The organism is Mycobacterium sp. IDUB_21 (genome assembly GCF_055419425.1).
This window is the reverse complement of the sequence record NZ_JBVAXQ010000007.1, coordinates 57,672-257,773: the sequence shown is the minus strand read 5'-3', so window position 1 is coordinate 257,773 and position 200,102 is coordinate 57,672. Positions and strand designations below refer to the sequence as shown.

The 200,102-nt window shown below is 66.8% G+C and carries 176 protein-coding genes, 2 pseudogenes and 1 riboswitch (1 of these 179 only partly in view); of the genes and pseudogenes, 88 read left to right on the top strand and 90 right to left on the bottom strand.

The genetic code is table 11. The annotated features are described in order from the left end of the window. The first annotated feature begins 102 nt into the window (after window positions 1–102). Complete coding sequence (locus ACZYY4_RS13210) at window positions 103–1,533, top strand: HNH endonuclease signature motif containing protein (RefSeq protein WP_463810429.1); 1,431 nt, start codon at window positions 103–105, stop codon at window positions 1,531–1,533. Window positions 1,534–1,537: 4 nt separating this feature from the next. Here the strand turns inward: ACZYY4_RS13210 and serS are convergent, their stop codons facing one another. Beyond that, complete coding sequence (gene serS / locus ACZYY4_RS13205) at window positions 1,538–2,797, bottom strand: serine--tRNA ligase (RefSeq protein ID WP_463810428.1); 1,260 nt, start codon at window positions 2,795–2,797, stop codon at window positions 1,538–1,540. An 83-nt stretch (window positions 2,798–2,880) separates the two neighbouring features. Between serS and ACZYY4_RS13200 the strand changes: the two genes are divergently transcribed. From ACZYY4_RS13200 to ACZYY4_RS13190, 3 genes are read left to right on the top strand one after another with little or no spacing between them, the layout of a single operon-like run. Continuing rightward, entirely contained in the window at window positions 2,881–3,999 is a 1,119-nt protein-coding gene (locus ACZYY4_RS13200) for a septum formation family protein (protein ID WP_463810427.1), read from the top strand. After that, on the top strand, window positions 3,996–4,346 hold the full coding sequence (locus ACZYY4_RS13195; protein WP_463810426.1) for a metallopeptidase family protein: 351 nt from the start codon (window positions 3,996–3,998) through the stop codon (window positions 4,344–4,346). The genes ACZYY4_RS13200 and ACZYY4_RS13195 overlap by 4 nt, the downstream gene beginning before the upstream one ends. A 58-nt stretch (window positions 4,347–4,404) precedes the next feature. Then, on the top strand, window positions 4,405–4,593 hold the full coding sequence (locus ACZYY4_RS13190; protein ID WP_463810425.1) for a hypothetical protein: 189 nt from the start codon (window positions 4,405–4,407) through the stop codon (window positions 4,591–4,593). 9 nt (window positions 4,594–4,602) lie between these two features. Here ACZYY4_RS13190 and ACZYY4_RS13185 read toward each other — a convergent pair whose 3' ends face one another. Together ACZYY4_RS13185 and pheA are read right to left on the bottom strand one after the other, a co-directional pair. After that, a complete protein-coding gene (locus ACZYY4_RS13185; RefSeq protein ID WP_463810424.1) occupies window positions 4,603–5,292 on the bottom strand; it encodes a histidine phosphatase family protein in 690 nt (229 codons plus the stop codon). Continuing rightward, the gene (gene pheA, locus ACZYY4_RS13180) at window positions 5,289–6,155 is read right to left on the bottom strand and encodes a prephenate dehydratase (RefSeq protein WP_463810423.1); all 867 of its coding nucleotides are present in this window, start codon (window positions 6,153–6,155) and stop codon (window positions 5,289–5,291) included. Before pheA ends, ACZYY4_RS13185 begins: the two co-directional genes overlap by 4 nt. Window positions 6,156–6,292: 137 nt before the next feature. Here pheA and ACZYY4_RS13175 point away from each other — a divergent pair, with 137 nt between their 5' ends. From ACZYY4_RS13175 to ACZYY4_RS13160, 4 genes are all read left to right on the top strand, one after another. Beyond that, window positions 6,293–7,117, top strand: a complete 825-nt coding sequence (locus ACZYY4_RS13175) for a DUF2470 domain-containing protein (RefSeq protein ID WP_463810422.1) — start codon at window positions 6,293–6,295, stop codon at window positions 7,115–7,117. A 26-nt stretch (window positions 7,118–7,143) separates the two neighbouring features. Further along, window positions 7,144–7,893 (top strand): CPBP family intramembrane glutamic endopeptidase, encoded by a 750-nt coding sequence (locus tag ACZYY4_RS13170; RefSeq protein ID WP_463810421.1) that lies wholly within the window; start codon window positions 7,144–7,146, stop codon window positions 7,891–7,893. A gap of 138 nt (window positions 7,894–8,031) precedes the next feature. Beyond that, a complete protein-coding gene (locus ACZYY4_RS13165; protein ID WP_463810420.1) occupies window positions 8,032–9,186 on the top strand; it encodes an LCP family protein in 1,155 nt (384 codons plus the stop codon). Between the two features lie 136 nt (window positions 9,187–9,322). Further along, the gene (locus ACZYY4_RS13160) at window positions 9,323–9,862 is read left to right on the top strand and encodes a ferritin (RefSeq protein ID WP_463810419.1); all 540 of its coding nucleotides are present in this window, start codon (window positions 9,323–9,325) and stop codon (window positions 9,860–9,862) included. 21 nt (window positions 9,863–9,883) lie between these two features. Here ACZYY4_RS13160 and ACZYY4_RS13155 read toward each other — a convergent pair whose 3' ends face one another. Both ACZYY4_RS13155 and ACZYY4_RS13150 read right to left on the bottom strand, forming a co-directional pair. Then, complete coding sequence (locus ACZYY4_RS13155; RefSeq protein WP_463810418.1) at window positions 9,884–10,699, bottom strand: glycerophosphodiester phosphodiesterase; 816 nt, start codon at window positions 10,697–10,699, stop codon at window positions 9,884–9,886. Window positions 10,700–10,703: 4 nt separating this feature from the next. After that, window positions 10,704–11,807 carry a DUF4328 domain-containing protein gene (locus ACZYY4_RS13150; protein WP_463810417.1) on the bottom strand — a complete coding sequence of 368 codons (1,104 nt, stop codon included), beginning with the start codon at window positions 11,805–11,807 and terminating at the stop codon, window positions 10,704–10,706. A 580-nt stretch (window positions 11,808–12,387) separates the two neighbouring features. Between ACZYY4_RS13150 and ACZYY4_RS13145 the strand changes: the two genes are divergently transcribed. The 11 genes from ACZYY4_RS13145 (at window position 12,388) to ACZYY4_RS13095 (ending at window position 19,412) form a co-directional block, all read left to right on the top strand. Further along, window positions 12,388–12,546 (top strand): hypothetical protein, encoded by a 159-nt coding sequence (locus ACZYY4_RS13145; RefSeq protein WP_463810416.1) that lies wholly within the window; start codon window positions 12,388–12,390, stop codon window positions 12,544–12,546. Between the two features lie 189 nt (window positions 12,547–12,735). Further along, window positions 12,736–13,356, top strand: a complete 621-nt coding sequence (locus tag ACZYY4_RS13140) for a superoxide dismutase (protein ID WP_463810415.1) — start codon at window positions 12,736–12,738, stop codon at window positions 13,354–13,356. Window positions 13,357–13,539: 183 nt separating this feature from the next. Next, entirely contained in the window at window positions 13,540–14,076 is a 537-nt protein-coding gene (locus ACZYY4_RS13135) for a peptidase (RefSeq protein ID WP_463810414.1), read from the top strand. 123 nt (window positions 14,077–14,199) lie between these two features. Next, window positions 14,200–14,889 (top strand): TMEM165/GDT1 family protein, encoded by a 690-nt coding sequence (locus tag ACZYY4_RS13130; protein WP_463810413.1) that lies wholly within the window; start codon window positions 14,200–14,202, stop codon window positions 14,887–14,889. A 337-nt stretch (window positions 14,890–15,226) separates the two neighbouring features. Then, window positions 15,227–15,625, top strand: a complete 399-nt coding sequence (locus tag ACZYY4_RS13125; protein WP_463810412.1) for a transcriptional regulator — start codon at window positions 15,227–15,229, stop codon at window positions 15,623–15,625. Between the two features lie 64 nt (window positions 15,626–15,689). After that, window positions 15,690–16,358 carry a DUF6474 family protein gene (locus tag ACZYY4_RS13120; RefSeq protein WP_463810411.1) on the top strand — a complete coding sequence of 223 codons (669 nt, stop codon included), beginning with the start codon at window positions 15,690–15,692 and terminating at the stop codon, window positions 16,356–16,358. Further along, on the top strand, window positions 16,355–17,032 hold the full coding sequence (locus tag ACZYY4_RS13115) for a YcnI family protein (protein ID WP_463810410.1): 678 nt from the start codon (window positions 16,355–16,357) through the stop codon (window positions 17,030–17,032). The genes ACZYY4_RS13120 and ACZYY4_RS13115 overlap by 4 nt, the downstream gene beginning before the upstream one ends. Then, a complete protein-coding gene (locus ACZYY4_RS13110) occupies window positions 17,029–17,574 on the top strand; it encodes a copper resistance CopC family protein (RefSeq protein ID WP_463810409.1) in 546 nt (181 codons plus the stop codon). The genes ACZYY4_RS13115 and ACZYY4_RS13110 overlap by 4 nt, the downstream gene beginning before the upstream one ends. Window positions 17,575–17,676: 102 nt before the next feature. Beyond that, entirely contained in the window at window positions 17,677–18,201 is a 525-nt protein-coding gene (locus ACZYY4_RS13105; protein ID WP_463810408.1) for a hypothetical protein, read from the top strand. An 8-nt stretch (window positions 18,202–18,209) separates the two neighbouring features. Beyond that, window positions 18,210–18,683: a ribonuclease E activity regulator RraA gene (gene rraA / locus ACZYY4_RS13100; RefSeq protein WP_463810407.1), complete on the top strand. Its 474-nt coding sequence runs from the start codon at window positions 18,210–18,212 to the stop codon at window positions 18,681–18,683. Window positions 18,684–18,698: 15 nt separating this feature from the next. Then, entirely contained in the window at window positions 18,699–19,412 is a 714-nt protein-coding gene (locus ACZYY4_RS13095) for a YggS family pyridoxal phosphate-dependent enzyme (protein WP_463810406.1), read from the top strand. Between the two features lie 4 nt (window positions 19,413–19,416). Here ACZYY4_RS13095 and ACZYY4_RS13090 read toward each other — a convergent pair whose 3' ends face one another. The 5 genes from ACZYY4_RS13090 to ACZYY4_RS13070 all read right to left on the bottom strand — a co-directional run bounded on the left by ACZYY4_RS13090 (window position 19,417) and on the right by ACZYY4_RS13070 (window position 31,643). Continuing rightward, window positions 19,417–20,892 (bottom strand): flavin-containing monooxygenase, encoded by a 1,476-nt coding sequence (locus tag ACZYY4_RS13090; protein WP_463810405.1) that lies wholly within the window; start codon window positions 20,890–20,892, stop codon window positions 19,417–19,419. A gap of 126 nt (window positions 20,893–21,018) precedes the next feature. Next, window positions 21,019–24,894 carry a PE family protein gene (locus ACZYY4_RS13085; protein ID WP_463810404.1) on the bottom strand — a complete coding sequence of 1,292 codons (3,876 nt, stop codon included), beginning with the start codon at window positions 24,892–24,894 and terminating at the stop codon, window positions 21,019–21,021. 592 nt (window positions 24,895–25,486) lie between these two features. After that, window positions 25,487–26,965 (bottom strand): flavin-containing monooxygenase, encoded by a 1,479-nt coding sequence (locus tag ACZYY4_RS13080; protein WP_463810403.1) that lies wholly within the window; start codon window positions 26,963–26,965, stop codon window positions 25,487–25,489. A 141-nt stretch (window positions 26,966–27,106) separates the two neighbouring features. Beyond that, complete coding sequence (locus ACZYY4_RS13075) at window positions 27,107–29,923, bottom strand: hypothetical protein (protein WP_463810402.1); 2,817 nt, start codon at window positions 29,921–29,923, stop codon at window positions 27,107–27,109. A gap of 253 nt (window positions 29,924–30,176) precedes the next feature. Continuing rightward, on the bottom strand, window positions 30,177–31,643 hold the full coding sequence (locus ACZYY4_RS13070) for a flavin-containing monooxygenase (RefSeq protein ID WP_463810401.1): 1,467 nt from the start codon (window positions 31,641–31,643) through the stop codon (window positions 30,177–30,179). 81 nt (window positions 31,644–31,724) lie between these two features. Between ACZYY4_RS13070 and ACZYY4_RS13065 the strand changes: the two genes are divergently transcribed. Then, on the top strand, window positions 31,725–32,363 hold the full coding sequence (locus ACZYY4_RS13065) for a TetR/AcrR family transcriptional regulator (protein ID WP_463810400.1): 639 nt from the start codon (window positions 31,725–31,727) through the stop codon (window positions 32,361–32,363). Here the strand turns inward: ACZYY4_RS13065 and ACZYY4_RS13060 are convergent. Next, entirely contained in the window at window positions 32,360–32,782 is a 423-nt protein-coding gene (locus ACZYY4_RS13060; protein ID WP_463810445.1) for a hypothetical protein, read from the bottom strand. The two genes, ACZYY4_RS13065 and ACZYY4_RS13060, sit on opposite strands and share 4 nt — an antisense overlap. An 83-nt stretch (window positions 32,783–32,865) precedes the next feature. Here ACZYY4_RS13060 and ACZYY4_RS13055 point away from each other — a divergent pair, with 83 nt between their 5' ends. Beyond that, window positions 32,866–33,729 carry an LLM class F420-dependent oxidoreductase gene (locus tag ACZYY4_RS13055; protein WP_463810399.1) on the top strand — a complete coding sequence of 288 codons (864 nt, stop codon included), beginning with the start codon at window positions 32,866–32,868 and terminating at the stop codon, window positions 33,727–33,729. A 363-nt stretch (window positions 33,730–34,092) separates the two neighbouring features. On the opposite strand, the gene ACZYY4_RS13050 is transcribed toward ACZYY4_RS13055, so the two are convergent. Then, window positions 34,093–35,544, bottom strand: a complete 1,452-nt coding sequence (locus ACZYY4_RS13050) for a glutamate synthase subunit beta (protein WP_463810398.1) — start codon at window positions 35,542–35,544, stop codon at window positions 34,093–34,095. Further along, a complete protein-coding gene (gene gltB, locus ACZYY4_RS13045) occupies window positions 35,537–40,159 on the bottom strand; it encodes a glutamate synthase large subunit (protein WP_463810397.1) in 4,623 nt (1,540 codons plus the stop codon). The genes ACZYY4_RS13050 and gltB overlap by 8 nt, the downstream gene beginning before the upstream one ends. A gap of 265 nt (window positions 40,160–40,424) precedes the next feature. Between gltB and glnA the strand changes: the two genes are divergently transcribed. Both glnA and ACZYY4_RS13035 read left to right on the top strand, forming a co-directional pair. Then, window positions 40,425–41,849 carry a type I glutamate--ammonia ligase gene (gene glnA / locus ACZYY4_RS13040; protein ID WP_463810396.1) on the top strand — a complete coding sequence of 475 codons (1,425 nt, stop codon included), beginning with the start codon at window positions 40,425–40,427 and terminating at the stop codon, window positions 41,847–41,849. 93 nt (window positions 41,850–41,942) lie between these two features. Then, complete coding sequence (locus tag ACZYY4_RS13035) at window positions 41,943–42,989, top strand: MinD/ParA family ATP-binding protein (protein WP_463810395.1); 1,047 nt, start codon at window positions 41,943–41,945, stop codon at window positions 42,987–42,989. Here ACZYY4_RS13035 and ACZYY4_RS13030 read toward each other — a convergent pair. Both ACZYY4_RS13030 and ACZYY4_RS13025 read right to left on the bottom strand, forming a co-directional pair. Then, the gene (locus ACZYY4_RS13030) at window positions 42,977–43,432 is read right to left on the bottom strand and encodes a MaoC family dehydratase (RefSeq protein WP_463810394.1); all 456 of its coding nucleotides are present in this window, start codon (window positions 43,430–43,432) and stop codon (window positions 42,977–42,979) included. The two genes, ACZYY4_RS13035 and ACZYY4_RS13030, sit on opposite strands and share 13 nt — an antisense overlap. Before the next feature lie 19 nt (window positions 43,433–43,451). Further along, entirely contained in the window at window positions 43,452–44,663 is a 1,212-nt protein-coding gene (locus ACZYY4_RS13025; protein ID WP_463810393.1) for a CoA transferase, read from the bottom strand. A gap of 224 nt (window positions 44,664–44,887) precedes the next feature. Here ACZYY4_RS13025 and ACZYY4_RS13020 point away from each other — a divergent pair, with 224 nt between their 5' ends. After that, the gene (locus ACZYY4_RS13020; RefSeq protein ID WP_463810392.1) at window positions 44,888–45,880 is read left to right on the top strand and encodes an esterase family protein; all 993 of its coding nucleotides are present in this window, start codon (window positions 44,888–44,890) and stop codon (window positions 45,878–45,880) included. A gap of 88 nt (window positions 45,881–45,968) precedes the next feature. On the opposite strand, the gene ACZYY4_RS13015 is transcribed toward ACZYY4_RS13020, so the two are convergent. Together ACZYY4_RS13015 and ACZYY4_RS13010 are read right to left on the bottom strand one after the other, a co-directional pair. After that, a complete protein-coding gene (locus tag ACZYY4_RS13015; RefSeq protein ID WP_463810391.1) occupies window positions 45,969–46,649 on the bottom strand; it encodes a YoaK family protein in 681 nt (226 codons plus the stop codon). 27 nt (window positions 46,650–46,676) lie between these two features. Then, window positions 46,677–47,729, bottom strand: a complete 1,053-nt coding sequence (locus tag ACZYY4_RS13010; protein WP_463810390.1) for a S1C family serine protease — start codon at window positions 47,727–47,729, stop codon at window positions 46,677–46,679. Window positions 47,730–47,949: 220 nt separating this feature from the next. On the opposite strand from ACZYY4_RS13010, the gene ACZYY4_RS13005 reads away from it, so the two are divergent. The 3 genes from ACZYY4_RS13005 to ACZYY4_RS12995 are packed head-to-tail and all read left to right on the top strand — an operon-like array spanning window position 47,950 to window position 51,436. Then, window positions 47,950–50,088, top strand: a complete 2,139-nt coding sequence (locus ACZYY4_RS13005) for an elongation factor G-like protein EF-G2 (protein ID WP_463810389.1) — start codon at window positions 47,950–47,952, stop codon at window positions 50,086–50,088. 26 nt (window positions 50,089–50,114) lie between these two features. Then, entirely contained in the window at window positions 50,115–50,597 is a 483-nt protein-coding gene (locus ACZYY4_RS13000) for a hypothetical protein (protein ID WP_463810388.1), read from the top strand. 38 nt (window positions 50,598–50,635) lie between these two features. After that, window positions 50,636–51,436, top strand: coding sequence for a L,D-transpeptidase (locus ACZYY4_RS12995; RefSeq protein WP_463810387.1), 801 nt, complete (start codon window positions 50,636–50,638; stop codon window positions 51,434–51,436). A 69-nt stretch (window positions 51,437–51,505) separates the two neighbouring features. Here the strand turns inward: ACZYY4_RS12995 and ACZYY4_RS12990 are convergent, their stop codons facing one another. From ACZYY4_RS12990 to ACZYY4_RS12975, 4 genes are all read right to left on the bottom strand, one after another. Beyond that, the gene (locus tag ACZYY4_RS12990; protein ID WP_463810386.1) at window positions 51,506–51,682 is read right to left on the bottom strand and encodes a hypothetical protein; all 177 of its coding nucleotides are present in this window, start codon (window positions 51,680–51,682) and stop codon (window positions 51,506–51,508) included. A 307-nt stretch (window positions 51,683–51,989) separates the two neighbouring features. Beyond that, entirely contained in the window at window positions 51,990–55,538 is a 3,549-nt protein-coding gene (car, locus tag ACZYY4_RS12985) for a carboxylic acid reductase (protein WP_463810385.1), read from the bottom strand. A gap of 166 nt (window positions 55,539–55,704) precedes the next feature. After that, window positions 55,705–57,831 (bottom strand): acyltransferase family protein, encoded by a 2,127-nt coding sequence (locus ACZYY4_RS12980; protein ID WP_463810384.1) that lies wholly within the window; start codon window positions 57,829–57,831, stop codon window positions 55,705–55,707. 104 nt (window positions 57,832–57,935) lie between these two features. After that, entirely contained in the window at window positions 57,936–58,730 is a 795-nt protein-coding gene (locus tag ACZYY4_RS12975; RefSeq protein WP_463810383.1) for a rhomboid family intramembrane serine protease, read from the bottom strand. A 55-nt stretch (window positions 58,731–58,785) separates the two neighbouring features. On the opposite strand from ACZYY4_RS12975, the gene ACZYY4_RS12970 reads away from it, so the two are divergent. Then, window positions 58,786–59,427: a class I SAM-dependent methyltransferase gene (locus ACZYY4_RS12970; RefSeq protein WP_463810382.1), complete on the top strand. Its 642-nt coding sequence runs from the start codon at window positions 58,786–58,788 to the stop codon at window positions 59,425–59,427. Window positions 59,428–59,456: 29 nt separating this feature from the next. After that, entirely contained in the window at window positions 59,457–59,894 is a 438-nt protein-coding gene (locus ACZYY4_RS12965) for a hypothetical protein (RefSeq protein WP_463810381.1), read from the top strand. A 99-nt stretch (window positions 59,895–59,993) separates the two neighbouring features. On the opposite strand, the gene ACZYY4_RS12960 is transcribed toward ACZYY4_RS12965, so the two are convergent. The 4 genes from ACZYY4_RS12960 to ACZYY4_RS12945 all read right to left on the bottom strand — a co-directional run bounded on the left by ACZYY4_RS12960 (window position 59,994) and on the right by ACZYY4_RS12945 (window position 63,729). Further along, window positions 59,994–60,341: a DUF732 domain-containing protein gene (locus tag ACZYY4_RS12960; RefSeq protein ID WP_463810380.1), complete on the bottom strand. Its 348-nt coding sequence runs from the start codon at window positions 60,339–60,341 to the stop codon at window positions 59,994–59,996. Next, on the bottom strand, window positions 60,338–61,675 hold the full coding sequence (locus ACZYY4_RS12955; protein WP_463810444.1) for a PPE family protein: 1,338 nt from the start codon (window positions 61,673–61,675) through the stop codon (window positions 60,338–60,340). Before ACZYY4_RS12955 ends, ACZYY4_RS12960 begins: the two co-directional genes overlap by 4 nt. Window positions 61,676–61,688: 13 nt before the next feature. Beyond that, window positions 61,689–62,939 (bottom strand): PPE family protein, encoded by a 1,251-nt coding sequence (locus ACZYY4_RS12950; protein ID WP_463810379.1) that lies wholly within the window; start codon window positions 62,937–62,939, stop codon window positions 61,689–61,691. 178 nt (window positions 62,940–63,117) lie between these two features. Then, a complete protein-coding gene (locus ACZYY4_RS12945; RefSeq protein ID WP_463810378.1) occupies window positions 63,118–63,729 on the bottom strand; it encodes a TetR/AcrR family transcriptional regulator in 612 nt (203 codons plus the stop codon). A 122-nt stretch (window positions 63,730–63,851) separates the two neighbouring features. Between ACZYY4_RS12945 and ACZYY4_RS12940 the strand changes: the two genes are divergently transcribed. From ACZYY4_RS12940 to ACZYY4_RS12915, 6 genes are all read left to right on the top strand, one after another. Beyond that, window positions 63,852–64,295, top strand: coding sequence for an MmpS family transport accessory protein (locus ACZYY4_RS12940; protein WP_463810377.1), 444 nt, complete (start codon window positions 63,852–63,854; stop codon window positions 64,293–64,295). Then, the gene (locus tag ACZYY4_RS12935) at window positions 64,292–67,153 is read left to right on the top strand and encodes an MMPL/RND family transporter (RefSeq protein ID WP_463810376.1); all 2,862 of its coding nucleotides are present in this window, start codon (window positions 64,292–64,294) and stop codon (window positions 67,151–67,153) included. The genes ACZYY4_RS12940 and ACZYY4_RS12935 overlap by 4 nt, the downstream gene beginning before the upstream one ends. An 83-nt stretch (window positions 67,154–67,236) precedes the next feature. Then, complete coding sequence (locus ACZYY4_RS12930; protein ID WP_463810375.1) at window positions 67,237–68,586, top strand: NAD(P)/FAD-dependent oxidoreductase; 1,350 nt, start codon at window positions 67,237–67,239, stop codon at window positions 68,584–68,586. Beyond that, complete coding sequence (locus tag ACZYY4_RS12925; RefSeq protein WP_463810374.1) at window positions 68,583–69,032, top strand: SgcJ/EcaC family oxidoreductase; 450 nt, start codon at window positions 68,583–68,585, stop codon at window positions 69,030–69,032. Before ACZYY4_RS12930 ends, ACZYY4_RS12925 begins: the two co-directional genes overlap by 4 nt. Continuing rightward, complete coding sequence (locus tag ACZYY4_RS12920; RefSeq protein WP_463810373.1) at window positions 69,025–69,732, top strand: maleylpyruvate isomerase family mycothiol-dependent enzyme; 708 nt, start codon at window positions 69,025–69,027, stop codon at window positions 69,730–69,732. The genes ACZYY4_RS12925 and ACZYY4_RS12920 overlap by 8 nt, the downstream gene beginning before the upstream one ends. Before the next feature lie 168 nt (window positions 69,733–69,900). After that, entirely contained in the window at window positions 69,901–71,193 is a 1,293-nt protein-coding gene (locus ACZYY4_RS12915) for an RNA-guided endonuclease InsQ/TnpB family protein (protein WP_463810372.1), read from the top strand. On the opposite strand, the gene ACZYY4_RS12910 is transcribed toward ACZYY4_RS12915, so the two are convergent. Genes ACZYY4_RS12910 through ACZYY4_RS12900 form a run of 3 tightly spaced genes read right to left on the bottom strand, consistent with a single transcriptional unit; the run spans window position 71,180 to window position 73,906 of the window. Next, the gene (locus tag ACZYY4_RS12910; protein WP_463810371.1) at window positions 71,180–71,545 is read right to left on the bottom strand and encodes a hypothetical protein; all 366 of its coding nucleotides are present in this window, start codon (window positions 71,543–71,545) and stop codon (window positions 71,180–71,182) included. The two genes, ACZYY4_RS12915 and ACZYY4_RS12910, sit on opposite strands and share 14 nt — an antisense overlap. A 34-nt stretch (window positions 71,546–71,579) precedes the next feature. Further along, window positions 71,580–72,431: an LLM class flavin-dependent oxidoreductase gene (locus tag ACZYY4_RS12905; protein WP_463810370.1), complete on the bottom strand. Its 852-nt coding sequence runs from the start codon at window positions 72,429–72,431 to the stop codon at window positions 71,580–71,582. Window positions 72,432–72,448: 17 nt separating this feature from the next. Further along, entirely contained in the window at window positions 72,449–73,906 is a 1,458-nt protein-coding gene (locus ACZYY4_RS12900) for an aldehyde dehydrogenase family protein (protein WP_463810369.1), read from the bottom strand. A 330-nt stretch (window positions 73,907–74,236) separates the two neighbouring features. Here ACZYY4_RS12900 and ACZYY4_RS12895 point away from each other — a divergent pair, with 330 nt between their 5' ends. Beyond that, the gene (locus ACZYY4_RS12895) at window positions 74,237–74,707 is read left to right on the top strand and encodes an SRPBCC family protein (RefSeq protein WP_463810368.1); all 471 of its coding nucleotides are present in this window, start codon (window positions 74,237–74,239) and stop codon (window positions 74,705–74,707) included. Window position 74,708: 1 nt separating this feature from the next. Beyond that, on the top strand, window positions 74,709–75,329 hold the full coding sequence (locus tag ACZYY4_RS12890; protein WP_463810367.1) for a TetR/AcrR family transcriptional regulator: 621 nt from the start codon (window positions 74,709–74,711) through the stop codon (window positions 75,327–75,329). Here ACZYY4_RS12890 and ACZYY4_RS12885 read toward each other — a convergent pair. Continuing rightward, the gene (locus ACZYY4_RS12885; protein ID WP_463810366.1) at window positions 75,298–76,242 is read right to left on the bottom strand and encodes an oxidoreductase; all 945 of its coding nucleotides are present in this window, start codon (window positions 76,240–76,242) and stop codon (window positions 75,298–75,300) included. The genes ACZYY4_RS12890 and ACZYY4_RS12885 overlap by 32 nt on opposite strands. Window positions 76,243–76,293: 51 nt before the next feature. Between ACZYY4_RS12885 and ACZYY4_RS12880 the strand changes: the two genes are divergently transcribed. Further along, window positions 76,294–77,520 (top strand): cytochrome P450, encoded by a 1,227-nt coding sequence (locus tag ACZYY4_RS12880; RefSeq protein ID WP_463810365.1) that lies wholly within the window; start codon window positions 76,294–76,296, stop codon window positions 77,518–77,520. A gap of 11 nt (window positions 77,521–77,531) precedes the next feature. On the opposite strand, the gene ACZYY4_RS12875 is transcribed toward ACZYY4_RS12880, so the two are convergent. Then, on the bottom strand, window positions 77,532–78,035 hold the full coding sequence (locus ACZYY4_RS12875) for an SRPBCC family protein (protein ID WP_463810443.1): 504 nt from the start codon (window positions 78,033–78,035) through the stop codon (window positions 77,532–77,534). Between the two features lie 33 nt (window positions 78,036–78,068). After that, entirely contained in the window at window positions 78,069–79,832 is a 1,764-nt protein-coding gene (locus ACZYY4_RS12870) for an N-acyl-D-amino-acid deacylase family protein (RefSeq protein WP_463810364.1), read from the bottom strand. Between the two features lie 81 nt (window positions 79,833–79,913). On the opposite strand from ACZYY4_RS12870, the gene ACZYY4_RS12865 reads away from it, so the two are divergent. The 3 genes from ACZYY4_RS12865 to ACZYY4_RS12855 are packed head-to-tail and all read left to right on the top strand — an operon-like array spanning window position 79,914 to window position 83,216. Further along, complete coding sequence (locus ACZYY4_RS12865; protein ID WP_463810363.1) at window positions 79,914–80,510, top strand: TetR/AcrR family transcriptional regulator; 597 nt, start codon at window positions 79,914–79,916, stop codon at window positions 80,508–80,510. Continuing rightward, window positions 80,503–82,077: a flavin-containing monooxygenase gene (locus tag ACZYY4_RS12860; RefSeq protein ID WP_463810362.1), complete on the top strand. Its 1,575-nt coding sequence runs from the start codon at window positions 80,503–80,505 to the stop codon at window positions 82,075–82,077. Before ACZYY4_RS12865 ends, ACZYY4_RS12860 begins: the two co-directional genes overlap by 8 nt. Beyond that, window positions 82,074–83,216 carry an epoxide hydrolase family protein gene (locus ACZYY4_RS12855; protein ID WP_463810361.1) on the top strand — a complete coding sequence of 381 codons (1,143 nt, stop codon included), beginning with the start codon at window positions 82,074–82,076 and terminating at the stop codon, window positions 83,214–83,216. The genes ACZYY4_RS12860 and ACZYY4_RS12855 overlap by 4 nt, the downstream gene beginning before the upstream one ends. Here ACZYY4_RS12855 and ACZYY4_RS12850 read toward each other — a convergent pair. After that, window positions 83,213–84,052 carry a helix-turn-helix transcriptional regulator gene (locus ACZYY4_RS12850; RefSeq protein WP_463810360.1) on the bottom strand — a complete coding sequence of 280 codons (840 nt, stop codon included), beginning with the start codon at window positions 84,050–84,052 and terminating at the stop codon, window positions 83,213–83,215. The two genes, ACZYY4_RS12855 and ACZYY4_RS12850, sit on opposite strands and share 4 nt — an antisense overlap. Before the next feature lie 100 nt (window positions 84,053–84,152). Here ACZYY4_RS12850 and ACZYY4_RS12845 point away from each other — a divergent pair, with 100 nt between their 5' ends. The 3 genes from ACZYY4_RS12845 to ACZYY4_RS12835 all read left to right on the top strand — a co-directional run bounded on the left by ACZYY4_RS12845 (window position 84,153) and on the right by ACZYY4_RS12835 (window position 88,286). After that, window positions 84,153–85,139: an aldo/keto reductase gene (locus ACZYY4_RS12845; protein WP_463810359.1), complete on the top strand. Its 987-nt coding sequence runs from the start codon at window positions 84,153–84,155 to the stop codon at window positions 85,137–85,139. A gap of 76 nt (window positions 85,140–85,215) precedes the next feature. Then, window positions 85,216–85,944 carry an SDR family NAD(P)-dependent oxidoreductase gene (locus ACZYY4_RS12840; RefSeq protein WP_463810358.1) on the top strand — a complete coding sequence of 243 codons (729 nt, stop codon included), beginning with the start codon at window positions 85,216–85,218 and terminating at the stop codon, window positions 85,942–85,944. Between the two features lie 92 nt (window positions 85,945–86,036). Next, window positions 86,037–88,286 (top strand): molybdopterin-containing oxidoreductase family protein, encoded by a 2,250-nt coding sequence (locus tag ACZYY4_RS12835; protein ID WP_463810357.1) that lies wholly within the window; start codon window positions 86,037–86,039, stop codon window positions 88,284–88,286. On the opposite strand, the gene ACZYY4_RS12830 is transcribed toward ACZYY4_RS12835, so the two are convergent. Genes ACZYY4_RS12830 through ACZYY4_RS12820 form a run of 3 tightly spaced genes read right to left on the bottom strand, consistent with a single transcriptional unit; the run spans window position 88,180 to window position 91,921 of the window. Then, window positions 88,180–91,014, bottom strand: a complete 2,835-nt coding sequence (locus ACZYY4_RS12830; RefSeq protein ID WP_463810356.1) for an MMPL/RND family transporter — start codon at window positions 91,012–91,014, stop codon at window positions 88,180–88,182. The two genes, ACZYY4_RS12835 and ACZYY4_RS12830, sit on opposite strands and share 107 nt — an antisense overlap. Next, window positions 91,011–91,454 (bottom strand): MmpS family transport accessory protein, encoded by a 444-nt coding sequence (locus ACZYY4_RS12825; protein WP_463810355.1) that lies wholly within the window; start codon window positions 91,452–91,454, stop codon window positions 91,011–91,013. Before ACZYY4_RS12825 ends, ACZYY4_RS12830 begins: the two co-directional genes overlap by 4 nt. Beyond that, the gene (locus tag ACZYY4_RS12820) at window positions 91,451–91,921 is read right to left on the bottom strand and encodes a hypothetical protein (RefSeq protein ID WP_463810442.1); all 471 of its coding nucleotides are present in this window, start codon (window positions 91,919–91,921) and stop codon (window positions 91,451–91,453) included. The genes ACZYY4_RS12825 and ACZYY4_RS12820 overlap by 4 nt, the downstream gene beginning before the upstream one ends. Before the next feature lie 147 nt (window positions 91,922–92,068). On the opposite strand from ACZYY4_RS12820, the gene ACZYY4_RS12815 reads away from it, so the two are divergent. After that, complete coding sequence (locus ACZYY4_RS12815; protein ID WP_463810354.1) at window positions 92,069–92,638, top strand: TetR/AcrR family transcriptional regulator; 570 nt, start codon at window positions 92,069–92,071, stop codon at window positions 92,636–92,638. A 98-nt stretch (window positions 92,639–92,736) separates the two neighbouring features. Further along, entirely contained in the window at window positions 92,737–93,918 is a 1,182-nt protein-coding gene (locus ACZYY4_RS12810; protein WP_463810353.1) for an acyl-CoA dehydrogenase family protein, read from the top strand. A 10-nt stretch (window positions 93,919–93,928) separates the two neighbouring features. Here ACZYY4_RS12810 and ACZYY4_RS12805 read toward each other — a convergent pair whose 3' ends face one another. From ACZYY4_RS12805 to ACZYY4_RS12785, 5 genes are read right to left on the bottom strand one after another with little or no spacing between them, the layout of a single operon-like run. Continuing rightward, window positions 93,929–95,203 (bottom strand): amidohydrolase family protein, encoded by a 1,275-nt coding sequence (locus ACZYY4_RS12805; RefSeq protein ID WP_463810352.1) that lies wholly within the window; start codon window positions 95,201–95,203, stop codon window positions 93,929–93,931. An 8-nt stretch (window positions 95,204–95,211) separates the two neighbouring features. Further along, complete coding sequence (locus ACZYY4_RS12800) at window positions 95,212–96,480, bottom strand: amidohydrolase family protein (RefSeq protein WP_463810351.1); 1,269 nt, start codon at window positions 96,478–96,480, stop codon at window positions 95,212–95,214. 13 nt (window positions 96,481–96,493) lie between these two features. Next, complete coding sequence (locus ACZYY4_RS12795) at window positions 96,494–97,708, bottom strand: amidohydrolase family protein (protein WP_463810350.1); 1,215 nt, start codon at window positions 97,706–97,708, stop codon at window positions 96,494–96,496. 4 nt (window positions 97,709–97,712) lie between these two features. Then, complete coding sequence (locus ACZYY4_RS12790) at window positions 97,713–98,516, bottom strand: acetoacetate decarboxylase family protein (RefSeq protein ID WP_463810349.1); 804 nt, start codon at window positions 98,514–98,516, stop codon at window positions 97,713–97,715. Further along, window positions 98,513–99,448: an SDR family NAD(P)-dependent oxidoreductase gene (locus tag ACZYY4_RS12785; RefSeq protein WP_463810441.1), complete on the bottom strand. Its 936-nt coding sequence runs from the start codon at window positions 99,446–99,448 to the stop codon at window positions 98,513–98,515. The genes ACZYY4_RS12790 and ACZYY4_RS12785 overlap by 4 nt, the downstream gene beginning before the upstream one ends. 94 nt (window positions 99,449–99,542) lie before the next feature. Here ACZYY4_RS12785 and ACZYY4_RS12780 point away from each other — a divergent pair, with 94 nt between their 5' ends. The 3 genes from ACZYY4_RS12780 to ACZYY4_RS12770 all read left to right on the top strand — a co-directional run bounded on the left by ACZYY4_RS12780 (window position 99,543) and on the right by ACZYY4_RS12770 (window position 101,977). Next, window positions 99,543–100,430, top strand: a complete 888-nt coding sequence (locus ACZYY4_RS12780) for an IclR family transcriptional regulator (protein ID WP_463810348.1) — start codon at window positions 99,543–99,545, stop codon at window positions 100,428–100,430. Beyond that, window positions 100,427–100,873, top strand: coding sequence for a hypothetical protein (locus ACZYY4_RS12775; RefSeq protein WP_463810347.1), 447 nt, complete (start codon window positions 100,427–100,429; stop codon window positions 100,871–100,873). The genes ACZYY4_RS12780 and ACZYY4_RS12775 overlap by 4 nt, the downstream gene beginning before the upstream one ends. A 75-nt stretch (window positions 100,874–100,948) precedes the next feature. Continuing rightward, window positions 100,949–101,977, top strand: a complete 1,029-nt coding sequence (locus ACZYY4_RS12770) for a fused (3R)-hydroxyacyl-ACP dehydratase subunits HadA/HadB (RefSeq protein ID WP_463810346.1) — start codon at window positions 100,949–100,951, stop codon at window positions 101,975–101,977. A gap of 7 nt (window positions 101,978–101,984) precedes the next feature. On the opposite strand, the gene ACZYY4_RS12765 is transcribed toward ACZYY4_RS12770, so the two are convergent. Next, entirely contained in the window at window positions 101,985–102,743 is a 759-nt protein-coding gene (locus ACZYY4_RS12765) for an SCO6745 family protein (protein ID WP_463810345.1), read from the bottom strand. A 133-nt stretch (window positions 102,744–102,876) separates the two neighbouring features. On the opposite strand from ACZYY4_RS12765, the gene ACZYY4_RS12760 reads away from it, so the two are divergent. Then, window positions 102,877–103,758: an alpha/beta fold hydrolase gene (locus ACZYY4_RS12760; protein WP_463810344.1), complete on the top strand. Its 882-nt coding sequence runs from the start codon at window positions 102,877–102,879 to the stop codon at window positions 103,756–103,758. Window positions 103,759–103,761: 3 nt separating this feature from the next. On the opposite strand, the gene ACZYY4_RS12755 is transcribed toward ACZYY4_RS12760, so the two are convergent. Together ACZYY4_RS12755 and ACZYY4_RS12750 are read right to left on the bottom strand one after the other, a co-directional pair. Then, window positions 103,762–104,256 carry a nuclear transport factor 2 family protein gene (locus ACZYY4_RS12755; RefSeq protein WP_463810343.1) on the bottom strand — a complete coding sequence of 165 codons (495 nt, stop codon included), beginning with the start codon at window positions 104,254–104,256 and terminating at the stop codon, window positions 103,762–103,764. After that, on the bottom strand, window positions 104,253–105,119 hold the full coding sequence (locus ACZYY4_RS12750) for an LLM class F420-dependent oxidoreductase (protein WP_463810440.1): 867 nt from the start codon (window positions 105,117–105,119) through the stop codon (window positions 104,253–104,255). The genes ACZYY4_RS12755 and ACZYY4_RS12750 overlap by 4 nt, the downstream gene beginning before the upstream one ends. Window positions 105,120–105,237: 118 nt before the next feature. On the opposite strand from ACZYY4_RS12750, the gene ACZYY4_RS12745 reads away from it, so the two are divergent. Together ACZYY4_RS12745 and ACZYY4_RS12740 are read left to right on the top strand one after the other, a co-directional pair. Next, window positions 105,238–106,086 carry an SDR family NAD(P)-dependent oxidoreductase gene (locus ACZYY4_RS12745; protein ID WP_463810342.1) on the top strand — a complete coding sequence of 283 codons (849 nt, stop codon included), beginning with the start codon at window positions 105,238–105,240 and terminating at the stop codon, window positions 106,084–106,086. Next, window positions 106,067–106,666, top strand: a complete 600-nt coding sequence (locus ACZYY4_RS12740) for a TetR/AcrR family transcriptional regulator (RefSeq protein ID WP_463810341.1) — start codon at window positions 106,067–106,069, stop codon at window positions 106,664–106,666. Before ACZYY4_RS12745 ends, ACZYY4_RS12740 begins: the two co-directional genes overlap by 20 nt. Here the strand turns inward: ACZYY4_RS12740 and ACZYY4_RS12735 are convergent. From ACZYY4_RS12735 to ACZYY4_RS12710, 6 genes are all read right to left on the bottom strand, one after another. Beyond that, on the bottom strand, window positions 106,660–107,316 hold the full coding sequence (locus tag ACZYY4_RS12735) for a hypothetical protein (RefSeq protein ID WP_463810340.1): 657 nt from the start codon (window positions 107,314–107,316) through the stop codon (window positions 106,660–106,662). The genes ACZYY4_RS12740 and ACZYY4_RS12735 overlap by 7 nt on opposite strands. Next, window positions 107,316–108,098 (bottom strand): DUF1906 domain-containing protein, encoded by a 783-nt coding sequence (locus ACZYY4_RS12730; RefSeq protein WP_463810339.1) that lies wholly within the window; start codon window positions 108,096–108,098, stop codon window positions 107,316–107,318. Before ACZYY4_RS12730 ends, ACZYY4_RS12735 begins: the two co-directional genes overlap by 1 nt. 64 nt (window positions 108,099–108,162) lie before the next feature. Next, on the bottom strand, window positions 108,163–108,753 hold the full coding sequence (locus ACZYY4_RS12725; protein WP_463810338.1) for an HD family phosphohydrolase: 591 nt from the start codon (window positions 108,751–108,753) through the stop codon (window positions 108,163–108,165). Between the two features lie 49 nt (window positions 108,754–108,802). Beyond that, entirely contained in the window at window positions 108,803–109,723 is a 921-nt protein-coding gene (locus tag ACZYY4_RS12720) for an LLM class F420-dependent oxidoreductase (protein WP_463810337.1), read from the bottom strand. A gap of 10 nt (window positions 109,724–109,733) precedes the next feature. Next, a complete protein-coding gene (locus ACZYY4_RS12715) occupies window positions 109,734–110,558 on the bottom strand; it encodes an SDR family NAD(P)-dependent oxidoreductase (protein ID WP_463810336.1) in 825 nt (274 codons plus the stop codon). Continuing rightward, entirely contained in the window at window positions 110,558–111,520 is a 963-nt protein-coding gene (locus ACZYY4_RS12710) for an acyl-CoA thioesterase (RefSeq protein ID WP_463810335.1), read from the bottom strand. Before ACZYY4_RS12710 ends, ACZYY4_RS12715 begins: the two co-directional genes overlap by 1 nt. A 144-nt stretch (window positions 111,521–111,664) precedes the next feature. Here ACZYY4_RS12710 and ACZYY4_RS12705 point away from each other — a divergent pair, with 144 nt between their 5' ends. From ACZYY4_RS12705 to ACZYY4_RS12695, 3 genes are all read left to right on the top strand, one after another. After that, complete coding sequence (locus tag ACZYY4_RS12705) at window positions 111,665–112,318, top strand: TetR/AcrR family transcriptional regulator (protein ID WP_463810334.1); 654 nt, start codon at window positions 111,665–111,667, stop codon at window positions 112,316–112,318. A 386-nt stretch (window positions 112,319–112,704) separates the two neighbouring features. Beyond that, window positions 112,705–112,877: riboswitch (M-box (ykoK) riboswitch) on the top strand. A 286-nt stretch (window positions 112,878–113,163) separates the two neighbouring features. Continuing rightward, window positions 113,164–113,463 (top strand): PE family protein, encoded by a 300-nt coding sequence (locus ACZYY4_RS12700; protein ID WP_463810333.1) that lies wholly within the window; start codon window positions 113,164–113,166, stop codon window positions 113,461–113,463. Between the two features lie 14 nt (window positions 113,464–113,477). Next, complete coding sequence (locus ACZYY4_RS12695; protein WP_463810332.1) at window positions 113,478–114,683, top strand: PPE family protein; 1,206 nt, start codon at window positions 113,478–113,480, stop codon at window positions 114,681–114,683. Between the two features lie 74 nt (window positions 114,684–114,757). On the opposite strand, the gene ACZYY4_RS12690 is transcribed toward ACZYY4_RS12695, so the two are convergent. Beyond that, the gene (locus tag ACZYY4_RS12690) at window positions 114,758–115,615 is read right to left on the bottom strand and encodes a carotenoid biosynthesis protein (RefSeq protein ID WP_463810331.1); all 858 of its coding nucleotides are present in this window, start codon (window positions 115,613–115,615) and stop codon (window positions 114,758–114,760) included. 100 nt (window positions 115,616–115,715) lie between these two features. On the opposite strand from ACZYY4_RS12690, the gene ACZYY4_RS12685 reads away from it, so the two are divergent. Beyond that, window positions 115,716–116,516: a DUF1906 domain-containing protein gene (locus ACZYY4_RS12685; protein ID WP_463810330.1), complete on the top strand. Its 801-nt coding sequence runs from the start codon at window positions 115,716–115,718 to the stop codon at window positions 116,514–116,516. A 72-nt stretch (window positions 116,517–116,588) separates the two neighbouring features. Here the strand turns inward: ACZYY4_RS12685 and ACZYY4_RS12680 are convergent, their stop codons facing one another. Beyond that, window positions 116,589–118,253 (bottom strand): ABC-F family ATP-binding cassette domain-containing protein, encoded by a 1,665-nt coding sequence (locus ACZYY4_RS12680; protein ID WP_463810329.1) that lies wholly within the window; start codon window positions 118,251–118,253, stop codon window positions 116,589–116,591. Between the two features lie 560 nt (window positions 118,254–118,813). Between ACZYY4_RS12680 and ACZYY4_RS12675 the strand changes: the two genes are divergently transcribed. Beyond that, the gene (locus ACZYY4_RS12675; protein ID WP_463810328.1) at window positions 118,814–120,253 is read left to right on the top strand and encodes an alkaline phosphatase family protein; all 1,440 of its coding nucleotides are present in this window, start codon (window positions 118,814–118,816) and stop codon (window positions 120,251–120,253) included. 100 nt (window positions 120,254–120,353) lie between these two features. Next, complete coding sequence (locus tag ACZYY4_RS12670; protein WP_463810327.1) at window positions 120,354–121,856, top strand: diacylglycerol kinase family protein; 1,503 nt, start codon at window positions 120,354–120,356, stop codon at window positions 121,854–121,856. Window positions 121,857–121,860: 4 nt separating this feature from the next. Here ACZYY4_RS12670 and ACZYY4_RS12665 read toward each other — a convergent pair whose 3' ends face one another. Continuing rightward, the gene (locus ACZYY4_RS12665; protein ID WP_463810326.1) at window positions 121,861–122,835 is read right to left on the bottom strand and encodes a PE-PPE domain-containing protein; all 975 of its coding nucleotides are present in this window, start codon (window positions 122,833–122,835) and stop codon (window positions 121,861–121,863) included. Between the two features lie 135 nt (window positions 122,836–122,970). Beyond that, window positions 122,971–123,915 carry an alpha/beta fold hydrolase gene (locus ACZYY4_RS12660; protein WP_463810325.1) on the bottom strand — a complete coding sequence of 315 codons (945 nt, stop codon included), beginning with the start codon at window positions 123,913–123,915 and terminating at the stop codon, window positions 122,971–122,973. A 207-nt stretch (window positions 123,916–124,122) separates the two neighbouring features. On the opposite strand from ACZYY4_RS12660, the gene ACZYY4_RS12655 reads away from it, so the two are divergent. After that, the gene (locus ACZYY4_RS12655) at window positions 124,123–125,106 is read left to right on the top strand and encodes a PE-PPE domain-containing protein (protein ID WP_463810439.1); all 984 of its coding nucleotides are present in this window, start codon (window positions 124,123–124,125) and stop codon (window positions 125,104–125,106) included. 34 nt (window positions 125,107–125,140) lie between these two features. Here ACZYY4_RS12655 and arsB read toward each other — a convergent pair. Beyond that, a pseudogene (gene arsB / locus ACZYY4_RS12650) lies at window positions 125,141–126,656 on the bottom strand (ACR3 family arsenite efflux transporter). 115 nt (window positions 126,657–126,771) lie between these two features. Further along, the gene (arsM, locus tag ACZYY4_RS12645) at window positions 126,772–127,566 is read right to left on the bottom strand and encodes an arsenite methyltransferase (RefSeq protein WP_463810324.1); all 795 of its coding nucleotides are present in this window, start codon (window positions 127,564–127,566) and stop codon (window positions 126,772–126,774) included. A gap of 88 nt (window positions 127,567–127,654) precedes the next feature. On the opposite strand from arsM, the gene ACZYY4_RS12640 reads away from it, so the two are divergent. Together ACZYY4_RS12640 and ACZYY4_RS12635 are read left to right on the top strand one after the other, a co-directional pair. Continuing rightward, a complete protein-coding gene (locus tag ACZYY4_RS12640) occupies window positions 127,655–128,035 on the top strand; it encodes an ArsR/SmtB family transcription factor (protein ID WP_463810323.1) in 381 nt (126 codons plus the stop codon). Window positions 128,036–128,108: 73 nt separating this feature from the next. Then, the gene (locus ACZYY4_RS12635) at window positions 128,109–129,137 is read left to right on the top strand and encodes a CobW family GTP-binding protein (RefSeq protein WP_463810322.1); all 1,029 of its coding nucleotides are present in this window, start codon (window positions 128,109–128,111) and stop codon (window positions 129,135–129,137) included. Between the two features lie 50 nt (window positions 129,138–129,187). Here ACZYY4_RS12635 and ACZYY4_RS12630 read toward each other — a convergent pair whose 3' ends face one another. Continuing rightward, window positions 129,188–131,212, bottom strand: a complete 2,025-nt coding sequence (locus tag ACZYY4_RS12630; RefSeq protein WP_463810321.1) for an alkaline phosphatase family protein — start codon at window positions 131,210–131,212, stop codon at window positions 129,188–129,190. 284 nt (window positions 131,213–131,496) lie between these two features. On the opposite strand from ACZYY4_RS12630, the gene ACZYY4_RS12625 reads away from it, so the two are divergent. Then, on the top strand, window positions 131,497–132,042 hold the full coding sequence (locus ACZYY4_RS12625; RefSeq protein ID WP_463810320.1) for a DoxX family protein: 546 nt from the start codon (window positions 131,497–131,499) through the stop codon (window positions 132,040–132,042). Between the two features lie 184 nt (window positions 132,043–132,226). Here ACZYY4_RS12625 and ACZYY4_RS12620 read toward each other — a convergent pair whose 3' ends face one another. Further along, the gene (locus ACZYY4_RS12620) at window positions 132,227–132,484 is read right to left on the bottom strand and encodes a DUF3297 family protein (protein ID WP_463810319.1); all 258 of its coding nucleotides are present in this window, start codon (window positions 132,482–132,484) and stop codon (window positions 132,227–132,229) included. Window positions 132,485–132,616: 132 nt separating this feature from the next. Then, window positions 132,617–133,600: a winged helix-turn-helix transcriptional regulator gene (locus tag ACZYY4_RS12615; protein ID WP_463810318.1), complete on the bottom strand. Its 984-nt coding sequence runs from the start codon at window positions 133,598–133,600 to the stop codon at window positions 132,617–132,619. 92 nt (window positions 133,601–133,692) lie between these two features. Between ACZYY4_RS12615 and ACZYY4_RS12610 the strand changes: the two genes are divergently transcribed. Beyond that, window positions 133,693–134,565, top strand: coding sequence for an enoyl-CoA hydratase/isomerase family protein (locus tag ACZYY4_RS12610; RefSeq protein ID WP_463810317.1), 873 nt, complete (start codon window positions 133,693–133,695; stop codon window positions 134,563–134,565). Window positions 134,566–134,829: 264 nt separating this feature from the next. Beyond that, window positions 134,830–135,198: a hypothetical protein gene (locus tag ACZYY4_RS12605; RefSeq protein WP_463810316.1), complete on the top strand. Its 369-nt coding sequence runs from the start codon at window positions 134,830–134,832 to the stop codon at window positions 135,196–135,198. 381 nt (window positions 135,199–135,579) lie between these two features. On the opposite strand, the gene nhaA is transcribed toward ACZYY4_RS12605, so the two are convergent. Further along, window positions 135,580–136,737: a Na+/H+ antiporter NhaA gene (gene nhaA, locus ACZYY4_RS12600; RefSeq protein WP_463810315.1), complete on the bottom strand. Its 1,158-nt coding sequence runs from the start codon at window positions 136,735–136,737 to the stop codon at window positions 135,580–135,582. Here nhaA and ACZYY4_RS12595 point away from each other — a divergent pair. Together ACZYY4_RS12595 and ACZYY4_RS12590 are read left to right on the top strand one after the other, a co-directional pair. After that, the gene (locus ACZYY4_RS12595; protein WP_463810446.1) at window positions 136,652–136,957 is read left to right on the top strand and encodes a hypothetical protein; all 306 of its coding nucleotides are present in this window, start codon (window positions 136,652–136,654) and stop codon (window positions 136,955–136,957) included. The genes nhaA and ACZYY4_RS12595 overlap by 86 nt on opposite strands. A gap of 409 nt (window positions 136,958–137,366) precedes the next feature. Beyond that, on the top strand, window positions 137,367–137,735 hold the full coding sequence (locus ACZYY4_RS12590) for a hypothetical protein (protein ID WP_301632504.1): 369 nt from the start codon (window positions 137,367–137,369) through the stop codon (window positions 137,733–137,735). 23 nt (window positions 137,736–137,758) lie between these two features. On the opposite strand, the gene ACZYY4_RS12585 is transcribed toward ACZYY4_RS12590, so the two are convergent. Beyond that, window positions 137,759–138,331: a winged helix-turn-helix transcriptional regulator gene (locus ACZYY4_RS12585; RefSeq protein ID WP_463810438.1), complete on the bottom strand. Its 573-nt coding sequence runs from the start codon at window positions 138,329–138,331 to the stop codon at window positions 137,759–137,761. Between the two features lie 81 nt (window positions 138,332–138,412). Then, window positions 138,413–139,144, bottom strand: a complete 732-nt coding sequence (locus ACZYY4_RS12580) for a hypothetical protein (RefSeq protein ID WP_463810314.1) — start codon at window positions 139,142–139,144, stop codon at window positions 138,413–138,415. 105 nt (window positions 139,145–139,249) lie between these two features. Between ACZYY4_RS12580 and ACZYY4_RS12575 the strand changes: the two genes are divergently transcribed. Beyond that, window positions 139,250–139,654, top strand: a complete 405-nt coding sequence (locus ACZYY4_RS12575) for a DUF1761 domain-containing protein (protein WP_463810313.1) — start codon at window positions 139,250–139,252, stop codon at window positions 139,652–139,654. A 514-nt stretch (window positions 139,655–140,168) separates the two neighbouring features. On the opposite strand, the gene ACZYY4_RS12570 is transcribed toward ACZYY4_RS12575, so the two are convergent. Beyond that, on the bottom strand, window positions 140,169–141,686 hold the full coding sequence (locus tag ACZYY4_RS12570) for a PPE domain-containing protein (protein ID WP_463810312.1): 1,518 nt from the start codon (window positions 141,684–141,686) through the stop codon (window positions 140,169–140,171). A gap of 353 nt (window positions 141,687–142,039) precedes the next feature. On the opposite strand from ACZYY4_RS12570, the gene lpqS (ACZYY4_RS12565) reads away from it, so the two are divergent. The 6 genes from lpqS (ACZYY4_RS12565) (at window position 142,040) to ACZYY4_RS12540 (ending at window position 147,222) form a co-directional block, all read left to right on the top strand. Continuing rightward, the gene (lpqS, locus tag ACZYY4_RS12565) at window positions 142,040–142,489 is read left to right on the top strand and encodes a putative copper homeostasis (lipo)protein LpqS (RefSeq protein ID WP_463810311.1); all 450 of its coding nucleotides are present in this window, start codon (window positions 142,040–142,042) and stop codon (window positions 142,487–142,489) included. 106 nt (window positions 142,490–142,595) lie between these two features. Continuing rightward, window positions 142,596–143,783: a PLP-dependent cysteine synthase family protein gene (locus ACZYY4_RS12560; RefSeq protein ID WP_463810310.1), complete on the top strand. Its 1,188-nt coding sequence runs from the start codon at window positions 142,596–142,598 to the stop codon at window positions 143,781–143,783. Next, complete coding sequence (locus ACZYY4_RS12555; protein WP_463810309.1) at window positions 143,780–145,051, top strand: MFS transporter; 1,272 nt, start codon at window positions 143,780–143,782, stop codon at window positions 145,049–145,051. Before ACZYY4_RS12560 ends, ACZYY4_RS12555 begins: the two co-directional genes overlap by 4 nt. Window positions 145,052–145,054: 3 nt before the next feature. Beyond that, window positions 145,055–145,504, top strand: a complete 450-nt coding sequence (gene lpqS, locus ACZYY4_RS12550) for a putative copper homeostasis (lipo)protein LpqS (protein WP_463810308.1) — start codon at window positions 145,055–145,057, stop codon at window positions 145,502–145,504. A 236-nt stretch (window positions 145,505–145,740) separates the two neighbouring features. Beyond that, complete coding sequence (locus ACZYY4_RS12545) at window positions 145,741–146,004, top strand: PE family protein (protein WP_463810307.1); 264 nt, start codon at window positions 145,741–145,743, stop codon at window positions 146,002–146,004. 18 nt (window positions 146,005–146,022) lie between these two features. Continuing rightward, window positions 146,023–147,222 (top strand): PPE family protein, encoded by a 1,200-nt coding sequence (locus tag ACZYY4_RS12540; protein ID WP_463810306.1) that lies wholly within the window; start codon window positions 146,023–146,025, stop codon window positions 147,220–147,222. Window positions 147,223–147,406: 184 nt separating this feature from the next. Here ACZYY4_RS12540 and ACZYY4_RS12535 read toward each other — a convergent pair whose 3' ends face one another. After that, complete coding sequence (locus ACZYY4_RS12535) at window positions 147,407–149,737, bottom strand: copper-translocating P-type ATPase (protein WP_463810437.1); 2,331 nt, start codon at window positions 149,735–149,737, stop codon at window positions 147,407–147,409. A 55-nt stretch (window positions 149,738–149,792) separates the two neighbouring features. Continuing rightward, entirely contained in the window at window positions 149,793–150,089 is a 297-nt protein-coding gene (locus ACZYY4_RS12530; protein WP_463810305.1) for a DUF1490 family protein, read from the bottom strand. 121 nt (window positions 150,090–150,210) lie between these two features. On the opposite strand from ACZYY4_RS12530, the gene ACZYY4_RS12525 reads away from it, so the two are divergent. Both ACZYY4_RS12525 and ACZYY4_RS12520 read left to right on the top strand, forming a co-directional pair. Beyond that, window positions 150,211–150,651 (top strand): heavy metal-responsive transcriptional regulator, encoded by a 441-nt coding sequence (locus tag ACZYY4_RS12525; RefSeq protein ID WP_463810304.1) that lies wholly within the window; start codon window positions 150,211–150,213, stop codon window positions 150,649–150,651. A 3-nt stretch (window positions 150,652–150,654) separates the two neighbouring features. Continuing rightward, window positions 150,655–151,434, top strand: coding sequence for a DUF2182 domain-containing protein (locus tag ACZYY4_RS12520; RefSeq protein WP_463810303.1), 780 nt, complete (start codon window positions 150,655–150,657; stop codon window positions 151,432–151,434). A gap of 126 nt (window positions 151,435–151,560) precedes the next feature. Here ACZYY4_RS12520 and ACZYY4_RS12515 read toward each other — a convergent pair whose 3' ends face one another. The 3 genes from ACZYY4_RS12515 to ACZYY4_RS12505 form a co-directional block, all read right to left on the bottom strand. Further along, on the bottom strand, window positions 151,561–152,205 hold the full coding sequence (locus tag ACZYY4_RS12515) for a DUF5134 domain-containing protein (RefSeq protein WP_463810302.1): 645 nt from the start codon (window positions 152,203–152,205) through the stop codon (window positions 151,561–151,563). Window positions 152,206–152,871: 666 nt separating this feature from the next. Next, a complete protein-coding gene (gene ricR / locus ACZYY4_RS12510) occupies window positions 152,872–153,162 on the bottom strand; it encodes a copper-sensing transcriptional repressor RicR (protein WP_085267015.1) in 291 nt (96 codons plus the stop codon). 340 nt (window positions 153,163–153,502) lie between these two features. Continuing rightward, entirely contained in the window at window positions 153,503–153,910 is a 408-nt protein-coding gene (locus ACZYY4_RS12505) for a four-helix bundle copper-binding protein (RefSeq protein ID WP_463810301.1), read from the bottom strand. 382 nt (window positions 153,911–154,292) lie between these two features. Between ACZYY4_RS12505 and ACZYY4_RS12500 the strand changes: the two genes are divergently transcribed. Continuing rightward, on the top strand, window positions 154,293–154,439 hold the full coding sequence (locus tag ACZYY4_RS12500) for a hypothetical protein (RefSeq protein WP_463810300.1): 147 nt from the start codon (window positions 154,293–154,295) through the stop codon (window positions 154,437–154,439). 26 nt (window positions 154,440–154,465) lie between these two features. On the opposite strand, the gene ACZYY4_RS12495 is transcribed toward ACZYY4_RS12500, so the two are convergent. From ACZYY4_RS12495 to ACZYY4_RS12480, 4 genes and pseudogenes are all read right to left on the bottom strand, one after another. Then, complete coding sequence (locus ACZYY4_RS12495) at window positions 154,466–155,995, bottom strand: multicopper oxidase family protein (protein WP_463810299.1); 1,530 nt, start codon at window positions 155,993–155,995, stop codon at window positions 154,466–154,468. Between the two features lie 99 nt (window positions 155,996–156,094). Next, window positions 156,095–158,266, bottom strand: a complete 2,172-nt coding sequence (locus ACZYY4_RS12490) for a heavy metal translocating P-type ATPase (protein WP_463810298.1) — start codon at window positions 158,264–158,266, stop codon at window positions 156,095–156,097. A 142-nt stretch (window positions 158,267–158,408) separates the two neighbouring features. Further along, window positions 158,409–159,428 carry a hypothetical protein gene (locus tag ACZYY4_RS12485; protein WP_463810297.1) on the bottom strand — a complete coding sequence of 340 codons (1,020 nt, stop codon included), beginning with the start codon at window positions 159,426–159,428 and terminating at the stop codon, window positions 158,409–158,411. A 425-nt stretch (window positions 159,429–159,853) separates the two neighbouring features. Continuing rightward, window positions 159,854–160,024: pseudogene (locus ACZYY4_RS12480) on the bottom strand (TnsA-like heteromeric transposase endonuclease subunit); the annotation flags it as partial. 871 nt (window positions 160,025–160,895) lie between these two features. Between ACZYY4_RS12480 and ACZYY4_RS12475 the strand changes: the two are divergent. Then, complete coding sequence (locus ACZYY4_RS12475) at window positions 160,896–162,956, top strand: hypothetical protein (RefSeq protein ID WP_463810296.1); 2,061 nt, start codon at window positions 160,896–160,898, stop codon at window positions 162,954–162,956. A 390-nt stretch (window positions 162,957–163,346) separates the two neighbouring features. Here the strand turns inward: ACZYY4_RS12475 and ACZYY4_RS12470 are convergent, their stop codons facing one another. Then, complete coding sequence (locus tag ACZYY4_RS12470) at window positions 163,347–164,258, bottom strand: hypothetical protein (RefSeq protein ID WP_463810295.1); 912 nt, start codon at window positions 164,256–164,258, stop codon at window positions 163,347–163,349. Window positions 164,259–164,783: 525 nt separating this feature from the next. Between ACZYY4_RS12470 and ACZYY4_RS12465 the strand changes: the two genes are divergently transcribed. The 5 genes from ACZYY4_RS12465 to ACZYY4_RS12445 all read left to right on the top strand — a co-directional run bounded on the left by ACZYY4_RS12465 (window position 164,784) and on the right by ACZYY4_RS12445 (window position 168,368). Then, on the top strand, window positions 164,784–165,260 hold the full coding sequence (locus tag ACZYY4_RS12465; RefSeq protein ID WP_463810294.1) for a hypothetical protein: 477 nt from the start codon (window positions 164,784–164,786) through the stop codon (window positions 165,258–165,260). After that, window positions 165,260–165,628 carry a DUF4031 domain-containing protein gene (locus tag ACZYY4_RS12460; protein ID WP_463810293.1) on the top strand — a complete coding sequence of 123 codons (369 nt, stop codon included), beginning with the start codon at window positions 165,260–165,262 and terminating at the stop codon, window positions 165,626–165,628. Before ACZYY4_RS12465 ends, ACZYY4_RS12460 begins: the two co-directional genes overlap by 1 nt. A 65-nt stretch (window positions 165,629–165,693) precedes the next feature. Then, entirely contained in the window at window positions 165,694–166,644 is a 951-nt protein-coding gene (locus ACZYY4_RS12455; protein ID WP_463810292.1) for a thymidylate synthase, read from the top strand. Beyond that, complete coding sequence (locus tag ACZYY4_RS12450) at window positions 166,604–167,449, top strand: hypothetical protein (RefSeq protein ID WP_463810291.1); 846 nt, start codon at window positions 166,604–166,606, stop codon at window positions 167,447–167,449. The genes ACZYY4_RS12455 and ACZYY4_RS12450 overlap by 41 nt, the downstream gene beginning before the upstream one ends. Before the next feature lie 61 nt (window positions 167,450–167,510). Then, on the top strand, window positions 167,511–168,368 hold the full coding sequence (locus ACZYY4_RS12445; protein ID WP_463810290.1) for an alpha-glutamyl/putrescinyl thymine pyrophosphorylase clade 3 protein: 858 nt from the start codon (window positions 167,511–167,513) through the stop codon (window positions 168,366–168,368). On the opposite strand, the gene ACZYY4_RS12440 is transcribed toward ACZYY4_RS12445, so the two are convergent. From ACZYY4_RS12440 to ACZYY4_RS12425, 4 genes are all read right to left on the bottom strand, one after another. After that, window positions 168,349–169,371 (bottom strand): ImmA/IrrE family metallo-endopeptidase, encoded by a 1,023-nt coding sequence (locus ACZYY4_RS12440; protein WP_463810289.1) that lies wholly within the window; start codon window positions 169,369–169,371, stop codon window positions 168,349–168,351. The genes ACZYY4_RS12445 and ACZYY4_RS12440 overlap by 20 nt on opposite strands. 50 nt (window positions 169,372–169,421) lie before the next feature. Further along, window positions 169,422–169,742, bottom strand: coding sequence for a killer suppression protein (locus tag ACZYY4_RS12435; protein ID WP_463810288.1), 321 nt, complete (start codon window positions 169,740–169,742; stop codon window positions 169,422–169,424). Between the two features lie 938 nt (window positions 169,743–170,680). Beyond that, window positions 170,681–171,688 (bottom strand): toll/interleukin-1 receptor domain-containing protein, encoded by a 1,008-nt coding sequence (locus tag ACZYY4_RS12430; RefSeq protein ID WP_463810287.1) that lies wholly within the window; start codon window positions 171,686–171,688, stop codon window positions 170,681–170,683. A gap of 84 nt (window positions 171,689–171,772) precedes the next feature. Continuing rightward, window positions 171,773–176,683, bottom strand: coding sequence for a DEAD/DEAH box helicase (locus ACZYY4_RS12425; RefSeq protein ID WP_463810286.1), 4,911 nt, complete (start codon window positions 176,681–176,683; stop codon window positions 171,773–171,775). Window positions 176,684–176,936: 253 nt separating this feature from the next. Between ACZYY4_RS12425 and ACZYY4_RS12420 the strand changes: the two genes are divergently transcribed. Beyond that, a complete protein-coding gene (locus tag ACZYY4_RS12420; protein ID WP_463810285.1) occupies window positions 176,937–177,182 on the top strand; it encodes a hypothetical protein in 246 nt (81 codons plus the stop codon). 119 nt (window positions 177,183–177,301) lie between these two features. On the opposite strand, the gene ACZYY4_RS12415 is transcribed toward ACZYY4_RS12420, so the two are convergent. From ACZYY4_RS12415 to ACZYY4_RS12350, 14 genes are all read right to left on the bottom strand, one after another. Beyond that, a complete protein-coding gene (locus tag ACZYY4_RS12415) occupies window positions 177,302–179,584 on the bottom strand; it encodes a TniQ family protein (protein ID WP_463810284.1) in 2,283 nt (760 codons plus the stop codon). Then, window positions 179,581–180,705 (bottom strand): TniB family NTP-binding protein, encoded by a 1,125-nt coding sequence (locus tag ACZYY4_RS12410; protein ID WP_463810283.1) that lies wholly within the window; start codon window positions 180,703–180,705, stop codon window positions 179,581–179,583. Before ACZYY4_RS12410 ends, ACZYY4_RS12415 begins: the two co-directional genes overlap by 4 nt. Further along, window positions 180,702–182,843 carry a Mu transposase C-terminal domain-containing protein gene (locus ACZYY4_RS12405; RefSeq protein WP_463810282.1) on the bottom strand — a complete coding sequence of 714 codons (2,142 nt, stop codon included), beginning with the start codon at window positions 182,841–182,843 and terminating at the stop codon, window positions 180,702–180,704. Before ACZYY4_RS12405 ends, ACZYY4_RS12410 begins: the two co-directional genes overlap by 4 nt. Next, the gene (locus ACZYY4_RS12400; RefSeq protein ID WP_463810281.1) at window positions 182,840–183,565 is read right to left on the bottom strand and encodes a TnsA-like heteromeric transposase endonuclease subunit; all 726 of its coding nucleotides are present in this window, start codon (window positions 183,563–183,565) and stop codon (window positions 182,840–182,842) included. Before ACZYY4_RS12400 ends, ACZYY4_RS12405 begins: the two co-directional genes overlap by 4 nt. A 798-nt stretch (window positions 183,566–184,363) precedes the next feature. Next, complete coding sequence (locus ACZYY4_RS12395) at window positions 184,364–184,699, bottom strand: helix-turn-helix domain-containing protein (RefSeq protein ID WP_463810280.1); 336 nt, start codon at window positions 184,697–184,699, stop codon at window positions 184,364–184,366. Window positions 184,700–184,841: 142 nt separating this feature from the next. Next, on the bottom strand, window positions 184,842–186,218 hold the full coding sequence (dnaB, locus tag ACZYY4_RS12390) for a replicative DNA helicase (protein ID WP_463810279.1): 1,377 nt from the start codon (window positions 186,216–186,218) through the stop codon (window positions 184,842–184,844). A gap of 518 nt (window positions 186,219–186,736) precedes the next feature. Then, window positions 186,737–187,195, bottom strand: coding sequence for a 50S ribosomal protein L9 (gene rplI / locus ACZYY4_RS12385; protein WP_463810278.1), 459 nt, complete (start codon window positions 187,193–187,195; stop codon window positions 186,737–186,739). A gap of 32 nt (window positions 187,196–187,227) precedes the next feature. Beyond that, entirely contained in the window at window positions 187,228–187,482 is a 255-nt protein-coding gene (gene rpsR, locus ACZYY4_RS12380) for a 30S ribosomal protein S18 (RefSeq protein WP_024442719.1), read from the bottom strand. A 34-nt stretch (window positions 187,483–187,516) separates the two neighbouring features. Next, a complete protein-coding gene (locus ACZYY4_RS12375) occupies window positions 187,517–188,044 on the bottom strand; it encodes a single-stranded DNA-binding protein (protein WP_463810277.1) in 528 nt (175 codons plus the stop codon). Between the two features lie 76 nt (window positions 188,045–188,120). Next, a complete protein-coding gene (gene rpsF / locus ACZYY4_RS12370; protein WP_085260160.1) occupies window positions 188,121–188,411 on the bottom strand; it encodes a 30S ribosomal protein S6 in 291 nt (96 codons plus the stop codon). Window positions 188,412–188,497: 86 nt separating this feature from the next. Continuing rightward, on the bottom strand, window positions 188,498–190,153 hold the full coding sequence (locus ACZYY4_RS12365; protein ID WP_463810276.1) for a glycosyltransferase family 87 protein: 1,656 nt from the start codon (window positions 190,151–190,153) through the stop codon (window positions 188,498–188,500). Next, the gene (locus ACZYY4_RS12360) at window positions 190,150–192,513 is read right to left on the bottom strand and encodes a transglycosylase domain-containing protein (protein ID WP_463810275.1); all 2,364 of its coding nucleotides are present in this window, start codon (window positions 192,511–192,513) and stop codon (window positions 190,150–190,152) included. Before ACZYY4_RS12360 ends, ACZYY4_RS12365 begins: the two co-directional genes overlap by 4 nt. 177 nt (window positions 192,514–192,690) lie before the next feature. Continuing rightward, window positions 192,691–195,270 (bottom strand): transglycosylase domain-containing protein, encoded by a 2,580-nt coding sequence (locus ACZYY4_RS12355; protein ID WP_463810274.1) that lies wholly within the window; start codon window positions 195,268–195,270, stop codon window positions 192,691–192,693. Further along, complete coding sequence (locus tag ACZYY4_RS12350; protein ID WP_463810273.1) at window positions 195,188–195,613, bottom strand: DUF5318 family protein; 426 nt, start codon at window positions 195,611–195,613, stop codon at window positions 195,188–195,190. Before ACZYY4_RS12350 ends, ACZYY4_RS12355 begins: the two co-directional genes overlap by 83 nt. 332 nt (window positions 195,614–195,945) lie before the next feature. On the opposite strand from ACZYY4_RS12350, the gene ACZYY4_RS12345 reads away from it, so the two are divergent. From ACZYY4_RS12345 to ACZYY4_RS12325, 5 genes are all read left to right on the top strand, one after another. After that, complete coding sequence (locus ACZYY4_RS12345) at window positions 195,946–196,488, top strand: PadR family transcriptional regulator (protein ID WP_463810272.1); 543 nt, start codon at window positions 195,946–195,948, stop codon at window positions 196,486–196,488. 74 nt (window positions 196,489–196,562) lie between these two features. After that, window positions 196,563–197,654, top strand: coding sequence for an inositol-3-phosphate synthase (locus ACZYY4_RS12340; RefSeq protein ID WP_463810271.1), 1,092 nt, complete (start codon window positions 196,563–196,565; stop codon window positions 197,652–197,654). Window positions 197,655–197,656: 2 nt separating this feature from the next. Further along, window positions 197,657–198,544, top strand: coding sequence for an alpha/beta fold hydrolase (locus ACZYY4_RS12335; RefSeq protein ID WP_463810270.1), 888 nt, complete (start codon window positions 197,657–197,659; stop codon window positions 198,542–198,544). A gap of 5 nt (window positions 198,545–198,549) precedes the next feature. Beyond that, complete coding sequence (locus ACZYY4_RS12330; protein WP_463810269.1) at window positions 198,550–199,344, top strand: LLM class F420-dependent oxidoreductase; 795 nt, start codon at window positions 198,550–198,552, stop codon at window positions 199,342–199,344. After that, window positions 199,326–200,102: the 5' end (the start) of an ABC transporter substrate-binding protein/permease gene (locus tag ACZYY4_RS12325; protein ID WP_463810268.1), read on the top strand. The gene runs 1,005 nt beyond the window's last position; 777 of the gene's 1,782 nt are visible here — the first part of the coding sequence; it begins with the start codon at window positions 199,326–199,328; its stop codon lies off the right edge, out of view. The genes ACZYY4_RS12330 and ACZYY4_RS12325 overlap by 19 nt, the downstream gene beginning before the upstream one ends.

Below are 200,102 nucleotides of genomic sequence, written 5' to 3'. Positions count from 1 at the left end.
CGTCACCGAAGTCCTGATACACCAACTGTCACCCATGTCCTGATGCAGAACTGTCACCGATGTCTTGAGACATCACACACGTTCGCGGATCGGGAGACCGTCATGGCGTCTCTCGATGCGATCGAGGCCGCGGTTGCCCAGTTGGAACAGTGCTCGTTCGATGCCGTGAGCCCGCAGGAGTTGATGTCGGTGCTGGCCCGCCGTGAGGCGCTGGCCTGGCGGGCCCCGGTGGTCGATCACCGGATCCTGGCTCGGCTGTCGGTCGAGGGTGATGCGGGCGCGTTGGGTGCGTGCTCGCTGGTCAAGGCGCTGGCCGAGCGGTTGCGGATCAGCACCGCGGCGGCGCGGCGCCGGCTGGGCGAGGCCGCCGAACTGGGCCCACGCACGGCGGTGACCGGGGAGCCCCTGGAGCCCTTGCTGCCGGAACTGTCCGCCGCCCAAGCCGCCGGCCGGATCGGCCCCGAGCACGTGACGATCGCGCGTAAGGCGCTGGCGAAGATCCCGGCCGCCGTCCGCACCGCCGATCGGCAGCGTGCCGAGGCTGATCTGGCCGTGTTGGCGCGGGAATTCGCCCCCGAGACCTTCCAACGACTCGCTGATCACCTGGTGGCCGTCCTCGATCTCGACGGCGATCTCCCCGACCGGGAACTCCAGTCCCATCGCGGGCTGCGACTGGGCCGCCAGGGTATGGACGGGTTGAGCACACTGTCGGGGAAGATCACCCCGGAGTTACGAGCCACCCTGGAACCGATCCTGGCCAAACTCGCCGCGCCGGGCATGTGCAACGCCGCCGACGAGCACCCGTGTGTGAGCGGCACCCCGACCGAAGAGCAGATCCGGCATGACGATCGCCGCCCCGATCAGCGCAACCACGACGCGCTGCTGGCCATCAGCCGCGCGATACTCGCGTCGAAAGACCTCGGCCAGCTCAACGGCCTGCCCGTCACCGTCATCGCCACCACCACCCTGGCCGAACTACAGGCCGCCGCAGGGCATACGCCGCTGGATGAATCTCGCATCACCGGCAAGGCACACACGGCCGGCGGAAGCCTGCTGCCGATGACGGATCTTCTACGGATGGCCGAACACGCCTATCACTACTTGAGCGTGTTCGACGGCCACGGCCGCGCCCTGTGGCTGGGCCGCACCAAACGGATCGCCTCCGCCGATCAGCGCATCGTGCTGCACGCTCGTGACCGGGGTTGCACGCGGCCCGGCTGCACGGTGTCGGGGTATCTGACCCAGGCCCACCACCTCGAACACGACTGGGCCAGTAACGGGCAGACCGATATTGATTCCCTGGCTTTGGCGTGCGCCCCGGACAATCGGATGGCCACCGAGCAAGGCTGGGCCACCCGCCTCGGCGACACCGGCCGCGTCGAATGGATCCCGCCACCGGCGCTCGACCGCGGCCAACCCCGCACCAATCCGTTCCACTTCATCGAAGCCGTCATCGACCACCACCGCCGACACACCCGATCCGACGACCCGCCCGACGAAGACGACGGCCGAGGTCTGGCCGTGGCTGGATGACTCTCTAGGGCTGCGGTTCGAGGACCTCGGCGCCCACATAGGGCACCAGCGCAGCCGGCAGCCGCACGCTCCCGTCGGCCTGCTGATGGTTCTCCAGGATCGCCACCAGCCAGCGGGTGGTGGCCAGGGTGCCGTTGAGGGTGGCCGCGGTCTGTGGCTTTCCGTTGTCATCGCGGTAGCGAGTGGCCAGCCGGCGCGCCTGGAAGGTGGTGCAGTTCGACGTCGACGTCAGCTCCCGGTAGGTGCCCTGCGACGGGACCCACGCCTCGCAGTCGAACTTGCGCGCGGCCGAAGATCCGAGATCGCCTGCGGCGACGTCGATCACCCGGTAGGGCACCTCGAGGCGGGCCAGCATCTCACGCTGCCAGCCGAGCAACCGTTCGTGTTCGGCCTCGGCCTCGGCGGGCCGGCAGTAGACGAAGCCCTCCACCTTGTCGAACTGGTGCACTCGGATGATGCCGCGGGTGTCCTTGCCGTAGCTGCCGGCCTCCCGGCGGAAACACGACGACCACCCGGCGTAGCGCCGTGGCCCGCCGGACAGGTCCAGGATCTCGTCGGAGTGGTATCCCGCAAGCGGGACCTCGGAGGTGCCGACCAGGTAGAGGTCGTCGGCCTCCAGCCGGTACACCTCCTCGGCGTGGGCGCCGAGAAACCCGGTGCCGGACATGATCTCGGGTCGCACCAGGGCGGGGGTGATCATCGGCGTGAATCCGTTGTCGACCGCCAGCCGCAACGCCATTTGCAGCAGGCCCAACTGCAGCAGCGCACCGGCGCCGGTCAGGAAGTAGAACCGCGAGCCGGAGACCTTGGCGCCGCGGGCCATGTCGATCAGGCCCAGTGACTCACCGAGCTCCAGGTGGTCCTTTGGATCGGTCAGCTCGACCCGCTCGCCGACCACGTCGAGCACCGTGTAGTCGTCCACCCCGCCGGCGGGCACCCCGTCGATGACGACGTTGGCAATCGCCATGTGCGCGGCCGCGAACGTCGCCTCCGCTTCGGTCTGGGCGGCCTCGGCGGCCTTGACCTGCTCGGCCAATTCCTTGGCGCGCACCAGCAGGGCGGGGCGCTCCTCGGGCGATGCCGCGCCGACGGAACGGCTGGCCGCCTTCTGCTCGGCGCGCAGGGTGTCGGCCGCCGCGATCGCGGAGCGCCGCCCGGTGTCGGCGGCCAGCAGGGTATCCACCAGGGCCGGGTCCTCGCCGCGACCCACCTGGGAGCGGCGAACACGGTCGGGGTCTTCACGTAGCAGGGTCAGGTCGATCACGGCGCAACCCTACAACCAGGGCTACCCCGGTCAGTGGCATCACTTTCGCATCATTTGTCACGTGCTGACGCCTGCCTGTCAGAATGGACCGGATGTCGAAGGCAGCCGACCAGCAAAATCCACCCGCCACGCGGGTGTCTTGGCTGCGCACCCTGCAGGCGGCCGCGACCCGCCGCACCTTGCTGTTGACCGCCTTGGGTGGGCTGCTGATCGCCGGGCTGGTCACCGTGGTTCCGGTGCTGGGCGAGGGGCCCGGCGGGCTGCTCGGCCACCTGAACGCCGAACCGGCATCCGGCTCGGGAGGCAAGGGCGCCGGGCCCGGGCTGGGGATCGGCGTCGGCAAGGGTAATGAGGCGATCGACCGCGCGGTCTCGGGCGACTGCCTGAACTGGCCGGAGGACGACCTGGACGGGGCGACAGTGGTCGGCTGCGCCGACGAGCACAAGTTCGAGGTCGCCGGGCCGGTGGACATGAAGATGTTCCCGGGCGCCGAGTACGGCGCGGACGCCCCACCGCCGTCGACCGCCCGCATCGAGCAGATCACCCAGGAGCAGTGCGAGTCCTCGGTGCGCCGCTACCTCGGCGCGAAGTTCGACCCGCACAGCAAGTTCGTCGCCAGCATGCTGTGGGCCGGCGAGCGAGCGTGGCGCCAGCACGGTGAGCGCCGGATGCTGTGCGGTCTGCAGCTGCCCGGCGTGGGCGGCCAACAGATCGCCTTCACCGGCAAAGTCGCCGACATCGACCAGTCCAAGGTCTGGCCGCCGGGCACCTGCCTGGGCATCGATCCGGCCACCAACCAGCCCAATGACGTTCCGGTCGACTGTGCCGCGCCCCACACCAAGGAAGTCACCGGCACGGTCAATCTGGCCGAGCGGTTCCCCGACGCACTGCCGCCCGAGGCCGAGCAGGACGGATTCATCAAGGAGACCTGCACCCGGCTCACCGATGCCTACCTGGCGCCGGTGCAGTTGCGCGACACGACCCTGACGCTGACCTATGCCACCATCTCCCTGCCGAGCTGGTCGGCGGGCAGTCGCGAGGTGGCGTGCAGCCTCGGCGCCACCCTGGGCAACGGCGGCTGGGCGGCCCTGATCAACAGTGCCCGCGGGTCGCTGCTGATCAACGGCCAGCCCCCGATCCCGCCGCCGTCGATTCCCGCGGAGCGGCTGAATCAATTGCCCAGCGGCAGCCAGCCCCGGTGAGTGTGCAGATGGACCCGCGTCGGTTCGACGAACTCGTCTCCGACGCGCTGGATCTGATCCCGACCGAGCTGGCCGCAGCCATCGACAACGTCGTGGTCCTGGTGGAGGACCGCAACGCCGAGGAGCCCGAGCTGCTCGGCCTCTACGAAGGAGTGGCGCTGACCGAGCGCGACTCCAACTACGCGGGGTCACTGCCGGACACCATCACGATCTACCGGTACCCGCTTCTGGAGATGTGCGGCTCCGACGACGAGGTCGTCGATGAGGTCAGGATCACGGTGATCCACGAGATCGCCCACCATTTCGGCATCGACGACGACCGGCTGCACGAACTGGGTTGGGGTTGAGCGTCCCAGCCCGGCGCGCCGGAAAGATGTTGTCGGCACGCAGTGCTAAGAACGACCCATGGATGACCACTGCCGAGCCTGCCGGGCGGGGTTGGACCACTGCCACGGCACGCTCATCCACCACGTTCTGTCCGCCGCCGAATGCACCGAGGACGGCTGCCCCGGCGAGGTGCTGCTGCACTCGTTAGCGCTCGACTGCGAGGCGATCGGCTGCCGCTGCGCCGAGGTCTACGCGATCGCGATCTGACCGGCCGGTTCAGCCCATCGGGTCGGTGTCGGAGCGCAACGCGTCACCGACCGGGTCCGCGTCGGGTTCCGGATAGAACGGCGGCGTCAACGAGCCCCACTGCACGCAGCTCCAGCGGCCGTCGGTGATCGGTGACAGGACCACCGCCTCGGCGTTCTCCAGATGGTGATCCAGGACGAAGCTGCCGTCGACACCGGCCAGCGTGGCCGCCGCCAGCCGGATCGCCGCGCCGTGGCTGACCACGACGATGTCGCCGGTCCATTCGTCGTCGTCGAGGTAGCGCATCCGCAGCTCGGTCACGACCGGCAGGTAGCGGTCCAGCACCTGTTCGGCCGTCTCGCCGCCCGGCAACGCAATACCGGGCTCACCGGAGTGCCACCGCTGATAGATCGCATTGAACTCGGCGATCGCGGCGTCGTCGTTGCGATTCTCCAGTGCCCCGGCCTGCACCTCGTGGATGCCGTCGAGGGCGCGGGCGGTCACGCCGAAGGAGCCACTGATCTCCGAGGCAGTCTGGACCGCGCGCAGCGCCACCGAATGGGCGACCAACGCGGGGCGGTGCAGACCGTTCCCCGCGAACGCCCGGGCCTGATCGCGGCCCAACGGAGTCAGCTCCGATCCGGGCGGGCGGGTGTCGAGTCGGCGGTCGACGTTGCCGTAGGACTGGCCGTGCCGCAACAGCACCAGCCGGCCGCTCACGTCGTCACCTCCGGCCGGCCTGCCGGCCCGGCGGGCCAGGAACCCAAGTACCGCACGTCGGCGCAGCCGCCGCGCAGCGCCTGCAGAGCCTCGTCGACGGCGCGATCGTCGATGTGGCCGATGCAGTCCAGGAAAAACAGGTAGGTGCCCAGCTCGGTGCGGGTCGGGCGGGACTCAATCCGGGTCAGATCGATTCCGCGGCTGCCGAATTCGGTCAGCGCAGCCGCCAAGGCGCCGGGCGCGTTGTCCAGACGCAGCACCACCGACGTCCGGTCGGCGCCGGTGCGCGGCGGCGGCGGCGCGGGCGTGCCGACCAGCACGAAACGGGTACGGGCGTTGGGTTCGTCGATGACGCCGTCGGCCAGGGTGACCAGTCCGCGCTGCTGCGCAGCCAGCGCGGTGCTCACCCCGGCGTCCGCTTCCCCGTCGCAGACCTGCTGCGCCGCAGCAGCATTGGAGTTCGCAGGCACGATGTGGGCCGCGGACAGGTGCTGGGCCAGCCAGCGCCGTACCTGGGCGCCGGCCACCGGGTGGGCGGCCACGGTGCGGATGTCAGCCACCGCTCGTCCGGGTGCGACGACAACCGAGAACGCGACATCCAGAGTGGTTTCGGCGAATATCTGCAGCGGCGAACCGACCGCGAGCCCGTCCAGGGTGGGGGTCACACCGCCCTCGATCGAGTTCTCGATCGGCACGCAGGCGTACTCGGCGGCGCCGGTACGCACCGCCTCCAATGCGGCCGGCGTGCTCTCGGCCGGCACCGCCTGGTGGTCGGCGCCGGGAACCAGTCCGGCGCCGGTCAACGCGAGCAGTGCCGCTTCGGTGAAGGTCCCCGCCGGTCCGAGATAGCTGATGCGGGTCACCGCACAACCCTATCGGCCGCGGCCCATCCGGGTGGCCGGCGCTGGTGCGGCGCGGCGGACCGGATCCACATTGCCGGTTGCGCCGGACCCGGTCATTAATTAAGTTAGGCTTACCTCACTTACGGAAAGGGTGATCGATGGCAACCACCACAGCGGTAACCGTCCCGACGTCCGCGGAGCGGATTCGCAGCGCCTGCGTCCGGGGCCAGGCACTGCTGGCGATCGCCGACTCCGCCGACGCCGCGCCGGTCAACGCGCCGGTGTGCCACCTGATGCCGGACGGGTCGATGGTGATCGCCGTCCCGGCCGGCGATCCGGTCGCCGAGGCGGCCGCCGCCGGGGTCTCGGCGATGCTGGAGCTGACCGACCACGCCCCGCTGCGACTGCGCGAACGGGTCCGCGCGCTGGTGTGGATACGCGGCCTGCTCCGCACGGTGCCCGAGGACGAGGTCGCCGCACTGCTCGACCAGATCGCTGAGGTTGACCCGAACCCGGCTCTGCTGCAGGTGATCTCACCGCGCTCGACGGCCGGGACATCCGACGGGCCGGGCCTCGGCGGCGCGGGCGGCAGCTACTCACTGCTGCGGCTCACCCCTGACTCGGCGGTGCTGGCCGATGCGACCGGCGCCGAGTCGGTCGCCGTGGATGAGCTGCTGGCGGCCCGCCCCGACCCGTTCTGCGCGATCGAGGCGCACTGGCTGCACCACCTGGACTCAGCGCACCCGGAGCTGGTCGCCCGGTTGGCCATCACCAAGCTGCCACCGCAGTTGCGACGCGGGCGGCCCCGCCCGCTGGCGGTGGACCGTTACGGCATGTGGCTGCGGGTCGAGGCCCCCGACGGCGATCACGACGTCCGGCTGGGCTTCCCGCGGCCGGTCGAGGACGTACTGAGCCTCAACCGGGCGGTGCGCGTGCTGATGGGTTGCCCGTTCCTCAACGGGTTGCCGCCCCGGCGCCCGTAGCGGGGGTTGGGTTATACCGTGTCGAGGTGACCGAGCCGGCGGACCAGCGACGCGCACTGCGGCTGGAGATCGCCGTGGTGTTGGCGGTCACCTTCGGGCTCAGCGCCGTCACTGCGATCCTGCAGCTCGCCGACGCGGTCCTGCGCGACCTCAGCGCCCAGCGGATCGCGCTGAACCCGCGCCGGTCCTATTTCGACCTCATCGACTTCGGCCTCAACGCCGCGTGGGCGGCGCAACTGATCGCCTGGGGAGCCCTGGCGCTGTATCTGTTGTGGCGCAGTGGATATGGCCCCGCCCGCATCGGGCTGAAGCGGCCCGACCGTCTCGACGTGGCCGGCGCCCTCGGCCTGGCGGCACTGATCGGGCTGCCCGGCCTGGGCCTGTATCTCCTGGCACGAATTCTGGGCTTCAACGCCGAGGTCATCCCCGCGGCGGTCGACGACACCTGGTGGCGCGCTCCGATGCTGATCGTGATCGCGTTCGCGAACGGCTGGGCCGAGGAGGTGATCGTCGTCGGTTATCTGCTGACTCGACTGCGGCAGCTGCGAGTTTCACCGTGGGTGGCGCTGGCCTGTTCAGCGCTGCTTCGTGGCGCCTACCACCTCTACCAGGGGTTCGGCGCCGGGTTGGGCAACGTGGCGATGGGTCTGGTGTTCGGCTACACCTGGCGGCGCACCGGCCGACTGTGGCCGCTGATCCTCGCCCACGGCCTGATCGACACCGTGGCGTTCGTCGGGTACGCGCTGTTCGCCGACAAGCTGGGCTGGTTGCGCTGATCGCCGCGGCTCAGCTGCGGAGTGAGCGCGAACCGGTCATCGCCATGGTGTTTGACGCCCATTTGGGGGCAATTGCTTCGCGTATACGCATGGCCGGTCAGGGAACTCGCGAAGGCGTCAGGCGCGTAGATTGAGCAGGTGAACGGCGATCGCAGGCCCACCGGGCCGCAGCGGCCTTGGGATCGGCGGCCACCGCCATCGCCGCCGCACCGTGAGCCGCCGCCGCTGCTGCACCGCGACCCGTATCGTCGACCGCCCCCGCCGATGCCCTCGGGACCCCCACCCCCGCCGCAAGTCGTGCACCGGCCCACGCCGCGTCCATCCAGACCGCGCCGCCGGCGATCCTGGCCGCGGCGGCTGGCGGTCCTCGCGGTGCTGGTGGCGCTGGTCGGCGCGGTGGGCCTCGCCGGCGCCGCCGCCTGGCTCGACACCGCACTGCAGCGCGCCGCCGTGTTCACCGGCTACGCCGAGCGCCCAGCGCAAGGCCGCGGCACGACCTGGCTGCTGGTCGGCTCCGACAGCCGCGCCGACCTCACCGTCGAGCAGCAGAGCAGCCTGACCACCGGTGGCGACGTCGGCAACGGACGTACCGACACGGTGCTGCTCATCCACCTCCCGGAATCGGGCTCCGGCTCGCCCACCACGGTGGTGTCCATCCCGCGCGACTCCTATGTGCCGATCCCCGGCTACGGCCACGACAAGATCAACGCCGCGTTCGCCCTCGGTGGCGCACCACTTCTGACGCGGACGGTTGAGCAGGCCACCGGCCTGCGGTTGGACCACTACGTCGAGATCGGGTTCGGCGGGTTCGCCGCGCTCGTCGACGCCCTCGGCGGGGTAACCCTGTGCCCGGACGAACCGATCGACGACCCGCTGGCAGGGCTGTACCTACCGGCCGGCTGCCAGAAACTGGCCGGCCGGGCCGCGCTGGGCTACGTGCGCAGCCGGGCCACGCCACGCGCCGACCTGGACCGGATGGACCACCAGCGGCAGTTCCTGTCCGCGCTGCTGGTCCGCGCCGCCGACCCGACGGTCTGGCTCAACCCCCTGCGCTGGTACGGCGTGCCGAACGCTGCCGCCCACGCGATGACGGTGGACACCGGAGCAGGTGTCTTGGATCTGGCCGCACTCGGCTGGGCGCTGCGCGGCCCCACCTCGATGCTGACCGTGCCGGTCGGCGAGTTCACCTACACCGACGCCGGCGAGGCGGTGGTGTGGGACCACCAGCAGGCCGCGCGGTTATTCGATGACTTGAGCCGCGACGCACCACCGACAACGGTCGCCGATAACTGACGCATATTAAAACAACGGGAATTGCATCCCCGCTATCGAGCCATTTCAGCCTACCCTATCTTTACTTAGGCAAAGCTGGCCTGAGTAAGCCTCACCTTGGATGCGTACCCGGTCTGACCTGGTTATCATCGGGTTCATGTCCGAGATTGATAACCACACCTCGAAATTCCATGCACTGCTCCAGGAGCAGATCTACCACGAATTCACCGCCGCTCAGCAATACGTCGCGGTTGCCGTTTATTTTGACGCCGGCGATTTTCCGCAATTGGCGAAGTTCTTTTACGCTCAGGCCGTAGAGGAGCGCAGTCACGCCATGATGATGGTGCAGTACCTGCTCGACCGTGCCGTCGACGTCGAGATTCCCGGCGTGGACCCGGTACGCAACCGCTTCGACGCCCCGCGTGATGCGCTGGCGCTGGTACTCGACCAGGAGCGCACCGTCACCGATCAGATCAGCGGGTTGGCCAGTGCCGCCCGGGACGAAAGCGATCACCTCGGCGAGCAGTTCATGCAGTGGTTCCTGCGCGAGCAGGTCGAAGAGGTCGCCGTGATGACCCGGCTGCTGCGGGTCGCCGACCGCGCCGGACACAACCTGTTCGACCTCGAGAACTTCATTGCCCGCGAGATCGGAACCGGGACGCAGGAGGCCGGCGCGCCACGGGCTGCCGGAAGGTAGCCGCCCGCCCGCACCAGCTGATCAGCCCGCCCGCAACCGCGCCTTGGTTCGGGCGGGCTGATTCGTGGCGATCCATGCGACACCGACGTCCCGGCAGAAGTCGACGTCCTCGTCGCGGTCGACGGTCCAGCAGTACACGGCACGGCCGCGCGCAGCCGCATGATCGACCAACTCCGGGTGCTCGCGCAGCGTCACGATCGAAGGACCGATGGCGGTGGCCCCGACCGTCGTCGCGGCGCTGCCGCCCAGGTAGCGAGCCGCCGACCCGAGCAGCACGGTCGGCAGCAACGGCGCTGCCCGGCGAATCCGCCACACCGCCGCCGCCGAGAACGACATGACCACCGCACGCGACCGGGTCGCCGAAGCCGGCGAGGCGATCCCGAACCGGTTCAGCAGGTCTAGCACCTTGCGTTCGACCAACGCGCCGTAGCGCACCGGGTGCTTGGTCTCGATGAAGATCTTGACCGGCCGTTGCCAATCCAGGACCAGCGCCACCAATGCGTCGAGAGTGAGTAGTTCGGCGCCTCGGGGGTCCGCAGCGGCCGACGGCCCGATCGGCCGGCCGTTGTGCCAGGCACCGTAGTCAAAGCTCTGCAGCTGCGACAGCGTCATCTCACTGACCAGTCCCGCACCGCTGGACGTCCGGTCCACCCGCCGGTCGTGCACGCAGACCAGGTGACCGTCGCTGGTCAGCCGGACATCGCATTCGACGCCGTCGGCACCCTCCTGCAGCGCCAATTCGTACGCGCCCAGGGTGTGTTCCGGGCGGTCGACCGAAGCGCCGCGATGCGCGACCACGAATGGGTGCTGCGCCACCACATCGTCGGCCACTGCCATGGGCTTATGCTGCCGGTTCCCGCCCGCCGGACCCAACAGCAACGGCCGGTGTCGCGGCGGTTTCCGGCTCCTCGGATGACGGAGCGGCCTCCGCGGGAGCCTCCGGCGGCACCATCGGGGTGGGGTCACGGTCGTCGGGGACCACCACCCAGTGCTGGGCGGGCCGCCCCATGGACCGCTGCTCGAATCCCTCGACCACGCGGGCCACCGCCACCACCGCGGCCAGGCCGAGCAGGTAGGCCACCACCGTCGCCACCGTGTTGTCGGCAATGCCCTGAGCGTCGTCCGTCCAACTGGTGGCCGTGGCGAAGACTGCGGCGCCGGTTGCGATCGCCCACACCACCCACCACACCACGATGGGTTTGCGCAGCCGGGCCAGCCGATCCTCCCGTCCGGCCAGCTCCAGCGCGTAGACCGGCGCCCAGGCCAGGTTCACCAGCGGAACCAGGCAGCCGGCCCACAGCGCCCAGGCCGGGCGCGAATCGGGCAGATGCAGCCGGGCGAAGGCCGCCGACCGACGAGCGAGCAGCCATCTGGTCAGCACCACCGCGCAGTGGACGACCGCCGCGATCGCGACGAGGCCGACCAGCCGGCCCGACCACGTCGCACCACCGGCGACCAGTGGATGCAGCAACTTGGTGCGGTTGACGATCATCAGTAGGTAGATCAGCACGTGCACCAGCGCGGCGATACCCAGCGCGGCGATCGCGCCGCCTAGCGCCTTCTCCAGCGACCGGGAAGAAGGAGCGCCACTCTCCCCCGATCTCCGCTGTGCTGCAATAGGATTCGGCGCACCCATCAGAGTCCAGCGCGGCATCACCTGGTAGCGCGGCGTAGGTCCCAACGGACGCGGCCGGCGTCGCTGCGGGGGCGGTGGGCCCGGCCGCACCGCGATCCAGCGGTAACCCGGCCCCAGCCGGGGCGGCGACTCGGGGGGCGCTGCGGAGTGGCCGGCCGGCGCGGGAGGCCCGGTCTGGGCCCACTGCAGCTCTGCTTCCTGCGCGGGTGTCAGCGGTGCCCACAGCGCGCCGTTGCAGCGCGGGCACCAGGCCCGCCGCCGCTCGCGCACGTTCCACCGCGTGCCGCAGCGGGAGCACACCTGGATCACCGCACCAGCCTAGCGGCGATCGCAAAGGCGACGGAGTCGACTGCCGCGGATCGCCGCCCTCGGCACCGCGGCGATCGCAAAGGCGACGGAGTCGACTGCCGCGGATCGCCGCCCTCGGCACCGCGGCGATCGCAAAGGCGACGGAGTCGACTGCGCGCCGACAGCCGAGAAGGGGGTTCGGAATGCGTCACACAGCCCGGTCGGGGACCCCTCCAGCTACCACTGAGCTATCCACAGTTTCCACAGGTTTATCCACACCCCGGACGGGGGTAGGCACCACCGATGAGGTGCCAGTTGCGCCTCTTTCGGCAGCCCGATTGTGGATAACGGGGAGACGCCGGAGTGAGCTGATTAACAGCTTCGAGCGAAATCTCTCGATTAACTAAGCAGTCGGCTGCTGCGGCCCGGTCGGATCGCCGCGGAACGCATCGCTGCAGGCAAAGCGGGTGATACCGATCGTATTTTTCCAGCGGGCCGGCGACGCGCTATGATCGCCGTCACAGAACAGTTGTGATGCGCCTCACTGGGGTGGGCGCGCGGTGAGCGAGCATGGGGGCACAGGGATGTTGAGGGCAGGGGAATGACGGCACGTCCGATCGGACCCGGGCCTGTCGCCACGGCGACGGGTTGGCACGCGGGATCGTCGACCTACAAGCGCGGCTACTTGCTGGCGTCGCTGCGCGCCGGCGTGATCGCACTGGTGCTGCTGACGTTCCTGCTGGCACTCGTTCTGATCTGAGCGCTGCGCCGGCCGCGGCCTGGTGCCACCCGTTGTTGCGGTACTCCCGGCGTTGGAGCAATGTTGATGAGGCGGCCTCACCGCCCCGCGACCGCGCTGCCGGTGGGGCGCCGCTAGAGCGTCAACGCAAGTCGACAATGATCAACGGTGATCGACACCGGATCAGTACTGATCGAAGGAAGGAACCCCGTGGCCGACTACACCTTGCCGGACTTGGACTGGGATTACGGAGCCCTTGAGCCGCACATCTCGGGCCAGATCAACGAATTGCACCACAGCAAGCACCACGCCGCCTACGTCTCCGGCGCCAACGGCGCCCTGGCCAAGCTCGAAGAGGCACGCGCCAACGACGACCACGGCGCGATCTTCTTGAACGAGAAGAACCTGGCGTTCCACCTCGGTGGGCACGTCAACCACTCAATCTGGTGGAAGAACCTGTCCCCCAACGGCGGTGACAAGCCGACCGGCGACCTGGCTGCCGCCATCGACGACGCGTTCGGGTCGTTCGACAAGTTCCGCGCGCAGTTCACCGCGGCCGCCAACGGCCTGCAGGGTTCGGGCTGGGCGGTGCTCGGCTACGACTCGCTCGGCGGCAAGCTGCTGACCTTCCAGCTCTATGACCAGCAGGCCAACGTGCCGCTGGGCATCATCCCGCTGCTGCAGGTCGACATGTGGGAGCACGCGTTCTACCTGCAGTACAAGAACGTCAAGGCGGACTACGTCAAAGCGTTCTGGAACGTCGTCAACTGGGCAGACGTGCAGTCCCGGTTCGCGGCCGCCACCTCGAAGACCTCGGGTCTGATCTTCTAGCCGCACTGCCTCAGGTGGGGCGTCGCGCCGTAGGCGCGGCGCCCCACCTGTGCTTTCTTCACCGATTCGTTATCCGTCGCACCGCCGTGTCCGCTTGCACTCGTCCGACGGCTGTCGCATGCTGCCAGACAACCCACCCGCTGGAATGCGAGCAGGCGAGCCAAATGTCGCGGAGGGTGTGCGATGGAGACGACAGGGTCCGGCCGGGCGATCGAGGTCGCCCCGTTCCATTCCAACGGCGAATTGCACGGATTCGTGGTCTTCGGCCGCTGGCCGGATTCGACCAAGGAATGGGCGCAACTGCTCAGCATTGCGGTGCGGGTTGCCTCGATGCCCGGACTGCTGGCCACCACAACGGTGTTCGGCACACGAGAGGAACTTCCCGACAACCCGGGTCCGGGCACCGTCGGATTGCTGCTGGCCGAAGGCACGGTGTCCGGCGAAGCCGCGATCGCGCCCGGATACTTCGCCGGCCATCAACCCTCTGCGTTGCTGATGTTGCACCCGCCTTCGGAAACCATTCCCTCCCTACCGGAATGCCGGGGCGCGGCGTCGGGATGTGTGCTGCTGCCCGGCCTGCCCTATCTGGGCCTGGAACATCGGGCGGCCTGGGTCGAAGCCGAATCCGATGGCACCGTCACGTCGATGGTGAGCCGCGTCGGCGTCGATCCGGTCCGGCATCCCGATACGGCGATTCTGGCCATGCTCCTTGCCGCATAAGGCAATTCGAATCGAAAGATCCCCCAGACGGATCATTGGATTCGGGACCCCGAAAACCCGGACAGCGCTGGCGGCGGCGCCGGAATGTCACTAGCCTCGGCAGCTGACGAAAGGTCGTCTCGCATGCTCGCCGCCATGCTGATCAGTCTGGGAGTGGTCTTCCTGGCCGAACTCGGCGATAAATCGCAGCTGATCACGATGACCTATGCGCTGCGGCACCGCTGGTGGCTGGTGTTGAGCGGCGTGGCCATCGCCGCGTTTGCGATCCACGGCATCTCGGTGACGGTCGGCCACTTCCTGGGACTGACGTTGCCCGCGCGGCCGATCGCCGCCGTGGCCGGCGTGGCGTTCATCGGTTTCGCGGCGTGGACGTGGCGGGGGGGCAACAACGTCTCCTCCGGGGAGGCGACGATCCGCGAGCCCCGGTTCGTGTTGTTCGCGGTGGTGTCCTCGGTGCTGCTGGCCGAACTCGGCGACAAGACGATGCTGGCCACGGTCGCACTGGCCAGTGACCGCCCCTGGCTCGGGGTGTGGCTCGGCGCGACGGCCGGCATGGTGCTCGCCGACGCGGTGGCGATAGCGGTCGGAACGGTGTTGCACCGTCGGCTGCCCGAGCATCTCCTGCACGGCGCAGCCGCCCTGCTCTTCCTGGTGTTCGGCCTGTGGATGCTCCTCGACGAGGCGCTGGGCTGGCGCCCGGTGGCCATCGCCGCAATCGCCGGATTGGTGTCGGTGGCGTTGGCGGCGGTACTTCGGAGGGTCGCCCTGCAGCGTCGCGGACAGACCGCCGGCGGCGACTCCATTGCCCGGTAGCAAATCCCTCCGACGACTCGGCGCGTGGTGCGAACTTCACTTCGCCGGACCGGCGTCCGGAGCCGGGGACCGGCGGTCGATCCCAGACCGTGGCGAGTGGTGACCGTGGGTGACGCAATTGTGCTTGGTACGCCACGAAACTGCCGCCGCAGCGGACCGTACCGCCAGCGAACCGAGTAGGTGAAGCCGCGCCAAATATCAAGATCACATTCGCTACGGAATCACCCTTGGTTGTGTGGGTATCTATGGCTACGATGATCAGCAAACCATCAGACGTGACGGCTCCCCCCTCGCCGAGCGCCTGTCGACTGCTTGTGACCCTCGGGAGGTCCTATCGATGAGCGCGACTTTCGCTGTCCGCTTGAACCGCCTTTTCGACGTTGTCTATCCGCCCGGACGCGGAGCGCACACCTCCGCCGAGGTGATCGCGGCGCTCAAAGCGGAGGGCATCACGATGTCGGCTCCCTACCTGTCCCAGCTCCGCTCGGGAAACCGGACGAACCCGTCCACGGCCACCATGGCCGCGCTGGCCAATTTCTTCCGGATCAAACCCGCGTTCTTCACCGACGACGACTACTACGTCAAACTCGACGCCGAGTTGACGTGGCTGGACAGCGTCCGCGACGCCGGGATACGCCGGATCGCGACGCAGGTCGTCGGGTTGTCGCCGGAGGCTCAGCAGGACGTGCTGGACCGGATCGATGAGTTGCGCCGCAAGGAGCACCTCAGCGCCTGAGGCGCCGGCACCGCGATTAGGGTTGCTGGATCGGTTCCAGCGAGACACCGGGGAGGCGGCCGCGATGGGCCTGTTCAGAAAACGCAAGAGCCGCGCGACCCGGCGTGCCGAGGCGCGCGCTCTGAAGGCCGGGGCCAAACTCGAGGCACGACTGGCCGCCAAAGGCGAGGCGAGACGCTTCAAAGCCGCCCAGCGCGCTGACTCCCGGACGCTGAAAGCCCAGATCAAATCCGACCGCGACCGCGACCGCACCGTGCGCAAGGCGGCCGAGAGTCAGCTCAAGGCGGCGCGCGACGGCAAGCTGCTATCGCCGGCCCGGATCCGCCGGACCCTGGTGGTGTCGAGGATGCTGGCGCCCATCGTGGTGCCGCTGGTGTACCGGGCCGCCATGGCGATCCGCGGTCTCATCGATGAACAGCGGGCCGAGCGGCTCGGGGTACCGCTGGCCCGGATGGGCGAGTTCTCCGGAGCCGGAAAGAACGAAGCCCGGCTCTCGGCGCGGATCGCCGGGGCGGAGAAGACGCTGCGCCTGGTGCAGGACCGCAAGCCGAAAGACTCCGAGACCAAGCAGTTCGTCGGGGCGATCACCGCACGGTTGAGCGACCTCGCCACCGCCGTGACGGCGATCGAGACCATGCCGACCGATCGGCGCCGGGCCGCCTCCGCCTCCATCAGCGCCCAACTCGACGGCATCGACGCCGACGTGATGGCCCGGCTGGGGCTGCCGTCATGAGCGCCTGGACCCGCGCGTGCGCGCTCACCGCGGCGATCGCCGCCGGTTCGATCGCCGGTACCGCACCGGCGTGGGCGCACGTTCACGCCAGCAGCCCGGGCGCGGTGCGCGGCGGCGTCGCGATGGTGACCTTCGAAGTCCCGAACGAATCGCCGACTGGTTCTGCCACAACAGAACTCACCGTGACGCTGCCGGACGTGGCGTCGGCGCGCACCGAGACCAAACCGGGCTGGACGGCCAGGCTGGACCGCGACGCCAAGACCGGAGCAGTGCAGTCGGTCACCTGGACGGCCGCCGCCGGCGGGGTCGGCGCCGACCAGTTCGGGCTGTTTCGGATCGCGATGAAACTGCCCGACACCGACACGGTCGACTTCCCCTCCGCGCAGCGTTACGCCGACGGCACCGTGGTGCGCTGGGACGAGACGCCTCCGGCCGGCGGCGGCGAGGCAGAGCACCCGGTGCCCACGCTGGCGCTGGCGACCGGTTCGGCGTCCGCACCCGAACACCACTCCCAGCATCCGGCGCCGGCGGTCTCCGCCGGTCCGGCACCGAACGCCGAATCCGGGGCCGACGAGTCTCGCCACGCGGACAATCCGGCCCGGCTGCTCGGCGGCGCCGCGCTGCTGGTCGCCGCACTGGCCGCCACGCTCGTGCTGACCCGGCGGCGGGCATGACGAGGGCCGTGCGCGTCGCGCTGGCGGGGGTGTTCGCGCTGACCGTGCTGTTGGCTCCGATCTCGCCCTCCGGAGTGGCTGCCGCGCACGCGGTGCTGGTGTCGACCGATCCGGCCGGCGGTGCCGAGCTGTCACGCGGACCGGAACGGGTCAACGCCACCTTCAACGAGCAGCTGCAGACCAACTTCGCGGCAATGACGGTGGTCGGGCCGGACGGGCACCTGTGGTCCACCGGCGAGACGCACGTTGACGGTGCGGTCGCCGGCGTCGCCGTCCGCCCGCTCGGTCCGGTCGGCACCTACACCGTCAACTATCGCGTCACCTCCGCCGACGGTCATGTGGTGTCCGGATCGTGGTCGTTCCGGCTCACGGTGGCCGGCACCGGCGAACCCGGCCCAGCCGTGACCGCCCACGCCGACGCCCCACCGCCGGTCCCCCGCCGCGACGCCGACCCCGGCGGTGACCTGCCGATTTGGCCGTTCGTGGCCGGCGCTGCGGCACTCGTCGCGGCCGGTCTGTGGCTGAATCGACCCCGATCCTGACTGCTGCCCATCTCCTGACCACCGCCAGATACTGGCATGATGGGCAAAGTTGCCGGTGCCGCCGAGTTGATCTGAGACGAGAACCCGCAGAGGAGCTGCCGTATGACCGATCCGCAGGGCCAGCCCGACCACGAACCTGCCGCTGCACCCGAGCCGGCAGAGCCGGCCGCGCCGGTTCAGCCGGCTGCAGCCGAACCAGCCACGCCAGCCGAACCAGCCACGCCGGCTGAACCGGCTGAAGCCGACCGGCCCACCCAGCCGCCCGCCGCGCCACCCGCCAAGAAGGCGGCCAAGAAGGCACCGGCCAAAGCCGCCAAGAAGGCTCCGGCTAAGCCGGCGAAGAAGGCCCCGGCCAAGAAAGCGCCGGCCAAGAAGGCCCCCGCCCCGAAGGCATCCCCCACGGTTGGGTCTCCCCGGCCCGCCGACACCAACGGCTCGGGCCCACTCGCCGACGGCGCCAAGCAGACGGCTGCCCGGGCGAAGTCGACAGTGGACGCGGCACGTAATCCGATCACCCCGTCGGCGTCGCCGTCTCGCCGGTCACCCGGTGCCGTGCTGGCCGCCGGCGTCCTCGGCCTGGTCGGGCTGCTGCTGCTGCGGCGGCTGTTTCGCGCGAGCCGGGTCTGAGCCCACCGGTGCCACCGGCGTTCCGGCCCACCGCCGATCTGGTTGACGACATCGGCGCCGACGTGCGCAGTTGCGACCTGCAGTTCCGCCAACTCGGCGGCCGCGCCGAATTCGCCGGCCGGATCAGCACGGTGCGCTGCTTTGAAGACAACGCACTGCTCAAATCGGTGCTGTCCGGACCGGGCGACGGCGGGGTGCTGGTGATCGATGGCGCGGCGTCGCTGCACACCGCGCTGGTCGGCGACGTCATTGCGGAACTGGCACGCACCAACGGCTGGGCGGGGCTGATCGTGCACGGCGCGGTGCGTGACGCCGCGACGCTGCGCACTCTCGACATCGGAATCAAGGCGTTGGGCACCAATCCCCGTAAGAGCACCAAGTCCGGCGCCGGCGAACGCGACATCGTCGTCGAAATCGGCGGCATCGCATTCGTGCCCGGCGAGATCGCCTACAGCGACGACGACGGCATCGTCGTCGTCTGAGCCGGCCCCAACAAGATGGACGACAGCCTCCGGACGCGCTGGGAACGGCTCCGGGAACGGGTCGACGACGCCTGCCGCGGCGCCGGCCGCGATCCCGGCGAGGTCAACGTGCTGCCGGTGAGCAAGACCTTCGGTCCGGAGCTGATCCGGGAAGCCGTCGAGTTGGGGCTGCACCGGTTCGGTGAGAACAAGGTCCAGGAGATCCGGGACAAGGCCGGGCCGCTGGCCGACTGCGGGATCGACTGGGTGATGATCGGGCACCTGCAGACCAACAAGGCCGGAATGGTGGCGCGGCTGGCCACCGAGGTGCAGTCCTTGGACCGGCCCAAACTGGCCGCGGCCCTGGATCGGCAACTACGCGCCGAGAACCGTGTCATCGACGTGCTGGTGCAGGTCAAGACGTCCGACGAACCCAGTAAATACGGCCTGGACCCCGAACAGCTGCTGCCGTTCCTGGATCAGTTGGCCGACTGTCCCACCCTGCGGGCGCGCGGCCTGATGACGCTGGCCATCAACACCTCCGACCCCGAGAAGGTCCGCGGCTGCTTCCGCCGGTTGCGACAGCTCCGGGATGCCGCCGGCGCACACGGTTACGAACTGCCGCGGCTGTCGATGGGGATGAGCGGCGACTTTCCACTGGCGATCGCCGAGGGCGCCACCGAGGTGCGGATCGGAACCGCGATCTTCGGCGCCCGCCCCTACCCGGACTCCTACTACTGGCCGCCGTGACCGGTCACGCCGCGACGGCGGCCCGGTGCTTGGTGAACTGCAGGACGTCGTCGTCGACCTTGCCCCGCCGGATCAGCTGCAGATCCAGCAGATAATTCTGCTTGAGTCGCCACGGCGCGCGTGAACCGGCCTTGGGCAGATAGTCCAGCGCCCGCAGCACATAGCCCGGGGTGAACTCCATCAACGGCCGGTCCTCGATATCGGCGGCGGGCAGTCCCGGCATCACCCTGTCGAATCCGTGCTCATCCATGTAGTTGAGCACCCGGCAGACGAACTCCGACACCAGGTCGGCCTTCAAGGTCCAGGACGCGTTGGTGTAACCGATGGTGAAGGCCATGTTCGGCAGCCCGGTGAGCATCAGGCCCTTGTAGGCCCTGGTCTCGTTGAGCTGCACCGGTTCGCCGTTGCGCCGCACCTCGGCTCCGCCGAACAACTGCAGGTTCAGGCCCGTCGCGGTGATGATGATGTCGGCGGGCAGCTCAACCCCGGAGCTCAGCCTGATGCCGGTCTTGGTGAACCGTTCGATGGTGTCGGTGACGACGTCGGCCTGTCCGCCACGGATGGTCTTGAACAGATCACCGTTGGGCGCCAGGCACAGCCGCTGGTCCCACGGCTTGTAACTGGGACCGAAGTGCTTCTCGACGTCGTAGCCCTTCGGCAACCGGCGCTCGGCCATCGTCAACAGCGTCTTACGCATGAAGGCGGGGAAGCGCCGTGACAGCTGGTACTGGAATGTGCTGAAGCCGATCGCCTTCCACCGGTTGGCGATGTGCGCGAGGTGCGCCGGCAGCAGCTTGTTCGCCTGCTCGGCGAACGGGTCGACCAGGGGGAGCGAACCGATGTAGGTCGGCGAGCGCTGCAGCATGGTCACGTGACCGGCGCCGGTGTTCACCAAACTCGGAATCAGCGTCACCGCGGTGGCGCCGGAGCCGATCACCACGACACGTTTGCCGGCGTAGTCCAGGTCCTCGGGCCAGTGCTGCGGGTGGACGACGGTTCCCTCGAAGTCCTCGGCGCCGGCGAACTTGGGTGCGTAGCCCTCGTCGTAGTTGTAGTAACCACTGCAGGCGAACAGGAACGAGCAGGTGATCTGGGTCTGCCCGGCGCCGTCTTCTGATTCCACGGTCACCGTCCACCGGTTGTCGGCGTCGGACCAGTCGGTGGCGACCACATGCTGGCGGTAGCGGATGTGGTCGTCGATGCCGTTCTCGGCCGCGGCTTCCCTGACGTAGTTCTTGATCGATTCGCCGTCGGCGATCGAGTGGGCCGAGCGCCACGGCTTGAAGCGGAATCCCAGGGTGAACATGTCGGAGTCCGAGCGGATGCCGGGGTATTTGAACAGGTCCCAGGTACCGCCGAGGTCTTCTCTGCGCTCCAGGATCGCGTAGCTCTTGTTCGGGCAGCGGTCCTGCAGGTGCCAGGCCGCGCTGATACCGGAGATGCCCGCGCCGACGATCACAACATCGAGGTGTTCAGTCATGCCGACAGGTTATCAACGGGGTGTCGAGTCAGTCAACGGTGCGTCGAATACTTCGACGAAGTGTAGACAGAATCGCACGATCCGCGTCCGGATCGTGCGATTCTGTGGCTGCTCGCGGGGTAGCGGCTAGGGGGTTGCGCCGTCGCCGCCGGCTCCCCCGGTACCACCCTGGGCGCCGGTGGCCGCTCCGCCGGAGGCACCGCTATCGCCGGCCGTGGCCCCCGACGCACCCCCGATACCGCCGCCACCGCCTAGGCCGCCGGTGCCGCCACCGGTGGTCTCGCTGTCACCGCCATCGCCCCCGGTCCCACCGGTGCCCCCGGTTCCGGAGTCGCTGGCGCCGCCGTTACCACCACCGCCGCCGGCCCCGGCGGTCGCTGCCGCCACGTTGGCGTTGTCGCCGCCGGCGATACCGCCGTCGCCACCGTCTCCACCGGCACCACCTGTGGTGCCACCGACGGCGTCACCACCGGCCCCGCCGTTACCGCCATACCCGGCGATCCCGCCGCTGCCGGAGATTCCGGAGGCACCGGTGCCGCCAGGCCCATTGACCGTCACGGTGTTGCCGTTACCGCCGTTACCGCCGTCACCACCGGCACCGGGGTTGTAGCCGGCACCCCCGGCACCACCGTCCCCGCCGTGACCGGCCGACCCGGCAACATCGACCAGCCCGTTGTTGTAGTCGTCGGGTGTCGAGGTGAAGGTGTCACCGCCGTTACCCCCGGCGCCACCGTCGGCCCCTTCACCGGCGTGGCCGTTCACCCCCCCGGCACCCCCGGTGCCACCGGCACCACCGGTGCCACCATGGCCACCGTTCTGGGCATGCTGCGAGTGGGCGTGACCCGAGTCATTGTGCTGCGCTGCACCGGCCACACCACCACTACCGGCCGCACCACCGACGCCACCGTTACCGCCGATTCCGTCATCGGCGGTGGCGACGCCGCCGGCGCCACCGGCACCGCCGTTGCCGCCCAAGCCCCCGTTACTCCCGTTCAGGTTCAAGGTCGGGTCGGTAACCGGGTTGGCACCGATCTGCCCGGAGCCGCCGTTACCCGCGGCACCGCCCGCACCGCCATTACCCGCGGTGTGGAGGCCACTGCCGCCAGCGCCGCCGGCACCTCCGTTACCACCAGTGCCGCCGCCGGTCACGCCGGTGACGTTGCCCTGCCCGTCGCCGCCGGCACCGCCGGCGCCGCCGTCGGCGGTTGCGCCATCAGCCCCGGTGGCACCGCCATTGGCCGTGCCGGCCAGCCCGATGTCACCACCGTTGCCACCGCTTCCGCCGTTACCGCCGTTGGGGTTGGCGACGCTGCCGTCGGCACCGTTGCCGCCAGTACCGGCCGCACCGGCGTCACCACCATCACCGGAGTTGTAGCCATCGCCGCCGATACCACCGGCGCCGCCGTCGCCCCCGTTGCTGCCGTCGCCGGCCCAGTGATCAACGCCCAGGTAATCGGTGAGGTAGGTGTCTTGACCATCGAGGCCGGCACCACCGTTACCGCCGTTACCACCGGCACCGCCATCGCCGTCGTGGCCACCCGCACCCGCACCGCCGGCGCCACCAGCGCCACCAATGCCGCCGTTTCCACCGTCCACTGTGGCTTTGGCACCCCAAGCCGGACTGTTGTTGACGAACTTGTCGAAGTTGCCGTCGCCCCCGTCACCGCCGTTGCCGCCGACGCCGCCGTTGCCCCCGTTGCCGTCGCCGCCATCGGTGACCGCGATCGCGTCGCCGCCCTTGGCGCCGGCGCCACCGTTACCGCCGTTGAGTGATGAACTCTCGTCGCCGTTGAACCCTTGGCCGCCGTTTCCGCCGGAACCGCCAGAACCCGCGTGCAGGCCGGATCCGCCGGCGCCGCCGTCACCACCGTTACCCGCGGTAGTGGCCCCCGCGGTGCCGTGCCCGATCTGGTCGGCGTAGTCCGGTGCGTTCCCGCCAACCCCGCCGTTTCCGCCGTTTCCGCCGGTACCGAGCGCACCGGAACCGGCCGCACCGCTACCCGCGGCGCCGCCATCACCGCCGGCGCCACCGACACCACCGTCACCAGCTCGGCCGTACCCGTTGAGCACGGTCACGCCGTCGTTGTTGATGCCGCCCAGACCACCCGTACCGCCGGTGCCGCCGTTACCGGCGCCGCCGCCATTGCCGCCGATGCCACCGGACAGGCTGTTCCCGCCGGCGCCACCGGTACCGCCGATGCCACCGGCACCACCGTTACCGCCAGCAGCTTGCGCGGCGCTGACCACGCTGCCCGGACCGTTCCCGAATACCGCGATGTCACCGACGCCACCGGCCCCGCCGTCGGCGCCGTTGCCGGCGTTGCCGCCGTTGCCGGCATCGCCCAGAACCGCTCCGCTGTTGCCGCCGGCCCCGCCGTTGCCGCCGGAGCCACCGGCCTGTCCGACCGAAGCCGAACCGGTGCCCGTGTTGTCGGCGCCGTCGATACCGCTGCCGCCGTTCCCGCCGTTGCCGCCGTTGCCCCACAAGCCGCCGTTGCCGGCCGCCCCACCGTTACCGCCCGAGGCCCCGGCCAGTGCGTTGGCGTCGGTGGCCGCGTCATAACCGGCCCCGCCGTTGCCGCCGTTACCCGAGACGATCGGGGTGATGGTTCCATCGGTACCGGCCTGGCCGTCGGCGCTGCCGCCGGTGCCCTGGCCACCCGCACCGCCGACGCCCGCGGTGTCACCGGGGTCACCACCGTTGCCGGCGTCACCACCGTCGGGGTTGGCCGCCGTACCGGCAGCACCGTTACCACCGTTGCCACCCAAGCCGACGCCGCCACCGGCACCACCGTTGCCACCGAGCCCGCCGACACCGTCAGAACCGCTGCCCTGGTGATCCGCCGTGCCGGCCGCACCACCGGTGCCGCCGACGCCACCGTTACCACCGGCACCACCGTTACCGCCGTCGGTCCCATCACCGCTGCCGTTGTTGTCGAAGCTGCCATCGGTGCCGTTGGCCCCGGTCCCGCCGGTACCACCGACGCCACCCTCACCACCGACACCACCGTTGCCGCCGTTGCCGTAAACCGCGCCACCGCTACCACCGACGCCACCGTTACCACCGGCAGCACCCTCGCTGCCGGCCGTACCGTTGCCGTTGGCGTCGGTCACGCCCTGCATCCCCTGGCCGCCAATGCCGCCGGCGCCACCGTTACCACCGTTGCCGGTGTGCGGTCCGGCGTTACCACCATTGCCGCCCAGACCACCAGCAGTTGCTACCTGACCGGCGGTCGCGTCCAGACCGTGCCCACCGACACCGCCGTCGCCACCGTTGCCGATACCGAGCTGGCCCATACCGTTGCCGCCGTTACCACCGGCGCCCGCCAAGACCACGTTCCCGCTGTCGTCGACGAAGGCATTCGCACCGTTACCACCGGCACCGCCGTAACCCATCAAGCCACCACCGGCCCCACCGTCACCACCGGTACCCGCGTAGGTGACGCCGCCGATCGTGACAGTTGAGCCAGCCGCCGCATCGCCACCGGCACCACCGTTGCCGAACAAACCGGCCACGCCACCGGCAGAACCGTCGATACCATCGCCGCCATCGCCGAACCAGGAGCCACCATCTTGGGCCGCGACCAGCGCACCGCTGTCGTCGAGGTAGGCATCTGCGCCGTTGCACAGCACGCCACACGAGTCACCCGTGGCGAACATCTGGTTCATCGGGTCCAGCCACCAGTCGTTGGCCGAGTTGTTGATCAACGCTTCCATCGGGTTGTAGTACGACAGGTAAATGGAGTTGTCGAACGCCGCCCACGCACTCGGCTCGAAGCTGGCCAGCCCGGCCCAGTCGGAGAACACCGTCGTGTCGGGCGCCGCACCCGGCAGGTCCACATCGAACCACGAGGACGGGTCAAAGAAGTCAAAGTCCGCTTGCGCCGAAGACGCCACCACCGGCGTCATCCCGAACGCGAAAAAAGCCCCGACAGACGACACCGCGCCGACCAACCGCCGCCGAGCTGCCTTGGGCCCCCGCCCGTTTACGTGCTTCCCCACCAAAGTCCCCTCTCCCCTGACATGCCCTGAAAATGCGCCCGTACCGAACGTCTGCTAAGTCGCAGTTAAGGTAACAGCGGTTGTCAAACCTGTCTAGTTTTATGACCAGACGACCTGTTTTGGAGAAAATAGGCGTCAAATTAAATCTTCTTGATCGTCAACGCCATCGTTCGGTTTGGTCCTGTAGCCGCGGCCTGGGGATCCGGCGACCATCGTGTCGGGGCGGCTCAGGCCGCCCGAGATCCGATGGTCACATCAGAAATTGATGAGCCGCTCATCCGGCTGCGTGACTCAGGGGTCTTTCCGCGGGTCGAGTTGGCGCGCCGGGTGAACAGCAGGTGGTGGTCATCGATCTTGGCGCGCCTGATCAGGACCGACTCCAGCAGGTAGTTGTCGTGTAACCGCCAGGGCCGGTGTGGCCCGGCCCGCGGTAGCTGGCCCAGCGCGCGCTGCCGATCGCGGGGCCGCCGAGATGCGGATCGGAACCGCGATCTTCTGCGCCCCCCTACCCGGACTCCTAACTCCTGGCCGGAGCGCAGCTGAGGCGATCGCAAGCGCGGCGGAGCCGGACGCCGCGGGTCGCCGTGGGGATTTAAGCGCTCACCGGGGCACGGTGCTTGCTGAACTGCAGCGATTTCTCGTCCACCTTGCCGTAGCGGATCAGCCGCAGGTCCAGCAGATAGTTCTGCTTGAGCCGCCACGGCGCCTCCGAACCGGACCGGGGCAGCTCGTCCATCGCCCGGCGGAAGTAGCCGGGGCTGAAGTCCATGAACGGCTCTTCTTTCACCGCGTCGCCCGGGTGCTGCGGCTCGACCCGGTCGAAGCCGTGGTCGTCCATGTAGTTGAGCACCCGGCAGACGAATTCCGAGACCAGGTCGGCCTTCAGGGTCCAGGACGCGTTGGTGTAGCCGAAGCTGACCGCCGCGTTCGGCACGCCGGAGAACATCAGGCCCTTGTAGGTCATCGCTTTGGGCAGGTCGACCGGCGCGCCGTTGCGCAGCAACGTCGCACCGCCCAGCAATTGCATGTTCAAACCGGTCGCGGTGATGATGATGTCGGCGTCGAGTTCCTGCCCGGAATTGAGCCGGATCCCGGTCTTGGTGAACTTCTCGATCGTGTCGGTGACGACGTCTGCCTTGCCGTCGCGGATGGTCTTGAACAGGTCGCCGTTGGGCGCCAGGCACAGCCGCTCGTCCCACGGATTGTATTTCGGCCCGAAGTGCTTCTGCACGTCATAGCCCTCCGGCAGCCGGTGCTTGGCCATCGTCATCAACGTCTTGCGCATGTACTTCGGGAAGTTCCGCGAGAGCTGGTATTGGAAGGTGCTGAATCCGATGGCCTTCCAGCGGTTGACGAAGTGGGCGGCCTTCTTCGGCAGGAACCGCTTGGCCTGCACGGCGATCGGGTCCACCAGCGGCAGCACGCCGACGTAGGTCGGTGAGCGCTGCAGCATGGTTACGTGACCGGCACCGGAGTCGGCCAGCGCGGGGATCAGGGTCACCGCGGTGGCACCGCTGCCGATCACCACGATCTTCTTGCCGGCGTAGTCCAGTTCCTCCGGCCAGTGCTGCGGGTGCACAATGACACCTCCGGCGCCGGCAAAGTCCTCCGAGCCCTCGAACTCCGGCGAATAGCCCTGCTCGTAGTTGTAGTAGCCGCTGCACGCGAACACGAACGACGCGGTGATCTGCTCTTGCTCACCGTTGTTGTCGACCGTGACCGTCCACTGGTTCTCGGCGTCGGACCAGTCGGCCGAGAGCACCCGGTGCCGGTAGCGGATGTGGGAGTCGATGCCGTTCTCGACGGCGGCTTCGTTGATGTAGTTCCAGATGGAGGGACCGTCGGCGATGCTCTTGGCCGACAGCCACGGCTTGAACCGGAAGCCCAGGGTGAACATGTCGGAGTCCGAGCGGATGCCTGGGTATTTGAACAGGTCCCAGGTGCCGCCGAGGTTATCCCGGCTCTCCAGGATGGTGTAGCTCTTGCCGGGGCAGCGGTTCTGCAGGTGCCAGGCCGCGCTGATGCCGGAGATGCCGGCGCCGACGATCACTACATCGAGGTGTTCAGTCATGCCGACAGGTTATCAACGGGGTGTCGAGTTAGTCAACGGTGCGTCGAATATCTCGACGCCGTGTAGACGCCGACAAGCCCCGAGATGCAGGAGAGCCCCACACGCCAAGCGTGTGGGGCCTTCCCAGCTGTAAGCCGAAGCCTACGGAGTGGTGCCGGCTGATCCCGTGCCACCGTTCGTGCCACCGGTACCGCCGGTGGCACCGGCTCCGCCGTTGATCTCACCGGCGTTGGTCCCGATGGATCCCGGCCCGGTGGGCAGGTTCGGGGTGACCACCGTACCGCCGGTCCCGCCGGCACCGCCGGTGCCGTTGGCCGCGTCGCCGACGCCACCGTTACCACCGTCACCGCCGTCACCACCGGAGACGTTGTTGACCGGACCCGACGTGCTGGTCGTACCGCTGCTGATCGCGCTCGGCGGCGCACCGCTACCCGTCCAGCCCCACCGGATGTCGCTGCCGTTACCACCCTGGCCGCCGGCACCGCCATCGCCGCCGGTGCTGCCGGCGCCGACCCCGGCACCGCCGTTACCACCGTTACCGCCCTGGCCACCGTTGGAGCCGGCCGCGTAGTCGTCGCTGCCGCCGTTACCACCGACACCGCCGCCACCGGCGACAAGTCCGTCGCCGCCGTCGCCGCCGTTGCCGCCGGCACCTGTGGCGCCGACCGGGTTGCCCAGGCTGGTGTTGCCGGCACTGTCCACGTAGCCGAGGGCTTGGAGGTCCGGGCCGCTGCCACCATTGCCACCGTTGCCGCCGTCAGCACCGTCACCGGCCTCACCGGCGGCACCCTGCGCCGTGCCGGCACCGGCTGCACCACCGCTACCGCCGTCGCCGCCGTCGCCGCCCTTGGCGCCGATGCCGACATTGTGGCCCTGCAGTGGATCGTTGCTGTCGGCGTGGCTGGTGTAGGAGCCCCGGCCACCGTCGGCGCCGTTGCCGCCGACGGCGCCGTTGCCGCCGTTGCTTCCGACACCGGTTTCGCCGCCGCCGGCGCCGCCTTCACCGCCATCGCCGCCGGTACCACCGTTACCGCCCACGGTTCCATCCGCCGCAGCGCCGAAGGCGTTGACGGAGGGGACACCGTCGGTGCCAGCCGCGCCGTTACCGCCGATGGCACCGTTACCGGCCGCGCCACCGTCGCTGTCGGCGCCCGCCGTACCGTTGGCCGACGAACCGCCGGCCCCACCGTTACCGGCGTTACCACCGGAGCCACCGTTACCGCCGTTGACACTCGCCAGGGTGGCGTTCGCACCGGCACCACCGTCGGCGCCGTTACCGGCCGCACCCGCGTTACCGGCAGTGTTGGCCGCCAGCTCACCGGAGTCACCACCGTCGCCCGCGTTACCACCGGAGCCACCGTTGCCGCCGTTGAGATCGTTCGCGGTACCAGCCGCACCGGCCACGCCGCTGCCGCCGGCGCCACCGTTACCGCCGTTGCCCCACTTGCCGCCGTTGCCACCGGCGCCACCGCTGCCGCCAGAGGTTCCAGCAGCCGCGCTGGTGCCGGCGGCGGCGTTGTAGCCCGCACCACCGACGCCGCCGTTACCCGAGACGATCGGGGTGATGGTGCCATCGGTACCGGCCTGGCCGTCGGCGCTGCCGCCGGTGCCCTGGCCACCCGCACCGCCGACGCCCGCGGTGTCACCGGGGTCACCACCGTTGCCGGCGTCACCACCGTCGGGGTTGGCCGCCGTACCGGCAGCACCGTTACCACCGTTGCCACCCAAGCCGACGCCGCCACCGGCACCACCGTTGCCACCGAGCCCGCCGACACCGTCAGAACCGCTGCCCTGGTGATCCGCCGTGCCGGCCGCACCACCGGTGCCGCCGACGCCACCGTTACCACCGGCACCACCGTTACCGCCGTCGGTCCCATCACCGCTGCCGTTGTTGTCGAAGCTGCCATCGGTGCCGTTGGCCCCGGTCCCGCCGGTACCACCGACGCCACCCTCACCACCGACACCACCGTTGCCGCCGTTGCCGTAAACCGCGCCGCCGCTACCACCGACGCCACCGTTACCACCTGCAGCACCCTCGCTGCCGGCCGTACCGTTGCCGTTGGCGTCGGTCACGCCCTGCATCCCCTGGCCGCCAATGCCGCCGGCGCCACCGTTACCACCGTTGCCGGTGTGCGGTCCGGCGTTACCACCATTGCCGCCCAGACCACCAGCAGTTGCTACCTGACCGGCGGTCGCGTCCAGACCGTGCCCACCGACACCGCCGTCGCCACCGTTGCCGATACCGAGCTGGCCCATACCGTTGCCGCCGTTACCACCGGCGCCCGCCAAGACCACGTTCCCGCTGTCGTCGACGAAGGCATTCGCACCGTTACCACCGGCACCGCCGTAACCCATCAAGCCACCACCGGCCCCACCGTCACCACCGGTACCCGCGTAGGTGACGCCGCCGATCGTGACAGTTGAGCCAGCCGCCGCATCGCCACCGGCACCACCGTTGCCGAACAAACCGGCCACGCCACCGGCAGAACCGTCGATACCATCGCCGCCATCGCCGAACCAGGAGCCACCATCTTGGGCCGCGACCAGCGCACCGCTGTCGTCGAGGTAGGCATCTGCGCCGTTGCACAGCACGCCACACGAGTCACCCGTGGCGAACATCTGGTTCATCGGGTCCAGCCACCAGTCGTTGGCCGAGTTGTTGATCAACGCTTCCATCGGGTTGTAGTACGACAGGTAAATGGAGTTGTCGAACGCCGCCCACGCACTCGGCTCGAAGCTGGCCAGCCCGGCCCAGTCGGAGAACACCGTCGTGTCGGGCGCCGCACCCGGCAGGTCCACATCGAACCACGAGGACGGGTCAAAGAAGTCAAAGTCCGCTTGCGCCGAAGACGCCACCACCGGCGTCATCCCGAACGCGAAAAAAGCCCCGACAGACGACACCGCGCCGACCAACCGCCGGCTCGTCCGCGACCCCCCCTTGCGCTGACGCTGTGACATCACACTTCCCCCTCGACTGTGGTTAGCCCGAATTTGCATGCGGCACTTCTCATGCCGCGTTAAGCCGACCCCAAGTTAGCAGCCATACCAAACGTTGTCTATTTTTCAATACTTCGGGAAGCAGAGATGGAAAACTGTCTCCGAATCACCGCAGGTAGGCCGCAGGATCCATCCGATCTGTCCGAAACTCCGCAGGATGGGTCGCTGACGGTACGTCACCTGATCCCGTCGATCCGTTCTGAAGATTCCAGATTTACGGCGTTGTGGGAGAGGGCCTGGTGAACCTGAGATGGCCGTCATCCAACTTGGAGCGCCTGATCACCGCCGAATCCAGCAGGTAGTTGTCGGGTAAACGCCACGGGCGGTGCGAACCGGCCCGCGGCAGATGGCCCAGCCCTCGCTGCACATAGCCGGAGACCTGCTTCACCAGTGGCCGGTCCTGCACATGCGGGTCGGGCTCGCGCGGCACCACGGTGTCGAACCCCCGAGAATCCATGTAGTTGAGCACCCGGGAGACCGACACCGATACCAAGTCGGCTTTCAGGGTCCAGGACGCGTTGCTGTATCCGACCGTGAACGCCAGGTTGGGCACGCCGCTGAGCATCATGCCCCGGTAGGCAACCGTGTCGCGCAGGCTGATCGGCACACCGTTGCGGCTGATCTCGGCTCCCCCGAACAGCCGCAGGTTCAGCCCGGTCGCGGTGACGATCATGTCGGCGGGCACCTCGTCACCGGAGGACAGTCGGAGCCCGGTCGGGGTGAACGACTCGATCCCGTCGGTGACGACATCGGCCCGGCCTGCGCGAATCGCCGCGAAAAAATCCCCATCGGGGGCCAGGCACAACCGTTGGTCCCACGGCTGATAGTTCGGGCCGAAGTGCTTGGCGACGTCGAAGCCCTCGGGCAGGCGCCGCCGGGCCATCGCCATCAACATCCTGCGCATGAAGGTCGGGAAACGGCGGCTCACCTGGTAGACGCCGACCTGACCCACGATGTAGCCCCACCGGTTGGCCACCGCGGCAGCCCGGGTCGGCAGCAGTCGGTTCAACCGGCGCGCCACCGGATCGACCGAGCGCAACAGCCCGATATAGCCCGGAGATCGCTGGACCATGGTGACGTGACCCGCCCCGGACTCGACCAGCGCCGGGACCAGGGTCACCGCGGTGGCACCGGAGCCGATCACCGCGATCTTCTTGCCGGTGTAGTCCAGATCCTCCGGCCAGTGCTGGGGGTGGATGATCGGGCCGGCAAAGTCGTCGGCACCCGGGAATTCCGGGGCGTAGGCATCGTCGTAGTCGTAGTAGCCGCTACAGGCGACCAAGAATCCGCAGCTGATCTCGATGGTCTCGCCGTCGCGCTCAACGGTCAGCCGCCACAAGGCGTCGGCGTCGCTCCAGTCGGCGGCCACCAACCGGTGGCCGTAGCGGATGTGTTCGTCGATGCCGTGTTCAGCGACGGTTTCCCGCAGGTAGTCCTTGATCGCCGCACCGTCGGCGATCGTGGTGTCCGCCGTCCACGGTTTGAACCGGAAGGCGAAGGTGAACATGTCCGAGTCCGAACGAATCCCCGGATATTTGAACAGGTCCCAGGTGCCGCCGAGGTCGTCGCGGCGCTCCAGGATCGCGTAGCTCTTGTTCGGGCAGTGCCGCTGAAGATGCCACGCCGCGCTGATCCCGGAGATCCCAGCGCCGACGACCGCGACATCGAGGTGTTCGGGCACGGACGAGTATCGTAGCCAACAGGCTCCAGACAATCTCTCGACATACTGTCGATTTTCTCGACACCGTGTAAACTATCGTCTGTGACCCGGCCTGTCCCGACTCGTTCCCGCAGCCGACGCTCAACCCGCCCTTCGGGCGACGACCGCGAGCAGGCGATCCTGGCGACCGCCGAACGACTGCTGGAGCAACGTCCGCTCGCCGAGATCTCGGTCGACGATCTGGCCAAAGGCGCCGGCATCTCCCGGCCTACCTTCTATTTCTATTTCAAGTCCAAGGACGCGGTGCTGCTCTCGCTGCTGGAGCCGCTGATCGCGACCGCCGACGAGAAGTTCGTCGGGGCGGTGCAACGGCTGCCCGCCGACCCGCGCCGGGTCTGGCGCAGCGGCATCAAGGCGTTCTTCATCGCGTTCAGCTCGCATCGCGCGATCGCCCGGGCCGGCACCGAGGCCCTGTCCAGCAGCCCGGAGTTCCGGGCGATGTGGAACGCCTTCATGCAGAAGTGGATCGAGCAGACCGCCGCGCTGATCACCGCCGAGCGGGACCGCGGCGCGGCGCCGCAGACCATCCCGGCACTGGATCTCGCGACGTCGCTGAATCAGATGAACGAACGCACGATGATGGCGGCGCTGGTCGCCGAGGAGCCGTCGGTCCACCACGATCGAGTGGTCGACACGCTGACACACATCTGGGTCAGCAGCATCTACGGCGAAGCGCTTTAGAACTCGCCGACGCCGAACCCGGCCAGCAGCACCGCGAAGCCGCCGATCTCGCCGATGATGAGCAACACCATGCCGACTCGCAGGAGCCAGCCGGGTTTCTCGAACTGGTTGGTGGTGTCACGCAGCGCCCCGTGCAGCATGTAACTGCCGATCGCGGTGACGAAGAAGTACACCATCACCATCGCGGCGGTCAGGTTCACCCAGGTGGGCCAGCCGCTGAGCTCGACGAACACCGCGACCAGCAGCGTGGCGAAGGAGTACAGCAGCGCTGCCCGGTGCGCGATGTCGACGTAGATGTGGGCCTGGTGATTCTCCGAGGTGACGATCTGTTGGTACTTCCAGACGCCCAGCAGCAATGCCAGCAGGAAGATCAGACCGGCCGCCAGCAAGGTCACCTTGGTGTCGATACCCAGAGTCATGTCCACAACGGGAGCTTAGATGCCGCCGGACGGGGACTTGTCGCTGCGGCCGAGAGTGGACGCACTGCGCTAACGTCGGCTGGATGCGCTTCGCGTTCAAAACCTCGCCGCAGAACACCACCTGGGCCGACATGCTGGCCGTCTGGCAGGCCGCCGATGGCATCGACGTCTACGAGTCCGGCTGGACCTTCGACCACTTCTACCCGATCTTCACCGACTCGGCCGGGCCGTGCCTGGAAGGCTGGACGACGCTGACGGCACTGGCCCAGGCCACCACCCGGCTTCGATTGGGCACCCTGGTCACCGGGATCCACTACCGCCATCCCGCCGTGTTGGCCAATATGGCCGCAGCCCTCGACATCATCTCCGGGGGCCGGCTGGAGTTGGGTATCGGCGCCGGCTGGAACGAGGAGGAATCCGGCGCCTACGGGATCGAACTGGGAAGCATCCGGGAGCGCTTCGACCGCTTCGAGGAGGCCTGCGAAGTCCTGGTCAGTCTGTTGAGCCGGGAGACGACCGATTTTCAGGGCAGCTACTACCAACTCGAGGCCGCCCGCAATGAGCCCAAGGGCCCGCAGCGGCCGCACCCGCCGATCTGCATCGGCGGCAGCGGCGAGAAGCGCACCCTGAAGATCACCGCGCGCTATGCCCAGCACTGGAATTTCGTCGGGGGCACGCCGGCCGAGTTCGCCCGCAAGCGCGACGTGCTGGCCGGCCACTGCGCCGAGATCGGCCGGGATCCGACGGAGATCACCCTGTCGGCGCACCTACGCCTGAACCCGGATCGGGACTACCGCAAGGTGATCGATGACGCCGCGGCGTTCGGCGCGGAAGGCCTGGACCTGGCGATCGTGTATCTGCCGGTGCCGTACGACCCGGCGGTGCTGGAACCGCTGGCCGAGGCGGTTCGTGATTCCGGCCTGTGGGCCCCGGTAACGTCCGGGTAACGGTCAGCAAACATTCCGAGGCCCGCCGCCTTGCGGCGCCCCGAATGCCTACGTCGCGAAGCGCAACAGCTCGTCGGCGGTGACCAGACGCTCGTGCTTGGCTGGAAATTCACGGCTCCTGCGCGGATACCGCAGCAGTGACCAGGCCATTCGGCCCATCCGGTATCGATATATCGGGTTGACGTACACGGCGATGAACCCCCGCCCTGGCTCGGACCAGATTGGAATAACGCGGACCACGTTAACACACCGTTAACGCGATGCCCATTGCCGACCATTAGACACCCGGGCGGTGGCAAACAAAACCCGACGCGCCGAATCGTGTTCCATTTGTTGTATTTGAGGCGGAAGTGTCTGGAGGTGTTAGTGGATGGGTGCCGTCGTCGGCTTGACCGGCGCCGGCAAGGCGGTCTTGCCCATCAGATACCGGTCCGCGCCCGCCGCCGCGGCGCGGCCCTCGGCGATCGCCCAGACGATCAGCGACTGGCCGCGCCCCATGTCCCCGGCGACGTAGACGCCCGGCACCCCGGCGGCGAACTCCGCGTCGCGGGCCACGGTGCCGCGGGCGGTGAACTCCACGCCCAGGTCGGTCAGCAGTGCCGATCGTTCCGGGCCGACGAAGCCCATCGCCAGCAGCACCAGGTCGGCCTCTAGCTCGAAGTCGGTGCCGTCCACCTTCTCGAAACCGCCGTTGCGTCGCCGCACCTCGTGGGCGCGCAGTCCGGTGACATGCCCGTCCCGGCCGAGGAATTCCTCGGTGTTGACCGAGAACACCCGGTCGCCGCCCTCCTCGTGCGCCGCTGACGTCCGCATGACCAACGGGTACATCGGCCAAGGCGTAGAGGCATCGCGGGTCTCCGGCGGGCGCGGCATGATCTCGAACTGGTGCACGCAGGTACCGCCCTGGCGGTGCACGGTCCCAAGGCAGTCGGCGCCGGTGTCGCCACCGCCGATGATGATCACCCTTTTGCCGTGCGCGCTGATCGGCGGCTCGGACAGATCACCGGCCTGCACCCGATTCGCCCACGGCAGGTACTCCATCGCCTGGTGGATACCGTCAAGTTCCCGGCCGGGCACCGGCAGATCGCGCCATGCGGTGGCCCCGCCGGCCAACACAACTGCGTCGAAGTCAGCGCGCAGCTGATCGGCCGTCACATCCACACCGACGTTCACGCCCGTCCGGAAGACCGTGCCCTCGCCGGCCATCTGGGCCAGCCGCCGGTCGACGATGCGCTTCTCCATCTTGAATTCCGGTATGCCGTAACGCAGCAGCCCACCGATGCGGTCATCACGCTCGTAGACCGTCACCGCGTGCCCGGCCCGGGTCAGTTGCTGGGCAGCAGCCAGCCCGGCCGGCCCGGAGCCCACCACCGCGACCGTCTTGCCGGTCAGCTCTGAGGGCGGGATCGGTTTCACCCAGCCGTCTTTGAAGCCGCGCTCGATGATCTCGTACTCGACCTGCTTGATCGTCACCGGAGGCTGGTTGATACCCAACACGCAGGCCGGCTCACACGGCGCGGGGCAGAGCCGCCCGGTGAAGTCCGGGAAGTTGTTGGTGGCGTGCAACCGGTCCAACGCTTCGCGCCAGCGCCCGGTGCGAACCAGGTCGTTCCACTCCGGGATCAGGTTCCCCAGCGGACAGCCGTTGTGGCAGAACGGGACACCGCAGTCCATGCAGCGCCCGGCCTGCTCGCGCAGAGTGTCCTCGGCGAACTCCTCATACACCTCGTTCCAGTCGCCCACCCGCTGCGAGACGGGACGGCGCAACGGAAGGATGCGCTGGGTGTGGGTGAGAAACCCCCTCGGGTCAGCCATGAGCCGCCGCCATGATCGCCTCGTTCGGATCGGCGCCACTCGCCTTGGCCTCGGCCACCGCGACCAGCACCCGCCGGTAGTCACGTGGCATCACCTTGACGAAGTGGCGGCGGTGGTTGGGCCAGTCGGCCAGGACGGCCCGCGCGGGTGCGGAGTCGGTGGCCTCGGCGTGCGCAGCCAGGATGCCGCGCAGCCAGGTGACGTCGTCGTCGTCGAAATCGTCGAACGCGTCGAGCTCCACCATCTCGGTGTTGAGTCTGCCCGGCAGCTCCGAGCCCGGGTCGTAGACGTAGGCAACCCCTCCGGACATGCCGGCGGCGAAGTTGCGTCCGGTGCGGCCCAGCACCACCACCTTGCCGCCGGTCATGTATTCACAGCCGTGGTCACCGACGCCCTCGACCACGGCGTGCGCCCCGGAGTTGCGGACCGCGAACCGTTCTCCGACCACCCCGCGCAGGAACACTTCCCCACTGGTGGCGCCGAACAGGATCACGTTGCCGCCGATGATGTTGTCCTCGGCGACGTAGCCGTCGGGGGCGTTGCTCGGTGGCCGGATCGCGATCCGCCCTCCGGACAGGCCCTTGCCGACGTAGTCGTTGGCGTCACCGAACACCCGCAGAGTGATCCCGGGCGGCAGGAAAGCGCCGAAGCTGTTGCCGGCCGACCCGGTGAAGGTGATGTCGATGGTGTCCGCGGGCAGCCCCTGGGCGCCATAGGCTTTGGTGACCTGGTGGCCGAGCATGGTGCCGACCGTCCGGTTGACGTTGGAGATCGCGCTGGTGAACCGGACCGGGGTACCCGAGTCGAGCGCCTCACGGCTCATCACGATCAACTGCTGATCCAGCGCCTTTTCCAGCCCGTGATCCTGACCGGAGCTGCAATACAGGTCCTGGTTCATGAAGGCGGACTCCGGCTCGTGCAGTATCGGCGCGAGGTCGAGTTTGTGGGCCTTCCAGTGCGCGCGGGCCAACGTGGTATCCAATGCGTTCACCTGTCCGACAGCTTCATTGATCGTGCGGAAACCCAGTGCCGCAAGGTATTCGCGAACCTCCTCGGCGATGAACCAGAAGAAGTTCTCGACGAACTCGGGCCGGCCGTTGAACCTGCTGCGCAGCTCCGGGTTCTGGGTGGCCACCCCGACCGGGCAGGTGTCCAGGTGACAGACCCGCATCATGATGCAGCCCGACACCACCAGTGGTGCGGTGGCGAAGCCGAACTCCTCGGCGCCCAGCAGCGCCGCGATGACCACGTCGCGACCGGTCTTGAGCTGGCCGTCCACCTGCACCACGATCCGGTCCCGAAGGCCGTTGAGCAGCAACGTCTGCTGGGTTTCGGCCAGCCCCAGCTCCCACGGCGCCCCGGCGTGCTTGAGCGAGGTCAGCGGAGCCGCTCCGGTGCCGCCGTCGTGCCCGGAGATCAGCACCACGTCCGCGTGCGCCTTGGACACCCCGGCCGCGACCGTTCCGACGCCGTTCTCCGCCACCAGCTTGACGTGGATGCGGGCATCCGGGTTGGCGTTCTTCAGGTCGTGGATCAGCTGTTTGAGGTCCTCGATGGAGTAGATGTCGTGGTGCGGCGGCGGCGAGATCAGCCCTACGCCGGGGGTGGCGTGGCGAACCTCGGCGATCCACGGATACACCTTGTTGCCCGGAAGCTGCCCGCCCTCACCGGGCTTGGCTCCTTGGGCGATCTTGATCTGCAGGTCCGAGCAGTTGACCAGGTAGTCGCTGGTGACGCCGAATCGGGCGGAGGCGACCTGTTTGATCGCGCTGCGCCGCCAGTCGCCGTTCTCCTCGGGCAGGTAGCGATCGGAGTGTTCACCGCCCTCGCCGCAGTTCGACCGGCCGCCGATCCGGTTCATCGCGATCGCCAGGGTCTCGTGTGCCTCGGCGGAGATCGAGCCGTAACTCATCGCGCCGGTCGCGAATCGCTTGACGATCTCGGTGGCCGGTTCCACCTCGTCGATCGGAACCGGTGGGCGTTCCCCGGATTTGAACCTCAGCAGACCTCGCAGCGTGGCCAGCTGCTCACTCTGGTTGTCGATGAGCTCGGTGTACTCCTTGAAGACGGCGTACTGGCCGGTGCGAGTGGAATGCTGCAGTTTGAAGACCGTCTCGGGGTTGAACAGGTGGTATTCGCCCTCACGGCGCCACTGGTATTCACCACCCACCGGCAGCTCACGATGGGCGCGCTGCTCGGGACGCTCCAGATAGGCCAACCCGTGGCGGGCGGCCACGTCGGCGGCGATGTCGTCGAGGGTGATGCCGCCGATCGGGCAGTACAGGCCGCTGAAGTATTCGTCGAGGACGTCCTGGGAGATGCCGACCGGCTGGAACAGTTGCGCGCCGGTGTAGGACGCCCGTGTCGAAATGCCCATCTTGGACATGACTTTCAGCACGCCTTTGGCGGCGGCCTTGGCGTAGTTGGTCAACGCCTTCTCGTGGTCGATCTGCTCGATCAATCCCCGATCGATCATGTCCTCGACGGACTCGAAAGCCAGGTAGGGGTTGACCGCGGCGGCGCCGAATCCCAATAGCGCCGCCAGATGGTGCACCTCCCGGGCATCGCCGGACTCCACCACCAGGCCCACCTTGGTGCGGGTGCGCTCGGCAACCAGATGGTGATGCACCGCCGCGGTGGCCAGCAGGGACGGGATGGGCGCCAGGGTCTCGTCGGATTCCCGGTCGGAGATCACGATGAAGCAGGCGCCGTCGTCGATCGCCGCCGAAACCCGGGCACACACCTGCCGCAGAGCGGCGCGCAGCCCGGCCCCGCCTTCGGCCACCGGATACAGGCAGCTGATGACGGCCGTTGACAGGCCGTGGGGCCCCCGGGAACCGATCGCCTGATCCGGGCGCAGCTTGATCAACTTCGCCAGGTCGTGGTTGCTCAGGACCGGCTGGGGCAGGACGACCTGCCGCCACGTGGGTTCCCCGGTGTTGAGCAGGTCGCCCTCCGGACCGACGGCACCCTGCAGGCTGGTGACCACCTCTTCGCGGATGGCGTCCAACGGCGGATTGGTGACCTGGGCGAACATCTGCTGGAAGTAGTCGAACAACATGCGGGGCCGCGCTGACAGCACCGCCACCGGGGTGTCGGTGCCCATCGACCCGATCGGCTCGGCGCCGGTGCGTGCCATCGGCGCGAGTAGCAGGTTGAGTTCCTCGTAGGTGTATCCGAACATCTGCTGACGCAACAGAATCCGGTGGTGCTCCATGCGCGGGGCATCACCGGGCGGCAACTCGTCGATTCCGATCAGCGCCTCGTCGATCCACTGCTGGTAAGGGCGCTCGGCTGCCAGCGCCGACTTGATCTCGGCGTCGGAGATGATCCGCCCGGCCGCGGTGTCCACCAGGAACATCCGGCCCGGCTGCAACCGCTGCCGGTGCACCACCGTGGCCGGATCCAGGTCGAGCACCCCGGCTTCGGACGCCATCACCACCAGGCCGTCGTCGGTGACCCAGATTCTCGAAGGCCGCAGGCCGTTGCGGTCCAGCACCGCACCAACCACGGTGCCGTCGGTGAAGGTCATCGAGGCCGGGCCGTCCCAGGGCTCCATGAGCGAGTCGTGGTACTCATAAAAAGCTCTGGTGGCCTTGTCCATGCTCTCGTGCCGCTCCCAGGCCTCCGGGATCATCATCAGCACCGCATGCGGCAGACTGCGACCCCCCAGATGCAGCAGTTCGAGCACCTCGTCGAATCGGGCCGTGTCGGAGGCACCCGGCGTGCAGATCGGGAACAGCTTGTCGGCTGTGTTCTCCGCGGTCCGGCCGTCTCCAGCGTCCTCGGTGCCGAATACGTCGGTGCGGATCAGCGCCTCCCTGGCCCGCATCCAGTTCTCATTGCCGGTGACGGTGTTGATCTCGCCGTTGTGCGCGATGCGCCGAAACGGGTGCGCCAACGGCCAGGAGGGAAACGTGTTGGTGGAGAACCGGGAATGCACGATGCCCAGCGCACTGTGCAGACGCTCGTCGGCCAGATCCGGGTAGAAGGCCTTGAGCTGCGGGGTGGTCAGCATGCCCTTGTAAACCATCGTCCGGCCGGAAAGGCTAGGGAAATAGACGGTTTCCCGTCCCGGACCGTCCTGGCCGGGGCCCTTGCTACCCAGCTCGTGTTCGGCGCGCTTGCGGACCACATACGCGCGCCGCTCCAGGGTCATCCCGGACGCCCCGGCGATGAACAGCTGCCGGAAGGTGGGCATCGCGTCGCGGGCCAGCGCGCCCAGCGACGAGTCGTCGACCGGCACGTCGCGCCACCCGAGCACCTGCAGTCCTTCGGCTTCGACGATCTTCTCCACGCCGGCGCAGGCCGTCGCCGCGTCCTTGGCCGACTGCGGCAGGAAGGCAATGCCGGTGGCGTAGTCCCCTTCGGCGGGCAGGTCGAAATCCGTGACCGCACGCAGGAATTGGTCCGGCACCTGGATCAGGATGCCGGCGCCGTCGCCACTGTGCGGTTCGGCTCCAGCGGCGCCGCGGTGTTCGAGGTTGAGCAGCGCGGTGATCGACTTGTCGACGATGTCGCGGCTACGCCGACCGTGGATGTCTACCACCATGGCCACACCGCATGCGTCGTGTTCGAACGCGGGGTTGTAAAGCCCGACCCGATTGGGTGCCATCACCACCTGACCCTTCGCACTTCCGACGTCGATTCGTCTGGCGTAGACGAGCGAACGAGAGGATTGGTCCGTGCGACATTGAACGGCGGTCCACCTGAAAATTCTTGACAGGCAACGCCACGATATACCCGGACCTGCACGGCGTGCTACCTGCTGGACGAATGCCACCCGGTGAGGTTTGTGTTACATCGACGCAATAACCGGATGATGTTCAGGAAATGTGCGCTGCCTATCGTCTGGCTGTCTGCGCGCAAAGGAGACCGCTATGGCTCGCGATATTTTCAAACTCGTCACCGACGAGTCAGTCGAATACGTCGACATCCGGTTCTGCGATTTACCGGGCGTCATGCAGCACTTCTCCATCCCGGCATCGGCGCTGGACGAGAGCGTGTTCACCGACGGACTGGCCTTCGACGGTTCGTCGATCCGGGGCTTCCAATCCATCCACGAGTCGGACATGCTGCTGCTGCCCGACCCGGACACCGCGTGGATCGATCCGTTCCGGGCCGCCAAGACGCTGAACCTGAACTTCTTCGTGCACGACCCGTTCACCCGCGAGCCCTATTCGCGCGATCCGCGCAACGTCGCGCGCAAGGCGGAGAACTTCCTGGCCACCACCGGCATCGCCGACACCGCCTATTTCGGCGCCGAAGCCGAGTTCTACATCTTCGACTCGGTGACCTTCGACTCGCAGATCAACGGCTCGTCTTACCAAGTGGATTCGGTCTCCGGGTGGTGGAACACCGGCAGAGCCACCGAACCGGACGGCAGCCGGAACCTCGGCTACAAGGTCCGGCCCAAGGGGGGTTACTTCCCGGTGGCGCCCAATGACCAGTACGTCGATCTGCGCGACACCATGACCACCAACCTCACGAACGCCGGCTTCACGGTGGAGCGCGGCCACCATGAGGTCGGCACCGGCGGCCAGACCGAGATCAACTACCGGTTCAACACGCTGCTGCACGCCGCCGACGATCTGATGCTGTTCAAATACATCATCAAGAACACCGCCTGGGCGCACGGCAAGACCGTCACCTTCATGCCCAAACCGCTCTTCGGTGACAACGGCTCGGGCATGCACGTGCACCAGTCGATCTGGCAGGACGGCGAACCGTTGTTCTACGACGAGGCCGGCTACGCCGGGCTGTCGGACACCGCCCGGCATTACATCGGCGGCATCCTGCACCACGCGCCGTCACTGTTGGCGTTCACCAACCCGACCATCAACTCCTACAAGCGCCTGGTGCCGCACTACGAGGCGCCGATCAACCTGGTCTACAGCCAGCGCAACCGCTCGGCCTGCGTGCGCATCCCGATCACCGGCACCAACCCCAAGGCCAAGCGCCTGGAGTTCCGCTGCCCAGACTCCTCGGGCAACCCCTATCTGGCGTTCGCGGCCATGCTGATGGCCGGCATCGACGGCGTCAAGAACAAGATCGAGCCGGCCGCCCCGATCGACAAGGACCTCTACGAACTGCCACCGGACGAGGCGGCCTCCATCCCGAAGGCTCCCACTCAGTTGGCCCACGTGATCGACAATTTAGAGGCCGACCACGAATACCTGACCGAAGGCGGGGTGTTCACCCCGGACCTGATCCACACCTGGATCAACTACAAGCGCGACCACGAGATCGACCCGGTCAACCTGCGCCCGCACCCGTACGAGTTCGCGCTGTACTACGACTGCTGACCGGGGCAGCCGCGGTTTGGGGCACCTTCGCGATTAAGCTGCAGGGTTGTTGGGCCACCTGGCCGTACCGCTGCCGTATGCCCCGAGGAGCCGATGAACGCAGACGACGACTTCTCGCATGGTGGCGTGCCGCCGTCGCAACATCAGCAGCCCTGGGCGCAGCCACCACAGCAACCACTCCGGCATGCTCCCTATCCGCATCCGGCTCAGCTGCGACCGGTCCGGCCACGCCCGGCTCGCGGCTGGCGGCGCTTCGTGCTGTCGGCGACGCTGGGGCTGGTCAACCTGGGCCCTTCACCGGCCGAGCGTGAGGAGACCGCCTACGAGGCGGCCATCCGATCCATGCCGAACGGCAGCTACAAGGTGGGCGTCCTGGGCAAGGGCGGCGTCGGCAAAACGACGGTGGCCGCCAGTGTCGGGTCGGTGTTCGCCGCGCTGCGCCGGACCGACCACGTGGTGGCCGTCGACGCCGACACCGCGTTCGGCCGGCTCGGCAGTCGCATCGACCCGCGCGCCACCAGCTCCTACTGGGACCTGGCCGCCGAACAGGGCATGCAGTCGTTCGCCGACATCAGCAGCCGGGTGGGCGCCAACGCCGCGGGGCTGTATGTGCTGATCGGCGAGCCGGCCGCCGGGGGGCGGCGGATCCTCGACGCGGCGCTGTACCGCGAGGCGGCGCTGCGCCTGGACCGGCACTTCACCATCTCGATCATCGACTGTGGTTCGACGATGGACTCGCCGGTGACCCAGGAGGCGCTGCGTGACCTGGACGCCCTGATCGTGGTGTCCTCACCGTGGGCGGACGGGGCCGGCGCGGCCGCCAAGACCATGGAGTGGCTGGCCGACCGCGGCCAGGGCGGGCTGCTGCAGCGCACCGTGGTGGTGCTCAACGACTCCGACGGCCACGCCGACAAACGCACCCGCTCCGCGCTCACCGCGCAGTTCCTGCAGCACGGTCAGGCGGTGGTCGAGGTACCGTTCGACCCGCACCTGCGGCCCGGCGGAGTGATCGACGTGATGACCGAGATGGCGCCGGGAACCCGTCGGCGCTTCCTGCACATCTCGGCGATCATCGCGCGTCACTTCTCTGCGCGCCCCCGCGGCCGGGACCCCAGAACCGACCCGAATCAGAGCAGGTAGCGCACGACGCTCTCGGCGACGCAGGCCGGCTTGGCGTGGGCGTCGATGGACACCGTGGTCGTCAAGGTCACCTGGTGGGCGCCGCCGCCGACGTCGGCCACCTCGACGACGGCGGTCTCGGCCCGGATCTTCGAGCCGACCGGCACCGGAGCCGGGAAGCGCACCTTGTTCAGCCCGTAGTTGATCGCCAGCTTGACGTTCTCGAGGCGGTAGATCTGCTGCATCAGCTGCGGCAGCATGGCCAGGGTCAGATAGCCGTGGGCGATCGTGGTCCCGAACGGTCCGTCGGCGGCCCGTTCAGGGTCCACGTGAATCCACTGATGGTCACCGGTGGCGTCGGCGAACAGGTTGACGGCGTCCTGGGTGATGGTCACCCAGTCGCTTCGGCCTACCGCCTCGCCCTGACACGCGGCGAGTTCGTCGATCGATTGGAAAGTACGCATACGCTCCTGCTTTCTCTATCTAGTCCGTTGCCACCGTGCCGTTTTGGCGCAGTCGGTCGATATCGTCGGTTGTCATACCCAGTTCGGCCAACACCCGTTCGGTGTCGCCACCCAGGGCCGGCGCCGCGACCGCAGGCGGGTGGACGCCGTCGATCGAGGCCGGCAACCCGGCCGCCAAGTAGTCCCCCACCCCGGGCTGATGCAGTGGCGCGAACATTGCGTTGTCGCGCAGGCGCTCGTCGGCTGCCGCGTCGGCGAAGCTGCGATAGCGATCCCACAGCAGCGATGTGCCCGCCAAGGCGGCTTCGATCTGCGCCCCCGTCTGCTCGGCGAACCAGCCGCTGAACAGCCCGGTGAGGACATCGCGGTGGCGGTATCGCTGCCCCTCATCGGAGAAGTCGATGTCCCGCGCCTGAGCCAGTGCGGCAATGACTTTCGTCGTTCCGGTCACCTCGGTCAGGTCACGAAAGTGCCGGTCGGTCAGGGTGACGATCATGAAGGAGGCCCCGTCACCGCTGGTGAAGGTCTGCCCGTAGGAGCCGTAGAGCGCATTGCCGATCCGTTCCCGCCTGGTGCCGTTGACCATCGCCTCGGTGAGAAAGCCCAGTGCGCCGGCGGTGCCCAGCGCGACATCCTCCAACGCCAGCCGGATCCGGCAACCCTCGCCGGTGCGGTCCCGGCGGTGCAGCGCGGCGGCCACCGCCAGCGCGCCGTGCAGCCCACACGCGATGTCCCACGCCGGCAGCACGTGGTTGATCGGCGCGGCGTAGTCGGCGGGGCCGGTCACCAAGGGAAAGCCGACACCGGCGTTGATCGTGTAGTCGACCGCGGTGGATCCGTCGGCACGTCCGAGAACCTCGAGGTGGATCAGGTCGGGACGTTGCGCAGCCAGCGTGTCGAAGGAAAGCCATTGCCGGCCCGCCATATTCGTCAGCACCACACCGCTTTCGGCGATCAGGCGCTGCACCAGGGCCTGCCCTTCCGGTGCGCGCAGGTCAGCGACCACCGACCGCTTGCCCTTGTTGAGCCCGGTCCAGTAGATGGATGTGCCGGCCTCGGTGACCGGCCAGCGTCGATAGTCAGCCGCCCCGCCTATCGGATCGATCCGCACCACGTCAGCGCCCAGTTGCGCCAGGGTCATTCCGGCCAGCGGCACTGCGACGAAGCTGGCGATCTCGATGACGCGCACCCCGGCCAGCGGTCGCGGCGCATCCGCGCCAGTCGGGCCCATCACCTGCTCCTTTGTCGACGATTACGTCGACTATATGCCTACCGGCGATAGCGAGCCCGCCGGCAGCGAGTCCGCGCCGAATCTCAATCGTTGCCGAACCGCGATATGAAAACCCGTGGCGGCGAACAGGACACAGCAGCACAAGATGTTTGACTGCCTTCAGCAGGGCAGAACCAGGCATCAGACCGCAGCTTGCGGAACGACCATTGGGATGGGAAACAGCTATGAAGAGGGTTGAGAAGTTGCGCCACGCGGCCAGTCGGCTACCGCGCCGGCTGATGGTCGCGGCAGTGGGGGCCGTACTGCTGAGCGGCCTCGTCGGAGTCGTCGGCGGTTCCGGCGACGCATCCGCGTTCTCACGCGAGGGTCTTCCGGTGGAGTACCTGCAGGTGCCCTCACCGTCGATGGGCCACGACATCAAGGTGCAGTTCCAGCCGGGCGGCGCCCACGCGGTGTACCTGCTGGACGGGCTGCGCGCCCAGGACGACTTCAACGGCTGGGACATCAACACACCGGCGTTCGAGGAGTACTACCAGTCCGGCCTGTCGGTGGTCATGCCGGTCGGCGGGCAGTCCAGCTTCTACTCCGACTGGTATCAGCCGGCGTGCGGCAAGACCGGCTGCCAGACCTACAAGTGGGAGACCTTCCTGACCCGGGAGCTGCCGAGTTGGCTGCAGGCCAACAAGAGTGTCTCCCCCACCGGGAATGCGGTAGTCGGGCTGTCGATGGCCGGCGGGTCCTCACTGATCCTCGCCTCGTACTACCCGCAGCAATTCCCCTACGCCGCAGCCCTTTCCGGATTCCTGAACCCGTCGGAGGGCTGGTGGCCGACGCTGATCGGGATGGCCATGAGCGACGCGGGCGGTTACAACGCCAGCAACATGTGGGGCCCGTCGTCCGACCCGGCCTGGAAGCGTAACGACGCGATGTTGCAGATCCCGCGGTTGGTGGCCAACCGCACCCGCATCTGGGTCTACTGCGGCAACGGCACGCCGAGCGACCTGGGCGGCAACAACATGCCGGCCAAGTTCCTGGAGAGCATGACGCTGCGCACCAACCAGACGTTCCAGCAGAACTACGTGGCCGCCGGCGGCAACAACGGGGTGTTCAACTTCCCGGCCAACGGGACGCACGACTGGCCGTACTGGAACGAGCAGCTGGTCGCGATGAAGCCCGACATCCAGCGGGTGCTGGGTGTGGGTATCGACCCGACCTGATCGACCCAACCCCCCACATCGGCGGCAGCGCAATCCAGCGCTGCCGCCGATGTGTTTTGGGGCGCCGTGCGTTGTGTGGGGAGAAGCCCTACTGCCACACGTCGCGGCGGCCGGTGTAGCGATGGGTGTACCAGGTGGCCAGCACACACACGACGGTGGCGATGCCCAGCATCCAGGTACCGCCGGCGACCAGGCTGATGCAGCCGCCGACCACGGCCCCGAAGACGTACCCCGTCAACAGCATGAAGTGCCCGAGCCAGTCCCGAATGGTTCCGCCGCTGAAGTGGCGTTCGATGCCCTGGCCCAGTTTGACCACCGTGCCGGTGACGTAACTCAAGGAAATCGACACTTCGCCGTTGCGCACGAAGGTGGTGTTCAGCGCGCCGACGCCGAACGCGACCAGCAGGATCGGCAGCAGCGGCAGCGGCAGCGAGGGCCCGCCCTCCCAGATCCAGTCGACCAGCGTCGCGGTCAGCAGCGCGGTCGCCGTCAGCAGCAGCGCCCCGTGCGGTTGGTTGGGCCAGACGCGGCGCCGGAACACGGACGCGACCACCACGCCCGCCAGAAACGAAACCAGCAGCGCCGCAGCGGTGATCGACAGCCACTCGTTGCCGTCGAACACCCCCAGCGCCGCACGGCCGGCGTTGCCGGTCATGAACGTGACGAAGTAGCCCTCGGAGTGGGTGTATGCCGTGGCTGCCAGTACCCCGGCGAGCGCGGCAAGCACCCAGGACAGCTTGGTTTCGCTGTCGTAGTCCCGACGTATCACGCGCGCCTTGAAATAACGGGGTCTACCTCAGCCGACCGGACCTGGCGCCAAGGTGATGGTGGCGCTGTGGTCGCCGCCCGTCGGGCTGCGCCACGTGAGTGTCACGGTGTCGCCCGGGTGGCGCTGGTCGAGTACGTCGGTCAGGTCGGTGGCCGAGTTCACCGGCCGGCCGTTGACCGAGGTGATGATGTCGTCCTTGCCGATACCGCTCTCAGCGGCCGGGGTCCCGTCGAGCACCTGGGCGACCCGCGCTCCGGCCCCGTTGTTGTCCACCACGCCGACACCCATGAACGCCGTCTCACCGATGTGCACGGTGCTCGACGAAACACCGGACCGGATCTGTCCGGCGATCGCCATCGCCTGGTTGATCGGGATCGCGTAGCCTTCGCCGCCGGGCTGGGCGAACTTGTAGTTGTCCGACGCCGCGGTGTTCATCCCGATCACCTGGCCGGCGGCGTTGACCATCGGACCGCCCGAGTCGCCGGGGCGGATCGCGGTGTCGGCCTTGATCATGTTCGTCAGCGTCTCGGTGCTGCCGGTCAACTCGTCGGCGGCCGAGACCGTCTGATTCAGGCCGATCACGCGCCCCGGCACCGCACTCGGCGTGCCGCCGTGGCCGCCTGCGTTGCCCATCGCGACCACCGGGTCACCGACGGCGACCTTGGACGAGTCGCCGATGATGGCGGTGGGAAGGCCGGCGGCGCCGCGCAACTGCAGCACCGCCACGTCGTGGCTGCGGTCGAAGCCGAGCACGTCGACCTCGTAGCTCTGGCCGGTGCCGACCGAGACCACCGTCAGGCCGGTGGCCCCGGCGATGACGTGGTTGTTGGTCAGCACCACCCCGTTGGGATCCAAGACGATCCCGGTTCCGGCGCCGACCGCGCTCTGGTAACCCATCTGGGTGTCGATGTTGACCACCGCGGGCCCGACCTGCGCGACCATCGCCGACGGGTCCAGCGGCATGGTGGGCAACGTCGGCGCCGCCTGAACCGGCACGGCAACAAGGCCCAGCCCGAGTGTGCTCACTGCAGCTGTCACGCTGAGCAGCCACCACCTGCTAGGGCGATGCGATCCGCTCATCCGGTTACCTCCTGCGGTCGGTCACGATTCGGGCGCGCGCTGAAATCCAGCACATCCGGAGCATGTCCAAGACGGTGGATTCGTGAAACAAACACCGCAAGCTTACCGGAACCGTCGGTACGGACTGCAAAAGACGGTCATCAACTGGCCAAACACCGTGGTGCAGGAGGGGTTGTGCTCAGCCTCCGTTGAAGGAAGGCTGAGCTTTCAGGAGGATGCCATGGCAGACAAGACCGGGACCTCACGGGGTGCGGGTTCCGCGCCCACCGCGGCCAGTCCGGCCGCCATCCGCAACGTCGTACTGGTCGGTCCGCCCGACTCCGGCAAAACCACACTGGTCGAGGCGATGCTGGTCGCCTCCGGCGTATTGCCCAGACCCGGTTCGATCACCGACGGCAGCACGGTCTGCGATTACGACGACGCAGAGATTCGTCAGCAGCGGTCGGTCGGGGTCGCGTGCGCGTCGCTGGCGCACGACGGCATCAAGATCAATCTGATCGACACCCCGGGCTACGCCGATTTCCTCGGAGAACTACGCGCCGGGCTGCGGGCCGCCGACGGTGCGCTGTTCGTCGTCGCTGCCAACGAGGACATCGATGACGCCACCACCGCGCTGTGGCAGGAATGCAGCCGGGTCGGCATGCCGCGCGCTGTGGTCGTCACCAAGCTGGACCACGCCCGCGCGGACTACCCCGCCAGCGTGGCCGCTGCCCGGGCGGCGTTCGGAGAGAAGGTGTTGCCGCTGTACCTGCCGGCAACAACCGGGCCGACCCTGCCCGCCGGCCTGATCGGGCTGCTCACCGCGGCGCAGTGTGAGGCGGCCGACGCGGATGACGTGGCCGACGTCGACCGGCAGCGCGGCGCGCTGATCGAGGCGATCATCGAGGAGTCCGAGGACGAGGCGCTGCTGGACCGCTACCTGGGCGGGGAGCAGATCGACCGGGCGGTGCTCACCAAAGACCTGGAGCGGGCGGTCGCACGCGGGTCGTTCTTCCCGGTCATCCCGGCCTGCAGCAGCACCGCCGTCGGCATTCCCGAACTGCTCGAGGTCATCACCGCCGGATTCCCCGCTCCGCCCGAACACCCGCTCCCCGAGGTGTTCACCCCGGACGGCGCCGCGCGCCCCGGTCTGAGTTGCGACCCGGCCGGGCCGCTGCTGGCTGAAGTGGTCCGGACGACGTCGGATCCCTATGTCGGCCGGGTCAGTCTGGTACGGGTGTTCTCCGGAACTATCCGGCCCGACAGTGGAATTCATGTGAGCGGGCATTGCACGGGTTTCTTCGGCGAGGGCAGCGGCCACACCGATCACGACGAAGAGGACCGGATCGGGGCACTGACGTTTCCGCTCGGGAGACAACAGCGGCCGGCCACTGTGGTGATGGCCGGCGACATCTGCACGATCGGCCGGCTCAGCCACGCCGAGACCGGGGACACCCTGTCCGACAAAGCTGAACCGCTGGTCTGTAAGCCCTGGTCGATGCCGGACCCGCTGCTGCCGGTCGCGGTCATCCCGCACGCCAAGACCGACGAGGACAAGCTGGCGGTAGGGCTGGCGCGGCTGGCCGCCGAAGACCCGAGCCTGCGGATCGAACGGAACCCGGAAACCCACCAGACCGTGCTGTGGTGCATGGGCGAAACACATTCGGGCATCGTGCTCGACGCGCTGGCCCACCGCTACGCGGTGGCGGTGGACACCGTCGCACTGCGGGTGGCGCTGCGGGAGACGTTCGCCACCAAGTCAAAAGGCCACGGCCGGCATGTGAAACAGTCCGGTGGGCACGGCCAGTACGCGGTCTGCGACATCGAAGTGGAGCCGGGGGCCCCGGGCTCCGGTTTCGAGTTCGTCGACCGCGTGGTCGGTGGGGCGGTGCCCCGCCAGTTCATCCCCAGCGTGGAGAAGGGCGTCCGCGCGCAGATGGCGCAGGGGCTCACCGGTGCGGCCGGAGACGGGTATCCGGTGGTCGACATCCGGGTCACACTGCTCGACGGCAAGGCGCACAGCGTCGACTCGTCGGACTTCGCGTTCCAGATGGCGGGCGCGGCGGCCCTGCGCGACGCAGCGACGGCCGGACGAGTGCGGTTGCTCGAGCCGATCGACGACGTCACGGTGCTGGTACCCGACGAACTGATCGGTGCGGTGATGGGCGATCTGTCATCCCGCCGCGCCCGGGTACTCGGGACCGATAAAGTCGGTGCGGACCGCACCTGCGTGAGAGCCGAAGTCCCGCAGACCGAGCTGATCCGCTACGCGGTCGACCTACGTTCGCTGACGCACGGAGCCGGTTCGTTCACCCGCGGTTTCGCCAGATACGAGCCGCTACCGGAGTCCGCAGCCGCGCACGCCGGCACCATCGCATGACCCACGCTGGAAACGAAAGGACTCTTATGTCGACAATCGCCGGGCTGCCCGCGCACGTCCTACTGCTGCATTTCGTGGTGGTGCTGGTTCCGCTGACCGCGATCCTGCTCATCCTGTGCGCGGTGTGGCCGGCGGCCCGCCGACGGCTGGTCTGGCTGGTGGCGACGCTGGCCGGCATCACGCTGCTCGTCACGCCGGCGACGGTCAACGCCGGCGAGTGGCTCGCGGACACCGGCAAGATCGACGGGTCACCCGAGCTCGACCGGCACATGGCCGCCGGCGAGTACGGCCTCTACATGGCGCTGGGCCTGGCTGTGGCGGCGGCTCTGCTGGCCAGTCTGCACGTGGCGCTGACGCGCGGTGGCAGGGTGGCGCCGGCTGCGCGGTTGGGCATCGTCGCGGTGGTGATCGCCCTGGCCGGAGCGTCGATGTTCGCGATCCACACCATCGGCGAATCCGGTTCCAAAGCGGCCTGGGGAAGCCTCCTCGCGCCGTCGGAGAATCACTAAATCTGCGCCACACCCGTTGGGCTTGGCACAATGGAGCCATGTACAGCGTGAGGCGGGGAATTTTGGCGCTGGCCGGCTCGGTGGCCCTCGTGATGGGGGCCTCCACCGGCATCGGCCAGGCGGCGCAGAAAGCGCCGGAGCGGGGGTTCGCCGTCGCGGCGATCGAGCCGGCGGCCGGTTCGGTGGTGGGGGTGGCCTACCCGGTGATCGTGACGTTCACCGGGCCGGTGGGTGACCGGGCGGGCGCCGAGCGTGGCATCCACATCGCGGTGACGGGAAAAACGGTGACCGGAAAGACGGTGTCCGGAAAGACGTCGTCGGGCATGCCGTCCGGGCATTTCGAATGGGTCAGCGACGATGTCGTGCAGTGGGTTCCGGACGGCTACTGGTCACCGCACAGCACGATCAGCGTCGACGCCCACGGCATGTCGACGGGTTTCGACACCGGCGACGCGGTGCTCGGGCTCGCCGACATCTCCGATCACACCTTCACCGTCAGCGTCAACGGCGAGATCCTGCGGGTGATGGCGGCCTCGATGGGTAAGGCCAAGCGTCCCACCCCGGTCGGTTCGTTCACCGCATTGTCGAAAGAGCGCACCATCAAGTTCGATTCGCGCACCATCGGCATTCCGCTCAACGACCCGGAGGGCTACCTGCTCAACGGGGAGTACGCCGTGCGGGTCACCTGGAGCGGCGTCTACGTTCACTCGGCGCCCTGGTCGGTGGGCTCGCAGGGCTACTCCAACGTCAGCCACGGGTGCATCAACTTGAGCCCCGACGACGCCGCGTGGTACTTCAACACGGTGCACCTGGGCGACCCGATCGTGGTGCAGGCTTAGGCGATCGCAAGCGCGGCGGAGCCGCGCGTAGCGGGTCGCCGTGGTTGCGCTGACACCGGACTCATCGGCTCAGCAGGCGCCCAGCACCGCCGTCGGCATGTGCGCCACGTAGCGCTCCGCACGCTGCTGCGGGCCCATCTGCAGCGGCGCACCCAAGCGGCGCAGCCGGCCGACCATGCGGCGGCCCGCCGAGCGCACGGCGGTGCCGTGAATCCTCGAAACATTTTGGGTGACAACAAAAGCCATGATTTTCTCCTGCCGGGATGCCGACACGACCCATTCCGGGTCGGCGGAACTCGCGGTTCAGGCCGCGGCGGAGAAGCCGGGGCCGGTGAGGGACAGATCGGTCATCGAACACCGATACGGATGCGGACCGTCGCTGGGACTCACTTCGCCCTCACCTCCTTCCGGCCAAGACACACGGGGATGTCGTTGCAGTCCATGGTGGCATCGAAACACCGGGTCGTCAAACCACGCGCCGGCCTCCGCGCGGTGCGCATAAGCGCGGTGGCGGACCATATTTGGCCCGCCACCGCGTTGATCTCGCCTCGAGTCAGAGCAGCCCGAGCAACTCCAGGTCGGTGATGTATTTGACGATCACCGCCGGTGTGACGTGCGGGATATCCTGCGCGGCACCGATTTCCGACTCTTGCACCGCAGCCCGGAATCGATCGGTCGGGGCCATCGACCCGCAGATCGGCGGCTGCGGCTTCTGGTAGTTGTGCAGCAGCGGCAGCAGCGACGCCTGACGTTGCCGCTCCGGCAGCGCCCGCAGGGTGGTCTCGAACCGCTGCAGCCAGTCGCCGTAGTCGGCGATCCGCCGGATCGGGTAGCCGGCCTCGATCAGCCAGTCCACGAACTCGTCCATGCCGAGGCCGTCGTCGTAGGGGTTCATCACGTGGTAGGTGTCGAACCCGTGACCGGCGGTGGCCCCCAAGGAGGTGGACGCCTCGGCGATGAACTCCACCGGCAGACCGTCGTAGTGGGCGCGCTGACGTTTGCCGTCGGCGTCCAACTCGTAGAACGAACCGGGCGCCACGCCGGCGGCGACCAGGCTGAACATCATCCGGGTGAACATGTCCGGCAGGTTGAGCTGGCCGGCGTAGCCGGTGTCGGCCAGGATCATGTCGCAACGGAACACCGCGACCGGCAGACCGCACAGGTCGTGAGCCTCCCGCAGCAGCACCTCGCCGGCCCACTTGCTGTTGCCGTAGCCGTTGGCGTAGCCGTCGTTGATCGCCCGCACCGGGCTCATCACCCGCACGTCGGCGTCCTCGGTGAAGCGGCCCAGCGGGATCTGGTCGCCGACACCGATGGTGGAGAAGTAGGTGAACGGCTTGATCTTGCCGGTCAGCGCGACCCGGATCAGTTCGGCGGTGCCCACGGCGTTGGGGCCGAACAGCTCGCTGTAGGGCAGCACGTGGTTGACCAGCGCGGCCGGGTCGACGATCACGTCGACGGTGTCCGCCAGCCGCTGCCAGACCTCTTGCTCCAGGCCGAGATTCGCCTCGCCCTTGTCACCGGCGATGACTTCCAGGTGCTTGGCGGCCAGTTCGGTGTAGCGGGCCAGCAGCTTCTCATCGCCGCTGTCGAAGGTCGCGTCGAGCCGGCGGCGGGCATCCTCATCGGAGCGGGCCCGCACCAGGCAGATCAGCGTGCCGTCGGACTCTCCGTAAGCGGCATCCAGCCGCTCCAGCCACTCCATCGCCAGGTAGCGGCCCAGGAAGCCGGTGGCGCCGGTCAGCAGTACGGTGCGCACCTGCTCGGACGGTCCGGGCAGCGTCGGCGCCGCGGCCAGGGTGGCCTCGTCGAGGAACTTGTCCAGGGTGAGGTCGGCGGCGGCCACCTCGACGGCGTCCCGGCCGTGTACCGAGGCGAATGTCGGCCGTTTCGAGCCGCGGCGCTCCGCCTCGACATAATCGGCGATGGCCGCCAGATCGTTTGCCGGGCTGACGATCACGCCGACCGGCACGTCCACATCGAAGATGTCGCGCAGCAGGTTCCCGAAGGTCAGCGCCGACAGCGAGTCGCCGCCCAGATCGGTGAAGTGAGCATCGGCGGAGACGTCTCCGGCCGAGGCGCCCAGCAGCGCGGCGGCGGCGCGACTGACGGTTTCCAGCGCGGGCCGCTGTGCGCCGTTCCGGCGCAGCTCGGTCAGCTCGTTGGCCTGACCTTCGGCCAGCTCGGTGTAGAGCCGCTCGAGGCGTTCGCCGTAGTACGCCTTCAGCTTTGGCCAGGCCAGCTTGCGGATGCCGGTGAGCAGCCCGTTCTCCAGCGTGAAGGGTTCGGCCTCGACGATGAAGTCTCGGGGCACCTCGTAGGACTGCAGGTCGGCATCCTTGGCGACTTGCTGAAGCGACTCGGCGATGGCCGACTTGAGACCGGTGGCATCGAAGCGCGCCAGGGCGTCCTCCCTCGGCACCACCACAGCCACCAGGTAGGGCTGCGCACTGTTGCCGTACACGTAGATCTGGCGCACCAGCGGGCTGTTGCCGAACGCCGCTTCCAGCTTCGCCAGCGTGACGAATTCGCCCTGGGCCAGCTTGAGCACGTTGTTGCGCCGGTCGACATAGACCAACCGGTCGGGGCCGATCTCGGCGACCACGTCGCCGGTGCGGTAGTAGCCGTCGGCGTCGAACACCTCGGCGGTGATCTCCGGGCGCTTGTAGTAGCCGGGGAACAGGTTCTCGGACTTGAGCAGCAGCTCACCGCGCGGGTGCGGCTGGTCGGTGGCGAAGTATCCGAGGTCGGGCACGTCGGCCAGCTTGTAGTCGAGCACGGGCGGCCGCTGCACTTCGCCGTCGAAGAGCACCATGCCGGCTTCGGTGGATCCGTAGCCGTTCAGCACGTGCTGCTCGGTGAGCTCCTCGACCCAGGAATGCAGCTCGTCGGAGATCGGGGCGGAGCCGGTCATCGCGAAGATGCAGCGCCCGCCGAGCAGGTCGCGGCGCAGCCGCGCGAGCACCTGCGCCTCAGCGTTCGGGTCGACATCGGTGAACCCGTTCAATTCACTCTGGAAGTGCTGGTAGAGCATTTCCCAGATCCGGGGCACGAAGTTGAGCTCGGTGGGTCGAACCAGCGCGAGGTCTTCGAGGAACGTGGAGAGATCGCTGCGTGAGCTGAAGTAGGCGGTGCCGCCGTTGCCGAGGGTGCCGTAGAGGATGCCGCGGCCCATGATGTGGCTCATCGGCATGAAGTTCAGCGTGATCGAGGCGGCGGTCGGCCCGAACCAGTTCTTGGCCGAGCGGACCCACATCCGCGCCACGTTGCTCTGCGGGTACATCGCACCCTTGGGTGCGCCGGTGCTGCCGGAGGTATACACCAGCAGTGCCAGCGGGTCGGTCTCCTCGCCGGCGTCGCGGTGCGGCTGGGCCGCCAGGCCTGCCGTGTCCGCCGGCGACAGGGCCCGGCCGCGGGTGAGCAATTCGGCCAGCGGCTCGACGACGACCTCGATGTCGGCCAGCTGTGAACGGGCGTCGGCCAGCGCTTCGCGGTGCTCATCGACCTGCTCGTGGTAGTCGAAGACCACCAGGCGGGTGGGAGCGGGACCGGTGCGGACCAGGTCAACGGCATCGGGCAGCGAGTCGACGCTGGCGGCGATGACGCGGGGCTCGGTCTCGGCCACGATCGGCGTCAGGGAGCTGACTGCCGCGGAAGTCTGCAGCGGCACCGAGACGGCGCCGAGCTGGCCCAGCGCCACGTCGATGACGGTGTAGTCGACGCTGGTGAAACCCAGCACCGCGACCCGGTCGCCGGGCCGGACGGCGGCGGCGTCCAGGGCGGCGCTCAGGGCGCGGACCCGTTCGGCCAGCTCGCCGTAGGTGATGGTGTCGTAGCGGGGCTGCAACTTCGCGACGGTGCGGCCGGTGGCCGGGTCGGCGACGAAGTCGACGGCGCGCTGGCCCAGCGCGGGCCGGTCGGAGTAGCCGGCCAGCACGGTCTGGACGAGTTGCGGCAGCCGCAGCCCGGGTCGGCCGGCGGCGTCAGCGACGGCCTGGTCGGGTTGGGCTGCGGCGAATTGGGGGTCGTGGGCGGCCAGTTCGGCGATGAAGCGGTCCTGGTCGTCGGTGGCAGTGGGGTTGACGGGGTTAGCAGTCTTCATATTCGAACCTCTTGGGGATATCTCGCGGAAGTGTTTTTTGCGGGGCGCGGCGCTGCGCCGATAAATACTATGTTAGCAAAACTAATTTAATTTCAGCACCCGCGAGCCGGTGTGACGTTGCCCTCAGGAGTAGGCGGGTTCGGCGGGCTGATCTGCCGCCGCCGGGTCAGCTGATCGATTCCTCCAGCCACGGCACCAGCCACTTCACCCCTTCGGGCGTCAGGTGAATGCCGTCGCTGCGCACCTTGATGCCGTCGACCTTCGCGGTGTAGCCGCCGGCCGGCCCCAGTTTCCTGTTCAAGTCGACCACCGTCACGGCATTGCGCCCGGCGACCACCCGGCGCAGCAGGGCGTTCCAGGCATCAACCCGCTTCGGGTCGTCCTCCGGCCACAGGCTGCCGTCGGCGCGCTCGCCGTAGCGGCTGTAGGGCACCGTGGTCACCACCACTCGACTGCCGCCGGACTCCAGCACGTCGAGTGCGCGGCGCCACTCCGAGGCCAGATAGGCGTCGAACGTCGGGTCACCGATGTGGGTCCACTGGCCCTCGTTGACGCGGTCCACGGTCTCCCAGCGGCCGGCGATCAGTAGCACGACGTCGGATTGGTCCCCCTTGACCTGCCGCGCCCACCGGGCCGGCCATCCGTCGCAGTCCCGTCCCTGATCGATGGTCTTGCCGGCCCAGCGGTAGGGCCCGGCGCGCACGATGCTGCAACCGACGACGGTGTGGTCGATGAAGTCGTAGCCGGGGGTCGGCGGCAGATAGTGCATCAGCGTCCACCCGATCGAGTCGCCGAACACCGAGACGGTGCGCGGCCGGTGGGGATCATGTCGCACGGGCTGCGGCCGCGGCTTTCTGGAATCCGACGGCGGGAGCGGCGGCGATGGCGACACGGCGGCGGCAGCCGCCACGTCGGGGGTCAGGCCGGTCTGGGCGGTCGGCCGATCGACGACCGGGACCACGAACACCGTGACCGCCACCGCGGTGGCGCTGACGGCCGCCCCGAGCGGCAGTAGTGACACCTGAGCCGGCCGCCACCGGCGGATCGGCTCCTCGATGACCCACCACGACACCGCAGCCACCGCCAGCGTGGCGGCGCACCGCACGGTGAACAGCGCCCATCCCGACCACCCGGTGCGCTGGCCGTTGAGCACGAGAAAGACCGGCCAGTGCCACAGGTACACGCCGTAGGAGATGGTCCCCAACCAGACCAGCGGAGCCCACGCCAGCGCGCGCCCCACCAGCCCGCCCTGGTGCAGCGCAACCGGGGCGATCACCGCAATCGCGGCGACGGCGACGATGGTCAGCAGTCCGCCCTGGAACTCCTGCGCGCTGCCGGTGGCGCGATGCGACGCCGCTGCCAGCACTAACAGCCCGGCCAGCGGCAGCAGTCGGGCGACCCAGCGACCCCGGCGGGTGCGGACCACCGACCAGCCTGCGGTCAGCGCGGGCCAGTCCCCCACCAGCAGTGCCGCCGCCGCGGCGCCGATCAGCAGCGCCTGCGCGCGGGTGTCGGTGCCGAAGTAGACCCGGTCGCGGGCGGCCTCAAAGCCCGAGGAGGCCAGCATCTCGGCCGCGGCCGCAGATGCCGCCGCCCCGGCGCTGGCCAGCAGAAAGACGGTCAGCCGCACCGCCCCGACGGTGGCCAGGCGGCCGCGGCGGCGGGCGCGAAATGCCAGCGACAGGGCGATCGCGATCAGCAGCAGCGGCCAGACGAAGTAGTACTGCTCCTCGACACCCAGTGACCAGGTGTGCTGCAGCGGCGACGGGGTGCCCGCCTCGGTGAAGTAGTCGGTGTGCTGGGCTATGAACCGCCAGTTGGCCATCCAGAAGAACGCGGCGATCGCATCCTCCCGTAGCCCCACCACCGCGTCCGAGGGCAGTAGTTCGTGGGCGATCGCGACGGTCAGCACCATCAGCACCAGGGCGGGCAGCAGCCGACGGCCGCGGCGGATCCAGAACCCGGTCAGGTCGATCCGTCCGGTCCGGTGAAGCTCGTCGATCAGCAGGGCGGTGATCAGGAATCCGCTCAGGACGAAGAACAGGTCGACCCCGATGAACCCACCCGGCATTCCCGGGATGCCGCCGTGATCGGCCAGCACCAACGCGACAGCTATCGCACGCAGGCCGTCGAGGGCGTGAATGCCCGGCCGGCGCCGCTCCCGCCGAACCCGGTCCGCGGCGCGTGCAGTGGCCAACCGGGCGGCACGCGGGGCCGGCGCAACCCAGCGGGGCTTGCCTGAGGTGCGCTCCGAGGTGGCCTGGCGAGTCCGGTTCCCGACCGGTCGACTCATCTCATCCTGGTCGCCGTTGGCGCCGATTGGTCGATCCTCTCGCTGGTGGACCACCGAAAGCTTAGGGGGCGACCAGGCGTCGGACCGGGAGGACACGCTCGGCGTCAGGAGACCAATTCGGCAGTGCGCCACCAGATCAACGCAACGAACAGCGCCAGCAGCGCGATGCTGGCGCCGGCCTGGACCCGGTTGCGAATCCCCGGCGCGGGATACACGTAGGCGCACGCCACCAGCAGCCCGGTGATCAGCCCGCCGACGTGCCCCTGCCAGCTGATCCGCGGGATGGTGAAGGTGAAGACCAAGTTGATTCCGATGATCGCGGCCACCCAGCCGATGTCCATGTTCAGCCGCCGACCGACGATCAGCGTCGCGCCGAACAAGCCGAAGATGGCACCTGAAGCGCCGGCGGTGGCGGTGTCCAGCGGGGCCAGCAGATAGACCGCGACCGAGCCGCCCAGCGCGCTGAGCAGGTACAGCGCGCTGAATCGCACCCGGCCGAGCAGGCCTTCCAGCGGCGGGCCCACCACATACAGCGCCCACATGTTGAGCAGCAGATGCATCGCGCCGTAGTGCAGGAACGCCGAGGTCAGCAAGCGGTAGAGCTGCCCGTCGGCCACTGCCGGTGACCAGAGCACCAACTCGGAGTCCAAGTTGCGCGACATCTGCCCGATGAATGCCAGCACGTTCAGCGCGATCAGCCCGTAGCTGATCACCGGTGCCCCCGAGGTGCCCCGAATCCGGGTTCGGGGCGCACGCGCCTGGGCGGCGCCGGCCTGTGCACACTCGACACAGTGCTGCCCGACGGCGGCACCACGCATGCAGTCACCGCAGATGTAGCGCTCACATCGGGTGCAGCGCAGCGCGGTGGCCCGGTCCGGGTGCCGGTAGCAGACGGTCATGGGTACACCTTCTCACTGGCACCCCCCTCATCGGCACGGCGGTAGATTTCCTGTTGTGGCAACTCCGATACCGCGCAGAGGTCTCAACGACGCGATCACCCGATTCTGGAGCTGGGCCGCTCCTGCCTACGACGCCCGCTACCTGCAACATTGGGTCTACCGCCCGGCCCAGGACGAGCTGATCGCCGCGCTGCGGGCCCACCAGCCGGCCCGGGTGGCCGACATCGCCTGCGGCACCGGCATTCTCGCCGACCGGATCGAACGCGAACTGGGGCCCGAAGCCGTCTACGGGGTGGACATGTCCGCCGGGATGCTCAACGAGGCCCGGGCGCGCTCGACGCGGGTGCAGTGGTTGACCGGCCCGGCCGAACGCCTGCCGTTCGACGACGGGGCCCTCGATGCGGTGGTGACCAGCTCGGCGTTTCATTTCTTCGACCAGCCGGCCGCGGTGCGGGAGTTTCACCGGGTCCTGGTGCCGGGCGGAATGGCGGCGGTCACCGCGCTGAGCCCACGCCACCCCGTCCCGCTGCGCCGGCTGCTGGGTGCCCGCTGGAACCCGGCGCACCAGCCGACGCCGGCGGAGATGCGCGCGTTGTTCACCGGCGCCGGGTTCAGCCTCGCCGACCAGCATCGGGTGGCGCGGCCGGCCTGGACGCTGCTGGTGTCGGACCTGATCACCGTCGGCGTCAAGCCGTAGCGCTGGACGCGCCGGTACGCTCGCCTGATATGAGACCGAAGAAGCTGGCCGGGACGGCGGCCGTCGCACTCGCGGTGTGCTGGACGGCCAGCGGGGTCGCCGGGGCGGAGCCGACTCCCCCGCCCGCACCCAAACAGGTGATCGACGCCGACGGCACCTACGCCGTCGGGAAGGACATCGTGCCGGGCACCTACCGCTCGGACGGCCCGCGGGAGGGTAACGCCTGCTACTGGCGCCGGGTCAGCGGCGACAAGATCGTCGACAGTGCGATGACCAAGAAGCCGCAGGTGGTGCTGATCGAGCCGGGCGACACCACATTCCGGACTGACCGCTGTGCGCCTTGGCAGCTGACCGAATGCCCGCCCACCTGCGCACCGGTACCGGAGCAGTCCGCGGGTCTGCCCGACGTGCTGAAGGGTTTCATGCCGCAACCCCGGCCGGCCGCGCCCGCACCCAGCGGCGGCTAGCCTCCACCGAGCCCGCGAGCCGGAATCTCACGACGTGACACGCCGTCGGCGCGTCGTGAGATTCCGACTCGGCCAGACGCAGCCGACAGCTCGCGCCCGTCACTTCTTCGTCAGTTGGTGCGGGCAATAGGTGTCCGCGGCGATGGCGGCGAACTGGGCCGCGCCGTCGGTGGTGAAGCCGGGATTATTCGCCTTCAGGTCGGCGATCACCTGCAAGCCGGGTTCGCCCCGATCAACCAGGCCGCAGACCGCGCGGGCGGCGTCAATGGCCTGGCTCGAGTTGGTGTAGGTGATTCCGGCGGCCCGCAGCGTCTCCAGGAACGCCGCGTTGTGCAAGCCCCCGCCCGCAGGGTCGGGTTGGGCGCCCGGTTCGGGATCGGCGTTCCCGGGAGCGGCCCAGGCAACGGCGAGGCCGGCCGTAACGGCCAGTGCCAGCAGCGACTTCACGGGATTGCCGTCGCCGCGGCGGTTGACCCGGTTGCTTTGGCGGCCTTTTTCAGGTGCACCGCGTGGAAGCCGGGCTTCTTCGACAGTTCCTCAAGCAGGTCGTCCAGACCGGCCTCGTCGATCTGCCAATGCTGGACGGCATCCTTCTGCTTCTGCAATTGGGCTAGGACACGGTCGAGTTGAACCGGGGCCTGACCTTTGCCGCCCTTGGCGGCCCCGCCACGAACGTTGGCGCCGTTGATCAGCTGCGACCGCGGAGTGCCCAGGGCGCCGCCGGTCAGGGCGCCCAATGCGGCCGGGTTGAGCAGGCCCGCCGCGCCGGCCGACGGCGCCGCGACTGCGCTGCCGACCGCCGGCAGTGCGGTGGCGGCCAACCGGATCGCCGGGGTGGCGGTCGCCCAGCCCTGCGGCACCGACAGCGCCCCGACCGTCGGCGCGGTGCCGACGCCGGCCGTCACCGCGCGGACCATGCCGCTGCTCGCCGCCGACCTCGGACCACCCCCCAATCCGGCTCCCAATCCGGCCATCCCGTTCCCGCCCGATCCCGCCATCCCGTTCCCGCCCAATCCCGCCATCCCGTTCCCGCCCAATCCCGCCCCGAGCGCGGACTTGGGGACCTCCGGCAACAGCGACTGCGGCTTGTAGAACGTCTTGAACTGGACCATGCCGAAGTTGGGCCCGCTCAGCACGAAGTTGCCGAGGCCACCGAACTTCATGAACCCGCCGAGGGTGCTGAAGAGGCCCTCGTAGATCCCGGAGATCTCCGACGCATCCCCGGCCGCGGCGAGACCCGGCGCGATCTGGCCGGCCGGGTTGGTGATCTGCGGCGGCGCGGCGAACGGCGTCAACCGGGTAGCGGCGGCCGCGGCGGCGAAGTACTGGAACATCGCGCCGGCGTCCTGAGCCCACATCTGCGCGTACTGGGCGTCGGCGGCCGCGATCGCCGCGGTGTTCTGCCCGAAGGTGTTGGTCGCCAGCAGCGCTTCGCGCAGACTGCGGTTGGCCGCGATCACCGGCGGCGGCACCACGGCGGCCAGCGCCACCTCGAATGCGCTCGCCGCGGCGCCGGCTTGCACCGCCGCTTGGGTGGCCTGCGCGGCGGCGGTCGACATCCAGTCCACGAAGGGCGTCGCGGCGGCGACCATGGCCGCCGACGACGGGCCCGTCCAGTCGGCCGGCAGCGCCGCGAGCACCGTCCGGTAGGAGGTGGTGGCGGACTGCAACTCGCCGGCCAGCCCGTCCCAGGCGGTGGCCGCGGCGAGCAGCGACTCGGCTCCCGGGCCGGTGTACATCAGGCCGGAGGTGATCTCCGGCGGAATCGTGGCGAAATCGATCACAGCACCTCCCCTAGTCCTCGGGTACCGGGATGACCAGGATGGTGGCGGTGGTCAGCGCCTCGGTGTCGGGCGCCTTGTCGATCACCCGCACGGCGCCGCCCGCGACGGACTGCACGGCCGTGCCACCGACGGCGCGGCCGGCCAGGCTCGACAACGCCATCTCGTTGAACATCGCGCTCGACGAGCCCTCGACGGCGAACGCCGAGGCACTGGAACTCACCGAACTGCTCGCCAGGGCCGCCGGCAGAACCTTTCCGCCCGGCGCGGCGCTGGCCCAGCTCGCCGGTACCGACAACGACCCGACCATGCTTGCCTGTCCCGTTGTCGCGGCCACCGTCGTGGCGCCCGCCGTCAGCGGCGACTGGAATGAGATGTACCCGCCCGACAGCGGCCCCAGCGCGCCGGTCACCGGGGCCGGACCACTGAGCAGGGCGGCCACCCCGGGCGGATTCTGGGCCAAGCCCACCAGCTGCCCGGCGATCAGCCACCCGCTGCCGAGGTTGGCGAGGTGACCGAGCGGCGAGTACGGCCCCGCCAGGTCGCCCAGGAACTTGGCGAGATCCCCGAGACCGGACCCGACATCGCCGACCGCGGACGTCGCCTGCGCCGGGGACGGGCTGAGGTTCTGCAGTGCCCTCGGCACCGCCGACAGCATCTGCGAGACCCTCGACGGGGCGGCCGAGGCGGTCCTGGCTGCGGCGCTCTCCGCCGCCGTGACCGCCCGGGTCCCGGCACCGAGGTCGGCGGCCTCCGGAGCCGGGTCGAACGCACTGACCTGAGTGGCGGCCGCCGCAGCACCCGCATAGCCGTACATGGCGGTGGCGTCCTGCGCCCACATCTCGGCGTAGAGGGCATCGGTTGCCGCGATCGCCGGGGTGTTCTGTCCCAGCAGGTTGGTCGCCACCAGCGTCAACTGCAGGCTGCGGTTGGCCGCGATCACCGGCGGCGGGACGTGCGCCGCGAATGCGGCCTCGTACGCCGCGGCCGCCGAGGAGACCTGGACCGCCACGTGCTCGACCCGCACGGCGGTGGCACCGATCCACTCGGCGTAGGGCGTGGCCGCTACCGCCATCGCCATGGCGGACGGCCCGTGCCAGGTACCGGCCAGGTCGGCGATCACCGAACGGTAAGCCGCGGCCGCGGTGTGCAACTCGCCGGCCAACCCGTGCCATGCGGCGGCGGCGGCCAACAGCGGCCCGGGTCCCGCTCCGGAGTACATCAGGCCGGAGTGAACTTCCGGCGGCATCGCACCAAATTCCATGTCACCCGACCTTTGTGCGTGAGGGGCTTCGGCTGACCACCAGGGTGGCCAACGGCTGAATCTAGATCGACTCGCTGGAAGGTGGCCGGGAGTTAGCTGTGAGAGATCCTGGGGAGACCTGTGGTCGCGATCACATGCTGAAGGGTGGCATGGGGGCGCGGGTCCCGCAACCGATAGCTCAGTCGGGTACCGCGTCGGCCAGCAACAACGTCGCGGCATCGACCAGTGTCCTGATCACCTCGTCGGTGCTGAAGTCGCTGAGCCACAGGTTCGGGGCGTCGCTACGGTGCAGCATCGCGACGCCGTGTAACGCCACCGACAACGCGGCGGCGATCCGGTCGGAGTCCGGATCCGAACCCCGCGCTTGCCCACGGCAGGCCAACAGCCCCCTGGTGACCACCGCGAGCGCCTGGCGGGCCGCCGGCGGCGCGTGACCGTCCTGGGTCATCAGGGCGTAGCGCAGCGGATGCCGCTGCGCGAATGACACATACACCCGACAACCGATCAGCAGGCGCTCGCGGGGATCGGTGGCCGCCTGAACCTGCTCGGCGATCTCCTCGGACACCTGCACCCAGCTCGATTCGGCGACGGCCTCGAGCACCCGATCCCGGTCCTCGAAGTGTGCATAGACCGACGGCGCCGCGATACCGGCCTCGCGGGCGATGCGCCGCAGCGACACCTCGCCTTCACTGTCCGCGGTGTCGATGACCCGCGCGGCCGCCGCCAGGATCTCCTCGCGCAGCAATGCACCGTGACCTCGCATATTGCGCCGACGAGAGGGACTGGGCACGTCATCATCCTAACGACCGTTAGCTGTGGCTCTGTTGCGTGCTGCACAACAATCCACACATTGGTGTGAGCCGCCACAATCTAACTTTACATGTGTTTCCTTATGCTCGTAAGGTTACGTCCATGAGCACAATGCAAAAGCTTCGGGGGCCCCTTGAGCGGCTGTGGGTCGTACTGGTGATCGTCCCCGTCGCAGCCGTGGCCGTACTGGTCATCTACCGGTTCCACGGCATCTTCGGCGCCGATCAGTCCGCCGCCGGCAGCGCCAGCGGCGAGATCGTCTCCACCGTCCCCAAGTACGTCACCTACGAGATCTACGGCCCCGAAGGCACCTCGGGCATGGTCAGCTACGTCGACGAACGCGCCCAGTCCCGGGCGGCGACGTTCGGCTCCCTGCCGTGGTCGCTGACGTTGACCACGACGCAGCCGAGCGTGTTCGCCAACGTCATGGCCCAGGGCGACAGCAACGAGCTGGGTTGCCGGATCACCGTCAACGGCGAACTGCGCGACCAGCAGCAGGCCGAGGGACACGCTGCCGCGACGTTCTGCGTGGTGAAGGCAGCATGAGCCGGATCATTCGCGCCCTGGCCATCCCGATCATCCTGTTCTGGCTCGCCGCGGCCGCCGCGACCAACCTGCTGGTGCCGCAACTGGAGATCGTCGGCGCGCGCAATGCCGTCTCGCTCTCACCGCAGGACGCGCCTTCGGTGATCGCGATGAAGCACATCGGGGAGAAATTCGGCGAGTTCAGTTCCGATTCCGTGCTGATGATCGTGCTGGAAGGCGACGAACCGCTCGGTGACCTGGACAGCGCCGCGCACCGCTACTACGACCGGTTGGTGGGCGCCCTGCAGGCCGACACCGCACACGTCGAGCACGTGCAGGACTTCTGGGGCGACCGGGTCACCTCGGCGGGGTCGCAGAGTGAGGACGGCCGGGCCGCCTACGTGCAGGTGCACCTCGCGGGCAACCAGGGCTCGGCCCGCGGCGTCGAATCGGTCGACGCGGTGCGGGACATCGTCGAGCATTCCGACCCCCCGGCCGGCCTGCGGCCCTACGTGACCGGCCAGGCCGCCCTGGTCGCCGACACCAACGAGGCCGGCGACGCGTCCATGGTGAAGATGACCGGGATAACCCTGGCAGTCATCGCGGTGATGCTGCTGGTGGTCTACCGCTCGATCGCCACCACCGTGATCGGGCTGCTGGTCGTGGTCACCGAGATGAGCATGGCCCGCGGGCTGATCGCGGTGCTGAGCAACTTCGGTGTCTTCGCGATCTCGACGTTCGTGGTCAGCATCCTGACTGCGCTGGCCATCGCGGCCGGAACCGACTACTGGATCTTCCTCATCGGGCGTTACCACGAGGCCCGTGGGACCGGCGAGGAACGTGAAAGTGCCCAGCGCACAACGCTGTCAAGCGTCAGCCATGTCATTCTGGGCTCTGGTTTGACCATCGCCGGCGCGATGCTGTGCCTGCATTTCACCCGACTGAACTACTTCAACACCCTGGCGGTGCCGTGCGCGCTGGGCATGTTCACCATCCTGGCGATGGGGCTGACGTTCGCGCCGGCCGTCCTCGCGGTCAGCAGCCGGTTCGGGCTGCTCGACCCCAAGCGGGCCACCAAGACCGGCGGGTGGCGCAAGGTCGGAACGGCCGTGGTGCGCTGGCCGGTGCCGATCCTGGCCGCCGCGAGTGCCGTTGCGGCCGTCGGTGTCCTGGTGTTGCCCGGCTATAAGACCAGCTACGACAACCGGCACTACATCCCGTCCGACGTGCCATCCAACATCGGCTACGCCGCAGCGGAGAAACACTTCAGCTCCGCACGGATGAACCCGGACATGCTGATGGTCGAAGCCGATCACGACATGCGCAACCCGCGCGACATGCTGGTGCTGGATCGCGTCGCGCGCAACATCTTCCGGATCCCCGGCATCGAACGGGTACAGAGCATCACCCGCCCGCTCGGTCCGCCGATGGAACACGGGTCGGTGCCGTTCCAGATCAGCGCGCAGGGCGTCACGGTGGCCGAGAACCTCCAGTTCCTCAAGGCCCGCCTCGATGACACCCAGACGATGGCCGATCAACTCTCCTCAATGGTCACGGTGATGGACCGGCTGCACGGCCTGACCGTGCAGCTGTCCGACGCCACCCACGGCACCGACCAGGCCACCCATGACATGCAGGGCACCATGGCCGAAGTGCGCGACCGGATAGCCGACTTCGACGACGAGGTCCGTCCACTGCGCAACTATTTCTATTGGGAGCCGCACTGTTTCAACATCGGCGTCTGCAATGCGTTCCGGTCGATGTTCGACGCCACGGACGGCTTCGACAAGCTGGCCGAGAACACCACGGCCTTAGCCGACCAGCTGGACCGGGTCGACGGCATCACACCGGCGATCGCCGACCAGATCCCGCCGATGATCGCCATCACCACCAACATGCGCGATCTGATGTTGACCATGCACAGCAGCTTCGGCCAGGTGCTGACGCAGCTGGAGCAGATGACCGACACCGCCGCGGTGATGGGCCAGGTGTTCGACGATGCCCGCAACGACGACATGTTCTACCTGCCGCCGGAGGCGTTCGACAGCCCCGACTTTCAGCGCGGGATGGAGCTGATGATGTCACCGGACGGTCAGGCGGCGCGCATCCTGATCACCCACGACACCGATCCCGCTACGGTCGAAGGCATCTCGCACGTCGGTGCCGAACTCCAAGCCGCCAAGGAGGCCGTCAAGGGCACCCCGCTGGCCAAGGCGAAGTTCTTCCTCGGCGGCACCGCAGCCACCTACGCCGACATACAGACCGGTGCCCACTACGACCTGCTGATCGCGGCGATCGCCGCCATTGTGTTGATCTTCGTGGTGATGCTGCTGATCACCCGCGCGCTGGTCGCCTCGATCGTGATCGTGGGAACCGTGGTGCTGTCGCTGGCCTCCTCGTTCGGGCTGTCCGTGCTGTTGTGGCAGTACGTGTTCGGTGTCGAGTTGCAGTGGCTGGTGATCGCGATGAGCGTGATCGTGCTGCTGGCGGTGGGTTCGGACTACAACCTGCTGGTGGTCTCGCGGATGAAGGAGGAGATCAGCTCGGGGCCCAGGGCGGGCTTGAAGACCGGGCTGATCCGCGCGATGGGCGCCACCGGGAAGGTGGTGACGGCCGCCGGAATGGTGTTCGCGGTCACCATGATCGCGATGATCGCCAGTGACCTGCGCTCGGTCGGGCAGATCGGCACCACCATCGGACTGGGCCTGCTGTTCGACACCTTCATCGTCCGCAGCCTGATCACCCCGTCGATCGCGGCGCTGCTCGGCCGGTGGTTCTGGTGGCCGATCAACGTCTACCGGCGGCCCACCGCGGCGCCTGCTCCGATCCTCGCCTCCGACGAGGCGCCGACCCGGGCGCAACCGGTGCCGATCGGCTAGCGATCTTACTGTTACGCCAAGATACTCTTAACTTTCTTAATTTATGTGTATCGTGGGCCCCTGACGTCGGGAAGGGGATTGCAGTGGGCGCATCGGGAACGTCTGCGGTGGTGCTGGGCGCCGGGATGGCCGGACTACTGGCGGCCCGGGTGGCATCGGAGTTCTACGACTGCGTCACGGTGGTGGACCGCGATCGGCTCCCCGATCACCCCGCCCACCGCAAGGGGGTTCCGCAGAGCCGTCACCTGCACAGCTTCCTCACCCGCGGTACGGCCGTCCTCGGTGAGTTGTTTCCCGGCATCCTCGACGACCTCGCCACCGCCGGCGCGGTGGTCATCGACAACGCCGACCTGTCCGGGCGGTATGCGCGGATCGGCCGTCACGAGCTGAACCGGACCGGCAGGCTCGCCGATCCCCGTGCCCTGGCGATTTACAGCGCGAGCCGGCCGTTCGTGGAGTTTCACGTGCGACAACACGTCGACAAGCTCGGCAACGTCGCGTTTCTCGACGGCCACGACGCGGTCGAACCGGTGCACGACCGGGGCGTCGTCACCGGCGTGCGCATCACGAATCGGCGCAACAGGCTGACGCAGATTCTGCACGCCGAGCTCGTCGTCGACGCGACGGGACGGTCCGCCCGCACCGCGGAGTTCCTGACCCGAAACGGCTTCGGCAGTGTGCCCGAGCAGCGCCTCGGTGCGACCTGGGGCTACTCCAGCCAGTTGCTGCGCATCCCGCCGGGACGGCTCGCCGACCAGATGGTCTTCATCAACCAAGGCCGACCCGCTCCGGTGCTGCTGCTGATGGCCTACGAGCAGGACACCTGGATGCTGGCCATCGCCCGCCGGGGCGACTGTGGCGCTCCCCCACCGGATTTCACCGCGATGCTGGCCGCGGCCAAGCAGGTCCTTCCGGCGGCCATCATGGCCGGGCTGCGCGGCGCCACCCCGGTGGGCGACATCGCGGTCTCCCGTGACACCGGGGCACTGTGGCACCGCTACGACCGCATGCCGCGCTTCCCCGCCGGACTGGTGGTGACCGGTGACGGACTCTGTCGGCTCAATCCGCTGCACGGCCAGGGCATGACGACCGCGGCGCTGCAGGCGCTCGCGCTGCGCGACTGCCTGCGAAAGCGGGGATCGGACCTGCCGCACCGGTTCTTTCGCGCCGCGGCCACCGATATCGCACCGATCTGGGCGGCAAACGCGGCCAACGATCGTCCCTCGTCGCCCGATCACCCGCATCCGGTCCGCCAGCGACTGAACGGGCTGTTCGCAGACGCGGTCGGGACGGCCGCGTCCCGCGACATCACCGTCACCGAACGGCTCCTGCGGGTGCGCAACCTCGTCGACCCGCCGTCGCGGCTACGCGATCCGTCGCTGCTGGGCCGGGTCGTGGTGGCCAACCTGCGGAGCGCGGGGTTCGCGTCATGACCGGCGACGAAGCCGCCATCCGGGAGTTGCTCGCGCAGCAGGTCGCAGGCTGGAATTCCGGGGACCCGGTGGCCTACGCGGCGGTCTTCACGCCCGACGCGGACTACGTCACCTTCCTGGGCGCCCACCGCCACGGTCGCGAGGCGATCGCCGCGTCGTATGCCCCGCTGTTCGCGAAACTGCTGCGCGGGTCGCGGCTGAACGTAGAGGTCACCGGGCTGCGGTTTTTGACCCCAGACGTGGCGCTGATCCACGCCCGCGCCACGGTGACCAAAAGAGCACGGCGTCGCAGTCGGGGTCTACGGGTGAACACCAGCATCGCGGTGCGGACCGGCGACGGCTGGCTGCTGGCCGCCTCGCAGAACACCACCCACCGTCGGCTGGCCGAAAAACTGTTGCGCACACTGGCTTCCCGATGCCGAGACGAGGGGGCTCACCATGCTTGACGCCAGTTACCGCGCCACTCGCGGCCGGGTCGCCGCCCTGGCCGCCGGACTCGACGACGAACAACGTCGCACCGCGGTGCCGGCCACGCCGGGGTGGACGGTGCACGAGGTGCTGGCGCACGTGGTCGGTGGTGCCGCCGATCTGGCCGCGGGACGGCTGGACGGTGTGCCGGGCGACAAGTGGACTGCCCGGCACGTCAGCGAACGCCGGCACCGCCCGGTGCGACGCCTCCTCGAAGAGTGGGAGACCGTCGCCCAAGCGGTCGAATCCGATCTGGCGGGCCAGCGTTTCGTCGGCCCCAATCTGGCCGCGGACCTGATCTGTCACGAAGCCGACCTGCACGAGGCGCTGGGGCTTGGCCGCGTCGCCCGCAAGCACTGGCAGCAGCCCTTCCTGGAGGTGCTGATGAAACGGTTCGCGTACGGCCTGAAAGACAGCACGTCGCTGGCGGTCCAGGACGAGGTAGGACAGGAATGGCATTGCGGCTCGGGTGATCCCGTCACGACCCTGAACGCGGACGGCTACGAACTGCTGCGCGCCATGTTCAGCCGCCGGTCCAGGCGTCAGATCATGGCATGGGACTGGTCATCGGCGCCGGGAAAGCAGATGGTCGACGGTTTCGGGGTCTTCGGCCACCGCGACGACGACCAGCCGATCCCGACCGCCCGACCGCCCGACCTCAAACGGTGCAGGAGGTGAGCCGCGGCGGGGAGAACGTCACCGACCCGACCCCGCCGTCGCGTTTGGTACCGGTCAGGCCGATCGGAAATGCGTGGCGCGGCGGACCCCTGGCTTTAGCCATGGGGGTGAGCGCATCAAGGTCGCACGTGGCGGGATTAGGAGTCGCGTCTGGCGGCAGGGTTGTCGGTGCTGTGTGGCAGGGTCGCGGTTGTGTTGACGGGACGGCGGTTTCGGGTCGAGTTCACCGCTGGGCAGGCGGTGTTCGCTGAGCGGATCGGGTCGGTGTGTCGGGCGGTGTGGAACACCGGTCTGGAGCAGCGGCGTGAATACCGGCGCCGTGGGGCGTGGATGAACTACCAACCGCAGGCCAAGGAACTGGCCGAGGCCAAGACGGAGCAGCTGTGGCTCTCGGAGGTACCGGGGCACTGCCTACAGCAGGCGTTGATGGACCTGGACAAGGCGTGCCGCACCCATGGCACGTTTGGCGTGCGGTGGCGCTCCGGTAGACGGTGGGCACCGTCGTTTAGGTTTCCCGAGGGCAACAAGATGCCCGTGGAAAAGCTCAATGCCCGGCATGGGCGGGTGCAGCTGCCCAAGCTGGGGTGGGTGAGGTTCCGGCAGACCCGCAGCCTCGATGGTGAGATCATCCGCTCAGCCACGCTGACCAAAGACGGCGAGCATTGGTATGTCGCGTTCCTGGTTGACGACGGTATCGAGGCTGTGGTGGCCCATGGGGAGCCGGGGGCTGCGGTGGGTGTGGATCGTGGTGTCGTGGTGGCGCTCGCGACCAGCGGCGGGCAGCTTATCGACCAGGGGTTTGTCAGTGCTGGCGAGCAGCGGCGGGTGGTGGCGTTGCAACGCCGGCTCTCACGCGCAGTCAAGGGTTCGGCCAACCGTGCCAAGACCCGTGCGGCGCTGGCGAAAGTGCGGGCACGCGAGCGCCACCGGCGGCAGGATTTCTGCCAGAAGACCGCCCATCGGCTGGCCACAGCCAATGCCCTGGTGGTGCTTGAAGACCTCAGGACTAAACAGATGACTCGCCGCGCCAACCCGGTCGAGGCCCCCGACCGTCCTGGTCATTTCCTGTCGAACGGGGCGGCGAGTAAATCAGGGTTGAACCGCGCCATCTTGGGGAAGGGCTGGTACCGGTTCGAGTTGGCGTTGTCCTCGGTGTCCCGTTATACCGGGACGCACGTGGTGAAAGTTCCGGCAGCGTTGACGTCGCAACGCTGTTCGGTGTGTGGGCATGTGGACCCGAAATCCCGTGAGAGCCAAGCGGTATTCCGGTGCACTAGATGCCCCCACACCGGGCATGCGGATGTGAATGCCGCCAAGAATGTTCTGGCCGCAGGGCTTGCGGTCATCGCCTGCCGAGAAGCTGTAGCACCCGCGGGTGTTGCAGTGACGTCGAAGCAGGAACCAGCAGGAAACCGTGAGGCATTACTGCTCCAACCCCCAACCGCTGCTACCGCAGCATGAACGGGTTGGAATCCCCCGGCTTCAGCCGTGGGGAGGACGTCAAGCTGTTGATCCGGTAGCCGGTGGCGGCCGGTGGCACCAACGGACCCGGCCGGATGTTGGTGCTGAACAGGACCGAGTAATTCGTGCCGCCCACCACGGCGGTCGTGCTGAAGCTGGTCGAGGTGAACTCCTCGGGCAGCTGCACCACACAGTTCTCGATCACTTCATCGGGGTCGCCGCACTCCTGCGAGCCCGGCGGCACCGCCCGGGCACGCGGCACTACGAGCGCGACACCGAGGGCCGGCACCGACCAGGCGGCACCGCGCACGAAGGTGCGCCGGGAGATGGATTTGTTCGGGATGCCCGTCACGGGTGGCTCTCCTTCCGGACGACGAGTGGGGACGTCAATCCCCGAGTGCAGTAATCACTCTCTCACCGAATTCGGCGATCGTCTCGGGCGCAGCGAAATCGGAGAACCACACGTAGAAACGCTGCGCACCCTGGCGGCGAAGACCGGCGAAGTAGTCGATCAGTTCGTCGGCGCGGCCGCAGACCAGCCCGGGACCGAGCTGGCTGAACCGGCGCTGGGCCTTGCCGATCACCGCAGCGCCCTCAGCGGCGTTAGTGCCGTCGGCGACAAGTGCGACCATCTGCTGCACCGAGGCCCGCGCGGAGCCGATCTTGCCCACCAGATCCGGAAGCAGGTCGACGTGGGTCGCCGGCAAATTCCACCAATCAGCATGACGGGCAACCAGTTTCAACATCCGTGGCCCCCGCCCGGCCAGCAGCAGCGGGATCGGGTTGCTCGGCGTCGGCAGTTGGGTGTCCTCGCCGCCCGCCCAGTAGCGCCGCAGCGCGCTCACCGTCTGTTCCAGATCGCTGACCCGCCGGCCCGCGGTGGGCGCCCCGAGCCCGAAGCGGGCCAGCTCGTCGGGCATCGACCCCGACCCCAGACCCAGTTCGAAACGGCCACCGGAGGCCTCGGCCAGCGTGACAGCCTGCTTGGCCAGCACGGCCGGATGCCGGAAGGCGTCGCAGAGCACCAGATGTCCGATCTGCAGCCGCTCGGTACGAGCGGCGACCCAGGTGGCGATCGTCATCGCCTCCCAGATCGGGGCGTCCGGCGCCATCGGGGTTTCCAGGTGGTCGAGGAAGGCCACCCCGTCGAAGCCACTGGTCTCGGCGGTGCGCGCCCGCAGCACGATGTCGTCGATGCCCAGCCTGCTCTGCGGCAGGAACAGGAACCACTCGGCCATGGTGAGCCCCGTCTGCTCTACAGCGCCGTCCAGATGGACTTGGTCTTCAGGTAGGCGTCGATGCCCTCGTAACCGAACTCCTTGCCGACGCCGGACTGCTGGAAACCGCCGAACGGCACGTTGTGGTCGAACGTCAACTGGCAGTTCAGCCCCACCATGCCGGCGTTGAGCCGCTTGCCCAGGTTGTGCGCGCGGGCCACGTTCGTGGTCCATGCGGTGGCGGCCAGACCGTAGCTGGTGTCGTTGGCCATCGCCACGGCTTCGTCGTCGTCGTCGAACGGCAGGATCGTGACGACCGGACCGAAGATCTCCTCCCGATACAAGCGGCTGGTCGCCGGGTCGACGCCGGTGACCACGGTGGGCTTGACGAAGTAGCCCTTACGGTCCAGCCGGTAGCCGCCGCTGACGATCTCGACGCCTTCCTGCTTGCCCTGGTCGATATAGCCCAGCACGCGATCGAGTTGCTTCTGGCTGACCAGCGGGCTGATCATGGAGCCCTCGTCCTTGGGACCGCCCAACACCAGGTTGTCGCCGATCATCGCGATGCCGGCAACCACGCGCTCGTAGACGCTGCGCTCCACGAAGATTCGCGAGCCGCACACACAGCCCTGCCCCGAGTGCACGAAGATGCCCATCGAGGCCATCATGATCGCCATGTCCAGATCGGCGTCGGCGTAGATCAGCACCGGGGACTTGCCGCCCAGCTCGAGGGTGACCTTCTTCAGGTTGTCCGCCGAGTCACGCATGATCTGCTTGCCGACCTCGGTCGAGCCGGTGAAGGCGACCTTCTCCACGTCGGGGTGCGCGGTGATCGCGGCGCCGGCGGTGGCGCCGTAGCCGATCACGAAGTTGGCGACGCCGTCGGGCACCCCGGCTTCCGCGATCATCTTCTCCAGCAGCACCGCTGACAGCGGCGTCTCCTCGGCCGGTTTGATGACGCTCGAGCAGCCCGCCGCCAGGGCCGGCGCGATCTTGGCGCAGGCATTGAACAGCGGACCGTTCCACGGGTAGATCAACCCGACGACGCCGTAGGGCTCCTTCTGGGTGTAGGTGTGGAAATTGGCGTGCGTGCTGTTGACACCGCCTTCCATCTGCACCTGGTAGCTGGTGCCGTTGAGCTTGGTGCACCAGCCGGCGTAGTAGCGGTAGAACTCCGCGCAGGTGGACACGATCATCTCGGTCTGGGCCGGCGGCATCCCGGCGTCCAGGGATTCCAGCTCGGCGAACTCCTTGGCGTGCTCGTCGATCAGATCAGCCAGCTTCCACAGCACCTTGGCGCGCTGGCGGGCCGGGATGTCGGTCCACACCCCGGACTGGTAGGCCGCCTTGGCGCGGGCGACGGCCTCGTCAACGGCTTCCGGGCCGGCGTCGCGGAACTCGGTGATCTGCTCCTCGGTGGCCGGGTCGATCACCGGGATCACCTCGCCGGTGCCGGGGCGGTTCGCCAGATCATCGATTACCGACTGCAAAGCCATAGCAGGACCCTTCTCGTCATGACAGCAGAGATGCTGGGCACTTGCTTAGCACCCGGCGGGCGGCCTGGTCAACAGTGAGACATTTATTCCGCAATCTGTAAAGGTGTGGTTTGCGTGGGCGCTGGTCAGGGCGGCCCGCGTGACGACAACGCGAAGGGGCACCGCGATGACGGTCGCATCTGGCCGGAGGCAGCGCTTCGCGCCGGGGCCGGCGTTGGCGACCCATCTGGGCGGCGGTACGCGCCGGGTGCTCTCCGATGCGACACCATCGCCGCGTTGCAGGCGGCACTGTAGGGTCCAGGCACCTGGGACGATCAGAGAGGCATCACGTTGGGCATCGTCACCACCAGTTCGGAAACCGCGTTCAGCCACCCCCCGGAAACGCTTTACGACTTCGTCACCAATCCGGCCAACTGGACCAAGACCTATCCCGGCAGCGCACACATCGAAAACCTGCCGGACCGACTGCCTTTGGAGGTCGGTGACACCTGGGCCGAGGCCGGGCCCGATGGTGAACGGATCTTCACCTGGCATCTCGCGATCGCGATGCGGCCGAGGCTCTGGGTCTTCAATTCGGTCGGGCGCCTCGGGCATGACCGCGCCGGCAACGGCGGGATGGAAGGCCGTATCACCGTCCAGTACCACCTCACCCGGCCCGCCGACGACGTCACGCTGTTCACCCGCACCATGACCGTCGAGGCCTACAAGCACGCGCCCATGCCGGACGGCTTCTTCCGGGCGGTCAACCCCGCCAAGATCGACGACTACCACGCCGCCATCGCCCGGGAGTTGGCGGACTGAAATGCGTACCCGCGGTTGGGGCGGCAATGTGCCCGCCAGCGATGACGAGGCGGTGTCGCGGATCCTGGCAGCCACCCGGCGCACCATCGACGAACGCGGCGAGCAGACCAGCATCGCCGATGTGGCCCGCACGCTCGGCGTCACCCGCCAGACCGTCTACCGCTATTTCCCCAGCACCGAGGAGTTGCTCTCGGCCACCGCGGCCGATGGCGCCGGCGCCTTTCTGGATCAGCTCGCCGCGGCGCTCGCCGGGATGACCGACCCCGGCGATGCGGTCGCCGAGGGGGTGGCGCTCACCCTGGAACGACTCCCCGACGACCCCTATGTCGGCCTGCTGCTGCGCGCCCAACAGGCCAGCGCCTTCGCCGTCACCGTCACCACCGACACCGGCCGCAGCTTCGGGCACTCACTGCTGCAGCGACTGGATGTCGACTGGACCGGGTACGACGACCAGGCCATCGACGACATCATCGAGATGGTGCTGCGCACCTTGCAGTCGTTCATCCTGGCACCGCCGCCGGCCCCGGGTGAGGAGCTGCGGCGCCTGCTGCGCCGATGGATCGCGCCGGCGGTGACCGCAGCACGCAGCGCTACGAAGGTTCGTGCGTCAACGGGTAGGTGACGGCGGTGAGGTCTTCGGCGATCTTCCACAGCCGCTGCTGGGCCTCGACGTCATGGGCTCGGCCGGCCGCCCGGACCAACACCGGCGGGCCGATCTGCTCGAAACGCCCACCCGGCCCGTAGAACTGGCCGCCGGTGGCGGCCGGGTCGGTCGCGGCCCGCAGCATCGGGAGCGCCCCGTCGGCGGGATCCTGGGTGAACCAGCCGGTCAGATAGCGGAAGCGGCGGTTGAACACCCAGCGGACCGACCCGGATTGCTCACGCAGAATCCCGGTGCGGCTACCGCCGGGGTGCGCGGCCAGCGAAATCGCCGGGCTGCCCAGCGATTCCAGTCGCCGCTGCAGTTCGAACACGACCATCAGCTGGGCAAGCTTGGACTGCGTGTAAGCCCTAGCCGGGGTGAACGAGGACTCCAATTGCAGATCGTCGAACGAGATCCGGCCGCCCCGACTGGTTTTGCTGTTGACCGCGACGATCCGCCCCGCCGGGGAAGCGAGCACGCGATCGAGCAGCAGTCCCGTCAGAGCAAACGGCCCAAGGAAGTTCGTCCCGAAGTCGCCCTCGAAGCCGTCGACCGTCAGCTCCCGCGTCTGGTGCATGACACCGGCATTGTTGACCAGGATGTCGATGACCGGATAGCCGGCCCGCAGCTGCTCCGCGCAGGCGCGCACCGACGCCAGGTCACTGACATCGAGGTGAACCACGTCGATTCGCGCCTCCGGAGCCGTCCGGAGGATGTCGTGCCGGGCCGCAGCGGCGGCATCGCTGTTGCGGCAGGCCAGCACCACACCGGCTCCCAGTGCCGCCAGCCCCCGGGCGACTTCGAAGCCGACACCGGTGTTCGCCCCGGTCACGACGGCTGTCCGGCCGCTCTGGGGTGATCCCTGCGCCAAGGTCCATCCGGTCGCGGTCACCCGCCGAACTATAGACGGGACACCTCAATTTATGTGTATGGTCCAGGGTTGATGCACGACGACGTCGATCTCACCGACCTGGACCGTTTCACGGCGGGCTTTCCGCACCACGTGTTCGACGTGCTGCGTCGCGAATCGCCGGTCTGGTTCCATCCGGGCACCGTCCACTCCCCGGGCGGTGAGGGATTCTGGGTGCTCAGCCGCTATAGCGACATCATCTCCGCGGCCACCGACAACGAGACCTTCTCCTCGGAGACCGGGGGCGGGCGGGACGGTGGCGGCAGCACGCTGGAGGACATGCCGCTCGGTTTCGCCGTCGGCGCACTGCTGAACATGATGGACGATCCGCGCCACGCGAAATTCCGGAAGCTACTGATGCCCAGTATGACTCCGCGGGCACTGCGCGGGATCGAGCAGGATCTGCGCCGTCGCGCGGTGGCGATCGTGGACGCCGCGCTGACCAAGCGGGAATGCGACTTTCTGGTCGATGTCGCCGCGGAGCTGCCGCTGCAGGCGGTCGCAGAGCTGGTGGGTGTGCCGCAGGAGGATCGCCACGAGCTGATGAACTGGGCCAACGTCACCCTGGACTACGAGGATCGCGAAGTCGGCGAGGTCAACGACCGGTTGGTGCAGGCCCATACCCGGATGCACACCTATGGGGCCGAGCTTCTGGAACGCAAGCGCGCCAAGCCCGCCGGCGACCTGTTGTCGGTGGTGACCCATGCGGTGATCGACGGCGAGCCGCTCTCCGCCAACGAGCAGCAGATGTTTCTGAGCCTGATGATCGCCGCGGGCAGTGAGACGACGCGCAATTCGATCGCTATCGGCATGTCTGCACTCAGCGAGCATCCCGAGGCGTGGGAACGCTTGCGCGGGGATCGGGAGCTGCTGCCGGTGGCCGTCGAGGAGTTGCTGCGCTGGGCGTCGTCGACGCCGTACAACCGGCGGACCGCCACCCGCGACGTCGAAGTGCGCGGCCAGCAGATCCGCGCCGGCGACAAGGTGAGCCTGTGGTGGGCCTCGGCGAATCGGGATGAGTCGGTGTTCACCGATCCCTATGTCTTCGACATCACCCGGAACCCGAACCCGCACCTGACCTTCGGTCGCGGGGTGCACTTCTGCCTGGGCTCGACGCTGGCCCGCCTCGAGATGCGGGTGATATTCGACGTGCTGCTCGACCGGGTGGGCGCGGTTACCCTGACCGGCCCGATCGAGTACGTCCGCAGCAATAAGCACGCCGGTGTGCGGCACATGCCGGTGACCGTCGAACCGCGCTGAGGCCTCGTGCCCTACCCGCGCTGCGCCGTCGCGAACCGCTGATCGGTGTAGCGGCGCAGGTTGGACAAGAAGCGGCGGAACGCCAGGTTCATCAGCGGGCCGCTCAGCGGGGAGAACAGCTTCGCCGGCCCGGTGAGCCGATTGGCCAGGGTCCAGGTGAGCCGGCAGCCCTGCGCGGCCGGTTCGATGCGATAGTCCTCGACGAAGACCGCGAGCGCCGCGGTCGAGCTCTCGTTGAACCGAAATGCCATGTGCTGTCCCGGCTCCCAGGCCAGGAACTCCTCACTGCCGACGATGCCGCCCCGCATGTCGACCACTCGGGTGGTGCCGACACCGTGCGGCTCGGGACTGGTCCAGGTCACGTTGGTGATGACGCTGGCCCAACGCGGCCAGGCTTCGGCGTCCGCCAGGACCTCCCACACCTGCTCGGGCGTCACGGCGAGGTCGACACTGTTGCTGAACCGCTGCGGAGCCTTCTCCAGAAAGCCGAGATCGACCTGCTCGCAGGGAAACATTCCAGACAACTGCTGATTTCCTTTCACTGATTTTCAGCGCGCCCCGCGCACCAGGCGCCCCGGTCGCGCTCCGGTGTCGGCGCCGTTGCGTCGGGTGACGGTACCGCTGACGATCGTCGCGGCATACCCGCTGGCACTCTGCAGCAGGCGGCGCCCGCCGGCCGGCAGGTCATAGGCCATCCGGGCCGGGTGCAGGGTCAGCGCTTCCATGTCGATCACGTTGAGGTCGGCCTTCTTGCCGACCTCGATGACACCGCGGTCGTTGAGGCCGAACAGTTGCGCGGTGTCGCGGCACTGCTTGCGCACCACGTATTCCAGCGGCAGCTTGTCGCCGCGGTGCCGATCGCGCGCCCAGTGAGTGAGCAGGAACGTGGGATAGGAGGCGTCGCAGATCAATCCGCAGTGCGCACCGCCGTCGGAGAGTCCCAGCACACCGGCGGGATGGGTGAGCATCTCGCGGATGGCATCGTGGTTGCCGTCGGCGTAGTTGAAGAACGGCAGCATCAGCATCGCGCCGGCGTCGTCCTCCAGCATCAGGTCATACAGCGTCGACAGCGGATCGTCGCCACGCTGGGCGGCGATCGCGGCCACCGAGCGATCCGGTGTCGGCTCGTAGTCCGGCGGCTTGCCGAGGTCGTAGATGCGGTGCAGCGAGTGCTGCACCAGGGCGAACATCCCGTCGAACTGCAGCGAGGTGTCGACGGGCAGGTCGTCTTCGGCCAGGATCGCGGCTTTGACCGCCGGCTCGGCGAGCCGTTGCGCCAGTTCGTCGCGGCTGCATTCCGCCTTGAGTCGCCGGTAGGTCGGGCGGTGGGTGAAGCCGTGATGCCCGGGGAACCCGAGCAGCATGCCGAACGGCCGGGCGGCGATCTGCGGGTACAGCGCGCTACCGGCCTGATGCGCGGCGGCGGAGATGTCGAGCTGCTCGCGCCACAGGTTCGGGTCGGCGTCGACCTGGATCAGCGCGAACGACAGCGGGCGGTCGATCTCAGCGGCGAGGCGCTGCATCCACTCGAGTTCCTTCTTCGGCGCGACGATGTCCTCGCCGGCGGTGCCCTGCGGCGCCAGCTCGAACACCGCCTGGCCGCCGGCCGCCATCGCCCGGCCCAGCCCGAACAGCTCGTCTTCGGCGGCGAAGGTACCCGGCACCGGCTCGCCGTCCATCGCCCGGTGCGCCAGTGTGCGGGACGTCGAAAAGCCCAGTGCCCCGGCCTCGATCGCCTCTTGAACCAGTCGGCTCATCGCGTCGATATCGTCCGGGGTGGCCGGTTCGTTGCGGGCGCCGCGGTCGCCCATCGCGTAGGCGCGGATCGCCCCGTGCGCGACCTGGCTGCCGACGTCGACGGCGAAGCTCTGCCGGTCGAGCGCGTCCAGGTATTCGGGATAGCTCTCCCAGCCCCAGGTGATGCCTTCGGTCAGCGCGCTGCCCGGGATGTCCTCGACGCCCTCCATCAGCTTGATCAGCCACTCCTCACGGCCGGGCCGGACCGGTGCGAATCCGACTCCGCAGTTGCCGCTGACGACCGTCGTCACGCCGTGCCCGCTGGACGGCTCCAGCAGGTTGTCCCAGCTGACCTGCCCGTCGTAGTGGGTGTGGATGTCGACGAATCCCGGTGCGACGACGCGACCGGTGGCGTCGATCGTCTCGGTTGCCGCACCGGTCAGGCCGGGATCGTCGGCTCCGCCACGGCGCGCGACGGCCACGATCTTCCCGTCTCGGATACCGACATCGGCCAGGTAGCGGTCGGCTCCCGTTCCGTCGACGACGATGCCACCGGTGATCGCGAGGTCATACACAGCCGTCTCCTTCGGTCGTGGTACCGGGCGCGCCCAAGAAAGTTGTTGATCAATTTGTACACATTTCGATAATGTGTGCAAGTGCCCGGCGATGCAGGATCTCGAACACTTCCGTCGCCGCTGCTCACCGCGGCGACCGACACACTGCGGCGCCTCGGTCCCCGGCGCTTCAGCCTCACCGCGGTCGCCGAGGCGGCGGGCGTGTCACGGGGCACGGTGCACAACATCTTGGGGACCCGCGATGACGCCATAGCCGCGGCGCTCGACCACCTGTCGGCGGCGTTCATCGAGACCATGGCCGCCGAGGTCAACGAGCAGCAGACCCTGGCCGAACAGGTCGCGGCCGCCGCGGTGCTGATTTCGGCGCACCGTCGCAGATCGGCCGCCGAACCGCGGGCGATCAATCAGGGTGTGCTGGTGCTGCTGCTGGAACACGGCGGCGAAGAGTTGATGCGGCGTTCGGTCGGACTGTGGATGCCACTGGTCCGCGTCGCGCAACGCAGCGGCGAGGTCGGCGCCACCCTCGATGCGGGCCGGGCCAGCGAATGGATTGTGCGGATGCTCTTCAGCTTCGAGCTGCTCCCACCCGTGCGGGTGAATCTGGACAGTCCCCGAGCCGTGCGTCGCTTCGTGTGCGAGCACATCGTCGCCGGACTGAGCGGAGCCGGCCATGGCTGACCCCGACCACGTGGTGGCGATCGTCGGCGCCGGGCCGGGAGGTATCGCCGCCGCCAAGCAGCTCCTGGACGCCGGCATCAGCGATTTCGTCATTCTGGAGCGCGGCGGCGACTTCGGTGGCACCTGGCGCGACAACCACTATCCCGGTCTCGCAGTGGACATCCCGGTGCTGTGGTATCAGCTGTCGTTCGCGCCCAATCCGCATTGGAGCCGGTTGTTCGCGCCCGGCCCGGAGATCTACCGGTACCTGCGGGACACCGCCGCCCGCCTCGGTTTGTATGCCCGCCTGCGTGCCGATTGCGAGGTGATCCAGCAGGAGTGGGACGCGACCGCACAGGTGTGGCGACTATCGGTCCAAGGCGGCCCGCCGGTGTCGGCGCGGTTCGTCATCAATGCGGTCGGGGGCTACATCAATCCCAAGAGCGACATCCCGATCGAGGGCATCGACGACTTCACCGGCACCGTGCTGCGGCCCAACGCCTGGGACGACGGCTACGACGCCACCGGCAAGCGCATCGCGGTAATCGGAACCGGATCGAGCGGCGTTCAGATCGCCGCCGCACTGTCCGCCGGGGCAGCCACGCTGGAGATCTATCAACGCACGCCGGCGTGGGTGTTGCCCAAGATCGACTTCGCGATTCCGCGCTGGCTGCGTCCGGTGATGCGCTGGCGTTGGACAGTCGGAGCTGTCAACATGTTGGGCCGGCTGGCCATGGATGTATTCATGGTGGGGCCGCTGGTGCACCTGCTGGCGCACCTGCCGGACCGTGTCCTCGTCCGGCTGATGCCGCTGTACGACAGCTACTGCCGCGGGCTCTACCGCCTGATGCTGCGCCGCGTGGTTACCGATCCCGCGACGCGGCGGGCGCTGGTGCCACGCTACGGTCTGCTGGCGAAACGGCCGGTGATCTCCAGCGCTTTCCTACCGGCGCTGAACAATCCGACCACCCGCCTGGTCACGACCCCGATCGATCGGATCACCACCACCGGCGTCCGCACCACTGACGGCATCGACCACCCGGCCGATCTGATCGTGGCCGCCACCGGCTACGAACTGTGGACCGATCCCGAAACCTACCGACCCGGAACGGTTTTGGGTCTCCACGGCTTCGACCTTGCCCGGTACTACCGTACCGAGGGCCTGCGCAGCTACGCCGGAACCGCCCACCCGCAATTGCCGAACCGGTGGGAGATCGTCGGCCCGTTGGGCTTTGTCGGCCTCGCCTGGATGGACTATGTCGAAACCATGGCCGCGCACGCGGTGCGCATGATCGCCGAGACGCGCCGGCGCGGCGCCACCAGTGCGACCGTCACCGACGCCGCCTTCGGCCGCTGGAATCAGCTCATGCGCCGCCGAGGCAAGGCGGTCCACCTGTATCTGACCGCGTGCAATCCCGGCCTGTCCACCTACTTCGTCAACTCCCAGCACGAGACGGTCTATCACCGCCCCCAGACCATCACCGGATCACGCCGATTCAGCAGGCAGTCCCCGCTGGGCGACTATGTATTTCAGCAGCTAACCCGGATTCATCCGATCCCCGACGACAAGGAGTACCTCGAGATATGACCAGCTCGATCGATTCACTGGTGCTGGACGTGGATGACCGCGACCTCGACGATCTGCGCCGTCGACTCGACAGCACCCGCTGGCCCGCCGAGATCGACGGCGCCGCCTGGGATTACGGCACCGAGCAGGGGTTCCTCAAGTCCGTGGTCGACCACTGGCTGCATCGCTACGACTGGCGCCGGGTCGAAGCCGAGGTCAACGCGATCGGCTCATTCGTCACCCAGGCCGCCGGGCAGCGAGTGCACTTCCTGCATGCCCGATCGGAGGACCGCGACGCCATCCCGCTGGTGATCACCCATGGCTGGCCCGGCTCGATCGTCGAGTTCCTCGACGCAATACCGCTGCTGCGCCGTCGGTTCCACGTCGTGGTGGTCTCGATGCCCGGGTACGGCTTCTCCGGGCCCACCCGGCAGCGCGGGGTCGACTCCGCCGTAGTGGCGGCCGCCGTCGCTGACGTGATGGCACAACTGGGCTACCACCGCTATGTCGCCCAAGGCGGCGACTGGGGCGCGATCGTCACCCGCCACCTGGGCGAGCACTACTCCGACCGGGTCGCCGCCATCCACACCAACATGCTTTTCGCGTCGCCCGACCAGAACGACCCGGCGCTGCTGGCCGCGATGACCGAGACCGAACAGGCCGCGATTGTCGCCGCAGCACAACGGATGACCGACGGCATGGCCTACCTGAATCAGCAATCCACGCGCCCGCATTCGCTGGGATTCGGCCTCGAGGACTCACCGGTGGGCCTGGCCGGCTGGATTCTGGAGAAGTTTCACGCCTGGTGCGACACCCGGGACGGCATACCGATCAGCACCGATCGGCTCGTCGACAACCTGATGTTCTACTGGCTCACGGCGACCGCCACCTCGGCCGCGCGACTGTATTGCGAATCCGCCCGCGCCGGCAACGGCGCGCTGAGCAAGTGGGCCGGGCGGATCGAGGTGCCCACCGGGTACGCGGTGTACCCCTACGAGATCCTGCAGACACCGCGGGCGTGGGCGGCGCATCGCTACAACCTCGTTCACTACTCCGCCCAGGACCGTGGCGGTCATTTCGCCGCCTTCGAGCAACCCGCGATCTTCGCCGCCGACCTGGCGGCGTTCGCCGACGTCCTCGTGGAACGCCAGGTGTTTTAACGCTGATCCACGGTCTGGTTCCCCACGACCGCGAGCAGGCGCAGCTTGTCCAGTGCCGAGGACCCGGCGGGCGGGGTGAGAACCACCAACTGCTGACCATCGCTGGCAGCCAACACTTCGCAGTCCAGCGTGATGGGACCGACCCTGGTCAGGAATGTCTTGCGCTGCAAGCGCCGTGCGGCCACCTCGTGAAGCGCCCACAGCTCGGCGAATTCGCGGCTGTGTTCCAGCAGACTGTCCACCAGCTCCCGCATGTCGGCATCGGTACGCCTGCGGGCCCACGCCGCTCGCAGATCCGCGACCACGATCCGGCTGTGCGCGTCGTGCTCATCGGTGTGTGCCAACTCGCGTGCGCTCGGGTCGGTGAACCACCGCCAGGTGAGACTCGACCGCAGCCCGGTCTCACCGGTGACAAGGTCACCCATCAGCACCTTGGCCATGTTGTTCTGCGCGAGCATCACTGCGGTGTCGGAGCACACGAATGCCGCGGCGTCGCGCATCTGGTCGAGGACGAACAACAGCGCCGGCCGCACGTGGACCGAACGCCCGCCGCGGTCCGGGACGGCATGACCGGCCAGCCGGTACAGGTGATCGGTCTCGTCATCGGTCAGGCGCAATGCGCGGGCCAGCGCCCGCAGCATCTGCGGTGACGGCTGCGCGCTGCGCGCCTGCTCCAGCCTGCCGTAATAGTCCACCGACATTCCGGTCAGCTGCGCGACTTCCTCGCGGCGCAGGCCTGCGGTGCGGCGGCGCACGCCCGCGGGCAGCCCCACATCCGCGGGGCTGACCGCCTCGCGGCGGCGGCGCAAGAACTCGGCCAGCGCTTCACGATCCATCACACCATTGTTGCTCCCATGTCGACGCCCAGGGAGGGACTGGCAGTCCGGGGTTAAAGGCGTCCTGGTGAGGGCGCCTTTTTCGACACAGACTGGCCCCATGCGAACCACAACACTGGGAACTGCGACCACATCGACGATCGGCCTCGGCGCCATGGGCATGTCCGCGGCATACGGCGAATCCGACCGCACCGAGTCCATCGCCACCGTGCACGCCGCGCTCGACGCCGGCATCACGCTGGTGGACACCGGCGACTTCTACGGCATGGGGCACAACGAACTGTTGCTCGCCGAGGCGCTGCGTTCGGTACCACGCGACAGCTACCAACTCAGCGTGAAGTTCGGCGCCCAACTCGGCCCCGACGGATCCTGGGTCGGCTACGACGCCCGCCCAGCCGCGGTGAAGACCGCCGCCGCGTACTCGCTGCAGCGACTCGGCACCGACTACATCGACATCTACCGGCCGGCGCGCCTGGACCCCGCGGTGCCCATCGAAGACACCATCGGCGCCATCGGTGAGCTTGTCGACGCCGGCTACGTACGGCACATCGGGTTGTCGGAGGTCGGCTCGGACACCATCCGGCGCGCCGCCGCCATCCGGCCGATCGCCGACCTGCAGATCGAGTACTCACTGATCTCGCGCGGCGTCGAGCACGACATCCTGGACACCTGCCGCGACCTGGGCATCGGCGTGACCGCGTACGGCGTGCTGGCTCGCGGACTGATCAGCGGGCACTGGACGCAATCCAGTGGCGGACAGGGCGACTACCGGACTGCGACGCCGCGCTTCTCGGGCGACAATCTGGACCGCAACCTCGCCCTGGTCGAAAAGCTGCGCGGGGTGGCCGACGAGCTCAAGGTGTCGGTCGCCCAAGCGGCGATCGCCTGGGTGGTCTCCCGCGGGTCCGACATCGTGCCGCTGATCGGCGCACGTACCCGCACGCGGCTGGCCGAGGCCCTCGGCACGGTCGATGTCACGCTGACCGACGACCAGCTGGCCCGGATCGAGGCCGCGGTGCCGGCGGACCAGGTAGCCGGTGACCGCTACCCCGCCGAACACATGGCGGCGCTTGACTCCGAGCGCTGAGCGCCGGGGAGTGGTTTGATGCCCTATGCCTCGTTTGACGTCGTTGAGCCGTTCGGTTGCGGGCAAGGTGGTCGTGGTGACCGGGGCCGCCAGCGGCATGGGCAGGGCAACCGCGCACCTGCTCGCCGATGAGGGCGCGGTGGTCGGTGTCGTCGACCGTGCCGCCGACGGGCTGGCGCGGGTGGCCGACGAGCTCCGCGACGCCGGCGCCCGGTTCCACGCCGTGGTCGCAGACGTCGGCACGGCCGAGGGCCCGGCAGCTGTCCTCGGCGAGATTCGTGAGTCTCTGGGCGCCATCGACGGTCTGGTCAACAACGCCGGGGTGAGCCTCCCCGCGCTGGTGGACAGCGACGACTTCGAGGGCGTGTGGGCCACCACGATGGCGATCAACCTGACCACCTACGCCCGGTTCGTCCGCGCCGCGCTGCCTGATCTGCGCCGGGAGGGCGCCGGACGGATCGTCAACGTGGCGTCCACCGAGGGTCTTGGCGCGACCGCCGGAATCGCGCCGTACACGGTCGCGAAACACGGCGTGATCGGTCTGACGCGGTCGCTTGCGGTGGAACTCGGCCCGGCCGGGGTGACCGTCAACTGTGTGTGCCCGGGCCCGATCAACACCGGCATGACCGCCGCTATCCCGGACGAGCAGAAGGCGGTCTTCGCTCGCCGGCGCACAGCGCTGCGCCGTTACGGGGAGCCCGAAGAGGTCGCGCACGCGACGCTGTCGCTGCTGTTACCGGCCGCCTCGTATATCACCGGAGCGATTCTCGTCGCCGACGGCGGACTCACGATCCGCAATGCGTGAAAGGCGTCTCGGGCCGAAGTACTGCGCATGATAAGCACTGTGCTCATTCGCATTTGACGGACACGCACCCGGTGCTCGGGCACCATGGCGGCATGGCTGCAACCCCGTCTTCGAGGACGGTGCACACCTTCTGCAGGTACTGCCTGGCCTCCTGCGGCCTGGAGGTGACGGTCGAGGACAACCAGGTCCGCCAGATCTCCGCCGACAAGCACAACCCGCACAGCTGGCACGACTTCTGCGCCAAGGGCCGCACCGCCAATGATCTGGTAGAACATCCGCGCCGGATCATGCGGCCGATGCGGCGGGTGGGCGACGCCTACGTCGAGGAGACCTGGGACGTGGCGATCCGCGACATCGCCGCGCAGATGAACGCGCTGATCGACGCAGGCGGGCCCGACACGATCGGCACCTACTACGGCAACCCGTCCGGGCACTCGTCGTCGAACGTGATCTTCATGAACGCCTGGATGGACGCCGTCGGCACCCGCAGCCGCTACGCCGTCGGCTCCGTCGACCAGAACGCGCTGCATGTGGTGGCCGAGGCGATGTTCGGATCGGCACTGATGGTGCCGGTCTCCGACGTCGACAACTGCGATTACTTCCTGCTGGTCGGCACCAATCCAGCGGTGAGCGGCTGGAACTGGCTGGAGACGGTTCCCGACGGCTGGCGCCGCGCGCTGACCCGCCAACAGGGCGGCGCCACCATCGTGGTGGTCGATCCGTTTCGCACCGAGTCCGCGGAGAAGGCCGACGTGCACCTGGCGGTGCGGCCGGGCCAGGACTGGGCGCTGCTGCTGGCGCTGGTGAAGGTGATCCTCGACGAGGGTCGCGAGCACCGGCGCGACTGCGCCGACCTCGCGACCGGTGTCCCGGAGCTGCGTCGGTTGGTGGCCGGCGCGGATCTGGATGACCTGGCTGACCGGTGCGGGATCGACCGGGGCCTGATCGAGCGCACCGCGCGGGATTTCGCCGCCGCCGGCGGCGCGATGGTGGTCACGCGCACCGGGGTCTCGCAACACACGGCGGGCACCGTGGGCGAATGGCTCGGCCAGGTGCTCAACGTGATCACCGGCCGGATGGACCGCCCGGGCGGGCGTCGCTTCGAACCCGGCTATTTCGACGCACTGAAACTGGCCGAACTGGCCAAGACGAAGCCTCACGTCAGCCGGGTGGCAGGGCGGGAGATGGTGGCCGGAGCGCATGCGTTGGCGGAATTGCCCGACGAGATCACCACACCGGGCCGCGGGCAGATCAAAGCAATGCTGATCAACTGCGGCAACCCGGTGGTGTCGGGCCCGGACGGGGCCAAACTCGACAAGGCGCTGGCCCAACTGGACCTGCTGGTCGTGATCGACCTCGTACAGCGGGAGAGTCACCGGCACGCGCACTGGCTGCTGCCCGCGGTGCACTGGCTGGAGCGCAACGACCTGCTGGCGTTCACCAGCAATATGCACGATCAACCGTTCGTCCAGTACGGCGCGAAGGTCATCGAGCCGCCGCCCGATGTCCGGCAGGAGTGGGAGATCTTCGTCGACCTCGCGATCGCGATGGGTAGACCACTGTTCGGGGCGAAGGGCCTCAACGGGTTCATCAAGGCGACACGGCGGGCGGCGGCGGTGACGGGCCGACCCGCGCTGGCGTTCGGTCCGCACTGGCTCGACCGCCTCATCGTACGGATGTCGCGGAAGGTCAACGGCCGCAGGCTGACCTGGCGTGACCTGATGGCCCACCCGCACGGGATGGTGCTGGGACCGCGGGAGTTCGGCCACTTCAAGGACGCGTTGCGGACCGACGACAAAATGGTGCACGCCGCGCCACCCGAGTTCTTGGCGCGCGCACGGGAATTGCTTGCCGAGCCGAAATCCTCCGCACCGGAGGGTTTTCCATTCCAGCTGGGGAACCGGCGCAATCGGCATTCGATGAACTCCTGGCTCAACGAGCTTCCCGGACTGCACCGCTCCGGTAAACGCAACGACGTGCTGATCAACGCCGAGGACGCCGCCGCCCTCGGCATCGGCGAGGGTGACCGGGTGCGGGTGTTCTCCTCGGTCGGTGAGGTCGAACTGACAGCTTCGCTGTCCGACCGACCGCGGCGCGGTCTGGTGATCATCGACCACGGCTGGGGTTCGCGGATCTTCGACCCCCGGGGCGGCCGGGCACCGGAGTCGTTCGGCGTCAACCGCAATCTGCTGGTCGACGGCGTGAGCCTCGATCCGCTGTCGCAGACGTCGCCGCTCAGTTCGTGCTACGTCGGGCTGGAACGGCTCGCAGCGGCCGCTGACGCACGATCGTCGGCCACCAGAACCACGGCCCGTAGATCCGCACCAGACACGGCACAATGAACGACCGCACGATCAAGGTGTCCAGCAGCAGTCCGATGCACACCGTGGAACCGAGCTGGCCGATGGTCCGCAGATCACTGGTGAGCATGGCCAGCATGGTGAACGCGAACACCAGGCCCGCCGACGTCACCACGCCGCCGGTGCTACCCAGTGCCCGGATCAGGCCGGTATTCAGCCCCGCGCCCAGCTCCTCTTTCAGCCGGGCGATCAGCAGCAGGTTGTAGTCCGAGCCGACCGCCACCAGGATGATGAACGTCAGCGGCAGAATCAGCCAGTGCAGGTGCAGGCCGATCAGATGCTGCCAGATCAGCACCGACAATCCGAATGCCCCGGCGTAGGAGAACGCCACGGTGCCGGGAATCACCAAGGCCGCCACCAGACTTCGGGTGATGACCAGCATGATCATGAAAATCAGCACGAAGGCCGCGATCGCGGCGATCAGCAGATCCGACCGGGCATACTGCGCGATGTCGGAGTTGTTCGAGCCGGAGCCGCCGATGTAGATCTTCGCCCCGGCCAGTGAGGTCTCCTTCAACGCGATCGTGATCGCGTCGGGGAACTTCTCGACATGCTCGATTCCCTCGGGCCCCATCGCGTTGCCCTCATGGGTGACGATGAATCGGGCGGCCTTGCCGTCCGGCGACATCATCAGTTGCATACCGGTTTTGATGTCTTCGTTCTCGAACGCCGGCCGCGGTATGTAGAAGAAGTCATCGCTGCGGGAGGTGTCGAAGTCGTTTCCGACATTGATCATGTCGTCGAACGTCTGGTCGGTGTTGCTGGCCTGAATACTGCTGGGGCCGTAGGTGTTCACGATGAGCGCCCGCAAGGCGATCTGGTCGTCGGCCATGATGTTGAGCTGGGTGACCATCTGCGGCAGCAGGGTGTCGACCACCTCCAGGGACGACACCGCGTCTTTGATGTTCTCCGCCAGTTTGTCGACGCTGTCCATCATTTCCCACAGCGATCGGAACGCCCAGCAGACCGGGATGTCGTAACAGTGTGGCTCCCAATAGAAATAGCTTCGGATCGGCCTCATGAAGTCGTCCAGATTCGAGATGTTCTCATCCATCTGCTCGGTGAGGGCCTGCATCTCCTCCATGGTGAGCACCGTGGCGTGCATTTCGTCGGCCAGTTTCTGGGTCAGCGCGATCGTGGTCTGCAGCACCTCGACGGTGTGCCCCATGACCTGCGCCTGCTTGTCGGTGTTGGCGTTCTGTTCCCGGGTGAACGGCAGCTGCTGACCGTTGGCGCTGCCCTGCACGGTGAACAGGTAGGGCAGCGACGCGTGTTCCAGCGCTCGGCCCATGGGCCTGGTGATGCTCTGCACCATCGCGACACCGGGCAGCCGGATCAGCGCCTTGGCCACCCGGTCCAGCGAGATGAAGTCCGCCGAGTTGCGCATGTCGTGATCCGATTCCACCATCAGCATCTCGGAGAACAGCTTGCTCCTGGCGAAGTGCCGATCCGCCGCGGCGAAACCCTGATTGGCCGCGGAGTCACGCGGTTGATAGGTGCGGTCGTCGAAGCTGACCTGATAGGTCGGAACGAAGACCGCCCCGACCGCCACCACCGCGGCGCTGGCGGTCAGGATCGGCTTGGGCCAGCGCACAACGGAAGTGGCGATGCGGCGGTACAGCCGCGCCTTGACCTGCTGACGGGGATCGAACAGACCGATCAGGCTGCCCACGCTCAGCACCGCCGGTCCGAGCGTGAGCGCCCCGGTTACCGTCAACACCATGCTGATCGCCACCGCCGGCCCCATGGTGTTGAAGTAGTTCAGCCGCGCGAAACTCAGGCAGAACGCGGCTCCGGCGATTGTGAGCCCGGAACCCAGGATCACGTGCGACACCCCGCGGTAGGCGGTGTAGAACGCGTCCTCGCGGCTTTCGCCGTTCAATCTGGCCTCGTGATAGCGGCCCATCAGGAAGATGCCGTAATCGGTTCCGGCACCCAGGGTCAACGCGACGACCAGGTTCACCGCGAACGACGACAACTGGATATAGCCGAAATGCCCGAGGGTCGCGATGACCCCCTTGGCCGCCAGCATCAGGATCAACACCCCGAACAGCGGCACCAGCATGGTGACGTAGGACCGATACACCAGCAGCAGCATGAAGATGATCAGGAAGATCGTGGCGATCGTGATGTTGTTGAGGCTCCGGTTGGCGGTCGCCACGGTGTCGGCGGCCAGCGGCGCCGCACCGCTGACATAGACGCTCAGGCCCGGCGGCGGGTCAGAGCTGTCGACGGTGTGCCGTACCGCCTCGACCGACTCGTTGGCTTGCAGCTGGCCGATGTCGCCGGCCAGCCGCAACAGCACATAGGCCGCGTGGGCGTCGAGGCTCTGGGCGCCGGCCGCGGTGATCGGCTTGCCCCAGGTGTCCATGACGTACTGGACGTGGTCGGTGTCGGCCTGCAGCGTGCGCACCAATGCGTCGTAGTAGCGGTGGTCAGCGTCCCCGAGCTGGTGATCGGCCTCCAGCACCAGCATCGTCATGCTGGTCGAGTCGGACTCCTGGAACTTCTCCCCGATCGCCAGCATTGCCTCCTGCGAGGGCGCATAGGTCGGGACCATCGGCCCGGCCAGCTCCTCGGCCACCCTCTCCACCTGTGGCACAAAGGTATTCGTCACCACGGCCAGCAGCGCCCAGAAGATGATGATCGGGATCGCCAGCAGGCGGACCAGCCGGGCCGCGAGCGGGCGGGTCGCGTGATGCTGACTCATGCGGACTTCACCCGGCAGGTGATGTCGGCATTCGCCCGGGTGTTGGTGTGCTCGTCGCGAATGACGTCATTGACCAGGATCCGGCAGCCGACGTAGTCGCCGCGCACCTGTGCAGAGATGCTGCCGGAGACCACGGTCAGCATCGTCGTCTCCTGATGTGTCCAGGGCAGCGAGTCCAACTCAACGGTGTGCGGGTGCCCGTCGATGTCGAGGTAGGAGAGCAGGGCGCCCTCCCCCACCGAGCCGAACACCTCGTAGGTGAGCTTCTTCGGGTTGAACTGTTCGGGCGCCTGGGGCGGATTGACCGTCAAAACCGGCCCCGGAGCGGACATCTGGTGAACCTTCCACATGCCCAGCGCCCCCACGCTGACTGCGATCACCGCGACCAGCGGCAGCCATGCGCGCGCCAGCAGCGGCCGACGCGCCGAGCGGGGGCTCACTCGACGTCCTCTTCCGCTTTTTTCGTAGCCGCCGGCAGCTTCTTCTTCAGCTTCGCCGCCCGCGCCAGCTGGGCGGTCACGTTGAACGACCCGAGCATCGGGATCACCCCGAGGAAGGTGCGTTCCGACGGGGTCGCGCCGTGCAGCTGCTCGAGGCTGCCGAGCACGTAGAAGCAGCCCAGCGAGAAGATCGCGGCGGGAATGCAGAAGGCCAGCGGAGAGCGCTGTTCGGTGATGACGCGGGTGGCGAACTCCAGCTCCTGGGCTGACAACGGCTCATGCTTGCGCACCTTGGCCAGCACGGTCTTTCTGGCGCCGATTCCTTCGCTGATCGGCAGGGGCGTCCGATTCCACAAGCGCTGGACGTAGCGGAACACCCCGGTGGCGAAGCACAGCAACGCCACGAAGGCGACCACGGCCAGGTCACCGAACAAGTGCCAGTTCGTGCCGAACATGTTCCAGTTCATCGCCAGACCCGCCTCCTTCCGTGCTGCCCATGGCATGCGCCGTCCACACCGGTTAGTAGACTTAAGCATCCGACGATGGAGACTATACGTCTATTTATGGGACGTCAACGTCTTACAAATAGACGCACCTGGGGCTATCCTCGTGGAATGGACACCGACTGCCGGGAGCTGACCGGCTCGCAATCGCGCACGCGCGCGGCGATCCTCGAGGCGACGGCATCGGTACTCGCCCGGGACCGCACCGCGACGCTGCCCGAGATCGCCGCGGCTGCCCAGGTCTCACGTTCCACGCTGCATCGCTATTTCGCCGACCGGGACCGGCTGATCCACGAAGCCACCCTGGACTGCATCCGAGTCGTCGGCGGCATCATCGCGGCCGCGGCCACCGCTGAGGGACCGGCGCTCGACGCGATGCGACGCGTGATCACCACATTGGCGCCCGAGGGCGACCGGATCGTGTTCCTGTTCACCGATCCCGCCGTGCTGCGCGACATCCCCGCCGAGCAACTGCCGAACTCCGCGCCGATCCTCGATCTCATCATCCGCGGCCAGCGCGAGGGGGCCTTCGATCCCGAACTCACCCCGGAATGGATTCGGATCGCGCTGTTCGGCCTGATGGTCAAGGCGTGCAGTGAAGCGGCACACGGCACGGTGTCGCGCCACAGCATCGTGCCGACGCTCATCCGCATCTTCGAGCGCGGTGTGACGGCCGGCTGATCCCGCTGGCCTTTTCGCCAGACAACCGATCACCAACGGTGTCATCATCACCTGCAGCAGACCATCGTTTTTGAAGTCCACGACGTAAGGACGACAACATGGGCGAGCGGGTAATCGACCGGCTGATGGGTATCGCCGACCAGTTGCGCGAGCAGGCCGCCGAGGCGGAGAAGATCGGCCGGCTGAGCGATCAGACGGTCAAGGCGATGAAGAGCGCAGGCTCGATCCGATTGTTGCAGTCGGCCAAACACGGCGGGTTTGAGGCGCACCCGCGCGAGTGGGCCGAGACCGTGATGGCCACCGCGGCGCTGGACCCTTCCGCGGGGTGGGTCGCCGGCGTGGTCGGCGTGCATCCCTACCAGCTGGCCTATGCCGATCCGCGGGTCGGCGAGGAGGTGTGGGCCGACGACATCGACACCTGGATGGCCTCGCCGTATGCGCCACAGGGAGTGGCCAAGCCGGTCGATGGCGGTTACCTCTTCAACGGTCACTGGCAGTTCAGTTCCGGCACCGACCACTGCGACTGGATCATCCTGGGCGCCATGCTCGGCGACGCCAACGGCATCCCGGTCATGCCGCCGGCCATTCTGCACATGATCCTGCCCCGCACCGACTACGAGATCGTCGACGACTCCTGGGACGTGGTGGGGCTGCGCGGAACCGGCTCCAAGGACGTCATCGTCAAAGACGCGTTCGTCCCCACCTACCGCACGATGGACGGTCTCAAGGTGATGGACGGCAGCGCCCAGCGCGAAGCCGGCATGACCGACCCGCTGTACCTGATGCCGTGGTCGACGATGTTCCCGCTGGGCATCTCCTCGGCGGTCATCGGCATCGCCGAAGGCGCGCTGGCCGCCCACCTGGATTATCAGCGGGCGCGGGTGAGCGCCACCGGGACCGCGATCAAAGACGATCCCTACGTCATGTATGCCATCGGCGAGGCGGCCGCCGACATCAACGCCGCCCGGCAGGAGTTGCTGGCCAACGCCGACCGGATCTACGACATGGTCGCCGCCGGCAAGGAGGTCGGGTTTGCCGATCGCGCTGCGGGACGCCGCACCCAGGTTCGTGCGGTGTGGCGTGCCGTGCAGGCCGTCGATCAGATCTTCGCCCGGTCGGGCGGCAACGCATTGCGGATGGACAAACCGCTGCAACGGTACTGGCGTGACGCGCACGCCGGGCTCAACCACGCGATCCATGTGCCCGGCACCACGTTCCACGCGTCGGCGCTGAGTTCGCTGGGCATCGAGCCGGAGGGCCCGCTGCGGGCGATGATCTGAAGCGGCGGGCCTATCCGCGCGCCGGGGCCAACCGCTTGAGGGCCAGGCCGCCCTCGAATGGCCGGTAGCCGAACGCGGCCGGGGCGTGATAGCCGGTGTCACCCAACGGTGTCGCCACTTCGGCGACGGTGGGCCCGATCTTGGCGGCCACCGGAACCAGGGCGTCGAGGTCGAAGCGGTACAGTCGCCCCGCGTTACCGGCCAGGATCTTGCGGCACTCGTCTTCGGTCCGGTCATGCAATGCCCAGCGGATGGCCAGCTTGGAATGCGGCGAGAACCCTTCTTCGTGCGGATAGTCGCTGCCCCACATGATGTGGTCGGCGCCCAGGAAATCGATCGTTGCCGCGTCGAAGGGCATCAGCTCGCTGGCCAGATAGCAGTTCCGCCGGGCGTATTCACTGGGGAGCATGGTCATCTCGTCGACGGATGACCCGCCGAACATCCCGTAGGTGCGGTTGTGCGCCTCGGTCTTCATCGTGGGCACCATGGCGTCGAGCATCATCAACTGTTGCTGCACCCACAGGGTGCCCTGCTCGGTCGGCACGAACCGCAGTGTCGGGTATCGCTCGAAGACTCCGGCGAGGATCAGGTGACCCAGCGTGCGCTGGGCCCACAGTGCCATCTCGGTGACCAGCACCGCGTTGGAGGCCGGCTGGTCCATCGGCATCTCGGGGCTGCCGGCCCCGGCGTGCTGCACCACCGTCAGATCCAGGTCCGCGCAGAGCTCCCAGATCGGGTCGTATCGGGTGTGAAACAGCGGGGCCACCTGCGGGTCACCCGGTGAGACGGGCGGGATGAGCACCCCACCGAAACACGCCTGCTCGGCGCCCCAGCGAATCTCATTGAGCGCCAGCTCGATATCGTTGGGAAAGACCTGGATCAGGCCGCGACGCCGGGTAGGGGCCAGTGCGCAGAAGTCGACCTGCCAACGGTTGTGGGCCTGCACACCGGCCCAGCGCTTCTCGAACTCGTCGCGCGTGCGGGGCAGGCTGATGGTGATGTTGGGTGTGGTCGGGAAGAACGGTGGAACGGTGTTGGGCAGCAGCACCTCGGCTGCCACCCCGTCAGCGTCCATCTCGGTGATCCGCAGCTCGTGGTCCCAGTTGCGGTTGGCGGTGGCGACGATCAGGTCGTCGAACGGGCTGCTGTATGCCTTGGCCCAGGCGTCGAACTCGTCGTGCAGGGCCGCCGGCAGATACGGCTTGTAGTCGTAGAGGTCGGCTCCGGCGTGGGTGTCGGTCGAGATGACGACGTAGCGATCGATGGTGTTCCAGGTTCCGGACATGACACTCCTCAGTTCTGCACCAGGTCGGGGATCGGCTCGGCGTCGGTCAGCCAGTGGCGACCGATCTCGCGGGCCGCCTCCCACTTGGGAATGCTCACCGCATCGTCCTGGCCCAGATCCTGCGGGGTGGGCCCGATGCGCTCGGCCAGCGGGGCCAGAGCAGCCAGATCGAAGCGGTACAGGTCGGCTGCCGCCAGGCCCAGCATCTGCCGGGTCTCCTCGATGGGAATGTCCCAGAAGGAGCGTCGCAGCCAGTCGCGGGTGTGCGGCCAGGTCCCCTCCGGGTGGGGGAAGTCATTGCCCCACAACAGGTTGGAGACACCGATCTCGTAGCGTCTGGCCAGCTCCCTGCGTTCGGTGGTGGTGGCCCCGATGAAGCAGTTCCGATCGAAGTAGGCCGATGGCGGCATCGTCAGATCGCCCTCCATCTGATGGCTCATCTTCTTTGCCGAGTGCTCCCGCAGAAACCGGGTGTCCATCAGCCAGAGCAGATCGTTGGCCCAGAAGGCGCCGCATTCGGTGACCCCCCACCGCAGGCCGGGGAAGCGCTCGAACACTCCCGACCACAACGCAAACCACAATGGCCGCGCCCCCCACCAGCGCACCTCGGTGACATAGATGCCCAGATGCCCGCCGTACTCCTCCTGCGGCGCGGGCCCGGAGTGGGTGTGCACGGGCATCTGCAGGTCCTGGCACGCCGCCCAGACCTTGTCGTAGCGGCGGTCGTGATACGGCGGATAGCCGACCCAGCGCGCCGGGATCAGGATCCCGCCCCGCAGACCGGATTCCGCCGCGCGGGTGATCTCGGCCACCGCCGCGTCGACGTCGGCCAGGATCGGCACTACCGCAACACCGGCGCGCCGCTCCGGGCTGTGGCTGCACAGTTCGGCCAGCCAGCGATTGTGGGCCCGCGCCCCGGCCATAGCGCGCCCCGGGTCGAGGTCACCCGACTGTCCCAGTCCGGCTCCGAACGGGGCTCCGGCGACCCCGGTCACCGCGTCGGCATCGGGGAAGATGACCTCGCCGACCACCCCGTCACCGTCGAGTTCCCTGTCCCGCAAGGCAACATCCCAGCCGCCGGCGATCCCGTCACCATGCTCGGAGAACCACTCCTGCGCGAACTCCTCGTCGATGAATCCCCCGGCCTTCGCCGCGGCCGTCTTCTCGGCGAGGTACACCTCGAAATCTTCGGCGTATTCGGGATCGACGTATTCGCGGTATCGCTCGGTCGGGAGTTCGGCATGGGTGTCGGCGGAGATGATGAGATACGGGTCCACAACTTGCCTTTCGCTACCAGGTACGGATCGGGTCGGGTTCGAAAACGGTGCTCATTGCGTCGGCGGGCACCTCGGCCAGCGGTTCGGCGACCTCGGCCACACTCGGGCCGATACGGTCGGTCAGCGGCGCCAGGGCTGCCAGGTCGAAGCCGTAAACCCTCGCCGCATTCCCGCCCACCATGGCCGCCACTTCGGCCGGCGGGACGCCGGAGAAGGTGTGGCGCAACGCCTCTCGGGTATAGGGAGCGGTCCCCTCGTAGTGCGGATAGTCACTTCCCCACATGATCTTCTCCACGCCGATGGCGTGCCGCTCGGCGCACTCGACGGGACGCATGAAGCTGGCCCCGACGTAGCACTGCCGGGCCCAGTACTCGCTGGGCCGCAAGCTCAGCGAACCGGCGGTGGGTCCGGCGAACCGGGCGATCGCCGAGCTCGGCCGCGCATACCGGGCGGCCGCGACGTCGAGCGAGTGCAGTGTCGCCGGTATCCACCCGGCGCCCTGCTCGGTGAAGGCCACGGTGAGGTCGGGGTGGCGATCCAGCGCCCCGCTGAAGATCAGGTGCCACAGTGCCCGGTGCGCCCACCAGTGAGTCTCGTACACCCACACCGCAAATGAACTGCCCCATCCGTCCGTGGGAGTCGGTCCGGCGGTGCCGCCGTGATGGTTGACCACCACACCCGCCTCGTCGCACGCCGCCCAGAGCGGCGCCCAATGCTCGGCGTAGAGCTGCGGAATACCAGCTCCGGGAGCGACTCCGGGCAGCAGCACCCCACCGCGCAGTCCCAGTTCGGCGATCTGAGCTACTTGGGTGATGGCTTCGTCGAGGTCGTAGAGCAGGATTTGGCCTACACCGGCACGCCGCAGCGGCGACTGGGAGCAGAAGTCGGCCAGCCACCGATTGTGCGCACGCAGGCCGGCCCAGCGCAGCTCGACCTCGCGCGCGGTCTCCGGTGGCGGAGCGGCCAGGCTCCCGTTCGGAAAGAACGGCGGAACGGTGTTGGGGTAGATGACCTCCCCGGCGACACCTTCGGTATCCAGGTCGGCGTTGCGTCGGTCGCTGTTCCAGCTTCGCTCGGCGTCAGGCTCGGTGAGGTCGCCGAATGGATTGACGTATGTCTTTGCCCAACCGTCGAATTCGTCGCGGTAGCGCGGATCGAGGTACTCGCGATAGTCCAGCAGGTCGGCGCCGGCGTGGCAGTCGGCCGAGATAACCGTGTACCGGTCCATGCGCTCAGGCCCGCGCCGACTCGGGCCTGGGGGCAGCCAGCAGGGCCACGTCGTCGTAGCGCTGGTGCACGTACGGCAACAGCCATTCCTGCGGTACCCGTTCCGCGATCCGCCCCACCTGGATGGTGCGGCGGCGACACCAGGTGATCGACCGGATCTCCCGGATCACGATGTCGGCCACCGGATCCAGCGGGGACTCGCCCAACTCGAGGGTGCCGTCGATGTTCTCCAGCAACTCGTAGTGCCGGTGGTATTCGCCGTAGACCAGGTGGGGGTCGGTGATGCCGCTGCCGTCGGGGGCACGCAGGAACTTGAAATAGAACTCGGTGTTCATCTGGTCCGCGGGCAGCTCCGCCGGGCCGGTGACCTGACCGTTGAGCCTGATGAGCTGATGACCCAGCCGGTCCACACCTGCGGAGATCTGGTCGCCGTCGCGCTCCACCTCGATGTGAGCCAGTTTCTTGGGCTCGCCGAAGGTTTCGCGCCCACCGGTGACTGACTGTTCGGTGGACTGCGGCATGAACAACGGATAGTCGCCTTCGATTTCGCCGTGCCGGGCGGTCACCGAGAACACCGCCGACCCAAAGGGCGGCCTACCCTCCAGCCGGACCCGCTGAAGCTGGATGCGCACCAGTGGTTCGGCGGCCGGCACCAGCGGCCTGGGCAGTACGGCCGCGACAATGTCGGGATCGGTGAGGTAGGTGATGGTCACCGCCTCGGTGGCGATGGGCGCTGTGGTGGCGTCGATCTCGTGGTCGACTCGCGCCTCCGGTGGACGAGGACCGTAGCGAACTGCACTGATGCTCAACGCTTTCCTCCTTCTTCCGCTGCGCTCTCGGCATGTTGGCCGAGGACATCGACCAGGTAGTCGGGCTCGCCGCGAGCCAGGATCGACGCCGCCTTGCTGGTCACGACCTGGTCTGAGGGGGTGGGCGGGCCCATCATCCAGAAGCGGTCATCGCAGATGCCGTCGATCACCTGGTCGGCAACCGTGTCGAGCGGGGTGAAGTCGACATGTGCGCCGGCGGCCTCGAACCGGGCCACCACTCCTGCCAGGGTCGTCTCGGATGTGCGGCGTCGCTGGGTCGCGGCGTAGCGCTGCGGGCGGTGCCGCCACGACTCCCAGATGCCGGTGTTCAAAAAGCCGCCCGGGAACAGGACGTGCGCTCGCACCCGCGTCCCGGTCATCTCCAAGTGGGTGTAGAGGCTTTCGGTCAGGCAGAGCACCGCAGCCTTGGTCATCGGGTAGACGGCGGTGGCCGGCCCACCCATGGCCCCCCGGGCGATCGGCGCGAACCCGCCGTTTCCCGAGCAGGTGTTGACCACGTGTCCCTCGCCCTGCTCGAGCAGGATCGGCACGAAGGCTTTGATGCCGTGGATGACGCCCAGCACGTTGACGTCGATTCCCCAACGCCAATCGGCCAGGTCGTGCTCCCACATGTAGCCCTCGGAAACCGCGCCGGTGCCGGCGTTGTTGCACACCACGTGTACCGCGCCGAAGCGGGCGAGCGCCTCGGTGGCCAGCGCCTCGGTCGAGGAGTAATCGGTGACGTCGGTGACCACCCCGACCGCGTCAATACCCTCGTCCGCGAGTGCTCGGGTCGCCTCGTCCAGCGGTTCGGCGAGGACGTCGGCCAGCACCACCTTCATGCCCTCCCGGCCGAAACGCCTGCCCAGGGCCTGCCCGATGCCACCGGCTCCGCCGGTTACGACCGCCGTCTTGCCTCGAAGGTCTGACATCGCCTTTGTAGACATCGCCCTGGTAGACATTGTGGCCATCGTCACATGGTCGCGCATACCATCGCAAGGAGTCGCACTATGCGACTATCAGTGGATGGTTCCACGCCCGTCCCCCCAGACCGAGCGGGTGGTGAACCTGTTCGATCAGCTGGCCGGCGCCGAGAACGACGGGATGACCTTGACGGAGGTGTCGCGGCACCTGGACGTGCACAAGGCCAGCTGCCACTCGATGCTGTCCGAACTGCTGCAGGCCGGTTGGCTGCTGCGCGACCCGGTGCGCAAGACCTACCACCTCGGTCCCGCCCTGGTCCGGCTCGGCCGAGAGGCGGCAGGCCGTTACCCGGCCCTGGTGCTGGCCCGCTCGGCGATGGCCGAGCTGTCGGCGGCCACCGGCGCGCACTGCGTCGCGTTCGCGGTGAGCGATGACTACTCCACCGTCGTGGATCAGGTCCGAAGCCCGCACGGCGGCGGTCACCCGATGCCCATCGGCACCCAGTTCCCCCACCGTCCGCCATACGGGGCCTCGATCGTCGCCTGGGCCGGGCCGGATGCCCGGGAGCGGTGGCTGGCCAGCCTTCCCGAGGACGTGCGCGGGCGCTACCGGCAGGCGCTGACCGCCGCCGAGCAACGCGGCTTTGCGGTCGGCCTGCACATCCTGCCCGATCTGCGCCTGCAGGAACTGGCGCTGATCGTGCGTAGCGCCGAGGTACGTTCCACCCGGCTGAGCCAGCTGGCGCAGGCGCTGACCGACGAACTGACCCATCAGGAGGAGTGGTTCCCGATCAGCCTGGCGCCCGACCGCAGTTACGAGGTGAGCCACATCGACTCCCCCATTCTCGAGGGGTCCCGCATTGCGTTGATGCTGAGCCTGGTTCCCAGCGCCGAGCCGATGAGCGGCGCGGCGGTCACCCGGCTGGGGACGCAACTGTCTTCGGCGTCCCGCCGATTAAGCGCCGCGTTGGTGCAAGAGGCCCGGTCATGAGCACCGTTTCCCTCAGCACCGAGCTACCGATTTCAGCGCAACGCGCCGCGGCGTTGGCGCGCCGACCGGAATTGATGCAATTCGTCCTTGGCCCAGTCGTCAAATTGCCGACGCTGACCGCCCCTGGCCGCCTTGAGGTGGGAACCTGCGCGTCGGCGCGGCTGTGGTGGTTCGGTGTCATCCCGGCCTGGACCCATCACCTCGAAATCAAAGAGCTCGACGATCTGATGATCTACACCAATGAGCACGGCGGGCCGGTACGCACTTGGAATCACCGCCTGACATTCGCTCCCATCGACGAGCATCGCTGCCACTACACCGACGAGATCGAAACCGATGACGGCATCATAGGCTTGGGAACCCGCCTGTTCATTCGGCTGTTGTTCGCCCACCGCCACCGCCGCTGGCGCACCCTCGCCGCCATTCTCGCCCAACTTCCATAGCAACCAGTGCCGGCCCGCGCGCTAGGGTTCTGGGGTCGGCCACAGCAAACAAACCGACAGAACGGTTGCAAATTCATGACGGCAGCACAGACCTCGGCGCTGGAATCGCGTGTCGGGCACTACTACCAGATGGACGGCACCTACCTGGTCGGCCGGGAGAAGGTGCGCGAGTACGCCCGCGCCGTGCAGGACTACCACCCCGCGCACTGGGACGTCGCCGCCGCCGCCGAGCTGGGCTACTCGGGGCTGGTGGCGCCGCTGACGTTCACCTCGACTCCGGGCATGGCGTGCAACCGACGCATGTTCGAATCAGTCGTCGTCGGCTACGACACCTACATGCAGACCGAAGAGGTCTTCGAACAGCATCGCCCGATCGTGGACGGCGACGAACTGACCATCGACGTCGAGTTGACGTCGGTGCGCCGGATCGCCGGCCGGGACCTGATCACCGTCACCAACACCTTCACCGACACCGCGGGGGAGGTGGTGCACACCCTGCACACCACCGTCGTCGGTGTCACCGCCGAGGACATCGGCCCGGAAGTCAAGACGGCAGTACAGCGCGCGATGATGCACGACGTCAACATCCTCAACGTCGGCGAATCGGCCGCCGGCTATGAGAAGGCGGAGCGGCACGGGGGCGAGATCCAGATATCCGAGGGGGGCCTGACCCGCACCCCGGCGACACCGTCCTTCGACGACGTGAAGGTCGGCGACGCGCTGCCGGTCCGCCACACCCGGCTGTCCCGCGGCGACCTGGTGAACTATGCCGGCGTGGCCGGCGACGCCAACCCGATCCACTGGGATGAGGAGCTCGCCAAGCTGGCCGGGCTACCCGACGTGATCGCGCACGGCATGCTGACCATGGGCCTGGGCGCCGGTTTCGCCTCCGCCTGGACCGGCGACCCCGGGGCGGTCACCCGCTACGCGGTGCGGCTGTCGGCGCCGGCGATCGTGTCGGCCAAGGAAGGCGCCGACATCGAATTCAGCGGCAAGATCAAGTCACTCGACCCCGAGACCCGCACCGGTGTCATCCTGGTCGGCGCGAAATCCTGTGACAAGAAGATCTTCGGCCTGGCCACGCTGAGCGTCCGCTTCCGCTGACTCCGGGTCAGCCCGGCAGGCTGGCTTGCAGTGACTCCAAGGCAGCGGTGCTCAGCCGGGCCAACTCCGCGGCCTCAGCCGGATCGATTGCGGCGGCGAAGAGTTCGGTCATCCGCCGGTTGGTCGCCTGCTCGATCTGGGCGTAGCGGTCCTGCTTGCCGGCGCCGTCGGCGAATGGTTCGGGCCAGCCGAACATCGCGGCGTACTGCGGGCCCTTGTTGAGCATGTGCGCCTCGATCGGGGTGATCCCGGAGATGCACAGCGCATTGAAGTGCACCGCGGCCCGCAGTTCCCGCAGCACGAACATCACCTGCAAAGCCCGCGCGGCGGGATCGTCGGCCAGCGGCATCGCACGCCAGCCGGCGAACAGTGGCAACCCCGCGGTCGGGGTCGCGGCGATGATCTTCTCACCCAGCGCGGCGATCCGGTCCAGCCCGTCGGCCCCGGCCAGATACTTGCGGCCGAACCCGGCGGTCTGGTCCCAATACAGTTGCGCCGCACCGGCAGCGCCGCGCACCGCGATACCTTCGTCCCACATCGCAACCAGCCCGGTCGGTTCGAACACCGCGAACACCGATGCAACGGTGTCGCCGGTGGCCTCGCCCAGCACTCCCCCGCGGCCGGCGACATATCCCGCCAAGGGGTTTTGATAGCCGGCGGCGATGCTCTCGCCGAAGGTCTCCGGGTGCAGCATGAAGACCGCGACGGCCTGTTCCATCGCGGTTCCTGCGGCAATAACGTCATCCAATTTCGCGGTGTCGCTCATGGCCTTGGCTCCTCCTACGCGTTCGCCTGAGCCCAGTCTTGCATCACGCGTCGGGCAGCGGGTCGACGACGTGCACACCCCGGGTATTCGCTATCGATAGTGTCGACCAGGTAGACGCGGGCGGGAGAAGACCTTGACCGAACTGTTCGACAGCCACACCGACCTGACGGTGTGCGGCGGACCGGTGCGTCTGTACCGCGCCGGCGACACCGGGTTGCCCCTGCTTCTGCTGCACGGCGCGATGCTCGACACCGCGCAGGGGGTGTGGCGCCGCGTCGCTCCGGCGCTGGCGGCCGACCATCGGGTGCACGTCATCGACCTGCCCCGCCACGGCGGCAGCAGGCCGTGGCGCGGGGTGCTCGACGACGCATTCTTCCGCCGCTTTCTGGCCGATCTGCTCGACGCGCTGGAACTGCCGCAGGCGGCGTTCATCGGGTTGTCACTGGGTGCGGGGATCGCCACCGGCTTCGCCCTGGAGCATCCCGAGCGGGTGAGCGCCCTGGTCGCGGTCGGGCCCGGCGGGCTCGAGGCGAGGCGCCCGGCGCAATTTCTGACCTGGCTGGCAATGCGGACGCCCGGTCTGCTGCGTGCCGGCAGCTGGTACGTCGCCCGTTTCCCCACCGCCATCCGCCGGTCCATGATCGCCAATCTGACTGCGGGAGAACGCACCCGCGACTTCGACGCGATCATCGCCACCGCGATCCAAGAGGCTCGCGCGAAGCACCGCTACCGCGAGAAGGCCTTGGACGACTGGCAGATCGAGGCCTACGGCCCGCGCTCGATGCGACTGAACCTGCTGCCGGCGCTGTCCGGGCTGTCGGTCCCCACCCTGTGGGTCCGCGGCGCGGACGACCCACTGGTCGGCGCGGGCGAACTTGCGGCCGCCCATGCCGCTACCCCGAATTCGCGCCTGGTCACCATGGCCGGCGCCGGGCACATCGTCACCTACGACCGGCCCGATGAGTTCACCCGCCTGGCGCGGGAGTTCCTGGCCTCCGAGTGGGCTGCCGGCTAGGCGTCAGCGGATTCGGCCCGCGATTCCATCGGCCAACAGGGCGCGACTTTCGGCGGTGCCGTCGAGGCGTCGGGTGATTCGTGTGACGATCTGCCACTGCCCGGGCGACTCGGGCGTGCGGGTCAGGTGAAAGTAGTTGGCGCCCCCGCGCGCCACCCGGTAGCCGTTCTCGTGTTTGACCAGCAGCGTCGAGTCGCACACCGCCACTGCGTCATCGCCGTGCACGGTGACCACGGCCGGGCCGAGGAAGTGCACGCAACCGTGGTTGATCAGCTCCTGATGTCCCGGCGAGCCCACCATCGCCGCGATGTCGTCGCGGCCCCTCATAAGCCAGCCCTCGACGTCGTAGATCCCGTCGTCGCGCCAGAGCGCGGCGGTCGATTCGGCGTCGCCGGCGTCCACCAGCGGGCCGTAGGAGGCGATCATTCGCTCGATCGCGCGTTCGTCCTCGATGTGCTGCAGGCGCCGTTCGAGTTCAGCCAGCCGTTGTTCGCTCATCGGTGTTCCTGACCGGCGAGGTTCGCCAGCTCGGCAAGTGCAGTCAGCTGCTCGATGAAGTGCGTCGCGGATCGTGCTGAGATCGCGCAGGTCACATCGGTGGTGCCGAGGTCCGCCAAGCGGCCGATCCGGTCGAGTGTCTGCTCTCCGTCTCCGATCGGGTCTAGCGGCGGCGATGCGAGCACGACGGTGAAGTCGCTCGGGCGGTCCACCGAATCAAGGAATTTCGCGACGTCGGCGGCCGTGAGACCGAACGGTGTCCACCCGTCGCCCAGCTCCACCGCGCGCCGCAGGGATCGGCGGGTTCGCCCGCCCACCCAGATCGGCACTCGCGGCTGTATCGCACAGGGCTCCACGACCATCGAGTCGAACCGGTAGAACGAACCCTGGTAGGACGGCTCGGTGGTGGACAACGACGCCCGCAATGCCTTCATCGCATCGTCGGCCCGGGCCCCGCGATCTTCCCATTCGCAGCCGAGCAGGTCGAACTCCTCGCGCAGCGAACCGACACCCACGCCGAGGGTCAGCCGGCCGCCGCTGATCCGGTCGAGGGTCCCGTAGCGCTTGGCGATCTCCAGGGGATGGTGATAGCCCAGCACCAGGACTGAGGTAACCAATCTGATGTTGCTGGTGCGGGCGGCCAGAAATGCCAAGGTGGCCAACGGATCCCAATACGTCGCTCCCCGGACCGCCGCTGCGTCGGCCGGAACCGCAACATGCTCCGAACAGGTGAGGTAGGCGAATCCGAGTTCGTCGGCGGCCGCACCGATCGCGGCGATGTCGTCGATGCCGCCGCCGGCCTCCCACTCCGATGCCGTTCCGGGAACCTGAATGACCACCGGTGTGGCCAGGCCCAGCCGCATCACCGCAGCCCCGTCTCGGCTTCGTGGTACCGCAATGGTTTCCTGCACTTTCGTTGCGCCGCCCGGCTGAGGTAGCCTTTCGGAAAACTAAAATGAATTTTAGTTATGGAGGCGGCCCTTGTCCAGCGGCGACCAATCGGCATGGCAGCGACAGTACGGGCCCTGGGCCGTGATCGCGGGCGGCTCGGAAGGCGTCGGTGCCGAGTTCGCCGCCCTGCTGGCCCAGGCCGGGATCAACCTGGTCCTGGTCGCCCGCAAGCCGGAACCGCTGCGCGACACCGCCGATCGGTGCCGCGAACTCGGCGTGCAGGTCCGTGAACTGGCCCTGGATCTGTCCCTGCCGGATAGCGTCACGAAGATCATCGCAGCCACAACGGATCTCGAAGTCGGACTGTTGATCTACAACGCGGGCGCCAACACCCACAGCGCGGAGTTCCTCGACGGCGACCCGGCCGCCTTCGGGCGGGTGATCGATCTGAACGTGACCACTCCACTCGCGCTGATCCATCACTTGGGTACCGCGATGCGCGCTCGACGGCGCGGCGGCATCCTGTTGGCCGGCTCGCTCACCGGATATCTGGGGTCGGCGCGGCACACCGTGTACGGAGGCGTGAAGGCGTTCACCCGGATCTACGCCGAGGGCCTGTGGCTGGAACTGCGTGACTACAACGTGCATGTTCTTGAACTCGTGCTCGGCGTCACCAACACACCGGCCATGCAGCGGGCCGGGCTCAACTTCGACGTTCCCGGGCTGCGGGTGTCCGATCCGGCCGACGTCGCTCGCGAAGGCCTCGACCAACTCCCCCACGGCCCGGTACATGTCGTCTCGGCGCACGCCGACAACCCCGCACTGCACGCCACCGGCGACCGGGCCGGCGCCGTGCTGGCCGCCCATCGGGGGATGCAGAAGCTGTTGCGCCGAACGCCCCCTGCGGAGCGAGAGCCCGATGCCCCGCCCACCGATTGATCGCGGGCCGGCGGCCCCCAGAACGCCCGCGCAACGAGAACGCTGTGAACGCATCCTCGCCACCGCCGCCCGACTGGGTGCCCGCGACGGCCTGGAAGCCGTTCGGATGCAAGACGTGGCGGATCGGTCGGCGGTATCGATCACCACCGTCTACCGCTACTACCCGACGAAGCATCATCTGTTCACGGCACTGCTGTTGCACTACACCCGATCCGTCGAACCACCGCACCCGCTGACCGGATGCCCGGCAGCCGATGTCACCGAACTCATGGTCGGCATCTGCCGGTCCATGCTCGCCCGCCCGCGGTTGGCCCGGGCGATGATCACCTCGGTCAATGCCCGCCGAGCCGCATCCAGCGCAACCGGCGACTTCAACCTGCGGGGCATCATCTTGGCGGTTGCCGGGATCGCCCGGCCGACACCGCAGGACACCCAGATCGCGCTGCTGGTCGAGCAGTGCACCTACGGCATCCTGTCGTGGGCCGTGATGGGCGAGACCACGCCCGCGCAGGCCGAAACCGACATGCGGCGCGCATGCGAACTGCTGTTGGCGCCCTGGTCGGCGAGTAGTGCTCAGTGAGGTTCGCGAGACATCGCCAGCGCCGTTCCGAGGATCCAGGCGAACAAGAACGCCGGCATCGCCGTGATCGACAAGCCTTCCAGCGACAGCGGACCATCGTCGGCGATGAACGCCAGCAGCAGCAACGGATGCACCGCGGCTGCGGCGAGTGCGAGGTGCGCGGTATACCGCGGTAGCACCCGATGGACGTACACCGCGACCGCGAACGCCCCCAGCGCCACCGCGGTTGGCATGCCCGACATGGCCAGCAGCCCGAAAGCCAGGTCATAGAGCAGCCCCGCGATCTCGGGGCTGTGGTTTTCCCGGTAGAGCAACAGGTCGAAAGCGGTGAACCCGCTCAACAGCAAGGTCACGCAGGCGATGAAACCACCGGCGAAGCACAGCGGAGCCATCGACCTCACCGGGAGCCGGTCGCGCAGGTACGTCCACACCGCGGCGCCGAATACCAGCCAGAGCGTGACGCCGACCGTGTTGAGCAGCATGGTCACGACCAGTTGCTCGTGGTGTACCACGGCCCACTGTGCCACATCGGTAGCCGGCGTTTGGGTGTCCGGGAACGACCAGATCGGATACACCACGAGCGTGAGCGCGGGAAGTGCGAATCCGAGGATGCCGGACCACCGCGCCACCCGCGCTGCGTCCCACGCCATCAGCGCGCCAGATCCCACTGGCCGAAATCGGCCGCCAGCACGTCGTCCACGTCGACGTGGATGTCGTCGATCATGAAACCCGGATCGGTTGCGGTGACGATCTCTCGCTGAAAGAGCACGGCCGCAGGCTCACGTTCGCCGCCCGACCACGCCCTGGTCTGCCATGCCCACCGGAAGCCAGAACTGGTCGAGTGCCCGACCACATCGTCGGCGATCGCCCAGGAACACTGGCGGGCACCGCCATAGATTCCCGTGCGCTGAGACCCCAGCACCGAATTGATGCCACGAAACCACTGAACTGCCAGGCCTTTCCACGTCTTGGAGTCGATGTCTTCATCGACGCTGAAGTAGATCGGCGCGCTTTCCGGCCCGCCGGCACCGGTGTGCAGCCGCAATGCCGTCCGGGCGTCGGCCACGCCCCCGTCGTAACCGCGGGTGAAATCCGACGGCGACGACGTCCATCCCGGCTTGCCGAACTGGTAGCAGCTGACGACCTGCAGGCCGGCGGCGCGGAGTCGGTCGGCATAGTCGCGGGTGACGGGCTTGAAATCGAATGTGGCACCCGGGCGCAGTTCGGAGACGTAGACCAATGCCCCGTCGAAGCCCGCCGATTTGAGCTGCTCGGGCGCAACCAGCCGGTCGGCGAAATCGACCAGCCGCAGCCCCTCGGCAGCAGCCTTCGGAGCACCCAGGACCGCCCCGAAGGCGCCCGGCACGGCCACGGCCGGCGCCAGCAGGGCGGCATACCGCAGGACTTCGCGCCGTGAAGCGAATGGCGTCACAAGGGGAAGGGTAGCCGCGCTACTCCGGGGCCGGGGCCGATTGTCGACGGCCCCGGTCGAGCGGTCAGCGTTCTTGTCCGGCGTGGCCGGAACGGACCAGTGCATTGCCGGGACGCAAGAAGCCGGGCTGCTGTAATCGGCGGACTGCGCGCACCACGCCCGACGGGATCACACGCTTGAAGAAGATGCCGGCGTCGAAGGCTCCGCGCACCTCGCTGACATAGGACCGTGGGAGGCCAAACCGGATAAGGCCCTGGCTCACGTCGACGAGGTCGGCCCGGCGAACGGCTTCTACCAGTGGCGCATAGGGACGGGACGGACCGTAACCGGCCAGCCGATGATGCTGGGCGATGATGAGCGCCAACTCGTCCGACCACGCCTCGCGGCCGGTCTTCTGAAGCCATGAGTCCTGCGCCTCGATCGACGGCACAAGATAGTCGATCGTGTCGAATGCGGCCAGGTCGTGAAACGCTGCGGCGATCGCCAGCTTGTCGTCGCGGTCGGGGCCATCCGGTGTCAGCGCGCGGGCAAAATTGATGATCCGATACACGTGCGCTTTGTATGCGTCCCAACCGATGTCGTCACCCCCAGCTCGGTGGCGGTGAGACTCGAGGATGTCCTCGGCCAGCGGCACGCTGTGGACGATCTTCGGCACAGTCACAACGCCACCCTAGCGCTGGCACGGCGCGCCTGACAGAGGCGCTCTAAACCTTCTTGACCACCTCTACGCCGAATTGTTCTATCGCCTCCAGCGCGTGGCCGAGGCTGTCACCGGGCACGGCGACCTGAACCCAGGTGACCCCGACATCGGTCAGACACCCCAGACCGTCCAGGTAGGCGCTCGCGTCGAAGTCGTCGTACCCGAGACGGCCGCCGGCCAGATTCGAGAAGCAGATATCGATGGTGGCCCAGTCTCGGCCCGCGTCGTCGCAGCGTCTCTTCAAGTCTTCGATGCCTGCTGCCAACGCCTCGGTGGAATCCATCGCGGCGGTGCGGGCGGTGCTGGCCAGACCGGCCGGCGCGGCGAACGGCGCCCATCCGTCGCCCCGGGTGGCGACCCGTTGCCGCGCCCTCCCGGTGTTTCCACCGATCCAGATCGGCGGACACGGACTGCTGACCGGGCGTGGATGCGCGGTGATTCCCCGGGCACGGAAGTGCCTGCCCTCAAACGAGACGTCGTCGCCGGTCCAGATGGCCCGGATGACGTCGAGGCTCTCTTCGACCAGCGCGGTTCGCTCGTCGAAATCGACGCCCAACGCTGCGAATTCGCCTTTGAGATAGCCCACGCCGACGGCCAGGGTGAACCTGCCGCCGGAGAGTAGATCCAGCGTCGCACCCGATTTCGCGACAACGAACGGGTTGCGGTACGGAAGGACGACGACGTTCGGTATGAACCGGATCTTGCTCGTGTGCGCGGCTGCGAATCCCATTGCCACGAAAGGGTCGAGGCTGTCGTGTCCGCCGGCGTCGAGCCAGCGTTGGGTCGGCGCCGGATGGTCGGTGAAGCCCATGGCGCCGAAGCCGGCGGCTTCTGCAGCCCTTGCAACGGTGCTGACTCCCTGCGGGGAGACCAGTTCCGGGTCGCATGGATGAGTGATGATCGGATAGGTGAACGCGAACCTCATACGGTTCCTTTCAACTCTGAGACTCCTGCCGCGGCGGCCCGAGCATGTAGTCGCCACTGACCGGATGGTGATACCACCCACCCGCCGCGTGCGTTCCGCCGTCGACGTGCAGCGTCTGGCCGGTCACATAGGAACTCAGGTCACCGGCCAGGAAAACGGCGGCGCCGGCCATTTCGTCGACGTGGCCGGGGCGTCCCATCGGGATCATGTGATGCGCGTTGGCCAGCATCTCGGCCGAGCCGACGCGCTCAATACCTTCGGTGAGGGTGAGGTCCGGGGCCAGGCAGTTGACCCGGATGCCGTGCGGCGCCAATTCCAGCGCCGCCGTTTTGGTGAAGTTGATGACGCCCGCCTTCGCCGCGGCGTAGGCCGCGTAGCCGGGCGCGGCACGGGTGCCCTCGATGGTGGCGATGTTGATGATGCTCCCCGACGCGCCGTGCCGCACCAGTGCGGCGGCAACGCGCTGGGTGCAGAGCAGAACCTGGGTGAGGTTGGAGCGGATCAGCGTGTCCCACCCCTTCGTCGTGGTTTCCAGCAGCCCCGACGCAAACACGCCGCCGGCGTTGTTGACCAGGATTGTCGGTATACCCACCGTCGCAATGGTTCTGGCCAGTGCCGCGTCGACTTGCTCCTCGTTGCGGACGTCGGCCGCGCAGGCGAGGCCCCCGACCGTCGTCGCAGTCTTCTCTGCGGTCTCGGGATCCTTTTCCCAGATCACCACCCGGGCACCGAATTCGGCGAAGGTCTCGGCAATGCCCCGGCCGATCCCGGAACCACCGCCGGTGATGACGGCTACGCGGCCGTCCAGGGCCGAAGCATCCTTGCGCAGAACCATTAGCCACCTCCCGGTGTTGACGTACGGGTCAGCTCGACGATCGGCCGGACGAGGACTTCTTGGGCGGTGCTGGCCACGTGGCGGCCGGCGGCGTCGACGACGGTCCCGTGCACCACAGCGCGGTGGCCGGCGGCGGCGACGGTCTGCTGGGTGTAGAGATGCCACTGATCGAAGCGCACCGGACGGTGCAGCCAGACGGTGTGGTCGAGGGTCAGGCCACGATGGGTGGCATAGCCGACACGTTGGGGGTGGGCCCGAAAGGCCGTGTCCACCAGCAGGTAGTCGCTCGCGTAGGCGAGCATGGCGGCGTGTGTCGCCGGCCCGCCGTCGACCGCACGGGGCAGGCGCATCCACAAGGTGCGCGGACCACTCGCCTGGGTGCCACCGAGGAATATCGGCGCTTCGGCCATGCGCATTTCCAACGGTGGCGGCGTATCGATCCACGTGCTTGCCGAGCCGGCCAGGTCCGCCGGCGCCTGCTGCGCCCAGTGCTGCAGCAGCGGAAGAGCTTCCGGTGCCGTCACCGACCCCTCGACGGTGACGGCCTCGGAGCTCTCGGGATTGGCGTCGAAGGACACCATCGCGGTCACCAGCGTCCGGCCTGCTTGCTCTACGACGACGTGGCGTGCCGACATCGAGCGCCCGTCGCGGGTGCGGTCGACGACGATGTCCAGCGGCGCGGACGAGTCGCCGGGACGCACAAACATTGCATGGATCGAATGCGGAACGAGCGCGGTGACTGTGGCGGTGGCCGCGGACAACGCCTGGGCGACGAGCTGACCGCCGAAGATTCGGCCGAACCTGCCGGGTTCGCTGCCCGCCCGAAATCGATCGGCGCCCACCGGTTGCAGCGCCAGCACCTGCTGCAGCTGGTCGAGTGCGCCGAGCGTGGCGGCTTCCAACGGGCTACCGGAGCCGATGAGGGGTCCGGTGAAGTCCGGTCGGGCGGATGCTTCGGGCATCGGCGTCGGCCTCACCGCATCCTCCTCGCCGTACGCTGCCGGCGCGCGCGCTCGGGGCCCAATGGGAGAACCGGCTTGTGGACTGTCGGTCCATTTAAGTAAAACGTTTGACTTAGGTCAAGTGAGCGATGTTCACTGACTCCCATGCCGACACCGGTGCACAGCCCGCGGTCCGCCCGCACCGACAGCACACGGGAGGCCCTGTTATGCGCGGCTGAACGGCTGATCGCCGAGCGCGGAGTCGAGGCCGTGACCCACCGCCAGATCGTCGTAGCCGCCGGCCAGGGCAACAACGCCGCGGTGGCCTACCACTTCGGCACCAAGAAGGATCTGGTGCGCGCCATCGAAGCCAGTCACGCCGGGCACATCGAAGAGCTGCGCACCACCCGGATCACGGCCACCGGTGATTCCGCCGAACTGCGCGACTGGGTGGGTTGCCTGGTGCAGCCGCTGACCGATCACCTGGCGTCGCTGACCGGGCCCACCTGGTATGCGCGATTCGCCGCCCAGGTGATGACCGACCCCACGTATCGCCGAGTGGTCGCAAAGAGCGCCCTGGAGTCGGAGACGCTGCGCCGGGTCATCGACCGCATCGGCCAGGGCGTCCCCGACCTGCCCAAACACGTTCGCGTTGAACGCAAGATCATGATGCGCACGATGCTGCTGTATACCTGCGCCGAAATCGAACGCGGATTCGCCGAAGGCAGCAAGGGGCCCCGCCCGGACTGGCCGGGCGCCAATCAGGGCCTTGTCGACGGGATCACGGGTCTGTGGCAGGCCCCGATCACGGGTCGGTGACAGCCAGGCGGTGCTGGATCGTCGCTGTGGCATTGCCAACCCGGACGTCCCGGGGTTCACTTGCTGCTTCAGTCGGCTTGATTCGGCCTGCATTGTGCGCGTGAATAGTTCGCTCCCACACAACCCTCAGCTACTTCGTACGAGTCGCACCGATTGCCGCGCTGCTGGCATGGTGTCGTCCGAACGTTGCAGGCACGCAGGTCGTTTCGACACACATTTCGCGATTTCAGATGCACGGACTGCGCAGTGACTTGTCGCCTATCAATGAAATATATTGGCACTCAGTTGCTTTCAAACGTACCGACGACTGTCGACCGGGCCATCGACACGCTGGTAGCGCAGCATTCGAGTTGACTCCCCGCGCGGTTGATGCCACCATGGCCGCGAACGCACCTCGCTAGGTGAGGCGTCTGTACGGATACAGGCCACTGACCTCGAACGTCGAAAGACGCCCAGGGTCAGGACAGCTCTTCCCGGCTTAAGGGTTGAGCCCAAGTGGCTTCCGGCTCATGGCCGGATACGCCGTGCAGTGCCAAAGCTCTGACGAGAGGGGTGCCGGCCGGCTGATCTGTCGGTCCGGCTCACCCGCTGTGCACACCGCAATGGCATCCGCGTGTGCCCTGGCTCGGAGGAGGTGAGAGCGACATTGAGTCTTAGCGATAGTCCTTATCCGAGTTCGACGAGCATTTCGTTCAACTCCGGCCCCGGCGCCACTTCCACCCTCTGAATCGGTTTGCGCCGTTCCGCAGCAGCGCTGTCTGCCCTCAGGGACCAGCGCGGTATCTGCGCGCGAATTTGATGGTGTAACGGTGCAATTCGTCATGTCTTCTTGAAGGAGAGCTTCGATGTCTTTTGTGTCTGCACTGCCCGAAGAACTGACTGCGACAGCGGCTGACCTGCGCGGTGTCGGCGATGTGTTAGCTGCGCAGAGCGCCGCCGCCGCGGCGCCGACCACTGGCGTGGTTCCGGCCGCCGCCGACGAGGTCTCTGCGCTGACCGCCGCTCAATTCGCCAGACACGCGCAGATGTACCAGGCGATCAGCAAGCGGGCTGCTGTGGTGCACGAGATGTTCGTGAACACGCTGCAGCGCAGCGCCCAGTCCTACGCGGCGACCGACGCTGCCAACGTTATCTCGGTTTACTGAAAGGTTTTTGGGTGATGGATTACGGATCGCTTCCACCGGAGGTCAATTCGGCGCGGATGTACGCCGGACCCGGGTCCGGGCCGATGCTCGCCGCCGCGTCGTCCTGGAACCTGCTGGCAGCAGAATTGCGTTCGGCGGCAAATTCTTTCGAATGGCTGGTAACGGGTCTCGCCAGTCAAGGCTGGTGGGGGCCCTCCGCGTCGGCGATGATGGCCGCAGCCGAGCCATACATGACGTGGATGAGCGTGACCGCCGAGCAGGCTGAGCAGACTGCGGCGCAGGCCTATTCCGCCGCCGATGCCCATGCGTCGGCCTACGCAATGACGGTGCCGCCGCAGGCCATTGCGACCAACCGTGTGCTGATGACGGCGTTGGTCAAGACCAACGCTCTGGGACAGAACACCCCCGCTATTGCGGCGACCGAAGCCCGCTACGGTCAGATGTGGGCACAGGATGCGGTCGCGATGTACCGCTACGCCGCCGCGTCGGCCACCGCCACACAACTGAGCCCATTCCCCGCTGCGCCGGAAACCACCAGGTCGGAAGGGGAAGACGGGCCGGCCGGCGCCAGTCCCGACGCCGCCAAAACGCACTCTCAGGTGCCGAACGCCTTACGGAACATGGCCTCACCGGCGGACGGTACGCGGCCGTCGGATCCCGATTGGCACTGGACGAAATTCTTCGACGGCCTCTTCGACGGAACGTGGGGCCACGACGACGGGTCCGGCTTGAATATCAATGCCCAGTTGTGGAACACGATTGCCGCAACCGGAATCTTCGACCCTGGCGGGAACATCGAGGGCATGTCGGGCCTGGCCACGCTCGGGTTTCTGGCACGAGGTATGGATGGAGGCGCAGTTGCCCTTTCCCGTGGCGGGCTCGACGCCACGCCAGGCATGACACTGGCGTCCACGGCAACAGCCGGGGCGGAGAGCGCCGGCCGCGCTGTCGGCGGCGCAGGCTCCCCGGTGTCGGCCGGCGTGGGCCGAGCCACCCTGGTCGGATCGTTGTCCGCGCCGCCCAGCTGGGCAGCCGCTACCCCGGCGGCTGCTCCCACCGCCGGAACGGGCAGCGGCTGGACAGTCAACCCGGAGAGCAGGTCGATGACCGCGATGCCTCCCCCGGTGCCCTCGGGTGGCGGCGGGCGCAGCGGCGGTTTCGGTACGCCGCGCTATGGCGTCAAGCTCACCGTCATGCCGCGTCCCACCGTGGTCGGGTAGGCATGCCGATTGCGCATCGACTGGCGTCCCTCGCAACAAAGACGGAACGGAGTCGCCGCCGTGCGGTGCGTGCTCTAGGCGGCGCTCTCCAGCTTGCCTTGGCATACCCGCGCTGCGGCGACAACCGCCACCAGGGCCATCGTGAACCACGCCGTCGCAGAGGATGTCTCGTAGATATCAGACAATGGCACAGACCTGCCGCCCTGGATTGTCGCCGAGGCATCACCAACGCGCAGCATCTCGAGGTTCACCTGCAGTGCCAGTCCGAACCAGATGACCGCCGGTGCCAACAGAACCGATCGGGCCGACGCGGCAGGTACCCGGCGCCACCGCCGCTCGACCAACGAGAACATCTGGAACAGCACCCATCCCGTGATCACCCAACCGAAATAGTTGCTCAGCGGAACTCCGAGGGCGCCACTCGGTGACGCATAGGAGTACAGGCCGCGGGCATAGGCCGTGATCGGATCGATCACCAAGTCGTATCCGCCGAGGATCAGGGTGGCGACGACGGGCGTCACCACCACCTGCAAGCGGCGGTTGGCGTACTCGCCCACGATCACCCGGGCCAGCATCCACGCCAACCAGGCCAGAACCACCCAACCGAGCACCACCACGAACGGCACCCCGAGCAATCGGGGTCCTTCCAGGTGATGAACGTAGGAGCCGAAGGGAAAGCCGGTCGCGACACTGCACGCCTCGAATCCGAACGACACGACCAGCGCGATGGTGAAGTAGCCAATGACTCCGACCGGCTTGTACAACGTGAGCGTATGGAACAACACGAACGCGGCCAGTGCGCCGCCCGAGACAGCCTCGGCGGCAGCATGTATCGGGGATCCGGAGCTCAGCGCGGCCGTCATCGTCGCGGCGGACCACAGCGCAACGATGCACCAGCCGCCAAACATCTGCCACCGAGCGCGCGTCGACACAGACGCATCGTATACAGCACCCCGGCGCGCGCGGGCGATAGATCGAGCGGGCACGGCGAGGCTACACCGTTAACAGCAGCCACATTGTTAACATCGGCCGATGCAGGATTTCCCGAGGACCGACCAGCCTCGGCGCCCTATTTCCCGTCGTGACGCGCTGCGGTACGCATCCGCGGCGGCGCTCGCCGGGCTCGCTGCGGCGGGCGCGGGGGCCGGCGCACCCACGGCGTCGGCCGCCGCTCCCACGTTGATCGACTACGCCATGCGCCAGATCCCCGCGCAGGACATCCGGGCCGCCGGCCATGCCGGGGTGATCAACTACGTGTCGACGTCGCGTCCCGGCTCGTCCTTCGGCGCCAAGCCGATCACCCGTCCCTACGCCGAGTCGCTGACCGCCGCTGGGCTGGTGATCGTCAGCAACTACCAGTACGGCAAGCCGGGCGGCACCGCACCGTCGGACTTCACCCGCGGGTTCGCCGGCGGCGTCAGCGATGCGCAGACCGCCTGGCATCTGCACACCGCGGCAGGTGGTGGCCGCAGTGCACCGGTCTTCTTCAGCGTCGACGATGACATCAATCGCGACACCTGGAACACGGTGGCGCTGCAGTGGTTTCGGGGAATCAACTCGGTGCTGGGAGTGCAGCGAACCGGAGTTTACGGTGGCATCAATGCGTGCCGGTGGGCGGCTGCCGACGGTGTCATCGGGAACTCGCGCACGCCGGGGCATCGCTGGGCGTGGCAGACCCGGTCCTGGTCAAAGGGTCAGGTGGACCCCGCAGCGGTGCTCTACCAGCGCATCGTGAGTACCGCGTCGACACCGGGCCCGGTGGTCGGCGGCATCGAGGTCGACGTCAGCGACGTGCTGGCCCAGGACTGCGGGCAGTGGAACCTACACCCGTGAGGCCGGGGCCGCAATCAATGTAGTGGTCGGCGGGACGCGATCTCTTGAGGAGAAGGCCGGCGACCGCTGCGGCTACAACTCTGCGACTCGCCCGTTGTCGACCCGCCACGTGCGATCCAACCGAACGTTCTGCAGCATCCGGCGGTCGTGTGTCACCAGCAGGAGCGCGCCGTCATAGGTCTCGAGGGCTTGCTCGAGCTGCTCGATGGCGGCGAGGTCGAGATGGTTCGTCGGCTCATCGAGTACCAGCACATTGGTGCCGCACGCCTGCAGCAACGCGAGGCCTGCGCGGGTTCGCTCACCGGGCGAGAGCTCGTCGACAGCTCGTTCCACGTGGTCGGCGCGCAGCCCGAACTTGGCAAGTAAGGTTCGCACGTCGGCGGTCGGCCATGCCGGCACCCGCTGCTCGAAGCGATCGACGAGTCGCCCAGCGCCGGTGAAAGCCGCTCGGGCCTGGTCGATCTCGCCTATCGCGACACTGGCGCCCAGACTCGCACGCCCCTGATCGGGCCGCTGGCGGCCAAGCAGTAGCCGCAGCAGGGTCGACTTTCCGGCTCCGTTGGGTCCGGTTATACCGATCCGCTCACCGGCGTCGACCTGTAACGACACCGGCCCCAGAACGAAATCGCCTTGCCGCACAACAGCGTTGTCCAGCGTCGCGACGACCGAACTCGACCGTGGCGCGGCTCCGATGGTGAACTCCAGTGTCCATTCTTTCCGGGGTTCGACCACCTCCTGCAGGCGAGCGATGCGGCTCTCCATCTGACGCACCTTCTGCGCCTGCTTCTCGCTGGACTCGGTGGCCGCGCGTCGCCGGATCTTGTCGTTGTCGGGAGCCTTGCGCATCGCGTTGCGCACACCTTGGCTCGACCATTCCCGTTGAGTGCGGGCGCGCGCCACCAGGTCGGCCTTCTTCTCGGCGAACTCCTCGTATTGCTCGCGCCGGTGCCGGCGGCCGACCTCACGCTCTTCCAGATAGCTGTTGTACCCACCGCCGAAGACAGTGGTGGTGTTCTGGGCCAAATCCAGTTCCAGGACGCGGGTTACGCTGCGGGCGAGAAACTCCCGATCGTGACTGACCAGCACCACACCACCTCGAAGTTCGCGGACGAGGCTCTCCAGTCGGGCGAGTCCGTCGAGGTCGAGGTCGTTGGTCGGCTCATCGAGCAACACGATGTCGAACCGCGACACCATCAGTGCCGCCAAGCCCACTCGAGCGGCCTGCCCACCCGACAACGCGGTCATCGGGGTCGACTCCGGCCGCAGCGCATCCGAGTCGAGTCCCAGGTCGGCCAGTACTGCCGGCAACCGTTCGTCGAGATCCGCCGCGCCAGTTGCGAGCCAGTGATCCAGCGCCGCACCGTAGATGTCTGCTGGATCCGAATCCGCTGGGCACTGAGCCGGGTCGGCCAAGGCTGCGGCCGCCGCCTCCATCGCCTGCGTCGCGGCGGTGCATCCCGCACGGCGTGCGACATAGCCGACGACGGTCTCCCCGGGGATCCGTTCATGCTCCTGCGGCAGCCACCCGACGAACGCGTCGGCCGGTGCGACGCTGACCGCGCCGTCGAGCGGTTCGAGATCCCCGGCCAGGATCCGCAGCAGTGTGCTCTTGCCAGCGCCGTTAGCGCCCACGACTCCGACTACGTCGCCCGGTGCCACCGTCACGTCGAGCCCCTCGAAGAGGGTGCGATGGGCGAATCCGCCGGCCACATTCTTCGCGACAAGCGTTGCGGTCATCGGGTCGCTACAAACGTGTTCGGTTCTGCCAACCCAGGGAGGCGGTGGACGGCTTGACTACGAGTTCGTCGACAAAAACAGTGCCACGGTGAGCATCACGACGCACGCAATGCATGTCCAGACGCCCAGGCTCGCTGACGCCATGAGTCGGCTCCTGTCTGTGATGACTTCGGTTGGTCGACGGTCGACCTACGGCGGCCGGCGTAAGTCGACGGCCTTGCCACGATCGTGACCAAGTTAGCCGTACCGCTCGGTCGCCGTCAACGCGCGACGTGGTGACCCTGGCCTTTCCGGGAGGCGTCCACAGCGGCTTGGGCTACGCGCTCAAGGCGCGCCTGCGTCCGGGCCTGCGGATCCACCCCTCCGCGATGTCCCGCACCGGCGCATCTACGACCCTGTGGACAAGGTTCGTCGCCGCTGTGAGCGAGATTCCGCTCCATGGTGTTTTTTCAGTATCGATGTGGATGTATTAGCGATTTAGGGGGACAACCTGAGTTTTCCCTGGGCGTCTGCTAGTATCGCGCAAATCGATCTGCGCAACTTCAATGAGGGAACCGACCGTGACAACAATCAAGAAGTTCCTGTGTGGTGCGACCGTCGCCGGCCTGGTTGCCGGGACGGGGGCGGCGGTCGGGACACCGGCGGGGCTGTCCGCGCTGACGGCCGATTGGATGCTTGCCGCGGAGCACGTGCTGCTGATCGGCACCGACGGCACCAACCTCGACAAGATCCTGCAGTACGCCTACGGCGACGACAGCGGCTTCAAGACGGCGATGGACCAAAGCATCACCGGAGCCACAACCGAGGTGAACCACACCACGATCTCCGGTCCATCCTGGTCGACGATCCTCACCGGAGTGTGGGACGACAAGCACGGTGTGATCAACAACCTGTTCGACCCCGAACCGTACAAATCATGGCCGACGGTGTTCAACCTGCTCGAGTACCACAACCCGGACATCGAGACCTCGGTGATCGCCGACTGGGACTACATCAACGGCATCGGCGGCGCGGGCGGCTACGGAGCCGACAACAATCTCTACATCCCGTTCCAGGACAGCTGGGCCGGCACCGACGCGGCGGTCACCTCGGCGACCATCGCCCAGATCCTGGCGACCACCACCAACCCGAACATCGACACCTTCATGTTCTCCTACCAGGTGCAGGTCGACGAGGCCGGACACGGGTTCGGCGGCGGGTCGCAAGAGTACGCCCAGGCCGTCATGAACGTCGGGGCCAACATCCAGCAGATCCTGGCCGCGGTCGCCCAGGCCAAGGCCGCCACCGGTGACGACTGGTCGATCATCATCACCACCGACCACGGTCACCAGCAGTCGCTGGGCTTCGGTCACGGCTTCCAGTCACCCAACGAGACATCGCAGTTCGTCATCTTCGATCAAGCCGGCCACGACGCGACCGATGGCAGCCAGAACCTGAACTATTCCATTGCCGACATCACGCCCACGATCTTGGCACTTTTCGGAGCCCCGATGCGGTCGGACTTCGACGGCGCTCCGATGAACATCGACCCGGCCATCCTGAACAGCATCGTCGATCCCACCGATCTCAAGCAATCGCTGCTCGACGCGATCTCGATGTACGGCTATCCGAATATCGGCAACGACATCACCCTGGCCATCCGTACGGTGTTCACCTCCATCCCCTACTTCCTCGACAAATATCTGACCGATTTCGACAACTACCTGCAGACGATCGTCGATCAGGACATCTTCCTGATCAGCGGGCTGGCCGAACTCACCCAGCAGGTCGTCCAGTTCACCGGCGGCCTCATGGTGGGCGCCACCGAGTCGCTGGCCCAGGCGGTCGCGCACCTGACCGGCGCGGGGGTCATCGCGCCGACCGACCCACCGCTGCCGCCGCCGGGGGGTGCCGAGGCGTCACTGTTGGACACCCTGCTGGGGGACCACAACTGGCTCAGCCCGGACGAGGGCAGTTTCGACCTGGCGTCGCTGCTCGACTTCAACGCGCTGCTGGGCTGACCGCTCTGAGTTTCTCCGCCGGTAATCGGGTATAGAGGTTCCATCCGGCACCTGCAGCGGCGCCGGCGGACGGAGGACCGACTGCCGTGGTCAGCTACCGATGACGCCCTTGCGGCGCCGACGTTCCGGGCTGCGTCGGATCACCGAAGGCCTGGGCGAACTCGACGCCGAGGTGTTCGAGGCGATCGCGCACTCACCCAGCCGACTGCTCGACACCACCATGCCGAGGTTGACCAGCGCCGCCGACCACTCGAAGTTGTGGCTGGCTCTGGCAGCTGCCATGGGCGTGGCCGGCGGCCCGGCCGCCCGGCGCGCCGCCGCGCGCGGGGCGGTCAGCTTGGCGGTCACCAGTTTGGTGACGAACCAAGTGGTCAAACGGATCCGGCCCCGTGCGCGCCCCAACGTCACGCTGGTGCCGCTACTGCGCCGCGCCCACCGGCTGCCACGGTCGAACTCGCTGCCGTCCGGCCACGCCGCGAGCGCGGCGGCGTTCGCCACCGGGGTGGGGCTGGAGAACTCCCTGCTGGGTCTGCCTGTCGCCGGGCTGGCCGGCCTGGTCGGGCTGTCCCGGATCGCCACCGGCGCCCACTACCCCGGTGATGTGCTCGCCGGGCTGGGCATCGGCGCGTCGATCGCGGTGCTCGGAGGACAACTGGTGCCGCCGATCGCGTCTCCGTCGCGGCCGCACATCGACGCCCTGCGCGTCGCCTCCCCCGCGCGTCCCGACGGCGCCGGCGTGACATTGGTGGTCAACCCCCGGTCCGGTGGCGGGCGGGCCGGCGAGGTCGCCGAGCAGGTGCGCGAAGCACTGCCGGCCCTCACCGTCGTCGAGCTCGGCCCCGACGACGATGTGACGGAAGCGTTGCGCCTGGCGGCCGATTCCGCCGAAGTACTTGCGATCGCCGGCGGCGACGGGTCGGTGGCTCCGGCGGCCGGCGTGGCGGTGGAGCGCGGTCTGCCGCTGGCGGTGTTTCCCGGCGGCACATTGAACCACTTCGCCAAGGACATCGGCTGCGATACCACCGTGAAAACCATTCGTGCCATCGCCGACGGCAGCCTGTCCCGGGTGGACGTGGTGCGGTTCAACGATGAGACGACCGTGGTCAACACGGCCAGCATCGGCGCCTACCCGGCCTTCGTCCGCCGTCGAGAACGGTTGCAGGGCAAGCTCGGTAAGCCGGTGGCGAGCGCCTACGCAATGCTGATGACGCTGCGCCGCGAACAGCCGGTGCGGATCTCCTACGACAACAAGACGCTGCAGACGTCGCTGTTCTTCCTCGGCAACTCCGTGTATCAGCCGGACGGCTTCGCGCCGGCCGCCCGGTACCGGATGGACGACGGGCTGTTGGACGTGCGGATCCTGGAAACCGGTCGACCGTGGTCCACGCTGCGAATCCTGGCGGCATTGCTGACCGGACGACTGCAGCGCAGCCGGCTCTACCACGAGCTGCGGGTTCCACAATTCCGGTTCACCGCAGTCGACGGGCCGGTGCCGATCGCCCACGACGGGGAAGTCGACGACAACCCCTGCGCGGAGGCCGAATTCACCGCGTGCTACCGAGCGCTGCAGGTGTTTCGGCCGATGCCTCCAGACCCGCGGTGACGGCTCAGCTCTCCGGGAACCAGAAGTCGAGCGTCTGCTCGACTCCGCCCCAGTCGATGCCCATCCAGTCGGTGAAGAAGCCCTCGATGTTGCCGAAGGCGGCGTAGACGAACTCCACAAGGGAGTTGACCAGACCCGTCAATACGCCGCTGTCGATCAACCCACTGCCCAATGCGGTGAGCCAGGTGCTGAACTGGTCGATGTCACCGGAGATGTCGATGTTGGTGAGCAAGCCGTCGGTGGTCGCGGTGTGGTCGGCGACCTCATCGGGGCTGAGCCCCATATACATCATGTGCTCCCAGAACAAGCCGAGCATGGAGTTCGACGCGTAGTCGGCGACGGGGTCGCCCGGGAACGTGTAGACGGTGGTGGCGAACGGCTCGGTCGGGGTCTGGAAACCGTTCAGCAGCCCGTAGAGGTCGGACGTCGTGGTGGCGCCGGCGGGATCCGACCACACACCGGTCGCACTCGACGGGTCGCCGATGAACACGAAGTGCAAAGCGTCCGGATCGACGCCGTCGTGGGCCAGCTGCGCCATCGCGATCGAACCGGCCGTCGCGCCCTGGGAGTATCCGAACACCCACAGCGGGTTGTCGGCATCGTAGGCGCCCGGATTGGCGTCGAGCTCGGCGTGTACCGCCCGAACGATCTCGGCCGCTCCAGCGAAACTGCTGTGCCCCTGCATGATCAGTTCCGGGGTGGTCAGCACCTGCAGCGGGGCGTCGCAGTCGGCGGCACCGATGACGCACACCGTCGGGTCGTCGCCGGCGTCGAAGCCCAGTGGTTGCAGGAAAAGATCGGCCGCGGTCTGAGCGAATGTCGCCGACGGCGTCGTCAGCATGGTCCCGCCGACGAAGATCGCGGTGTCCGACAGCAGTGCCACCCGCGCGAAAGTCGTTGGAATGACGGGAGTTACGACGACGCCACCGGCGATCGCGCTCGCGACGGCGATCGGCGCGAAAGCTTTAGTTACGTTCATTTCAACACACCTAGGGCGTATGTAAGAGCTGGTCGACAAAACACTGAGAACTGATAATGGCATTCTTGCGTGAGGAGAGTCAACGGACCCCCACCGCGGCGGGGAATTGTCCCTACGGCCCGTCGCCTAGCCTTTTCAAACCGGGGCGGGACCAATGAACTCGACCCCCGCGCGAATCGCGGGGCGATGCCTCAAGATTCGGAAATGCGCCAGCCGGCCGAGTCCCGTCGTCGTCATCAATTGTGCGCCCGGCCAGGACGCGACAAGCTTCTCGCTCGTCGCATAGGGAGTCTCGGGGTCGTCGGGGTCGTGGATGAGCAGCAGCGGCGGATAGTCGGTCTGCTCGGCAACCCGGACCATGTTGGTCTCCTCCAGCGGCATGCCGATACGACGTTCCAGACGTCGTTGCAAGCCGGCGCGTATCCGTCGGCCGAAGCCGTGGCGCTCAGCGAACAGGTCGAGGTAGATCGGGAATTCGCCCATCGGCGCGAGGAATACCAGCCGCCCGACCGTCATTCCCCACGACGCCGCGAACGCGGTCGCGTTGGATCCCAGGGAATGGGCGACCACGGCACGGGCCGGCCCGTAGGTCCGGATCATGGCGGCGACCGCCTCGGCGCACTCGATGGCGGTGGTGCGACCGGGGGCGAGGGCGCCCGGATCGGACTCGTTATGGCTGGGCAGGTCGAACGCGATGACTCGATGCCCGGCTGCGACGAGAGGTTTGATGAACATGCCGAGGTGTGGGCGCCGCCCGCCCCAGCCGTGCACAAGATAGACCGGTGGCCCGTCACCCCAGGCCTCGCCCACGATCCGGTGCCCGTTCCAGTGGGCCTCCAGCGGCTGACCGGGCGGGACGCCGGGCGGCATGCGCAGGCTGGACTCCATGACCGGTGGGGTGCACCACAGCTCCGTCGCCCACCGCGACCCGATTGCGGGCGCGACTCGCTCCAGCAGCCAGAACACTCGGCGCACCCAAGTGGGAACCGGCGGCTGGACACCGGAACCCTGCACATCGAGAGCGGTCGGGCTTGGAGAATCGCCGCCACGTGAAGCAGTAGGTTTCGTTGGGTCCGGCACACATCGAGGTTAGCGAGCTGATGCCGCTTGGCCACTTCTCCTGCCTGGCTGAGTGCCCATTGACTTCCGTCGGACGCCCCTGCCATGATCGCCCTCAGGTTCGACTTTTGATTTACTCGTCTGATCTTTAACTACTGCGGGTGTCACGCTCAGTATTGGGGGCGTGGTCCGGATAGCCGCAGGCCAGTGGTGAAGGGGCGCCCAGTGATGCTGACCAAGGCCTGCGCGCCGATCGCGATTGCCGGCACCGTGGCAGGCGGGGTGCTCGCCGCCCCACTCGTCCACGCCACGCATGTCGACGTCAACCTGCTGGCCGACACCGCGATCTTCGTCGGTCCGACCACCTTGTCCACGCCGTCGCCGACATTCGCCCAGACCGCGACCGACCTGTTCCTGCAGCCGCTGGGCTTCGACGCCGGCGACGACCCGACCACCTGCGTGATCGGTTTCAGTTCCGACGGCTGCGATGCGCCGCTGCAGATACTGACCACCCCGGCTCTGGTCCAGCAAGGCCACAGCAGTTTCGTCGGGGCCGCCGAGATCGTTCGGGCGGTGCACGCCGAACTCAACGCCAACCCGGACGCCTACGATGCCGATCACCCGCTGTGGGTGTTCGGCTGGTCGCAGGGCGCCACCGCCGGTTCGATCGCGATGGCTCAGCTGGCCCATGACGGCGTCGACCCGGAGGCTTTGCACTTCGTGTTCATCGGCAACCCGGTTGGCGCGGACACCGCCTCGCTGGGTATGGGCGGGGCGTCGTCCTCCGATTTCCTCGACACGGCTCTGCTGTCTGGCGCCCAGACTCCGAACAACCCGTTCGCGGTAACCGATTACACGATCCCCGGCGACCCGGTCACCGACCCCACCTCCACCTCCGCGTTCGGGCTGTTCTACGAACACATGATGTACCTGGGGCTCTCCCCCGATCAGGTGGCCGACCACACCGTAACCACCGACGACATGCTCACCAACATCGACATCTCCGGTGACTTCGATCAGTTCGGCGCCTGGCTCAACGCATGGGGCCACGGACTGATCGACAGCAGCTGGTGGGAGGGCATCTTCTACTCGGTGGTGGCGTCGGTCTACAGCGCCTTCGGCAACATCGAGGGCTTCTTCGGCGACTGGCTGGGCGTCGATTGGAGTGGTGTCGAGGACACCCTCGACTACTGGTTCCCGACGGACGTCTGACGTTTTCGACCCATCACCGTGATCGCGTCGGGCCTCAGTTCGAATACGGGGTGCTTGGCAGTAATTCGGCGATCAGGGCTTGGACATGACCGGCGATGTCGTCGCGGATGCTGCGTACGGTGTCGAGGGGTTGACCGGCGGGGTCGAGCAGCTTCCAGTCGCGGTAGGTGACGCCGGGAAAGTAGGGACAGGTGTCGCCGCAGCCCATGGTGATGACGACGTCGCTGGTTTGCACCGTGTGACTGGTGAGCACGCTGGGGGTGGCTGCGGTGATGTCAATGCCCAGTTCGGCCATCGCGGCCACGGCCATTGGGTTGAGCTGGTCGGCGGGTTCGGTGCCGGCGGAGCGGACATCGATACGGTCATCGGCCAGGTGGGCCAACAGCGCGGCCGCCATTTGGGAGCGTCCGGCGTTATGCACACAGACGAACAGCACGCTGGGTTTACCGGCCATCTGCAAGGGCTCCTTGCGGGGTCGTGGCGGGAGGGGAAAATCGGGTGCGTAGGGCTAGGGAAACGTAGACCAGGCCGACCAGGACGGGTACTTCGATGAGCGGGCCGACGACGCCGGCGAGTGCTTGTCCGGAGGTTGCTCCGTAGGTGGCGATGGCCACGGCGATGGCCAGTTCGAAGTTGTTGCCGGCGGCGGTGAAAGCCAGCGTGGTGGTGCGCTCATAACCGAGCTGCAGGAGTGCGCCGAGTAGATTGCCCCCGCCCCACATCAGCGCGAAGTAGGCGAGCAACGGGACCGCGATGCGGGCGACGTCCCAGGGCCGGTTGGTGATCTGATCGCCTTGCAGCGCAAAGAGAACCACGATGGTGAACAGCAATCCGTAGAGCGCCCAGGGCCCTACCTTGGGCAGGAACCGGGTCTCATACCAGTCCCGCCCCTTGGTTTTCTCGCCGAGGCGGCGCGAGAGGTAGCCGGCAAGCAGTGGTATCCCGAGGAAGATCAGTACGGATTTGGCGATCTGCCACGGCGAAGTGCTGATGATGGTCTGTTCCAGGCCCAGCCAGCCCGGCAGCACCGAAAGATAGAACCAGCCCAGGACGGCGAACATGACCACCTGGAAGATCGAGTTGAGCGCGACCAGCACGGCGGCGGCTTCGCGGTCTCCACACGCCAGGTCGTTCCAGATGATCACCATGGCGATGCAGCGGGCCAGCCCGACGATGATCAGCCCGGTGCGGTATTCGGGTAGATCGGGCAGCAGCAGCCACGCCAGGGCGAACATCAACGCCGGCCCCAACACCCAGTTCAGCACCAGGGAGCTGATGAGCAGTTTGCGGTCGCCGGTGACGGTGTCGAGGCGGTCGTAGCGCACCTTGGCCAACACGGGATACATCATGATCAGCAGGCCAAGCGCGATTGGTAGCGAAATGCCATCCACCTGAACGCTTTCCACCGCGGTATTCAACCCGGGAATCCAGCGGCCCAGCAGCAGGCCGGCGGCCATCGCCACTGCGATCCATGCCGGCAAGAACCGGTCCAGGGTGGACAGCTTGCCGGCCACCGACGGTGCGGCAGGCGATACGAGGGTGTCGCTCACTGGGTCTCTCCCGAGGTGCTGGCGATGTGACGATTCATTGTGGCAGGCGGTAGATCACCCGCCCGCCACGTCACGTTGGGGCGGTTCAGACGATGCGATTCGGCTTCGTGTCGGTTTAGCCGCCGACCGATGTTGCGGGTTTGGTCGCACGGACGATCGCGCCGTGCATGCCGTCGGCGACTTGGTGGGTGAAAGCCACGGAGGCGTCGACGAACCCGACTGCCGCGAGACCGTCGAGGTATTCCTGTTTGGACAGTGCCCCGGCAATGCAGCCGACATGGGAACCGCGCTCGGCCCGTTGCGCTGGGGTGAGGTGATCCTCGGCGACGACGTCGGCGATCCCGATCCGCCCACCGGGCACCAGAACCCGAAAGATTTCGGCGAGCACGGCCGGTTTGTCTGCCGACAGGTTGATCACGCAGTTGGAGATCACCACGTCCACTGCTGCGTCGGGCAGTGGGATGTCCTCGATGGTGCCCTTGCGGAACTCGACGTTGGTGACACCGGCCTTGGCCTTGTTCGTCTCTGCCAGCGTGAGCATCTCATCGGTCATGTCGACGCCGTAGGCGAACCCGGCCGGCCCAACCCGCCGTGCCGAGAGCAACACATCGATGCCGCCTCCGGAACCCAAGTCCAGGACGCGCTCACCTGGATGCAAGTCGGCGACTGCGGTCGGGTTCCCGCAGCCCAGGCTGGCTGCCACGGCTTCGGCGGGCAGCTCGGAGTGCTCGTCGACTCCATAGAGTCCGGCGCCGAAGATGGCGCCGATGTCGGTTGCATCACTCGACCCGCAGCAGCTGGCCGCGGTGAGTACCTCGCTGTTGGTGGCGCCGGTGCTGATCGCGGTGGCGGCCGCCCCGTAGCTGGCACGAACCTGATCGCGCAGCTCGCCGTTATCGGTGTCGGTCATTTTGATACTTCCTTCCATCGACGGACGTCGATGGGATCCAGACTGCACTACCCATCGACGGCTGTCAATGTGTGCCATACTGGGGCTTATGCCCACGCCGATCGAGACCTCAGCGCAAGCCGTTGGGTCGCTGCTGGTGGCCGATCTCGGGGCATGCTGTGGCCCCATCACCGAGACGGTGCTCGACGCGGCGGCAGCAGAACGGTTGGCCGCCATACTCAAAGCGCTGGCCGAGCCGACCCGACTGCGGCTGGTGTCGCTGATCGCGGGCCACGAGGGAGCCGAGGCCTGCGTCTGTGACCTGACCGCCCCGGTCGGGCTGTCCCAGCCGACCGTGTCGCACCACCTCAAAACACTGGTCGAGGCCGGCCTGCTCCAGCGCACCCAGCGCGGCAAATGGGCTTACTACCGGTTAGTGCCGGCCACCCTGGAGGCACTCGCCGGCGTCTTTGCCCGCACCGGCCGATGACGTCGGCTCGTTTAGGCCCGTTGGGGTTCGGCTGGCCGCGGCACTGATTCCCGGTGACGGCAATAATGGCCGGATGGTCGATCGCAACGCGCCCACCATCCCCGTCATCGCCCTCACCGGGTACCTCGGGGCGGGCAAGACCACGCTGCTCAATCACGTCCTCCGGGCGCCGGGAGCGCGAATCGGGGTTGTTATCAATGACTTCGGTGAACTGAACGTCGACGCGGGCCTGGTCACCGGCCAGGTCGACGAACCGGTGTCCATCGCCGGCGGATGCATCTGCCACCTGCCGGATGAGGGCGGGCTTGACGAGGCGCTGGAGAAGCTGACCGACCCGAAGCTCGCGCTCGATGCGATCATCATCGAGGCGAGCGGGGTGGCCGAGCCGGCGGCGGTATCGCGAGTGATCCGGTTCAGCGGAGTGGATCGGATACGCCACGGCGGTGTTGTCGATGTGATCGACGCAGCGGAGCACTTCCAGACCGTCGACACGGCGTCCGCCCCACCTCCGCGCTACGGCGTGGCCTCCCTCGTCGTGGTCAACAAGTTGGATCGGATCGACGAGGATGCTCGCGCAGCTGCCCTTCGTCGAATAGAAGCCCGTGTGCGCGAACTGAATCCCGACGCTCACGTGGTGGGCGCGGTGGCCGGACGCGTGGATCCACAGTTGCTCTACGACGTCAACGACGGTGACGAGGCCGGGCAGATGTCGTTTCGGGAGCTGCTCCTCGACGAGGCCGCCGGTGCTCACGATGAGCACCACGGCCACGTGCATGCCACGTCGGTCACCGTCGTCGGCAACGGAGCCGTTGACCCGGGACCGCTCATCGACCTGCTCGAGCAACCGCCTCATGGCGTCTACCGGATGAAGGGCACCGTCGCGATCGGCAAGCGCCACTACCTCGTCAACGTCGTCGGCACGTCCGTCCACGTGACGACCGCGCCGTCGGGTGCGGGCGCCAGCCACCTCGTCGCGATCGGCACGCACCTCGACACCGAGGAAGTCCGCGCACGGCTCGAGGAGGTACTGCGCCCAGCCCCGGGGAAGGTGGCCGCCGCCGGGATGCGACGGTTGCAGCGACTGCGCCAACGCAGCATTTAGCCGAAGACGCAGCCAGCCATCACCGACCTCAAATGCCTACGGCGCCTGCATCATTTCCAGAAAGCATTCATGGGTTGGGCGTACATGTCGTTAGCAGTGAGCGGGCCCAGACCACCCAAGGCGTCTTCAATCGTGGCCATCAGGCCGTACTGGTTGTAGTAGTCGTCGGTGCTGAAGTTCCCGGACTGCATCCCCCCTGCCGTCACGGCGTCCTGGTTCGGGATGACGATCATCGGAACGTTGTTGCCGTCGTTGCCGAGGCCCAGTGACAGGTTGTTGTTGTCCTCGTCGAACGTGATGATGATCGCGTCCTTCTGCGTCGGGTCATTCCACGTCGCCGATTGCTGAATGGCGGCCACCTCCTGCTGGACGAACTGGTCGCCGACCGCGACGTTGTACTGATGGTCCGTGAGCTGGGTGGCGATGAACTGGAGAGCGCCACTGAAAGTGTCGACCGGGCCTTCCATGTTGTGGTCCTCGTCGGCAGCGATCCAGGTGAACGCCGGGAAGGTGCTCGGGTGCGCGAGATCGGTGGACAACTGCGTCAGGGGGAGCAGGTGCTCCTGGAGGTAGGCGGGGGTGTTGTCGTAGACGTAGTTGAATTGGGCAAACGGCAGTTCGTCGGCGGAGTAGTCACCCGATGACACGATGGCACCCGGCGACGGCATGCTCTGCGCGTAGCCGGCCCACGATATGCCCGCCTGATCCATTTCCTGCATGAGGCTCGGTGCGTCGATGGCGTTCGGCTCAGAGTTGTAGTCGATGCCGAAGTCCGAGCCGCCCAGGATCCGGAAGTAGTTCGGGTCGCTGGGGTGGCCCAGCGCGTAGAAGTTGTTCGCGGACCCGTAGGTGTTGATCAGACTGTTGATGTAGGGCGCGTTGGGGCTGTCGACGATGTCTTCGGAGCCCTTGTTCTCCATGTAGATCAGGAACACGTGATCCAGATGGCCGACGTCGGACGTCGGTGGGGTGAGTGTCGCCGGGGTGAGGCTGGGATCCCCGACCGTGAACGACTCGTTGTCGGCGTAGGCACCGTTGTAGTTGCCGAGGTACGCGTTCTGGTCGGTGAAAGTCGTGGTCACCTGCGCGGAGGTGGTGCCCTCCGGGACCGTCCCGGTGATGTCGCGTTGTTCAAACCCGGTGAAGCCCCAGCGATCCCACACCGTGACCGGGTTGAGCGAGCCGGTGCCCAGCACGTCCCCGTTGGCGTCGAGGAAGTTGACCTGCACTGTGGCGTAGGACGGGTTCCAAGTTTGGCCGCCGAGATCTGCACTCAGCGTGTACGGCGTTCCGGCTGCGCCGGTGAGGTCGACGGTCTGGCTGATGCTGGACGTGCCCACGGGCCCGCCGCCGGCGAAATTGTCGCCACTGCCCGAGGACGGTGCCTGCGGAAAGCCGAACAACCCCGTCGCGTCCGGGAACGGAGTCGAGGTCGGCGAAGGATAGCCGAGCGGGGTGCCGTATTCGATCACGGTCGGGGTGCCGGTCTCGGTCCAGCCCGGAATGGTCACCCCGCTGTAGCCCGACCCGGACGGGTCGGCCGTTTCGAAGCCGGGGTTGACCAACAGGTTCTGACTCATCGCCTGCACGGCCAAGTCGTTGGCACTATTGCCCGCGTCGCCGAAGATCAACCCGCCCCCGACCCCATCGGAGCCGTTGCAGATCAGCCCACACACACCGGTGATGGGATCGACCTGGTTGAACCAATTATTGAGCGCGGCGTCGACCTGCTGACCGAAGTCGCTATTTATCCAGTCCTGCTCCAGCCCATGCAGCCAGTCAGGACTGGTCGCCGCCGCCGACCCCAGATCCGAAAGCGAACCCAGGCTGTCCAGCTCCGGAACCGCCCCGGAACCGGCCGCCTGATCGCCCAAAGCGCCGGTGATCGCATTGAGGACCTGGTCGATCATCACGTCAAACTCGTCGGCACTGGCTTTGGGCGCCGCGGCCAGCTGGCCCAGCCCCACCGTCAAAAACGCGCTGACCGCGCCGGTCAGGCCGACGGCACGCCGATAGCGGTGGGGGGTCGCTCCGCGCGATTGCCGAATGTGCTTGTTGACGCGGCCATCAGCCATCGCTGGTACTTCCTTAGTCTTAAACAAGGGGCGACGCGGTTTTGTATGTGTATTAACTTAGGTCTCCGAGATTTGTTTCAGCAAGATCTTCAGCAAAGTATTTTTGAGCAACTTCTCCGCTAAACCCCGCCCGTCCGAGGCGTCCGGTCTCGAACAACGAGGAAAGGATGCAGCGCTGAACGGATACGGGATGCTTACTCACGTCACCGCCGTTGCCCTGCTCGTTTGGCTGACGCGATCGACGCCGCTCATATCGGCTACACCCTGATCATCGCTGAGGAGACATGACACCTCCCCCACAGGCGCACGAATCGCTCATCGCACGTTTCGGCCCGGCCTACCGTCGTGCCACCGACGCACTGAACAACCTGGGCTGGCTGCCGAACTTGGTGCTACGGCTCACCGTCGGGTTCATGTTCTTTAGCGGCGCGGTGGACAAGCTCGGTGATCTCGGTAAGTTCACGGCGATGTTTGCCAGCCTGGGTATTCCGGCCGCGCAGCTGCTCGCCCCGTTTACGGCAGTGGTGGAACTCGTTGGTGGTGTGGCGTTAATACTGGGCCTTGGCACCCGGCTCGTGTCGCTGCTTTTGGCCGGGGATATGGTCGGCGCGTTGATCACCGACATCGGCCCGGACTTGGCGCAGAAGTATCCAGATCCGTGGCATTTCTTGAGCAATGTGTTTTATGCCCCGGAGTGGCTGTTGATAGGCCTGCTGGGGTGGCTGCTGTGTGTCGGAGCCGGCAAGGCCAGTTTGGACGCCTTGCTTGCCCGACGTTTGACGGCGCGAACATGCGGCGCACAACACCCGTCGGCCGGATCGGCAACCTGATCGAGTTGGCTGCGTCGAACCACCCAGGGCGGGTGGGTGACCCGCCCATCGACGATCCGCAGTACCGCGCGTGCGAATGAAACATCGCCTCGGTTTGAAACGTTAAGGCCGGTAAGCGCATCGGAGAACTTGCCGACCGGTTCAGCATCAACACCAAGCCGCGTCAGTAACCCAGGGGAGTCCGCTACGTTGTTCCGCGGAAATAGGGTTCGACCGTGCCGCTGAGCTTGACGAGCATAGGATTTCCGCGGCGATCCTTCGCGGTGGGGACGTCGACACGCACCCAGCCCTCAGTCACGTCGTATTCGTGAACATTGGTTCTCTCGACGCCATTGAAGCGGATACCCACGTCGCGGCGGAGCACCTCTTCGTCATAGAACGCGCTGCGCGGATCGATGGAGAGATGATTCGGTGGCACGTCTGTGCTTTGGTCCTCGGGCATGATGACTTTCGTTGAATGCTGCGTTAGGTGTTTGGTTCTCAACGAATCCTAGGCGACTCAAGCCACGGCGGGCTGCTCGTAGGTCCTGGCAGCCCGCGCATCGGCCCCATTCGCGACATAACACGACGATAGCTAGTCAGCTGTCGACCCGCCAGAACGCCGTGACCGATCGCATCCCCGGTCTCGTCCGACCGCTCGTTCGGTCAGACCTTCAGGGGTTGTCGAGAACGCGATGTCGGCGCGTGAGATTGGTTCGGCGCATGCGCTGCAAGTCAGAAGTGGCACAAGGGGGTGGCGGCAGTTCTCGTGGCTGAGTTGCACTGGAGGTCGGCCAGCGAAGAGCCAGCGGTCGCCCCACGCCATGATCGACAACGGGACCGGGTAGAGATCTAGCCCCTTGTCGGTTAGCCGGTACTCGTGGCGGGCGGGTCGTTGACGGTAGGTGGCCCTGGTGAGGATGCCAAGCTCGACAAGGCGCTGCAGGCGCTGGGTGAGGATGTTTGTGGCGATGCTCAAACGCTGCTGGAACTCATCGAATCGTGTTGATCCGTAGAATGATTCGCGGATAATCAGGGCGCTCCAGCGGTCACCCGTCACCTGCAGCGTCGCTGCCAACGAACCCGGGCACCCGCGCTGCAACAGCTGCAGATCCGGTGTCCGCTGACGTCGCAGCGGCTCGGTCATCGCGTGCGGTCGTCGGTCGAAGCTCACGTCGCGGGCGTGCACCAACGCCCGGCATTCCGCACAGCGCAGTTCGCCGTGGATCCGATCGGTACACCCGCGGTGGGACGCGCGCACCTGAGCCTCGACACTGTCGTCGCACCACCGCTCCCCCCATGCCATCGCGGTCATGATGCAGCCGACGAAGTCGTCACCCATTTCGGTAAGGCGGTAGTCCTGCTCGCAACGCTCCATCAACCCGTTCGCGCAAAGTCCGGACAGCCGCGAGCTGAGCGTGGATCGCGCGATACCCAGCCGACGCTGAAATCCGTCGAACCGATTGATGCCATCGACAATTGCCTCGCTGAGCACCATCCATGACCAGGCGTCGCCGGTGGTCTCTACCGCGCCGAACACCGAGCAGTCCAGAACTGCCGGTTCGGAGATAGCGCGCATACCGTGAAGGATACCGGAGTCACTTGCATAGCAAGACCGCCTTGCCTAGAGTCTCGTTACGCAAGTAACTGTCTCCGGCGGGAAGAGGGATCATGGACGACTACCAGAATTTGCTGTTCGACCGAGCAGGTCCGATTACGACGATCACGTTGAACCGCCCGCGCCGGCACAACGCCCTCGATCGGGTGCTGTCCGAAGAGCTGAACCGGGCCGTTCGGCAGGTTCGCGAGGACCGCGAGTGCCGCATCGTCATCCTGCGCGGTGCCGGCGACACATTCTGTGCGGGCGATGACATCGCCGAGTTCAACACCTGGGGACCCGAGGATCCCTACTGGCAGGCGCGGCTCTACCAGGAGACTGTGCAGATCATCGAGGATCTGACTCCGATCACGATCGCCGCGGTCGACGGGGTCTGCACCGGCGGTGGGCTGGAACTGACCCTGGTATGCGACTTCGTCATCGCCACCAGCCGCTCCCGGTGGGGTATGCCCGAGATCGACTGGGACATCACCCCGGGCTGGGGCGGCACATCGCGGCTGCCGCGATTCGCCGGACGACGTAAGGCCAAGGAGTGGAACCTGATTGGCGCGTTGTTCGACGCCGCGACCGCGGAGCGCCATGACCTTGTCAACCGGATCGTCGCGCCCGAGGATCTCACCGCCGAGGTCGATGCGCTGTGCCAGGTGATGCTGAGAAAACACCCGCTCACAGTGCGGCGCACCAAGTTCATTATGAACAAGGGGGCCGACCTGCACATCTCGGGCGCGCTTGCGTTCGAAGTCCCGATCACGCCTTTTCCAGGAACCGCGGGCATCGCCGACTTCACCGACCGGGACGCGCGTGCAATGCGGCGCGAACTCTCAAAAGACTTCTGGCAAGACCGAGAAGAGAAGCAGGCCGCGACGACGGGATCCCTGTCATACGGCGTTGTCCCGAACTGCGACGATGCAGGTTGTCTCACGTGATGTCACCTCGCTTTGTCTCAAGCTAGTGTCATTTCTTCGGCGGTGCCCCGTCGGCGACCTAACCGGCGCGACCGAGACCATTTACGCTGGCGCGCCGTCTGCCCTTGTTCTGTCCCGTGACGGTCCTGAGATCACGCCATGTCGGATCTATCCGAGCCTCTGGCCGCATCTGCCGCCCGCGGTCAAGTCTTGAGGGGTCGCGTAATTGAAGCCGGTGCTTCGCGTGAGGCTGCGTGAAATTCTGCGGGGTCTAGCGTAGGCGGAATGGGTTTGTTCAGTCATGAGGAGTTCCTGGATCCGGCCGACGGCGTTGGTGGCGGCGATCGCGGTGGGGTTGTCGAGCGAGCTCGGGGTGCTGAGGTGGGCCAGTACGGGGTTGATGAACCTGTGGTGGTGGGTCCGGGGTCGCCGCCTGAGGATGGTTCGTGCGGTCAGTTCGCTGTTCAGTTTCATGTGTCTACGTCAATGCTGTTCGGGCTGAAACGTATTGCGGATATGCGTGGGGTGAGCGTGCCGGAAGTATGCCGGCAAGTAATCGGTGTGTTTGTCGCCCAGCAGGAGGGTGAGCTGGGTGCGTTGCTTGCTGCCGAGTCCGAGGCGGCTGATTACCGGCCGAGTTTGGGTCAGGCGTAATCGTCGCAGTGTAGGTTCTCGCGTTCGACTTCATCCGGGCCCTCGTGCCAACACCGTTAGCACTTTGCCGCTCACGCCGTCACTGCAACCGGCGTCCATCAGGCATGTATGCGCATGTCTGTATGACACGTTCGTGAGACATATGACACGCAGTCATTTAGGCCTGCAGCTATGCCAGTTGCCTCATGAAATGTCATCCGGGTCTGTCTCAAGTTCGTGTCATTTCCACGGCGACGTCGACCGAGTGGACCCACTCCGAGGCGGCCGTGCCTTCTTATCCCAGCGGCGCGCCACAGGCCAAAGGACATCTCCACTGGATCGAGTTGGCATATGGCTAAAGCAAACGGGCGTCCCGGTCCCTTGACGAGTGGACTCCGCCGGTCAGTGCTGCCTGGTTGATCGTGCGACGGAGCGATTCCGCAGATCGGTGACGGCGAGGGTGATTGCGGCGGCGATTGCGGCGAGCACCGACGCTGCGAATATGCCGATCTTGATGTGCTGGATCATGATGATGTCGGTGTAGGCAAGGTCCGTGACAAACAAGGCCACGGTGAAGCCGAGCCCGGCGATGCAGCCCAACCCGACCACATGACCCGGGCGGACCTCGTCGGGCAGGTGGCCAAGCTTGCAGCCGACGGTTGCTGCGATAGCACCGGCCACGCCGAGAAATTTTCCGAGCAGAAGTGCGAGCAGTACGGCCCAGAAAACCGGTGCGTGCGCAGCCTCGCTCAGCACCGAGTAGCCAAGGTGCAAACCGGTATTGGCGAGGGCAAAGATCGGCACCGCCACGAAAGCACTCACCGGGCCCACCACCCGCAGTAGATCGTTGAGGATCGGTCGGCCTGCTACCGGACCCGCCGGGGTCAACAAGGCCAGTACCACACCGGCGAGAGTGGCGTGGATGCCGCTGTGGAAGGTGGCGAACCACACCAGCACTCCGACGAGCAGATACGGCCAGATGGCGATCACACCGATGCGGCGCATAATCACCACGAGTGCGCATCCAGCTATCGCCGCCGCCAGCCAGCCCCAGGCCAGCCCATTCGCGTAGCCGAAGGCAATCACCAAGACCGCCAGCACGTCGTCGACAGTGGCGATCGCCAACAGCATGGCCCGCAACCCCGCTGGAGCGCGGGGGGCCACCAACGCCAACACTCCGACCGCGAACGCAGGATCGGTAGCCATCGGCACACCCCAGCCGGTTGCCGCATCGGTTCCCCAGGTCATGGCTAAGAACATGCTGGCCGGCACCACCGCTCCGCCGACTGCTGCGATAACCGGGACCAGTGCGCGTCGTGGGTGGGCCAGCGACCCCTGCGTCAGTTCGTGTTTCAGCTCTAGGCCGATGACGAAGAAGAACACGGTCATCAGAGCGTCATTGACCCAGTGCTGCCCATTCATACGCAGCCCCAGGCCAGACCACCCGAACTCCAGATCCCAGGTGCTGCTGTAGGTGTCGGCGGCCAAGTTGGCCCATATCAAAGCGGCTGCCGTCGCTACGAGCAGCGCGACCCCGGGGGCCAGCTGTGAACCAAACATTCGCCGCACTACCAGCACCTGGCATGCTCACTTCCTGACGCATCCGCCGGCGGTCGGCGGCGTGCCGATCGTAGCCAGCCGTGACGAACAGGTCCGATACAGCATCGCCTGCGCGTTCTTCCATTCGGCGAGTGGGCATTTCTCGGCTGGCGAAAGTTTTGCCGCCGTCAAGCTCGCGATAGCTAATCGGCTATCGAACCTTCCCGATGTCCCCAAATGACACGAGTTGAGGCAAGTGACATCGAGGTGACACCGGCGCTGAGAATATGACACGCAGCGTGGGACCCTACAAATCTGTAGGTTCTCACGCTGCCTGTCATGCCCCGATGCGCTGACCTGCGGCGATACAGGTTGTCTCACGCGATGTCACCTCGCTTTGTCTCAAGCTAGTGTCATTTCTTCGGCGGTGCCCCGTCGGCGACCTAACCGGCGCGACCGAGACCATTTGCGCCGGCGCCGCCGTCTGCCCTTGTTCTGGCACGTGACGGTGCTGAGCTCACGCCATGTCGGATCCATCCGAGCCCCTGGCAGCATCTGCCGCCCGCGGTCAAGTCTTGAGGGGTCGCGTAATTGAAGCCGGCGCTTCGCGTGAGGCTGCGTGAAATTCTGCGGGGTCTAGCGTAGGCGGAATGGGTTTGTTCAGTCATGAGGAGTTCCGGGATCCGGCCGACGGCGTTGGTGGCGGCGATCGTGGTGGGGTTGTCGAGCGAGCTCGGGGTGCTGAGGTGGGCCAGTACGGGGTTGATGAACCTGTGGTGGTGGGTCCGGGGTCGCCGCCTGAGGATGGTTCGTGCGGTCAGTTTGCTGTTCAGTTTCATGTGTCTACGTCAATGCTGTTCGGGCTGAAACGTATTGCGGATATGCGTGGGGTGAGCGTGCCGGAAGTATGCCGGCAAGTAATCGGTGTGTTTGTCGCCCAGCAGGAGGGTGAGCTGGGTGCGTTGCTTGCTGCCGAGTCCGAGGCGGCTGATTACCGGCCGAGTTTAGGTCAGGCGTAATCGCCGCCGTATAGGTTCTCGCGTTAACGAGGGGCAAATACCGCCGCGAGGTCTTGTTGGTCGCCGCTGAGGTCTCCCGCAGCGATCGCCTGTTGGACTGTGAGCATGCCCGAGGCGAGGCCGAGGACTACCGGCGGCTCAGCGCGAAGGACGGTCTTGGGTTGTTCGTCGACCGCTTGCCCAACGTGGGTACCTCTTCTATCGATGCGGACTATCAAGGTCGTGCCGTCGACCTCAACACCGGCAGTGGCAGGATTCCTGGCGCGTTTTCCACCCAGCAGTGACTCGAGCGCCACCACCAGCCAGTGGGGTTGGAAGCTGTCGTCCTGCGGGCCGGAAGCCATGAGGGGCTTACTCCAGTTCACCAGCGCCGCAACGGTGCCCCGGAGTTCATTTCCCCAGGGTGTGAGTGCGTAGGCAACGCCGTTGCGGTCGCTGTCTAGCTGGCGCTGGACGACGCCGGCTTCTTCCAGTTGACGCAAACGCTCGGTGAGCAGGTTGGTGGAGATCCCGGGCAGCCCGGCTTGAAGTTGCCCGTAGCGCGCGGGGCCCGTCAGCAATTCGCGCACAACAAGCAGACTCCACCGATTGCCCACGACATCCAATGCGCGTGCGAGCCCGCAGTATTGACCGTAAGACCGCACGGGGTACCCCTTCGTTCGTCTCTTGCCGCAGCCTCAATGCCCGGTCTGTATCTCGTCGAAGTCAAGGTCCAGCAATGTCGGCCGAGGCAGCACCCTTTGACCGGGAAGTCGTGGGAGCACACGTCGCTTGGTGGGGAAAAGGGTTCCGTCGATGCGGCGATACTGGCTGCAGTAGAGCGCCGCGCCAGCCCAGGTACCCACGGGTTCAGCGACGAAGTCGTGGCGGCGGATGCGTCCTTCGTCGTCGGCGTAGAAGGTCTGCTGTCGGCAGTGGGTGTTCATGCCGTCGGGGAATGTTGCGTGGAGCCGTCGCAATCGGCGACCCGATTCCTGGCAGGGCTTGCCTTCGATCACAGTGACGCCGTCACGAGTGAGCAGATGCGGCACAGTGAGGTAGTTCCAGAACGCGTACCCAGCGAAGTAAACCGTGTCCAGTGGATCCCAGCGGAAGTTGCGGCGGATTCCACTGAGCCCGAAGAAGGCTGAGCGAGGGTCAGTTCGGACATCGACGCAGTCACCCTCAGGAGTTTCTATCCGCGCCTCACCTCGGTCGAACACGGCGCACAGTCCGGTGTGTGGGAAGTCATGAAGGATCGTGCGCTGCTCGGCGACGTCGACTCTGACGGTAAAGTTCGCCAACTTGCCGCCGGGGAAACGTTTGGGCAGCAAGCCGCCCAAATGGCCGCGGGCCGTGATCGTTTGGATCGACCTCCAACGTTCAACCCCGCCGTATGCGTCAAGAACTTCGTCGAGTAACTCGGACATTCCTCCACGTCCCGCTCTACTTCACTTTTGCTTGTACCCTTGTATATTACATGTTGCGCGCGGGATGGTGGACTCCACTCCACAAGTCAATCGAGGAGCCGTGAGATGCAACTGAACTGGTTTGGTGTAGTGGCCGCAGTCGTCGCAGGGATGGCGGTTGCCGGCCTCTGGTACGGAAAGCTCTTCGCGGCCATATGGTGGGACCTCACCGGTATCACTCCTGAGCAATCCAAAGCCGCCAGCAGGCGGAACATGGCTCAACTACTCGTAGCCAACGCTGTGACGGCGGTGGGACTGGCGGTCGCCGTCGAGGTCAGTTTTGCGGCCGCCGGTGGCCGCTCTCTATGGCTCGCTATTGTCGTCGGCGCGGCAGCGTGGCTGGCCTTCTCCGCCACAACGCTGCTTCAACACAACGCATTTGAATTGAAGCCGCTGCGGCTGACCATCATCAACAGCGCCTATCAACTCGCGCTGTTCCTCGCGATGGCTCTCGTGATCGGCCTGCTCTAGCCAGGAAAGCCAGCGCTAGCTGCGGCGCTGAGCGATGGTTTCATCGGCCTAGTCGCTGCCCAAGTACGAATACCCGGCTCTGGTCGCGGCCTCACAGACAGCGCCAGAGCAAGCGGGCTACGGACGCAGTCGCGATCACGAACACTCTGACATATGCGTCTATTCATATGACACGTTCGTGAGACATATGACAAGGACATGACACCGACGCTGAGAATGTAGGTTCTCACGGTTGAGCGCATCGGTACATCCCGCTGACCTGTGGGTTTCCGGCTTGTCTCACGACGGCTGCACCACAGTTTGTCTCACGTACCTCTGCATTTCCTAGGTGCAGCATCGAAAGTGCGTGCGCTGAAGCAATTTCGACGGACGAAGGAATGGCCGCTTTCGCCCTAGGGGCGGGGGGCATGTTTGACACCTGTGATCGCTGGTGAGAGGTGGCCAGGTGTCCCCGCCGAGAACGGGGTCGACCCCAATTCGGGAACGTGAGCCCGCCTGAGATCGGGGAGAACGGTTAGCTGTTGCCCTCCCGGTGCCTGGGTTTGTCGGGCCCAACGTGATTGCTCCAGGTCCCTGGCATCATCGGAACGTTTGGGGCCCTGCTGAATGCGTCACCGGTCACGGTGGTCAGCCCCGCCGCACGCGTGACGCTGGCCTTGCGGGCCGTGCCTGAAACCCCTAACGTGGCGGCACCGCGATCGGATGCTGCCCTCGGCGCAGCGAGTTGATCGTCGGCCGACCGGTTTGGGTCGGGGTCTATGTTGTCGTCCAGATCCGCGTATTCGTCGCGGTAGCCGCGGCCTTTCACGGTTGCCCGCCGACGGCGGCGGGCGCGTGCCTGCTCCCGTACCGACGCGGCCGCGGCGACCGCCTCCTGCACCCTGAGGTCGGAGGCCGGCGCCTTGACGCGGCTACGGTCGGTGAGGCTCGGACCGACCGCGGGACCGGGTCCACCACCGCCCAGTATGTAGCCGAATCCGCCAACACCTGTGGCCGGCACGGTCGCGGCACCGGCGGCAGCAACTGGCGCTGCGGGGGCCGCGGGCGCCGCACTACCGACGGTGGCCGGAGCAGCTGGCGGGGGCGGGGCGATCCCGGCGGACGACCATAAGTTGGGATGAGCCGCAACAGGTTCTGGCATCGGCGCGGCAGCGACCCCGGCGGGTTGAGCCAGGCCGGCCAACCCGGCGAGGCCGGCGGCCAATCCGAGGTTGGCGATAGCGAGGCCTAGGCCCACCGACAACAGCTGCGGGGCCATCTGGGGCAGGTTCGACACAAGCACCTGAACGTGGAACAGAAAATCGGCCTCCATCAGGGGGAAAAGGGTGGACAGCTGCGACGGGTTTGCCAGCACGTCGGAGATTTGCTGACTGAGTTCGGATGCCCAGCCCTGCCAGAAGCGCGGGTCAGACGGGCAATAGGCGTTCTCAGTTTCCCCGGTCCACGGATCTACTTTGGTGCCGCAGCTGCCGCCGTCGCTGGTGGTGCTGTCGGATTTCTGGATCTGCGGCGCCGGCGCGGTTTGCGGCGTGGACGCGACCGCCGTGCCGGCGACTGCCTCATAGGTGCCCATCGTGGTGGCCGCCTGGATCCACATCCGCACGTAATCGGCCTCGTTCAGCGCGATCGGGATGGTGTTGATCCCGAAGAAGTTCGTCGCCACCAACGTCCCGTGGCTGGCGTGGTTGGCGGCCAACTCGGCCATCGTCGGCATCGCGGCCAACGCGCTGGTGTAGGCCGCGGCCACGGTCTCATGCTGGGCGGCCGCTGCAGCGCTGTCAGCGCTGGCCTGCATCAACCACGCCAGATACGGCACATGCGCGGCCACATACGACTCCGCGCTCGGACCCTCCCATGCCCCGGCCTGTACCGCCCCCAATACCGCGACGAGTTCGTCTGCCGCCGATGCATATTCGGCGCTCTGCGATGTCCATGCCCCCGCGGCGGCCAGCAACGCACCCGGCCCCGGGCCGCTGCTCAACAAGGTCGAATGCGCCTCCGGCGGCGACGCCATCCACAGCGGTGCGCTCATCGCCCACCCCCGATCACCGATGCCTGATCGTCGCCGGGCACACCATCGATCGCCACACGCCGCGTCATCACCAGAACTCCGTCCGACTCGTGTCACCACGCCCGGTCCGGCAGCTGGACAGAGACGTCCCACAACCACCATCGCGCGTTAATGACAATCGTTTTCGACAAGGTGCGGGCGACTGTACCCCGAACCAACAGCTGATGAAAACCGTTTTCAACAAAAGAGTCGGAGCCGTCCGATCCCACCCGGCGGCGCCAAGAGGCGGTCTCGCCTGGACCTCAGGAGCGTTATCGAAATGTGCCCATACCCGCGGTAGACACCGACGCACCTGCTGAGTACCCTCTGGGGGTATGGGGTATTTGCGGAGGTGGACGCGGGCGGATGCCCGACGTGTCATCGCACGTAGCCGTCCACGGCTACGGTTCCTCGTCGCCGTGCTGGCGGCGGTGGGGATGCTGTCCATCGCCGCCCACTCCGACGTACTGTCGCCGGTGTCCCACACCACTGACATTGCGCATGCTTCGATGTCCACGCTGGGCGGTGAGCACGCGATCACGCTCGATCACCCGCACGCTGACAACGGTTCGTCGGGCGTGCACCATGAGCCGTTCCCGACCACGATGCTCACGAAGTCGTCGTTCACCGCCCTGGTAGCGCTGGGTCTGGTGGCGGCTCTGGTCGTCATCACCGCTTCGCTGGCCGCTGGTGTGGTGCCGGCTGGGCGGGGCCCGCCCGGTGGGGTGGCCGGTGCCCGCACGGGTCAAGAGCGATTGATCCGGTTCTGCCTTTCTCGTCGCTGAATGGTCAGCGCCAGGCTGTTGTGCTCTGTCACGACGGCCGGTGTCTGCTGCCCATGTCAATGGCCGCGCTCTCCCGTTGCGGCCTCACGCTGAAAGCGACAATCCCATGACCAATCTCTTGTCTTTGAAGCCCTGCGAACTGTCCGAACTCCCGGTCGGCACCGTCGATCTGCGCAGTTCACGGCAATCCATCCTGGCCAGCGCCCCCCAGACCGCCGCCAGCTGCCAGCCAGCCCGCAGTCCTTATCGCCGGCCGAGCGCCTTGGTCGGCAACACTCCGGTGCTGCGGATCTCGGCGCCGCTGACCACGACCGATCGCGGGTTCTGGGCCAAACTCGAAGGGGCCAACCCGGGCGGCAGCATGAAAGACCGCCCCGCCCTGCACATGGTGCAGCGCGCCCGCGCCCGCGCCCTGCTGCGGCCCGGGGCCCGCATTGTCGAATCCACCAGCGGATCACTGGGGCTGGGGCTCGCCCTGGCCGGCATGACCTATGGGCATCCGGTCACCGTGGTCACCGACCCGGGCCTAGAGCCGATCGTGCAAAACATGCTGCGCGCCTACGGCGCCGACGTCGATGTGGTTTCCGAGCCGCACCCGATCGGTGGGTGGCAGCAGGCCCGCAAAGACCGGGTCGCGCAGCTGTTGGCCGCCGATCCCGACGCGTGGTGCCCCGATCAGTACAGCAACCCCGACAACATCGACGCCTACCGGTCGCTGGCGTGCGAGCTGCTCGACCAACTCGGGCGCATCGATGTGCTGGTGTGCTCGGTGGGCACCGGCGGGCACTCCGCAGGGGTGGCCCGGGTGTTGCGCGAGTTCAACCCCGACCTGAAGGTCATCGGGGTGGACACCATCGGCTCGACCATCTTCGGCCAACCCGCCAGCACACGGTTGATGCGCGGGCTGGGCTCAAGTATCTACCCCCGCAATGTCGACTACTCACTGTTCGACGAGGTGCACTGGGTGGCCCCCGCCGAAGCCGTCTGGGCGGCCCGCTCCCTGGCGGCCACCCACCACGCCAGTGGCGGCTGGAGTGTGGGTGCGGTCGCACTGGTGGCCGGGTGGGCGGCGCGCACCATGGCAGCCGACACCACGATTGCGGCGGTCTTCCCCGACGGCCCGCAACGCTACTTCGACACCATCTACAACGACGACTACTGCCGCGAACACGGCCTGCTCGGTCACCTACCGCCGGCCGAGCCGGCCGTCATCACCGACCCCAGTGAGCGGGTCGTGCAGTCCTGGACACGGTGTGCCACCGTGCTCGATCCGGCTGGAGTGATGCTCCGATGACGTTCGTTTCGCAGTTCCGCAGCTTCGATGCGCCCGCCCGGGTGCTGATGGTCAACCAGTTCGGCATCAACATCGGCTTCTACATGCTGATGCCGTATCTGGCCGGCTACCTGGCCGGCCCGCTGGGGATGGCGGCCTGGGCAGTCGGGCTGGTGCTGGGGGTGCGCAACTTCTCCCAGCAGGGCATGTTCATCGTGGGCGGCACGCTGGCCGACCGGCTCGGCTACAAACCGCTGATCGTGGCCGGATGTCTGCTGCGCACCGGCGGATTCGCCCTGTTGGTCATCGCCCAGTCGCTGCCCGCGGTGCTGATCGCCTCGGCGGCAACAGGGTTCGCCGGGGCGTTGTTCAACCCGGCGGTGCGCGCCTACCTGGCCGCCGACGCCGAAGAGCGCCGCGTCGAGGCGTTCGCGGTGTTCAACATCTTCTATCAGGCCGGGATCCTGCTCGGCCCGCTGGTCGGGCTGGCGTTGATGGCGTTCGACTTCCGCATCACCGCGGCCGGCGCCGCGGTCGTGTTCGCCGTCTTGACCGTCGCGCAGCTGTTCGCGTTACCCCAGCACACCGCCGATCCCACAGCGGAGAAGACCTCCATCCTCGATGACTGGCGCATCGTCGTGCGTAACCGGTCCTTCCTGCTGTTCGCCGCGGCGATGATCGGCTCCTACGTGCTGACGTTCCAGATTTATTTGGCGCTGCCGTTGCAGGCCTCGTTCCTGGCACCGCATTCCCAGTCCGCCGTCGTGGCTGCGTTGTTCGTGGTGTCCGGGATCGTCGCGGTCGCCGGACAGCTCCGCATCACCGCCTGGTTCGCCGCCCGCTGGAGCCCTGGGCGCAGCCTGACCATCGGCATGGCCATCGTGGCCGCCTCATTTGTGCCGCTGGTCCTCATCCCCGACGCTGCCCGCTTCGGGACAGTTGCGGCGATCGCCGCACTGCTGATGTCCGCGGCGATGCTCGCCGTGGGCGCGGCCGCGACCTTCCCGTTCGAGATGGACACCGTCGTCGCACTGGCCGGGGGCCGGCTGGTCGCCACCCATTACGGGTTCTACAACACCATCGTCGGGGTCGGCATTCTGGTCGGCAACCTGGCCACCGGCTCGCTCATGGGTGTGGCACGACAACTCGGCGCCAGCGAACTGCTCTGGGTTGGACTGATTCTCGTGGGTGCCATCGCCGTGGTGGCCCTGTACCGCCTCGACCGCGACCACCACCTCCAACCCAACACCACCCCAACCGACGAGCACAGCCAGCTGATCAGGCTCTGACCCATGAACCAGCCGAACCCGACCAGCCACAAGCCCCCCGCGCGCCGCGCGTCACGGGCGCGGTCGCTGATCGCCATCACGGCCATCGCCGCGATCGCGGTGTTGGGGGTGCTCGGCGCTGCCCATTGCGGGCTGCTGCGACCCGGACTGGCGGCACCTGGCGCACCGCAACCGGTGCTGACCTCACACGCGGGCCCGGTGGCGGGCACCGTTGACCAGCCGCACCTCGATCACCGGCCAGCAAGCCTGTGCCACAAGGCGTTCGTGGCCGCGGTCTTGCCCCAGTCGTCATCCCCGACGCTGCCGGGCCTGGGCGTGATGGTGGCAGCGGTCGCTGTCGCCGGTTGGCACACGCAGTCGGTGGCGGCAGCCGGGCGGGGCCCGCCACGTGGGCTCGCCGCACATTTCACGGGCCAGGACCGTTTGACGCGGTTCTGTGTTTCTCGTCGCTGACCGGTCCGCATCGGGCTGTGGTGCGATACCACGACCGCCGGCGATAACCGACCGCTGAGCAGTACCGCCCGACAACGCCGCCTCGGCAGCTACCGCTGAAAGCAACGACCGTCCCGCCTTGCATATGACATGGCAGCGGATTCGAAACCTTCAGCGCGACATCGTCACCGGCATCGGTTCCACGGCAGCCATCCTGCTTGCCCGCCCTTGGAAAACCGCTCCGACAAGGACATCCCATGTTATTCCTGGTCACCCACCCGGACCTGCTGGCAACAGCCACCGCGGACCTGGCCGCTGTGGGTTCGGCGACCACAGCGATCGTTGCCGCCGCCCACCAGGTGCGGGCACTGAGCGCCGCGCAGTTCGTCGCGCACGCCCAGATCTACCACGCGGTCAGCGCCCAAGCCTCCGCGATTCACGAACAGTTCACGGCCACCCTGGCGGCCAGCGCCGGATCGTACGCGGCCACCGAAACCGCCAACGCGGCCGCGGCCATTTAAGCAATCGGAGGAAGCACAATGGACTTCGGGGCGCTCCCACCGGAGATCAACTCCAGCAGAATGTATTCCGGGCCGGGGTCTGGGCCCATGCTGGCCGCCGCCGCGGCCTGGGACGGGATTGCCGCTGACCTGAGTTCCACGGCGAGCTCCTACTCAGCGGTGGTCGCTGACCTGACCGGCGGACGCTGGCTCGGTGCGGCGTCAGCGGCGATGGCGGCTGCCGCCACCGGCCATGTGGCGTGGCTGAACAGCACCGCCGCCCAAGCCGAGCAGGCCGCCACCCAGGCCCGCGCCGCGGTCACCGCCTACGAGACCGCGCGGGCCATGACGGTGCCGCCCTCGCTGATCGCGGCCAACCGCAGCCAGCTGATGTCACTGATCGCGACCAACCTCCTCGGGCAAAACACCCCGGCGATCGCGGCGACCGAAGCCCTCTACGCCGAAATGTGGGCCCAAGACGCCGCTGCCATGTACGGCTATGCGGGCGCCTCCGCGGCCGCGTCCACGCTGACCCCGTTCACTTCTCCGCCACCGGGCACCAGCCCGGCCGTGCCGACCGGCCAGGCCGCTGCGGTTGCCCAAGCCACCGCCACGTCCGCGGCGACCAACACCCAAGCAACGCTGGCACAGGCGATGTCGGCGACGCCGGCCGCACTACATGACCTGGCCGCCCCGCTGTCGGCTTCATCGCCGGGCTCAACATCTGTGTCGTCGTTGAGCTCGACGCTGAGCCCCCTGACTACCGGGTTGTCGATGACCAGCTCAGCCGGATGGATATCCAGTGCGCTGCTCTCAAATGCCAACCAGCTCAAGTCCCTGCTCCCAGCCGCCGGCGCAGCCAGCACCTCCGCGCCCGGCGCCGCTGTGGCACCCGCGGCGGGTCTAACCGCAGGGCTCGGCGCGCCGGCAGGCTGGGCGGGCACCGGCGGCGCCGGAGCCCCGGCCACGGTGTCGGCCGGGTTAGGCCGGGCAGCCTCCCTGGGCGCCCTGTCGGTGCCGCACACCTGGGCCGGGCTGCCCTCGGCGATCAGCCCCACCGCAGCCCTGCCCGGCGCGACCCTCACCGCCACGGCGACCGGCTCGACCGATGCGCCGGGCCTGCTCGGCGCAGCACCCCTGACCGGTATGGCCGGACGTGCCACCGACACCGCCGGCACGCGGCCCCAGTTCCGTCTTCAAGCACCCACCGTGATACCCCGGTCGCCCCCGGCCGGATAACCGCAAAAAGAGGGTCTAATCAGTAGGTTTCGAAACTGCAACCGGCCATGACGTCATGAGCTGGTCAACCCAGCGGAGAGCACGGCGATGGTCGAGGACGCCACCGCAGCAACGCGCGGCGCGTCGCACTCCCGTCGCGCGTCGGCGCACCATGTGCGCAGCCGTGACCCGACATGCCGGGTAACTAGGCGTTCGGGGCGAGTCCCTGTCGGCTGTGGCGGCCGAAGCGGCGTAGCCGCAGCGAGTTGGTCACCACGCTGACCGAGGAGAGCCCCATCGCCGCTCCCGCGATGATCGGGTTGAGCAAACCGAGTGCGGCGAGGGGGATCGCGGCGGTGTTGTAGCCGAAGGCCCAGCCAAGGTTCTGGTGGATCGTGCGCAGGGTCTGCCGCGAGAGCGCGATCGCCTCCACAACACCGTCGAGCCGGCCGGACATCAGCGTGATGTCGGAGGCCTCGATGGCCACATCGGTGCCGGTGCCGATCGCAATGCCCAGATCAGCCTGCACCAGCGCGGGGGCGTCGTTGACGCCGTCGCCCACCATCGCGACCACCCGCCCCTGGTCTTGTAGCCGCTCGATCTCGGTTACCTTGTCCTGCGGCAGCACCTCGGCCAGGACCCGGTCGATGCCGACCTGCGTGGCGATCGCAGCGGCGGTGCGAGCGTTGTCACCGGTGATCATGGCGACCTGCAAGCCCATGGCGTGCAGTTGAGCGACCACGTCGGCGGCGTCGTCCTTGACCGTGTCAGCGACGGCGAGCACGCCCACAACGTGGTCGTCGCGGCCGACGAACACCGCGGTGCGGCCCTGATCTTCGAGTTCGGTGGCCGCCGCGGCGAGGTGCTCCGGCAGCACCAAATCGTGATCGTCGACAAGCGTGCGACGTCCGACCAGCACGGTGCGGCCGTCGATCTGGGCCCGCACCCCGTGCCCGGCGAGGCTGGCGAAAGCCGTGGCGGCCGGAATCTGCAACCCCAGCTCGCGCGCGGCCGCAACGATCGCCGCACCGATGGGGTGCTCAGAGCCCGACTCGACCGCCGCGGCGATCCGCAGCACCAGATTGGGCTGGCGCCGCTTGCCGACAATCACATCGGTGACCCGCATCTGGGCGCGGGTCAGCGTGCCGGTTTTGTCGAAGATCACGGTGTCGATCTTCTTGGAGGCTTCCATCACCTCGCCGCCTTTGACCAGGATCCCCAGCTGCGCGCCGCGGCCGGTGCCGACCGTGATCGCCGTCGGGGTGGCCAGGCCCAGCGCACACGGGCACGCGATGATCAGCACCGCCACCGCGGCGGTCATACCGGCGACCGGGTTGGCGGCGATCAGCGTCCACCCGGCAAACGTCACCGCGGCAACCCCGACGACGGCCGGGACGAACACCGCCGAGACCCGGTCAGCCAGTCGCTGCACGGGCGCCTTGCCGCCCTGTGCCTGCTCGACCAGGCGCACAATCTGCGCCAGCGCGGTATCGGCGCCGACGGCGGTGGCGCGCACGGTCAGCAGCCCGTCGATGTTGACCGTCGCACCGGCAACGCGGTCGCCCACCGACTTTTCGACCGGGACGGACTCGCCGGTCAGCATTGACTCATCGACGGCGGCGCGCCCGTCGGTGATCTCGCCGTCGACCGGGATCTTCTCCCCAGGCCGTACCCGTACCAGGTCTCCGACTTGTACCTGATCAACCGGCACGAGAATTTCTTGCCCGCCGACGAGCAGGCAGGCTTCCTTGGCGCCCATCTCCAAAAGCTTGCCGATCGCCTCCGACGCCTTGCTCGTGGATCTGGCCTCGAAATAGCGACCCAGCACCACGAACGCAATGATCAGCGCCGCCGTCTCGAAGAACAGTGCGCCACCGGCGAACAACTCATACGTGGAGTAGCCGAATGCGGTCAATGTGCCCAATGTGATCAGCGTGTCCATGTTGGCGCTTCCCGCCCGCACCTGCTGCACCGCGCCGCGCAGGAACGGCCACCCGGCGACGAATTGCACCGGTACCGTCGCCGCGAACGCCAGCCACCCCGCCCACGGGTAGGCGCCGAACACCATCGTCGACACCGATGCCAGCAGCGCCAACGGCATGGCCAGCCGCAACCGCCGCAACCAGTTCCGCTGCTCACGCCTGTTCAGCTCGCCCGAGGACGCCGTGCCGCACGCACCGCCCTGTCCCTGCCCGCAGCCGCCACTACCCTCGGTGTCGCGCGGCGCGTCGCTATCGGCCCGGGCGCCCAGTAATCGGCGGAGTCCACCGATGGCCTTGCGTACCACCCCGGGGGTGCGGGCATCTCCGGAATGCGGGGCACGGGTGGGCACCAACTCTGCAGGGATGTGCTCGGCTTGCCCGATCGCCGACAGCACCGCCGCGGTGTCGCAGCGCTGCGGCGTATACCGGATCACCACCGATGCGGTGCGCGGATAGGCCGTCACCGCCTGCACACCGGGTACCGTGGCCACGGTCTCCTCGATCGCGACGGCCCGGACGGCATCGACATTAAATCCGGTGACGTGTAACCGCATCCGACCTGACGCGTCCGATACGACCGTCGCCGTGGCGTCGGCGGCCGGCAGGACCTCAGTGGTCATCGCCGTCGCCCGAGCACGTCACCGTCACCGGTTTGACGTCCTCTCCGGCGCGCTCTCGTGCCTCGGCCACCACGTCGGCGACCGTCAATCGGACCTGTTCCGTGTTCGTTTCGGCCGTGCGCTGCGCTTCGCGGGCAGCCCGGATGCCCCATGCGGTCACAGCAACGGTTGCCTTGCGCAGCGGAACCTTCGCCACGGCCGTGCGCACTGCCTCATACGCCGCAACCCCCACCACCCCGGTCACCACCGTGGGCGCCGCTTTCATCAAGAACCCATGCCACGCCATACCAAGCGCTCCCTTCCTGTCGTTGCCCCGCCAGACGGTGACCAGTCGGCCACGGTCGCTGCGGAGCGACACGAACCCATCCTTGACCTTCCAGTACAGTGGAAGGTCAAGGATGGGTCACATGCAGATCGGCGAACTAGCGAAACTCAGCAATACCAGCGCGAAAACCATTCGCTTCTACGAGAACGCGGGGCTGCTCCCGCCACCGGCGCGAACCGGGTCGGGGTATCGCGACTATGGGCCCAGGGTCGTGGATCGGCTGCGGTTCATCCATCGGGGCCAGGCCGCTGGGCTGACCTTGCAGAAGGTGCGCCAAATCCTGGCGATCCACGACCGCGGCCAGCTGCCGTGCGGGCACGTGCAACAGGTCCTGCATACCCGTCTGGACCAAGTCCGCGCGCAGATCGCCGAACTGGTCGCCCTCGAAGGCCACCTGCAGACTCTTCTCGACCACGCGACGCAGGCCGCGCCCACCGAACACGACCAGTCCACGGTGTGCTGGATTCTGGAAAGCGATCTGGACGCCGACGCCACCGTCGACCCCGCTCCCGTTGGCGACTAGACAATGAGCAGCAGCGAGGCACGTCAGCCGTCGTGGACGGATACGTGGCTGCCGGCGGGCCTGCTGGGTGTGGCAGGTGTGGGCTGGTGGTGGTCTGTGGTCAGCGCCGCAGGAATGGGCGGCGACGCCATGTCCATGGACGCCCCGTCAGACATGCCCATGGACACCATGACGCCGATGTCGTTGGCCGCGTTCCTGCTCGCGTGGGTGGCCATGATGGCGGCGATGATGCTTCCCGCGGTCCTGCCCGTGGTGCGCACCTATAGTGGCGCTGCCGTCGGCAACGCCGCCCCGGCGGTTGTCTTCGTCGCCGGATACCTGACCCTGTGGAGCGCCACGGGGCTCCCGGCCTTCTGGGCGTGGAGCCACCTCAATGGACCACTGGCACACGCCGATCCGTGGTCGGGCCGCTTTGCAGGCGCCGCAGCGGTGGCCGCCGGGCTGTATCAGCTCACGCCGTGGAAAGCGACCTGCCTGCGGCACTGCCACCCGCTGGCGTCAGTGTCCCCGCGGCCGGGCGCGCAACCCAACGGCCCGGGCCGGGCACTGTGTGCTGGCGCCCGCTACGGCATGTTCTGTCTCGGCAGCTGCTGGATGCTGTTCGTACTCCTAATCGCCTTCGGCACCATGCAATTGGCGTGGATGCTAGCGCTCTCGGTGGTGATCTGGCTGGAAAGAATCGCCTCCCTCAGCGATTGGCCGCGACGGGTGACGGGGGCGATGTTTGTGGTCCTTGGCGTTGTGCTGCTGGTGCACCCCGCATTGGTCAGCCACCTCCTCTAACGAGGAGAGCGTTTTCCTGTGGCGGGCAATAGCTCGCCGATCAGGGCTGGACACGCCCGGCCCCGACGTCGGTCATTTCCCTCCCGCCAGAGCATCGCGCAGACCTTGAAGGAACCGGGCTGAGCGCTACACCATCACGGCGAACATGAGGGCCGCGCCGGCCGCCATCAATGCCTGGCATAACGGCCCGAGGACGACCAGTTGCGCGCGGTGCGACACAGCGTTGCTTCGACGTTCGGCGACATAGCGGTACAGCCAGTACAGCGCCGCGATGGCGAAGCCGACAGCGGCGATCGCGTTGACTATGGTGATCCATCCAGGTTCGGAGGCAGTCGAAGACATCTCCGATACCGGCATGTCCCTCTCGGCCATGTGCATGCCCGGCGAGCCAGACATGGCATGGTCGGATGAGTGGCAGGTCTGGCCCGGCAAGTGGCCGCTCATCACCGCATACATCCACGCCATCGCCGTCATCTTCATGGCGTGATAGCTGTTGATCAGGCGGTCAGCGATACCGGAGAACACCCGACCGGGCGCCAGCACGAACCAGCCAGCGGCGAGCAAGAAGAAGACCATCGGTCCGACCACCGGCAGGCCCATCCCAGCGGGCCAAGCCATCACAATCATGGCTGCCGCCATCGCCAGGTGCAGCAGGTGATTGACAGTGCATGTCCACCGGTTGTGTTGCGCGGCAAGGATGCACCCGTATCCAGCGATGCTGGCAGCGAACAGGACGGTGACAATCCACCGCAGCGCGAGGTCGTCGATCACGAAACGCGACGCCGCGACCTGGCGAACGCTCCGCGCGGCGCTGACACCGGCCGGGCTCCCGCTGACCCAAATCCGGCACACGACAGTGCCCTCAACCAGTACCGGTCTGCGCGCTGCGCGGTCTGCATCAAATCTGCCTTACGGTCCGTTTGGTGTTGCCAGAGGTAAGCCACCCCAGCCGTCGCGCCGGCTCCGGACGTGCGGTGTTCACCCGCCGACGTCAGCACACGAAAAAGCGCCCGCCGGGCACTGGTGCTCCTGCCCGACGGTGTGATGTCGGTGGCTGGCTCGTCGAGCGCGACGCATGTCGCGCTTCCGCTAGTGGCCTGCGGTGAGAAGGATTCGGCCCGCACCGCACCCCTTGGCCTTCAGTCGCATTGAGCGAACCTAGGCCAAGGGGGCGAAGAGCCGTGGCGGTGCTTGGGTGGTGGGTTGATCAGTTGTTGCAAGTGCACTTCGGGTGGCCGCACTGGCAGCCCGGGCCCTGAGTGCACGCAGCGTCGCCGCAGTTACAGGTGCCCGACTTACAACAACTGGCTTGGGTTTCCTTGGTCTCGTTCATGTCTTCGACCATACCCCGGTAGGGTACGATGGTCAAGGTTTGTTGTTCGATGCCAAGTGGTGGGCACGCCAGTCCGACCGTGATTGCTAACCGCGCCGTCGCGGTCAGGAGCGCACGAGGCGCGCGATGGCGGCGGAGGCTTCGGCCAGCTTTGCGTGGGCATCGTCGCCACCCTCGGCGACCGCGCGGGTCACGCAGTGATCGAGGTGCTCATCGAGCAGGCTCAGCGCTACCGACCGCATGGCGCTGTTGACCGCACTGATCTGGGTCAAGACGTCGATGCAGTACTTGTCGTCGTCGATCATTTTGGCGATCCCACGAACCTGCCCTTCGATGCGGCGCAGTCGTTTGGCATAGTTTTCTTTCTGCGCCGAATATCCGTGCGGGGTTGTCATCTGGCCTCCTGGCATCTTCGCCGTGGGGTGATCTCGGCCGCATCGGCCATGCCGATCACGCCCCAGCGGCGACCGATCGTCGACCGCGGCGTCAACAGTCCCCGGCAGAAGCCAGGACCCCCCGACGGCAGAGGATCGGTAGGTGTCATGCCGCCCATGGTACCTACCCCGTAGGGGTACATCAGATGACGGCGGGGGCGCCGCCCCGGCAATCGCAGCAGTTCACGTTGGCGATCACCAGGGAGCAGCCCCGTCGATATGCCCTACATGAGATCGCCGCCGTCAGCGTCGACTCGCTCCGCACGCCGGTTGGGGTGCCAGCGATGCCAGCGCGAGGCATTCAGCCAAGCGCCTCGATGAGCTCGTGGCATGCCCGCGCGCACCGGTGGCATACCGCTGCGCACACGCGGCAGTGCTCATGGCGCCCGGCATGGCTATCGCACTCTTGTGCACAGGTTTTGCAGGTGGTGGCGCAGGCTTGCAGTATGTTGCGGCTGATATTGGCGTCATAGCCGGTGTGTCGGGACAAAACCCGGCCGGTGGCCTCGCAGACATCCGCACAGTCGAGGTCAGTGCGGATGCACTTGGCCAGCTGGTCGACCGATTCTTCACCGAGACAGGCATCTGCGCACGCAGTGCATACCTGCGCGCATTCGATGCATGCCTCGATACAGGCGACCAGCTTGTCTCGGTCTACGCCACCGAGGTCTTGTGGGTAGGTTTCCAGCATGCTGCCCGTGGTGCTCATGTGCCCCTCCTTGGAGTCGATTGCTGCGTTCTCGTTGACAGCAACGCTGTACCCGGGGCGGGTATGCACCTAAACCACGCCGGTCTGCCCCGACGCTGGGGACGCGGGGCGCAACACGCGATCGAGCTGGACTGTCCCGCAAACCGTTTGCGCACGTAACCCCGGTGTATATGGTGCGCGGGTGGGACTGTCGCTGGCACCGGGCGGCTGTCATGCCAGGTGGTCTCCCACGCGTTCGTCCTGCCATGGGCAGCGCTCCTACCGTGACGCATGTCAGCCTGCGCAGCCTGCGACGAAACCCACCAACCGTCGGCGACACCCCGGTCACGCTCACCTCGGGGATGAAATCGACGATCTTCACAGGCCCATCCGCGAGGCGTTCATGACGGCGCACCGCCAGACTGCGGCGCGGCTCGCCGCGCGTCACGTCGCCGCGTTGCACTCGAATCATCAAGTGGTCCTGACCGGACCGCAACTGGTCGCCGACGCGATCATCCGAATCGCCGGCGACCAGCGCGCCACCACGTAATGACCGGCACCGGCTCGGTGCACCCTTTAGGTGGTGTAGTTGAGGCTGGTCATCATGCCAGCGTCTTGATGGTAGGTGTTGTGGCAGTGGATCATCCAGTCGCCGGGGTTGTCGGCGACCAGCACGGCGTTGACTTTCTGGTTGGGTAGCGCGATGACGGTGTCTTTGCGGGCGCCCAGGCTGCCGTCGGGTTTGATCATTTGGAAGGTGTGGCCGTGCAGGTGCATGGGGTGCCACATCGTTGTGGAGTTGGTGAACCGCAAGGTGCCGCGCTGTCCTTGTTTGATGGTCAGCGGCGGGTTGTCGGGGTAGGGCTTGCCGTTGATCGACCAGTCGTATTTCATCATCGACCCGGTCAAGTCGATGTCCAGGTCGATGTCGGAGTTCGTCGCCCCCAGCGTGGCGGTCGGGGTGGCGGTGAACATGTCCACGGTGCCGATCCGGCGGTTGAGTTCGGGCGGTTGAAAGTCGGCGTCGGGGGGTGTGCCGGCCGCGGTGGACAGCAGCGCCCGGCCGAGCGCGTTCTTGCCTTCGGCCAGCGCCACTAACGGGAAGACGCCGTCGCCGGCGGTGACAATGACGTCGTAGCGTTCGCCCATCCCCAGCAGCAGCGCATCGACCTCGGTGGGCACGACCGGATAGCCGTCGGTGTGGGTGACCGTCATGACGTGTCCGGCCAGCGCGACCCGGAAGGCGGTGTCGGAGCCGGCGTTGATGAACCGGATCCGGATCCGCTGCCCGGGTTTGGCGTCGAACGCGGTCGGTGCGGCGGGGATGCGCCCATTGATCAGGTAGTACGGGTAGGTGACGTCGCCGGCGTCCCCGCCCAACAGGGTGCTCCCCGCGGCGGGCATGTCGGGCATGCCGGGCATGGTGTCCATCGAGGGCATCTGGTGTCCGCGCAGGTCGTCGTAAATCTGTTGGGGGCTTTTGCCGATCCCGTCGGTCCAGTCATCGAGGACCACGATCCATTCGGCGTCGTAGTTGCCCGGCTCAGCGGGGTCATCGACAATCACCGGAAAGTACAGGCCGGTGTCGGCGTCCAGGCCGGTGTGCGGGTGCGCCCAGTAGGTGCCCGAATGCGGCAGCGAGAAGCGGTAGGTGAAGTCGGTGCCGGCCGCGATGTTGGCGGAGGCAGGGGTGGCGCCGTCCATGTCGTTGCGCAGCGCAATGCCGTGCCAGTGCACCGAGGTGGGGTGGGAGAGCCGGTTGGCGACCGTGACAGCGAGTTCGTCGCCGACATTGGCCCGGATCAGCGGGCCGGGGAGGATGGCACCGTAGCCCAGGGTCTGCGCGAGCGGGCCACCGAGGTCGATGGTCGCAGGTTGGGGTGTCAGCGTGGCAGTCACGGTGCGACCGGTGTGCGGGCGGGCCGCTTCGGCAGCGGCGATCGCAGCGTCGAGATTTGCCTCGGATGGCGTCGAGCGGCCGCAGGCCGCCAGCACCACCCCGGCTCCGCCGACCAGCGAGGCGGTGATAAATGCCCGCCGGTTCAGCCGAAGGTCATTCCACGTCGATCCGCTCACGCCCACTCCTCCATCGTTAGTGCCCGCCATCCGGTTAGGGCTCCCGCTATTGGTGATCGGCCCCCTCCGGTACACGCGCTGCTGTCGCGGCGGCGTGTCCGGTTGTGCCTTCTTTCGTCGGCTACTGGCTCACACGTCGTGGCCGTACGGCCGGCCTCCCTGCCCCGCGTCGGCCGACTGCTGATGCCCTCCACCACCGTGGCCCTGTGTCTGATGTGGTTGGCCAACACTCGGGGAAGGCAGCGCAGCAACGCTGACGTCCGGGCGCAGGTCTAGACGCCGCAGCAGCTGGGCGTTGAGCGCGACGACAATGGTCGACAGCGACATCAGGACCGCGCCCACCGACATGGGCAACACGAAGCCCACCGGGGCCAGCACGCCGGCGGCCAGCGGAACCGCGACGAGGTTGTAGCCGCCTGCCCACCACAGATTTTGGGTCATCTTGCGGTAGGTCGCCTTGGACAGCTCGATGACTGAGAGGACCGAGCGCGGATCCGAGCTGGCCAAGATGACGCCCGCGGAGGCGATCGCGACATCCGTGCCGGCGCCGATCGCGATGCCCACGTCGGCTTGCGCCAGCGCGGGCGCGTCATTGACACCGTCACCGACCATCGCCACCTTGAGACCCTCGCGCTGCAGCTCGCTGACCTTGGCCGCTTTGTCCTCGGGTCGCACTCCGGCGAAGACCCGGTCGATACCTAGCTCACTGGCCACCGCGTGCGCGACCGCTTCCGCGTCGCCGGTGACCATAGCGACCCGGATACCGAGCCGGTGCAGGGCGTTGACGGCCTGCGCGGACTCCTCGCGCACCGCGTCGGCCAGCTTCAGCGCCCCGATCACTGCGCCGTCGGCTACGACATGCAAGATGATCGCGCCCTCGTCGCGCCACGGCCGCACCTGCGGCAACTCGTCGAGGTGCTGCTCGGCCAGCATCGAGGGGCCACCAACGTGCACGACCCGGACACCGACGGTGGCGGTCACCCCGACGGCCGGCGACGACACGAAGTCACTCGCCTTGGGCACCGACAGCTCACGCCAACGGGCGGCGTCCACGATCGCGCGAGCCAGTGGGTGCTCGCTATCAGATTCCGCGGCGGCCGCCAGGGCCAGCACCTGGTCTTCTGAAAAGTCGGGTGAACCGGATTGTGCAATGACGTCGGTCACCGCCGGCTCACCCTTGGTCAAGGTCCCGGTCTTGTCGAACAACACCACGTCGACGGTGCGCATGCTTTCCAGCGCCAGCCGGTCCTTGATCAGCACGCCGCCGCGGGCGGCCCGCTCGGTGGCGATGGACACCACCAGCGGGATGGCCAGCCCCAGCGCGTGTGGGCAGGCGATCACCAACACGGTGATCACCCGGGTCACCGCCTGGTCCGGATAACCCAGCAAGCCCCACACCACCGCGGTGATGACCGCCGCGCCCAACGCGAACCAGAACAACCATCCGGCGGCCACGTCAGCGAGCCGCTGCGCCCGCGACGACGAGTTCTGCGCCTGCATGACCAGCCGTTGGATCCCGGCCAGCGCGGTCTGGTCACCGACCGCCGTGATCTCGACCCGCAACCCGGAGTCGGTGGCGACCGTCCCGGCAACCACGCTGTCACCGGTTGAGCGGCGCACCGGACGGGATTCACCGGTGACCATAGACTCGTCGAGGTCGGCGACGCCCTCGACCACGGTGCCGTCGGCCGGGACGGTGCCGCCCGGACGCACCACCACCAGATCACCCACCCGCAGCTCGGCCGGCGCGACGGTGACCACCGTGTCACCCTCGACGCGCTCGGCTTCATCGGGCAACAGCGCCGCCAGTGAATCCAGCGCCGACGTGGTCTGCGCCAGCGACCGCATCTCCAGCCAGTGACCCAGCAGCATGATCACGATCAGCAGCGCCAGTTCCCACCAGAACTCCAACTGCCGACTCAGCACGCCGAGGCTGGCGCCCCACGACGCCACGAACGCCACCGTGATCGCCAAGCCGATCAGCAGCATCATTCCCGGTGCCCGCGAACGGATCTCGCTGACGGCGCCCGTTAAAAAGGGCGCGCCGCCCCAGAAGTACATGATCGTGCCGAGTATGGGTGCTACCCAAGCCACGCCAGGGAGCGCCGGAATCGTGTAGCCGACGATCATCGCGAACATGCCCGACAGCGCAACGGTCGGGATCGCGAGTACCAGCATCACCCAGAACAGTCGCCGGAACTGCGCGGCATGATCCCCGTGACCATGTCCAGCGTGGTCGGCGTGAGGCGGGGCGTCGGCGTCCATCAGCATGGCGTGGCCGTGTCCGTGGTGTGCAGTCATACCGCCAACATATACCCGTATGGGGTATTCATAGCAAGCCGTCACGGATGCCGCGCTCCCTCTGGTGGGCGCGCGCCGGACTGCGTCGCCGCGGCGGGGCGGGACGAACCCGGTCGCAGTCCGTCCCGCCCGCCATCCAGCGCTAGAAGAGACCGCTCAGCACATCCCCGGACCCCAACAGGTCCAGGAAGGCGCCGGGGTCGAGGGCGTCCGCCGCGGCGCTGGCCGCGTTGGTCGGCAGATCCGCCGTGCCCACCGCAAGCGCTTCGGCCAGCCGTGCCGGCCAGTCCACCAGCAGCACGTCAAAGAGGCTTCCGTCATTGAGCAGCCCACCGAACACGTTGGGGGTGTCGGGGACCTCCCACCCATTGATCAGGGCGTTCATGAGATCAGCGGGGGCGCTGAGCAGCGCATTCAGGTCTCCGCCGACAACCTGTGTGATGGTGTTCGCCAGCTGGTAAAAGACCCCGATCACCGGTTCCATCAGAGTCGCGCTGAAATCCTTTATGAAGGACCACGCATCGAGGGGCCCGACAAATTCCGAAACGGCGCTCGAGACGTTCTCCAGCATACGGGCAGGAATGGACAGCACAGGAGCCATGGCCTTCCCGATGTCCTCGAGACCGTAGAGGGCCCAGACGTTGAGGTCGTTGAAGACTCCGAAGGCGTTGCCGTCCGCCGCGTAGTCGGACATGCGTTCCAGCAGAGTTTCCAGCCCCGGATACTTGAAGGGATCGCTTTCAACTCCAAATAGCATCTTCTGCAACGCCTCACCGATACCCGCAAAGCCTGAGGTGACGGTCCTGGTCATGGGTTCTCCATCGACAATTCTCACGTCGAGCGGGACGTTTTCCATGCCGATGATGAGCTGGCCGTAGTCCTTCAGATTGCCGCCGATCTGCTCCAGCATCGCGGGGATGCTGGAGTTGCTGACCAAAGCCTCGATGTTGCCCCCCGCCCGCTCGAATACCGAGGACCAGCCCATGAAGTCGTCGGCGCCGGCGGTCAGGTGAACATGTCTGTGCTGCATATCGGACGGAACGGGTGCGGCCGGATTGACGATAATCAGGCCGGCTCCTACCAAGGCGACCCCTGCTGCCGCGAACCGGCCGGTGCGGGTGGCGCCGGATCCGGTCGGAGCGGATCCCAGAACTAATGACACGACATCTCCCTTGCTGATTATGTGTGTGCGCCATGAGCAAGGGCGCACGCCACCTGAGAACCGGTATACGGTATACCGGCATATAGTATAGCGAACATAGGGTACCCTACCCTAATTCGAAGGTACTTCCCTAGTGGCCCGGGTCGCGTTCACCGACATCGTCGAGGAGGTGATTCGCACCTGATTCGGGCTCCAGATCCTGGTGCTAGTCGCCGATCGCGGCATGATCACCGCCGCCCCCGGAGGCGGGTTCAGGGTTGTTGTTGAGTTCCCGGATCGCGTCGATGCCATTTCAACTGGATCGCCGCGCTACGCGCCCCAGCCGCCGCCACACTCGCCGCCGATGACGGCCTCCTGCAACCCGACCAATCACACCTGATCTCGGACATCGCCCAATGGTTCTACCAAGTCGTCGCCTCAGAGAACGCGACCCCGTAGCGCACCGAGCCGTCGAAGTCGGCGAACAGTAGGCGCGCCAGTTCCAGGCGGGACTCGTAGATGACGTGTCGCCCCTCGGTTGCGGACCAGTAAGTCCCCGAATAGTGCTTCTGCCCAGCACGCCATCGAAATTCCCGCCAGGGGTAGGCCGTCACCAGGGTCACGGGATCGACGTCGGCAAGCGCCACCGTGGACACATCGCCGGTCGGAGCGGTTCGGAACCGCACCGTTATGGTCGCAGCGAATCCACCCGCCGAAACCATGTCCCCGCTACCGCTCGGTAGACCCTGCGCCCGCAGTCATACCGGAAGGATGGCACTACGACACTGGGCTACGCGGAAGGTGGACCGGCGTGTCTCAGCGCCGCTTCAAATTTGAAGTCCCCTGGAAGTCAGGCGTGAGACTTTGAAGTCCGGCGCGAGACCGTACATGTCTGTAGGGTCTCAGCCCGCGTGTCATGTGGCAGCACTCTGAACTGCGGCCATGCAGGTTGTCTCACGTGGTGTCATCTCGTCTTGTCTCAAATTCGTGTCATTTCCTCGGCTGTACCGACGACGCGTGGCTTACGTAAAGAAGCCGAGGATAGCCGTGGCCGGCAATGCGCACATCGTTTCGTCACATGACTTACCAGGTCTGTCGGCTCCGTGGCTCTTGGCCTAGTTTTCGACCGTTGTCAACGCCATTGCTCGATCCCCGGCCTACTTGCGGCCTCCCCGTCGAAAACCAATCTGTCGGTGTTCGACGGTAGGTTGACGCTCGCGTGCTGTTCATCCAGCTGGTCCTTTCTCCCACCTACGCCCGGCTGGTGCAGCCAGACTCAACGGAGGCAGCGTGGGGAAACGACCCCGGAAACGGCGCAGGAGGCACGGCGGCCATGCGCGCCAGCTGAACCCTCTCGGACTTCCCCGGCGGGATCTGCCACCCGATCTCGCGGAAATGGTAAGAGTCTTCGCTCTCTTCAACGATTGCGGGTCTGCCGAAGCAGCACGGGCACTCCTACGCGATCAGATCCAAATCGGTGTTGCTGCGATGGCCGCTGTCGTGGCTGATGCCGATGCCTTCGATGTGATCGAGCTGATGCGCCTACGCGAACTCTCCTTCGCGGCCGATCCGCAGGCGGCCGCTCCCGGTAGCAGCGCCCTAGCCATTGAAATCGTCGCCGCTCTGCTTCTAGCGCGGGATTCCCGCAAGCCGAGCCCGGTACCTCGTGACCAAACCCGGCCGCATCTCGCAGTGCGTGAGCTCCACGATCGCGCGCAGCGTCTGACCCGACTCGCACAGGCCAGGCAGCTTGTCGAGGCACGCCTCAGTGAGGACCCTCTCGCCAGGCTCGCGGCTCAGTATCAGGGTGCGGTGCTGAGCATCCGAAACATGCAGTACGCCAGTGTCCGAGATGCCCACGAAGCCGCGTTGTTCAACAATGACCGAGGTGCCGCGCTCATGCGGAAGCACCTTGGATACGCCTATCCCGATGTCGTTGCCGTTCGCGCGGCCACAACGTCTCTGTCGTCGGATCGTATGACCGCACTGCGCGACCGAACAGCCGAAATCATGATGCGGCACCAAGGTGTTCCGCCAGCACAGGTGCCCGCAGACGACGCCAACGAGGTCATGTCGCAGATCATCTCGCTGATGTTCCTGCCGGGCGATCGGGCCACGCTCGCCGCCCGCGATGTCGCGACCACAGCGGGTGTGAGCGAGGAGACTGCTCGCGCCGTGCTGGACTCATACTCACAGCCTTTCGATTCATCGACCTCCGCAGCTGATCGTGTCTACGACATGCTGGTCGGGACGAATCCATTCCTCATGACACCCCTGGTGTCCGACGGAGCCGGCAACTTTGTGTTGACCTCGAACGAGATCGGCAATGATTCCTTGCGGCGAATCTTCGAGCGAGCGCTGAATTCCGACAGCAGAGATTTCGGCTCGTACGAGAAGAAGCTCCGACTACCGACGAGCGAACGGATCGCTGTCGATGCGCTCGCAACAATCCTCGATACGCCACCGGCCCAGGCTGGATTCACTTACTGCGCACACACTGGTGCCGGTCTGGTCACGCTCCTGAACTCCGATTGCTCAGACCCGGCCACCGTCGGCAAACAAGTCGAGGGCGACGGCCTTTTCATCGTCGACGATGTCGCAATCGTGGTCGAGACAAAGGGAAGGTCGATGGCCGATCAATCACGACGCGGCGACGTGAAGCGGCTCTCACGCGATCTGACGGCGACCATTGGCGACGCCTGCGGTCAGGCAAAGCGCGTGCAGGAACTCATCGAAGCCAACCACGGCATTTGGCTGGGAAACACGACATGGCTTGACCTGTCCCACATCCGAGAAGTGCGGTCCGTAGTTGCACTCCTTGACGATGTAGGCCCCCTCGGTACCGCAATCGGCCAGCTGCAGGAGGCTGGGATCATCAGCCAGATCAAACCTCCATGGATCAGTTCGCTCCACGATCTGGCAACCATTGCGGCAGTCTGCGGCCGGCCGGCAGAGTTCCTGCACTACCTCAGAGTCCGGACTGACAGTCCGGCAACCAGCCACTTCTGGGCGCTCGACGAACTCGATCTCTACATGCTTTTCATGCAAGGCGGTCTCTGGGTCAATCAGGATGAGGCCAACGGTGTCAACATGGTCGATGATCACTGCGCTGAGCTCCACGCGTGGATGGACCGGCATGAAATCAACGCGATCAGCGATCCCGCGAGGCCCTCCTTCAACGCAGTCCCTGAGATTCTCGATGTCGTTGATGCCATATCGACGGCGCGCGAACCGGGTTGGCTACGCTGCGGTGCCGATCTCCTGTCCCTGGCAGGCGAGACTCAACAGCAAGTCCTCGACATAATCACGGAGCTCCGCCGCCGCACCGAGGCCGATGGCAGCTACCACCACTGCCTCCTCTCATTCAAGAGCATGTGGGGACGGCCCAGATTTTTCTTTGCCGTACATCCCCTCGATATGGCCGGCCAAGAAGTTACACAGCGACTCTCCACGTACATGGCGTCCAAGTCCTCCGAGATCCAGGCTGAGCGCTCCTACGGCCTCATCTTCGGGCCGCAGGGCCGAATAGAGCAACAGCTGTACCTCTAGCAATCCATCAACAGTCGAGTTTCCCTTCGAGCTTCGTCCCTGGACAGACCACCGCCGCCTGCACCACGCCACCGTCGTCATCACTACCGCATGAAAGACGCCCAACACCGAAAGGAGCAACCCAAACCAACCTAGGAGCTACCGCACGGGGCTCGTACTTGCATCTGGTCAGCAACGGATCCATCAACTTGGCCATTGACCTTTTAGGTAGCCCAGGATGGTCCGGATTGCTATGCAAGCATCGCTCTTGCTGGGCGCCACAAAGATGCGCGAAACGCCGGAGTCACAGTCCCGTTCGCCGTTCCTCCCAGTCCTGACAGGGCGTAGGTGATGCCTTCGCCTTGCTGTCGATAAGCCTGAGCATCATGGGTGGCGGCCCACAACCATCGTCTAGAACGGTGGCTCTGCCGTGTCGACGCCCCACGGATCAGGTTCCTGGGGAAGCGCTTTCGCTGGCAGTGGCAAATTGGTGACGACATAGAGATTGAGGATGTCGGCTCTGTCCATGAATAAGATTTGGCTGCGCTTCGCAGCGTCGAGAGCATTACCAAGCCAATTACGAGCGGCCTTGGTGATCTCGCCTCCGGCAACGATGAAGGCGTGGTCGACGAGCACCCGCCGGTTGATCTCCGGATCGAAGATCTCGTGCGCCAACATCATCAGTGCCTGGTTATGGATCTCGGCCATGTTCGCGTTTCCCACCTTGGTCACGCCGGATGCGTCGAGCTTGCCCTTCTTCGCTTGAATGCCGAAGTAGAGGACGTGTTGTGTCGGCAGGGTGTACCGCATCCAGATGTCCTTGCCGTATTCCATCGCCTTGTCCTTGTGCCCGGCTGCGGTGATGCGATGAAAACCTAGCTGGCGGAATAGCGGAAGGAGGACTTCCTCGATTAGTTCATCTTCGCTGCAAGAGTCGAGATAGGCCTCCAGAAGATGGCGGCGTTCCTGCTCGGCGACCGTCAGCGGGCGATGAGGATTGGCTTGCAGAGCCGTGACGGTGTCAGTTCCGACATGGCGCAGATAGCAGTGGCGATCATCGCCGTAGAACGCTTCAAAACCCTCTCGGCCGAGCACGTCGTTGAGCTGGCGGAGAGCATTGGATCGGTCTGCGCCCTCGTTCGTCGCATCCGACGGGCTCATGAGGTGGTCGATGAGGCGGCAGAACATCTCCGGCGGATGTGCGGGCCCATCGTGCGGTTCGTCGAGCATGGCTTCGATCACCCCGGCAACCCACCGGTTACGGGTCGTTCCGTCGTGGACGTAGTCCGTACCCATGTCCTCGAAGAATTCGGTGATGTACATGCTCGACCTGTACGGGAAATACTTCGGACTCTCTCCGAAGGTAGAGCCGTCAGAGCCGAGATTGCCACATACCAGGTCACCTAGTGCTTCTAGGTTTCGCCGTTTGAACTTCATCACCATCGATTGTCCCGGCCACTGCGTCGCCAGCACTAGCAGGCGCGCAGGCCACCGGTGGGATTTCGCAAGCGGCGAAACTGCGGCACCGCGGCTATATTCCCAAATCGGGTCTGCGCCGTCCTCGCTGGTCTGACCATCAGCCGATCTCGCAGCAGTCGTCGCGAATCCGTGCCCACCAGACACCGTCCGGGTTGAGGTGACCAGCGGGTGGAGGCGTGGCGGTCTCGCCGTCCCATTCGATCGCGTAGCCCGTCATGTTCCTGCGCCAACAAGATGTCGCGCGTCAAATTTAGTCATCGCATCGATTGCCCCGGGGGCTGCAATGCTCCCAAATCAATGTACTTATTACATGCTATTATTGACATCCGGGGACTGTCATAGCGCGATCATACTGCATTAATTAGATGCATGAAGGCGGCCGTTCTGAAGCTAAGAGTCGGACTCGACGCCCCGCAGGCCGGTCGGCCAACAACGTCCGTTCCCGCCGCGGCGCGTCTGCTCAGGATAGATGTGCGGACAGTGAGGGCGAGGATCGCGCGCGGCGAACTAGCCGGAGGCGCAGAGGCGAAGGACCGTCGGCTGCGGTGGTTCGTCTACTCCGATGCGCTGATGGTCGACGTCGGGCACCCGGACGAACAGCGTGGCGACGTTCGAGACGCGGCGATCAAAAGAGCGGCTTCACTTCTCCTGCAAGCGCATGCGGAACTGCAGGCAGGCCTTGGCCGCGACAGTAAGGATCTCGACCACCTCGGGCGTGCTCGCGCTGAATTGATTGCCCATAAGAAGGCAGTGACGAAGTCGTTGGACCATCTCCAGGCGGCCTTGGCGCTCATTGTCGACGGACCAACGGACCCGAGCCGGGACCGAGAGACGGGGACGCCCTGATGACCGTGTACGTCGATGACATGCGCATGCTGGCCACGATTGGGCGGCTCAACGCGCGATGGTCACATCTTACCGCCGACACTGAAGAGGAACTGCACGAATTCGCCGCCATGTTGGGTCTGCCACGCCGCACCGCGCAGTTCCCCGGTACGTGGAAATCTCACTACGACGTCACCGATTTCAAGCGAAATCGGGCGATGGAACTCGGCGCGGTCGCCATCGGCTATAGAAGCACCGGGGCGGTGGCGTTGTTGCGCCGTAAACGCGCGCTTCAGCCCCCCTTGGTCCAACTCGGGTTGCCACTCGATCTTTCATCTCAACGGCCCGGCACACAGCGCGGGACGGCAAGCACGCGATGGCCGTCGTAGTGACGCAGATGCGACACGCCGCAAGCTGATCGCCGGCGCGAACGACCGGCTGGGATAGTGACGCAATGGCATTGGCTTTCACGGCGGGGACTGTCGACGACCTGCTCCGGGAGACTTACACCGCGATCCGCAAAGAGGGGCAACCTGTTTCGTCGACGCGAGCACCAAGCCACGAGCTGATCGGGGTCTCCTTGGAGTTAACCGAGCCCCGCTGCCGGCTGAGTCGGACTGAAACCCGGCGCCGTTCAGTCGCCGGAATCGCCGAGTTAGCCTGGTATCTGAGCGGCACGATCGACCCGGCCATGATCGTGCACTGGGTGCCCAGGCACCAGGACGAGGTCGAAGAAGACCGCACCATCCGTGGCGCCTACGGCCCGCGAATGTTCGGCACTGGGAAAAACGCTCAATTCCGCACAGTACTGGATTTGCTCACGACTTCGAGTTCGTCTCGTCGCGCGGTTATTCAGCTGTTCGATGCAACCGACCTCGCGGGCCCGCGACGATACAAGGACGTGCCGTGCACGAGCACACTGCAATTCTTTGTCCGGGACGCTCGATTGCACCTGATGGTCACGATGAGATCGAACGACGCCTACGTCGGGTTACCGCTGGACGTGTTCTCGTTCACCATGCTGCACGAATTGATGGCCGGTGAACTCGGCGTCGGTATGGGCCGCTACATCCACAGTGTCGGCAGCCTGCACATCTACGACTCCGACGGCACACAGATCGACGGTTTCCTCGCCGAGGGGTGGCAAAGCACAGACACCCCGATGCCAGCCATGCCAGCGCACAGTCTCACTCGCCATGTCCCACAATTCCTGGAAGCCGAGCAGCAGATCCGCGACGGTGCGCCGTTCGCCGACGTTACTCTCCCGTCGGACCCGTACTGGGCGGATCTCACTCGCATGCTCGCTCTCACCTCGGCGCGCAGACGAGGTGAACCCGACGAGGTCGCCACCGTCAAAGAGTCCATTGCTGCACCCTTCTTTAGCGAGTTCCTCCGACGAGATTAAGGCTTCTCCCACAATGTATTCGCCGCTGGTTCGTCTGATCGACCAAGCCTCCACGTTCACGCCCTCGGACTGCATCCTCGACTGGGCGAGCCCGGTCCCGTTCTTCGGCGACGTCGACCAGGCCCGCGTTGCCACCGTCGGCATCAATCCGAGCAACCGAGAGTTCGTCGATGCAGCAGGCCGCGAACTGCACGGCGCCGGGCGCAGGTTGAGCACCCTGGCCTCGCTCGGACTGCCACGATGGTCACAAGCTACCGGACAGCACCTGAGCGAGATCCGCCGCTCGTGCACGCGATACTTCAGAACCAACCCCTACCGTCGCTGGTTCGATGTGCTTGACTGCACGCTGCGGGCAGGCCAGTTCTCGTACTACGACGGCAGCGCCTGCCACCTGGACCTGGTCGCACTCGCTACCCGGGACAAGTGGGGCACCATCGATTTGCAGATGCGGCAGGATCTGATCAACGACGGAAAACCCGTTCTAGCGCAGATCATTCGCGATAGTTCCGTGACCACGTTGATCCTCAACGGGCGTTCGGTAGTGACTGAATTCGAGTCCTTCGCCAGCGTCCAGCTCACCGCCGAACCGATTGACAGTTGGACCTTGCCGCGAAAGAACGGCAGCGGCGTCAACGGCTACTTGTTCACCGGGACCATATCTGCCCTGGGCGGTGTCGATCTGGGGCGGCAGGTCTCCGTCTACGGCTACAACCACAATCTGCAGAGCAGTTTCGGCGTGACCTCTAAGGTGATCGACCGCATCGGAGTTCGGTTAGGAGACCTCATTGCCGCGTCCAGCCGTTAGCCCGTTCGATCGGCCGTTGGCCCAACGCCTTCGGGAATCCCTCGACGACTACGCCACAACTGTGCGGCCTCTGCCAGGCATCTCCTCATCCGCGGCCAAGGACACGTTCATCGCCCAGCTCGTCGACAGCGACCGGCGGCGCCGGTTCGCCTTACGCGTAGCCGTCTCAGATCCCCACCCCAAAGTGCTCGGGGAACCGTTGTCGGCGTTTGACCCGCACTACGCCGCTGTCCGCTGCGTCCGCGACGGCGACTTCGACGAAGCATGCTGGCTGGTATTTCTAGCCACCCATTTCGGTTTTCACCGCCACAACAGGTGGGCATTGTCAGGCAATTTCTATCGCCGCCTCGACGCGGGTCCGCCGTGGACATGGGAAATGGTGTCGGCTCAGCCCAGCGCCGTGCGGGCCTGGCTCGACAGCAACCGCATCGCCCTACGCAGCGCGGGAGGACCGTTCGGCAATCACCGCAAGTACGAGAGCCTCGCGGGCGGTGCACCGATGGGCACCGGCGAGGCGATCGAGTCCTACGTCGAGTGGGTTGGGCCTTCCCATCGCACCCATTTCGACGATCTCTGCGCCTCGGGATCTGCGCAGGAATCATTCGCCGCCGCCTACACGTCGATGGCTGATGTGGCCCGGTTCGGGCGCACCGCGCGTTTTGACTACCTCACGATGCTGGGCAAGCTGGGGATCGTTGATCTGTGCCCGGACAAGCTCTGCCTGCAGGGCTCCACTGGGCCGCTCGACGCTGCTCGGCTGCTCGTTTCGGGTTCGACCGGAGTGAAGACGTCGGCGGCCGAGTTGGAGGGTTACTTATGCGATCTCGGCGAGCATCTGGGAGTCACCCTTGACATCCTCGAAGACGGGCTGTGCAACTGGCAGAAGAGCCCTAGCCGGTTCATTTCATTCCGAGGTTAGGGCCATCCCACGCATACCGTCGTTTGAGCGTGTTGAATTGGTTTTGTCTGATAGCGCCGCGGTACTGCAGTTGCCCGACAACGACACCGGCGGAAACTCCGTTGGCCTGAGCAGCCCGCACGATTGTACGTAGTGTTGGTCGGCCCTGCACGGTGATACCGGCAGGAAACAAATGGCGTTCGGCGAATGCGTTGGCCTCGGCTTCGACGTCGTCGTTTAATCCGTCGTCGAAGTTGTCGACGTACATTTCCTCACCCGGATGCAGGACGATGTGACCGGCTTCGTGGAAAAAACTGAACCAGAAGTGGTCATCGGAAAGATGCCGCGCAGAAAGTTGGATCAGGGGGCGGCCACGGTAGGTACGTGCTACCCCGCTGACGGGGCAGCCCTTCGGGGGCCGGACCACCACCACGACCACGCCAGCGTCGGCGCACTGAGCGGTGAGTTGCGGAATGAACTGCGCGGGATCCTTAATCCTCGTCAGGCCAACGAGATCAGCGACCGTGCTAGCGAACCGATCCGTGTCGAAGGAGCCGGATGTGGACTGACCCTCTGCTTGAGCTTCGCAGGCTCGAAACCAGGCTGAAGTAGCTGCGGCATCAACGTCATATGTCGGTGACTTACGGTAGTGCGCGGTGTGCACCGCCTGCCCGTAACGGGACTCCCAGCCTGCTGGTTCGTCCACCTGAAAGTACTGCAGACACGCATCAATCTGCTGGTGCCAGTCAGCCGGCTGCGATATCCACCCGAACTCCACCATCTGCGAGATTGGAAATCGTTGAGCCCATTGGTCGGCCTCGACCCGTCGAAGATCATCGTGGTACTGGGCGTCACGAGAGATCCAGAACTCCCTGCTCGCCCCCACTGTCGCCGACAGAGTCTCCGCGAGGCCCAGCGTGATCGGCAACGACCCGACAAGCAACTCGGCCAGCTGTTGGGCAGCCAGACCGAGCCTGGTCGCGAGCTCGCTGTCACTGATGCCGCGCTCGGCGGCTGCCTGCACGATCGTCTCCCCAGGCGGACACGCCCATCGCGGCGAGAGACCAGTCGCGTTCATCGGGTACCCCTGTCTATCCCCACGAGTTTGACTCGATTGACGCGCTCCCAGTCTAGGACGCCGTTTTCGGCGGGTCGGGCTGACTTGCCGTACGGCTCCCAACGCATTGTGGCAGACGTGCCCAAGTCAAGAAGATAGTTGTCGCCCTCGACGCGCGGATTGCCCGTCGGCAAATCGAAAAGCCCGTCGGCGGAACGCAGGTCAGCCAGGCGAGCGCGCAGTAGTCGTGCGGCGTCGTCGCCGAGTTTGGCCTTCGCCACTTTCGGATCTTCGCACAGCACCCGCAGCTCCGCCGTCGCGAACGACACGATGATCACGATGCCACCGACCCGTCCACATTCTCTCGCGACGGTACAGAGTTACTTTGCTGCATTCACGGCCGACCGATTTCGGCCAGCGGTGTCGATGCCCATGACAGCGAGAATTCGGGGCCCCGGCACCGCAGCATACGTTCCTTCTTTCAGCCGTTGGGGGAGGTCAGCTAAACGGTGAAGAGTAACAGAAATGCCCGCTGACGCCGTTCAGCGTATGGCAGAGATGTCGGCGGACTCCCGGTCGGCAAGTTGGCTCCCCAACAGCGTGGCCGGATTCCTAGTGGGACCAGTTCTCATCGCGCGCCTGATCAGCGAGATCCTCCCAACGGCGGCCAATCGCTGGACCCTACAATGTGCGACGGTCAACGATCGGAACGCGTAGGCACTGGGATTAATGACGGATGACAGCGGTTAACCACAACTGTTGGCCGCGCTCTCGAACACCGAGGACGGCCGAATCCAGCAGCGAATGCGCGGCTAGCGCCGATAATGACCAACTATGTCGCTCCGTCGGCCTTCTCGGGCGCATCGAACCGGCAAGCCCTCGACGACCCGCCGAAACCTAGACCTGAGCAACGGCGTCGCTCCGGCCGGTATTCACCTGTCGCCGGGAGCGTTGGGCTTGCCATCACGTCTGCTCCATGGGTCACCCACGTCGTGCACTAAGCGGTCTCGGTCGGCAGTCCATGCCTGATCTTCGGGCCCGTAGAACAGTTCGGTGATCTCGGGCCATGACGGCCCACTTCGCGAGACGTTCGTTTCGTCGTCGGTCATGTGTCTACGTTCCTCGCTGACGGCGCTTGGCACCTCTATCCACCTACAGTCTGTCGCTAGTGCCGGCTGATCGCACGCGGCATGGGGTTCCCCCGGGCTGCAGGAACGGGGCTCCGCTGCACGATCAGGTGAAGATGTCACCAATCTGTGCAGCAGGCCCACCCACATCATCCCATCCTTGCCTGCGGGTCCTGGTCGTGACGACGGGCATCGAAAACCGATCCGTCAGGGAAGGTGAATCCACTCAGGTCCGGCGTCCGGCTGGGCTGTATGGCGTAGCGGAACTCGATCACCAGCGCGCGATTCAGCGCTTCCCGCGCGTAGACCTTCGCGATGTACACAAGCGCCCAGAAGCCGTTCCGGTTGTGCAGCACGACCGCGTCGCCGGCTCCGGGTTCAACGCTGCGGCTGCTTGTGTCGAACTGAGACACGTTGGCTAACAGCTCAGTCCGCTCGCGCACCCTGTTGATGACCGCCACGTTGGCAATGTCGCTCGGATCGTTGAGCACGTAAACAGTGCCCAGTCCGCGCTCACCGATGTCTAGTGTGAACTCCGAGGTGCCGCTGCCAATCTTGTAGTGACCGCTGTTCTCGGAGTAGACGAACTCGACGTCTCCGTGGAGCGCAGGACTATGCCAGCGGCCGGGGGAGTTTCTAATGGCCAGCGTCGCTTGAAGATCCGTGCGTCCCTCGAACGGATTGGGTCCCAGTGGCGGTGCCGCGTCGACGGCCACGCCATGGATGTCACGGAGAAGTCGTTCGCATGCAGCTTCCTGAGCGCTGAAGTCGCGGAAATCCTGCCAGAGCCTTCCGCTGAGGAACCTCGGCAGCACCGGTGGGTTCTGAGGGTTATTCCTGATGATGGGTATGACGGAACCTGCATCCAGATCCCCATAGAGTCGAGCCGAGAGCATCTGCGCTTCGACTCCTGCCCCACCGCTGCGGTCGTTGCACTTGCGGCTGTAATTTTCGGACACAACCGCAATCACTCGGTATGCGCTGTCCGCGGCACGTTCCATGTATTGCGCAAGGTTGCCCCCCAGTGTGACATCCCAACAATCGAGGCAGACGTCGACGCCGTTCCCGCGGAGCCGAGAGGAGAGCTGCAGGACCCAGTCTCGGTGCTCGTCATCGTCGTGGGAGTAGGACATGAACACCCGCGGTTCAGCAACCATCACTCGATCATGGCAGCGGCGACATCCACGGTCCAAACAGCCGCCAGTCGAAACCTCCTACGGCAGGTTGGAGGTTGCAGCTGGCTACAAGCTATCAACGGTTTTCATGGTCTCCACGCTGACAGTTGTAACCCGCTTGATCAACTCGATGATGTACGTCGGGTCGTCGTGTTCGTCGCACCAGTCGTTGGGGTCATTGACGATTCCCGACGCCTTGTCGGTCTTCACCTGGTACCGGTCGATGAGCCAGGCCAGCGCCGAACGGGAACCGAGCATGTACCGCCCTGCTTCCTCCGGGATGCCGGCGATGGTGACCTTGCCGTTATAGAGCAGGGTCGTGACGCTGTCGACGTTCTTACCGGTCTCGGGATCTTTCTTCTTGGCCCACTTCATCTTCGTTACCCGCCACGTCTCACGGTCAGCTGCATTGGCGCCGGCCCTGAGCTGCACGTCGAGCGGATACGGCTGCACGGACTCGTAGTTGACGTGCAGCTCGGCCAGCTTGCGGCCTGCGGCCGCCAACTGCTCGAAACGCTCACGAGTCTCCGGTGTCGGAATGTGCGGCAGCATCTTCTTCAGGTCCGCGGCGTACTTGGTGCGGTAGGCCGGGTCATGCAGCAGGCCGTAGACGTAGTAGAAGATGTCGTCCTTGCTCACCTGGTCGCCGACGGCCTCGCGATAGATAGCGAGGATGCCGTCGGTGATGTTGTCGATGCGGCGGTAGCCGTACTCGTCGGTCTCGTCGCTGCTGTTGTCCAGCGCCAGTTCACCGTCCGTGGATTCGACCTTCTCGTAGGTCCAGCGGGGGAAGAACTGGCCTGTGTCGAGGGTGTGCAGGTTGGGCAGCAGATCGGTGATGAACGGCGTGAACGCGAAGTGCGACGCCGGGCCGGTAAGCACGATCCCGAGGTTCGTATGGTGCGGTGTTGGGAACATCGACGGCAGCTGGTAGGTGCAGTTGTTGAGTTGCTGCCCCTGGTCGAAGTAGGCGTTCTGTTTCGTGAAAGGGCGATACGCGCCGACCCGGACCGCTGTGGCCTGGAACTCCATCGTTTTCCCTTGCACCACCTGGCGCTTGTTGACGCGATCCCACGTGAATTGGGTGGAGTCGACGGTGATCAGATCCTCGACCGGTCGGCTGTCCCGGGTTCCGGCGAGCCTGTCGACCTCGGAGTTGTAAAATTCAGTGGTCCGCTCAATATTTGCGGTTAGAGCTTCGCGGGAGAAGCTGTAACACCAGGCGTCGCGGTTGGTAGCCAAGCCGAGGGAGTAGTTACCGAACACCACCGTCTCGCCGGGTGCTCGCTTCTTGTTGCCGATGGCCGGCCAAGCGCCAAAGGTGTCGTCGCGTTGACTGATCCAGTCGCCATGAGCGTTGGGGGTGATGGCCTGCCAGTGAATGGCATCAAACTGGGCTTGACTGACCTCGTGAATTTTCTCACCGGCGGAGAGGTAGTCAGCTACTTCGGTGTACTGGATTCTTATTGGGCCGGTCTGACGTGGGTCTTTGACGAGTAGAACGATGGCGATCGCCGCTCTGGACCCTCCGTCGGTGTTACTGATTTCTGTGCCGTCCGCACGCCGCCCGCCAAACTCGAAGACGGGTCGGCCTTCTTTTCGGAGTTCCTCACCGCTAGTTCGGCGATTTCCTCGTAGGTTGTAGATGTAGACGGTGTTGTAGTCATCGGCGAGTGATAGACGCATGCCGTCGGCGGTGTTGGCGTCGATCCAGCCTCCGTTGGAGACGAACCCGATTACCCCCTTGTCGCCGATGCGGTCGGTGGCCCAGCGGAACGCTCGGATGTAGGAGTCGTAGAGCTGCGCCTTGCGGCCACCGGTCGACCGCTTGGCGTAGGTGTTCTCGATCCGCCCGTCGAGCGTCGGGTACTTCACGTTCGCGTTCAGATCGTTCGCACTTGACTGCCCCACGGAATACGGCGGATTCCCGACGATCACGTTGATCGGTGTCGCCAGCTGGGCTTCGATGCGGGCGTTGTTGTGCGGGAACATGAGCGCGTCCATCGAGTCGCCGGCTTCGCTGATCTGGAAGGTGTCGGCGAGCACGATGCCGGGGAACGGCTCGTAGTCATCTTCACCGGCGGTCTTACCGGCCAGCGCGTGGTAGGTGCTCTCGATGTTGACCGCGGCGATGTAGTAAGCCAGCAGCATGATCTCGTTGGCGTGCAACTCGGTTGAGTATTTGCGCTGTAGGTCCTGCGCGGTGATCAGCTCCGATTGCAGCAGGCGGGTGATGAAGGTGCCGGTGCCGGTGAATCCGTCGAGGATGTGCACGCCTTCGTCGGTGAGGCCGCGGCCGAAGTGCCTGCGCGACACAGTGTCCACAGACCGCAGGATGAAGTCAACCAGCTCGGTGGGGGTGTAGACGATCCCGAGCGCGTCAGCCTGCCTCTTGAAGCCGATGCGGAAGAACTTCTCGTAGAGCTCGGCGATGATCGCCTGTTTGCCCTCGGCGCTGGTGACTTCGGCAGCGCGGCGGCGCACCGATTCGTAGAAGCCTTCGAGTCGGGCGGTTTCGGCTTCCAGGCCGGTGCCGCCGAGCGTGTCGACCATCGTCTGCATCGTGCGCGACACCGGGTTGTGCGAGGCGAAGTCGTGGCCGGCGAACAACGAATCGAACACCGGTTTGGTGATCAGATGCTGGGCGAGCATGCTCACCGCGTCGGCGTCGGTGATGGAGTCGTTGAGGTTGTCCCGCAGGCCCTGCAGGAACTGGCCGAATGCCTCGGTGGCCTCGCTGCCCGCGTCGTCGAGGACCGCGGTGATGCGGGTGACCAACGCCGCGGCGATGTCGGCGACGTCGGCGGCCCACTGCTCCCAGTAGGTGCGGGTGCCGACCTTGTCCACGATGCGGGCATAGATCGCTTCCTGCCACGCCGACAGGGAGAACAACGCCATCTGCCGCATCGACTCATCGCCGTCAGCGGGCTGGCCGTCCCCAAGGTCGTCGGAGGTCGGGCCGATGTGGCCGCCTAGCAGCTTGTCGGTGCCGACGCCGCCCTTGCGGTCGGAGTCGCTGTTGAGGGCAATCGCGTTGACCATCGCATCGAAGCGTTCGTCGTGGGAGCGCAGTGCGTTGAGCACCTGCCAGACCACCTTGAACCGCTGGTTGTCGCCGAGGGCGGTTGACGGTTCGACGCCTTGGGGGACAGCGACCGGCAGGATGACGTAGCCGTAGTCTTTGTTGTCGGCTTTGCGCATCACCCGCCCGACTGACTGCACCACGTCGACCACGGAGTTGCGGGGGTGCAGGAACAGCACCGCGTCCAGGGCTGGCACGTCGACGCCCTCGGACAGGCAGCGGGCGTTGGTGAGGACGCGGCATTCATCCTCGGCGACAACCCCCTTCAGCCACGTCAGTTCGGCGTTGCGTTGTAGGGCGTTGAAGGTGCCGTCGACGTGGTGCACCGAACAGGTCAGGCCGCGGTTGGTGGCCGAGACCGGCTGGCCGTCATCTTCGTGGGCGTCGAGCAGCTCCTGATATTTGGTAACCACGACCGGGAACATGTCGACGACCTGCTTGGAGGTCTTGATGTCGCGGGCGAAGGCCACCGCACGGCGCATCGGCGCCTCACCCGGGGCGAAGCCGCTGCCGTCGGGTGCGGTGCCGGCGCGTTTAGCGAGTCCGTTCCAGCAGCCCACCAGTTTGGAGGCGTCATCTAGCGTGAGCTCGCTGCCGTGCGCGGCGACTTGCTGCTGCAGGCCCGGGGCGATGACCGATTCGTCGATGGTCAGCACCAGCACCTTGTAGTCGGTGAGCAGCCCGCGTTCGACGGCGTCGCCGAACGACAGCCGGTGAAACTCCGGCCCGTAGATTTGTTCGCTGTCCATCGTCGCCAGCTCGGCCGAATGTTGTGCGGCCTTGTCTTTGACTGTGTCGGTGAAGATGCGCGGGGTGGCCGTCGTGTAGAGCCGGCGCTGCGCTTTGAGGTAGTCGGCGTCGTGGATGCGCACGAAGTTCGATTCGTCATCGCCGGCCAGGGTGACGCCGGTGGTGCGGTGGGCCTCATCGCAGATCACCAGGTCGAACTCATCGACCCCGAGCTTCTGCGCCTCAGCCACCACCGGCAGAGACTGGTAGGTGGAGAACACGACCGTTAGGCCTTTGGCGCGCTTGCGATGCGCCATCTCATCGGCAAGGCGCTGCGGGTCGGTGGTGACCGGGATCGGCACGTCGTGGACGTTGTAGTCCTCGACCGTGCGCGAGACCTTGGTGTCCGAGCAGACGGCGAACGCCCGCAGGTCCAACTCTGTTTGGGCCGTCCAGGCCCGCAGCGTCTGGCTCAGCAGTGAGATCGACGGCACCAGGAAGAGGATGCGTGCTGCGCCGCCGTTGTCGGTGGCGGTGCGTTCGGCGATCTTGAGTGCGGTGAAGGTCTTGCCGGTGCCGCAGGCCATGATCAGCTTGCCGCGCTCGTTGCCGGCGGCAAACCCGCGGAATACGGCGTCGATGGCCTGGTCCTGATGCGGTCGCGGCTGGTGTTTCAGTGCCGGCGATAGGTCGATGTGCAGGTCGCCGGCGGGCCAGGCGATGTCCCAGTCGATCGGCGATTCGGCGATCTCGGCCATCCCGATGCGCTGCACCGGTTTGGTCTGATCATCCAAGGCGGCCTCGGCGTTTTTGCCCCACCGGTCGGTGGTGGAGATGATCACCCGGTTGGTGAACGCGGTCTTGCCCGATGCGGTGAAGAACGAGTCGATATCGGCCTTTGCCAGGGTGTGGGCGGGCTCGTAGAACTTGCATTGGATCGCGGTGAGATTGCCGGTGTCGCGTTCGCGGGCCACCAGGTCGATCCCGGTGTCGGCTTTGCCTGCGCGGCCGGGCCAGTCGATCCAGCGCCATACCGCGTCGTACTGCTGGGCCAGCATCGGGTCCAGCTCGAAGTAGCGCACCATCAGCTGCTCGAACTTCGTGCCGCGCTCGGAGTTCGACGGCGCCTTGCGGAACGCCTCGATCACCTCGTGAATGGAACCCATGCCTGCGCCTTCACCTGTCGATAGTTGCGTCTACAGACCTTAGGCAATCGTTGAGGCCACCTTGCTCGATCACGTCGGATCGGCGGCAAGACCCTCGGTCTGGGAAACCAGTCGGCATGACGGGAGTATGCGCGGTAGGGGTGACAGGGCCAGCGGGTAGCTGTCGCCACCGAACGACCGATCGACTGTGGTGGCCGTACCCTGCGATGCCTACCAGGTCGCTCGCAACGACGACGCGGGCTAGCGTTGGGTTATGCCGCCGGTACCCACGGAGCAGAAGGTGATCGCACTCAGCCGTGACTTCGGCTCGCGGCGCCTCGCAGAGCTACTTGGGGTGGACGCCGCGCAGGTCGCGCGGTGGCAGGACGGCAATGCAATCGATTTGGTCAACGCGGAGCGGGTGGACCTTCTCGAAGTCGTCATGGCCCACCTGTTGCGGCTGCATTCGATCGAGAACGCTCAGCGCTGGCTCGTTGGGCTGAACCCCCAACCTTGGTGACCGTCGGCCCGTGGACCTCATCCGCCGGCGGCGGACCCGCGAAGTGCTCGATGCGATTGCTAATGAGCGGGCCGGGAGCTTCGCCTGAGGCCCGTGGCGTGTTGCCTGCGTCATCGGCGTCATGTGGCGACCTGTGCGCTATTCCTGGCGCCTCCGCGGGAGCGCAACGGGACGCCGTAGGTTTTCGCCCATCGGGCCATGGTGGTGGTGCTGACGCCGCGTTCGCGGGCGAGATCCGGTAGTGGGCGTTGATGGTCGACGTATTGGGTGTAGAGCCAATCGGCATTGACGGTGTATTTGGTTGCTCTGCCGGGTTTACGTGTTTCGATCTGGTAGTCGGCGGCAAGGCGAGCGACGGTCTGTCGGCTGACGCCGGCCTGATCCGCGATCTCGGCAAGGCTCATCCCGCAGAGTTCGTACCGCTCGATGAAGACCTCGCGCGGGTAGGCCTCTTTGACGCGGCGGTAGGCGTTGAGGTTGGTGGCTGCGGAAGGTGTCGGGTGGCAGGCGAGGAGGTAACGGACCGTGTCAAGGTCTGCGCCGGTATCTTCGGCGGCGTGGCCGAGGGTCAGTCCGGCCTGGATGCCGCGGTGTAGGGCGGCGAGGTCGACGGCGTCGGGGTTCTGGCCCGGCAGACGTAAGCCCCCCAGGAAGTCTGTGTCCGGCTCGTAGTGCACCGGTTCGGCCCGGACGCCTTGCTCGGCAAGGTATTCCAGTGCATGGTCGTCGAGTGCGTCGCTGAGTTCCGGAGTGAGGTAGTAGGGGAAGTCGGCGATCTTGGACCGTAGCGCGGGGCTGATGGTGTGGCTGCGGGCAGGCATACCGGAGATGCGCTCTTGCAGATAGAGCCGGGCCACTTGGGCGCGGGCCGACCCGCGGCTGGTGGCGCCGGTTTCGCGGCAGATGCGCTGCCAGGTGTCGTCGGGCAGCAACTCGCGGTAGTCAAGACGGCGGCGGCGTGAGTAGTTGATGGGGACCGTTGATTGGGCGAGGTGTTCAGCAAGGGACAGCAGGGCCTTGCTGATGTCGGTCCAGTTGGCGTGTTGGTTGAGGAGCTGGAGAACGCGCGAGACCCCATGGTCGCCGAGTGGGCTGTTTATTCTGCGGGCCAGCGGTGACAGTTTCGTCTTTGTGTCGATGAGCAATACCGCGACCGAGAGCGCCGGTCGCAGCTGGCGCAGATGACTCCCGGGGACGGTCAAGCGTAGGGCGACGTTCTGCCAGAGCGAGGTGGGGAGCTTCTCAACCTCGGTGATGCAACCCAGTCTTCGGGTCGGGAAAGCCGGCCAGTTGCTTGCCGTGCGGAATCGGAGCTGTTCGCTGGGTTTGAGGCTCGGGCCGAGTGCTGCAAGTTGGGCAGCACCGGCGATGCCTCCTGTCCACGCCAGGCGCGTAGTGGATGAGTGGGCACCGCGTGCGCGGATCGCGGTGATCAGCCATCGCAGTGCGTCGCCTGCGGTTTGTACATCTTGTTGGTCGAGAGACTGTAGGGCGGCGAGGGCGCCAGCGGCGGTTACGCTCGCAGCCAGCGGCGCCTGTACAACGAGTGACTTCCTGGGGCTCGGCGCTCGTGCGGTCGGCAGTTGTGGATGGTCCAGCTGGTAGGCGGTGAGCAGCTCGTTGCCGATGATCGGTTCGAGTTCTGGTGGGCTGGCATAGGTGAGCGCCTTAACGGCGATTGCCCGGATATCGTCGAAGACACCGGCTGACTGTTGCGGATCTAGGGCATATATACCGCTGTGCACAACATCTGCGTTGACAATGTCGTTGATTCGACGTTGGGCGCGCAGGACGCGATGATCGTCGTTGTCGAAGGTGAGGACTTCGGCGGTGCTCAGATCCGCTCCGCACCGTTCGGCCCGGGTTGTGCGATCGTCGGCCGGTGCTGTGCAGTGTCCCGGTCGTGGGATGCCGTCAGCGGCTAACTGCCGGATTCGGGGGCGGACAGTGCAGTTGGGGCAGGTGTCGGCGAGCAAGCACCTGTGTTCGAGGCAGGTAAAGGTCCATCCAAGTCTCCAGGCCAGCTTCCAGCGGCCACCGGACTCGGCCAGGCAATGTGGGCAGTAGCGTGAGCCGGGCCGCGGCCCCCAGGGGAAAGTGGTGTCCAAACGGGTTGGAGTCTTTATCACCGCTGCCGCTCGGCCGTCGTAGTGCGACAACGTCATTGCCGACAGGACTGTCGAGTTCACCGCGGTGGCCGCGTGCAGCGCGGTCAGCTGATTCGGGGTCAGTCTGATCATCCAGCGGGGCACCGAGTGTAGCGCTGGCTCATGCAGGCCGACCGCTACGCGGAGATCGCCCAAGCTGGTGTGGGTGCGGTGCGCGAGTGCTTCCAGCCAAGAGTCGAGTGCTTCACCGGCAATCGGATCGACATTGATGGGGATGCGTCGGATATCGCTCATGACGCGCGGCTGCTGATTCGCGTGGTGAGCTTGCCGGCTTGCAGTGCAGACTGCAGTTCCTGGCGGGCTTTCTCTGAGGCTTCGTCGTTTTTCACCCGGTCGAGTAGGTCTTGGGTGAGCCGTTCGGCCCCGGTGCGCACGGCTCGTTGGCAGCCCCGGTTGATCAGCGTGATCAGTGATCCGATATGTCCGGTGGATCGGGCATAGAGGTAGTCGGAGAGCTCATCGGCGATCATGCCCGGGTGACTGTCGGCCAGGACAATCCGGCGCTCCAGGGTCAACAGGAGATCACGCCATCGTTTACGCTCTGCCTTGGTCTTGATGGTGAATGCGTCCATCCCGAGCTTTGTTGTACGCCTTCCTGTTTGGGCGATGATCGCATCCTGGTAGGACGACCCCTCCGAGAACAGCCCGTGCTTGGTCAGCCCAACGCCGATATAGATGATGGTGACCGGGAATTCGTTGGCGATGTATTTGAAGTGGTTGCTGATTTCGACGCCCTGGGTGTTGCGCCAGCGCAGGAAGTGCAGGTCGTCGATCATCAACAGGCGGGTTTGGCAGGCCAGTACGCAGTCCAGGGCTCGGTGGGCCAACTGCGCGGCGGTCCCGCGATGGGTGCCGGGGTGGCCGAAGTAGTCGAGCATGGCTCGGTTGAAATCGACCATGCCGGTGTTGCCGGTCAGGCCCACCCGACAGACGGGGATTCGCCGGTGCCCTCCTGGCGTTGCCGATCCGCGTTCGGTGATTTCGCGGCGGTGGAAGTCGCGGGCGAAGGCTAGGGCTGCGGTGGTCTTCCCCAGTCCGGGGTATCCGTCTATGGCGACAGCGCTTTTGGGTTTGTCGCCGGTTTGATGGTTGCTGTCGACGATGTCCCAGAGTTGTTCGTGCAGCTCGGCGAGTTGCGGTGTCCGCAAGGGTCCGAGGTTGGCGTGCCAGGTGCGTCGTTGGGCGTTGTAGTCGATCAGCGCGGCCTCGCCGAGTGCCTTGATCCCTGCCCGGGTCAGCGGTTCGGGACGGGTCAGCACCGGGGCTTCGGCGAAAGCGAAGAATCCTTCGTTGCGCGCCAGCGTGAGATTGTCCAGGTTCGCCGGGTGTGACGGCGGCTGCACCGAGGCGGTCATGCGTCCTCCCATGCGGTGGCATAGAAGTCGTCAGGGTCATCGCTGCTGTCGTCGTCTCCGCAGTCGTCCTCGGACGGCGGTTCAACTGGGGGGCGGCCGGTGCCGTCCGCATCGTCCACAGGGTTCTGATCCGGCAGTGCCTGCTGCACGGATGACAGCGCCTGCACCAATTGCTGCATGCTGCCTGTCGTGGCACAGAGCAATTCGTCTGCGCGGGATTGGCGCAAGGCCAGGCGTCGTTCGGTCGGGGTTTTGCCCAGTCCGAGGTTCCACCGTTCCAGTAGGAGCTCCATCGCGAGCTCGTCATTGGGGTAGGTGTATTTCTTGCGTGCCAGGCTGCGGGCGAAGGCGAGGGCATCGTCGCCAAAGGGCGCTGTGAGCGCTGGTGCGTGCTCCCACATCAGGGTGTGCCACTTTTGATCGCTCGGGTCGCGAAAGTGGACGCAGCTGATGTCGTCAGGATGGCGGTGGACTGGCCATCGTCCACCGGGGTAGGGGCTGCGCTGGTCGCGGTACGGGTCCAAGGATGGCCCGTTGTACCGGCGGCCACCGACCTCGACGCCGTAATGCTGGATGGTGCGCTTCTCGACTGCGAGGAATTCGTAGGCAAGCTCGGGCTCTTGCGGCACTTCGATGTATCCGGCACGCGCGAGACCGTGTTCGAACATGGTCGCCGGTGACAGATCCAACCCTGGGAGGCCTGGCTCTACCAATCCGTCATGGGGTCGGCGGTGGTACACCACCGCGATCCATTCGCGGATGATTGCTTCGAGTTCGTCGATGTAGAAGTGCGCCTCATGTTCCGGGGCCAGGCCGCGGGAATGGATATCCGGACCTTTATAGCCGGGGAGGTACTGGAGCAGGTCTTGTCTAATAGTGAGGAAGAACCGTTCGACGGGACCCTTGTCACGCCCCATACGCAATCGTGCGGGTTGGATCGAGATCCGCATGCGCTGGCACACACTCGTCAGGTGCTCGGAGACGTAGATTTTGCCGTGGTCGACAATCAGGCTTTCGGGAACGATCGCCGGCCAAGCGGCGCGAGTGCCGTCACGGTCGATCGCATCGATGTCAAGCAGTACCGATCGAGGGGTGCCGTGTTCGGGCCAGGTCGCTTCTTTCGGCCAGCTGGCGGGTGCGGCCGGCGGCCGGTAGCACTGGTATAGCACCGTCGCGGCGTCCACCGACTTCGTCGACACCGGTGTCAGGCGCAGGCCGGTGATGCAGCGGGTGTACCAATCCATGCCCACGGTGAGCTCCACTTGGGTCCACCGCAGCGTGAGGGGATCCATCGCGAAGACATCGAGCCTGGTGGTATCCATCAGCAGGTATTCACCTGGCCGGGTCGGCCGCAATCTCCCATAAGTTCGCGGATTGCGTTCAGCAATATCCCGGTTTCGTTTGGTGCTGAGCCGAAAGGTCGCGTACTTAGCCTCGAGGAGAGCTAAGACGCGAAATGCGCTGGCGCGACTTGGGATTGGTACGACATCGGGACCGTAGCGGGCAATGACACGGGCGTTAGCATGCTTGATAACCGCGGTCTGCGAGGGCCGGGATTGATCGACATGTTCCACCATGACCTCGACGGCGGCCTCGCGCCACCGGTCGTCAACCCTGGGTAGATTACGAACCCGCACCTGCTTGCTTTGGACAAGCCCTGCCTCCCCGTGTTGCCGGAAGGCGGCCACCATCCGCTGAATGGTGCGCAGTTTGACGCCGAGCTCAGCTGCCTTCGCCTTGTACCTGTCTGTCTGGGGCAGGGCGGGGTCGTACTCCGGCCGGGGCTCGCCCTTTTCGCCCGCTTCTGCGCTGCCACAGCGGTATCCGGTGAGGACCTCGCGGATGTGAGCAGCGCAGTCCCGGATTCTGACGCGTTCCGACTCACTGATCACCGCCAGGATCGTGGCGGCCACATCCTCCAGGCAGTCCGACGACCCGGATTCGTTGGGCTCGTCGTTGGGCTCGTCGTGGCGGTAGGCCAGAAGTGCGCTCAAAGCAATTCGGCGAACCTGCGCGGTACCAACCGTTTTGACGATTGCGCTGTTACCACCAAATCCTGTGCAGATTTCCACGATCTCGATCAGCTCGCCATAAAAGCTCAGTCGGCAGCCCGGGCCGATGCGGAGGCGGTCCATCATGAGTTCGGTCCTTTGCGTAGGACAGCAGTCGATTGCAGGGGTGCATCCAGGTCGGTGGCAATGGCCCCGCACCACAACAGATGACACAGAGCGGGCCGCACCAGTGGAACAGGCAGGGCAGCATGAGCTGTGATTGCCAGTTCAATAGTGAGGCCCTCGACGTCGAGGCGGCTCACGGCGTCCAGGACGTCCCTATTGAGCCGTCGCTCATCGCGGTAGCCGGCCAGGAACCGAATGTTGTTCAGCTCAACAGGTGGTGGTTCGCTCCACACCTCGTAGTCCCATCCCAGGTCCTCGATGAGGTGGCGCGTCCAGGCCAGGGTGTAAGCGACTTTGGGAACGCCCACGCGATGACGTGGCTTGACGTCGACGACAATCGGGCCGTTTCGGGTACTGAGTAGAAAGTCAGGGATGTGTCGGCGCCGTTTGCCGTCGACATCGGCTTCGATCAGAAATGGTTGGGCCGCAATGGAGGTGACCGACGGTTCGAAATCGGCGTAGAGCAGCCGTGCCAGTTCCAGGCGGGACTCGTAGATGACGTGGTCGTTCTGAGTCTTCGCCCAGTAGGTTCCCGAGTAGTGCTGCTGGCCATACCACCACCGGAAGGTCCGCCACGGGGCGAGCGGGGCGGAGAGCACCCCTGCGGCACTGGCCCAGTCGGCGATCTGGATCTGATCTTCTGTGATCGTACGAAACGAGATCAGGGCGCTACGTCGATCCACCTTGGCAGGCTGCTCAGGTGTCTGTGCGACTGCCGGATGGGCTGGCGCAGGCTGGCACTTGTTGACAAGTGCGTTCGAATACGTTGAACTCATGGGAGTCCCTTTCTAGGGGGATTGAGGTGAACGGCGGTACGTGTACCGCTACCGAAGGCCGGGTGCCCGCCCGGCCTTCGGCATTTCTAGTGCGTTGTCAGTGCGACAACATCTGGTCATTCCCGCCTTGTCGTACCCCCATTCCCTTCATCTCTACTGTCTACGAGAACTTCACTATGCGTTGGCGCCCCCGCGATTTCGGAGATGGCTGCCTTACCGGCGGTGCGTTCGTAGCCCAGGTCGATGAGCCTGGCGCCGGCTTCTGACAGCGACACGTTCCACTCACGAGCGCACTGGTAAGCAGCCTCAGCCACTGCGCGCGGCAGCCGAAACTCCACACGCACCCTGTCCCGAACTCCAAGCTCTGGGCGAGCCATGAGCGCTCCCTCCCGCTATGTAGCATCAGCGCATTCGGTGATGTGCCGGCGTTTCGCCGTCGCTATACCGGTATCAAACACCCTGCAGGACAGAATGTCTCGCTGCTCTGGTGCATCACAACAGACGCGCTCAATCAGCCGCACACAATCCGTAAACACTTGGGGGGTAGCGCCATTGCGTAATCAGTGGCTAAACCCCTGGATACGCCCGACGCGTTCCGCAGCCCTGCACAATTTGGAACGACGACACCATAGATTGTGATGTTCGTCACAGCGCTCAGTCGAATGTTCGGTCAGCTGAGCAAGCAGATCATCCGTTTGAGTCGCGTCAGAGAGCAGCTACGAATGCGTCTTGATCGGCGTGCCGGCGGGTCAACTCTTCCGGCGTCAGGCGCGCTTCGGTCGCATCAAGTACGTCATCGTGACCCTCGTAAGGCACCAAGCGGATCCTGATTTCGAGGTCGGCCGCCGCCAGGATGCGCGCCAGGACTGGCAGTGACGGTTGCCGGGCCCCTGATTCGATACGGGCGATCGTTGACTGCGGCACACCCGCCAATTCGGCAAGCCGACGCTGCGATATGCCGATCTGACTTCGGGCTACCTTCAACAGATTTCCCGCGAGTCGCTCGACGTGACCAATTCGCGTCGGCCCCATTTGCGACATAACCCGACGATAGCCGGTCGGCTATCAGTTCATCTCCGTATACCCCCGCCCGCATGACACGAGTTGAGATAGGTGACACGGAGGTGACACCAACGCTGAGAAAGTGACATCAGCGGTGAGACCCTACAAAATCCTGAAAGCGTCAGTGCGCCATGTTCGTAAACCGCGACAAGTGCAGCTGATGCGCCACCGTCACCGTCTTCGTCGGGCCGTTACGGTGTTTGGCCAGAATCAGGTCCGCTTCGCCGCCCCGAGGGTCGTCGCGCTCGAAGGCGTCGGGCCGGTGTAGCAGGATCACCATGTCGGCATCCTGTTCCAGGCTGCCTGACTCACGCAGGTCGGCCAGCATCGGCTTCTTGTCGGTGCGCTGCTCGGGACCACGGTTGAGCTGGCTGAGCGCGACGACCGGCAGTTCCAGCTCCTTGGCCAAAAGCTTGAGGTGCCTTGAGAATTCAGAGACCTCGACCTGACGGGACTCGACTCTCTTGCCGGAGGACATCAGTTGCAGGTAGTCGACCACCACCAGGCGCAGGTCGGCCTTCTGCTTCAGCCGGCGCGCCTTGGCGCGGATCTCCATCATGGTCAGGTTGGGTGAGTCGTCGATGTAGAGCGGCGCCTCACTGATCTCGCTCATCCGCCGGGCCAGCCGGGTCCAGTCGTCATCGCTCATCCGGCCCGAGCGCATGTCGCCGAGTTTGATCTTGGCTTCGGCGGCCAAGAGGCGCATGACGATCTCGGACTTGCTCATTTCGAGCGAGAAGATGACGCTGGCCATCCGGTTCTTGATCGAGCAGGACCGCATGAAATCCAGAGCCAGCGTCGATTTCCCCATACCCGGCCGGGCCGCGACGATAATCATCTGCCCCGGGTGCAGCCCGTTGGTCACCTCGTCGAGATCGGTGAAGCCCGTCGGCACACCGCGCGCCACCCCGCCGTGCGAGGCGATCGCGTCGATCTCGTCCATGGTGGGCTGCAGCAGGTCTTCGAGCGGGACGAAGTCCTCGGAGAGCCGGCGGTCGGCGACGTCGTAGATCTCGGCCTGAGCCCGGTCGACGATCTCGGCCACGTCGGCGCCCTCAGCGCCGGCGTAGCCGTACTGCACCACCCGGGTACCGGCCTCCACCAGCCGGCGCAGCAGCGCCTTCTCCGAGACGATGGTGGCGTAATAGCCGGCGTTGGCCGCCGTCGGCACCGTCGAGATCAGCGTGTGCAGATACGGGGCGCCACCCACCCGGCGCAGCAGGCCGCGGCGGTCGAGTTCAGCGGCCACCGTCACCGGGTCGGCGGGCTCCCCGCGGCCGTAGAGATCCAGGATCGCGTCGTAGACGTTCTGGTGCACCGGGCGGTAGAAGTCACCGGGCCGCAACCGCTCCAGCACGTCCGCGATGGCATCCTTGCTCAGCAGCATCCCGCCGAGCACCGACTGCTCCGCGGCGAGATCCTGGGGCGGCTGGCGGCCGACGTCTTCGCGAGGCGGCTCCTCAAGCTCAGAGTGCCCACGATCGTCGACCACTGCCATGCGCCCCACCTCCTCCGCAGCACGCTCGAACGTCTATTCGACTTCGATGTCCCGACTGTAGCCGTGGACCCCGACACCCCCATCGCGTCGTGCCGGGTTGACGGTAGGCGTTGCTGGCGGCCCTACCAAACGGGCTTGTTCACAAAGGTGTGGATGAAGTGTGCACACCGGTCCCCCACTTGTTTGGGACGGTGGGGAAGACCTGTGGATAGTTCTGTTTCGATTTGTCATCACCGCAGGTAAGCGCACCACACCACGGTGTCCTCGCTGTGGAGGGCAATCTCTTCGGCGTGTCGGCCAAGGTTGCCATCTTGGGCGTGTTGCCTGACGGACAGGTGGACGCCGCTCCACGACCACGTAAATAGCACCAGAACTGCGCACGGGCCGAAAAGTTAGCCAGAGTTAACCGGAGTTAACCGGATCCGAGCACAGCAAAGCCCCGGCGGAGCCGATCAGGGCGCCACCGGGGCTGCTGAGTTCGCGCCTAGTTCGCCACGGCGACCCGCCGCGCCCGGCTCTTAGTTCGCCGCGGCGACGTCGAGCGTGACGTCGACGTTGATCTCGGGATGCAGGTGCACCGAAACCGGGTGGCTGCCGACGGCCTTGATGTGCGCCTTGGGCAACCGCACGATGCGCCGGTCGAGGTTGGGGCCGCCGGCCTTCTTGATGGCGGCGACCACGTCGCCGGCGGTCACCGAACCAAACAGCTTGCCCGAGTCGGCGGCGGTCTTCATCGGCAGCGTGACCGGGCCCAGCGCCTCGAGAGCCGCCTTGAGCTCCTTGGCGTGGTCCAGGTCGCGCACCGTCTTTGTCTCGCGGGCCCGACGGATGTCGTCGGCCTGCTTCTGCGCTCCGCGCGAGGCGACGATCGCCAGCCCCCGCGGGAGCAAGTAGTTGCGGCCGTATCCGTCCTTGACCTCGACGGTGTCTCCGGCCGCTCCGAGGTGGTCCACCTCAGCGGTCAAAATCAGCTTCATCGTTTTCGTACTTTCTCGGCTGGAATGTTCGGCTAGCGCGCCGACGAGGTGAAGGGCAGCAACGCGACCTCGCGGGCGTTCTTCACCGCGAGCGCGACATCGCGCTGGTGCTGAACGCAGTTGCCGGTCACCCGGCGGGCGCGGATCTTGCCCCGCTCACTGATGTAGGTGCGCAGCAGCGAGGTGTCCTTGTAGTCGATCACCTGCTTCTTGTTGGAGCAGAACGCGCACTTGCGGGCCTTGATCGGCTTCTCGGGAGCCGGGCGCCGCTTGTTGGATTTGGCCATCTACCTATCTCTTTCGTGCTGTGGTTCGTTGGTTTCAGAAGGGCGGTTCGTCGTCGGCGCCACCGAAGGAGCCGGACGCCGGAGCACTGCCCCACGGGTCCTCCGCGGGTGCGGCACCGGACGAGGCCGCCGCCGGAGCTGCCGGAGCGCTGGCTCCACCGCCTCCGCCGAAGCCGCCTCCGCCGCCGCCGCCGCGGCTGACCTTGTTGATCTTGGCGGTGGCATACCGCAGCGAGGGGCCGACCTCGTCGACCTCCACCTCGTAAACGGTGCGCTTCTCGCCCTCGCGGGTCTCGAAGGACCGCTGCCGCAGCCGTCCGGTGACGATCACCCGCGATCCGCGGGTGAGGCTCTCGGCGACGTTCTCTGCGGCCTCACGCCAGATGTTGCACCGCAAGAACAGCGCGTCGCCGTCCTTCCACTCGCTGGTCTGCCGGTCGAAGACCCGCGGGGTGGACGCCACCGTGAAGTTGGCGACCGCCGCCCCCGAAGGGGTGAACCGCAGATCAGGGTCCGCGGTCAGGTTTCCAACGACGGTGATGGTGGTGTCACCTACAGCCACGGGGCCCTCCTAGGATCGGTGTCAGCGCTGATGCTGCATGTGGAGCTTGAGCCTACGCAACGGCTGCGACAGCCTGCTACGACTTGTCGGTCCGCATCACCTTGGTGCGCAGCACGGCCTCGTTCAGGCCGAGCTGACGGTCGAGTTCGGACACGGTCGCCGGAGCGGCCTTGACGTCGATGACCGCGTAGATGCCCTCGGCATGCTTGGCGATCTCGTAGGCCAGGCGGCGCTTGCCCCAGATGTCGACCTTGTCGACCGTTCCACCGTCTTTGCGGATCACGTTCAAGAACGTCTCCAGGGACGGGGCAACGGTGCGCTCGTCGAGAGTGGGGTCAAGGATGACCATGATTTCGTATGGACGCATGGGAACCTCATCACCTCCTATGGTCGTAGTGCGGCCGTGGATGTGTCCACGGCAGGAGGGTCGCCTGCGTCGGCAACCCGGCTAGGCTACCGGAGGCTGGGCTGCGACGTGAAATCGGCCGGACCGGGCTCGACCGCCGGTTCATGCGGCGGCGGTGGCCGCAACCGCGCGGGCAGCCACGGCGGGGGTTCATCGGGCGCTCCGTCGAACACCCCGCCGGCGGGGTCGTCCACCCGTCCACCCGCGCGCACCAGATCCCGCTCGGGCCGATAGATCTGCCGGATCACCAACGCGCACAACCCCAACACCGCCAGATCGCGCACCAGCACCGTGGAAGTGAACGCCTGCTCGGGCAGGCTGCGGTCCGGGACGCTGTAGAGGTAGTACATCCGCGGCACCCATACCAGCGCGTCGACGGTCATCCAGGCCAGCAGCAATCGGCGGTGCGGCACGGCCAGCACGGCCAGCGGCACCAGCCACAGTGAAAACTGCGGACTCCACACCTTGTTGGTCAGCAGGAAGGCGGCCACCAGCAGGAAAGCCAACTGCGCCACTCGCGGCCGCCTCGGCCCCGTCAGCGCGATGTAACCGATCCCGGCGCAGCACAGCGCAAACAACGCCGCGATCACGATGTTGAGTACCGTCGGCGGCTGCCACAGCCCCAACTCGCCGTCGAAGCCCCGCCACCCGGTCAACGACTTCACCACGTTGTAGACCGAATCCATGTCGTCGCCGCGGCGGGAGTTGAGCCGGAAGAACTCACTCCAGCCCCGCGGGGCGAACACCAGGACCGGCAGGTTCACCGCCAGCCAACTCACCGCTGTGGCCACCGCGGTGCGCTTGACCTCACCCAACCGCCCGGTCCGCACCCCCAGCACCAGCAGCGGTAACAGCAGCAGCACCGGGTACAGCTTGGTCGCGGTGCCCAGGCCGAGCAGCACCCCGGCCGCCACCGGCCGGCGGCGCGCCCAGGCCAGCAGCCCGCAGGTGGCGAACGCGGTGGCCAGCGCGTCGAAGTTGGTGAAGATCTGGAAGATGAGCAGCGGCGAGCCCGCCACCAAGGCGGCGTCCCAGACCCGGCGGCCGGCCAGCTGCGCGGTGGACCACACCGTCGCCAGCCAGGCCAGGGCCAGGCCCAGCGCGACGATGTCGAAGAACACCACCACTTCGGCGACCCCGCTCAACGCCGGGATCTTCACCACCTTGCTGATCGCCGTGTACGTCTTGGCCAGGGCCATCGCGGAGTACTGGTAGAGCCCGGTCAGCACCGGATACTCCATGTAGCGCTGCGCGGGCTGCCCGTCGTAGCGGACCTGCGGCTTCCCTGCCGAGTCCTTCTCGACCCAGCTGGATTTGTAGGGGAACTTGCCCTGGTCCAGCAGCTCCGCGGTATACAGCGGGACGACGTCGGAGTAGCACAGCTGGAAGTAGGCACGCTCGTGGTCCCAGTTGGCCACCCGCTGATCGGGGCCGCCGGAACCAACGCTCTGCAGGCACGGCGCCTTGGTCGTCGCGCCCAACGCCATGAACAGCACCGCGATCAGGAACATCACCCGCAGCGGTGTCATGAACCTGCTGCGCCCGATGAGGGCGTGCCGGCCCACCGGCCCACCGATGGTGTTCGACAGTGCGTGCGCGACCGGGTCGGTGTGGCTGGGCAGGTCGCGGTCGTCGGCGCTGCGCAGGTCAGCGGCCAACGGCTGGGGAGAAACCCCCGCTCGGCCTGGGATCACCTCCGTCACGGTAGTGGCTCGGGCACCGGTGCTGGCGGCGGCGGTGGTGGTGGAGGCGGTGGCGGTGGTGGCGGCGGCGGGGGGAACAGCGGTGGCTCCGGGAACGGCGGCGGCTCGTCGGCGTCGGAGTCCAGTGGTGGCGGCGGCGAGTACCACTCCATCGGCGGCGGTGGCGGCGGCGCGGACGGTACCCCCGCGAAGCCACCGATCTCGGCGGGCTTGGGGAACGCGAGGACGGGGCTGCCCGCCAGCGCGCCGTCCATCCCGGCCTTCCAGATCTCGGCCGGTAGACCCGCGCCGTACACCGGCCCGCCCCATTTGTTCGTCAGCGGCTCCTCGCCCTTGTCGGTACCGACCCACACCGCGGTCGACAGCGTCGGCGTGTAGCCGACCATCCAGGCGTCGCGGTTGGCTCCGGTGTTGCCCAGCTGGGTGGTGCCGGTCTTGGCCGCGGCGGGCCGCCTGCCGGCCAGGTCGTGTCCGCCGGAATAGCTGGGGATCGCCTTCATGGCGTCGGTGACGTTGTCGGCGACCGCCTTGGGGATGCGCTGCTCGCCGGACTCCTTGGTAGCGACTGTGACGTCGAACAGCACCCGGCCGTCGGGACCGACGACCTTCTGGATGAAGTGCGGCGGGTGGTACATCCCGGAGTCGGCCAGGGTGGCGTACGCCGACGCCATGTCGATGACCCTGGTCTGGTACTGGCCGAGCACGATGCCGTTCTCCGGCGGCCCGCCGCGGCCGTCCTCGGACAGCGTGTGCGCCACACCGGGAAAGCTCTCGGCGATCCCGGCCTGATGCGCCGCGTCGGCGACGTCTTGCGGGCCGTGTTTGAGCTTGAGCATCAGCCGGTAGTAGGCCGTGTTGAGTGATCGCTTGAGTGCCTCGGCGATATTGCAGACCCCGCAGCTGGCGCCGCCCACGTTGCTGATCTTGGTCCGGCCGACCGTCAGCGGAGCACTGTCGACCTCATAGCCCAGGCCGATGCCCTGTTTCAGCGCCGCCACCAGGGCGAACACCTTGAACGAGGACCCGGTCTGCAGCCCGGCCTGGGCGAAGTCGAAACCGCCCGCGTCCGCGCCGCCGTAGTAAGCCAGTACCGCGCCGTTGCGCGGGTCGATGGAGACCACCGCGGTCCGCAGTGCCGGCTTCTGCCCGGTCATGACTCCCGCGACGGCTTTCTCCACGGCGCGCTGCGCCTTCATGTCGATGGTGGTGGTGATCCGCAGGCCCTGCATGTTCAGCGCCTGCTCGTCGATATGGAACATGTCGAGCAATTCGGCGATGACCTGCCGCTGGATCAGCCCATTGGGTCCGGTGGCCTGGTCGGAATTGCGCGCCTGGTCCGGCGGGATCGTGGCCGGAAACATCTGCCTGGACCGCTCGGCGAAGCTCAAGGCGCCGGTCTCCACCATTCCGTCGAGCACCCAGTTCCACCGGTCGACGGCACGCTCGGCGTTGAACGCGGGATCCAGGGCGGACGGCCGCTGGATCACCGCCGCCAGCAGCGCGCCTTGCGCGACGTCGAGTTCTTCGACCGGCTTGCCGAAGAACGCCCTTGCCGCAGCGGCGATCCCGTAGGCGGTGCGGCCGAAGTAGATGATGTTGAGATAGGCCTCCAGCACCTCGTCCTTGGGCCACACCTTGGACATCTTGGTGGCGATGACGAGCTCTTTGCCCTTGCGGACCACGCCGGAGACACCGGTCCGCTCGGACCCGACCAAAGCGTTCTTGACGTACTGCTGGGTGATGGTCGAACCGCCCTGGGTGTCCCCACCGAGCAGGTTGTTCTTGACCGCCCGGAAGAACCCCGAGAAGGAGTAGCCGGAGTTGGTGTAGAAATCGCGGTCCTCGGCGGCCAGTACCGCGTCGCGCACGTGGACCGGTACCTGGTCGATCTTGACGTCGGTCCGGTTACCTTCCGGCGGAACGATTCTCGCCAGTTCGGTGCCGTCGGCGGCCACGATCGTCGACACCTGATCGGTATGGATGTCGCCCGGTTCGGGGATCTCGACCGTGCGGTAGGCCATGCCGAAGGTGATGACCGGGGCCACCAGCATCGTCACGGTGGCGGCATACAGACCGCGCCGAACCCAGGTCCAGTTCACCCGCCGACGCCAACCGGGCCGGTCTGTTTGATCAGCCTCGGGAACTTCGGCCTCATCCCGATCGTCGGAGTCCGGGCGCGGCCTTTCTTGCGCTTCTAGGGCCGCTGTGACCACTTCGATGGGGTCCCGCAGATCCGGTTCTTCTCCGGCACCGTTGGGCGGGCCGGCCGGCGGATCGTCCGTCGTCAAGAAGTGGTCTTCTGCAGCGCTGTCGGCACCCGGCGCCGGCGGGCCCTGGCCCTTCACCGTCGGCGGGGGCATCCCGGCGGATATGTCGCGAACTTTCGGCTTCCCACCATCCTCGTACGGGCGCAACCCATCTCGGCGGACGGCGAAAGGCTCGGCAGCCCGTGATCCCCCACGCGTCGCTGCGTTTCCATGATCACCAGGCTACGTCCGCACGCCGCGACGTCGGGTTGAAACGAGGTCACAAAGGCGCTACGGCGCCGGGGGCGCCGCTTCTCCCGGCGGGGGCCCGGGCTGCTCGGGCGCCACCGGTGGCGACGGCGCCTGCCCCGGGGGCGGAGCCGTTGCGGGGGGTCCGACCGGGATGGTGGTCGGCGGACCGATCGGGATGGTGATGCCCGGCGCGATCTCGATCGTGGGCTGGATGACGGTCTCCGACGGCTCGGTCAGCGGCCCGGGCTCCTGCATAGGCGGCGGTGGCGGCGCGGCCGGGACACCGGCGTAGCCGCCGATCTCAGTTGGCGTCGGGAAGGATTCGTTGGAGGTTCCCCGCAGGGCGCCGTCCATGGTGGCCTTCCAGATGTCGGCCGGAATGCCCGCGCCGTACACCGGGCCGCCCCACTGATTCACCAGTGGCTCGTCGCCCCCGGTGGTGCCCACCCACACCGCGGTCGACAGTGACGGCGTGTAGCCGACCATCCAGCCGTCCCGGTTGGCCCCGGTGTCACCCAGTTGGGTGGTACCGGTCTTGGCCGCCGACGGCCGGCCGCCGGCCAGATTGTGTCCGCGCGACCAGCCGGCGATGGGCTGCATGGCCGCGGTGACGTTGTCGGCGACGGCCTTGGGGATGCGCTCCTCGCCGGTGTCCTCGGATGTCTGCGCGTCGAAGAGCACCTGGCCGTCGGCGTTGACCACCTTCTCCACGAAGTGCGGTGGGTGGTACACGCCCGAGTCGGCCAGCGTCGCGTACGCTGAAGCCATGTCGATCACCCTGGTCTGGTACTGACCCAGGACGACTCCGCCTTCGGGCGGCCCGCCGTCTTGGGACAGGGTGTGCGGAACACCCGGGAAGCTCTTGGCGACGCCGGCTTGATGCGCCGCGTCGGCGACATCCTGCGCACCGTTCTTGAGCTTGAGCATCAGCCGGTAGTAGGCGGTGTTCAGTGAGCGCTTGAGCGCCTCGGCGACGTTGCAGACCCCGCAGCTCTCACCCTCGGAGTTGGTGATCTTGATCCGGCCGTTCTCGATGGTCAGCGGCGAACTGTCGATCTGATAGCCCAGACCGATGCCCTGCTCGAGCGCGGCCACCAGGGCGAACACCTTGAACGACGACCCGGTCTGCAGACCCGCCTGGGCGAAGTCGAATCCGGCGGCGTCCGACCCCCCGTAGTACGCGCGCACCGCGCCGTTGCGCGGATCGATGGACACCACCGCGGACCGCATGTTGGGGATCTGGTCCTTGAGGTAGGTCTCCACCGCGTCCACGGCGGCATCTTGCGCCTGGGGGTCGATGGTGGTGGTGATCTGCAGGCCCTGGGTGTTCAGGGTCTGCTCGTCGATGTTGAACAGGTCGAGCAGTTCCTTGGTGACCTGCCGCTGAATCAGCCCGTTGGGTCCGGTGGTGATGTTCTGGGAGCGGGCCAGATCCGGCGCCACCGTCTCCGGAAACTGTTGGGCGGCACGCTCGCCGGCCGTCAGCGCTCCGGTCTCCACCATGCCGTCGAGCACCCAGTTCCACCGCTCGAGGGCGCCTTCCGGGTCGACGGCGGGATCCAGGGTGGACGGTCGCTGGATCAGCGCGGCCAGCAGTGCGCCGTCGGCGACATCGAGTTGTTCGACCGGCTTGTCGAAGTAGGCCCTGGATGCCGCGGCGATACCGTAGGCGCCGCGGCCGAAGTAGATGATGTTCAGGTAGGCCTGCAGCACATCGTCCTTGCGCCATGCGCTGGACATCTTGGTGGCGATCACGAGTTCTTTTGCCTTGCGGATCAATCCGCCCACCCCGGCCCGCTCGGATCCGACCAGTGCGTTCTTGACGTACTGCTGGGTGATCGTCGACCCGCCCTGGGTGTCGCCGCCGAAGAGGTTGTTCTTGATTGCGCGGGCGAAGCCGGACACCGAGAAACCGGGGTTGGAGTAGAAGTCGCGGTCCTCGGCGGCCAGCACCGCGTTACGCACATACACCGGCACCTGATTGATGTCGATGTCGACGCGATTGCCTTCCGGCGGAATGATTTTGGCGAGCTCTGATCCGTCGTTGGCCAGGATCGTCGATACCTGGTTGGTGCGGATGTCGCCGGGTGAGGGCACATCGGTGATGGAGTAGGCCATCGCGAACGTGACGACCGGCAGCAGCACCATCACCACGACGGCGGCGGCGAGCCCGCGCCGAATCCACTTCCAATTCGGCGGGTGCCGGCGCAGCCAATCCATCGGGTCGGGCGCAGCGGCCCGACCGGTGTGCTCGAAACGGCCGCCCCGCCGCGGCGGCTCCTCGGCCCGGTCTGTGCTCTCGTCGGGCGGTGGTTGCCGGCGCGGGATGCGTCCGCTCAGCGCCTGTTCGCGCTGCCGTGGCGCGCCGTCGAGGGCCGCCTTGACCGCGTCGATCGGGTCGCGCAGGTCGGCGGTCACGGCGTCGTCGACCGCCGGGATGATCGCGGTCTGCCGGTCATCCGGCGCGGCCCGCGCGCGGCGAGCACCAACCTCGGAAGGCCCGGTCGAGGCAGCATCCGACCGGTCGTCGTGGTGTTTACTCACTGGCGGTACGGGCCCCGCTGCGTGCCGTCCGCCGACCCCGGGATCCCTTCGGCGGGCGCGCCAGGCCCAGCACATAGGACTTCACCAGATGATTCCAACTGCAGGTCCGGCACACCTCGACCACGTACACCGAGAACTCGCTGAAGCGGGTGGCCAACAGGACCAGTTCCTCGGCGGAGCGCGCCGAACCCGACACCGCCCCCAGCTGGTCGCCGTAGACCCACGACACCAGGGTGAGCTGCTCCTTGCGGCAGATCGGGCACACCACCGCACTGGCCTTGCCGTGGAACTTCGCCGCCCGCAGCAGATACGGGTTGGCGTCGCACACCTCGGTCACCCCGGTGCGCCCGGAGTAGACCTCGGCCAGCAGGGAACGGCGCCGAAGCGCGTAGTCCACCACCTGTCGCTGCAATCGCACGGTCACCAGAGTACGACGGGTCCGCGCGGGCCGGTGTGATGAACGCCCTTATCCCGCACCGACCGGCGGATTCGGGTCGCCGTGGCGCGGTCGGCATCCGGCGCGGGGCACCCGAAAGGCTCGGGTTCACGGCCGCCGACGACAGACAAAGGGGCCTGTCCGCTCGTCGAGCCGGCCCGTCAGCGCAACAATTACCCGTCCTGAACTGGCGACTTCGATCGGCTGAACGGTGGGCGAACAACAGGCCACTTGGGTTCTGTTATATCGGCGCGATACTATTGCGCGCACCGTCGAACGGACGTAGCCAAAAATCATCACGAGGAGGTGAATCGGTGCTTGAGCTTGCCATACTCGGCCTGCTGCTCGAGTCGCCGATGCACGGCTACGAGTTGCGCAAGCGGTTGACCGGTCTGCTGGGCGCGTTCCGGGCATTCTCCTACGGCTCGCTGTATCCCGCGCTGCGGCGCATGCAGACGGCCGGGCTGATCGCGGAGGACGCTGCGCCGGCGGGAACCCCGGTGCGGCGGGCCCGGCGGGTGTACGGGCTGACCGACGCCGGTCGTCAGCGCTTCACCGAGCTGGTGGCCGACACGGGACCGCAGAACTACACCGACGACGGCTTCGGGGTGCACCTGGCTTTCTTCAACCGCACCCCCGCCGAGGCTCGGATGCGGATCCTGGAAGGCCGCCGCCGTCAGGTGGAGGAACGCCGGGAAGGCCTGCGCAATGCCGTGACGCGGGCCAGCAACTCGTTGGACCGCTATACCCGCCAACTGCACCAGCTCGGGCTGGAATCCAGTGAGCGGGAGGTCAAGTGGCTCAACGAGTTGATCGCGGCCGAACGCGTCTCACAGGGCCGAGCCGAACAACCCTGAGCCTGCAGGGAGCGGGCATCAAGACAACACCAACAGCACGTCAGCAGTGACAGCAAAGAAGGAGAACGTCGGAAATGACTGAGCAAACGACGGATGTGCGGGTCGCCATTATCGGCGTCGGTAACTGCGCCTCCTCGCTGGTCCAGGGCGTCCAGTACTACCAGAACGCCGACGACAGCTCGGCGGTGCCCGGCCTGATGCACGTGCGGTTCGGTCCGTATCACGTCCGTGACGTGAAGTTCGTCGCCGCGTTCGACGTGGACGCCAAGAAGGTCGGCTTCGATCTGTCCGAAGCCATCTTCGCCTCGGAGAACAACACCATGAAGATCGCCGACGTGCCGCCGACCAACGTGGTGGTGCAGCGCGGCCCGACCTTGGACGGCATCGGCAAGTACTACGCCGACACCATCGAGGTCTCCGACGCCGACGCCGTCGACGTGGTCTCGGTGCTGCGCGAGGCCAAGGTCGACGTGCTGGTCTCCTACCTGCCGGTGGGCTCCGACGAGGCCGACAAGTTCTACGCCCAGTGCGCCATCGACGCCGGGGTGGCGTTCGTCAACGCACTGCCGGTGTTCATCGCCTCCGACCCGGTGTGGGCCAAGAAGTTCGCCGACGCCGGCGTGCCGATCGTCGGTGACGACATCAAGAGCCAGGTCGGCGCCACCATCACCCACCGGGTGATGGCCAAGCTGTTCGAGGACCGCGGTGTCACGCTGGACCGCACCTACCAGCTCAACGTCGGCGGCAACATGGACTTCAAGAACATGCTCGAGCGGGAGCGACTGGAGTCGAAGAAGGTGTCCAAGACCCAGGCCGTCACCTCCAACCTGACCGGCTCGCTGGCCGGCAAGATCGAGGACAAGAACGTCCACATCGGCCCGTCCGACCACGTGGCCTGGCTGGACGACCGCAAGTGGGCCTACGTGCGACTGGAGGGCCGCGCCTTCGGCGATGCGCCGCTGACCCTGGAGTACAAGCTCGAGGTGTGGGACTCGCCGAACTCCGCCGGCATCATCATCGACGCGGTGCGGGCGGCCAAGATCGCCAAGGACCGCGGCATCGGCGGCCCGATCATCCCGGCCTCGGCGTACCTGATGAAGAGCCCGCCCAAGCAGCTGCCCGACGACGTCGCGCGCACTCAGCTCGAAGAGTTCATCACCGGCTAAGAGTGCTTTCCGACGACGAGCTGGCGGGCCTGCCCGAGTTCGCGCTACTGGCCGGCAACGCCGCACAGGCCGGTGTGGCCGGTCCGCTGCCCGTCGTGCAACGCATCCAGACCGGCGACGTCAGCGCGCTGCGCTGGGGCACGGCGCCGCCGCGGGTGGTGTTCCTGCACGGTGGCGCGCAGAACGCCCACACCTTCGACACCGTCATCATCGGTCTCGCCGAGCCCGCGCTGGCCGTCGACCTGCCCGGCCACGGCCATTCGGCCTGGCGCGACGACGGCGACTACTCTCCTCAGCGCAACGCCGACGCCCTGGCGCCGGTGCTGCGCGAGCTGGCGCCGGCCGCCGAGTTGGTGGTCGGGATGTCGCTGGGCGGGCTGACCGCGATCCGATTGGCGGCCACCGCACCGGAGCTGGTCCGCCGGCTGGCGATCGTGGACGTGACTCCTTCAGCACTGCAACGGCATTCACAGATGAGCGTCGCCGATCGCGGAACGGTGGCGTTGGCCCAGGGCGACCGGACGTTCCCCGATTTCGCGTCGATGCTGGCCCTCACCACGATGGCGGCGCCGCACCGGGATCCGGAGTCGCTGCGTCGCGGTCTGCTGCACAACACCCGGCGGCTGCCAGACGGACGCTGGACCTGGCGTTACGACACCATCCGCTCCGTCGGGGATCTCAGCGAGTTGTGGACCGACGTCTCCGCGGTGGCCGCACCGACCACTTTGATCCGCGGCGGTGATTCGGGGTTCGTCTCCGCCGACGACGTCGCCGAATACGCACGGCGCTCGCCGGGGCTGACGACCCACGTGGTGGCCGGCTCCGGGCATTCGGTGCAAAGCGATCAGCCGCGCGCTCTGGTCGAGTTGCTGCGCCGGACGCTACCGTGACGGACATGAGCCCCATTCGCATCGCGGTGCAGCTGCAGCCCCAGCACGCGTCGCACTACGGCGCGATCCGTGACGCGGTCCGGCGCTGTGAAGACCTCGGCGTCGACATCGCCTTCAACTGGGACCATTTCTTCCCGCTCTACGGCGACCGCGACGGACCGCACTTCGAATGCTGGACCATGCTGGCCGCCTGGGCTGAACAGACCTCGCGCATCGAGATCGGCGCGCTGGTGTCGTGCAACTCCTACCGCAACCCCGAGCTGCTCGCCGACATGGCCCGCACCGTCGACCACATCGGTGACGGCCGGCTGATCCTGGGTATCGGCTCGGGCTGGAAGCACCGGGACTACCGCGAATACGGCTACGAGTTCGGGACCGCGGGCAGCCGTCTCGACGACCTGGCCGATGCCCTGCCGCGGATCAAATCCCGTCTGGCCCAACTTAATCCGCCGCCCAGCCGGGCTCTCCCGATGCTGATCGGTGGTGGCGGTGAGCGCAAGACGCTGCGTCTGGTCGCCGAGCACGCCGACATGTGGCACAGCTTCGCCGACGCCGAGGAGTACCCGCACAAGGCGGCGGTGCTGGCCGAGCACTGCGCCGCGGTGGGCCGCGACCCCGCCACGATCGAGCACTCGGCCGCGCTGGGCGGCGACCAGACGCGCGGCACCGTGGCCGAACTGCTCGCCGAGGCCGACGCATTGACCGGCCTCGGAGTGAGCCTGTTGACCGTCGGCAGCAGCGGACCCGACTATGACCTGACCGTCGCCGAGGCGCTGTGCCGATGGCGCGACCAGCGATAAAGCTGGCGGCGTTTCTCGCCACCCTGCTGATCATCTGCGGTCTGGCAGCGGTGCCGCCGGCCGGTGCCGTCCCTGACCTGTGCGCACCGCCCGGAGAGCAGGCCGCCGTCGCGTTGCCGGTCAAACTCGCCACCGCCAAACGGCCGCGCGAGGACAAATACACCACCGCCGGCGTCGAGCCGCTGAGTTCGCTCGACATGAGCAAACTCCGGCTGCTCACCCCCGGTGTGCTGACCGTCGGCACGCTGACCGAGAGCCCGCCGACGAACTGCATCAACGCCAAGGGCCGCTACAGCGGCTTCGACAACGAGCTGCTGCGCGCCATTGCCAAGAAGCTGGGCCTGCGGGTCCAGTTCGTCGGCACCGACTTCTTCGGTCTACTGGCCCAGGTCGAGTCGGGCCGCTTCGACGTCGGGTCGGCGTCGATCAACGCCACCGATGAGCGCCGCCGCACCGTCGGCTTCACCAACGGCTACGACTTCGGCTACATGGCACTGGTGGTCCCGGCCGGTTCCGGTATCACCGGATTCGACAACCTGACCGGTAGCCGGCGGATCGCGGTGGTCCAGGGCACCGTGGAGGACGCCTACGCCGTCGACACTCTCGAAATGGAACCGGTGCGGTACCCCGACTCCATCACGCTGTACGCCAGTCTGAAAAGCCACCAGGTGGACGCCTGGGTGGCGCCGTCGCTGACCGCGCTGAACCTGCTGCGGCCAGGCGATCCGGCGCAGATCGTCGGCTATACCTTCAGCCCG

Coding starts and splice junctions, on each gene's coding strand:
- ACZYY4_RS12780 (WP_463810348.1), top strand. CDS start 99,543: ATGGTTCCACGCCCGTCCCCCCAGACCGAGCGGGTGGTGAACCTGTTC.
- ACZYY4_RS12455 (WP_463810292.1), top strand. CDS start 165,694: ATGGCATTGGCTTTCACGGCGGGGACTGTCGACGACCTGCTCCGGGAG.
- ACZYY4_RS12750 (WP_463810440.1), bottom strand. CDS start 105,119: ATGCGGCTGGGCCTGGCCACACCGGTGGTCATTCAGGTTCCCGGAACG.
- ACZYY4_RS12410 (WP_463810283.1), bottom strand. CDS start 180,705: ATGACCGCCTCGGTGCAGCCGCCGTCACACCCGGCGAACCTGGACAAT.
- ACZYY4_RS12580 (WP_463810314.1), bottom strand. CDS start 139,144: ATGTCCGAGTTACTCGACGAAGTTCTTGACGCATACGGCGGGGTTGAA.
- ACZYY4_RS12805 (WP_463810352.1), bottom strand. CDS start 95,203: ATGTCCGGAACCTGGAACACCATCGATCGCTACGTCGTCATCTCGACC.
- ACZYY4_RS12705 (WP_463810334.1), top strand. CDS start 111,665: ATGCCGACACCGGTGCACAGCCCGCGGTCCGCCCGCACCGACAGCACA.
- ACZYY4_RS13130 (WP_463810413.1), top strand. CDS start 14,200: ATGCTCGCCGCCATGCTGATCAGTCTGGGAGTGGTCTTCCTGGCCGAA.
- ACZYY4_RS12835 (WP_463810357.1), top strand. CDS start 86,037: ATGGCTGCAACCCCGTCTTCGAGGACGGTGCACACCTTCTGCAGGTAC.
- ACZYY4_RS12890 (WP_463810367.1), top strand. CDS start 74,709: ATGCGTACCCGCGGTTGGGGCGGCAATGTGCCCGCCAGCGATGACGAG.
- ACZYY4_RS12715 (WP_463810336.1), bottom strand. CDS start 110,558: ATGGTTCTGCGCAAGGATGCTTCGGCCCTGGACGGCCGCGTAGCCGTC.
- ACZYY4_RS12555 (WP_463810309.1), top strand. CDS start 143,780: ATGACGTTCGTTTCGCAGTTCCGCAGCTTCGATGCGCCCGCCCGGGTG.
- ACZYY4_RS13090 (WP_463810405.1), bottom strand. CDS start 20,892: ATGACTGAACACCTCGATGTTGTGATCGTCGGCGCGGGCATCTCCGGT.
- ACZYY4_RS12360 (WP_463810275.1), bottom strand. CDS start 192,513: ATGCCCCCGCCGACGGTGAAGGGCCAGGGCCCGCCGGCGCCGGGTGCC.
- ACZYY4_RS13110 (WP_463810409.1), top strand. CDS start 17,029: ATGACGAGGGCCGTGCGCGTCGCGCTGGCGGGGGTGTTCGCGCTGACC.
- ACZYY4_RS13035 (WP_463810395.1), top strand. CDS start 41,943: ATGAACGCAGACGACGACTTCTCGCATGGTGGCGTGCCGCCGTCGCAA.
- ACZYY4_RS12605 (WP_463810316.1), top strand. CDS start 134,830: ATGGGTTTGTTCAGTCATGAGGAGTTCCTGGATCCGGCCGACGGCGTT.
- ACZYY4_RS12755 (WP_463810343.1), bottom strand. CDS start 104,256: ATGAGCGAACAACGGCTGGCTGAACTCGAACGGCGCCTGCAGCACATC.
- ACZYY4_RS12810 (WP_463810353.1), top strand. CDS start 92,737: ATGGGCGAGCGGGTAATCGACCGGCTGATGGGTATCGCCGACCAGTTG.
- ACZYY4_RS13190 (WP_463810425.1), top strand. CDS start 4,405: ATGGATGACCACTGCCGAGCCTGCCGGGCGGGGTTGGACCACTGCCAC.
- ACZYY4_RS12845 (WP_463810359.1), top strand. CDS start 84,153: ATGCGAACCACAACACTGGGAACTGCGACCACATCGACGATCGGCCTC.
- ACZYY4_RS12700 (WP_463810333.1), top strand. CDS start 113,164: ATGTCTTTTGTGTCTGCACTGCCCGAAGAACTGACTGCGACAGCGGCT.
- ACZYY4_RS12640 (WP_463810323.1), top strand. CDS start 127,655: ATGCCCACGCCGATCGAGACCTCAGCGCAAGCCGTTGGGTCGCTGCTG.
- ACZYY4_RS13030 (WP_463810394.1), bottom strand. CDS start 43,432: ATGCGTACTTTCCAATCGATCGACGAACTCGCCGCGTGTCAGGGCGAG.
- ACZYY4_RS12980 (WP_463810384.1), bottom strand. CDS start 57,831: ATGAGTCGACCGGTCGGGAACCGGACTCGCCAGGCCACCTCGGAGCGC.
- ACZYY4_RS12680 (WP_463810329.1), bottom strand. CDS start 118,253: ATGACCGCAACGCTTGTCGCGAAGAATGTGGCCGGCGGATTCGCCCAT.
- ACZYY4_RS12340 (WP_463810271.1), top strand. CDS start 196,563: ATGACTGAGCAAACGACGGATGTGCGGGTCGCCATTATCGGCGTCGGT.
- rplI (WP_463810278.1), bottom strand. CDS start 187,195: ATGAAGCTGATTTTGACCGCTGAGGTGGACCACCTCGGAGCGGCCGGA.
- ACZYY4_RS12465 (WP_463810294.1), top strand. CDS start 164,784: ATGAAGGCGGCCGTTCTGAAGCTAAGAGTCGGACTCGACGCCCCGCAG.
- ACZYY4_RS13025 (WP_463810393.1), bottom strand. CDS start 44,663: ATGGGCCCGACTGGCGCGGATGCGCCGCGACCGCTGGCCGGGGTGCGC.
- ACZYY4_RS12395 (WP_463810280.1), bottom strand. CDS start 184,699: ATGTCGCAAATGGGGCCGACGCGAATTGGTCACGTCGAGCGACTCGCG.
- ACZYY4_RS13200 (WP_463810427.1), top strand. CDS start 2,881: ATGGACCGGATGTCGAAGGCAGCCGACCAGCAAAATCCACCCGCCACG.
- ACZYY4_RS12785 (WP_463810441.1), bottom strand. CDS start 99,448: ATGTCAGACCTTCGAGGCAAGACGGCGGTCGTAACCGGCGGAGCCGGT.
- ACZYY4_RS13020 (WP_463810392.1), top strand. CDS start 44,888: ATGAAGAGGGTTGAGAAGTTGCGCCACGCGGCCAGTCGGCTACCGCGC.
- ACZYY4_RS13000 (WP_463810388.1), top strand. CDS start 50,115: ATGTCGACAATCGCCGGGCTGCCCGCGCACGTCCTACTGCTGCATTTC.
- ACZYY4_RS12815 (WP_463810354.1), top strand. CDS start 92,069: ATGGACACCGACTGCCGGGAGCTGACCGGCTCGCAATCGCGCACGCGC.
- ACZYY4_RS12635 (WP_463810322.1), top strand. CDS start 128,109: ATGGTCGATCGCAACGCGCCCACCATCCCCGTCATCGCCCTCACCGGG.
- ACZYY4_RS12540 (WP_463810306.1), top strand. CDS start 146,023: ATGGACTTCGGGGCGCTCCCACCGGAGATCAACTCCAGCAGAATGTAT.
- ACZYY4_RS12935 (WP_463810376.1), top strand. CDS start 64,292: ATGAGCCGGATCATTCGCGCCCTGGCCATCCCGATCATCCTGTTCTGG.
- ACZYY4_RS13080 (WP_463810403.1), bottom strand. CDS start 26,965: ATGACTGAACACCTCGATGTAGTGATCGTCGGCGCCGGCATCTCCGGC.
- ACZYY4_RS12505 (WP_463810301.1), bottom strand. CDS start 153,910: ATGAGCACCACGGGCAGCATGCTGGAAACCTACCCACAAGACCTCGGT.
- ACZYY4_RS12855 (WP_463810361.1), top strand. CDS start 82,074: ATGACCAGCTCGATCGATTCACTGGTGCTGGACGTGGATGACCGCGAC.
- arsM (WP_463810324.1), bottom strand. CDS start 127,566: ATGACCGACACCGATAACGGCGAGCTGCGCGATCAGGTTCGTGCCAGC.
- ACZYY4_RS12990 (WP_463810386.1), bottom strand. CDS start 51,682: ATGGCTTTTGTTGTCACCCAAAATGTTTCGAGGATTCACGGCACCGCC.
- rpsR (WP_024442719.1), bottom strand. CDS start 187,482: ATGGCCAAATCCAACAAGCGGCGCCCGGCTCCCGAGAAGCCGATCAAG.
- ricR (WP_085267015.1), bottom strand. CDS start 153,162: ATGACAACCCCGCACGGATATTCGGCGCAGAAAGAAAACTATGCCAAA.
- ACZYY4_RS12470 (WP_463810295.1), bottom strand. CDS start 164,258: ATGTACATCACCGAATTCTTCGAGGACATGGGTACGGACTACGTCCAC.
- dnaB (WP_463810279.1), bottom strand. CDS start 186,218: ATGGCAGTGGTCGACGATCGTGGGCACTCTGAGCTTGAGGAGCCGCCT.
- ACZYY4_RS13145 (WP_463810416.1), top strand. CDS start 12,388: ATGACGGCACGTCCGATCGGACCCGGGCCTGTCGCCACGGCGACGGGT.
- ACZYY4_RS12900 (WP_463810369.1), bottom strand. CDS start 73,906: ATGGCTTTGCAGTCGGTAATCGATGATCTGGCGAACCGCCCCGGCACC.
- ACZYY4_RS12420 (WP_463810285.1), top strand. CDS start 176,937: ATGCCGCCGGTACCCACGGAGCAGAAGGTGATCGCACTCAGCCGTGAC.
- ACZYY4_RS13210 (WP_463810429.1), top strand. CDS start 103: ATGGCGTCTCTCGATGCGATCGAGGCCGCGGTTGCCCAGTTGGAACAG.
- ACZYY4_RS12355 (WP_463810274.1), bottom strand. CDS start 195,270: ATGTGCTGGGCCTGGCGCGCCCGCCGAAGGGATCCCGGGGTCGGCGGA.
- ACZYY4_RS12950 (WP_463810379.1), bottom strand. CDS start 62,939: ATGGAATTTGGTGCGATGCCGCCGGAAGTTCACTCCGGCCTGATGTAC.
- rpsF (WP_085260160.1), bottom strand. CDS start 188,411: ATGCGTCCATACGAAATCATGGTCATCCTTGACCCCACTCTCGACGAG.
- ACZYY4_RS13055 (WP_463810399.1), top strand. CDS start 32,866: ATGCGCTTCGCGTTCAAAACCTCGCCGCAGAACACCACCTGGGCCGAC.
- ACZYY4_RS13095 (WP_463810406.1), top strand. CDS start 18,699: ATGGACGACAGCCTCCGGACGCGCTGGGAACGGCTCCGGGAACGGGTC.
- ACZYY4_RS13135 (WP_463810414.1), top strand. CDS start 13,540: ATGGAGACGACAGGGTCCGGCCGGGCGATCGAGGTCGCCCCGTTCCAT.
- ACZYY4_RS12925 (WP_463810374.1), top strand. CDS start 68,583: ATGACCGGCGACGAAGCCGCCATCCGGGAGTTGCTCGCGCAGCAGGTC.
- ACZYY4_RS12475 (WP_463810296.1), top strand. CDS start 160,896: ATGGCCGCTGTCGTGGCTGATGCCGATGCCTTCGATGTGATCGAGCTG.
- ACZYY4_RS12860 (WP_463810362.1), top strand. CDS start 80,503: ATGGCTGACCCCGACCACGTGGTGGCGATCGTCGGCGCCGGGCCGGGA.
- ACZYY4_RS12530 (WP_463810305.1), bottom strand. CDS start 150,089: ATGGCGTGGCATGGGTTCTTGATGAAAGCGGCGCCCACGGTGGTGACC.
- nhaA (WP_463810315.1), bottom strand. CDS start 136,737: ATGTTTGGTTCACAGCTGGCCCCCGGGGTCGCGCTGCTCGTAGCGACG.
- ACZYY4_RS12425 (WP_463810286.1), bottom strand. CDS start 176,683: ATGGGTTCCATTCACGAGGTGATCGAGGCGTTCCGCAAGGCGCCGTCG.
- ACZYY4_RS12575 (WP_463810313.1), top strand. CDS start 139,250: ATGCAACTGAACTGGTTTGGTGTAGTGGCCGCAGTCGTCGCAGGGATG.
- ACZYY4_RS12770 (WP_463810346.1), top strand. CDS start 100,949: ATGACGGCAGCACAGACCTCGGCGCTGGAATCGCGTGTCGGGCACTAC.
- ACZYY4_RS13175 (WP_463810422.1), top strand. CDS start 6,293: ATGGCAACCACCACAGCGGTAACCGTCCCGACGTCCGCGGAGCGGATT.
- ACZYY4_RS12740 (WP_463810341.1), top strand. CDS start 106,067: ATGCCCCGCCCACCGATTGATCGCGGGCCGGCGGCCCCCAGAACGCCC.
- ACZYY4_RS12610 (WP_463810317.1), top strand. CDS start 133,693: ATGGACGACTACCAGAATTTGCTGTTCGACCGAGCAGGTCCGATTACG.
- ACZYY4_RS12535 (WP_463810437.1), bottom strand. CDS start 149,737: ATGCGGTTACACGTCACCGGATTTAATGTCGATGCCGTCCGGGCCGTC.
- ACZYY4_RS13010 (WP_463810390.1), bottom strand. CDS start 47,729: ATGAGCGGATCGCATCGCCCTAGCAGGTGGTGGCTGCTCAGCGTGACA.
- ACZYY4_RS12490 (WP_463810298.1), bottom strand. CDS start 158,266: ATGACTGCACACCACGGACACGGCCACGCCATGCTGATGGACGCCGAC.
- ACZYY4_RS13120 (WP_463810411.1), top strand. CDS start 15,690: ATGGGCCTGTTCAGAAAACGCAAGAGCCGCGCGACCCGGCGTGCCGAG.
- ACZYY4_RS12685 (WP_463810330.1), top strand. CDS start 115,716: ATGCAGGATTTCCCGAGGACCGACCAGCCTCGGCGCCCTATTTCCCGT.
- ACZYY4_RS12330 (WP_463810269.1), top strand. CDS start 198,550: ATGAGCCCCATTCGCATCGCGGTGCAGCTGCAGCCCCAGCACGCGTCG.
- ACZYY4_RS12665 (WP_463810326.1), bottom strand. CDS start 122,835: ATGAACGTAACTAAAGCTTTCGCGCCGATCGCCGTCGCGAGCGCGATC.
- ACZYY4_RS12710 (WP_463810335.1), bottom strand. CDS start 111,520: ATGCCCGAAGCATCCGCCCGACCGGACTTCACCGGACCCCTCATCGGC.
- ACZYY4_RS12995 (WP_463810387.1), top strand. CDS start 50,636: ATGTACAGCGTGAGGCGGGGAATTTTGGCGCTGGCCGGCTCGGTGGCC.
- ACZYY4_RS12495 (WP_463810299.1), bottom strand. CDS start 155,995: ATGGCGGGCACTAACGATGGAGGAGTGGGCGTGAGCGGATCGACGTGG.
- ACZYY4_RS12570 (WP_463810312.1), bottom strand. CDS start 141,686: ATGAGCGCACCGCTGTGGATGGCGTCGCCGCCGGAGGCGCATTCGACC.
- ACZYY4_RS12965 (WP_463810381.1), top strand. CDS start 59,457: ATGAGACCGAAGAAGCTGGCCGGGACGGCGGCCGTCGCACTCGCGGTG.
- ACZYY4_RS12820 (WP_463810442.1), bottom strand. CDS start 91,921: ATGAACTGGAACATGTTCGGCACGAACTGGCACTTGTTCGGTGACCTG.
- ACZYY4_RS12695 (WP_463810332.1), top strand. CDS start 113,478: ATGGATTACGGATCGCTTCCACCGGAGGTCAATTCGGCGCGGATGTAC.
- ACZYY4_RS13125 (WP_463810412.1), top strand. CDS start 15,227: ATGAGCGCGACTTTCGCTGTCCGCTTGAACCGCCTTTTCGACGTTGTC.
- ACZYY4_RS12560 (WP_463810310.1), top strand. CDS start 142,596: ATGACCAATCTCTTGTCTTTGAAGCCCTGCGAACTGTCCGAACTCCCG.
- ACZYY4_RS12830 (WP_463810356.1), bottom strand. CDS start 91,014: ATGAGTCAGCATCACGCGACCCGCCCGCTCGCGGCCCGGCTGGTCCGC.
- lpqS (WP_463810308.1), top strand. CDS start 145,055: ATGAACCAGCCGAACCCGACCAGCCACAAGCCCCCCGCGCGCCGCGCG.
- ACZYY4_RS12850 (WP_463810360.1), bottom strand. CDS start 84,052: ATGGATCGTGAAGCGCTGGCCGAGTTCTTGCGCCGCCGCCGCGAGGCG.
- lpqS (WP_463810311.1), top strand. CDS start 142,040: ATGGGGTATTTGCGGAGGTGGACGCGGGCGGATGCCCGACGTGTCATC.
- car (WP_463810385.1), bottom strand. CDS start 55,538: ATGAAGACTGCTAACCCCGTCAACCCCACTGCCACCGACGACCAGGAC.
- ACZYY4_RS12620 (WP_463810319.1), bottom strand. CDS start 132,484: ATGCCCGAGGACCAAAGCACAGACGTGCCACCGAATCATCTCTCCATC.
- ACZYY4_RS12415 (WP_463810284.1), bottom strand. CDS start 179,584: ATGAGCGATATCCGACGCATCCCCATCAATGTCGATCCGATTGCCGGT.
- ACZYY4_RS12905 (WP_463810370.1), bottom strand. CDS start 72,431: ATGGCCGAGTGGTTCCTGTTCCTGCCGCAGAGCAGGCTGGGCATCGAC.
- ACZYY4_RS13060 (WP_463810445.1), bottom strand. CDS start 32,782: ATGACTCTGGGTATCGACACCAAGGTGACCTTGCTGGCGGCCGGTCTG.
- ACZYY4_RS12630 (WP_463810321.1), bottom strand. CDS start 131,212: ATGGCTGATGGCCGCGTCAACAAGCACATTCGGCAATCGCGCGGAGCG.
- ACZYY4_RS13160 (WP_463810419.1), top strand. CDS start 9,323: ATGTCCGAGATTGATAACCACACCTCGAAATTCCATGCACTGCTCCAG.
- ACZYY4_RS12795 (WP_463810350.1), bottom strand. CDS start 97,708: ATGGACCGGTACACGGTTATCTCGGCCGACTGCCACGCCGGCGCCGAC.
- ACZYY4_RS12405 (WP_463810282.1), bottom strand. CDS start 182,843: ATGATGGACCGCCTCCGCATCGGCCCGGGCTGCCGACTGAGCTTTTAT.
- ACZYY4_RS12720 (WP_463810337.1), bottom strand. CDS start 109,723: ATGAGGTTCGCGTTCACCTATCCGATCATCACTCATCCATGCGACCCG.
- ACZYY4_RS12940 (WP_463810377.1), top strand. CDS start 63,852: ATGAGCACAATGCAAAAGCTTCGGGGGCCCCTTGAGCGGCTGTGGGTC.
- ACZYY4_RS12625 (WP_463810320.1), top strand. CDS start 131,497: ATGACACCTCCCCCACAGGCGCACGAATCGCTCATCGCACGTTTCGGC.
- ACZYY4_RS12670 (WP_463810327.1), top strand. CDS start 120,354: ATGACGCCCTTGCGGCGCCGACGTTCCGGGCTGCGTCGGATCACCGAA.
- glnA (WP_463810396.1), top strand. CDS start 40,425: ATGGCTCGCGATATTTTCAAACTCGTCACCGACGAGTCAGTCGAATAC.
- ACZYY4_RS12975 (WP_463810383.1), bottom strand. CDS start 58,730: ATGACCGTCTGCTACCGGCACCCGGACCGGGCCACCGCGCTGCGCTGC.
- ACZYY4_RS13105 (WP_463810408.1), top strand. CDS start 17,677: ATGACCGATCCGCAGGGCCAGCCCGACCACGAACCTGCCGCTGCACCC.
- ACZYY4_RS12775 (WP_463810347.1), top strand. CDS start 100,427: ATGAGCACCGTTTCCCTCAGCACCGAGCTACCGATTTCAGCGCAACGC.
- ACZYY4_RS12590 (WP_301632504.1), top strand. CDS start 137,367: ATGGGTTTGTTCAGTCATGAGGAGTTCCGGGATCCGGCCGACGGCGTT.
- ACZYY4_RS12525 (WP_463810304.1), top strand. CDS start 150,211: ATGCAGATCGGCGAACTAGCGAAACTCAGCAATACCAGCGCGAAAACC.
- ACZYY4_RS13005 (WP_463810389.1), top strand. CDS start 47,950: ATGGCAGACAAGACCGGGACCTCACGGGGTGCGGGTTCCGCGCCCACC.
- ACZYY4_RS12880 (WP_463810365.1), top strand. CDS start 76,294: ATGCACGACGACGTCGATCTCACCGACCTGGACCGTTTCACGGCGGGC.
- ACZYY4_RS12920 (WP_463810373.1), top strand. CDS start 69,025: ATGCTTGACGCCAGTTACCGCGCCACTCGCGGCCGGGTCGCCGCCCTG.
- ACZYY4_RS12735 (WP_463810340.1), bottom strand. CDS start 107,316: ATGGCGTGGGACGCAGCGCGGGTGGCGCGGTGGTCCGGCATCCTCGGA.
- ACZYY4_RS12500 (WP_463810300.1), top strand. CDS start 154,293: ATGACGGCGCACCGCCAGACTGCGGCGCGGCTCGCCGCGCGTCACGTC.
- ACZYY4_RS12875 (WP_463810443.1), bottom strand. CDS start 78,035: ATGTTTCCCTGCGAGCAGGTCGATCTCGGCTTTCTGGAGAAGGCTCCG.
- ACZYY4_RS13155 (WP_463810418.1), bottom strand. CDS start 10,699: ATGGCAGTGGCCGACGATGTGGTGGCGCAGCACCCATTCGTGGTCGCG.
- ACZYY4_RS12655 (WP_463810439.1), top strand. CDS start 124,123: ATGCTGACCAAGGCCTGCGCGCCGATCGCGATTGCCGGCACCGTGGCA.
- ACZYY4_RS13050 (WP_463810398.1), bottom strand. CDS start 35,544: ATGGCTGACCCGAGGGGGTTTCTCACCCACACCCAGCGCATCCTTCCG.
- ACZYY4_RS12545 (WP_463810307.1), top strand. CDS start 145,741: ATGTTATTCCTGGTCACCCACCCGGACCTGCTGGCAACAGCCACCGCG.
- ACZYY4_RS13075 (WP_463810402.1), bottom strand. CDS start 29,923: ATGTCACAGCGTCAGCGCAAGGGGGGGTCGCGGACGAGCCGGCGGTTG.
- ACZYY4_RS12430 (WP_463810287.1), bottom strand. CDS start 171,688: ATGGTTGCTGAACCGCGGGTGTTCATGTCCTACTCCCACGACGATGAC.
- ACZYY4_RS12460 (WP_463810293.1), top strand. CDS start 165,260: ATGACCGTGTACGTCGATGACATGCGCATGCTGGCCACGATTGGGCGG.
- gltB (WP_463810397.1), bottom strand. CDS start 40,159: ATGGCACCCAATCGGGTCGGGCTTTACAACCCCGCGTTCGAACACGAC.
- ACZYY4_RS12615 (WP_463810318.1), bottom strand. CDS start 133,600: ATGCGCGCTATCTCCGAACCGGCAGTTCTGGACTGCTCGGTGTTCGGC.
- ACZYY4_RS13115 (WP_463810410.1), top strand. CDS start 16,355: ATGAGCGCCTGGACCCGCGCGTGCGCGCTCACCGCGGCGATCGCCGCC.
- ACZYY4_RS12765 (WP_463810345.1), bottom strand. CDS start 102,743: ATGAGCGACACCGCGAAATTGGATGACGTTATTGCCGCAGGAACCGCG.
- ACZYY4_RS12520 (WP_463810303.1), top strand. CDS start 150,655: ATGAGCAGCAGCGAGGCACGTCAGCCGTCGTGGACGGATACGTGGCTG.